213 protein-coding genes and 1 pseudogene (2 of these 214 cut by a window edge) are annotated in these 229,620 nt (G+C 70.8%); 85 read left to right on the forward strand and 129 right to left on the reverse strand.

Annotation, left to right across the window (positions count from 1 at the left end):
- The 3 genes from FK268_RS07145 to msrB all read left to right on the forward strand — a co-directional run.
- Positions 1–479: the 3' end of an alpha/beta fold hydrolase gene (locus FK268_RS07145; RefSeq protein WP_146432608.1), read on the forward strand. It extends 1,075 nt beyond the left edge of the window; only the last 479 of its 1,554 coding nucleotides appear in the window; its start codon lies beyond the left edge, outside the window; its stop codon occupies positions 477–479.
- 72 nt (positions 480–551) lie between these two features.
- The gene (locus FK268_RS07150; RefSeq protein WP_231706966.1) at positions 552–1,811 is read left to right on the forward strand and encodes a glycosyltransferase family 87 protein; all 1,260 of its coding nucleotides are present in this window, start codon (positions 552–554) and stop codon (positions 1,809–1,811) included.
- Positions 1,812–1,820: 9 nt separating this feature from the next.
- Entirely contained in the window at positions 1,821–2,246 is a 426-nt protein-coding gene (gene msrB / locus FK268_RS07155; protein WP_146432610.1) for a peptide-methionine (R)-S-oxide reductase MsrB, read from the forward strand.
- A gap of 18 nt (positions 2,247–2,264) precedes the next feature.
- Here the strand turns inward: msrB and hemQ are convergent, their stop codons facing one another.
- The 3 genes from hemQ to hemE are packed head-to-tail and all read right to left on the reverse strand — an operon-like array spanning position 2,265 to position 5,335.
- Positions 2,265–2,966 (reverse strand): hydrogen peroxide-dependent heme synthase, encoded by a 702-nt coding sequence (hemQ, locus tag FK268_RS07160; RefSeq protein WP_146432612.1) that lies wholly within the window; start codon positions 2,964–2,966, stop codon positions 2,265–2,267.
- 33 nt (positions 2,967–2,999) lie between these two features.
- Entirely contained in the window at positions 3,000–4,265 is a 1,266-nt protein-coding gene (gene hemG / locus FK268_RS07165; protein ID WP_146432614.1) for a protoporphyrinogen oxidase, read from the reverse strand.
- Positions 4,262–5,335, reverse strand: coding sequence for a uroporphyrinogen decarboxylase (gene hemE / locus FK268_RS07170; protein ID WP_146432616.1), 1,074 nt, complete (start codon positions 5,333–5,335; stop codon positions 4,262–4,264). The genes hemG and hemE overlap by 4 nt, the downstream gene beginning before the upstream one ends.
- 95 nt (positions 5,336–5,430) lie before the next feature.
- Between hemE and FK268_RS07175 the strand changes: the two genes are divergently transcribed.
- Positions 5,431–6,048 (forward strand): DUF3000 domain-containing protein, encoded by a 618-nt coding sequence (locus FK268_RS07175; protein WP_146432618.1) that lies wholly within the window; start codon positions 5,431–5,433, stop codon positions 6,046–6,048.
- A gap of 8 nt (positions 6,049–6,056) precedes the next feature.
- A complete protein-coding gene (locus FK268_RS07180; protein WP_146432620.1) occupies positions 6,057–7,277 on the forward strand; it encodes an HRDC domain-containing protein in 1,221 nt (406 codons plus the stop codon).
- 48 nt (positions 7,278–7,325) lie between these two features.
- Here FK268_RS07180 and dxs read toward each other — a convergent pair whose 3' ends face one another.
- From dxs to FK268_RS07195, 3 genes are read right to left on the reverse strand one after another with little or no spacing between them, the layout of a single operon-like run.
- Positions 7,326–9,263 carry a 1-deoxy-D-xylulose-5-phosphate synthase gene (dxs, locus tag FK268_RS07185; RefSeq protein ID WP_146432622.1) on the reverse strand — a complete coding sequence of 646 codons (1,938 nt, stop codon included), beginning with the start codon at positions 9,261–9,263 and terminating at the stop codon, positions 7,326–7,328.
- Positions 9,264–9,303: 40 nt separating this feature from the next.
- A complete protein-coding gene (locus FK268_RS07190) occupies positions 9,304–10,518 on the reverse strand; it encodes a class I SAM-dependent RNA methyltransferase (protein ID WP_146432624.1) in 1,215 nt (404 codons plus the stop codon).
- Positions 10,505–11,215 (reverse strand): DUF3159 domain-containing protein, encoded by a 711-nt coding sequence (locus tag FK268_RS07195; RefSeq protein WP_231706967.1) that lies wholly within the window; start codon positions 11,213–11,215, stop codon positions 10,505–10,507. The genes FK268_RS07190 and FK268_RS07195 overlap by 14 nt, the downstream gene beginning before the upstream one ends.
- Positions 11,216–11,253: 38 nt before the next feature.
- Here FK268_RS07195 and FK268_RS07200 point away from each other — a divergent pair, with 38 nt between their 5' ends.
- Entirely contained in the window at positions 11,254–11,952 is a 699-nt protein-coding gene (locus tag FK268_RS07200) for an alpha/beta hydrolase (protein ID WP_146432625.1), read from the forward strand.
- Here FK268_RS07200 and FK268_RS07205 read toward each other — a convergent pair.
- Both FK268_RS07205 and dut read right to left on the reverse strand, forming a co-directional pair.
- Positions 11,936–12,757 (reverse strand): DUF3710 domain-containing protein, encoded by an 822-nt coding sequence (locus FK268_RS07205; protein WP_146432627.1) that lies wholly within the window; start codon positions 12,755–12,757, stop codon positions 11,936–11,938. The genes FK268_RS07200 and FK268_RS07205 overlap by 17 nt on opposite strands.
- Positions 12,758–12,799: 42 nt before the next feature.
- A complete protein-coding gene (gene dut / locus FK268_RS07210) occupies positions 12,800–13,261 on the reverse strand; it encodes a dUTP diphosphatase (protein WP_146432629.1) in 462 nt (153 codons plus the stop codon).
- A gap of 23 nt (positions 13,262–13,284) precedes the next feature.
- Here dut and FK268_RS07215 point away from each other — a divergent pair, with 23 nt between their 5' ends.
- Complete coding sequence (locus FK268_RS07215) at positions 13,285–13,776, forward strand: DUF3093 domain-containing protein (RefSeq protein WP_231706968.1); 492 nt, start codon at positions 13,285–13,287, stop codon at positions 13,774–13,776.
- 28 nt (positions 13,777–13,804) lie between these two features.
- Here the strand turns inward: FK268_RS07215 and FK268_RS07220 are convergent, their stop codons facing one another.
- Positions 13,805–14,104: a DUF4193 domain-containing protein gene (locus FK268_RS07220; RefSeq protein ID WP_146432631.1), complete on the reverse strand. Its 300-nt coding sequence runs from the start codon at positions 14,102–14,104 to the stop codon at positions 13,805–13,807.
- 244 nt (positions 14,105–14,348) lie between these two features.
- Between FK268_RS07220 and cei the strand changes: the two genes are divergently transcribed.
- Entirely contained in the window at positions 14,349–15,080 is a 732-nt protein-coding gene (gene cei, locus FK268_RS07225; protein ID WP_158636066.1) for an envelope integrity protein Cei, read from the forward strand.
- 1 nt (position 15,081) lies between these two features.
- Here cei and FK268_RS07230 read toward each other — a convergent pair whose 3' ends face one another.
- A complete protein-coding gene (locus FK268_RS07230; RefSeq protein WP_146432633.1) occupies positions 15,082–15,954 on the reverse strand; it encodes an inositol monophosphatase family protein in 873 nt (290 codons plus the stop codon).
- 92 nt (positions 15,955–16,046) lie between these two features.
- Between FK268_RS07230 and ppgK the strand changes: the two genes are divergently transcribed.
- Positions 16,047–16,790 (forward strand): polyphosphate--glucose phosphotransferase, encoded by a 744-nt coding sequence (gene ppgK / locus FK268_RS07235; RefSeq protein WP_146432634.1) that lies wholly within the window; start codon positions 16,047–16,049, stop codon positions 16,788–16,790.
- Positions 16,791–17,009: 219 nt separating this feature from the next.
- Positions 17,010–18,458, forward strand: a complete 1,449-nt coding sequence (locus tag FK268_RS07240) for an RNA polymerase sigma factor (RefSeq protein WP_146432636.1) — start codon at positions 17,010–17,012, stop codon at positions 18,456–18,458.
- A 68-nt stretch (positions 18,459–18,526) separates the two neighbouring features.
- On the opposite strand, the gene FK268_RS07245 is transcribed toward FK268_RS07240, so the two are convergent.
- Positions 18,527–19,084 carry a hypothetical protein gene (locus tag FK268_RS07245; RefSeq protein WP_146432638.1) on the reverse strand — a complete coding sequence of 186 codons (558 nt, stop codon included), beginning with the start codon at positions 19,082–19,084 and terminating at the stop codon, positions 18,527–18,529.
- 108 nt (positions 19,085–19,192) lie between these two features.
- Here FK268_RS07245 and FK268_RS07250 point away from each other — a divergent pair, with 108 nt between their 5' ends.
- The 3 genes from FK268_RS07250 (at position 19,193) to FK268_RS07260 (ending at position 21,443) form a co-directional block, all read left to right on the forward strand.
- Positions 19,193–20,311 carry a sensor histidine kinase gene (locus tag FK268_RS07250; protein WP_146432640.1) on the forward strand — a complete coding sequence of 373 codons (1,119 nt, stop codon included), beginning with the start codon at positions 19,193–19,195 and terminating at the stop codon, positions 20,309–20,311.
- Complete coding sequence (locus tag FK268_RS07255) at positions 20,308–20,946, forward strand: response regulator (RefSeq protein ID WP_146432642.1); 639 nt, start codon at positions 20,308–20,310, stop codon at positions 20,944–20,946. The genes FK268_RS07250 and FK268_RS07255 overlap by 4 nt, the downstream gene beginning before the upstream one ends.
- 68 nt (positions 20,947–21,014) lie before the next feature.
- Positions 21,015–21,443, forward strand: coding sequence for a DUF6069 family protein (locus FK268_RS07260; RefSeq protein ID WP_146432644.1), 429 nt, complete (start codon positions 21,015–21,017; stop codon positions 21,441–21,443).
- A 66-nt stretch (positions 21,444–21,509) separates the two neighbouring features.
- Here FK268_RS07260 and FK268_RS07265 read toward each other — a convergent pair whose 3' ends face one another.
- The 4 genes from FK268_RS07265 to FK268_RS07280 are packed head-to-tail and all read right to left on the reverse strand — an operon-like array spanning position 21,510 to position 28,498.
- Positions 21,510–24,686, reverse strand: a complete 3,177-nt coding sequence (locus FK268_RS07265; protein WP_146432646.1) for an acetyl-CoA carboxylase family protein — start codon at positions 24,684–24,686, stop codon at positions 21,510–21,512.
- Positions 24,683–26,416: an AMP-binding protein gene (locus tag FK268_RS07270; RefSeq protein WP_146432647.1), complete on the reverse strand. Its 1,734-nt coding sequence runs from the start codon at positions 26,414–26,416 to the stop codon at positions 24,683–24,685. The genes FK268_RS07265 and FK268_RS07270 overlap by 4 nt, the downstream gene beginning before the upstream one ends.
- Positions 26,417–26,442: 26 nt before the next feature.
- The gene (locus FK268_RS07275) at positions 26,443–27,057 is read right to left on the reverse strand and encodes a TetR/AcrR family transcriptional regulator (RefSeq protein ID WP_231706969.1); all 615 of its coding nucleotides are present in this window, start codon (positions 27,055–27,057) and stop codon (positions 26,443–26,445) included.
- Between the two features lie 52 nt (positions 27,058–27,109).
- Positions 27,110–28,498 (reverse strand): MFS transporter, encoded by a 1,389-nt coding sequence (locus tag FK268_RS07280; RefSeq protein ID WP_146432651.1) that lies wholly within the window; start codon positions 28,496–28,498, stop codon positions 27,110–27,112.
- Positions 28,499–28,677: 179 nt separating this feature from the next.
- Between FK268_RS07280 and FK268_RS07285 the strand changes: the two genes are divergently transcribed.
- The gene (locus FK268_RS07285) at positions 28,678–29,607 is read left to right on the forward strand and encodes an alpha/beta fold hydrolase (RefSeq protein WP_146432653.1); all 930 of its coding nucleotides are present in this window, start codon (positions 28,678–28,680) and stop codon (positions 29,605–29,607) included.
- 9 nt (positions 29,608–29,616) lie between these two features.
- Here FK268_RS07285 and FK268_RS07290 read toward each other — a convergent pair whose 3' ends face one another.
- The 14 genes from FK268_RS07290 to FK268_RS07355 all read right to left on the reverse strand — a co-directional run bounded on the left by FK268_RS07290 (position 29,617) and on the right by FK268_RS07355 (position 42,869).
- Positions 29,617–29,808, reverse strand: a complete 192-nt coding sequence (locus tag FK268_RS07290) for a hypothetical protein (protein WP_146432655.1) — start codon at positions 29,806–29,808, stop codon at positions 29,617–29,619.
- A gap of 107 nt (positions 29,809–29,915) precedes the next feature.
- The gene (locus tag FK268_RS07295; protein WP_193560248.1) at positions 29,916–31,433 is read right to left on the reverse strand and encodes a long-chain-fatty-acid--CoA ligase; all 1,518 of its coding nucleotides are present in this window, start codon (positions 31,431–31,433) and stop codon (positions 29,916–29,918) included.
- A gap of 6 nt (positions 31,434–31,439) precedes the next feature.
- The gene (locus FK268_RS07300) at positions 31,440–32,420 is read right to left on the reverse strand and encodes a phosphotriesterase family protein (RefSeq protein ID WP_146432657.1); all 981 of its coding nucleotides are present in this window, start codon (positions 32,418–32,420) and stop codon (positions 31,440–31,442) included.
- 42 nt (positions 32,421–32,462) lie between these two features.
- Complete coding sequence (locus FK268_RS07305) at positions 32,463–33,548, reverse strand: acyl-CoA dehydrogenase family protein (protein WP_146432658.1); 1,086 nt, start codon at positions 33,546–33,548, stop codon at positions 32,463–32,465.
- Positions 33,545–34,726 carry an acyl-CoA dehydrogenase family protein gene (locus tag FK268_RS07310; RefSeq protein WP_146432660.1) on the reverse strand — a complete coding sequence of 394 codons (1,182 nt, stop codon included), beginning with the start codon at positions 34,724–34,726 and terminating at the stop codon, positions 33,545–33,547. The genes FK268_RS07305 and FK268_RS07310 overlap by 4 nt, the downstream gene beginning before the upstream one ends.
- A complete protein-coding gene (locus tag FK268_RS07315) occupies positions 34,723–35,952 on the reverse strand; it encodes an acyl-CoA dehydrogenase family protein (RefSeq protein WP_146432662.1) in 1,230 nt (409 codons plus the stop codon). The genes FK268_RS07310 and FK268_RS07315 overlap by 4 nt, the downstream gene beginning before the upstream one ends.
- A 1-nt stretch (position 35,953) precedes the next feature.
- Positions 35,954–36,970, reverse strand: coding sequence for a phosphotransferase family protein (locus FK268_RS07320; RefSeq protein ID WP_146432664.1), 1,017 nt, complete (start codon positions 36,968–36,970; stop codon positions 35,954–35,956).
- The gene (locus tag FK268_RS07325; protein WP_146432666.1) at positions 36,970–37,422 is read right to left on the reverse strand and encodes a MaoC family dehydratase; all 453 of its coding nucleotides are present in this window, start codon (positions 37,420–37,422) and stop codon (positions 36,970–36,972) included. Before FK268_RS07325 ends, FK268_RS07320 begins: the two co-directional genes overlap by 1 nt.
- A gap of 31 nt (positions 37,423–37,453) precedes the next feature.
- A complete protein-coding gene (locus FK268_RS07330; protein WP_146432667.1) occupies positions 37,454–38,206 on the reverse strand; it encodes an SDR family oxidoreductase in 753 nt (250 codons plus the stop codon).
- Positions 38,207–38,217: 11 nt separating this feature from the next.
- Entirely contained in the window at positions 38,218–38,901 is a 684-nt protein-coding gene (locus FK268_RS07335) for an HAD family hydrolase (RefSeq protein WP_231706970.1), read from the reverse strand.
- Positions 38,898–39,887, reverse strand: a complete 990-nt coding sequence (locus FK268_RS07340) for an NADPH:quinone oxidoreductase family protein (protein WP_146432669.1) — start codon at positions 39,885–39,887, stop codon at positions 38,898–38,900. Before FK268_RS07340 ends, FK268_RS07335 begins: the two co-directional genes overlap by 4 nt.
- The gene (locus FK268_RS07345; protein WP_146432671.1) at positions 39,884–40,690 is read right to left on the reverse strand and encodes an SDR family NAD(P)-dependent oxidoreductase; all 807 of its coding nucleotides are present in this window, start codon (positions 40,688–40,690) and stop codon (positions 39,884–39,886) included. The genes FK268_RS07340 and FK268_RS07345 overlap by 4 nt, the downstream gene beginning before the upstream one ends.
- 4 nt (positions 40,691–40,694) lie before the next feature.
- Positions 40,695–41,447: an SDR family oxidoreductase gene (locus FK268_RS07350; RefSeq protein ID WP_146432673.1), complete on the reverse strand. Its 753-nt coding sequence runs from the start codon at positions 41,445–41,447 to the stop codon at positions 40,695–40,697.
- 204 nt (positions 41,448–41,651) lie between these two features.
- Positions 41,652–42,869 carry an acetyl-CoA C-acetyltransferase gene (locus tag FK268_RS07355; protein ID WP_146432675.1) on the reverse strand — a complete coding sequence of 406 codons (1,218 nt, stop codon included), beginning with the start codon at positions 42,867–42,869 and terminating at the stop codon, positions 41,652–41,654.
- A gap of 156 nt (positions 42,870–43,025) precedes the next feature.
- Here FK268_RS07355 and FK268_RS07360 point away from each other — a divergent pair, with 156 nt between their 5' ends.
- The 3 genes from FK268_RS07360 to FK268_RS07370 are packed head-to-tail and all read left to right on the forward strand — an operon-like array spanning position 43,026 to position 45,661.
- Complete coding sequence (locus tag FK268_RS07360; RefSeq protein ID WP_146432677.1) at positions 43,026–43,658, forward strand: TetR/AcrR family transcriptional regulator; 633 nt, start codon at positions 43,026–43,028, stop codon at positions 43,656–43,658.
- Positions 43,659–43,675: 17 nt separating this feature from the next.
- A complete protein-coding gene (locus tag FK268_RS07365) occupies positions 43,676–44,833 on the forward strand; it encodes an acyl-CoA dehydrogenase family protein (protein ID WP_146432679.1) in 1,158 nt (385 codons plus the stop codon).
- A gap of 33 nt (positions 44,834–44,866) precedes the next feature.
- Complete coding sequence (locus FK268_RS07370; RefSeq protein ID WP_146432681.1) at positions 44,867–45,661, forward strand: rhomboid-like protein; 795 nt, start codon at positions 44,867–44,869, stop codon at positions 45,659–45,661.
- On the opposite strand, the gene FK268_RS07375 is transcribed toward FK268_RS07370, so the two are convergent.
- A complete protein-coding gene (locus tag FK268_RS07375; RefSeq protein WP_146432683.1) occupies positions 45,648–47,864 on the reverse strand; it encodes a M13 family metallopeptidase in 2,217 nt (738 codons plus the stop codon). The genes FK268_RS07370 and FK268_RS07375 overlap by 14 nt on opposite strands.
- Positions 47,851–48,642 carry a GntR family transcriptional regulator gene (locus tag FK268_RS07380; RefSeq protein ID WP_146432685.1) on the reverse strand — a complete coding sequence of 264 codons (792 nt, stop codon included), beginning with the start codon at positions 48,640–48,642 and terminating at the stop codon, positions 47,851–47,853. The genes FK268_RS07375 and FK268_RS07380 overlap by 14 nt, the downstream gene beginning before the upstream one ends.
- Before the next feature lie 216 nt (positions 48,643–48,858).
- Between FK268_RS07380 and FK268_RS07385 the strand changes: the two genes are divergently transcribed.
- The 8 genes from FK268_RS07385 to FK268_RS07420 are packed head-to-tail and all read left to right on the forward strand — an operon-like array spanning position 48,859 to position 57,532.
- A complete protein-coding gene (locus FK268_RS07385; RefSeq protein ID WP_158636067.1) occupies positions 48,859–49,641 on the forward strand; it encodes an inositol monophosphatase family protein in 783 nt (260 codons plus the stop codon).
- Positions 49,641–49,919, forward strand: coding sequence for a hypothetical protein (locus tag FK268_RS07390; protein ID WP_146432689.1), 279 nt, complete (start codon positions 49,641–49,643; stop codon positions 49,917–49,919). The genes FK268_RS07385 and FK268_RS07390 overlap by 1 nt, the downstream gene beginning before the upstream one ends.
- A 1-nt stretch (position 49,920) precedes the next feature.
- Positions 49,921–51,465, forward strand: a complete 1,545-nt coding sequence (locus FK268_RS07395) for a sodium:solute symporter family protein (protein WP_146432691.1) — start codon at positions 49,921–49,923, stop codon at positions 51,463–51,465.
- The gene (locus FK268_RS07400; RefSeq protein ID WP_146432693.1) at positions 51,458–52,732 is read left to right on the forward strand and encodes a M20 family metallo-hydrolase; all 1,275 of its coding nucleotides are present in this window, start codon (positions 51,458–51,460) and stop codon (positions 52,730–52,732) included. The genes FK268_RS07395 and FK268_RS07400 overlap by 8 nt, the downstream gene beginning before the upstream one ends.
- Entirely contained in the window at positions 52,729–54,132 is a 1,404-nt protein-coding gene (locus tag FK268_RS07405; RefSeq protein ID WP_146432695.1) for an amidase family protein, read from the forward strand. The genes FK268_RS07400 and FK268_RS07405 overlap by 4 nt, the downstream gene beginning before the upstream one ends.
- A gap of 23 nt (positions 54,133–54,155) precedes the next feature.
- The gene (locus FK268_RS07410; protein WP_158636068.1) at positions 54,156–55,103 is read left to right on the forward strand and encodes a phosphotransferase; all 948 of its coding nucleotides are present in this window, start codon (positions 54,156–54,158) and stop codon (positions 55,101–55,103) included.
- A 57-nt stretch (positions 55,104–55,160) separates the two neighbouring features.
- The gene (locus FK268_RS07415) at positions 55,161–56,159 is read left to right on the forward strand and encodes a choline kinase family protein (RefSeq protein WP_146432699.1); all 999 of its coding nucleotides are present in this window, start codon (positions 55,161–55,163) and stop codon (positions 56,157–56,159) included.
- A gap of 35 nt (positions 56,160–56,194) precedes the next feature.
- Positions 56,195–57,532 (forward strand): aspartate aminotransferase family protein, encoded by a 1,338-nt coding sequence (locus tag FK268_RS07420; protein WP_146432701.1) that lies wholly within the window; start codon positions 56,195–56,197, stop codon positions 57,530–57,532.
- Positions 57,533–57,542: 10 nt separating this feature from the next.
- Here the strand turns inward: FK268_RS07420 and FK268_RS07425 are convergent, their stop codons facing one another.
- Positions 57,543–58,424 (reverse strand): EamA family transporter, encoded by an 882-nt coding sequence (locus FK268_RS07425; protein ID WP_231706999.1) that lies wholly within the window; start codon positions 58,422–58,424, stop codon positions 57,543–57,545.
- Positions 58,425–58,570: 146 nt separating this feature from the next.
- On the opposite strand from FK268_RS07425, the gene FK268_RS07430 reads away from it, so the two are divergent.
- Positions 58,571–58,786 carry a DUF7455 domain-containing protein gene (locus FK268_RS07430; RefSeq protein WP_146432703.1) on the forward strand — a complete coding sequence of 72 codons (216 nt, stop codon included), beginning with the start codon at positions 58,571–58,573 and terminating at the stop codon, positions 58,784–58,786.
- A 70-nt stretch (positions 58,787–58,856) separates the two neighbouring features.
- On the opposite strand, the gene FK268_RS07435 is transcribed toward FK268_RS07430, so the two are convergent.
- On the reverse strand, positions 58,857–60,548 hold the full coding sequence (locus tag FK268_RS07435; RefSeq protein ID WP_146432705.1) for a DEAD/DEAH box helicase: 1,692 nt from the start codon (positions 60,546–60,548) through the stop codon (positions 58,857–58,859).
- A gap of 152 nt (positions 60,549–60,700) precedes the next feature.
- Here FK268_RS07435 and FK268_RS07440 point away from each other — a divergent pair, with 152 nt between their 5' ends.
- Positions 60,701–61,942: a YihY/virulence factor BrkB family protein gene (locus FK268_RS07440; protein ID WP_146432707.1), complete on the forward strand. Its 1,242-nt coding sequence runs from the start codon at positions 60,701–60,703 to the stop codon at positions 61,940–61,942.
- 4 nt (positions 61,943–61,946) lie between these two features.
- On the opposite strand, the gene FK268_RS07445 is transcribed toward FK268_RS07440, so the two are convergent.
- On the reverse strand, positions 61,947–62,183 hold the full coding sequence (locus FK268_RS07445) for a DUF3039 domain-containing protein (RefSeq protein ID WP_146432709.1): 237 nt from the start codon (positions 62,181–62,183) through the stop codon (positions 61,947–61,949).
- A gap of 38 nt (positions 62,184–62,221) precedes the next feature.
- On the opposite strand from FK268_RS07445, the gene FK268_RS07450 reads away from it, so the two are divergent.
- The 3 genes from FK268_RS07450 (at position 62,222) to FK268_RS07460 (ending at position 65,150) form a co-directional block, all read left to right on the forward strand.
- The gene (locus FK268_RS07450) at positions 62,222–62,557 is read left to right on the forward strand and encodes a DUF3099 domain-containing protein (protein WP_146432711.1); all 336 of its coding nucleotides are present in this window, start codon (positions 62,222–62,224) and stop codon (positions 62,555–62,557) included.
- Positions 62,558–64,036 carry a DUF7782 domain-containing protein gene (locus tag FK268_RS07455; protein WP_146432713.1) on the forward strand — a complete coding sequence of 493 codons (1,479 nt, stop codon included), beginning with the start codon at positions 62,558–62,560 and terminating at the stop codon, positions 64,034–64,036.
- A gap of 112 nt (positions 64,037–64,148) precedes the next feature.
- Positions 64,149–65,150: a sigma-70 family RNA polymerase sigma factor gene (locus FK268_RS07460; RefSeq protein WP_068525066.1), complete on the forward strand. Its 1,002-nt coding sequence runs from the start codon at positions 64,149–64,151 to the stop codon at positions 65,148–65,150.
- Positions 65,151–65,181: 31 nt separating this feature from the next.
- Here the strand turns inward: FK268_RS07460 and FK268_RS07465 are convergent, their stop codons facing one another.
- Positions 65,182–67,899, reverse strand: a complete 2,718-nt coding sequence (locus tag FK268_RS07465) for a bifunctional acetate--CoA ligase family protein/GNAT family N-acetyltransferase (RefSeq protein ID WP_146432715.1) — start codon at positions 67,897–67,899, stop codon at positions 65,182–65,184.
- 166 nt (positions 67,900–68,065) lie between these two features.
- The gene (locus FK268_RS07470; RefSeq protein WP_146432717.1) at positions 68,066–69,295 is read right to left on the reverse strand and encodes an acetoin utilization protein AcuC; all 1,230 of its coding nucleotides are present in this window, start codon (positions 69,293–69,295) and stop codon (positions 68,066–68,068) included.
- Between the two features lie 116 nt (positions 69,296–69,411).
- Between FK268_RS07470 and FK268_RS07475 the strand changes: the two genes are divergently transcribed.
- Together FK268_RS07475 and galE are read left to right on the forward strand one after the other, a co-directional pair.
- A complete protein-coding gene (locus FK268_RS07475) occupies positions 69,412–70,095 on the forward strand; it encodes an iron-dependent transcriptional repressor DtxR (RefSeq protein ID WP_146432720.1) in 684 nt (227 codons plus the stop codon).
- Between the two features lie 3 nt (positions 70,096–70,098).
- Positions 70,099–71,085, forward strand: coding sequence for a UDP-glucose 4-epimerase GalE (gene galE, locus FK268_RS07480; protein WP_146432722.1), 987 nt, complete (start codon positions 70,099–70,101; stop codon positions 71,083–71,085).
- 27 nt (positions 71,086–71,112) lie between these two features.
- Here galE and FK268_RS07485 read toward each other — a convergent pair whose 3' ends face one another.
- Positions 71,113–72,168: a DUF4192 domain-containing protein gene (locus tag FK268_RS07485; RefSeq protein ID WP_158636069.1), complete on the reverse strand. Its 1,056-nt coding sequence runs from the start codon at positions 72,166–72,168 to the stop codon at positions 71,113–71,115.
- Between the two features lie 227 nt (positions 72,169–72,395).
- Between FK268_RS07485 and FK268_RS07490 the strand changes: the two genes are divergently transcribed.
- Positions 72,396–74,285, forward strand: a complete 1,890-nt coding sequence (locus FK268_RS07490; RefSeq protein WP_231707000.1) for an APC family permease — start codon at positions 72,396–72,398, stop codon at positions 74,283–74,285.
- Here the strand turns inward: FK268_RS07490 and FK268_RS07495 are convergent.
- Positions 74,282–75,088 (reverse strand): alpha/beta fold hydrolase, encoded by an 807-nt coding sequence (locus tag FK268_RS07495; protein WP_158636070.1) that lies wholly within the window; start codon positions 75,086–75,088, stop codon positions 74,282–74,284. The two genes, FK268_RS07490 and FK268_RS07495, sit on opposite strands and share 4 nt — an antisense overlap.
- A gap of 58 nt (positions 75,089–75,146) precedes the next feature.
- Between FK268_RS07495 and FK268_RS07500 the strand changes: the two genes are divergently transcribed.
- From FK268_RS07500 to FK268_RS07520, 5 genes are all read left to right on the forward strand, one after another.
- Positions 75,147–75,572, forward strand: coding sequence for a MarR family winged helix-turn-helix transcriptional regulator (locus tag FK268_RS07500; RefSeq protein ID WP_146432729.1), 426 nt, complete (start codon positions 75,147–75,149; stop codon positions 75,570–75,572).
- A 107-nt stretch (positions 75,573–75,679) separates the two neighbouring features.
- Positions 75,680–76,615 carry a proteasome assembly chaperone family protein gene (locus FK268_RS07505; RefSeq protein WP_146432731.1) on the forward strand — a complete coding sequence of 312 codons (936 nt, stop codon included), beginning with the start codon at positions 75,680–75,682 and terminating at the stop codon, positions 76,613–76,615.
- Positions 76,612–77,562, forward strand: coding sequence for an alpha/beta fold hydrolase (locus tag FK268_RS07510; RefSeq protein WP_146432732.1), 951 nt, complete (start codon positions 76,612–76,614; stop codon positions 77,560–77,562). Before FK268_RS07505 ends, FK268_RS07510 begins: the two co-directional genes overlap by 4 nt.
- Positions 77,563–77,632: 70 nt before the next feature.
- Complete coding sequence (locus FK268_RS07515) at positions 77,633–78,601, forward strand: alpha/beta fold hydrolase (protein ID WP_146432734.1); 969 nt, start codon at positions 77,633–77,635, stop codon at positions 78,599–78,601.
- Between the two features lie 33 nt (positions 78,602–78,634).
- Entirely contained in the window at positions 78,635–81,130 is a 2,496-nt protein-coding gene (locus FK268_RS07520) for a DEAD/DEAH box helicase (protein ID WP_146432735.1), read from the forward strand.
- Between the two features lies 1 nt (position 81,131).
- Here the strand turns inward: FK268_RS07520 and FK268_RS07525 are convergent, their stop codons facing one another.
- The 3 genes from FK268_RS07525 to FK268_RS07535 form a co-directional block, all read right to left on the reverse strand.
- A complete protein-coding gene (locus tag FK268_RS07525; protein WP_146432737.1) occupies positions 81,132–81,596 on the reverse strand; it encodes an SRPBCC family protein in 465 nt (154 codons plus the stop codon).
- 108 nt (positions 81,597–81,704) lie between these two features.
- Positions 81,705–83,435, reverse strand: a complete 1,731-nt coding sequence (locus tag FK268_RS07530; protein WP_146432739.1) for a sphingomyelin phosphodiesterase — start codon at positions 83,433–83,435, stop codon at positions 81,705–81,707.
- Between the two features lie 109 nt (positions 83,436–83,544).
- The gene (locus FK268_RS07535; RefSeq protein WP_146432741.1) at positions 83,545–83,931 is read right to left on the reverse strand and encodes a DUF5997 family protein; all 387 of its coding nucleotides are present in this window, start codon (positions 83,929–83,931) and stop codon (positions 83,545–83,547) included.
- 30 nt (positions 83,932–83,961) lie between these two features.
- On the opposite strand from FK268_RS07535, the gene FK268_RS07540 reads away from it, so the two are divergent.
- Positions 83,962–84,690: a LysR family transcriptional regulator substrate-binding protein gene (locus tag FK268_RS07540; protein ID WP_146432743.1), complete on the forward strand. Its 729-nt coding sequence runs from the start codon at positions 83,962–83,964 to the stop codon at positions 84,688–84,690.
- A 1-nt stretch (position 84,691) separates the two neighbouring features.
- Here FK268_RS07540 and FK268_RS07545 read toward each other — a convergent pair whose 3' ends face one another.
- The 3 genes from FK268_RS07545 to FK268_RS07555 are packed head-to-tail and all read right to left on the reverse strand — an operon-like array spanning position 84,692 to position 86,768.
- Positions 84,692–85,261: a cysteine hydrolase family protein gene (locus FK268_RS07545; RefSeq protein ID WP_146432745.1), complete on the reverse strand. Its 570-nt coding sequence runs from the start codon at positions 85,259–85,261 to the stop codon at positions 84,692–84,694.
- Positions 85,262–85,277: 16 nt separating this feature from the next.
- A complete protein-coding gene (locus FK268_RS07550) occupies positions 85,278–85,826 on the reverse strand; it encodes a Uma2 family endonuclease (RefSeq protein ID WP_205124460.1) in 549 nt (182 codons plus the stop codon).
- Between the two features lie 21 nt (positions 85,827–85,847).
- Positions 85,848–86,768 (reverse strand): hydrogen peroxide-inducible genes activator, encoded by a 921-nt coding sequence (locus tag FK268_RS07555; protein ID WP_146432747.1) that lies wholly within the window; start codon positions 86,766–86,768, stop codon positions 85,848–85,850.
- A gap of 106 nt (positions 86,769–86,874) precedes the next feature.
- Between FK268_RS07555 and FK268_RS07560 the strand changes: the two genes are divergently transcribed.
- Positions 86,875–87,537 (forward strand): hypothetical protein, encoded by a 663-nt coding sequence (locus FK268_RS07560; RefSeq protein WP_146432749.1) that lies wholly within the window; start codon positions 86,875–86,877, stop codon positions 87,535–87,537.
- Between the two features lie 4 nt (positions 87,538–87,541).
- Here the strand turns inward: FK268_RS07560 and FK268_RS07565 are convergent, their stop codons facing one another.
- Entirely contained in the window at positions 87,542–88,000 is a 459-nt protein-coding gene (locus FK268_RS07565; RefSeq protein ID WP_146432751.1) for a carboxymuconolactone decarboxylase family protein, read from the reverse strand.
- Between the two features lie 79 nt (positions 88,001–88,079).
- Here FK268_RS07565 and FK268_RS07570 point away from each other — a divergent pair, with 79 nt between their 5' ends.
- On the forward strand, positions 88,080–88,904 hold the full coding sequence (locus FK268_RS07570; RefSeq protein WP_146432753.1) for a sigma-70 family RNA polymerase sigma factor: 825 nt from the start codon (positions 88,080–88,082) through the stop codon (positions 88,902–88,904).
- 61 nt (positions 88,905–88,965) lie between these two features.
- On the opposite strand, the gene FK268_RS07575 is transcribed toward FK268_RS07570, so the two are convergent.
- The 3 genes from FK268_RS07575 to FK268_RS07585 all read right to left on the reverse strand — a co-directional run bounded on the left by FK268_RS07575 (position 88,966) and on the right by FK268_RS07585 (position 92,344).
- Complete coding sequence (locus FK268_RS07575; RefSeq protein ID WP_193560249.1) at positions 88,966–90,630, reverse strand: monocarboxylic acid transporter; 1,665 nt, start codon at positions 90,628–90,630, stop codon at positions 88,966–88,968.
- Positions 90,627–90,971, reverse strand: coding sequence for a DUF485 domain-containing protein (locus tag FK268_RS07580; RefSeq protein ID WP_146432755.1), 345 nt, complete (start codon positions 90,969–90,971; stop codon positions 90,627–90,629). Before FK268_RS07580 ends, FK268_RS07575 begins: the two co-directional genes overlap by 4 nt.
- A 119-nt stretch (positions 90,972–91,090) precedes the next feature.
- Positions 91,091–92,344 (reverse strand): aminotransferase family protein, encoded by a 1,254-nt coding sequence (locus tag FK268_RS07585; protein ID WP_146432757.1) that lies wholly within the window; start codon positions 92,342–92,344, stop codon positions 91,091–91,093.
- Between the two features lie 18 nt (positions 92,345–92,362).
- Between FK268_RS07585 and hrpA the strand changes: the two genes are divergently transcribed.
- On the forward strand, positions 92,363–96,322 hold the full coding sequence (gene hrpA, locus FK268_RS07590) for an ATP-dependent RNA helicase HrpA (RefSeq protein ID WP_146432759.1): 3,960 nt from the start codon (positions 92,363–92,365) through the stop codon (positions 96,320–96,322).
- Between the two features lie 15 nt (positions 96,323–96,337).
- Here hrpA and nrdR read toward each other — a convergent pair whose 3' ends face one another.
- Both nrdR and FK268_RS07600 read right to left on the reverse strand, forming a co-directional pair.
- Entirely contained in the window at positions 96,338–96,811 is a 474-nt protein-coding gene (nrdR, locus tag FK268_RS07595) for a transcriptional regulator NrdR (protein ID WP_068525039.1), read from the reverse strand.
- Between the two features lie 214 nt (positions 96,812–97,025).
- Positions 97,026–97,661, reverse strand: coding sequence for a hypothetical protein (locus FK268_RS07600; RefSeq protein WP_146432761.1), 636 nt, complete (start codon positions 97,659–97,661; stop codon positions 97,026–97,028).
- A 255-nt stretch (positions 97,662–97,916) separates the two neighbouring features.
- On the opposite strand from FK268_RS07600, the gene lexA reads away from it, so the two are divergent.
- Complete coding sequence (lexA, locus tag FK268_RS07605) at positions 97,917–98,627, forward strand: transcriptional repressor LexA (RefSeq protein WP_068535301.1); 711 nt, start codon at positions 97,917–97,919, stop codon at positions 98,625–98,627.
- Here the strand turns inward: lexA and FK268_RS07610 are convergent.
- Positions 98,605–99,540 carry a DMT family transporter gene (locus tag FK268_RS07610; protein ID WP_158636071.1) on the reverse strand — a complete coding sequence of 312 codons (936 nt, stop codon included), beginning with the start codon at positions 99,538–99,540 and terminating at the stop codon, positions 98,605–98,607. The genes lexA and FK268_RS07610 overlap by 23 nt on opposite strands.
- 80 nt (positions 99,541–99,620) lie before the next feature.
- Between FK268_RS07610 and FK268_RS07615 the strand changes: the two genes are divergently transcribed.
- Entirely contained in the window at positions 99,621–100,460 is an 840-nt protein-coding gene (locus tag FK268_RS07615) for a LysR family transcriptional regulator (protein WP_146432765.1), read from the forward strand.
- Here the strand turns inward: FK268_RS07615 and FK268_RS07620 are convergent.
- Positions 100,457–101,605: an acyl-CoA dehydrogenase family protein gene (locus FK268_RS07620; RefSeq protein ID WP_146432766.1), complete on the reverse strand. Its 1,149-nt coding sequence runs from the start codon at positions 101,603–101,605 to the stop codon at positions 100,457–100,459. The genes FK268_RS07615 and FK268_RS07620 overlap by 4 nt on opposite strands.
- Positions 101,606–102,838 carry an acyl-CoA dehydrogenase family protein gene (locus FK268_RS07625; protein WP_146432768.1) on the reverse strand — a complete coding sequence of 411 codons (1,233 nt, stop codon included), beginning with the start codon at positions 102,836–102,838 and terminating at the stop codon, positions 101,606–101,608.
- A gap of 60 nt (positions 102,839–102,898) precedes the next feature.
- Here FK268_RS07625 and FK268_RS07630 point away from each other — a divergent pair, with 60 nt between their 5' ends.
- A complete protein-coding gene (locus tag FK268_RS07630) occupies positions 102,899–103,465 on the forward strand; it encodes a TetR/AcrR family transcriptional regulator (RefSeq protein ID WP_146432769.1) in 567 nt (188 codons plus the stop codon).
- Here the strand turns inward: FK268_RS07630 and FK268_RS07635 are convergent.
- From FK268_RS07635 to FK268_RS07655, 5 genes are all read right to left on the reverse strand, one after another.
- A complete protein-coding gene (locus FK268_RS07635; RefSeq protein WP_146432771.1) occupies positions 103,462–104,115 on the reverse strand; it encodes a DUF1345 domain-containing protein in 654 nt (217 codons plus the stop codon). The genes FK268_RS07630 and FK268_RS07635 overlap by 4 nt on opposite strands.
- Positions 104,116–104,132: 17 nt before the next feature.
- On the reverse strand, positions 104,133–105,551 hold the full coding sequence (gene hflX / locus FK268_RS07640; RefSeq protein WP_146432772.1) for a GTPase HflX: 1,419 nt from the start codon (positions 105,549–105,551) through the stop codon (positions 104,133–104,135).
- Between the two features lie 64 nt (positions 105,552–105,615).
- On the reverse strand, positions 105,616–106,473 hold the full coding sequence (gene dapF / locus FK268_RS07645; RefSeq protein ID WP_146433439.1) for a diaminopimelate epimerase: 858 nt from the start codon (positions 106,471–106,473) through the stop codon (positions 105,616–105,618).
- 31 nt (positions 106,474–106,504) lie between these two features.
- Positions 106,505–107,437 (reverse strand): tRNA (adenosine(37)-N6)-dimethylallyltransferase MiaA, encoded by a 933-nt coding sequence (miaA, locus tag FK268_RS07650; protein ID WP_146432776.1) that lies wholly within the window; start codon positions 107,435–107,437, stop codon positions 106,505–106,507.
- Positions 107,434–108,054, reverse strand: a complete 621-nt coding sequence (locus FK268_RS07655) for a class III extradiol ring-cleavage dioxygenase family protein (protein WP_146432778.1) — start codon at positions 108,052–108,054, stop codon at positions 107,434–107,436. Before FK268_RS07655 ends, miaA begins: the two co-directional genes overlap by 4 nt.
- A 126-nt stretch (positions 108,055–108,180) precedes the next feature.
- Between FK268_RS07655 and FK268_RS07660 the strand changes: the two genes are divergently transcribed.
- A complete protein-coding gene (locus FK268_RS07660) occupies positions 108,181–109,563 on the forward strand; it encodes a DUF349 domain-containing protein (protein WP_231706971.1) in 1,383 nt (460 codons plus the stop codon).
- Positions 109,564–109,583: 20 nt separating this feature from the next.
- Positions 109,584–110,417: an AAA family ATPase gene (locus tag FK268_RS07665; RefSeq protein WP_193560250.1), complete on the forward strand. Its 834-nt coding sequence runs from the start codon at positions 109,584–109,586 to the stop codon at positions 110,415–110,417.
- A 4-nt stretch (positions 110,418–110,421) separates the two neighbouring features.
- Here FK268_RS07665 and FK268_RS07670 read toward each other — a convergent pair whose 3' ends face one another.
- A complete protein-coding gene (locus FK268_RS07670; RefSeq protein WP_231706972.1) occupies positions 110,422–111,048 on the reverse strand; it encodes an Rv2732c family membrane protein in 627 nt (208 codons plus the stop codon).
- 58 nt (positions 111,049–111,106) lie between these two features.
- Complete coding sequence (miaB, locus tag FK268_RS07675; protein WP_146432781.1) at positions 111,107–112,618, reverse strand: tRNA (N6-isopentenyl adenosine(37)-C2)-methylthiotransferase MiaB; 1,512 nt, start codon at positions 112,616–112,618, stop codon at positions 111,107–111,109.
- Positions 112,619–112,763: 145 nt separating this feature from the next.
- Here miaB and FK268_RS07680 point away from each other — a divergent pair, with 145 nt between their 5' ends.
- From FK268_RS07680 to FK268_RS07700, 5 genes are read left to right on the forward strand one after another with little or no spacing between them, the layout of a single operon-like run.
- Positions 112,764–113,492: an amino acid ABC transporter ATP-binding protein gene (locus tag FK268_RS07680; RefSeq protein ID WP_146433445.1), complete on the forward strand. Its 729-nt coding sequence runs from the start codon at positions 112,764–112,766 to the stop codon at positions 113,490–113,492.
- The gene (locus tag FK268_RS07685; RefSeq protein ID WP_146432783.1) at positions 113,492–114,706 is read left to right on the forward strand and encodes a transporter substrate-binding domain-containing protein; all 1,215 of its coding nucleotides are present in this window, start codon (positions 113,492–113,494) and stop codon (positions 114,704–114,706) included. The genes FK268_RS07680 and FK268_RS07685 overlap by 1 nt, the downstream gene beginning before the upstream one ends.
- A complete protein-coding gene (locus tag FK268_RS07690) occupies positions 114,703–115,383 on the forward strand; it encodes an amino acid ABC transporter permease (RefSeq protein WP_146432785.1) in 681 nt (226 codons plus the stop codon). Before FK268_RS07685 ends, FK268_RS07690 begins: the two co-directional genes overlap by 4 nt.
- On the forward strand, positions 115,380–116,327 hold the full coding sequence (locus FK268_RS07695) for an amino acid ABC transporter permease (RefSeq protein ID WP_146432787.1): 948 nt from the start codon (positions 115,380–115,382) through the stop codon (positions 116,325–116,327). Before FK268_RS07690 ends, FK268_RS07695 begins: the two co-directional genes overlap by 4 nt.
- Before the next feature lie 56 nt (positions 116,328–116,383).
- Positions 116,384–117,295: a glutamate ABC transporter substrate-binding protein gene (locus tag FK268_RS07700; protein ID WP_146433447.1), complete on the forward strand. Its 912-nt coding sequence runs from the start codon at positions 116,384–116,386 to the stop codon at positions 117,293–117,295.
- A 3-nt stretch (positions 117,296–117,298) separates the two neighbouring features.
- Here FK268_RS07700 and FK268_RS07705 read toward each other — a convergent pair whose 3' ends face one another.
- The 5 genes from FK268_RS07705 to FK268_RS07725 form a co-directional block, all read right to left on the reverse strand.
- Entirely contained in the window at positions 117,299–117,673 is a 375-nt protein-coding gene (locus FK268_RS07705) for a VOC family protein (RefSeq protein WP_146432789.1), read from the reverse strand.
- 287 nt (positions 117,674–117,960) lie between these two features.
- The gene (locus FK268_RS07710) at positions 117,961–118,569 is read right to left on the reverse strand and encodes a regulatory protein RecX (protein ID WP_146432791.1); all 609 of its coding nucleotides are present in this window, start codon (positions 118,567–118,569) and stop codon (positions 117,961–117,963) included.
- A gap of 6 nt (positions 118,570–118,575) precedes the next feature.
- Positions 118,576–119,625, reverse strand: coding sequence for a recombinase RecA (gene recA / locus FK268_RS07715; RefSeq protein ID WP_146432793.1), 1,050 nt, complete (start codon positions 119,623–119,625; stop codon positions 118,576–118,578).
- Positions 119,626–119,969: 344 nt separating this feature from the next.
- Positions 119,970–120,782 carry a methyltransferase domain-containing protein gene (locus tag FK268_RS07720; RefSeq protein WP_146432795.1) on the reverse strand — a complete coding sequence of 271 codons (813 nt, stop codon included), beginning with the start codon at positions 120,780–120,782 and terminating at the stop codon, positions 119,970–119,972.
- A gap of 79 nt (positions 120,783–120,861) precedes the next feature.
- A complete protein-coding gene (locus FK268_RS07725; RefSeq protein WP_146432797.1) occupies positions 120,862–124,446 on the reverse strand; it encodes an indolepyruvate ferredoxin oxidoreductase family protein in 3,585 nt (1,194 codons plus the stop codon).
- 173 nt (positions 124,447–124,619) lie between these two features.
- Between FK268_RS07725 and FK268_RS07730 the strand changes: the two genes are divergently transcribed.
- The gene (locus FK268_RS07730) at positions 124,620–127,760 is read left to right on the forward strand and encodes an arabinosyltransferase domain-containing protein (RefSeq protein WP_231706974.1); all 3,141 of its coding nucleotides are present in this window, start codon (positions 124,620–124,622) and stop codon (positions 127,758–127,760) included.
- A gap of 63 nt (positions 127,761–127,823) precedes the next feature.
- Here FK268_RS07730 and FK268_RS07735 read toward each other — a convergent pair whose 3' ends face one another.
- The 8 genes from FK268_RS07735 to pgsA form a co-directional block, all read right to left on the reverse strand.
- Positions 127,824–128,015, reverse strand: a complete 192-nt coding sequence (locus tag FK268_RS07735) for a DUF3046 domain-containing protein (RefSeq protein ID WP_146432801.1) — start codon at positions 128,013–128,015, stop codon at positions 127,824–127,826.
- A 9-nt stretch (positions 128,016–128,024) separates the two neighbouring features.
- Complete coding sequence (locus FK268_RS07740) at positions 128,025–129,167, reverse strand: glycosyltransferase (protein WP_146432803.1); 1,143 nt, start codon at positions 129,165–129,167, stop codon at positions 128,025–128,027.
- Between the two features lie 63 nt (positions 129,168–129,230).
- Entirely contained in the window at positions 129,231–129,401 is a 171-nt protein-coding gene (locus tag FK268_RS24645) for a hypothetical protein (RefSeq protein WP_166443461.1), read from the reverse strand.
- 124 nt (positions 129,402–129,525) lie between these two features.
- Entirely contained in the window at positions 129,526–130,395 is an 870-nt protein-coding gene (gene pspM / locus FK268_RS07745; RefSeq protein WP_146432805.1) for a phage shock envelope stress response protein PspM, read from the reverse strand.
- 28 nt (positions 130,396–130,423) lie between these two features.
- Positions 130,424–131,233 carry a PspA/IM30 family protein gene (locus FK268_RS07750; RefSeq protein WP_146432807.1) on the reverse strand — a complete coding sequence of 270 codons (810 nt, stop codon included), beginning with the start codon at positions 131,231–131,233 and terminating at the stop codon, positions 130,424–130,426.
- 162 nt (positions 131,234–131,395) lie between these two features.
- The gene (locus FK268_RS07755; protein WP_146432809.1) at positions 131,396–131,671 is read right to left on the reverse strand and encodes a helix-turn-helix domain-containing protein; all 276 of its coding nucleotides are present in this window, start codon (positions 131,669–131,671) and stop codon (positions 131,396–131,398) included.
- 28 nt (positions 131,672–131,699) lie between these two features.
- The gene (locus FK268_RS07760; protein WP_146432811.1) at positions 131,700–132,203 is read right to left on the reverse strand and encodes a CinA family protein; all 504 of its coding nucleotides are present in this window, start codon (positions 132,201–132,203) and stop codon (positions 131,700–131,702) included.
- Entirely contained in the window at positions 132,190–132,768 is a 579-nt protein-coding gene (gene pgsA / locus FK268_RS07765) for a CDP-diacylglycerol--glycerol-3-phosphate 3-phosphatidyltransferase (RefSeq protein WP_231706975.1), read from the reverse strand. The genes FK268_RS07760 and pgsA overlap by 14 nt, the downstream gene beginning before the upstream one ends.
- Before the next feature lie 191 nt (positions 132,769–132,959).
- Between pgsA and FK268_RS07770 the strand changes: the two genes are divergently transcribed.
- The gene (locus FK268_RS07770) at positions 132,960–133,685 is read left to right on the forward strand and encodes a putative protein N(5)-glutamine methyltransferase (RefSeq protein ID WP_146432813.1); all 726 of its coding nucleotides are present in this window, start codon (positions 132,960–132,962) and stop codon (positions 133,683–133,685) included.
- Here FK268_RS07770 and FK268_RS07775 read toward each other — a convergent pair whose 3' ends face one another.
- From FK268_RS07775 to FK268_RS07785, 3 genes are all read right to left on the reverse strand, one after another.
- Complete coding sequence (locus FK268_RS07775; protein ID WP_146432815.1) at positions 133,686–134,708, reverse strand: TerC family protein; 1,023 nt, start codon at positions 134,706–134,708, stop codon at positions 133,686–133,688.
- A 141-nt stretch (positions 134,709–134,849) separates the two neighbouring features.
- Positions 134,850–137,498, reverse strand: coding sequence for an FtsK/SpoIIIE family DNA translocase (locus FK268_RS07780; RefSeq protein ID WP_146432817.1), 2,649 nt, complete (start codon positions 137,496–137,498; stop codon positions 134,850–134,852).
- Between the two features lie 74 nt (positions 137,499–137,572).
- Positions 137,573–138,190, reverse strand: a complete 618-nt coding sequence (locus tag FK268_RS07785; RefSeq protein WP_146432819.1) for a TIGR03085 family metal-binding protein — start codon at positions 138,188–138,190, stop codon at positions 137,573–137,575.
- Between the two features lie 96 nt (positions 138,191–138,286).
- Here FK268_RS07785 and FK268_RS07790 point away from each other — a divergent pair, with 96 nt between their 5' ends.
- From FK268_RS07790 to FK268_RS07800, 3 genes are read left to right on the forward strand one after another with little or no spacing between them, the layout of a single operon-like run.
- Positions 138,287–138,889 (forward strand): hypothetical protein, encoded by a 603-nt coding sequence (locus FK268_RS07790; RefSeq protein WP_146432821.1) that lies wholly within the window; start codon positions 138,287–138,289, stop codon positions 138,887–138,889.
- Positions 138,889–139,470 carry a hypothetical protein gene (locus tag FK268_RS07795; protein WP_146432823.1) on the forward strand — a complete coding sequence of 194 codons (582 nt, stop codon included), beginning with the start codon at positions 138,889–138,891 and terminating at the stop codon, positions 139,468–139,470. Before FK268_RS07790 ends, FK268_RS07795 begins: the two co-directional genes overlap by 1 nt.
- Positions 139,467–140,045 (forward strand): hypothetical protein, encoded by a 579-nt coding sequence (locus tag FK268_RS07800; protein WP_146432825.1) that lies wholly within the window; start codon positions 139,467–139,469, stop codon positions 140,043–140,045. Before FK268_RS07795 ends, FK268_RS07800 begins: the two co-directional genes overlap by 4 nt.
- A 644-nt stretch (positions 140,046–140,689) precedes the next feature.
- On the opposite strand, the gene FK268_RS07805 is transcribed toward FK268_RS07800, so the two are convergent.
- The 9 genes from FK268_RS07805 to dapB all read right to left on the reverse strand — a co-directional run bounded on the left by FK268_RS07805 (position 140,690) and on the right by dapB (position 148,431).
- Positions 140,690–142,654, reverse strand: a complete 1,965-nt coding sequence (locus tag FK268_RS07805) for a ribonuclease J (protein ID WP_146432827.1) — start codon at positions 142,652–142,654, stop codon at positions 140,690–140,692.
- Between the two features lie 3 nt (positions 142,655–142,657).
- Complete coding sequence (gene dapA, locus FK268_RS07810) at positions 142,658–143,563, reverse strand: 4-hydroxy-tetrahydrodipicolinate synthase (RefSeq protein ID WP_146432828.1); 906 nt, start codon at positions 143,561–143,563, stop codon at positions 142,658–142,660.
- A 43-nt stretch (positions 143,564–143,606) separates the two neighbouring features.
- A complete protein-coding gene (locus FK268_RS07815; protein WP_146432830.1) occupies positions 143,607–144,077 on the reverse strand; it encodes a dihydrofolate reductase in 471 nt (156 codons plus the stop codon).
- Positions 144,077–144,883: a thymidylate synthase gene (locus FK268_RS07820; RefSeq protein ID WP_146433451.1), complete on the reverse strand. Its 807-nt coding sequence runs from the start codon at positions 144,881–144,883 to the stop codon at positions 144,077–144,079. Before FK268_RS07820 ends, FK268_RS07815 begins: the two co-directional genes overlap by 1 nt.
- Positions 144,880–145,425 (reverse strand): DinB family protein, encoded by a 546-nt coding sequence (locus FK268_RS07825; protein WP_146432832.1) that lies wholly within the window; start codon positions 145,423–145,425, stop codon positions 144,880–144,882. The genes FK268_RS07820 and FK268_RS07825 overlap by 4 nt, the downstream gene beginning before the upstream one ends.
- Before the next feature lie 24 nt (positions 145,426–145,449).
- Positions 145,450–146,646: an HNH endonuclease gene (locus FK268_RS07830; RefSeq protein ID WP_306461488.1), complete on the reverse strand. Its 1,197-nt coding sequence runs from the start codon at positions 146,644–146,646 to the stop codon at positions 145,450–145,452.
- Positions 146,647–146,759: 113 nt separating this feature from the next.
- Positions 146,760–147,212: a flavodoxin family protein gene (locus FK268_RS07835; protein WP_193560251.1), complete on the reverse strand. Its 453-nt coding sequence runs from the start codon at positions 147,210–147,212 to the stop codon at positions 146,760–146,762.
- On the reverse strand, positions 147,212–147,691 hold the full coding sequence (locus FK268_RS07840) for a hypothetical protein (RefSeq protein WP_146432836.1): 480 nt from the start codon (positions 147,689–147,691) through the stop codon (positions 147,212–147,214). Before FK268_RS07840 ends, FK268_RS07835 begins: the two co-directional genes overlap by 1 nt.
- Positions 147,688–148,431 carry a 4-hydroxy-tetrahydrodipicolinate reductase gene (gene dapB / locus FK268_RS07845; protein ID WP_146432838.1) on the reverse strand — a complete coding sequence of 248 codons (744 nt, stop codon included), beginning with the start codon at positions 148,429–148,431 and terminating at the stop codon, positions 147,688–147,690. The genes FK268_RS07840 and dapB overlap by 4 nt, the downstream gene beginning before the upstream one ends.
- 23 nt (positions 148,432–148,454) lie before the next feature.
- On the opposite strand from dapB, the gene FK268_RS07850 reads away from it, so the two are divergent.
- Together FK268_RS07850 and FK268_RS07855 are read left to right on the forward strand one after the other, a co-directional pair.
- The gene (locus FK268_RS07850) at positions 148,455–148,835 is read left to right on the forward strand and encodes an MmcQ/YjbR family DNA-binding protein (protein ID WP_146432840.1); all 381 of its coding nucleotides are present in this window, start codon (positions 148,455–148,457) and stop codon (positions 148,833–148,835) included.
- 10 nt (positions 148,836–148,845) lie between these two features.
- A complete protein-coding gene (locus FK268_RS07855) occupies positions 148,846–149,817 on the forward strand; it encodes a magnesium transporter CorA family protein (RefSeq protein WP_146432842.1) in 972 nt (323 codons plus the stop codon).
- On the opposite strand, the gene FK268_RS07860 is transcribed toward FK268_RS07855, so the two are convergent.
- The 7 genes from FK268_RS07860 to FK268_RS07890 form a co-directional block, all read right to left on the reverse strand.
- Complete coding sequence (locus FK268_RS07860) at positions 149,795–151,933, reverse strand: MMPL family transporter (protein WP_146432844.1); 2,139 nt, start codon at positions 151,931–151,933, stop codon at positions 149,795–149,797. The two genes, FK268_RS07855 and FK268_RS07860, sit on opposite strands and share 23 nt — an antisense overlap.
- Entirely contained in the window at positions 151,930–152,766 is an 837-nt protein-coding gene (locus FK268_RS07865) for a GNAT family N-acetyltransferase (protein WP_146432846.1), read from the reverse strand. The genes FK268_RS07860 and FK268_RS07865 overlap by 4 nt, the downstream gene beginning before the upstream one ends.
- Complete coding sequence (locus FK268_RS07870; RefSeq protein WP_146432847.1) at positions 152,763–154,043, reverse strand: lysine N(6)-hydroxylase/L-ornithine N(5)-oxygenase family protein; 1,281 nt, start codon at positions 154,041–154,043, stop codon at positions 152,763–152,765. Before FK268_RS07870 ends, FK268_RS07865 begins: the two co-directional genes overlap by 4 nt.
- Positions 154,044–154,228: 185 nt before the next feature.
- Entirely contained in the window at positions 154,229–156,937 is a 2,709-nt protein-coding gene (locus tag FK268_RS07875; RefSeq protein WP_146432849.1) for an MGH1-like glycoside hydrolase domain-containing protein, read from the reverse strand.
- Between the two features lie 100 nt (positions 156,938–157,037).
- Complete coding sequence (locus tag FK268_RS07880; protein WP_146432851.1) at positions 157,038–157,763, reverse strand: pirin family protein; 726 nt, start codon at positions 157,761–157,763, stop codon at positions 157,038–157,040.
- Between the two features lie 26 nt (positions 157,764–157,789).
- A complete protein-coding gene (locus FK268_RS07885) occupies positions 157,790–158,878 on the reverse strand; it encodes a 2,3-butanediol dehydrogenase (protein ID WP_146432853.1) in 1,089 nt (362 codons plus the stop codon).
- Positions 158,879–158,964: 86 nt separating this feature from the next.
- Entirely contained in the window at positions 158,965–159,474 is a 510-nt protein-coding gene (locus FK268_RS07890) for an Lrp/AsnC family transcriptional regulator (protein ID WP_146432855.1), read from the reverse strand.
- Positions 159,475–159,572: 98 nt separating this feature from the next.
- On the opposite strand from FK268_RS07890, the gene ald reads away from it, so the two are divergent.
- Positions 159,573–160,688 carry an alanine dehydrogenase gene (ald, locus tag FK268_RS07895; RefSeq protein ID WP_146432857.1) on the forward strand — a complete coding sequence of 372 codons (1,116 nt, stop codon included), beginning with the start codon at positions 159,573–159,575 and terminating at the stop codon, positions 160,686–160,688.
- 3 nt (positions 160,689–160,691) lie between these two features.
- On the opposite strand, the gene FK268_RS07900 is transcribed toward ald, so the two are convergent.
- Positions 160,692–162,572, reverse strand: a complete 1,881-nt coding sequence (locus FK268_RS07900) for a putative nucleotidyltransferase substrate binding domain-containing protein (RefSeq protein WP_146432858.1) — start codon at positions 162,570–162,572, stop codon at positions 160,692–160,694.
- Between the two features lie 142 nt (positions 162,573–162,714).
- On the opposite strand from FK268_RS07900, the gene FK268_RS07905 reads away from it, so the two are divergent.
- Complete coding sequence (locus FK268_RS07905; protein ID WP_146432860.1) at positions 162,715–164,220, forward strand: amino acid permease; 1,506 nt, start codon at positions 162,715–162,717, stop codon at positions 164,218–164,220.
- A gap of 118 nt (positions 164,221–164,338) precedes the next feature.
- Complete coding sequence (locus FK268_RS07910; RefSeq protein ID WP_146432862.1) at positions 164,339–165,343, forward strand: glycerophosphodiester phosphodiesterase; 1,005 nt, start codon at positions 164,339–164,341, stop codon at positions 165,341–165,343.
- Positions 165,344–165,401: 58 nt separating this feature from the next.
- Here the strand turns inward: FK268_RS07910 and FK268_RS07915 are convergent, their stop codons facing one another.
- Together FK268_RS07915 and FK268_RS07920 are read right to left on the reverse strand one after the other, a co-directional pair.
- A complete protein-coding gene (locus tag FK268_RS07915; RefSeq protein ID WP_146432864.1) occupies positions 165,402–165,863 on the reverse strand; it encodes a hypothetical protein in 462 nt (153 codons plus the stop codon).
- Between the two features lie 75 nt (positions 165,864–165,938).
- The gene (locus tag FK268_RS07920) at positions 165,939–166,784 is read right to left on the reverse strand and encodes an alpha/beta fold hydrolase (RefSeq protein ID WP_146433455.1); all 846 of its coding nucleotides are present in this window, start codon (positions 166,782–166,784) and stop codon (positions 165,939–165,941) included.
- Between the two features lie 59 nt (positions 166,785–166,843).
- On the opposite strand from FK268_RS07920, the gene FK268_RS07925 reads away from it, so the two are divergent.
- Positions 166,844–167,440, forward strand: a complete 597-nt coding sequence (locus tag FK268_RS07925; protein WP_231707002.1) for a TetR/AcrR family transcriptional regulator — start codon at positions 166,844–166,846, stop codon at positions 167,438–167,440.
- A gap of 122 nt (positions 167,441–167,562) precedes the next feature.
- Here FK268_RS07925 and FK268_RS07930 read toward each other — a convergent pair whose 3' ends face one another.
- Positions 167,563–168,894, reverse strand: coding sequence for a M16 family metallopeptidase (locus FK268_RS07930; RefSeq protein WP_146432866.1), 1,332 nt, complete (start codon positions 168,892–168,894; stop codon positions 167,563–167,565).
- A 4-nt stretch (positions 168,895–168,898) separates the two neighbouring features.
- The gene (locus FK268_RS07935; protein WP_146432868.1) at positions 168,899–171,139 is read right to left on the reverse strand and encodes a polyribonucleotide nucleotidyltransferase; all 2,241 of its coding nucleotides are present in this window, start codon (positions 171,137–171,139) and stop codon (positions 168,899–168,901) included.
- Positions 171,140–171,469: 330 nt separating this feature from the next.
- Here FK268_RS07935 and lysX point away from each other — a divergent pair, with 330 nt between their 5' ends.
- The gene (lysX, locus tag FK268_RS07940) at positions 171,470–174,817 is read left to right on the forward strand and encodes a bifunctional lysylphosphatidylglycerol synthetase/lysine--tRNA ligase LysX (protein ID WP_146432870.1); all 3,348 of its coding nucleotides are present in this window, start codon (positions 171,470–171,472) and stop codon (positions 174,815–174,817) included.
- Positions 174,818–174,847: 30 nt separating this feature from the next.
- On the opposite strand, the gene FK268_RS07945 is transcribed toward lysX, so the two are convergent.
- Positions 174,848–175,327, reverse strand: coding sequence for a hypothetical protein (locus tag FK268_RS07945; RefSeq protein ID WP_146432871.1), 480 nt, complete (start codon positions 175,325–175,327; stop codon positions 174,848–174,850).
- A gap of 153 nt (positions 175,328–175,480) precedes the next feature.
- Here FK268_RS07945 and FK268_RS07950 point away from each other — a divergent pair, with 153 nt between their 5' ends.
- A complete protein-coding gene (locus FK268_RS07950) occupies positions 175,481–176,230 on the forward strand; it encodes an SDR family NAD(P)-dependent oxidoreductase (RefSeq protein WP_146432873.1) in 750 nt (249 codons plus the stop codon).
- Positions 176,231–176,306: 76 nt separating this feature from the next.
- Here FK268_RS07950 and rpsO read toward each other — a convergent pair whose 3' ends face one another.
- A complete protein-coding gene (gene rpsO, locus FK268_RS07955) occupies positions 176,307–176,576 on the reverse strand; it encodes a 30S ribosomal protein S15 (protein ID WP_068535417.1) in 270 nt (89 codons plus the stop codon).
- Positions 176,577–176,665: 89 nt separating this feature from the next.
- On the reverse strand, positions 176,666–177,628 hold the full coding sequence (locus tag FK268_RS07960) for a bifunctional riboflavin kinase/FAD synthetase (RefSeq protein ID WP_146432875.1): 963 nt from the start codon (positions 177,626–177,628) through the stop codon (positions 176,666–176,668).
- A gap of 34 nt (positions 177,629–177,662) precedes the next feature.
- On the opposite strand from FK268_RS07960, the gene FK268_RS07965 reads away from it, so the two are divergent.
- Positions 177,663–178,361, forward strand: a complete 699-nt coding sequence (locus FK268_RS07965; protein WP_231706976.1) for a metal-dependent transcriptional regulator — start codon at positions 177,663–177,665, stop codon at positions 178,359–178,361.
- On the opposite strand, the gene FK268_RS07970 is transcribed toward FK268_RS07965, so the two are convergent.
- Entirely contained in the window at positions 178,351–178,947 is a 597-nt protein-coding gene (locus FK268_RS07970; protein WP_231706977.1) for a TetR/AcrR family transcriptional regulator, read from the reverse strand. The two genes, FK268_RS07965 and FK268_RS07970, sit on opposite strands and share 11 nt — an antisense overlap.
- 79 nt (positions 178,948–179,026) lie before the next feature.
- On the opposite strand from FK268_RS07970, the gene FK268_RS07975 reads away from it, so the two are divergent.
- Complete coding sequence (locus FK268_RS07975) at positions 179,027–179,782, forward strand: SDR family NAD(P)-dependent oxidoreductase (protein WP_146432876.1); 756 nt, start codon at positions 179,027–179,029, stop codon at positions 179,780–179,782.
- Positions 179,782–180,990, forward strand: coding sequence for a Cmx/CmrA family chloramphenicol efflux MFS transporter (locus FK268_RS07980; RefSeq protein ID WP_146432878.1), 1,209 nt, complete (start codon positions 179,782–179,784; stop codon positions 180,988–180,990). The genes FK268_RS07975 and FK268_RS07980 overlap by 1 nt, the downstream gene beginning before the upstream one ends.
- On the opposite strand, the gene FK268_RS07985 is transcribed toward FK268_RS07980, so the two are convergent.
- On the reverse strand, positions 180,977–181,648 hold the full coding sequence (locus tag FK268_RS07985; protein ID WP_146432880.1) for a DNA alkylation repair protein: 672 nt from the start codon (positions 181,646–181,648) through the stop codon (positions 180,977–180,979). The two genes, FK268_RS07980 and FK268_RS07985, sit on opposite strands and share 14 nt — an antisense overlap.
- Positions 181,645–182,718, reverse strand: coding sequence for a citrate synthase (locus tag FK268_RS07990; RefSeq protein ID WP_146432882.1), 1,074 nt, complete (start codon positions 182,716–182,718; stop codon positions 181,645–181,647). The genes FK268_RS07985 and FK268_RS07990 overlap by 4 nt, the downstream gene beginning before the upstream one ends.
- A 55-nt stretch (positions 182,719–182,773) precedes the next feature.
- On the opposite strand from FK268_RS07990, the gene FK268_RS07995 reads away from it, so the two are divergent.
- Both FK268_RS07995 and FK268_RS08000 read left to right on the forward strand, forming a co-directional pair.
- Positions 182,774–183,892 carry a citrate/2-methylcitrate synthase gene (locus FK268_RS07995; protein WP_146432884.1) on the forward strand — a complete coding sequence of 373 codons (1,119 nt, stop codon included), beginning with the start codon at positions 182,774–182,776 and terminating at the stop codon, positions 183,890–183,892.
- Between the two features lie 4 nt (positions 183,893–183,896).
- A complete protein-coding gene (locus FK268_RS08000) occupies positions 183,897–185,021 on the forward strand; it encodes a GNAT family N-acetyltransferase (RefSeq protein ID WP_146432885.1) in 1,125 nt (374 codons plus the stop codon).
- A gap of 7 nt (positions 185,022–185,028) precedes the next feature.
- Here the strand turns inward: FK268_RS08000 and truB are convergent, their stop codons facing one another.
- The 4 genes from truB to FK268_RS08020 are packed head-to-tail and all read right to left on the reverse strand — an operon-like array spanning position 185,029 to position 189,027.
- Complete coding sequence (gene truB, locus FK268_RS08005; protein ID WP_146432887.1) at positions 185,029–185,934, reverse strand: tRNA pseudouridine(55) synthase TruB; 906 nt, start codon at positions 185,932–185,934, stop codon at positions 185,029–185,031.
- A 1-nt stretch (position 185,935) separates the two neighbouring features.
- On the reverse strand, positions 185,936–186,616 hold the full coding sequence (locus tag FK268_RS08010) for a 4'-phosphopantetheinyl transferase family protein (RefSeq protein WP_146433463.1): 681 nt from the start codon (positions 186,614–186,616) through the stop codon (positions 185,936–185,938).
- Complete coding sequence (locus tag FK268_RS08015) at positions 186,616–187,629, reverse strand: metallophosphoesterase family protein (RefSeq protein WP_146432889.1); 1,014 nt, start codon at positions 187,627–187,629, stop codon at positions 186,616–186,618. Before FK268_RS08015 ends, FK268_RS08010 begins: the two co-directional genes overlap by 1 nt.
- Positions 187,630–187,638: 9 nt before the next feature.
- Complete coding sequence (locus FK268_RS08020; protein WP_146432891.1) at positions 187,639–189,027, reverse strand: MATE family efflux transporter; 1,389 nt, start codon at positions 189,025–189,027, stop codon at positions 187,639–187,641.
- Positions 189,028–189,160: 133 nt separating this feature from the next.
- On the opposite strand from FK268_RS08020, the gene FK268_RS08025 reads away from it, so the two are divergent.
- The 7 genes from FK268_RS08025 to FK268_RS08055 all read left to right on the forward strand — a co-directional run bounded on the left by FK268_RS08025 (position 189,161) and on the right by FK268_RS08055 (position 197,414).
- Positions 189,161–190,702, forward strand: coding sequence for an ABC transporter substrate-binding protein (locus FK268_RS08025; protein ID WP_146432893.1), 1,542 nt, complete (start codon positions 189,161–189,163; stop codon positions 190,700–190,702).
- Positions 190,687–191,619, forward strand: coding sequence for an ABC transporter permease (locus FK268_RS08030; RefSeq protein WP_146432894.1), 933 nt, complete (start codon positions 190,687–190,689; stop codon positions 191,617–191,619). Before FK268_RS08025 ends, FK268_RS08030 begins: the two co-directional genes overlap by 16 nt.
- The gene (locus tag FK268_RS08035) at positions 191,616–192,422 is read left to right on the forward strand and encodes an ABC transporter permease subunit (protein WP_146432896.1); all 807 of its coding nucleotides are present in this window, start codon (positions 191,616–191,618) and stop codon (positions 192,420–192,422) included. Before FK268_RS08030 ends, FK268_RS08035 begins: the two co-directional genes overlap by 4 nt.
- Complete coding sequence (locus FK268_RS08040; protein WP_146432898.1) at positions 192,419–193,801, forward strand: ABC transporter ATP-binding protein; 1,383 nt, start codon at positions 192,419–192,421, stop codon at positions 193,799–193,801. The genes FK268_RS08035 and FK268_RS08040 overlap by 4 nt, the downstream gene beginning before the upstream one ends.
- Positions 193,802–193,849: 48 nt before the next feature.
- Positions 193,850–194,791 carry an ABC transporter substrate-binding protein gene (locus FK268_RS08045; RefSeq protein ID WP_193560252.1) on the forward strand — a complete coding sequence of 314 codons (942 nt, stop codon included), beginning with the start codon at positions 193,850–193,852 and terminating at the stop codon, positions 194,789–194,791.
- 40 nt (positions 194,792–194,831) lie between these two features.
- Positions 194,832–195,623: an ion transporter gene (locus FK268_RS08050; protein WP_146432900.1), complete on the forward strand. Its 792-nt coding sequence runs from the start codon at positions 194,832–194,834 to the stop codon at positions 195,621–195,623.
- A gap of 93 nt (positions 195,624–195,716) precedes the next feature.
- The gene (locus FK268_RS08055; protein ID WP_146432901.1) at positions 195,717–197,414 is read left to right on the forward strand and encodes a purine-cytosine permease family protein; all 1,698 of its coding nucleotides are present in this window, start codon (positions 195,717–195,719) and stop codon (positions 197,412–197,414) included.
- Here the strand turns inward: FK268_RS08055 and FK268_RS08060 are convergent, their stop codons facing one another.
- Positions 197,415–197,843 carry an HNH endonuclease gene (locus FK268_RS08060; protein WP_231706978.1) on the reverse strand — a complete coding sequence of 143 codons (429 nt, stop codon included), beginning with the start codon at positions 197,841–197,843 and terminating at the stop codon, positions 197,415–197,417.
- A gap of 80 nt (positions 197,844–197,923) precedes the next feature.
- On the opposite strand from FK268_RS08060, the gene FK268_RS08065 reads away from it, so the two are divergent.
- The gene (locus FK268_RS08065) at positions 197,924–198,205 is read left to right on the forward strand and encodes an FmdB family zinc ribbon protein (protein WP_146432905.1); all 282 of its coding nucleotides are present in this window, start codon (positions 197,924–197,926) and stop codon (positions 198,203–198,205) included.
- A 28-nt stretch (positions 198,206–198,233) separates the two neighbouring features.
- Positions 198,234–199,489, forward strand: a pseudogene (gene fmdA / locus FK268_RS08070) (formamidase).
- Between the two features lie 76 nt (positions 199,490–199,565).
- On the opposite strand, the gene FK268_RS08075 reads toward fmdA, so the two are convergent.
- From FK268_RS08075 to rimP, 9 genes are all read right to left on the reverse strand, one after another.
- A complete protein-coding gene (locus FK268_RS08075) occupies positions 199,566–199,964 on the reverse strand; it encodes a hypothetical protein (RefSeq protein ID WP_146432907.1) in 399 nt (132 codons plus the stop codon).
- 72 nt (positions 199,965–200,036) lie between these two features.
- Positions 200,037–201,392 (reverse strand): MATE family efflux transporter, encoded by a 1,356-nt coding sequence (locus tag FK268_RS08080; protein ID WP_146432909.1) that lies wholly within the window; start codon positions 201,390–201,392, stop codon positions 200,037–200,039.
- A 10-nt stretch (positions 201,393–201,402) separates the two neighbouring features.
- Complete coding sequence (locus tag FK268_RS08085; RefSeq protein ID WP_231706979.1) at positions 201,403–202,344, reverse strand: DHH family phosphoesterase; 942 nt, start codon at positions 202,342–202,344, stop codon at positions 201,403–201,405.
- Positions 202,341–202,811 (reverse strand): 30S ribosome-binding factor RbfA, encoded by a 471-nt coding sequence (gene rbfA / locus FK268_RS08090; RefSeq protein ID WP_146432913.1) that lies wholly within the window; start codon positions 202,809–202,811, stop codon positions 202,341–202,343. Before rbfA ends, FK268_RS08085 begins: the two co-directional genes overlap by 4 nt.
- A 113-nt stretch (positions 202,812–202,924) precedes the next feature.
- Positions 202,925–203,215 (reverse strand): DUF503 domain-containing protein, encoded by a 291-nt coding sequence (locus FK268_RS08095; protein WP_146432915.1) that lies wholly within the window; start codon positions 203,213–203,215, stop codon positions 202,925–202,927.
- A gap of 77 nt (positions 203,216–203,292) precedes the next feature.
- Positions 203,293–206,103 carry a translation initiation factor IF-2 gene (gene infB, locus FK268_RS08100; RefSeq protein ID WP_146432917.1) on the reverse strand — a complete coding sequence of 937 codons (2,811 nt, stop codon included), beginning with the start codon at positions 206,101–206,103 and terminating at the stop codon, positions 203,293–203,295.
- 199 nt (positions 206,104–206,302) lie between these two features.
- Positions 206,303–206,548 (reverse strand): YlxR family protein, encoded by a 246-nt coding sequence (locus tag FK268_RS08105; RefSeq protein ID WP_146432919.1) that lies wholly within the window; start codon positions 206,546–206,548, stop codon positions 206,303–206,305.
- Positions 206,545–207,546 (reverse strand): transcription termination factor NusA, encoded by a 1,002-nt coding sequence (nusA, locus tag FK268_RS08110; protein ID WP_146432921.1) that lies wholly within the window; start codon positions 207,544–207,546, stop codon positions 206,545–206,547. Before nusA ends, FK268_RS08105 begins: the two co-directional genes overlap by 4 nt.
- A gap of 7 nt (positions 207,547–207,553) precedes the next feature.
- On the reverse strand, positions 207,554–208,144 hold the full coding sequence (gene rimP / locus FK268_RS08115; protein ID WP_146432923.1) for a ribosome maturation factor RimP: 591 nt from the start codon (positions 208,142–208,144) through the stop codon (positions 207,554–207,556).
- An 87-nt stretch (positions 208,145–208,231) separates the two neighbouring features.
- Here rimP and FK268_RS08120 point away from each other — a divergent pair, with 87 nt between their 5' ends.
- The 3 genes from FK268_RS08120 to FK268_RS08130 are packed head-to-tail and all read left to right on the forward strand — an operon-like array spanning position 208,232 to position 210,043.
- Entirely contained in the window at positions 208,232–208,759 is a 528-nt protein-coding gene (locus tag FK268_RS08120) for a hypothetical protein (protein ID WP_146432925.1), read from the forward strand.
- A complete protein-coding gene (locus FK268_RS08125) occupies positions 208,756–209,190 on the forward strand; it encodes a DUF4439 domain-containing protein (protein WP_146432927.1) in 435 nt (144 codons plus the stop codon). Before FK268_RS08120 ends, FK268_RS08125 begins: the two co-directional genes overlap by 4 nt.
- Positions 209,191–209,221: 31 nt before the next feature.
- Positions 209,222–210,043, forward strand: coding sequence for a DUF4190 domain-containing protein (locus FK268_RS08130; RefSeq protein WP_146432929.1), 822 nt, complete (start codon positions 209,222–209,224; stop codon positions 210,041–210,043).
- A 54-nt stretch (positions 210,044–210,097) separates the two neighbouring features.
- On the opposite strand, the gene FK268_RS08135 is transcribed toward FK268_RS08130, so the two are convergent.
- Positions 210,098–211,855, reverse strand: coding sequence for a proline--tRNA ligase (locus FK268_RS08135; protein WP_146432931.1), 1,758 nt, complete (start codon positions 211,853–211,855; stop codon positions 210,098–210,100).
- A 25-nt stretch (positions 211,856–211,880) separates the two neighbouring features.
- Between FK268_RS08135 and yaaA the strand changes: the two genes are divergently transcribed.
- Entirely contained in the window at positions 211,881–212,627 is a 747-nt protein-coding gene (gene yaaA / locus FK268_RS08140) for a peroxide stress protein YaaA (protein WP_146432933.1), read from the forward strand.
- A 19-nt stretch (positions 212,628–212,646) separates the two neighbouring features.
- On the opposite strand, the gene FK268_RS08145 is transcribed toward yaaA, so the two are convergent.
- The 9 genes from FK268_RS08145 to mqo all read right to left on the reverse strand — a co-directional run bounded on the left by FK268_RS08145 (position 212,647) and on the right by mqo (position 225,468).
- On the reverse strand, positions 212,647–215,001 hold the full coding sequence (locus tag FK268_RS08145; RefSeq protein WP_231706980.1) for an MFS transporter: 2,355 nt from the start codon (positions 214,999–215,001) through the stop codon (positions 212,647–212,649).
- A 211-nt stretch (positions 215,002–215,212) separates the two neighbouring features.
- The gene (locus tag FK268_RS08150) at positions 215,213–217,525 is read right to left on the reverse strand and encodes an MFS transporter (protein WP_231706981.1); all 2,313 of its coding nucleotides are present in this window, start codon (positions 217,523–217,525) and stop codon (positions 215,213–215,215) included.
- A 219-nt stretch (positions 217,526–217,744) separates the two neighbouring features.
- On the reverse strand, positions 217,745–218,962 hold the full coding sequence (cobA, locus tag FK268_RS08155) for a uroporphyrinogen-III C-methyltransferase (protein ID WP_146432935.1): 1,218 nt from the start codon (positions 218,960–218,962) through the stop codon (positions 217,745–217,747).
- 30 nt (positions 218,963–218,992) lie between these two features.
- Complete coding sequence (locus FK268_RS08160; RefSeq protein ID WP_146432937.1) at positions 218,993–219,580, reverse strand: DUF4822 domain-containing protein; 588 nt, start codon at positions 219,578–219,580, stop codon at positions 218,993–218,995.
- Positions 219,581–219,643: 63 nt separating this feature from the next.
- Positions 219,644–220,993, reverse strand: a complete 1,350-nt coding sequence (locus FK268_RS08165; RefSeq protein ID WP_146432939.1) for a cobyrinic acid a,c-diamide synthase CobB — start codon at positions 220,991–220,993, stop codon at positions 219,644–219,646.
- Positions 220,987–221,604, reverse strand: a complete 618-nt coding sequence (gene cobO / locus FK268_RS08170) for a cob(I)yrinic acid a,c-diamide adenosyltransferase (protein WP_146432941.1) — start codon at positions 221,602–221,604, stop codon at positions 220,987–220,989. The genes FK268_RS08165 and cobO overlap by 7 nt, the downstream gene beginning before the upstream one ends.
- A 91-nt stretch (positions 221,605–221,695) precedes the next feature.
- Positions 221,696–223,537 carry a VWA domain-containing protein gene (locus tag FK268_RS08175; protein WP_146432942.1) on the reverse strand — a complete coding sequence of 614 codons (1,842 nt, stop codon included), beginning with the start codon at positions 223,535–223,537 and terminating at the stop codon, positions 221,696–221,698.
- Positions 223,530–223,967: a GNAT family N-acetyltransferase gene (locus FK268_RS08180; protein ID WP_146432944.1), complete on the reverse strand. Its 438-nt coding sequence runs from the start codon at positions 223,965–223,967 to the stop codon at positions 223,530–223,532. The genes FK268_RS08175 and FK268_RS08180 overlap by 8 nt, the downstream gene beginning before the upstream one ends.
- 4 nt (positions 223,968–223,971) lie before the next feature.
- The gene (gene mqo, locus FK268_RS08185) at positions 223,972–225,468 is read right to left on the reverse strand and encodes a malate dehydrogenase (quinone) (RefSeq protein ID WP_146432946.1); all 1,497 of its coding nucleotides are present in this window, start codon (positions 225,466–225,468) and stop codon (positions 223,972–223,974) included.
- Between the two features lie 221 nt (positions 225,469–225,689).
- Between mqo and FK268_RS08190 the strand changes: the two genes are divergently transcribed.
- Together FK268_RS08190 and FK268_RS08195 are read left to right on the forward strand one after the other, a co-directional pair.
- Positions 225,690–226,688 (forward strand): alpha/beta hydrolase, encoded by a 999-nt coding sequence (locus FK268_RS08190; protein WP_146432948.1) that lies wholly within the window; start codon positions 225,690–225,692, stop codon positions 226,686–226,688.
- A gap of 1 nt (position 226,689) precedes the next feature.
- A complete protein-coding gene (locus FK268_RS08195) occupies positions 226,690–228,096 on the forward strand; it encodes a mycothione reductase (RefSeq protein WP_146432950.1) in 1,407 nt (468 codons plus the stop codon).
- Positions 228,097–228,266: 170 nt separating this feature from the next.
- On the opposite strand, the gene FK268_RS08200 is transcribed toward FK268_RS08195, so the two are convergent.
- A complete protein-coding gene (locus tag FK268_RS08200) occupies positions 228,267–229,100 on the reverse strand; it encodes an alpha/beta fold hydrolase (RefSeq protein ID WP_146432952.1) in 834 nt (277 codons plus the stop codon).
- An 11-nt stretch (positions 229,101–229,111) separates the two neighbouring features.
- Positions 229,112–229,620, reverse strand: the 3' end of a protein-coding gene (locus tag FK268_RS08205; RefSeq protein WP_146432954.1) for a cobyric acid synthase. 1,015 nt of this gene lie beyond the right edge of the window; only the last 509 of its 1,524 coding nucleotides appear in the window; its start codon lies off the right edge, out of view; its stop codon occupies positions 229,112–229,114.

The following is a 229,620-nucleotide window of genomic DNA, read 5'->3' on the forward strand; positions in this document are numbered from 1 at the left end:
CACTGCAGAGCGCCCGCTCGGGTGACGCCGCACCGCTGCGCGCCGTGCTGCGTGCCGCGGACGAGGCCCTGGGCACCGACGGCCAGTTCGTCGCCCGGTGCTCGGACGCCGTCGCCAAGGCGTCTCCCGACCAGATCGCCGCCTCCGCCCGGAAGTGGGACCCGGAGTTCCGGCTCGGTGCGGCCACCGCACTCGAGCTCGGCGGCTGCTCCGCCTGGCCGACGATGCCGGCCCCACCGAAGCTGACCGACCTGTCCGTGAAGTCGGTGGTCGCGACCGCGGCGGCGGATCCGCTCTCCGCGCGCACCGCACTCGACACTCTGACCGGCCAGCTCACCGTCGTCGGCGCGCAGCCCGCGGCCATCACGTGGGCCGGCCTGGGCGACGGCGCCGTCGTCCGGTCGTCGTGCGTGCAGAAGTCGCTGATCGGTTACCTCGACCGGCTCGACGCACCGTCGACCCGCGCCTGCCCCGCCTGATCGCACCACCCCGCTCAGGCGGACCCGGGCGGGCCTCCCGTCGGCCGCGGCACCGTCGGATACGGTTTAGCGGTGTCGTCAGTAGCCCCCGCGCGGATGAAGTCCGATCCCGGCCTCGTGGTCAAGGCCATCCTGTGGCCGCTCGCCCTGCTCACGCTGTTGCAGCGGCTCATCGTCCTGGTTCCGAACGGGAACAAGACCGACGATTTCACCACGGTCTACGCGGCCGCCGTCCGTTTCCTGCGGCACGAACCCGTCTACACGGAGAACTACGACACCGTCGACCCGCACTACCTGTACCCGCCGTCGGGCACGCTGGTCATGGCGCCCTTCGGGTACTTCGATCCGGAGACGGCGCGGTACATCTTCGTCGGGCTGAGCACCATCGCGCTGCTCCTCGCGCTCTACGTACTGCTCCGGATGTTCGGCTACGGCCTGAACTCCGTCGTCGCGCCGGTCGTGCTGTTCTTCGCGGTCACGACCGAGGCCGTGACCAGCACCCTCGTCTACACGAACTTCAACTGCTTCGTGCTGCTGGCCGAGGTGGCGGCGATGGCGCTGCTGCTCAAGCGGAAGGACCTGTGGGCCGGCGTTCCGCTGGGCCTGTCCTTCGCCGTCAAGCCGCTGTTGTTCGTGATGCTCCTGCTGATCGTGGCGAACCGGCAGTGGAAGGCCCTGATCGGCGCGATCGGCATCCCCGTGGTGTTGATGGGCGTGGGCATGCTGTTCTCCGCGGACCGCACCGAGTTCTTCCACAAGACACTGCCGTACCTCGGGCAGGCGCGCGACTACTACAACAGTTCGATCGCCGGTAATGCGCAGTACTTCGGCCTGCCGACCTGGCTGGACTACTTCCTCCGCGCCGCGGTGGTCGTCATGGCCGCCGTCACGCTATGGCTGCTCTGGAGGTTCTACCGCTCGAGCAACGAGCTGCTGTGGCTCGCAACCTCCACCGGCACCCTGCTCACCACGTCGTGGCTCGTGATGTCGCTGGGCCAGGGCTACTACTCGATGCTGCTGTTCCCGATGCTCATGACGGTGGTCTTCCGCAGCTCGGTGATGGGCAACTGGCCGTCGTGGGTCGCGGTGTACGGCTTCCTCAGCTACGACTTCTGGCTGTCGGGCAAATGGCCCGCCTTCGGGCGGTCGCTGGCCTACCTCAAGTGCACCCTCGGCTGGTCGCTCCTGATCATCGTGCCGTTCTGCGTGCTGCTCTTCCGGTACCTCGACGCGAGGGCGGAGAACCGTCTCGACGAGGGCATCGACCGGCCGCTCGCGCCCGACGAGGAGCCCGGGAAGCACGAGCTGGCACCATCCGCCGCACGCGGTTAAGTTGGAGGAATGAGCGAGGCCAGTACTCCCAAGCCCAAACTGCAGCTGAGCGATTCGGAGTGGCGGCAGCGCCTCACGGCGCCCGAGTTCCGCGTCCTGCGGCAGGCGGGCACCGAGGCGCCCTTCACCGGTGAGTACACCGACACCAAGACCTCCGGCGTCTACCGCTGCCGCGCCTGCGGCGAGGAGCTCTTCCGCTCGGACACGAAGTTCGATTCGCACTGCGGCTGGCCGTCGTTCTTCTCACCGCTCGCCGGCGACAAGATCATCGAGCGCGTCGACACCTCCCTCGGCATGCGCCGCGTGGAGGTGCTGTGCGCCAACTGCGGCAGCCACCTGGGCCACGTCTTCGAGGGCGAGGGCTACGACACCCCCACCGACCTGCGCTACTGCATCAACTCGATCTCCATGCGGCTGGAGCCGGACGAGGCGTGAGCCTCGCCCGGCCCGCCGTCACGGCAGAGCGGTGACGAGTTCGCTCACGCCCGTTCGCGGTCCGGAGAAGAAGGGCGTCTCCTCGCGGGTGTGGCGCCGCGCGTCGGTGGCGCGCAGGTCGCGCATCAGGTCGACGATGCGGTGCATCTCCGGGGCCTCGAAGGCCAGCAGCCACTCGTAGTCGCCGAGCGCGAACGCCGGCACGGTGTTCGCACGGACGTCCGGGTAGCCGCGCGCGGCCCGCCCGTGATCGGCCAGCATCGTGCGCCGCTCGTCATCGGGCAGCAGGTACCACTCGAGGCTGCGCACGAAGGGGTACACGCAGATGTACGCGCCCGGATCCTCTCCCGCGAGGAAGGCGGGGATGTGGCTCTTGTTGAACTCCGCCGGACGGTGCAGCGCGGTGCTGGACCACACCGGATCGCTCGCGCGGCCGAGCGCGGTGCTGCGCCGGAAGTCATTGTAGGCGGCCTGCAGGTCCTCGAGCTTCTCCGCGTGCCACCAGATCATGAAATCGGCGTCGGCACGCATGCCCGCGACGTTGTAGACACCGCGGACCACCAGATCGCCCTCCTGGATCTTCGCCAGGAAGGCCTCGGCCTCGGCGGCCGCCGCGGACCGCTGCTCGTCGTCGCCCAGCTCCCCCGGCGAGATCGAGAACACCGAGAACATGAGGTAGCGAACGGTCGAATTGAGCTCCGCGTAATCCAGTTTGGCCATGCCACCGATGGTAGTCCCGCGCACGGGACCGCCTCAGGACAGGTCGGCCAGCACCCGCTGCGCCGCGGCCTCCGCGCGGGCGATGCACGCGGGCACGCCGACGCCGTCGAAGTACGCGCCCGCGAGCGCCAGGCCCTTCGGCGTCGCCTCCTCGATCGCCGCGAGCGTCTGGCGATGGCCGGGGAGGTAGACGGGAATGCCCTCGTACCAGCGCTGGACGTGCGCGGCGGTCGGTTCGACGGTGAGCCCGAGCACGTTCGCGAGATCGTCCCGCGCCGCGGCGATCAGCCCCGCATCCACATCGTCGACGATCCGGCTCACGCCGAGACGGCCGAAGGACAGGCGGACGGTGCCATCGGGCAGGTGGTCCCACTTGCGGCCGGAGAGCGTGAGCGCCTTCGCGCTGACCTGCTCGCGGCTCGCCATGAGAACGCCGGAGAGTTCGGGCAGCTCGACGTCCTCGGGCAGCCGCAGCGTCACCAGCGCGGAGCTGGCGGCGGGAATCGCGCCCACGGCGGTGCCCAACTCGGGCAGGCTCATCCCCACGAGGCGCCCCACCTGCGGCGCCGGCACGGCGAGCACGACCGCGTCGAACATGGAGCCGCGCAGGCTCCAACCCGGCCGCACCTCGGGGACGGGCGCACCGAGCATGATGCGGTCGCCCAGTCGCTCCGTCAGGGCGTCGAGCAACTGCTGATAGCCGCCGCGGAAGGCACCGAAGACCGGGGTGTCGACCGGCTCGCCCAGGACGTCGCGCACGGCCTCGCCGAGCGACGACGCGCCCTCGTCGAGCCGGGTCGCCAACGCGGGCAGTGCCGCCCGCACGGAGACGTCGTCGGCGTGGGCCGCGTACACCCCGGCCACCATCGGGTCGACGCTGCGTTCGACGACCTCGTCACCCAGGCGCGAGCGGACGAGCGCACCGATCGAGGCGTCCGCCCCCGGGTTCCAGCGCAGCGGGATCCGCACCTCGTCGGCGTCCCCCGGTACCCCCATCAGGGTGCGGCCGAAACCGCCCCGGAGCGCACCGTCGGCGAACAGGGCCGGGCGCCGTCCGGACGGCTCGACCACGTCGTCGGCGAGGCCCAACTCCGCGGCGAGATCCAGGACCTCGGGACGGCGCCGGACGAAGGCCTCCGCTCCCACGTCGAGGCGGGTGCCGCCGATGGTCTCCGAACGCAGCTTGCCGCCGACGCGATTACCCGATTCGAAGACGGTGACGCGCGCGCCCGCCTGCTGCAGGCGCAGCGCCGCGACCAGACCTGAGATGCCCGCCCCGACGACGGCGACGTTGCTCACAGCTCGTGCACCAGGTCGACGACGCGCGTGAGCACATCGGGATCGGTCGACGGGAGAACGCCGTGGCCCAGGTTGAAGACGTGTCCGATCGCCCCGGCCGCGAGTGCGGCGTCGGCGTCGGCGACGACCCTGCGCACCTGCTCCTCGACGGTGTCGCGGTCCGCCATCAGGGTCGCCGGATCGAGGTTGCCCTGCAGGGCCTTCCCCGCCCCGACGCGGCGCGCGGCCACGTCGAGCGGGACGCGCCAGTCGACGCCCACCACGTCGGCACCGGCCTCCCCCATGGCTCCGAGCAGCTCGCCCGTGCCGACACCGAAGTGGAAGGCGGGCAGCGCCGGTGCGCTCTGCCGCAGGGCCGCGAAGACCTTGGCCGAGTGCGGCTGCACGTACTCGCGGTAGTCGGCGAGCGAGAGCGCGCCGGCCCAGGAGTCGAAGAGCTGGAAGGCCTGCACACCCGCGTCCGCCTGGACCCGCAGGAAGGTGATCGCGACGTCGGCCAGTGCGTCGAGTAGCGCGTGCCAGGTCTGCGGCTCGGAGTACATCAGCGCCTTGGTGCGCTCGTGATTGCGGCTGGGGCCGCCCTCCACGAGGTACGAGGCGAGCGTGAACGGGGCACCCGAGAAGCCGATGAGCGCGACGCCGGCGGGCAGTTCGCCGCGGAGCAGACGGACCGCCTCCGCGATGGGCTCGACCTGGGCGGCGTCGAGGTGCGGCATCGCGGCCACCGCGGCCGCGTCGCGGATCGGCTGCTCGACGACGGGGCCGATGCCGCTCACGATGTCGAGGTCGACGCCCGCCGCCTTGAGCGGGACCACGATGTCGGAGAACAGGATCGCCGCGTCGGTGCGGTGCCGGCGCACGGGTTGCAGCGTGATCTCGCACACCAGGTCGGGGCGGAAGCACGACTGCAGCATGCCGACGCCCTCGCGCGCCTTGCGGTACTCGGGCAGCGAGCGCCCCGCCTGCCGCATGAACCACACCGGGCGGTGGGCGGGCGTGCGCCCCGCCGCCGCGTCGAGCAGCGGATACGCCGTCGCTCCGGCCGTCGTCGATCGATCCTCGTTACTCATCGTCAACGATCATGTCATGACCTCCGCGTCCGTAGGCCGAGGCCTGCGGCGCGCCTCCGCCGGGAGCACCCTCGGAGCGGCTACGGTCACGGTTTGTGAGCCAACCAGGAACGGGTGACGAGACGACGGGCGGTGCCGGAACGCGCGGCGCCGAGCCGGAGTCCTTCCGCGTCGCCGTCGAGTCCCTGCACACGGCGACGGTCCGCCCCGAGATCGAGATCGGCAGCATCCGGCCGCCGCAGCGACTGGCACCGTACAGCTACGCGCTCGGCGCCGAGGTCCGTGCTCCCGAGACGGACGCGGTACCGGAGAACTCGGACGGCGAGACCTTCGGCCGCCTGATCCTGCTCCACGACCCCCACGGGCACGAGGCCTGGAACGGCCTGATGCGACTCGTCGCGTACGTGCAGTCCGAGGTCGACGAGTCCCTGGCCTCCGACCCCCTGCTCCCCGAGGTCGCGTGGAGCTGGCTGACCGACGCTCTCGCCGAACGCGGCCAGGAGGTGACCGCCTTGGGCGGCACCGTCACGGCCACCGCGTCGGTGCGGTACGGCGACATCGCCGGTCCCCCGCGCGCGCACCAACTGGAGCTGCGCGCCTCGTGGACTCCCCTCGGCGAGGACCTCTCCGGGCACGTCGAGGCCTTCTGCGCGGTCCTGGAGACCGCTGCGGGCCTGCCGCCGGCGGGTATCACCCGGCTCGGCTCGGTCTAGGCGCCGCAGTGGGCAAGGCTTCGTCGGAACCCGTCCCGGGCATTCCGCTCACCGAGCCGGCCGACGGCGTCCCCGAGCCCCTGACCACGGTCGAGGAGTTCGCGGAGTGCGCCGCCGCGCTGCACCGGGGTACCGGCCCCGTCGCCGTGGACACCGAGCGCGCGTCCGGGTTCACGTACTCGTCCCGCGCCTACCTGATCCAGATCAAGCGCACCGGCTCCGGCCTGTTCCTCCTCGATCCGATCCACGAGCCCGAGGGCCTGGCACCGGTGATCACCGCGATGCGGGACGTCGAATGGGTGCTGCACGCCGCGGATCAGGACCTTCCGTGCCTGCGGGACGACGGCTTCGAATGCGACGCGCTGTTCGACACCGAGCTGGCCGGACGCCTGCTGGGGGCTCCGCGCGTCAACCTCGCGGCCATGACCTCGGAGTACACCGGGTACGCGCTCGCGAAGGGCCACGGCGCCGCCGATTGGAGCACGCGCCCGCTGCCGCACGACTGGCTGAACTACGCTGCGCTCGACGTCGAGGTGCTGGTGGACCTACGCGACGAGGCCTACGAGCGGCTCGAGGACGCCGGAAAGCTTCCGTGGGCGCTGGAGGAGTTCGAGTACGAGCGGACCCGGCCGGCCCCGGCCCCCAAGCCCGACCCGTGGCGCCGCCTCTCCGGCCTCAGCACACTGCGCAATCGCCGTCAGCTGGCCCGCGCGCGCGAACTGTGGCTGGCCCGCGACGAGATGGCCGAGCAGCGCAACGTCGCTCCCGGGCGCACCCTGCCCGACGCCGCGATCGTCAACGCCGCCGCGAAGAACCCGGTCACCGAGGCGGAACTGACCGCGCTGCCGGTGTTCGGCGGGCCGCGGATGAAGCGCTCGGCGAAGCGCTGGCTCGGGGCGATCCATCGCGCGAACGATCTCCCCGACGCCTCCCTGCCGCCCCTGCACGGCCCCCGCAACGGAATGCCTGCCAACAACCGCTGGGCCAAGTCGAACCCGGAGGCGGCGGAGCGGCTGGCCGCGGTCCGCGCAGCGCTCACGGTGATCTCGGACGAGGTGTCGGTCCCGGTGGAGAACCTCTTGCCGACGGACGCCGTCCGCAGCCTGTGCTGGGAGGGCACGGCGACCGGGGTCACCCAGGTCGAGGACGCTCTCGCGGCCGCCGGCGCCCGGAACTGGCAGCGCCGCCTCACGGTGACGGCCGTCGCCGAGGCGCTCTCCGACGCCTAACCGCGAATCCGGCCCACGGGCCCGTATCGGCCCGTCAGCGCGGGGATGTCAGCGCACCTGCTCGGGAGCCGCGGGCTCCTTCGCGACGGCGACGCTCACGTGCGCGCACGCCGTGACCCATCCGGTGATGCGGAAGGCGATCTCCGACGGGGTCAAACCCAGATCGGTGAGGATCTCGCCGCGCGAGGCGTGGTCGAGGAAGGCCTGCTCGATACCGAGGACGCGGGTCGGGACGTCGACCTCCGCGCGCTGCAGGGCGGCCGTGACGGCTGCGCCGATACCGCCCGCGACGCCGTTGTCCTCCAGAGTCACGACGAGCTGGTGCACACGCGCCAGCTCGACGATCGAGCCCGGCACGGGAAGCACCCAGCGGGGGTCGACGACCGTCGCCGAGATCCCCTGGTCCCGGAGGCGGGAGGCGACGTCGACCGCGGTGTGCGCGAACGGCCCGACGGCGACGATCAGCACGTCGCCGCCCGTGGAACCGCTGTCGACGAGGACGTCGGCACCGTCGGGCAGACGGCGGACGGCCGCGAGATCGGCCGGCACCGAGCCCTTGGGATAGCGGACGAGCGTGGGGGCGTCGGCGACGTCGAGCGCCTCGGCGAACTCCTCGCGCAGCCGCGCGGCATCGCGCGGGACCGCGACGCGCAGGCCCGGGACGATCGAGGCGAGCGACAGGTCCCACATGCCGTGATGGCTGGCACCGTCCGGCCCCGTGACGCCGGAGCGGTCGAGGACCACGGTGACGCCCTGCTTGAGCAGCGCGACGTCCATGAGCAGCTGGTCGAAGGCGCGGTTGAGGAACGTGGCGTACAGCGCGACCACCGGGTGCATGCCGCCCAGCGCGAGGCCGGCCGCGGAGGTGAGGGCGTGCTGTTCGGCGATGCCCACGTCGTACATGCGCTCGGGGAACTTGCGGCCGAAGTCGGCAACGCCGGTGGGCTCGGCCATGGCGCCGGTGATCGCCACGACATCGGTGCGGCTCTCGCCATGGGCGACCAGCTCCTCCGCGAAGACCGAGGTCCAGTCCTGGCTTCCGCCCCCGGATCCGCTGATGGGCAGGCCGGTGGCGGGGTCGATCACGCCGATGCCGTGCATCTGGTCGGCCTCGTGGTTCTCGGCGTGCTCGTAGCCGTTGCCCTTGCGGGTGAGGGCGTGCACGACGACGGGGCCGCCGAAGTCCTTCGCCCGCCAGAGGGCCGCCTCAAGGGCCGCCTCGTCGTGCCCGTCGATGGGGCCGACGTACTTGAGGCCGAGGTCCGCGAACAGCGCCTGCGGGCTCACCATGTCCTTGATCCCGGCCTTCATGCCGTGCAGCACGGAGTACGCGGGCTCCCCCAGCACGGGCACGTTGCGCAGCCGCCGCCGCGCCTCGCCGAGGAGGCGCTCGTACTCGGGCTGGGTGCGCAGGCCGGACAGGTGCGTCGCGAGCCCGCCGATGGTGGGCGCGTAGGAGCGGCCGTTGTCGTTGACGACGATCACCACGGGCCGGTCCGACGCCGCGATGTTGTTGAGCGCCTCCCAGCACATGCCGCCGGTGAGGGCGCCGTCACCCACGACGGCGACGACGGTGCGCTTCTCCCCCTTGAGCGCGAAGGCCTTGGCGAGGCCGTCCGCGTAGCTCAGCGCTGCGGAGGCGTGCGAGGACTCGACCCAGTCGTGCTCCGACTCGGCGCGGCACGGGTACCCCGACAGGCCGCCGGCCTGGCGCAGTGTGTCGAAGCCGTCGCGGCGGCCCGTGAGGATCTTGTGCACGTAGGCCTGATGCCCCGTGTCGAAGAGCACGGGGTCGGTCGGCGAGTCGAAGACGCGGTGGATGGCCATCGTGAGCTCCACCACGCCGAGGTTGGGGCCGAGGTGCCCGCCGGTCGCCGAGACCTTCTCCACGAGGAAGTCGCGGATCTCCCCCGCGAGCTCCGTGAGCTGGTCCTGGTCCAGCCGACGCAGGTCGCGCGGGGTCTCGATGGTGCGCAGCAGGTTCATATCCCTCGTGTCTACTCCCGTGAGAGGTGCCTTGGCCACTTTACCGGCCACGCCGGTCCTCGCGCCCGGGCACCAGTACGGCGAAAGCCTCCAGGTGATGGGTTCCGGGGAAGGCGTCGCAGGCGGTCAGCTCGGCCAGGCGGTAGCCGTTGTCGCACGCGGCCCCCAGGTCGCGCGCGAAGGCCGCGGGATCACAGCCGACGTGCACGATCGCCCGCGGCTCCGCCTCGGTGATCGCGGCCATGACCGCGGCACCGGCGCCCGTCCTGGGTGGATCCAGGACCACGACGCCGGGTGACGGGAGCCCCGTGATCCGGGACGCGGTGTCGCCGCGGTGGAAGGTGACGGGCGCATCGCCGAAGGTCTGCTTCCCGGCGGCGATCGCGCCGCCCGAGGTCTCCACCACATCGACCTCGAAGCCCTCGTCGACGAGCGCCCCCGCCAGGACGCCCGCGCCGCCGTACAGGTCCCAGGCGCGGCCGGGCCCACCGCCGAACCGGCCCGTGGAGGAACCGACCCACTGGGCGTACCGGGACGCCGCATCGCGATGGGCCTGCCAGAAGCCGCCGACCGGGATCTTCCACGACCGCGGGCCCACCCGGTACTCGGCGAGCGCGCCGCCGGCGAGGACCTGTGCGGGCCGTCCGCGCCGCGCCGGGACGGCCGCGTGGGCCGCGCCCGTGTCGTCGAGGACCAGCGCCACCTCGGCGCCGGGTGCGGCGCGCAGGCCGGCGGCGAGCTCGGTCAGTTCGACGGGGAGCTGGGTGCACGGCGCGACCACCACTGCGTCGCTGCGGTGCGCGTGCTGCCCGAGTGCGCCGTCACCGTCGGCGACGAGGCGTGCGCGGTGCCGCCACCCGGTGACCGGGGCGTCCGAGAGCGGCGCGACGATCGTGTCCCATCCGGGCCCGACGACGTCGGGGGCGAAGCCGCCGACGCGCTGCAGTTGATCGCGCAGCACGGAGCCCTTGAGAACGCGCTGGTAGGCGGGTCCGGCGAAGGTCAGGTCGCAGCAGCCGGCGCCGGCCGCGGCGGCGGGGCACGCCTCGGGGACGCGATGCGGCGAGGCGTCGAGCACCTCGACGGTGCTCGCGCGGGCGTAGGACTTCTTGACCTCGGTGATGCGCGCCCGCACCCGCTCGTCCGGCAGAGCGCCGCGCACGAAGATCGCGCGCCCCTCGTGTCGCGCGATGACGAAGCCGCCGTGGCCGGGGGCGCCGCAGGTCAGTTCCAGGACGTCGTCAACCGCGAGCATGCGTGAGCCTCCGTGCCACCAGGAAGGTGACGAGCAGACCCGCGGCGAACATGGGCCACCCCATGAGGATGCGGGCGAGGCCGAGGCCGCCGACGTTGTCGGTGACGTAGAGGTAGAACTGGACTCCGAAGCGCACGGCAAACATCGCCGTCCACAGCACGGTCAGCCAGGTGAAGGCGCGGAACTGTCGACGGTCGGCCCGCCAGTCCTGCCCGGCCGCGGTCGTCGCATCGCCGGGCTGATCCTCGCGCTCGTTGAAGAAGTGCCACAGCACACCGACCAGCGGCCGGCGGATCAGGATCGACACGGCGAAGGCGACGGCGAACACCGCCTGCATGACGATGCCGTAGAGGAAGTACCCCTTGCCGTTGCCACCGACGAGCAGCGCGATGACCACGCACACCGCGACGCCGAAGAAGCCGGAGATCGCGGGCTGGATGGAGGTCCGGGTCACGAGCCGGATCACCGCCACGAGCACCGCTACGACGAGCGCTGCGATCACGCCGCCGGTGAGGCCCCACTTCGCGTTCGCGGGGACGAAGGCGACCACGGGCAGGGCGGAGTAGACCATGCCCTGCCAGCCGCCCATCTGCTCGAGCACCTGGTCCTTGATCGACGGTTCGGCGGCATCCTCGACCGGCTCGATCGGTGGCTCGTCCGCCCGCGGTGTCCTGTGCTGCTCTGCGCCGTCCGTCACCCGTCCACCCTACGTGGCGGTGCTGGCATGCTCGTCCCATGCAGTTCCCCGAAGGCACCACCGCCGTCCTGCTGCCCGGCTCGGGTTCGGACGCCGACTTCGTGCTCCGCGCGTTCGCGCCGCTCACCGCGCTCTGCGAGCGCACCGTCGCCGTCGATGCGACGCCGCCGTCGGTGGTCTCGGGCTACCGCGCGGCGTTGGACGCCGCCGCGTCCGACGGTCCGCTGCTGGCCTGCGGCGTGTCCCTGGGCTCGGCGGTCGCCGCGAGCTGGGCGCTCGAGCACCCCGACGCGGACGTGACGCTGGTGCTCGCCCTTCCGCCGTGGTGCGGTGCGGCGGGGCCGGACGTGCCCGCGGCGATGTCGGCGCGGGTCACCGCGGACACCGTCGACGAGGTGGGCGCGGCGGAAGCGGTCGCCCGGATGCGGGCGGGCAGCCCGCCGTGGCTGGCCCGTGAGCTGAGCCGGTCGTGGGCCGCCCACGGCGACTTCCTCGCCCCCGCGCTGCGCGAAGCCGCCGGATACGCAGCCCCGACCGAGGATGCGCTGCGTGGACTGCGCGCGCGGACCGTCGTCGTAGGCGCCGAAGGCGACCTGATCCACCCCGTCGCCACCGCGCGGGCCTGGGGCGCGGCGATCCCGGCGGCGGCCACCGTGGTCGTGGACCTGGCGGATCTCGGCCCCGACCCGGCCACGCTGGGCCGCGCCGGGATCGCTGGTCTTACCGCTGGTTGTTGAGCCGCGTGAGGGCCGAGCCCTGCGTGAGCCGGTCCTGATTGCTCTGTCGCAGGGCGGCCGGACCGTCGGCGGCGGCGCGCTGGGCGACCTGCGCGGCGATCGCCGCGGCGGCCTGCTCCTGCTGGGCCTGCTGGGCGGCCATCGCCTCCTGCAGCTGCTGGACGAGTTCGGCCGGCAGCTCGATCTCCAGGTGATCGCGAGCGGGCCGGGGATCGGTCCCGCGCCGGATGACGGTCTCCGCCAGCATCGCCCGCGCGAGCTGCGCGGCCTGATCGGCCGTCTCGAGCGGAGAGGCGACCACGATGCGGACCATCCACCGCGGACCGTCGACGCCGATGAACCGCAGGACGCCGTCGGGCTGGTTCCCGACCACCTCGCGGCCCCAGTGGCCGTCCTCGATGGACACCTGGGCGCCGTTCTCGCGGAGCGATTCCGCGAGCTCGGTGACCACCTCGCGCCACTGGCCGCCCGACTTGGGCGCCGCGAAGACACCCGGCGTGATCCGGCCGACCGGGGTGTCGAGGTGCACACCCACGGGAACTCCCTCGGGGCTCATCTCCACCTGCAGCTGCGACTCCGCCGGCATCGCCAGGATGATCGAGCCGAGGTCGAGGCGACCGTCGTCGAGCCCGTCGGTGCTCTGCAGCGAGCCGAGGTCGTACGGACCCGCACCGGTGCCGAGTTCCTGCACCTCGTCGTCCTCCGTCGGGGCGGGCGCCGTGTGGTGCTCGGGCTGCCCGATCGTCGCGTACGGATCGACGCTCGAGGTGCTGCGCTGCTTGGACTTGCGGCGGCCGAGGGCCATGGGACGGTGCTCCTTGGGTCTGCGAGGGGTTCTTCGGGGAGGTTACTGGGAGGACTCGAGGCTGGCGTGCCCGCCCGACGAGCCGTAGCCGCCGGCGCCGCGGACCGTCTCGTCGAGGAACGAGACCTCCTTGAAGTCGGGCAGTTCGACGCGCTGGACGAGGAGCTGGGCGATCCGGTCGCCGCGCTTGATGTCGACGGCGTTCGTCCGGTCGGTGTTGAGCAGGCAGACCTTGATCTCGCCGCGGTATCCGGCGTCGATGGTGCCGGGCGTGTTGACCACGGTGAGACCGTGTTTCGCGGCGAGGCCGGAGCGCGGGTGGATCAGCCCGACGGTGCCGTGCGGCAGCGCGAGTGCGACGCCGGTGGCGACGAGCGTGCGCTCACCGGGCTCGATCCGCACGTCGATCGTCGAGTACAGGTCCACGCCCGCGTCGCCGGGATGTGCGCGCTTGGGGAGTGGGAGGCCCTCGTCGAGCCGCAGTAGGGGTATCTGGCTCACCATGGGATGCAGACTACGCTGAAGCCGTGTCGGACGATCGAACAGTGAAGACCTCCCAGCCGGGTCACGGCTACTTCGAGCGGCTCACGGTGCCGTGGTACTGGTGGCTCGCGGGCGCGGTCGTGGCGGCCCTGCTCTGCTACGAGGTGACGCTCGCCGCACGCTGGGGCGACTGGATGATCGGGGCCTGGGTTCTGATCGTCGCGGTCATCGCCGTGCTGTTGTGGTCGATGGGCCGCGGTAGCGTCGGCGTGCGCGACGGCGAGTTGTGGGCGGGTAACGCCCATCTCCCGCTCGAATTGGTCTCGCGTGCCGCGGCGGTGCCGGCGGAGGCGAAGAGTGCGGCGCTCGGCCGGCAGCTCGATCCCGCGGCCTTCCTGTATCACAAGGGCTGGATCAAGACGATGATCGTGGTGGTGCTCGACGACCCCGATGACCCGACGCCGTACTGGATGGTCTCGACGCGGCATCCGGAGAAGATGCTCGCGCTGATCCCCGCCGCGACCACGCTCGGCTAGGAGCGGGCCGCCGCGGAGAAGGTGCGCCTCAGGCGCAGTCGATGCAGATCAGCTCGGAGCCGTCCGGATCGGCCAGGCGGCTGCGGTGGTACACCAGGAAACAGCTGGTGCACGTGAACTCGTCGGCCTGCTTGGGCACCACGCGAACGCTCAGCTCCTCACCCGAGAGGTCGGCGCCGGGGAGTTCGAAGGACTCGGCGGTCTCGCCCTCGTCCACGTCCACCGTGCCGGACTGCCCCTCGTTGCGCCGGGCCTTGAGTTCCTCCAGCGAATCCTCGGAGATCTCGTCCGCCTCGGAGCGCCGTGGAGCGTCGTAATCAGTTGCCATGCCGTGTCATCCCCATCCTTGCTCGTGCCCCGGGTCTCGGGGTTTCCGAGACCACCGGGCGCGTTGTCCCGCGCGAGCGGCCCAGAGTGTAACTCACTCGGAGAGCGAAGTCACGGCCTTTCCGTGACGGCCGCCGATTCCGTCGCTCGCTGCACCTCTAACGCGTCGTACGTCCCGATGATTCCCGGGCGACTCCCGCTCCGCCTCCCGTGCCGGACCGGACCGCTCCCGTACAGTCGGGGCCGTGGTTTCCCAGCTCACCGGCACGGGCCGGCGATTCGACCGGAACGGCGAGCCCTTCCGGCGCCGCAACACGCTGCCGATCCTCATCGTGGTCGCCGTCCTCGCAGTGATCGCGATCGGCACGTGGGCGCGAGCGATGTCCTCCCAGGAGGAGACCGCGGCTCCGGTCTCCTGCCCGCCGCCCGGGCCCGCAGCGTCGTCGTCGACCGCCGCACCCGCGTCCGGTGCCGCTGCGCGCGCGGGCGCCACGACGCCGGCCCCCGCGCCCAGCCGCTTCGAGGTGGTCTCCCCCGACGACCTGGTCTCAGTCCGCCCCGCGCCGCTCGCGGCCTCGACGGTGCGCGTGCTCAACGCCTCCGGTCAGGCCGGACGCGCCGAGACCACCCTGAACAAGCTGGCCGACTACGGCTTCAGCGCCCCCACCACCGGCGCGTACGGCAACGATCCGGTGTACTCGACGATGGCGTGCCAGGCGCAGCTGCGCTTCGGCGATTCGGGCAAGGCCGCGGCCGCGGCGGCGTGGGTCATCGCCCCGTGCGCCGAGCTCATCAACGACGGCCGGCGGGACAACTCCGTCGACCTGGTCCTGGGAACGTTCTTCACGGATCTCGAACCGAGCACCGACGCCCAGGAGATCCTGCGCATCCTGCGTGCCGCGCCGGCGGGTGCGGCGGACGGCGGCGCGAACCCCGCGCTCGTCTCCGCGGTGCACGGCCAGTCCTGCAACCGCTGACTCAGAGAGGCTCCAGGCCGCCCGCGCTCCGCAGGAGCTCGATCAGGCTGTCGGCGATGCCCGGCGCGGCCGCGAAGGTCAACGCGCCGTCCGCACTGGCGGAATCGGGACCGGGCACGATCACGACGGCACCCGCCTCCTGCGCGATCAGCGCGCCCGCGGCCCAATCCCACGGGCTCAGGCCGTGCTCGTAATGCGCGTCGGCGCGCCCGGCGGCCACCATGCACAGATCCAGGGCCGCCGAGCCGATCCGCCGCACGTCCCGGACCGCGGGCAGGAGCTCGGCGAGCACTCGCCCCTGCTTCTCGCGTCGCTCCCGGGCGTAACCGAATCCCGTCGCCACCAGCGCCAGGCCCGGATCGGTGATCGGGTTGGCACGCAGTTCGCGGACGGTCCCGTCCGGTGCGATCTCGCGCGCACCACCGCCCCGCTCCGCCGCGTAGACGGTGCCGTGCACCACGTCCGCGACCGCCCCGGCCACGGACACCCCGTCGATCTGGGCGCCGAGCGAAACCGCGTACGCCGGCACGCCGTACAGGAAGTTCACGGTGCCGTCGATCGGGTCGACGATCCACCGGACCGCACCGGCCTCCCCCTGGTCGCCCCCGTACTCCTCACCGAGCACGGTGTCCTCGGGACGCAGTTCCGCGAGCCGCTCCCGGACGAAACGCTCGGTCTCGGTGTCGACGACGGTGACGGGATCGGTCGGCGTGGACTTGGTCTCCACACCGTCCGGTCGGGCACCGCCGGCACCGTCGAATGCGTTGGCGCCGAAGACCTCCACCCGACGGGCCGCGACGCGACGCGCGGCTTCCGTGACGACGGCGACGGCGACCTCGGACAACTCCGACCGGTTGTGTTGCACGCCCTCCACAGAACCACAATCCGCGGTAGTTTGTCAGCGCCGGGGCACCCCCCGGCATCGGGACGCGACGTCCGGCACCGACGGAGGAATGCGAGCACGCAATGGCGGAGAAACTGGGGTTCGGCGTCGACATCGGCGGCAGCGGCATCAAGGGCGGAGTCGTCGACATGGAGACCGGCGAGCTGGTGGGCGAGCGGTTCAAGGTGCCCACGCCGCAGCCGTCGACGCCCGGGGCCTGCGCCGGGGCCGTGCGCGAGGTGATGGAGCACTTCGGGTGGGAGGGGCCGGTCGGGGTCACCGTGCCCGCCGTCGTCACGAACGGCACGGTCCGCAGCGCCGCGAACATCGACGCCGGCTGGATCGGCACCGACGCGAGCGAACTCTTCACGTCCACCCTCGACCGCCCCGTCACGGTGCTCAACGACGCCGACGCCGCGGGCCTCGCCGAGGACCGCTACGGCGCGGGACGCGACTTCGACGGGGTGATCCTCCTGCTGACGCTCGGCACCGGTATCGGCTCGGCGCTGATCTACCGCGGGACCCTCGTGCCCAATACGGAGTTCGGTCACATCGAGGTCGAGGGCAAGGAGGCGGAGCATCGCGCCGCGAGCTCCGTCAAGGACCGTCGCGGCTGGAGCTACGAGAAGTGGGCCGGACAGGTCAGCCGCGTCTTCCGCGAGTACGAGAAGTTGCTGTGGCCGGACCTGATCATCGTGGGCGGCGGCGTGAGCCGGAAGGCCGACAAGTGGGTTCCGCTCCTCGAGGTGAAGACCCCTGTGATCCCGGCGAAGCTCCTGAACACCGCGGGCATCGTCGGCGCGGCGATGGCATCGCAACAGGGCTGATTCCGCACGATCCGGACGCTGTGACCGCAGGTGAATACGGTCCGAGCGAGAAGAATCGTTACAATGGGGGTCCGGCGTCGAAACGCCGGACCAGACGCCGGACCACGTCGCCCCGGACGCCGCAGCCACCACCGAAGCCCCGCACAGCACGGGACGGTGCTGTTGTCGCGCCACGGAAGACCGGTACGGCGCACGCAGGCACAGTAGGAAAGGGCGTAAGTGGCAGCGACGCAGACCAGCTCCAGCGCACCGTCGGCAGACGGCGTGGACGGTTCGGCCACCTCGGCGGAGACCCCCGCCAAGAAGACCACCGCCAAGAAGGCCCCCGCGAAGAAGGCTCCGGCCAAGAAGGCGGCGGCGAAGAAGGCACCGGCCAAGAAGGCGCCCGCGAAGAAGGCGGCGGCCAAGAAGGCCGCGGGCCCCGCCAAGCGGACGGCGAAGAAGGCCGCCGGGAAGAAGGACGCCTCGGCGGCCGGCGCAGAGGGCGGTGCCGAGGACGAAGTCGACCCCGAGCTCGACGGCGATCCCGATCCCACCGAGCTGTCCGACGAGGACATCGCGCTCGACGCGGACGACGCCGACGAAGCGGCCGACGCCCCGCAGGCCAAGAGCGCCGTCACCAAGCCCGCCCCCGCGGACGCGGAGGACGAGGAGCCGTCCGAGGCGGACAAGGCCTCCGGCGACTTCGTCTGGGACGAGGAGGAGTCCGAGGCACTACGGCAGGCCCGTAAGGACGCCGAGCTCACCGCGTCGGCCGACTCGGTGCGCGCCTACCTCAAGCAGATCGGCAAGGTCGCGCTGCTCAACGCCGAGGAGGAGGTCGAGCTCGCGAAGCGGATCGAGGCCGGCCTGTTCGCCGAGCAGCAGATCAACCGCTGGCTCGAGCGCGGCGAGAAGCCCGCCATCGGCATCCGGCGCGATATGAACTGGATCGCCCGCGACGGCAACCGCGCCAAGAACCACCTGCTCGAGGCCAACCTGCGCCTCGTGGTCTCGCTGGCCAAGCGCTACACCGGCCGCGGTATGGCCTTCCTGGACCTGATCCAGGAGGGCAACCTGGGCCTGATCCGCGCCGTCGAGAAGTTCGACTACACCAAGGGCTACAAGTTCTCCACGTACGCCACCTGGTGGATCCGGCAGGCCATCACCCGCGCCATGGCGGACCAGGCCCGCACCATCCGTATCCCGGTGCACATGGTCGAGGTCATCAACAAGCTCGGCCGCATCCAGCGCGAGCTGCTCCAGGACCTGGGCCGCGAGCCCACGCCGGAGGAGCTGGCCAAGGAGATGGACATCACGCCGGAGAAGGTGCTGGAGATCCAGCAGTACGCGCGTGAGCCGATCTCGCTGGACCAGACCATCGGCGACGAGGGCGACAGCCAGCTCGGTGACTTCATCGAGGACTCGGAGGCCGTCGTCGCGGTCGACGCGGTCTCCTTCACCCTGCTGCAGGATCAGCTCCAGTCGGTGCTCGACACGCTCTCCGAGCGCGAAGCGGGCGTCGTCCGCCTGCGGTTCGGCCTCACCGACGGCCAGCCGCGGACTTTAGACGAGATCGGTCAGGTCTACGGCGTCACGCGTGAGCGCATCCGCCAGATCGAGTCGAAGACCATGAGCAAGCTGCGGCACCCGTCGCGTTCGCAGGTCCTGCGCGACTACCTGGATTAGACCGGTGCACCGAACGGCCCGACGGTTCTCCGTCGGGCCGTTCGGCGTTCGGCGGCAGCGGCTCGTCGTCATGCGGAGGTACGCCCACCCCGTCCCGCCACCCACAGCGGCCCGGTGAGCAGCCAGATCACCGTGACCACGGCGAGGGTGCCGAAGACGCCCATGAGCGCGTCGCGCTGCGTCTCGTCGGCCACGGTGTAGCCCAGCCCCAAGGACACCGCGGCGGCGATCGCCACCGCGCCGAGCCAGCGCGCGAAGTCGGCCCACTCCTTGCGGGTCCGTTCGGGTCCGAGCGCCGGGACCTTGTGCGGCGCGGGAGCCCCGGCGAACCGGTGCGCGAAGCGCTCGTCGGCCCACGTGATCATGCGGTGGCCGAACATCACGGTGCACCCCAGGTAGATCCCGGCGAGACGATGGGCGAAGCCGACCTCACCGCCGCGGTACAGGTCCACGGCGACCGCCACGATGAGGACGACGTCGAGCAGCGGGACCAGAGCCAGCGAGACCATACCCGCGCGCCGCCAACGCAGGATGTAGCGCATCGCCAGGCCTCCGACGACGAGGACCCAGAATCCGATCTCGCACGCGGCGATCGTCCACAGCACAGGACTGTTCAGCTCTCCCATGCCCCGTACTCTGCCCGGGACGGGCGGCATCGTCATCCCGCGTTCGGCGACACTCCCGTCCCCCGTTCGACGGACCCGCCGTCGGCGGCGATGTGCTGCAATGGGCGCATGAAGTCGCAGGGTCACTCGTGGACGTCGGAGTACGCCGCGGTCCCTGCGATCGGGATAACGCTGGTGGGGGCGATGCTGTGGGCGGCGGGCGGTTGGTCCGTCCGCGCCGACACGGAGCACTTCTATCCGTGGCAGGTCAAGTTCGGGCTGCTCTGCGGGGCGCTGGCGATCCAGCTGCTCGCGCGGACCAGGCCGGCACTCGCGTTCGGCCTGATGCTCGCGCTCGTGGTGTGGGATCTGCCCTTCGGCCCGTCGGTGGTGCTGTGGATCGCGCTCTCGGACACCATCTACCTGGCGATCGCGACCGGCGGCGAGCGCCTGCGCACCATCGTCATGTGGACGGTGCTGATCATGACCGTCCTGGTGTGCGGCGGGCTGACCGCCGTCGGCGGCGTCAAGGGCGGTATCTACGCGGTGCTGGTCATGGTGGCGGTCCTGTGGTCGCCGATCGGCTACGGCCGGTCCGTGCTCGCCTACCGCGAGCTGGCGCAGGTGGAGCGGGACGAGAGCGAGGCCCGCCGCGCCACCGCCCTGGCCGACGAGCGGCGGCGCCTGGCCCGCGAGCTGCACGACACCGTCGCCGGGCACCTCTCCGCGGTCGCGATCCTCGCCGACGCCGCACAGCGCGCACCGAGCAATCCCGCGGTCCTGCAGTCGATCCGGTCCGGCAGCCTCGCCGCGCTGGAGGAGATGCGAGCCACGATCAACCTGCTCACCTCCCCCGACGACGCCGCCGTCCGCACCACGCTGGCGTCCCTCGAGCCGCTCATCGAGACCGCCGGTGCCGCCGGCATCGACGTGCGGCTCCACCTGCCCGACGGTCCGCTGCCCACCGCCGGCGAGGCGGTGCTCACGCGGATCCTGGGTGAGGTGATCACGAACGCCACCAAGCATGCGCCGGGCGCCCCGCTCGACGTGGTCGTCGACACCGGCCGGGAGGAACTGACCTTGACCGCGACCAATCCCCTCCCCACACGGGACCTGACGATCGGCTCGGGCGACGGCCTGCGCAACATCTCCTTCCGTGCGGAATCCGTCGGCGGCACGGCGACGGCGGGACCCGAGGACGGTTCCTGGGTGGTCCGTGCGACCGTGCCGCTGGCGGTCGCACGATGACGGTCACCGTCGTCCTGGCGGACGATCACGCCGCGATCCGGGCCGGGCTGCGCATGCTGCTGGAATCCAGCGGTGAGGTGCAGGTGATCGGTGAGGCCGCCGACGGTGCCGCCGCCCTGCGGCAGGCCCGGGCCCTGCGGCCGGATGTGGTGGTGATGGACGTGCGGATGCCGCGCGTGGACGGCCTGGCGGCGACGGCCTCCGTCGTGGCGGAGACGGACAGCGCCGTGCTCGTGCTCACCACCTTCGACCTCGACGAGTACGTGCTGGGGGCGCTGAGTGCTGGCGCGAGCGGCTTCCTCCTCAAGTCGGCCGGCGGCGACGACCTGATCCGGGCCGTGCGGGCGGTCGCGGAGGGCGATGCGGTGTTGGACCCGAAGGTGACCCGTGCCGTGATCGGCGCGCTGCCCCGCGCCGCCGCGGAGCCGGAGGCGGTGGACCTGTCCGCGCTCACCGACCGCGAGCGCGATGTGCTCGCCGGCCTCGGCGACGGACTGTCGAACCAGCAGATCGCTCGGCGCCTCGACATCGGCGAGGCCACGGTGAAGACCCACGTCTCCCGGGTGCTGATGAAGCTCGGGGTCCAGTCCCGCGTCCAGGCCGCCGTCATCGCGGCGCAGACCGGATTGAGCTAGGGATTGACCTGAACAATACTTCGGGTTGTGTGATGGATCCGTTCCAGAAAACGACCCGAGGAGACATCATGACCACCATCGACACAGCAGCCCCGTCGACCTTCCGCCTCACCCGCACGACCGCCGCCCTGGGCTCGGTCGTGCTCGCACTGCTCGGCAACCTCGTCCTGTGGCTCGTCGGCCTGGCCGCCGGCGGCGACTTCACCATGACCGATCCCGACGGTGTCCGCGCCTCCGTCGCCCCGGGCGGCGTCGTCCTGATGACGGTGGCGCCGCTCGCCGTCGGTATGACGGCCGCTGTGCTGCTCTCGACGCTGTGGGCCCCGGTCCTGCGCATCGCCGCAACGATCGGTGCCGTGGCCTCGCTCGGCACGATCGCGGGCACACTCGCCGCGGATTTCGACGTGCCGTCCACGGTGACGCTCTCGCTGATGCACGTGGTCATCGCGGGCGTCCTCGTGACCGTGCTCGAGGCCCTGTACCGCCGGGTCCGCTGACGGCGCGCCGGCCGCCGCGGGCCGCCGCGCCGCCCACGGCGGCAGAGGATCCGTACCCTCACCCCCTCACCGGGCGAGGGTACGGATCCAGTCTCGGGTGGCGGCGGGATCGATCACGTCGTCCAGCTCGAAGGTGGTGGCGGCGTGCAGCGCCCGCCCCCGCTGATACGCCAGGGCGAGCAACTGATCGAAGAGCTCGGCGCGCGCGGCCTCGTCGGGCGCGGCGGCGAGCTCCTTGCTGAAGCCGAGCCGCACCGCGCCCTCAAGCCCCATGCCGCCGATCTCGCCGGTGGGCCAGGCCACGGTGAACTGCGGCGCGTGGAAGCTGCCGCCCGTCATCGCCATCGCGCCGAGGCCGTAGCCCTTGCGCAGGACGAAGACGCCCAGCGGCACCGTGAGCCTGGCACCCAGCACGAACAACCGGGAGAAGCGGCGCACCGTGGCCTGCTCCTCCGCCTCGGGACCGACCATGAAGCCCGGGGTGTCGCACAGCGAGATCACGGGGAGTCCGTGTGCCTGCGCCAGTTCCAGGAAGTCGGCCAGCTTGTCGGCCGCCTCCGCGTCGATCGCTCCACCCAGGTGCCGGGTGCTGTTGGCGATCAGCGCGTAGGGTTCGCCCTCCACGCGGACGAGCGCCGTGATGACGCCGATCCCGTAGTCGCGGCGCAGCTCCAGCGTCGATCCCTCATCGACGATCGCGGCGATGGCGGCGCGCACGTCGTAGGCGCGCAACCGGTTCTCGGGGACGACGTGCCGGGCGATGCGCGGATCGGGGGCGGTCCATTCGTCGACGGGGCCGGAGAAGTAACCGAGGTACCGCCGGGCCAGGCCCACCGCGTCGGCCTCGTCGTCGGCGACGACGTGCACGACGCCGTTGCGTCGCTGCACGTCGACGGGACCGATGGCCTCGGGCGGGAATTCGCCGAGTCCGCCGCCGGAGATCATCGCTGGGCCGCCCATGCCGAGGTTCGCGTCGGGCGTCGCGATGACGACGTCGCAGATCCCGGCCAGTGCGGCGTTACCCGCGAAGCAGCGGCCGGAGACCACGGCGATGAGCGGAACCCTGCCGCGCAGCGCGCCGAGGGAGCGGAAGGTCGGCACGTCGAGGCCCGCGACGATGTCGAGGTCCGTGTCGCCGGGGCGACCGCCGCCGCCCTCCGCGAAGAGAACGATCGGCACGCCGCGGCGTTCCGCGACGTCGATGAGGCGGTCGGTCTTGGCGTGGTTGCGCCACCCCTGCGTGCCCGCGAGCACGGTGTAGTCGTAGGAGATCACCATCGCCTCGGCGCCGCCGATGGTCGCCAGGCCGCCGATCAGGCCGTCCGCCGCGCCGGTCGCGATGAGGTCCTCCTCCGAACGGCGGGCGCGCTGCGCGGGCAGGAGCAGAGCGCCGTACTCGGTGAAGCTCCCCTCATCGACGAGGTCGTCGATGTTCTCGCGAGCGGTGCGGCGGCCGATCCTGCGCCGCTTCGCGACCGCGTCGGGGCGTCCCTCGTCGCGCGTCACGCGGTGTCGTTCCCGCACCTCGTCGAGGTCCGCGCGCGAGCGGTCGAGATCGAGGGAGTCCACCGCCCCGCCGCCCGTGTCCGCGCCGCCGGCGGGGAGATAGGCCAGCAGCGGTGTCCCCGCCGTCACGGTCTGCCCGGGGCGCACGAGCACCTCGCCGACGGTGACCGGCACCGCGAGCGACTGTTCATGTTCCATCTTCATGGCCTCCAGGACCACGAGGGCGGTCCCCGGCTCGGCGGTCGTGCCCGGCTCGGCCACTGCCACGACGGTGCCGGTCAGCGTCGCGGTGAGCACGTCCCCGTCGATGTCCGTGACGGATGCGGCCACGACGTCGGCGGCCTCAGGGACGAGCTCGCCGATCCTGCGCGCGAGGTATCCGGTGTCGACGGGGCCGGAACGGAACTCGGGGTCGGCCAGGACGGCGCGCAGCAACGCGATGTTCGTGCCGGGTCCGTCGATCACGAACTCCCCCAGTGCCGCGTCCGCCTTGGCGAAGGCGCGGGCGGGGGTGGAAGCTCGCACGATCACCTTCGCGAGCAGCGAGTCGTAGCGGGCGGAGGTGGTCAGGCCCGGGCGGCCGTAGTCGTCGACCCGGACCCCGGGTCCGGTCGGCGGGGTGTACCCGGCCAGCACGCCGCCGGTGGGCAGGACGGTGCCGTCCCGTTGCGGGGCCTCGAGGTTCACGCGCGCCTGCACGGCCGTACCGAGCGCGGCGGCGGGCGCCCCGTCGACGACGCCTGCGCGGCACCGGGTTCCGGCGGGGAGGCCGAGCTCGGCGAGCGTCGCCCCCTCGGCGAGGGCGAGTTGCGCCGCGACCAGGTCCACGCCCGTCACCTCCTCGGTCACGGTGTGCTCGACCTGGATCCGGGGATTCACCTCGAGGAAGACGGCCGTGTCGTCGCGGACCAGGAACTCGACGGTCGCGAGCCCGCGGTATCCGGCCGCCGCGCACAGGCGGGCGGCGTGCGCGTGCAGGGCGGCTCGCAGATCCGCGGGCAGCGACGGCGCCGGCGCGACCTCGATGAGCTTCTGATTGCGCCGCTGCACGCTGCAGTCCCGGTCGCCGAGTGCCAGGGCGCCGACCCCGTCGCCGATGATCTGGATCTCGATGTGTCGGGCGCCGTTCTGCAGTTCCTCGGCGAAGACGCGGCCGTCCCCGAACCCCAGTTCCGCCTCCGAGACGCAGGCGCGGTACGCGGCGTCGAGCTCCTCATCGAATCGTGGTCCGGGCAGCACGGCGCGCATGCCGCGCCCGCCGCCGCCGGCGACGGCCTTGATCATCACGCCGGACGGGCGCTCGGCGGCGAAGGCGCGCACCGCATCGAGGTCCACTCCCCCGTCGGTGGCGGCCGGCACGGGTACTCCCACGGCGACCGCCGCCGCCCGCGCCGAGGCCTTGTCACCGAAGGTGCGCAGGACTGCGGGCTCGGGGCCCACGAAGGTGAGACCCGCGGCGGCGCAGGACGCGGCGAAGTCGGCGTTCTCGGCCAGGAACCCGTAGCCGGGATGCACGGCGTCGGCGCCGGTGCTCGCCGCCGCCGCGAGGACGGCCGCACCGTCGAGGTAGGCGGCGGGGCCCGAACCGGGTAGGGCGACGGCGTCGTCGGCCGCCGCGACGTGCGGCGTCTCGGCGTCGTCTCCGGCGTACACCGCCACCGTCGGGATCCCGAGTTCCCGTGCGGTGCGGATGATCCGCAGTGCGATCTCGCCGCGGTTGGCGATGAGCAGCTTCACTTCGACTCCCCCTCGGCCGCGATCTGCGCGGCCCTCTCGAACAGGTCTCCCTTGCGTACCTTGCCCGTCGCCGTCATCGGGAGCGCGTCGACGAGCACGAAGTCGGGCACCTTGTACCCCGCCATGTTCTCGCGCGCCCACGCGGTCAGTTCGTCCGCGTCGACGGAGCCGGCGGAGACCACGAAGGCCAGCGGTACCTGCCCCCTGCGCCGGTCCGGCCGCGGCACCACCGAGACCGATCCGATCGCCGGATGCGCCTTGAGCAGCGCCTCCACTTCGGAGGGGAAGACGGACATGCCGTTCACCTTGATCATCTCCTTGGTGCGCGCCAGGTAGTGCACGGCGCCCCAGTCGTCGAGCCGGCCCACGTCACCGGTGTGCAGCCAACCGTCGCGGATCGCCTCGGCGGTGGCATCCGGCCGGCGGTGGTAGGCCGTGAGGATCGACTCGCTGCGGACCACGATCTCGCCGCTCTCCCCGACCGGCACGGGCCGGCCCTCTCCGTCGACGATCAGGATGTCGGTGCCGGGCACGGGAAGCCCGCAGAAGACGGGATCCGCCGTGAGGTCGCGGTCGTCGTCCTGGAAGCCCAACGTGAAGGTGTCGGCGGTGTGCGTCTCGGTCATGCCGTAGGAGGCCTCGCGCAGGACGCCGCCGGTCAGGCCGCGCCAGCGGGCCCGCAGTTCCGGGGTCAGCTTGAGCACGAAGGACACCGCGAGCGGGTTCACGACGGTGCCGAAAGCGGCACCGTCGAACCCGGGAAGGTCCATGAGCTCGACGTAGTTGTCCACGGTGGCGACGGTGTCCGTCACGCCGTACCGGGCGATGAGCACCGCGGCGACGGCCGGATCCCAGCGCGTCATGAGGACGATCGTCTGGCCGTTCAGCAGCGGCTTGAGGATGCCGAAATCCTCACCGGCGATCCAGAAGACGGGCAGGAAGTTCAGGCCGACCGACGCGGCGCGTCCCACCTCGGTGCCGCCCGCGAGGGTCGCGGTGGCGGCGGTGTAGGCCATGTGCCGCTGGGTGTGCTCGCATCCCTTGGGCAGGCCGGTGGTGCCGCCGGTGTAGTTCAGCGCCGCGAGCGCGTCGGGGTCCGATGCGCGAGCAGGCGCGGGCGGCGCGGCGAGCACACGATGCCAATCGCTGCGCGGATCCGGCGCGGTGTCGAAGGGTGCCGGGGCGCCGGCGATCGGCTCCACGCCGTCCAGCAGATCGCCTAGCGCGGTGGCGATCACGGTGTGGACGGGGGTGTGCGCGCGTACCGACTCCACCAGCTCCAGCAGATCCGTCTGCGCGAGCAGCACACCGACGCCCGCATCCTCGAGTTCGTGCTGCAGCTCGCGTCCCTTGAGGAGCGGGTTGACCGGCACGTGGACGGCCCCGAGCTTCAGGATGCCCAGCATCGCGATGGAGAACTGCGGACAGTTCCCGAGGTACACGCCGACCGCGTCGCCCGGGCGCACTCCCTGATCGGCGAGCAGGCCCGCGAAGCGGTCGGAGAGCTCGTCGTACTCGGCGTAAGTCACCTCGCGTCCGTAGAAGGCGATCGCGATCGCCTCGGGCCGCTGTCGAGCCCAGTGCCGCAGGTGCTCTACCATCGCGGGTGTCTCCGCCGGGTATTCGACGGTGCGCGGGACCTGCGGCGGCCAGTTCCGCAGGCACAGGGCGCGGATCTCCTCGGCGGCGGCGTCCAGTTCTGCGGCGATGTCGGTGGTCCGGTCGACCATGGGGCTCCTTCAGTGCATCGGCTCCGTCAGAAGCCGATCAGTCGTTCGGCGACGCGGATCTGATCCGCGACGAAGCGCTCACGCGCGGCGGGACTGTCGCGCGCCACGCGCTTCGCGCCGTGGTGGATGGTGTCGTTGAGGATCGTGACCAGGGCCGCGGGTTCGAGGCACAGGTCCACGGTGGCCGGGTCGAGCGAGGCCAGGTAGGCGGTGTAACGCCGGTGGGTGCGCCGCATCAGACGGTCCCAGATCTCGGCCACGTCGTCCCGGACGGGCGCCATGGCGTCGAAGAGGGCGACGAGGCCGCCGTTGGCGAAAACGGCGTCCGCGTAGGCGCGCATCGTCGCCGCGATCACTTCGCGCGGTGGAGTTCCGTCGATCCCGTCCAGGGACTGCGCCGATTCCAGTTCCGTACCGACCCGGTCGGCGAGGGCGAGGAGGATCTCGTCCTTCGACCGGAAGTAGGCGTAGAACGTGGGGCGCGAGGTCTGCGCGCGGGCCGCGATGAGCTCGACCGTGGTGGCCGCGTAGCCGAGGTCGTCGAAGCACTCAGCGGCCGCCCGGAGCAACTCCTCGCGGCGAGCGCCGCCGGTGTCCTTGCGGTTCGCGCGTGCCCGCTCCTGCGATTGGCTGATCGTCACGCTCACGAGTCTGCTCGGCTCCGCTGCGACCTTCAAGGACACCGGCTCCCGGTCAGGCCGCGTCGGGCACGCCGGGCACCGCCGTCGGATCGTTGCGGACCTCGGCGGGATTCGACTCGGGCAGGAACCACGCGCTGAGCAGTGTCACCAGGCCCATCGCCGCGAGGTACAGCGAGACGCCCCAGGTGGATCCGGTCTCGGCGATCACCCAGGTCATGAGCAGTGGCGCCACGCCCGACACCGCGACCGCGGCGAGCTGGTAGGCCAGCGACGCTCCCGAGTAGCGCACGCGCGGCGCGAACAGCTCCGCCATGAACGCGGCCAGGGGGCCGTAGGTCAGCGCCTGCCCGGCGCTGGAGACGAACATCGCGACCATGAGCATCGGTCCCGAGGCGAGGTCCGCCAGCCAGAAGAACGGGAACGCCCACACCATGAGCACACCCGCGCCGATGAGGATCAGCGGACGGCGTCCGACGCGGTCGGACAGCCCGCCCGCCCACATGATGACGAGCGGCATCACGATGGAGGTGACCAGGATCGAGGTGAGCACGGTGTTGCGGTCCATGCCCAGACCACCGTCGGAGACCTTCTTCGTGCCGTAGCTGAGGAATCCCGCGATGGAGACGTAGAACGCCGAGTTGGTGCCGGCGAGCAGGCCCGCGCCGAGCAGGATCTTGCCCCAGTGGTTGCGCACGGCCTCCGACAAGGGCGCCTGCGCGACCTGCGCACCGTCGCGCTTCGCCTCGACCTCCGCCTTGAGCTGCTGGAACTCCGGCGAATCCTCGACCTTGAGGTGGATGTAGAGCACGACGGGTACCAGCGCGGCGCTGGCCCAGAACGGGATCCGCCAGCCCCAGCTGAGGAAGGCGTCGTTGGACATCGAGTAGCTCACGACGATCATCATCAGGTTGCCCAGCAGCAGTCCGAGGGGAACGCCCATCTGACCGAAGGTGCCCGCGAAACCGCGCCGTTTGGGACCCGCCGATTCGGTGAGCAGCAGGACGATGCCACCCCACTGCCCGCCGCAGGCGAGGCCCTGGATGAACCGGAGCGTGATCAGGAGCAGCGGCGCCACGGTGGCCATGCCCGCGACGTGTGCGGACGGCAGGCAGCCGATGAGGAAGGTGGCGACACCCATCGCGATGAGGCAGAGCAGCACCATGGGCTTGCGCCCCAGCCGATCGCCGAAGTGCCCGGCGAGGATGCCGCCGAGCGGACGGGCGATGAAGCCGATGGAGAACGTGCTGAACGCGGCCAGTGTGGCGACGAGCGGCGAGGCGTTCGGGAAGAAGACCTTCGGGAAGACGAGTGCGGCGGCGGTGCCGTAGACGAAGAAGTCGTACCACTCGATCGAGCTTCCGATGAGTCCTGCGCCGAGCAGCTTGCGGTGCGCGCGCCGGCGCTCCTGATCCTCGGTGGAGCTCTGTGCGGTGACGGACATAGGCGATGACTCCAGACAGTGAATGTGACCCCCGACACAGAGAATGCTTGACGTTGACGTTGATGTCAACCGTTTCCGGGATTTTGCTAAGCGAACGCTTACGCTGGTGGCTCCAGGTTTCCTGGACGGGAACACCCGATCACCGCCATGGACACCAGCGCTCGACGTACAAAGGGCGCATGGCACTCACCGAACCCGACTTCCCGTCCGCCAACGGCCGCGACACCATCCACGCCTGGATCTACACGCCCGTGCGCGAGCCCCGCGCGATCGTCCAGTTGATCCACGGACTCGGCGAACACTCCAGGCGCTACCTGCGCCTGATCACCGCACTGCTCGACGCGGGCTACGTGGTCGCCGCCGAGGACCACGCCGGCCACGGCGCGACGGCGATGGCCTCGGGCGTCTGGGCCGACGCGGGCGACGACGCCGGGCGCGTCATGGTGGCGGACTCCCGGTCACTCGGCGCGACCGTGCGCGAGCGCCACCCCGGACTCCCCTACGTCGTCTTCGGCCACTCGATGGGCTCGATGATCGCCCGCGGTGCGGCCATCGAATCCGCCACGGAGATCGACGGTCTCGTCCTGTGCGGGATCGCCGCGCAGATCCCGGGCGCGGGAATCGTCGATCGAGCCGCACTGGCCGCCGAGCCGGACCAGGCCGGCCCCGCCCCGCTCGGCTACGTGGCCGCGCTGTTCGACGGTTTCGTCTCCCGATTCGGCGAGGGTGCGGGACCGACGGACTGGGTCGCCAAAGACGCCGACGTGGTCCGCGACCACGCGGTGGACCCGTTCAACAACTTCGGCGCACCGATGTCGGTGCGCTTCCTCCGGGGCTTCATCGACCTGTACGACGCCGCCAACGGCGACGCCTTCTACGCCGCTCTCCCGTCCAGTACGCCGGTCCTTGTCCTCGCCGGCGACCAGGACCCGGTCACCAACTACGGCGAGGGTGCCTATCACGTGGCGAACCGCCTCGTCGCCACCGGCCATACGGACGTCCGCACCCGCGTCTACCCCGGTCTGCGGCACGAGGTGCACAACGAACCCGAGAGCCGCGACGACGTGACCGCCGAGCTCATCGGGTTCGTCGAGCGCGTCCTCGGCTGACCCCGGCGATCACCCGGCGAGCGCGGCGAGACCGTTCGAGACGCCCACCACCAGGTACACCCGTCGGTCCGCGAGCTCGGAGCTCTCCCGGAAGTACGACACCGTGCGGTGCACCGGACCGGCCGATCCCGGGCGCGTGATCCTGTCACGCACGAGGAAGTGGTCGTCGGCCTCGGCATGACCGAGTGCAGCGGGCCTCATCCGATCAGCGGGAACGACCGCCTGGAACCGATAGGTCTGGCCGTCGGGCGCCGAGGACGACTTCAACCAACGGATGTCGTCGCGTTCGACGTACCCACAGCCTCGGGTCAGTGGGCGCGCAGCTCCCGCTTGAGGATCTTGCCGGTGCCGCCCTTGGGGAGCTCGGCGAGGAGGTGGATCTCCCGCGGGTACTTGTAGGCGGCCAAGCGCTCGCGGCTGAAGGCGGTGAGCGCCTCGGCGTCGGCGGCCGCGCCCGGGCGCAGGACGACGAAGGCGACGACCTCCTCCCCCAACCGCTCATCGGGGCGCCCCACGACAGCGGCCTCGACGACGTCCGGGTGCGCGTAGAGCACCTCCTCGACCTCGCGGGGGTAGACGTTGTAGCCGCCGCGGATCACCAGGTCCTTGAGCCGGTCGACGATGAAGAAGTAGCCGTCCTCGTCGCGGTACCCCAGGTCGCCCGTGTGCAACCACCCGTTGCGCAGCGCCTCCGCGGTGGCCTCGGGCCGCTTGTAGTAGCCCTTCATCACGTTGTGCCCGCGGACCACGATCTCGCCGATGTTGTCCTCGCCGGGCGGGAGCTCGACACCGTCGGCATCGACGGCCCGCATCTGCACGCCCCAGATGGGCTTGCCGATCGAGAGCACCTTGCGCTGCTCGGCGCTGATGTTGAAGGTCGCGGTCGAGGCGGTCTCCGAGAGCCCGTACCCCTCGAGGATCGCCAGCCCCGGGAACTTCTCCTCGAACGCACGGATCACGCCGCCCGGGATCGACGCGCCGCCGGAGACGGCGGCGCGCAGGCTGGAGACGTCGCGACCGGCGAGGTCGACGCCGAGGAGCGCCACGTACATCGTGGGCACGCCGGAGAGCACGGTCACGCGGCGGCGCGCGATGACGTCGACGACGGCCTCCGCCTCGAACCGCGGAACCAGTGCCACCGAACCGCCGTACCGCACTGCGGCATTCAGCACGCTGGAGAGCCCGAAGACGTGGAACAGCGGCAGCGCGCCGAGCGCCACGTCGTCCTCGCGCATCCCGAACAGCTGCGGCGCGACGGTGCAGTTCATGTACAGCTCGAAGTGCGTGAGCTCTGCGCCCTTCGGACGGCCCGTGGTGCCGGAGGTGTACAGCAGGACGGCGGTGTCGTCGGAGCCCGTCGGGTGGATCTCGCCCGAATCCGGCTCCGCCAGGAGCTCGGGGAAGGGCGCCGCGCCCGGCGGTGTCGGTGCCCCGAGCGAGACGATCACCACGTCGTCGACGCCCGCCTCACTCGCACCTGCGAGCGCTGCCTCGGCGGAGAAGTCGGAGGCCACGAGCAGCTTCGCGTCACTGTCACCCAGGTGGTAGGCGATCTCCGGAGCCGTGAACAGCGGATTGAGGGGCACCATGGTCAGGCCGGCCTTGAGGATGCCGAAATACAGGAGCACGAACTCCGGCAGGTTCGGCAGCTGGATCGCCACCTTGTCGCCGGGGCCGAGGCCGCGGGCGAGCAGCGACGCCGCGAGACGCCCGGACTGCTCGTCGACCTCCCGGTAGCTGATCTCGCGCTCGCCGAAGAACAGGGCATGCGCATCCGGCGCGGTCGTCGCCGACTCGCGCAGCATCGTCGCAAGATTGAAGGACACGGCGCCTCACTCCCCCGCCAGAACGCGCCGCGGCACGTCCACCAGCATGGTATCGATCTGTTCCTGGGTCACGCCGCGGTCGAGGACGTACGGGAAGACGTCGTCGAAGACGTGCGTGTAGTGCCACTGGAGCATGCCCGCCTTGACGTTCGGGTCGATCCAGTCGATGTAGCAGGACGCGTCCTGCGACAGCACGATCCTGTCGGTGTAGCCACGGCGCACCATCTCGATCAGGGTGTCGTTCCGGGCCTCGAAGGTGGTCTCGAGGTTGATGCCGAACCGGTCGAAACCGAGCGTGAAGCCGGCATCGGCGAGGGCCGAGAGGTGCTCGACATCGGTCGAATCCCCGCTGTGGCCCAGCACGATCCGTGCCGGATCGACGCCCTCCTCCTCGCACATCACCCGCTTGACCAACAATCCCGTCTCGGAGCCGGGGTGGGTGTGCACGGTGATCGGTACGCCGGTGGCGTTGTGCGCCTTGGCGACCGCCCGCATCACCCGCTCGACGCCCTCGGTCAGCCCGTGGTGGTCGATCGCGCACTTGAGCATGCCCGCCTTCACTCCGGTGTCGCCGATGCCCTCGGTGATGTCGCGGACGAACATGTCCACCATGGGATCCGGGAAGTCGATGCCGGTCATCGCCGTCAGCGCCGGGCCCCGGTACATGAAGTACCGGGGCACGTCGCGGTAGGTGTAGACGCCGGTCGCCGCCACGATCCGCACGGGCGTGTGTTCCGCGATCCGCTGGATGCGCGGGATGTACCGGCCGAGGCCCACCACCGTCGGGTCGACGATGGTGCGCACACCGGCGTCGTACGCCTTCTGCAGCTGGGCGACGGCATCGTCCACCCGGGCGTCCTCGTCGCCGAAGTCCTCCGGATAGTTCTGCTGGATGTCCGGGGTGAGCACGAAGACGTGCTCGTGCATGAGCGTGACGCCGAGATCAGCTGCGTCGACGTCTCCGGTGACGGTGTGGACGACTCCCATGATGCCTTCTTCCTGTCTCAATGCGCCGGGGCGCCGTGTGTCTCAGGCGGGCAGGTCGACGAGGCCCGCGAGCGCGGCACGATGCCGCCCCGGGCCGCCGAGACCGATCTGATCCGCCTTGGCGCGCTTGAGGTACAGGTGCACCGGCGCCTCCCAGGTCATGCCGATGCCACCGTGCAGCTGCACCGCTTCTTCCGCCGCACGCACGGCCAGATCGGAGCAGTACGCCGCCGCCACCGCGACCGCGATCACGCTGTCCGGATCCTCCGAGCCCAGCTCCACAAGGGTGACGGTGGCCGAGCGCGCGGCCGCACCGGCGGATTCAGCATCGGCGTAGAGCTCGGCCAGGCGGTGCTTGACGGCCTGGAAGCCGCCCACCACGCGCCCGAACTGCTTGCGCTGCTTCAAGTATTCGACGGTGGTCGTGACGCACCAGCGCGCGACGCCGGCCTGCTCCGCCGCGAGCAGCGCGGCCCCGGTGAGCAGGCCCGCCCGGATCGCGGCGCCGCCGTCGGTGGTGAGCACTGTCCCCGGCGCGCCGTCGAAGGTCACATCGGCCACCTGCCGGGTCATGTCGAGGGACGGCACGGGCTCGATCCGCACCGCGGAGGCCTCGACGGAGTAGAGCGCGCCGTCGTCGCCCGGGACGAGGAGCACGCCGGCGCCGACGGCGCCCGCCACGGATCGGACCGTACCGGTGAGCGCACCGGCGGCGACCGAGACGCCCGCGACCGGGCCGTGCGGATCGGCGGAGAACGGTACGGCGAGCGCGGCGACGTTCTCCCCCGCCGCGAGCGCGGTGACCAGATCGGTGGCGCCCGCCGCGAGCGCGGTCGTCGCGGCGATACCGGCCGAGGTGATGAAGCTCGTCACCGCGCACGCGGCCCCGAGCTCCTCCGCCACCACACCGGCGACCGCGACACCCGCTCCAGCGCCGCCGAGCTCCTCCGGGACCAGCAGACCGGTGACGCCCATCTCGGCGAGCTCGCCGTCGATGCCGGGCGCCGCAGTGCCGTCGTACGCCGCGATCAGGTCCGACGAAGCGACCCTGCGGTCCAGAAGGTCACGGACGGCCGCGCGGAGATCGTCCTCGATGTCGCTGCTGAGCAGTTGCGGGGTGAAGCTCACTTGGGCACGTCCTTCCACGGCAGGTCCTTGTCGACCCGGTGCTCCGGTGGCAGGCCCAGCACGCGCTCCGCCACGATGTTCTTGAGGATCTCCGAGGTGCCGCCCTCGATGGAGTTGCCCTTGGCGCGCAGGTAGCGATAACCGGCGTCGCGGCCGTAGAAGTCCACGCGGTCCGGGCGGACCATCGTCCAGTCGCTGTACCGCAGGCCGTCCTCGCCCAGGAACTCGAGTTCGAGACCCGAGAGCTTCTGGTTGAGCCGCGCGAAGGACAGCTTCATCGCCGCGCCCTCCGGGCCGGGCTGGCCCGAGGCGAGCTTCTGGCCCAGGCGCAGCGCGGTCACCCGGGCGACCTCACTGTCCACCCAGAGACGGAGCAGGTCGTCGTGCAGGTCCGGGGTGCGCAACTCGGGTCGCTCGCGCCAGGTCGTGGCGACGACGCCGATCATGCCGTCCTCGCGCTGGGAGGCGCGGCCGCCGATAGCGACGCGCTCGTTGTTGAGCGTCGCGTTCGCGACCTGCCAGCCCTGACCGACCGCGCCGAGGCGGTGCGCGTCCGGGATCCGCACGCCCTCCAGGAAGACCTCGTTGAACTCGGCCTCGCCGGTGATCTGCCGCAGCGGGCGCACGTCGATGCCCGGATCGGACATGTCGCACAGGAAGTACGTGAGCCCCTTGTGCTTCGGCTGGTCGGGATCGGTGCGGGCGACCAGGATCGCCCACTGCGCGTTGTGCGCGCCCGATGTCCACACCTTCTGGCCCGTGACCACCCAGTCGTCACCGTCACGGACCGCGCGGGTCGCCAGGCCCGCGAGATCCGATCCGGCGCCGGGCTCGCTGAAGAGCTGGCACCAGATCTCCTCGCCGGTCCACAGCGGGCGCAGGAAGCGGTCGATCTGCTCCTCAGTCCCGAACGACAGGATCGTCGGCGCCGCCATTCCGAGCCCGATGCCGTTGACGTGGCTGCGGTTGTCAGGAGCGCCGGCGGCGGCGAACCGCGCGTCAACGGCCTGCTGCAAGGACCGCGACAGCCCGAGTCCGCCGCGGCCCTCCGGGTAGGCCACCCACGCCAGGCCGGCGTCGTACCGGGCGCGCAGGAACTCCTGAGGGTCGGATGTGGCGGGCGGGTGCGCCGCCAGGAATTCGTCGACGCGCTGCGCGAGTTCGTCCGCGGTCGTCACTGCGCCTTCTTCGCGGCGACGCGCTTGAGTTCCGCCCGCGCGAGCGAGTTCTTGTGCACCTCGTCCGGGCCGTCGGCGAACCGCAGCGTGCGGATGCCGGCGTAGGCCTCCGCGAGCGAGAAGTCCTGCGAGAGACCGCCGGCGCCGTGCGACTGGATGGCCTTGTCGAGGATCCACTGCACCGTCTGCGGCGTGGCGATCTTGATCGCCTGGATCTCGGTGTGCGCGCCGCGGTTACCCACGGTGTCCATCAACCAGGCCGTCTTGAGGACCAGGAGCCGCAGCTGCTCGATCCGCACGCGGGACTCCGCGATCCAGTCGCGGATGACGCCCTGCTCGGACAGCGGCTTGCCGAACGCCGTGCGCCCGGAGACCCGCTCGCACATCATCTCCACCGCGCGCTCGGCGACACCGATCGAACGCATGCAGTGGTGGATGCGGCCGGGCCCGAGGCGGGCCTGCGCGATGGCGAAACCGTCGCCCTCCTCGCCGATGAGGTTGGTGGCGGGCACGCGGACGTCGGTGAACCGGAGCTCCGCGTGGCCGCCGTGGTTGTTGTCCTCGTAGCCGAAGACGTGCATGCCGCGCAGCACCTCGAGGCCCGGGGTGTCCCGCGGGACCAGGATCTGCGACTGCTGGCGGTGGCGCTCCGCGTCGGGCGCCGTCTTGCCCATCACGATGAAGATCGCGCAGTTGGGGTTCATCGCGCCGGTGATCCACCACTTGCGGCCGTTGATGACGTAGTCGTCGCCGTCGCGAACGATCGACAGGCCGATGTTGGTGGCGTCCGAGCTGGCCACATCGGGCTCGGTCATCGCGAAGGCCGAGCGGATCTCACCGTTCAGCAGCGGCGTGAGCCAGCGCTCCTTCTGCTCGGGGGTGCCGAACTCGTTGAGCACCTCCATGTTGCCCGTGTCCGGGGCGGCGCAGTTGAACACGGCGGGCGCGAGATGCAGGCTGCGGCCGGTGATCTCGGCGAGCGGCGCGTACTGGAGGTTCGTCAGGCCGGCGCCGTTCGGGCCGGGCAGGAAGAAGTTCCAGAAGCCGCGGCTGCGGGCCTCGGCACGCAGCTCCTGCAGCACCGGGACACTGTCCCAGGCCCAGCGGTCGTCCAGCTCGCCCAGCTGGCGGTGGAAGGTCTCCTCCGCCGGGTAGACGTGGCTGTCCATGAAGTCGTTGACCTGTCCGATCAACTCGGTGGTCCTGGCGTCGTACGCGAATTCCATGTCAGTTCTCCTTCAGAGCGTCGAGTCCGGCGCTGAGCAGCGGATTCACTGCCTCACCGGCCTCGGCGAAGCCCTCGCCCACGGTCTGGCCGTTGACGTAGCGGTAGTGGATGCCCTCGACGATGCCCGCCAACTTGAAGCAGGAGAGGGCGATGTAGAAGCCGAGGTCGCCGAGGTCGCGGGTGGACCCGGCGGCGTAGCGGTCGATGATCTGCTGCTCGCTGAGGAAGCCGGGGGCCTCCGTGACATCGCTGACGGTGCCCGCCGAGATCCTCGCGAGGCGGCCGTAGACCAGCATCAGCGACAGGTCGGTGAGCGAGTCGCCGATGGTGGCGAGCTCCCAATCGACGACGGCCGCGGGCTCGTCCTGCGGCGAGACCAGCACATTGTCCAGACGGTAGTCGCCGTGCACGATGCCGGGAGCCGAGTCCGCGGGCACCCGCGCCTCGAGTGCGGCGAACAGCTCGTCGACCATCGGCAGGTCACGGGTGTGGGCGGCGGCGAACTGCTTGCGCCAGCGCTGCACCTGGCGCCCGAGGAAGCCCTCGGGGCGGCCGTAATCGGCCAGGCCCACGCTCGCGGGGTCGACGTGGTGCAGCTCGATCAGGGTGTCCACGAGCCGCTCGGAGATGGCGCGGGTGCGGTCGACGCCCAGCGTCTCGAGCTCGGACGCGCGGCGGTAGGGCACCCCGTCGATCTCGCTCATCAGGTAGAACGGCGCGCCCAGGACTTCGGGATCGTCGCAGAAGGCGTACATCACGGGTACCGGCACCGCGGTGCCACCGAGCGCGGACATCATCCGGTATTCGCGGCCCATGTCGTGCGCGGTGGCGAGGAGCTTGCCCACCGGTGGACGGCGCAGGATCCAGGAGGAGGCACCGTCGGTCACGCGGTAGGTGAGGTTCGACTTGCCGCCCGCGATGAGCACGGCGGTCAGGTCTGCACCCGCACCCTGCACGTGCTCCGGGAGCCACCGGCCGAGGACGTCGAGGTCCAGGCCGGGGTGCTGCTCAGCCATCAGAAGACCACCACGGAGACGGTCTCGGCCACACAGGCCGGCTTGTCACCGCCCTCGCGCTCGATCGTGACCCGAGCGACGACCTGCTGACCGCCGCCACCGGGGGTGACGGAGACCAGCTCGACACCCGCGCGCACCCGCGACCCGACCGGGACGGGCGACGGGAAGCGCACCTTGTTGGCCCCGTAGTTGACGCCCATCTTCGTGCCCTCGACGGTGTAGATCTGCCACACCAGCATCGGGATGAGCGACAGGGTCAGGTAGCCGTGGGCGATGGTCGAACCGAAGGGCCCGGCCTTCGCCTTCTCCTGGTCCACATGGATCCACTGGTGGTCGCCGGTGGCCTCGGCGAACTGGTCGATGCGCGTCTGGTCGATCTCGATCCAGTCGCTGTAGCCGAGGTGCTCGCCGACGGCGGCCTGCAATTCCTCGAGTCCGTTGAGTACCCGCATGATGTGCTCTCCCTCCTGGTCCTGTCCGGCCCTAGTCCTTGGGCCCGCCGGCCACGTAGACCACCTGGCCGGAGACGAATCCGGCGCCCTCACTGGCGAAGAAGCTGGCGGTGTGTGCGATGTCGGCGGGGAGGCCGACGCGCTGCACCGGGATCTCCTTGGCGGCCGCGGTCTTGAAGTCCTCGAAGGACATGCCGATCCGCTCGGCGGTCGCAGCGGTCATGTCGGTCGCGATGAAACCGGGGGCGATGGCGTTGGCGGTCACACCGAAGCGGCCGAGCTCGAGTGCGAGTGTCTTGGTGAGGCCCTGCATGCCCGCCTTCGCGGCCGAGTAGTTGGCCTGGCCGCGGTTGCCCAGCGCCGAGGTCGACGACAGGTTGACGATGCGGCCCCACTTCTCCTGGGTCTGGTATTTCTGCACCTCGCGCGACATGAGGAAGGCGCCGCGCAGGTGCACGCCCATCACCGAATCCCAGTCGGAGACGGTCATCTTGAAGAGCAGGTTGTCGCGGATGATGCCGGCGTTGTTGATCAGGATGGTCGGCGGGCCGAGCTCCTCGGCGACGCGCGAGACGGCGGCACCGACCTTCTCCTCGTCGGAGACGTCGACGCCGACGCCGATCGACCGGCCCCCGGCCGCGGTGATCTCGTCCGCGACCACCTGGCAGGCGGCCTCGTCGAGGTCGAGGACGGCGACGGCGTGGCCGTCGGAGGCGAGGCGGCGGGCCACCTCGGCGCCGATACCGCGGGCCGCTCCGGTCACGATGGCGATGCGCTGGGTCATGGGTAACTCCTTCAGGGGTGGACGGATGTGTCGGCGAGCGCGGGAATCAGCTCCCGCAGGGCAGCACGGGTGGTATCGGGGTCGGTGTGGTGGACGGCGCGGATGCCGAGGACTGCGGCCCCCTCGACGTTCGGTGTCGCGTCGTCGATGAAGGCGGCGCGATCGGGCGGGACGCCGAGCGCGTCGAGCGCGAGCGTGAAGATCGCGGGATCGGGCTTGCGCAGCCCCACCTCCTCCGAGATGATCACCGGCGCGAACAGCGCCGCGAGACGCTCACGGGGATAGAGGTTCCCGCCGCCCCAGCTGTTGGAGACGATGGCGACGGGCACGCCGGTGGCGCGCAGGTCCTCGGCGAGCTCCCACATCGCCGGATCCTCCTCGACACGGGCGAACATGCGGCGCAGTACGCCGTCCGGGTCGACCGGCGCGCCGGTGGTGGTGCGCAGCGCAGCGGCGAACTCCGCATCGAACTCCGCTTCGGGCAGCTCGCCCGTCTCCAAGCGATGGATCGGGCTGCCCGCCTGCGCATCTCGACCCAGCCACGCCTTCAGGGTCGTGGTGAAGCTCGACGGTTCGATGCCCTCGTCGGCGATCCAGGCCTCGATGCTGCGACGCATGGGCAGCGTCAGGACGCCGCCGTAGTCGAACAGGACGGCATCGACCTCGCGGCCTCCGCCCGACGCGGCGGGCGTCACCGGGCCGCCTGGTAGACCACGCGGCCCACGGTGGTGCCGTCGGCGAGACGCTGCAGGCCGTCGGGCACCGCGTCGAACGCGAGCCGCTCACTGACCAGAGGATTCACCAGGCCCTTGTCGGCGAGCGCGGTCAGCTCGCGGTGGCACTGCTGCACGGACTCAGGGTCGTACGTGTTGTAGAGACCCCAGTGCAGGCCCACGATCGAGTAGTTCTTGATCAGGGCGTGGTTGAGGGCGGCCTCCTGGATGGTGCCGCCGGCGAACCCGACGATGAGGATGCGACCTTCGAAGGCGATGCACTTGGTGGAGCGCTTGTAGGTCTCCCCGCCGACGGGGTCGTAGATGACGTCGGCACCGCGGCCGCCGGTCTCGGCCTTGACCACCTCGACGAAGTCCTGGGTGTGGCGGTCGATCACGACGTCGGCGCCCAGTGCACGGGCCACCTCGGCCTTCGCCTCCCCGCCCACCACGCCGATCACGCGCGCGCCGGCGGCCTTGCCGAGCTGAACGGCCGCGCTGCCGACGCCGCCGGCGGCGGCGTGCACCAGGAGCGTCTCGCCGGCCTGCAGGTGCGCGCGGCGGTGCAGGCCGAACCAGCCGGTCTGGTAGCCGATGAACAGCGACGACGCCTGCGCGTCGTCGAGCGACGCCGGTGCCGTGAAGGCCTGCGCGGCGTTCAGCACGGCGTACTCCGCGAAACCGCCCGCGGGGAGGGCGGCGCCACCGAGCACGCGCTCGCCCACGGCGAAGCCCTCGACGCCCTCGCCGAGCGCAGTGATCTCGCCGCACAGCTCGACGCCCGGGGTGAACGGGAGATCCGGCTTGACCTGGTACAGGCCGCGACACATCAGCACATCGGGGAAGTTCGCGGCCGTGGCGAGGGTGCGGACGACGATCTGGCCGGACCCGGGTTCGGGCACGGCGAGGTCCGCCTCGCGCAGTACCGCGAGCGGCTCGCCCAGTTCCTGTACCTGCCAGGCCCTCATCGTGTGGTCTCCTTCGTCTCGAGCCGCTGCTGCAGCTTGTTCATGCCGTGCAACCACTTGTCCGTGGCGCTCGCGCGGGCGGAGTAGTAGCCCGCGACCTCGGGGTGCGGGAGGATCAGGAAGTCGTCGCCGCCGAGCGCGTCGACGGCCAGGGTCGCGACGTCGCCGGGGTCGAGCGCACTGTCGCGGCTGAGCAGTTCCTCCAGCTCTCCGGACCGCTCGAGCATTCCGGTGCGGACGCCCTGCGGGCAGATCGCCTGCACCACGACGCCCCGGTGGCGGTAGGTCACCGACAGCCATTCGGCGAAGGCCACGGCGGCGTGCTTGGTGACGGAGTAGGCGGGCGCACCGATCATCGTGAGCAGGCCCGCCGCCGAGGCGGTGACCACGAAGCGGCCCTCGCCGGCGGCGACCCATTCCGGGACCAGCAGGCGTGCGGCGCGCACGTGCGCCATGACGTTGACGTCCAGCGACAGCGCCCACTCGGACTCCGGGGTGTCGAGGCCGCGGCCGCGGTCCACGCCCGCGTTGGCGTACCAGGCGTCGATCGCGCCGAGCTCACGACGGGCGGTCTCGACGAGGGCTGCGACGCCCTCCTCGGAGGCCGCATCGCCGGCCGCGGCGAACGCCGTGCCGCCGGCGGCCCGGATCTCGGCCACGGTGCGCGCGGCACCGTCGGCGTCGATGTCGGAGACCACGACGCGCGCGCCGCGAGCGGCGAGCTCACGCGCCAGCGCCGCACCGATTCCGTTCCCGGCGCCGGTGACGACGACGCCCCTGCCCTTCGGGTCGAAGGCCACCATCGGTCTAGACCCCGCCGGTGAGCAGGACGCCGCCGTCGACGGTGAGCGTCTGGCCGGTGAGCCATCCCGCGTCGTCGGAGAGCAGGAACGCGACGACCGACCCGATGTCCTCCGGAACGCCCAGGCGCTTAAGGGGATAGGCCGAGGCGACCTCCTCCTCCCGGCCCTCGTACAGCGCGGTGGCGAAGCGGGTCTTGACGACGGCGGGCGCCACGGCGTTGACCCGGATGTTCGGTCCCAGCTCGACGGCGAGCTCCTCGGTGAGGTGGATGACCGCGGCCTTGGAGACGCCGTAGAAGGCGATGCCGGGCGCGGGGCGCAGGCCGGCGACCGAGCCGACGTTGACGACGGCGCCGCCGTGCTCCTTCTGCCACGCCGCGTACACCTTCTGCGTCCAGGACAGCGTGGAGAGCACGTTGACCTCGAAGATCTTGCGGGCGGCCTTGGGGTCCAACTCCATCAGCGGGCCGTACACCGGGTTGATGCCGGTGTTGTTGACGAAGTAGTCGGCGCTGCCGAAGGTGTTGATCGCAGTGGCGATCACCTCGTCCTGGTGCGCCTCGTCGTCGCCGGATCCGGCGACGGCGACGGCGACCTCCGGGCCACCCAGCTCGGCGACGGCGGCATCGAGGGCCTCCTGCTTGCGGGCCGTGATGACGACCTTCGCACCGTCGGCCACCAGCCGCTGCGCGATGGCCAGGCCGATGCCGCGGCTCGCTCCGGTGACGATCGCGGTCTTCCCGGCGAATCGGGTCATGCTCCACACCTTCCGTTCAAACTGACTAAGCGCTCGCTTAGTTTGTAGCCTACGACACACCGCACCGTGTGACGACCCGTTGGGCCCACGAATCCCTGTGACGATTCTCACAGTACGGTCGGTCGCGGCTTCACGCCCCGGAAACGACGGAGCGACCCGCACGTCCGTGGACGCACGAGCCGCTCCGCTCCGATCGAGTAGGCGTCAGCTCAGCCGCTCGATGATCATCGCCATGCCCTGGCCTCCACCGACGCACATGGTCTCGAGGCCGAACTGCTTGTCGTGCCACTGCAGCGAGTTGATGAGCGTGCTGGTGATGCGCGCGCCCGTCATGCCGAAGGGGTGGCCCACGGCGATCGCGCCGCCGTTGACGTTGACCTTGTCGGCATCGATGCCGAGGTCGCGGACGGACGGGATCACCTGCGCCGCGAAGGCCTCGTTGACCTCCATGAGATCGATGTCGCCGATCGACAGGCCGGCGCGCTGCAGCGCCTGCTTCGAGGCCTCGACCGGGCCCAGGCCCATGATCTCGGGCGAGAGGCCGGTGACGCCGGTGGAGACGATGCGGGCGAGCGGGGTGAGGCCGAGCGCCTTGGCCTTGGTGTCGGACATGATCACGACAGCGGCGGCGCCGTCGTTCAGCGGGCAGCAGTTGCCGGCCGTGACGGTGCCGTCGGGGCGGAAGACCGGCTTGAGGCCGGCGATGCCCTCGTAGGTGACGCCGGCACGCGGACCGTCGTCCTTGGAGACGACGGTGCCGTCGGCCAGCGTGACGGGGGTGATGTCCTTCTCCCAGAAGCCCGAGGCGATGGCGGCTTCGGCGCGGTTCTGGCTGCGCACGCCCCACTCGTCCTGATCCTGCCGGCTGACGTTCTTGAACTGCGCGACGTTCTCCGCGGTCTGGCCCATCGCGATGTAGACGTCCGGCAGCAGGCCGTTCTCGCGCGGGTCGACCCACGTCTGACCGCCGGCGGCGAAGGTGGCGGTCCGCGCCTCGGCGTCGGCGAACAGGGCGTTCTTGGTGTCCGGCAGGCCGTCGGCGTTGCCCTTGATGTAGCGGCTCACGGTCTCGACACCGCCGGAGATGAAGACGTCACCCTCCCCCGCCTTGATCGCGTGGAAGGCCATCCGCGTGGTCTGCAGGCTCGAGCTGCAGTACCGGTTGACGGTGACGCCGGGCAGGTGGTCGAGGCCGGCCTCGACGGCGATGACGCGCGCGATGTTGAAGCCCGACTCACCCGCGGGCTGGCCGCAGCCGAACATCATGTCGTCGATGTCACGCGGATCCAGGCCCGGCACCTTGGCCAGGGCGGCCTGCACCATCTGGACCGAGAGATCGTCCGGGCGGACGTCCTTGAGCGAGCCCTTCGCAGCACGCCCGATGGGCGACCGGGCGGTGGAGACGATGACGGCTTCGGGCATGAGGTGACCTCCGACTTGAACCATTACTAACTAAGCGCTCGCTTAGCGGTGTACCATCTACTTTGCACCACTGAGAGCCGGTCGTCAATCGACCGTTCCCTGTGGTCCCGTTCACACTAGAGTCACCGCACACGGCGACTGCCCGGAGGGGAACCGATGACCGAGCCCGAAGCACCGTCCCGCGCGGAGGCCACCCGCGCGCGACTGCTCGCCGCCGCTGCGGAGGCCTTCGCCGAGCGCGGCTTCCACGGCACCACGACCCGGGACATCGCCTCCGCCGCGGGCATGAGTCCGGCGGCCGTGTACGTGCACTACAAGTCCAAAGAACAACTGCTGCACCAGCTCTCGAAGGTCGGACATCAGCGGATCATCGACGCGATCGACGCCGTCGACGATCACTCGGCGTCCCCCGCCGAACGCCTCGCCGCAGCCATGGGCGCCTTCGCCCGGCATCACGCGAGCTCGCACACGAGCGTGCGCGTGGTGAACTACGAGCTCGACGCCCTCACCGAGGAGCACCGCGCCGAGATCGGGACACTGCGCCGCGAGATCACGCGCCGCCTCCGCGCGATCGTGGACGCGGGCGTCGCCGACGGCTCCTTCGACACCCCGGATCCGCGGATGGCCACCATCGCGGTCCTCTCCAGCGGCATCGACATCGGCCGCTGGTACCACGACGGCGGCGAGATCACCCCCGACCGGATCGGCGACTTCTACGCCGACCTCGCCCTGCGCACCGTCGGCGCGAACGCCGCGGCGCCCGCGAACGCATCGCACCCCCAGCAGTAGAACCTAAGGAGAAGACCATGCTGCGCACCATCTACACCGAGGACCACGAAGCCTTCCGCGACACCCTCCGTTCCTTCATCGAGGCGGAGGTCGTTCCGCACTTCGAGGAGTGGTACGCGAACGGGATCGTGCCCAAGGAGTTCTACCGCAAGCTCGGCGAACTGGGCGTCTTCGGCATCGAGGTGCCCGAGGAGTTCGGCGGCGCCGGCGAGGAGACCTTCAAGTACGAGGCGATCATCGCCGAGGAGTGCGCCCGCGCCGGCGTCTCCTTCGGCGGCAGCGGCGTGCACGTGAACCTGTGCCTGCCCTACCTCATGAAGTACTGCACCGAGGAGCAGAAGCAGCGCTGGCTGCCCGGCTTCGTGGACGGCACCAACATGTTCGCCATCGCCATGACCGAGCCCGGCACGGGCTCCGACCTGGCCGGGATGAAGACCACCGCCAAGCTCTCGGACGACGGCACGCATTACGTGCTCAACGGCTCGAAGACCTTCATCACGGGCGGCGTGAACGCCGACCGCGTCATCGTGTGCGCGCGCACCTCCCCCGCCACCGCGGAGGACCGCCGCTTCGGCATCTCCCTCTTCGTCGTGGACACGACGCTCCCCGGCTACGAGGTGGGCCGCAAGCTCGACAAGCTGGGCCTGAAGATCTCGGACACTGCGGAGCTGTCCTTCACCGACGTCAAGGTCCCCGCCGAGGACCTGCTCGGCGAGGAGAACAAGGGCTTCGGCTACCTCGGCCAGAACCTCCCCCAGGAGCGCCTGTCGATCGCCAACGGCGCGTACGCGCAGGCCAAGGCCGCGATCGCCTTCGCGCAGGAGTACACCGAGCAGCGCAACATCTTCGGCAAGCCCGTCGCCTCGTTCCAGAACACCAAGTTCGAGCTCGCAGCGTGCAAGGCCAAGCTCGACGCGATGGAGTCCAGCGTGGACCGCGGCATCGAGCTGCACGACGCGGGCAAGCTCACCGCCGCCGACGCCGCCTCGCTCAAGCTGTTCTGCACCGAGGCCGCGTCCGACATCATCGACCGCTGCCTCCAACTGCACGGCGGCTACGGCTACATGAACGAGTACCCGATCGCCCGGCTCTACGCCGACAACCGCGTCAACCGCATCTACGGCGGCACGTCCGAGGTGATGAAGACCATCATCGCCAAGGACATGGGCCTGTAGCAGCCCCGCCCGCAGCGGTGCTGTACTGAGCACATGGACCTGCTGATCGGACTGATCGCGGTCGTGCTCCTCTGGGCCGCCGTCGGCCACGTCCGGCGCGCCGGGCCGGGCTCCGAGTGGATGCTCGGCTCGGCCCGGTACGCACGGGCATGGGTGCGCGCGAGCCCCGTCGCCGCCCTGATGTGGCTGGTCGTGATGGCCAACACCGTGATGCTGCTCGGGCTGCCACGCAGCCTCGGCGAGCAGGTCCTGGAGGCCCACAGCACCAACCTCGACCAGTTCGGCTCCCACCCGCTGCAGTCGTTGATCACGTCCGCACTGTGGATCGACCCGGTCGACATTCCGTTCGTCACGCTGATGACCCTGCTGGTGCTCGGGCCCGCCGAGCGCTGGCTGGGCCACGTGGGCATGCCCGCCGTCTACTTCACGGGCAGCGCAACCGCGTCGCTGATCTCGGTGCTGTCGGCGAACCGCCTGCTGGCGCACGGGATCATCACCGACGATCTCGACGTGCAGGGCATGATCGATGTGGGTGTGAGCTACGGCAGCCTCTGCCTCGCCGGGCTGATGGTCTACCTGATCACACCGTGGCGCCGGCGGATCGGCGCGATGATCGCCCTGCCGATCCTGGTGCAGCTGACCATGCCCTTCTTCGGGCTCTACTCCACCCTCGGGCATCTGCGCGCGGTGCTCCTGGGCTACCTGCTCTACCCCGTCACCCTCATCCCATCGATCCGCCGCCGCGCCGCGACGTGGACCTGGAGGTTCCACCCCGCCGAGCCTGCCGAGCCTGCCGAGCCCGGCGGGGAGGCCGTCACCAGACCTTGACGCGATCCTTCGGGTCGAGCCACTCGCCGTCGCCCGGATGCACGCCGAAGGTGTCGGCGAACGCGCCGACGTTCTTGACCACCTGATTGGCCCGGAACTCGTTGGGCGCGTGCGGATCAGTGGCCAGCGACTGGATCGCCGCGGCCTCCCGCGCCTTGTTCCGCCAGATCCGGCCCCAGCTCAGGAACAGCGGCGTCAGGTCCGGACCCGTCGACGCACCCGCCGACGGCGACGCGCTCGCTCCGGCGCTCGCCGACGGTGCCGCGCTCGCCGGGCCCGCGCCCTCCGTGCCCGCGTCCCGGTTCGCCACGGCGATCCGGTACGCCGCGATGGCGATCGACAGCCCGCCGAGGTCGGCGAGGTTCTCCCCCACCGTGAGGCCGCCGTTCACCTTGTTCGTGGGCGGCAGGCCCGCCGGGACCAGGGCGTCGTACTGCGCGATGAGCGCCTTGGTCCGCTTGTCGAACTCGGCCCGATCGGCCGGCTCCCACCAGTCTTTGAGATTGCCGTCACCGTCGTACTTCGCGCCCTGATCGTCGAAGGCGTGGCCGATCTCGTGGCCGATCACCGCGCCGATCCCGCCGTAATTGACGGCGGCCTGAGCATCGGGCGAGAAGAACGGCGGCTGCAGGATCGCGGCCGGGAAGACGATCTCGTTCATGCCCGGGTTGTAGTAGGCGTTGACGGTCTGCGGCGTCATCAGCCACTCGCCCTTGTCCACCGGCTTGGCGAGCTTCGCCAGCTGGTAGGCGTTCTCGAACTCGCCCGAGGCGCGGACGTTGGCGACGATCGACTTGCCGTCGGTCTTGAGATCCGAGTAGTCGCGCCACTTCTCGGGGTAGCCGATCTTGGTGCGGATCTTCTCCAGTTTGGCCGACGCGGCCCGTCGGGTAGCCGGCGTCATCCAGTCGAGATCCTCGAAACTGGCGCGGTAGGCGCTGCGGAGGTTGTTCACCAACTGCTCGGCCTGCTGCTTGGCGTCGGCCGGGAAGTGCTTCTTGACGTACAGCTTCCCCAGCGCCTCGCCGAGCGCGCCCTCGACCGCGGCGACGCCCCGCTTCCAGCGGTCGCGCTGCTGCTCGACCCCGCTGAGCGTCTTGGAGTAGAACTCGAAGTTGGCGGTGACGAAGGGCTCGGAGAGGTAGGCGGCGTACGCCCGGACGACCTGGATGCGCGCGTGGTCCTTCAACGTGTTCAGGTCGGTGTCCGCCCAGAGCTTGGCCACGGAGGTCAGGAAGCTCGGCTGCGAGACCACGACGTTCTTCGCGTCGTCGGCCTTGATGCCCACGGCCTTCTGCCAGCGGTCCCAGTCGTAGCCGGGCGCGAGCTTCGACAGCTCCGACCACGGGTACGGGTTGTAGGTCGCGGTGGCGTCCCGCGAGCGGACCCGGTCCCAGTGGCCCTTCGCCACGGACGTCTCGAACGCCAGCACGCGGGCAGCGACCCCCGGCGCGTCGGAGAGCCCGGCGAGCGAGGCCACCTTCTCCAGGTACGCGCGGTACTTGTCGCGGACATCGGCGTACTTCGGGTCACGGTAGTAGGCCTCGTCGGGCAGGCCGATGCCGGACTGCACCAGGCTGAGGACGTACTTCGACGAGTCCTTCTGGTCGGTGTCGACGTAGAAGCCCACGAGCCCGCCGACGCCCTGCTTCTCGTGCGCACCGATCACGTCGAGCAGCGCCGCCTTGTCGGCCGCCTTGTCGATCGCGTCGAGGTCGGGCTTGATCGGCTCGGCGCCCTCCCGGTCGATGCGCGCGGTGTCCATGAAGGAGTCGTAGACGTCGCGGATCTTGGCCTCGTCACTGCGGGTGCGCGGATCCTTGATGCCCTCGATGATCGCCTTGAGCTGCTCCAGCGCTCGGTCCGACAGGTCTGTGAAGGTGTTGAACGAGGCCTTGTCGGCCGGGATCTTGTAGCCGTCGGCCCAGCCGCCGTTGACGTGCCGGAACAGGTCGTCCTGCACGCGCACTCCCGGCGCCGCGCCGCCCAGGTCGGGGCCCGTCAGCGGTCGGGCCGGCTTGGCGGAGGTCGACGGTCCGCCGTTCGGCGCGGAGACACCGCACGCCGCGAGGACCGCCGTGCCCGCGAGCACACCGAATCCGGCCAGGAACCGGCGGCGATCGAATCCGCCGGTCGGGACGCCGAACGGGTCCCGATCGGGGCGGGGCGGATGAGTGGACGAGTGCGCATCACCGGTCTGCATACCCGAATCTAACCCGTGAGGATGGCTCAGCGTCGGATGACGTCGTCCGGACACGTAGACGGGTGCGGTCCGCTCGGAAGAGATCGATCGAGTACTCGGTGGGTCTGTCCCTCGCGTCGTACCCGACTCGCTCCAGCCGCAAGAGCGGTGCCTCCAGGGGCACACCGAGCAACCGCGCGGTCCGTTCATTCGCCCCGACCGTATCGATGATCTCGTCCGTGGCCACGATCGGAACACCGAACCGGTCCTGCAGGGTCGCGTAGAGCGAACTCGAGAAGTCGCAACCGATCATCTTCCTCCCCAACGTCACGTACGCGTGGTCCAGCGAGAGCGTGTCGGCATCGGCGAATCGCACGCGCAGCAGCGACAGCACTTCGGTTTCGGCATCCACTTCGAGTGCCCGCGCGACCATTCCGTTCGCGGGAACGAGACGAGCCTCGACCACCCTCGTCCCCTCAACGAATCCCTGCAGGGTCAACATCTCCGGCACCCCGCGCACCGTATTGAGATCGCGTGCGAGCCGTCGTCCGGACGGCAGCTCGAATCCGGTGATCTCCACTCCTGAACTGCGCACGAGGTAAGCCCCGCCCGTGCGACCGACCACGCGCCTGATCCGGCCTTCGCGAGCGAGCAGATCGATCGCTCGGCGCACCGTCGCTCGCGAGACTCCCAGCCTCTCGGCGATCTCGCGCTCCGGCGGCAGCTTCGTACCGCCGCGCCCCTCGAGTTCGTCCGCGAGTCGGCGCAGCGTCACGACCGTCTCGTCCGCCAGCGTCACGTCCGCCTCCTTCCGATGTGAACCAATTCGGGCATCGTCCCTCAGAAGAGCGCCCGACGCTTGCCGATATCTCGGACGAAATCTACCTCTGACCTGGCTTCATGTGTCTGTAACGCGAAATCGGTGAGACCAGAAATGGGCCGCGCGCATGATCTGGATCACTGCTCGGCGGCCCGCCCGAGCAGCACAGGGAACCTCCACCGAAGGACCGCACCCATGCAGACGATTCCCGACGATGTCGGATCCACCGTCGCCCGCCCCGTGCTCGACATCCTCCGCAGCGCCGGTGAGATCTCGCGCTCGTGGTTCGACCGTGGGCGCCTGGACGTCGAGACCAAAGCCGACGGATCGCCCGTGACCCGGGCGGACCGCGAGACGGAGGGATCCCTCCGCGATGCCCTCACCGCGCTGTACCCCGATGACGGCATCGTCGGGGAGGAGTTCGGCACCGTCGAGGGCACGTCCGGCGACCGGTGGATCATCGACCCGATCGATGGCACGAAGTCGTTCGTACACGGCGTTCCCCTGTACGCGAACCTGCTCGCCCACGAGGTGCAGGGCCGCATCGTCTTCGGGGCCATCAATCTCCCCAGCCTCGGCGTCCTCGTCCACGCCGAGATCGGGCGCGGCTGCTTCCGCAACGGACGGCGCGTGTCCGTCTCCGACCGGACCGACCTGGCCGGCGCGCACGTGATGGCCACGTGGCTCGAGGATTGGCCCTCCGAGGTCATCACGCGTCTGCACGACCGCGGCGCGGTCCTGCGCACCTGGGGCGACGCGTTCGGGTACGCCCTCGTCGCGTCGGGCGATGTGGACGCCCTCGTCGACTACACCGCACAGACCTACGACCTCGCACCGATGCCCGTCATCATCACGGAGGCGGGCGGCCGCTTCACCGATCTCCGCGGCGATGACCGATTCGACTCGGGCCACGGCATCGCCACGAACGGACACATCCACGGCGATGTACTCCGCCTCGTCAACGAAGGAATCTCTTGATGAAGAACGTCATCCGAGCACTCGATCGACGTGTGCTCACCACCCTGTTCACGCTGGGCTACGCAACCGCACTCGTGCTGGCGCTGTTTCCGCCGCTCTACTTGTGGTCCAGCGGGAAGGCGGTACTGATCCTCGGAATCCCGCTCTCGCTGATGTACTGGATCGCCGGCGCGGCGCTCGTCGGACTCGGACTCTGGGTCCAGTACTGGGTCGAGGACGTCCGGGGCGAGCTCGACGAATCCCTCGTGCCCGCCTCCGCACCGACGGAGGCGAACTGACATGGCCCTCATGTTGACCATGCTCGGCGCCTTCTACGCCTGCATCATCGCGATCCTCTACGTCACTCAGCACACCTCGAAGCCGACCTTCGACGAATACGCAGTGGGCGGCCGCAGCTACGGCGCCTGGTACGTGGCGATGTGTTACGTCAACTCCTGGTGGCCCGGCGCGGTCTTCATCGTCTTCTTCGGACTGGCCGCCGGCCCCGGCGTGTTCGGGTTCTACGGGCTCGCGTATTCCACACTCGGGGTGGCGGCCATGTACTTCATGGCAACCCGCGCGTGGCGCTGGGGCGCGCGGTACGACCTGCGCAGCCAACCACAGCTGATGGGCGTCCGGTTCCGCTCCCGCGGCGTGAAGGTGATGGCGAGCGCCATCGGCATCGTCTCGGTGTTCCCCTGGGTGGTCCTCGGCATGCAGGCCCTGGGCGAGATCTTCCGTGTCGCGAGCGGCGGCGCGTGGTCGGTCACCACGTGCCTCGTCGTCGGCCTGGTCACGATCGTGGTGCGCCAGTACTGGACCGTCAAGATGGGAATGCGCGGCCTGATCATGACCGACATGTTCCAGGGCATCGTGGCCTACGGGCTCTCGGCCGTGGTGTGCCTGATCCTGCTCAGCGGGATCGCCGGTGGCCCCATCAGTTTCGGCACGCTCGCGCACGTCGCGGACTCGGCGCTGCGGGTACCGGGCGACGGCGACGGGTACGGCTCCTGGTACCTGTTCAGCCTCATCTTCACGGGCGTCATCGGCTCGCTCTGCTGGCCGATGAGCTTCCAGCGCATCTACACCGCGTCCGGGGTGCGGGCGGTCAAAGCCGGAACCATCCGCACGATCCTGATCTCGGGCGTGTTCTACACGCTGCTCATGCTGGTCGGTCTCGCCGCCACCACGCTGCCCGCGGTCCACGACGCCCCCCAGATCGGTTGGTTCACGCTGCTCGGCGACTGGGGCGGAACGTGGCTGTTGGGGCTCGCAGTGACCATGGTCTTCGCCGCGTCGATGGGCCACATCGACGGCAGCGTCCAGGTCTGCGGGCTCCAGATCGCCAACGACCTCGTCGACCGCCCCGGGCGACCGCTATCCGATCGTCAGCTCACCGCTGTCGCCAAGGGCAGCATGGTGCTCTACATGGGGTTCGCGGCGGTCGTCGCGTTCTTCACCTTCGACATGCCTCGGCTGCAACTGCTCGCGCAGCTGTCGTACCAATCGATCGTGCAACTCGCCGTGCCGCTCTTCCTCGGCATCTTCTGGCGCGGGGGGAACAAGTACGGCGCGATGGCCGGTATGGCGACCGGCTTCCTCACGGCACTCGCGTTGACCGTGGTGTACCCCGACGACATCCCGGCGCTGGGATCGCTCACCGGTGGCGTGGTCGGGCTCGCCGTGAACCTCCTTGTGTATCTGGCGGTCTCCGCCGCTACAGGGCAATCCGCGGAGGAACGCCGGTACGTCGCCGAGATGTTCGCCGTCGCGGCCGCGCCGGTGCGCCGCCCGCGGTCCCGCCCGGAGTCCGGTACGGCGATGCCGGAGGCCGCCGATGTCTGAGTCGCTCGACACCGAGGCGCAGCGGTTCCTCTCCGACTTCGCCACCTGGTCCGGATTCGGCGCCACGCCCGACGGCGGGTTGCACCGTTTGGCCGGGTCGCGCACACATGCGCAGGCTCGGCAATGGCTCGCCGAGCGTCTCACCGAGTGGGGCGCCCACACCTCCTTCGACCGGATCGGTAACCTCTTCGGCCGATTCGAGTGGGTGCCCGGCGCGCCGTACGTGCTGGTCGGTTCCCACTCGGACAGCCAGCCGAACGGCGGCCGGTTCGACGGTGCCCTCGGCGTCCTCGCCGCCGCCCACGCGGCCACCCGGATCGACCGCGCGGTTCGTACGGGAACGACGGCACCCCGCTTCAACCTCGCGGTGGTGGACTGGTTCAACGAGGAGGGCGCCCGGTTCACCCCGAGCGTGATGGGCTCCGGCTGCTTCACCGGAGGGCTCGACACCGACCGCTTGCTCGCGACGGCCGACCTCGACGGCGTGACCGTCGCCGCGGCGCTCACCGCGACCGGGATGCGCGGCGACGACGCAGGCCCGCCCGCGGTCGCGTACGCGGAACTGCACATCGAGCAGGGCCGCGAACTCGACGACTCCGGCGACCGCATCGGCGCGGTAACGGCGAACTGGGCGGTACGCAAGTGCACAGTGGTGGTGCACGGCGAGCAGAGCCACACCGGCGCGACTTCGATGGCGGACCGGCGTGACGCTCTCGTCGGCGCCGCGCACGTCGTCCTCGCGGTCCGCGACGTCGCGAACTCCTTCCCGGCCGACGAAGTGCTCTCGGCGGTCGGCCGCATCCACGTCGAGCCGGGCTCGCCGGTAGTGGTCCCGAGCCGCGTCACGCTGAACGTCGACCTCCGGGCCCACAGTGCCGCGCGGCTCGACGAGGCGTACACGCAGCTGGTCGCCGCGTTCAACGCCATCACCGCCACCGGCGAAAACACGGTGGAGATCGCCGACTGCGCGCTGCGGGAGACCGAGCCGTTCTGGCCTGCGGGCGTGCGGATCGCGCACAAGGCCGCCGCGGACGCCGGCTTCCCGGTGCGAGACCTGATGACCCGTGCGGGCCACGACGCCGTCGCCCTGAACCGGGTCGTGCCGACGATCCTGGCCTTCGTCCCGAGCGTGAACGGAGTTTCCCATTCCGCGCACGAGTTCACGCGCGACTGTGATCTTCTCGCCGGTGTCGACGTCCTCACCTCGATCGCCGAACAGCTCGTCACGTCCCTCCCCCACCCCTCGGAGCCTAGGAGCGCAATATGACCGACTTCCTCGACTCGTCCGCCGCCGAGATCCGCTCCCGGCTGCGAACCGGCGACCTGACCCCCGTCGACCTCCTGGACGCCACGCTCCACAGGATCGACGAACGCAATCCCGCGATCAACGCCATCGCCCACCGCGACGACCGGTCGGCGCGCGCCGCTGCGGAGGCCAGCGCGGCGCGCTGGGCCGCCGGCGCACCGCTGAGCGACCTCGACGGGCTGCCCGTCACGATCAAGGACAGCATCAACGCCGTCGGGACCCCCTGGCGACATGGCAGCGCCGCGCACACGGACGTCCCGGACTCCCGCGTCGACAGTCCACCCGCCGCACGCCTCAAAGAGGCCGGCGCCGTCATCGTCGCGAAGACCACGATGCCCGATTTCGGCATGATGGCCGCGGGCGTCAGCTCGCTGTACGGGATCGTGCGCAACCCCTGGGACACCAGCCGCAACACCGGCGGCTCCTCCGCCGGAGCGGGCGCCTGCCTGGCCGCGGGGATCGGGTTCGGCGCCGTCGGCACCGACATCGCCGGCTCGGTCCGACTGCCGGCGGGCCAGTGCGGCGTGGTCGCCCTGAAACCCACGCAGGGCAGGATCCCGCACCTCCCGGCGTCGACGACCCGCTCGCCCGGACCTATGGCGCGCACCGTCGACGAAGCGATCGACCTGTACCGGGTGATCGCCGGCTTCGACGCGCGCGACGCGCTCGCGCTCGGCCCGGACTCCCCCGACGGACTCGATGCGGATCTTCCCCCGGCCGGACTGCGGATCGGCGTGCTCAGCGAGCTCGACCCGCGATTTCCGCTGGACCAGCGCGTCCGCGAGGTCCTGCAGACCGCCGCGGATGTCCTGGCGTCGGGTGGAGCGGACGTGCGTGCGCTGACCGCGCCCTTCGGCGTCGAACCGAGCGACGCCCTCGACCGCGTGTTCCAGGTCCGGGCCCGCACCGAATGGGAGGGCATCGCACCCGCGAAGCGAGACCTGGTCCACCCCGCGGTCGCCGATTGGGCCGCGGCCGCAGCCGGCTACTCCGCCACCGATCACGCGCGCGATCTGGGCATCGTCGATGGCGCCCAGGCGGCCCTGCAGGCGGCGACCGCGGAGTTCGACTTCGTTCTCGCGCCGGTGATTCCGACCCCTGGTTTCGCCGCTGAGACCGTCGGCATCGATGCCACCCATCCGCTCGCCCACTGCACGTTCACCGCGTGGTTCAACCAGACCGGCCAACCTGCGTCGAGCGTTCCCTTCGGCCTGATCGACGGGTGTCCCGTCGGACTCCAGGTCGCCGGACCGCGCTTGTCCGACCAACGCGTACTACGGCTGACCCGCTGGCTCGAAGTTCATCGCCCCGTGCCCCTGGGCCGGCCGCCGCTCTTCGCCACCGCAGGTGGCACCCGATGACCACGCCGACGAAGGAGCCGACTGTGACGACATCCGAGCCGACCACCGACGGCCTCGCGCAATGGTGGCCGGACACCAGCTGCGCACTGCCGCAGCCCGTGATGGCGAGTCCGAGCTGGTGGGGAGCCGACTCCCGGCGCTGGTCTGTGCCCCTGCCCTTCCCCGGCGCCGACGGTTCCGGTGCCTGCGGCGAATGCCACGTCAAGGTCCTCGAGCCCCACACCACCGCGTACATCGACGTCGCGGCGTCGTTCGCCGTCACCGTCGCAGCCGGGGAGGCGGGCATCGGCCCGCGCGTCCACCACGCCGACCCGGCCACGCGCACCCTGATCACCGAGGATCACACCGGCGGGGCACACACCGCGAACCTGGACCTGTTCGACGCCGCCGACCGGCTCGATGAGCTCGTCGAGCTCCGGCGCGCGGTCCACGACCTGCCGCCGGTCGGGCGCCCCGCCACCGTCTTCGACGACATCCGCACCGCGGCGGCCGCCGCCGACCGCGCGGGCGCCACTCTGCCCGCGGATCTACCGTGGATCCTGCGGCTACTCAGCCGGGCGGAATCCGCCATTGTGGCAGCGGGATTCGACCAGGTACCGATCCACGGGGACGCCAACGTCTCCAACGTGCTGGTCGTCGATGACGGCGGGCTGCTCCTCGTCGACTACGACTGCGCCGCAGACGCCGACCCGCTGCAGGACATCGGCTCGATGCTGGCCGAGCTGGCCCCGCTGGAGAGCGACGCCGAGGGGCTGTTCGAACGGGCCTGGGGCTCACTCGACCGCAGCGCGTTCGCCAGAGCACGCGCGTACGGCATCGCCGATCAGGTGCGTTGGGGTCTCATCGGCTCTTACTGCGACGCAGTGCGGCCCGCGACCGAGGAGTACTCGAAGTTCGCCGACTGGCAGTTCCTCCGGGCCCGCACCCAGCTTCGCGATCCCGGCTTCGACGACCGACTCCGATCCATCTAGCCGACCGGCGACACCGGACAGACGCGCTACTGGACAGAAAGGAACAGCGGTTCCACCATGAAGAACGACATTCCCACCCCCTCGAGGACCGCCCCGTCGCGCCCTCCGGAACCCGACGACCGCGCAGTGGGCACCGCGCGCACCGACGCCGAGCGCGCCGTCGAATCCGTCCTGTCGGGCATCGACGCGTGGCGCGGGCGTGACCTCTACTACGCCCCCGTGACCGGCGGTCTGCAGAACAGCAACTGGCGGATCACCGTCTCGGGCACCGACCGCCGGTTCTTCCTCAAACTGCCGGGCACGGGCAGTGAGGCGTTCATCGACCGGGGAGTGACGGACGAGGCCGGCAAGCGCGCCGGCGCCCTCGGGATCGGACCCGAGATCGTGTTCTTCGACTCCGCCACGGGCGTCGAGGTGGTCGAATTCCTCGAGGGCTATTCCACCTGTACGAACGGCGATCTCAAGCGCGCCGACATCCCGCTGCAGATCGTCGGGCTCTACCGCACGCTGCACGCGTCGGGACCGCTCGGTCACCGCAAAACGGTCCTCGACATGATCGACGAGCACCTCACCCAGGCGGCCGAGCTCGACGTCCGCCTGCCCGCCTTCACGGACTCCCTCATCTCGGAGTATCGAGCCGCGCGCGCCGCACTGCTGGCGGGCGGACTCGACATCGTCCCTTGCCATAACGACCCGATGCCCGGGAACTTCCTCTACCACCCGACCCGGCCGATGAAGCTCGTCGACTACGAGTTCGCCTCGGACAACGAGCGGGCCTACGAGCTGGCAGTGCTGGTCACCGAGATGTTCTACGACGACGTCCGGGTCCACGAGATGGTCGAGGAGTTCTACGGTCGGGCGGACTTCGCAACGGTCGCGCGTGTCGAGGTGTTCAGTGCCCTTGCCGACCTGAAGTGGGGCCTCTGGGGGTGCGTCAATCAGCGCCTAACCGACGCGTGGGACTTCGACTACCACAAGTACGGCGCGTGGAAGCTCATGCGTTCGCGTCTGAAGATGAACGATCCGCGCTGGGGTCTCTGGCTGTCCACCCTGTAACGCCCGCCCCACGAGCACGAATGAAAGGCCACACCATGGCGGACACCACCTCCGCTCCCACCACCTCGCCGCTGGATGTCAACCGGTTCACGGCCGCAGACGCGGCCGGGCTGCCCGACGACGTCCGCCACCTCGTCGCACGGCGCGACGCCGTCCTCGGCGACCGCACGCCGCTCCTGTACCGGCGTCCGATACACCCCGTCTCCGCAAAAGGTCTGTGGCTCACCGACGCCGACGGCACCCGCTTCCTCGACATGTACAACAACGTCGCGAGCGTCGGCCATTGCCACCCCGCCGTCGTCGAGGCCGTCGCGACGCAAGCAGCCACCCTCAACACGCACACCCGCTACCTCCACGAGGGTGCCATCGACTACGGTCAGCGCCTCCTGCGCACGATGCCCGGATTCGGGCAGATCTCATTCACGTGCACGGGCTCCGAGGCCAACGACCTCGCGGTGCGGCTCGCCCGTCACGCGACAGGGAGCCGGGGCGTCATCGTCACGCGCGGCGCCTACCACGGCGGCACGGCGGTGAGCGCGTCGTGCTCGCCATCGGTGGACCCCGACGTACCCGACTGGGTCCGCGTCGTCGATGCCCCGGACCCCTATCGGACCGGCGACTCCACGGCCGCGGGGTTCACGGCCGCGGTCTCCGAGGCCGCGGCGGACCTCCAGCGAACCGGAACGGGAGTGGCCGCGTTGCTCCTCGATACCGTCTTCTCCTCGGACGGGGTCCAACCCGATCCTGTCGGCGTGCTCACGGAGGCGGTGGCGGCCGTCCGCGCAGCCGGGGGGCTGTTCATCGCAGACGAGGTACAGCCGGGATTCGGCCGAATGGGTCATGGAATGTGGGGGTACGAGCACCACGGGGTGACGCCGGACATCGTGACAATGGGTAAACCCATGGCCGCGGGTCTCCCCGTGGCGGCAACCGTGCTGGCGACCGACCTCAGCGAGACACTCACGAATGCAGTGCCGTACTTCAACACGTTCGGCGGCAACCCGGTGTCGATGGCTGCGGCGGCGGCGGTACTCGACGTGATCGAACGGGAGGGACTCATCGACGCCGCCGCGACCCGGGGTGAGCAGCTGCGCGGGCTCGTCCGCGAGATCCAGCAGGACAGCCGGATCATCGGGGATGTACGCGGCCGCGGCCTGTTCGTCGGGATCGAGATCGTCACCGACCGCGGGACCAAGGTCCCGGACCGCACCCGAGCGGTCGAGCTCGTCGACGGCCTGCGTGAGCGCGGCGTGCTGATCTCCACGGCGGGGCACCACGGCAACGTCCTCAAGGTCCGCCCGCCGCTGCCGATCACGTCCGACGAGATCGAGTTCTTCGCAACTCGGTTCGCCGACACGCTCGGCGGGGCCTGATTCTCACCGGTCAGCCACCGGGAACGCCGCGCTCGTCGGGCGCGGGCGTCCGGCGCGAGGTGAGTGCGATCGCGAAGACGACCAGCGCGATGCCGACCCCCTCCAGCCAACCGGGACGCTGCCCCAGCATCACCGCTCCGACACCGGTGGCGGTCACGGGGAGCAGGGCCAGCAGTAGCGCGAAGCGCTCCCGGCCCACCCTGGTGAGCACGACCTGGTCGAGGGCGTAGGGGATCACCGAACTCAAGAGCCCGAGGCCGAGGCCGAGCACCCACACCTCCCAGCTGAGGAAGGCCTCGGGGCGGGTCGCCAGATCGGGACCAAGACCGGGGATCGCCAGCACCAGGGCGCCGGCGGCGAGGCCCACACCCAGGCCCTCGATGCCGCCACCCGCGTCGGCGACCCGCTTACCGAGCACGATGTAGCCGGCCCACAGGGCCGCCGCCAACAGGGCGCACGCGATGCCGATGACACCGGTCGATCCGCCGCCACCGTCGACGTTGACACCCGCGACGCACACCACTCCGGCGAGTGCGGCCGCGGCGGCGATCAGGTCGACCGCTCGTCGTGACCCGGCGACCGCCACCGCGATCGGCCCCAGGAACTCGATCGCGACGGCTGTGCCCAGGTCGATGTGGTCGATGGCCTCGTAGAAGGCCATGTTCATGGCGACGGTGACCGTGCCGAAGAGCGCCGCGGCGCGCAGCCGCGCCCTCGACCAGTCGCGCCGTCGGGGCCGCAGGAGCAGCAGCAGGATCAGTCCCGCACCCGCCCCGCGCAGCCACGCGACCGCGACGGGCGAGAGCTCCTCGAACAGGCCGACGCCCAGCGACGCACCCACGTACTGGCTGATCGCGCCGACCACGAACATCGCGGGGATCATGAGCGGCATCACGTTGCCCAGCCTAAGTGCCGGGCTCGGCCGGTTTTGTTCACCCTGGGAGAACATGCCGCCCACCTCCCGGATGCGATGGAACAAATGGGTACCCTCGAACGTATATAGAGATGTACGAACGGTTCGTGAGGAACGGAGGAGTCATGACGAACACAGTCACTTCAGAGGCCCCCGCGGGCGATGCCTTCGCTCCCCTGACGGCGTCCGACCGCTGCGATCGTTGCTCGGCGGCCGCCCAGGTTCGTGCGGTTCTCCCCTCGGGGTTCGAGCTGCTGTTCTGCGGCCACCACTTCACCGAGCACCAGGCGAAGCTGGCATCGCAGGGCGCCACGGTCGTGGGCGAGCCCGCCACCGTCTAGTAGTCCGGCCGAAGGCGCCGCGCACCCGCCCTACTTCCGGGTGCGCGGCGCCTTCGTCGTCTGCGGGGCGTCACTTCCAGGTGCGCAGTGCGGCGATCCGCTCGCGCAGCTGATCCGCGCTCGCCATCGCGGTGACGGGCCCACCCAGCTTGCTGCGCAGCTCGTTGTGCACGACACCGTGCGGTTTGCCGGTGCGGTGATGATGCATCGCCACGAGCGAATTGAGCTCACGGCGGAGGGCGGAGAGCTGGGCGCCCGCGGTGGCCCGCTCCTCAACGGCCGGGGGCGGCGCGGGTCGGGCGGGCTCGGCGGAGCGGGTGTCCACCTGCTCCTTCTGCCGCTGCTTGAGCAGTGCGCGCATCTGCTCCGCGTCGAGCAGGCCGGGAAGGCCCAGGTAGTCCGCCTCCTCCTCGCTGCCCGCGAAGGTCGCGGTGCCGTACGAGGATCCGTCGTAGATGAGCTGGTCCAGCTCGGCGTCGGCGTGCAGCGAGACGAAGGCCTTCTCCTCCTCGCCCGGCTCGTCCTTCTGCTTGTTCGCGTCGATGAGCAGCGCGTCGTCGAGCCCGTCGGACTCGCGGTGCGGCTTACCCAGGACGTGATCGCGCTGTTCCTCCAGCTTCGCTGCAAGGTCCAGCAGGACCGGCACCGACGGGAGGAAGACGCTCGCCGTCTCCCCCGGCACCCGCAGACGCACGAAGCGACCGATGGCCTGCGCGAAGAACAGCGGCGTCGAGGCGCTCGTCGCGTAGACGCCCACGGCCAGGCGCGGCACGTCGACGCCCTCGGACACCATGCGGACGGCCACCATCCACTTGTCGGTGCCCTCGGAGAAGGCCGAGATCCGCTTGGAGGCCGTCGGATCGTCGGAGAGGACCACGGTGACCTTCTCGCCGCTGATCTCCTCGAGCAGCTCGGCGTAGTCACGGGCGGTGGACTGGTCGGTGGCGATCACCAGGCCACCCGCGTCGGGCATGGCACGACGCAGCTGGTCCAGGCGGGTGTCGGCGGCCTGCAGGACGGCCGGGATCCAATCGCCGTGCGGATCGAGCGCGGTGCGCCACGCCCGGGCGGTCTGCTCCTTGCTCAGCGGCTCGCCGAGCCGGGCCGTGAACTCCTCGCCCGCGCTCGTGCGCCAACTCGCCTGGCCGGAGTAGGCCAGGAAGACGACGGGGCGGACGACACCGTCGGCGAGGGCGTCCGAGTAGCCGTAGACGTGATCGGCCTTCGACCGCTGCCCTCCGCCGGCTTCGGGCTCGTAGGTGACGAACGGGATCGGGTTGTCGTCGCTGCGGAACGGGGTACCCGTCAGCGCGAGCCTCCGCGTGGCCGGCTCGAAGGCCTCGCGCACGCCCTCGCCCCAGCTCTTCGCGTCGCCGGCGTGATGGATCTCATCCAGGATCACGAGCGTCTTGTACGCCGTGGTGCGCGCGTGATGCTTGTACGGATGCATGCCCACCTGGGCGTACGTGATGACCACACCGTCGAAATCCGACGACGTGCTTCCGCCCGAGTTGGTGAAGTTCGGGTCCAGGTTGATGCCGTTGCGAGCGGCCGCCTCCGCCCACTGGTACTTGAGGTGCTCGGTAGGCGCGACCACGGTCACGCGCTCGACGGTGCGATCGGCCAGTAGCTCGGAGGCCACGCGGAGCGCGAAGGTGGTCTTACCGGCGCCGGGCGTCGCCACGGCGAGGAAGTCCTGCGGCTTCGCGGTCAGGTACTTCGTGAGCGCACGGCGCTGCCAGACACGAAGTGAAACCGCCATCGAGAAACGCACCCCTAAACGCGAGAGTTAGGCCCGCCGGGCGCGGGCAGGCGCCGCGGGCGGGTCGATCGTGAACCCTGGAGCAGTCTACTCGCAACACGCGGCGGTCCCGGTTCCGGCGTGATCGCCGCCGGTGCGCAAGACTGAAGACGATGGACGACGCACACGGAACGCCGGGAGGCCGGCAACCGGGCTCGGCGAAGGACCCCGAGCCGCGCGATCCGGGCCCGCACACGCAGGACCTGGATCGGCCCCTCCGTGCCTCCTTCCCCACGCGCGCGTGGGGGGTCGTCAAGGGGATGCCCCAGGTCCTGTGGCGCACGATCGTCAAGTCCTGGGACGACTCCATCGTCGGCCAGAGCGCACAGGCGGCGTTCTGGACCACCCTGTCGCTCGCGCCGCTCCTCCTGGCGCTGATGGGCCTCATCGGCTACGTGGCGAACTGGTTCGGGCCCGACACCATCGGAGTGATCCACGACCGGCTCATCTCCTTCGGCCTGCGGATCTTCACCCCCAACGTGGTGGATGAGATCATCCGCCCCATGGTCGACGGGGTGCTGCAGCAGGGCCGCGGCGATGTCGTCTCGGTGGGCTTCATCATCGCGCTGTGGGCCGGCTCGTCGGCGCTCTCGTCGTACGTCGATTCGATCAGCATGGCCCACGACCAGCACACCGTGCGCAACCCGGTGCACCAGCGGTTCTTCGCGCTGCTGCTCTACGTCGAGTTCCTGGTGATCGCGGTCTTCACCCTGCCGCTGGTCGCGCTGGGGCCGAGCTTCATCATCAAGTACATCCCCGCGTCGTGGCACCCCGCGGTGGCCCAGCTGATCGACTTCGGCTACCTGCCCTTCGTCGTGCTCATGCTGGTCGGCGGGCTCGCGCTGCTCTACCGGCAGGCGCTGCCGCGCCCGCTGCCCTGGTACCGGCACGTCCCGGGGGCGGCGCTGGCCGCGCTCATCTTCCTGGTCGCCTCGACGGGACTGCGGGTGTACCTGTCGTTCATCGCCTCGGGCCGGGGGATCTCGTACGGCGCGCTCGCGACCCCGATCGCCTTCCTGCTGTTCACGTTCTTCCTCGGCTTCGCCGTGATGGTGGGCGCCGAGTTCAACGCCGCGCTGCAGGACCGCTGGCCCGCGCGCGAGGTGCGCACTGATCAGCTGCGCGACTGGGTGGTGGAGCAGATCAAGGAGGCCGGCATCCCGGACCCCGGCCGAGCGGCCGCCGAAGGACTGCGCCGTGCGACGGACCCGATCCGCCGGCGCCAACGCGCCGAGGCGGACGAGCCGTCGAACAGCGTGGACCGCCCCGAGGAGGCGACGGTGCGGCGCACCGTGGAGACCGATGCGCCCCGGCCGGCGGCGACGCTGCCGCCCCGCGAGGTGGAGCCGCGCTGAGCGGCTACTTCTTCATGCGGTCGTAGATCTTCTTGCACTCGGGGCACACGGGCGAGCCGGGCTTCGCCGACTTGGTGACCGGGAAGGTCTCTCCGCACAGCGCGACGACGTAGTTGCCCATCACTGCGGACTCGGCGATCTTGTTCTTCCGCACGTAGTGGAAGAACTTGGGACTGTCATCGTCGTTTCCGGTGTCGGCGTCGACATCGACGTCCGGCTTCTCCAGGGTCTTCGTGCTCATGACTTTCATTCTGCCAGCCGCAGTGGGACGATCGAAGTGTGGGAAACCAAGGTGAGAACACCTACGTCATCACCGACGCGGAGGACTCGTACGACGAGCAGCACCGGCGCCGCGTGCGGCGGTACCTGATGATCATGGCGATCCGCATTCCCGCCCTCGTGATCTCGGCGTGGATCTACTCCGCCACCGGCAACTGGATGATCGCGCTGGCGGTGCTCGCCGGTTCCATCCCCATCCCGTGGATCGCGGTGATCCGCGCCAACGACAGGCCGCGCAAGCGCAAGGGCGCGCCGGACCGGTTCACCCAGCGCAAGCTGGACCGGCTCGCGCTGCAGGGCCACCCCATCACCACCGTCTCGGGACGCGGCGAATAGGTGCACCTCTCCCCCGGCCTGGCACCGCTGTGCCGTCGGCTCGGTCCCGTGCTGGCCGCTGCCGGCTTCTCCGAATCCGCCGTCGCCGACCGCCTGGGCGATGCCTACGGCTGTCTGTCCCGCGGTGAGCCCGGCCCCGTCGAATCCGCGGCCGCCGGCGATGCGCCGCTCGATGTGCTGATCCGCCTGTTCCTCGCCGCCGCACCGGTCCCGCGTCCGCTGGCCGACGGTGCGCTCGCGCCCGTCACCGTCGACGAGGCGCTGGAGGCCGGCCTGCTCGAAAGCGACCCGGAGGCCCCGGAGCGGGTGCGGGCCGCCCTGAGCCTGCGGCCGCTGGACCTGCCCGACGGTCCGCAGTGGTTCCTCTCCGACCTCGACGGCCTGATGCGGCCGCACCCGCAGCACCGCGAGCACGTCCTCGGCGTGGGTCACGCCTCGCAGTCGCTGCTGCGGGCCACGCCCCGCGAGCCAGTGGGCTCCGTGCTCGACCTCGGCACCGGCTGCGGCGTCCACGCCTGTGCCGCCACGCGGTTCGCGGACACGGTGACCGCTACCGATGTCAGCGAGCGCGCGGCCGGCTTCGCCGCAGCGTCCGCCGCGCTGAACGGCGCGGACATCGAAGTCCTCACGGGCGACTGGTTCGCGCCGGTCGCCGGCCGCCGGTTCGACCTGGTCCTGGCGAACCCGCCCTTCGTCGTGGGCGAGGGCCGCGTCGACCACACCTACCGCGATTCCGGCCTCGACTTGGACGGTGCCTCCGAGTTGGTGGTGCGCGGGGCACCGGAGCACCTGGCGCCGGGAGGCACCGCGGCCCTGCTGGCGTCCTGGGTGCACCGCGAGGACGAGTCCTGGCAGGCCCGGGTCGCGTCCTGGCTGCCGAGCGAAGGCGTCGGAGCCTGGGTCCTGCAGCGCGACGTCGCCGATCCCGCGTTGTACGTGGGCACCTGGCTGCGCGACGAGGGGCTCGATCCCCGCGTCGGCGAGGGCCGCGCGAAGTCCGATCGCTGGCTGGCCCACCTCGCGGACGCCGGTGTCACGGGCATCGGGTTCGGGTTCGTGCTGCTGCGGGCGATCGACGGCCCGTCCGAGGTGGTCTGCGAGGAGCTGAGCCACCCCTTCGAGGACCCGCTGGGCGACGAGGTGCCAGCGCACTTCGCGCGGATGGCCTGGCTCCGCGACGCCGATCTGGACGCCGCCCGCCCACTGCTCGGCGACGACGTCGCGCTCGAGCGGGTGTCGGTCACCGGGGACGAGGGCTGGGACGAGGTCGCCGTGCGCGTGACCCGCATGTCGGGGCCGCGGTGGAGTCACGACATCGACGACGCCGGCGCCCGGCTGCTCGCCGGCTGCCGCGGGGAACTGCCGACGGAGGACCTCGTCGTCCTTCTCGAGGCCGCCACGGGCGTCGACGGACTGGCCGAGTCCGCGCGCCGGTTGCTCGCCGATCTCCACCGGCACGGATTCGTAACCTTCCTCTAAGCAACTTCTCAGCACACCTCTGTGTTTTCGCAGGTCAGAGGATTCGGCCTCGGGAACTCTGTGCGCCCGCCGTCCGTTGAACCTGATGTACCGGCGAACAGGAGGCAGCCACATGGCACACCGCGTCAACACCGCTAGCACCGCAGCCCGCCCCGCTGATCGGGTGCGGCCCCCGCTGACCGAGGCCGATCTCGATGCTCAGAGTCCCGCCGCGGATCTGGTGCGGGTGTACCTGAACGGCATCGGCCGCACCGCTCTGCTGACCGCGGAGGACGAGGTCGATCTGGCCAAGCGCATCGAGGCGGGGCTCTACGCCCAGCACCTCCTGGCCACCAAGAAGCGGATGGCCGCGTCGAAGAAGCGCGACCTGGCGTTCATCGTGCGCGACGGGCAGGCCGCGCGCCAGCACCTGCTCGAGGCCAACCTGCGCCTCGTGGTCTCGCTCGCCAAGCGCTACACCGGCCGCGGCATGCCACTGCTGGACCTGATCCAGGAGGGCAACCTGGGCCTGATCCGCGCGATGGAGAAGTTCGACTACGCCAAGGGCTTCAAGTTCTCGACGTACGCCACGTGGTGGATCCGTCAGGCGATCACCCGCGGCATGGCGGACCAGTCCCGCACCATCCGCCTGCCCGTCCACCTTGTGGAGCAGGTGAACAAGCTGGCCCGCATCCGACGCGAGCTGCATCAGCAGCTGGGCCGCGAGGCCACGGACGCGGAGCTCGCGGAGGAGTCGGGCATCCCCGCCGAGAAGATCGCCGATCTCATGGATCACTCGCGTGACCCGGTGAGCCTCGACATGCCCGTCGGGTCCGACGAGGAGGCCCCGCTGGGCGACTTCATCGAGGACGCGGAGGCCGCCTCGGCCGAGTCCGCCGTCATCTCGCGGCTCATGCACAGCGACGTGCGGTCGGTCCTGGCGACGCTCGACGAGCGCGAGCAGCAGGTCATCCGCCTGCGCTACGGCCTCGACGACGGCCAGCCCCGCACCCTGGACCAGATCGGCAAGCTTTTCGGGCTCTCCCGCGAGCGCGTGCGCCAGATCGAGCGCGAGGTCATGAGCAAGCTCCGCAACGGCGAGCGGGCGGATCGCCTGCGCGCGTACGCGAGCTAGAGGACCAGCACGGTAGGAACCGCGTCGGCTGCTACAGCCGGCGCGGTTCCGCTTGTTGGGTGAGCATGTCGCTGGCGTGGCCGATCCGGATCACCACCGACAGCACAGCAGCACCGTCCGTGGTGGCGAGGATCGGCTGGCAGTCGATGGACGCGATCTCGGGCACCTCGTAGGCGAGGGCCGCGACGCGGGTCACGACGTCGGTCAGTGCCGCCCTGTCGACTCCGGACTCGCCCGCGAAACCGTCGAGCAGCGGGGCGGAGCGGGTCGCGGTGACCAGATCGGCCGCGGCCGCGTTGGTCAGCGGCAGCAGCCGGTAGACGCGGTCGCCGAGCAGCTCGGGGACGGCGCCGCTGAGCCCGAAGGACAGCAGCGGGCCGATCCGCGGATCGTTCTCGTAGCCGACCGCGCAGCCGATGCCCTTGTGCGCCATGCGCTGCACGTGCAGCGTCGCCTCCCCTGTGGCCTGAGAGAGCTCGGCGAAGGCGTCGGCCACCGCCTGCGGGCCCGCCAGATCCAGCCGGACGGCCGCGAGATCGGCGCGCAGGCGCCACCGCTCCCCCATGGCTTTGACGGCCACGGGGTACCCGAGACGTTCGGCGGCGACCACCGCCTCCTCCGGACTGGAGACCACGTCGAAGGCCACGACCCCGACGCCGTAGAGCTTCAGCAGTTCCGCGCTCTGCGCGAAACTCAGGGTGACGGGTCCCTCTTCGCCGTCGCCGTCCGTCGCGGACAGCCACTCCCGCACTCTGGTCCGGGCCGTCTCCACGTCGGTGCCCTCGGGCCGCGCGGTGTCGGAGATCGGCCGGGCCCGCCACTGGGCGTAGCGCCAGCCGTGCGCGAGGACGCGGGCCGCACGCTCGGGCTCCGGGTACGACGGGACCGAGCCCCGCACCCGGACACCGTGTTCGTCGGTGGCGGCGAGGATCTCGGCAACACCGTCGAACGCGAGGAAGGTCGAGACGATCGGTTTGGCCTGCCTCCGGGAGGCCTCGAGCAGCACCGCGGCGTGCGCTTCGGGCGGCGCCTCGACGGGCGGGACGAAGACGGCGATGATCGCGTCCACCGCATCGTCGGCGAGGGCGGCGTCGATCGCGGCGCCGAACTCCTCGGGGGTCGCCGCCGCACCGAGGTCGACGGGCTGCGCGACGTCGAGGCCCTCCCGGATGCCGGTGTGGGTGGCGAGGATGCCGAGCGCCGTCGAGTTGCCGATGACGGCGACCCGCGGCCCGGCGGGCAGCGGCTGGTAGCTGAAGAAGGTGGCGCAGTCGAACAGTTCGGGGATGGAGTCCACCTGGACCACACCGGAGTTCTCGAACAGCGCCTCCGAGCCGCGTTGGCGGCGATCGGCGTCGACGCCGCCGCGATGCACTGCCACGATCGGCTTCTGCCGGGACAGTCGCTGTGCGATGCGGCCGAACTTGCGCGGGTTACCGAAGCTCTCGAGGTACAGCAGCACCACCTCGGTGGCGTCGTCGGTGTCCCAGTACTGCAGGACGTCGTTGCCGGAGACGTCGGCACGGTTACCGGCGGAGACGAAGGTGGTCAGTCCCACACCGCGTTTGGCCGCGGTGTCCAGGATGGCGATGCCGAGGGCGCCGGACTGGCAGAAGAAACCGACGTTCCCGCGGCCGGGAACGACGGGCGCCAGCGTCGCGTTGATCCGCACCTCGCGGTCGGTGTTGATCACGCCGAGCGCGTTCGGGCCGATCAGCCGCATGCCGTGGGACCGCACGGCTTTGAGCAGGCGCCGCTCGGACTCCTTGCCGCGTCCGCCGGCGTCGGAGAAGCCGGAGGAGACGACGAGCAGCGTGCGCACCTCCTTGGCGAGGCAGTCGTCGAGCACCTGGCCCATGTTGTCCGCGGGCACCGCGACCACGGCGAGGTCGACCTGGTCGGGGATGTCGCGCACCGACTCGTAGGCGCGGATCCCCGCGACGGACCGGCGATCCGGATGCACGGGGTACACGGGACCCGCGAAATCGCCGGCGATGATATTGCGCAGCACCGCGTGTCCGACCTTGCCGGGGGTGGCCGACGCACCGATCACCGCGATCGACGTGGGACGCAGTGCGTTGCTCACGCTGCGCGCCTCCGAGGCGAGCTCGCGGGCGTTGCGCACGGCGACGAGCGCCTCCGTGGGGTCGATGCCGAACTCGACGTGCACGACGCTGCCGTCGAAGCTGCGGCGCAGCTCGTACCCGGCGGCCTTGAAGACGTTGACCATGTACCGGTTCTCCGCGAGGACCTCCGCCTCGAACCGGTGGAAGCCGTTCTCCGCCGCTGCGCCGGCGAGGTGCTCGAGGAGGATCGGCCCGAGGCCGCGCCCCTGGTGCTCGTCGGCGACGACGAAGGCGACCTCCGCCGAGGTCGGCTTCCCGGAGTCGGCGAGGCCCTCATAAAGGCCCACCGCGATGATCTTGCCGCCGAGGATCGCGAGGAGGCAGACGCGCTGCTCGTGGTCGACGGTCGTCATCCGGGCCACGTCGCGCGGCGGCATCACCGGGTACGGTCCGAAGTACCGCAGGTAGCGGGTGCGCTCGGAGAGTCCGCCGTGGAACTCCACCATCGCATCGGCGTCGTCGGGGACGACGGGGCGCAGGTGGACGACGCCGCCGTCGGAGGCGAGGACGTCCGCGACCCAGTGGACGGGGAACTCGTAGGGCCCCGACGGCGCCTGCGTGCTCGGCGCCGGGAACGGGTCGGTGGCGGGCCCGGACGGATGGAGTGGGGTCTCGTCAGTCACGGGGGTCCTCCGGGTCGAGTCCTGGAGTGCGAAGCGCGGCAGGGAACACGTCAATCACGAGGATCCTCCGGGTCGAGTCCTGGAGTGCGAAGTGCGGCAGGGAACACGTCAGTCACGAGGATCCTCCGGGTCGAGTCCTGGAGTGCGAAGTGCGGCAGGGAACACGTCAGTCACGAGGATCCTCCGGGTCGAGTCCGTGGAGAGGAAATACAGCGGAGCGGGCACGCGCGATGAAGCGGTCGGCCGCGGCGTCCATCGGCGCGGACGTGGGGTCGTAGGACGAGGGTTCCCACGGCGTGAAGGTGGTCTCGCCGCCCTCGCCCATGGTCTCGGGCAGGGTGTCGACGGCGCCGACCTGCTCCGTCGGCAGGCTCGCGGCGAGGTCCTTCCACTCGGCGGGGATCGGGGTCGCGGGGTCGAGATCGGCACCGACCACGGCGGCGATGAGGTGGGTCCAGGCTCGGGGTACCACGTCCACGAGTTGATAGCCTCCGCCGCCGACGGCGAGCCAGCGGCCGTCGCACACCTCGTCCGCGAGGTCGCGCATCGCGAGGATCGCCGCGCGCTGGCCGTCGACGGTGAGTGCGAGGTCGGTGAGCGGGTCGCTCGCGTGCGAGTCGCAGCCGCACTGACTCACGATGAGCTGCGGGCGGAACTCCCGGACCACGGACGGGACCACAGCGTGGAAGGCACGGAGCCACAGGCCGTCGGGGCAGAACGCGGGCACCGGGATGTTGACGGCTGTGCCGCGGGCCTCGGGCCCGCCGAGCTCCGTCGGGTATCCGGTGTTGGGCCACAGGTGTTGCGGGTCCTCGTGCAGCGAGATCGTCAGCACCCGTGGGTCGTTCCAGAACTGGGCCTGCACGCCGTCGCCGTGGTGGGCGTCGACGTCGATGTAGGCGATCCGGTCGTATCCGTTGTCGAGGAGCCAGGAGATCGCGATGGCGGCGTCGTTGTAGACGCAGAATCCGGAAGCGTGGGAACGCATCGCGTGGTGCATCCCGCCCGCGATGTTCACGGCCCGGGTCGTGGTGCCCGAGGCGATCGCCTTGGCGCCGGCGAGGGTGGATCCGACGAGGCTCGCCGCTGCCTCGTGCATGCGCAGGAAGATCGGATTGTCGTCGTTGCCGAGTCCGTACCCGGTCAGGTCGATCCGGGAGCGGCCCGAGCCGGCGACGCGCACCGCCGCGAGGTAGTCGTCGGTGTGGGCGCGGCCGAGTTCCAGCGGGTCGAGCACCCCCGGCGTCACCGTCTCGACACCGTCGAGCACGCCCAGCATCCGGGAGAGCTCCATCGTCAACCGCAGGCGCACCGGATCCATCGGATGCGAGTGGGAGAAGCGGTAGTCGAGTACGGAGGGGTCCCAGACCACCTGGGAGTCGGGGAACCGTGCCATGGATCACGACCCTAGTCGTTACGCCACTGCACCGCTTCCAAGTTAGGTAACCTTAAGTACGGGGGACTGTCGCCCGTCTCGGTTAAGCTCGACAGTGACGAGAAGGAGCTGGATACGTGAACGATCTGGTGGACACCACCGAGATGTACCTGCGGACGATCTACGAGCTCGAAGAGGAGGGCGTCGTGCCCCTCCGGGCGCGGATCGCCGAGCGTCTCGAACAGAGTGGTCCCACGGTCTCGCAGACGGTGCAGCGCATGGAGCGCGACGGCCTCGTGCGCGTCGCCGGTGACCGCCACCTCGAACTCAGCGACAAGGGTCGCCAGCTCGCGATCGCCGTGATGCGCAAGCACCGCCTCGCGGAGCGCCTTCTGGTGGACGTCATCGGCCTGCAGTGGGAGAACGTGCATGCGGAGGCCTGCCGCTGGGAGCACGTGATGAGCGAGGACGTCGAGCGCCGGCTGCTGGAGGTGCTGGGCAACCCCACCACCTCCCCGTACGGCAACCCGATCCCGGGGCTCGGTGAGCTCGGGGTGACGATCGGCAACGAGCCCGCCCGCCCGGCCCGCCTCACCGATCTGCCGCAGGGCGGCCCCACCGCCGTCGTCATCAAGCGGCTCGCCGAGCACGTGCAGGCCGATACGGACCTGATCGGCCGGTTCCGCGAGGCCGGCGTGGTGCCGGACGCGCGCGTCTCGGTCACCGTCCAGCGCGGCGGCGTCGTCATCTCCGTCGCGGGGCACGAGGACTTCGAGCTGCCCGATGAGATGGCCCACGCGGTGTTCGTCGAGGCGGTGTAGCCGATGCGCTTGTTGGTGACCGGGGGCGCCGGATACGTCGGCAGCGTGTGCACCCAGGTACTGCTCGAGCGCGGTCACGAGGTGACAGTGCTCGACGATCTGAGCACCGGAAATCGTGACGCGGTGCCCGCGGGCGCCGTCTTCGTGGAGGGTGACGTGGCCCAGGCCGCACGCCCGCTCCTGAGCGACGACGAGTTCGACGGAGTGCTGCACTTCGCCGCGAAATCATTGGTGGGCGAGTCCGTATCGCATCCGCACAAGTACTGGCAGGGCAACGTCGTCACCACGCTGACCCTGCTCGACGCGATGCTCGCCGCGGGTGTGCCGCGCCTGGTCTTCTCCTCGACCGCGGCCACCTACGGTGAGCCGGAGTCGGTTCCGGTCACCGAGGACGCGCGCACCGCGCCGACGAACACCTACGGCGCCACCAAGCTCGCGATCGACGCCGCCATCACCTCCTACGCCACCGCGTACGGTCTCGCAGCGGTCTCGCTGCGGTACTTCAACGTGGCGGGCAGCTACGGCGGCTTCGGCGAGAACCGCGAGGTCGAGACGCATCTGATCCCGCTGGTGCTGCAGACCGCGCTGGGCCAGCGCGCCGACATCGCCGTCTTCGGCTCCGACTTCCCCACCGACGACGGCACGGCCGTCCGCGACTACGTGCACGTCAAGGACCTGGCAGATGCGCACCTGCTGGCGCTCGACCATGCGCGCGCGGGTGCCCATGACATCTTCAACCTGGGGTCCGGCAAGGGCTTCTCGGTGCGCCAGGTGATCGACACCTGCCGTGAGGTGACGGGACGCGAGATCCCCGAGGTCGCCGCGGACCGTCGCGCGGGTGACCCGGCGACGCTGGTCGCGTCGTCGCAGCGCGCCATCGACGAGCTGGGGTGGCGTCCGCAATCGACCGATCTGCGCGGCATCGTCGCCGATGCCTGGGAGTACACGCAGGCCCTGGGAGACCGGGCGCACGCCGCTCGCCGGTCCTGATCCCACTCCGCGGTCCGGCCGATTCGGTCATCCCGCGAGCGGGTAGTCGACATCGCGCGGGGGCAGGGCCACGCCGAGGCGCCGTGCGATGGTGGTTCCGATCTCCGCGGTGATGCACAGCTCCCGCGGATGCATGCCCGACGCGAGCGCTTCGGCGAGGAGCCGGGCGCCGCGGTAGCGCCGGTCGGCCGTGAGTGCGGCGTCGAGGGCTATCCCCGTCAGGGGGCCGTCGCCGCGCAGGTAGCCGGAGGCGGCCACGAGCGTCGCAGCGGCGGCCCGCGGCGTGCCCCGCAGCCGTCGCGCGAGCTCGGCGAACAGCAGGCGCGCTTCGTCGGCCATCACGGTCAGTCCCAGGGCCATGGCGGCGTCCCGTACCTGGAGATCGAGGAGCGCTCCCCCGAGCAGTGCGACATCGGCATCGGAGAGGGCGCTCGATCGCTGCGCGGTCACCGCGCCGACCACCGCGGCCAGCAGCTCGCACGGGTCACCGTCGGCCTCGTACGCGGCGGCATCGCGGCACCGGTCGGGCATCACCCCGCCCCCTTCCTCCGCGAGCTGATCGGTGAGTTCCGCACGGGATCGATGGATGACCCGCCCCTCGACGACCGCGGCGAGCATCACGGGCGAGGTCTCCGGGTCCGGAAGCGATCCGCTCTCGCCGTGACCGCACACCCAGCGCCGCCCCTCGGCGATCCGATCCACGAGGAGGACGTCGACCACCTCGAGATCGGGCTCGACGACCTCCTGGGAGCGCCCGGCGTCCTCGACGACACGCATCACCGCCGGCGTGGCGCGGGCCAACGGACGGTCGTCGACGATCAGGCAGAAGACGTGCTCGGTCCCCTGGTTCCGCAGCATCCGCACCGCCTCGCCCAGGTGCGTCCGGCAGTCCTTCCGGAGTCCGCCCGCCCGGGTGAGTCCGAGATCGGTGCGGGCCGTGGCCCCGATCCGGCCCGTCACGTCGTCGTGGGCGAGCAGGATCACCGACCGCGCCGGGTAGAAGCCCAGGAGGGCCGGCACGGCGGCGATCAGATCGCCGACGGAGTGGATCTTCATTGCTGGGTCCGCGTGATGGTTCGTCATGTCCGCCATGCTGGTGCAGCTCCCGGACGGGAGATCGCCCCTCTGGATCGACCGTCCCCAGTTTGGTTACGAAACCTTCTCCGCGCTGCGCGTGTGCATGGGGAACGGGAGTTACCGGACACCGGCGGACGGGCGGCCGACGGACGGGCGCGGTGGGCGCTACTGTGAACCGCGTGATCGGCTTACCGCGGTTCTCGGACCGTACGCGCGACTGGTTCCTCAGCGGCATGTCTGAGCGTGCCGGCACCCACGTCGGACCCCACGCGAGCGATGCCGAGCATCCGCAGCCGTGGTGGAAGGTCATGTGCCTGACCGGCGTCGACTACTTCTCGACGCTCGGCTACCAGCCCGCGATCGCCTTCATCGCCGCGGGCGTCATCTCGCCCATCGCGACCCTCGTGCTGATCGCCCTCACGCTGTTCGGCGCGCTCCCCGTGTACAAGCGGGTCTCCCGCGAGAGCTTCAACGGGTCCGGCTCGCTGGCGATGTTCGAGCGACTGCTCCCCTGGTGGGGCGGCAAGCTGTTCGTCCTCGTACTCCTCGGCTTCGCGGCCACCGACTTCATCATCACGATCACGCTGTCGTCGTCGGACGCAGCGGAGCACATCGTCGAGAATCCGCTCGTCCCCTCGTTCTTCCACGGCGCGAACATCCCGATCACCCTGGGCCTGGTACTCCTGCTGGGCGTGATCTTCCTCAAGGGCTTCCGGGAGGCCATCGGCACCGCGGTGGTCCTGGTGACCGTGTACCTCGCGCTCAACGTGGTGGTCATCGGGGTCGCGCTGTGGCACGTCGCCGAGCGGCCGCAGAAGGTCCTGGACTGGCAGGACCTGCTCTGGGCCCAGCACTCGAATCCGCTGATGGTGATCGCGGTCGCGCTCATCGTCTTCCCGAAGCTCGCGCTCGGACTGTCGGGTTTCGAGACGGGCGTCGCGGTCATGCCGCAGATCAAGGGCGATCCGAACGATCCTCCCGAGTACCCGGCCAAGCGCATCCGCGACACGGGCCGGCTCCTGACCACGGCCGCTGTGATCATGAGCGTCCTGCTCGCCACGTCGAGCTTCGCGACCACGGTGCTGATCCCCGCCAAGGAGTTCGAGCCCAACGGCGGCGCGAACGGCCGCGCTCTCGCGTGGCTCGCGCACGAGTACCTCGGCAACGGCTTCGGCACCGTCTACGACGTCTCGACGGTCGCGATCCTGTGGTTCGCGGGTGCCTCCGCGATGGCGGGCCTGCTCAATCTCGTGCCCCGCTACCTGCCCCGTTACGGCATGGCGCCGCGGTGGGCCTCGGCCGTCCGCCCGTTGGTCGTGGTGCTCACCGTGATCGCCCTCGCGATCGTGCTCATCTTCGAGGCCGACGTGAACGCCCAGGGCGGTGCGTACGCGACCGGCGTGCTGGTGCTCATGACCTCCGCCGCGATCGCGGTGACCATCTCCGCCCGCCGCAAGCGCCAGACCGCCGCCACCTGGGGCTTCGGCCTGATCTCCGCGGTCTTCGTCTACACCACGATCGACAACGTCATCGAGCGGCCCGACGGTGTGCGGATCGCGGCGCTGTTCATCCTCGCCATCGCGGTGGTCTCGATCGGCTCGCGCGTGCGACGCAGCTTCGAACTGCGCGCCTCGTCCATCACGTTCGACGAGAAGGCACTCGAGTTCATCCGCGACGACGCCGCGGCGCAGCACGCCATCCGCATCGTCTCCCACGAGCCCGATGTCGACACGAAGAAGGAGTACCGCGACAAGGTGCGCGCCGAGCGCAAGTTCGGTCACATCCCCGGTCGCTCACGGGTGATCCTGCTCGAGGTCTGGCCGCGCGACTCGTCGGACTTCGAGGAGGACCTGGAGGTCCGCGGCATCGAGAAGTTCGGCTATCGCCTGCTCAAGGTGCGCTCGGGCAGCATCGCGAACACCATAGCCGCCGTGCTGCTCTACATCCGGGACGAGACGGGCGTGGTCCCCGAGGTGTACTTCCAGTGGTCCGAGATGAACCCCGTTCTCAACATGGGCAAGTACCTGGTCGAGGGCTCGGGCGAAGTCGCGGCCGTCTGTCACGAGGTGCTGCGGCAGGCGGAGCACGACGCCAAACGTCGCCCGACGGTGCACGTCTCCTAGTCGGGCCGGTACGCGAACGGCAGTTCGTGGTGCGCCACGGGCAGCGTCTCGACCCGCATCCACGGGTACCGCTGCCCGACGGTGCGCGCCAGCGCCGCGCCGTCGTGATAGCGCGTCCGCAGCGCGAACACCACGGTGACTCCCCCGCGGACCGCTTCCAGCGCGTCCAGCGCCGTGGCGGACGGGCGGCGCGGTGGCGCGTACGTCCGCCGAGGGCCGTCGGCGACCGCTGCGGCGAGACGCCCCAACTCGGGTGTCGGCGGCCAGTGGCCGCGGGTCTCCCAGATCGCGTGGGCGCGCTGCCGCGAGCTCGACGGTGCCAGCAGGAGCGGTACCGCCCGGATGAGTGTGCTCGGTCGCATGGGAGCGAAGACGTCGGTCGGGTCGAGCAGGGTCATCGTCTCCACTCGCGCGGGGCGCACGAGGCCGTACGCGACTGCGATCTGGGCGCCGTAGGAGTGGCCGAGCACCGCGGCGGTCGGTGCACCGAGCCCGTCGAGGACCTCGTCGATCCAGGCCGGCCAATCGGCGCGGGTGCGGAACATGCGGCGTTCGGTGCCTCCCGCGTCGCCCGGTAGGTCGGGGGCGATCACCCGGAATCGCTGCGCCAGGTCCGCGGCCTGCGCGAACCACACGGCGGCGGTACCACCGCCGCCGGGCAGGCACAGCAGCGGCGGCGCGTCGTCCGGGCCGCTGGTGAGCACCGCGGTGCGGGCGAGGTCTCCGTCGACGACGAGGCGCCGCACGGGCACGCCCCAGTCCCGCAGCACGGCGTCGTAGGCATCGGCGAACTCGGATTCCATCGGATTCCTCTCGATCATCGAGATACTTGATGATCAAGGTACCTGGTATCGTCGCCCGGTGAGCGACAACGAACACCTCGTGCACGCACTGCGGGCGGCGGCCCTGCGCTGGGACCAGGAGATCGCCGCCTTCGGCACGCGGTACGGCCTCGGCGGAACGGACATCCGGGCGCTGATCGTCCTGCTCGATCTCGAGCGCGCCGGCGTGCCCGCGACGCCGGGGGCCCTCGCCGACGAACTGCAGCTCAGCTCGGCGGCCTGCACGGCCCTCGTCGACCGCCTCGCCGCGGCGGGCCTCGTCGAACGCGGCCCCGACCCCGACGATCGGCGGCGCGTCCGCCTGCTGGTGACCCCCCACGCATGGAAGATCGGCGAGGGCTTCTTCGACTCCTTCCTCGGCCCGATCCGCTCCGCGGCCGCCGCACTCACGCCCGACGAGGCCGCAGCGGTGGAACGATTCCTGGCATCCGCGGTTACGCCGTGAGCGGAAACACGGCGCGCAGGGGAATCAGGACAACTGACGCGGAGTTGTCCACGTGTGAAAAACTGGTGGTTCCTCCTCGCGGAGGAGCACGGTCACGGAGGTAGCGCATGGACGAGCAGTCCCACATGTACGAGCTGGAGTTCCCCGGTCCGTCGGTCTCGGACACCGACGGCAACGGCCCCGTACTGGTGCACGCGCTCGACGGCTACGCCGACGCCGGTCACGCCCTGCGCCTGCTCCGCCGGCACCTCAAGGACAACCTCACCACCGAGCTGGTCGCGTCCTTCGACGTGGACGAGCTGATCGACTACCGCTCGCGCCGCCCCTCGATGACCTTCGAGGACGGCTTCACCGGCGTCGACGAGCCCGAGCTCAACCTCTACGCCGTGCGGGACTCCACCGGCAAGCCCTTCCTACTGCTGGCCGGCGCCGAGCCCGACCTGCGGTGGAACGGCTTCGTCAGCGCGGTCGCCGGCCTCGCCGAGCGGTTCGGCGTGCGTACCGTGGTGGGCCTGCACGCGATCCCGATGGCCGTGCCGCACACCCGTCCCGTGCCCGTCACGGCGCACGGCAACAACCCCGGCCTGCGCAGCGAGCTGCGCTCGTGGGACGGCGGCACGATGCGCCTGCCCGGCAGCGCCGCCGGCATGCTCGAGCTGCGCCTGGCCGACAAGGGCTACGACACGCTGGGCCTGTCCGTGCACGTCCCGCACTACCTCGCGCAGAACGACTACCCGGAGGCCGTGCTTGGGATCATGGGCGCGTTGCGCAGCAGCGTGGGGCTCAATCTGCCCGACGGTGACCTCCCCGTCGAGGCGGCGGAGCTCCGGGAGCAGATCGACGCGCAGGTCTCCTCCAGCGCGGAGATCGCCACCGTGGTCGAGACCCTCGAGCAGCAGTACGACGAGGCCGCCGCGCAGCCGCGCGAACTGCTCATCGCCGACGGCGAGGCCATCCCCACCGGCGACGACCTGGCCAGCGAGTTCGAGGCCTTCCTCGCCGAGCAGGCCGGCGACGAGGGCGAGAGCGGCCCGCACTCGTGACGCAGGTCCGGCAGCGCGTGGCGCTGATCCACGGCCATCGTCGCGCGTACCGCATCGGCGGCACCGGCCCGGCGCTGCTGCTCATCCACGGCATGGCCGACAACTCGTCGACCTTCGAGCCGATCCTGGAGCGCCTCGCCGAGCGGTACACCGTGATCGTCCCGGACCTGCTCGGGCACGGGCTGTCCGGGCGGCCCCGCGCGGACTACTCGTTGCCGGCGTTCACCAATGCCATGCGCGACCTGCTGCTCTACCTCGGCGTGGACCGCGCGACTCTCATCGGGCACTCGCTGGGCGGCGGCATCGCCGGCCAGTTCACCTACCAGTATCCGGATCTGGTCGAGCGCCTCGTCTTCGTCAACACCGGCGGTGTCACCCGGTCGGTCTCCCCCGTGCTCAAGGCCGTCTCGCTGCCGCTGTCGGAGATCGCGATCCGCTCGCTCGCGATCCCCGGCGTCCTGCCCGTGGCGAACGCGGCGCTCGGCCTGCTCGGCCGCGTGCCGCACAAGCTCTTCGTCGACAACGCCGAGTGCGCCCGGGTGCTCGCGGGTCTTCCGCACGCGGGCACGCCGCGTGCCTTCGCGCGCACGCTGCGGGCGGTGGTGGACCCGTCGGGCCAGATCGTGACGATGCTCGACCGCACCTATGTCGCCGACACCGTCCCCGTGCTGGTGGTCTGGGGCTCGGACGATCCGATCATCCCCGTCGACCACGCCCACCTGCTGCACGCGGCCCTGCCCGGCTCGCGCGTGGAGATCTTCGACGGTGCCGGCCACTTCCCCTTCCGCACCGACCCGGAGCGGTTCCTGGCGGTGCTGAACGACTTCCTCGACACCACCGAACCGGCGCATCTGACGCAGGCAGACCTGCAGAACGCGCTGCGTCGCGACGCCGATCTGGACGCCGAGCTCGACGACCTCGCGGTGGGAACCGAAACGCCCGCGTAACCGTCGGCGCCGCCGCCCGTAATGCGGCACGCCCACACTTCACACAGTCCATCGCTGTGAGGAGGTCGTGATGAGCTCAGAGGTTCTGCCGTTCCGCGCACGCCCGTACGCGCCCGAGCTGTGCTTCGCCACGATCCACGGGCACCGCCGTGCCTATCGGATCGGCGGCAGCGGCCCCGCCGTTCTGCTCCTGCACGGGATCGGCGACAACTCGCTGGTCTGGGATCCGGTCATGGCGCGACTGACGGACCGATTCACCGTGATCGCCCCGGACCTGCTGGGACACGGCCTGTCCGACCGCCCGCGCGCGGACTACTCGGTGGCGGCCTTCGCCAACGGCGTCCGCGATCTCCTCTGCTACCTGGGTATCGACCACGTCTCCCTGGTCGGCCACTCGCTGGGCGGCGGCGTCGCGGGCCAGTTCGCGTACCAGTACCCGGAGATGGTCGATCGGGTCGCCTTCGTCGCGCCGGGCGGCGTCGATCACCACGTCGCGCCACTGCTGCGCCTGCTGTCGCTGCCGCTGGCCGAACAGCTCGTCGCACTCACCGCACTCCCGGGAGCCAAGGAGTTCCTCGCGACGGCACTGCTCGCCGCGGCGGCGGTGCCCAATCCGGTCCGCTCCGACGCGGTGCAGCTGCGCCGCGCCCTCGACCGGATGCCGAACACCGCCTCTCCGCACGCCTTCACGCGCACCCTCCGTTCCGTCGTCGACCTGCGCGGCCAGGTGGTCACGATGCGCGACCGCTGCTACCTGACGGCCGAGGTGCCGACCCTGATCGCCTGGGGCGCGGACGATTCGATCATTCCGGCCGCGCACGCCGAGGTGCTGCGGGAGGCCCTCCCTGCGGCGCGCGTCGAGATCTTCGACGGTGTCGGCCACTTCCCCATGACGGAGGCGCCGGACCGCTTCCTCGCGCTGCTCACCGACTTCCTGACATCGACCGCTCCGGCCCGGCTCGCGCGGACGCATCTGCGCGACGGCCTGCGCACGGCGGCGGGGGTCACCGTCGACGCGCCCGCGCAGGAGCTGGGCTGAGCAGCCACGATGACGGGCCGTAGAATGAGATGAGTGAACCTCACCGACCTGCTCCCGGCCGATCCGACGGCCGACGCGGTCTTCGAGGCCTTCGTCGACTGGACCGACTCGCGCGGCATCGAGCTCTACCCCGCGCAGGAGGAGGCCCTCATCGCGGCGTGTTCCGGTGCGAACGTCATCGTGGCGACGCCGACGGGGTCCGGCAAGTCCCTGGTGGCGATGGGCGCCCAGTTCGCCGCCCTCGCGCAGGGTCGCCGGACCTACTACACGGCGCCGATCAAGGCTCTGGTCAGCGAGAAGTTCTTCGCGCTGTGCGAGGTCTTCGGCACGGAGAACGTCGGCATGGTCACCGGCGACGCCGCCGTGAACGCCGACGCGCCGATCGTGTGCGCCACCGCGGAGATCGTCGCGAACCTCGCGCTGCGCGAGGGCGCGGACTCCGACATCGCACAGGTCGTGATGGACGAGTTCCACTACTACTCCGAGCCCGATCGCGGCTGGGCGTGGCAGGTGCCGTTGATCGAGCTGCCGCACGCACAGTTCGTGCTCATGTCCGCCACACTGGGCGACACCTCCTTCTTCGAGGAGGACCTCACGCGCCGCACGGGCCGGGAGACGGTGCTGGTGGCGGGCGCGGAACGCCCGGTGCCGCTCCACTTCTCCTATTCGACTTCCGCGGTCCAGGACCAGATCGTCGAGCTCGTGACCACGCACCAGGCCCCGGTCTACGTCGTGCACTTCACCCAGCAGGCCGCGGCGGAGCGGGCGCAGGCGCTGATGTCACTGCCCTTGGCGTCCAAGGAGCGCAAGGCGGAGATCGCCGAGGCGCTCGGGGACTTCCAGTTCACCACCGGCTTCGGCAAGACGCTCTCGCGCCTCATCCGGTCCGGGATCGGCGTGCACCACGCGGGCATGCTCCCCCGCTACCGCAGGCTCGTGGAGAAGCTGGCGCAGGAGGGCCTCCTGCAGGTGATCTGCGGCACCGACACGCTCGGCGTCGGCATCAACGTACCCATCCGCACCGTCTACCTGACCGGGCTCACCAAATTCGACGGTAACCGCACCCGCCACCTGCGAGCACGCGAATTCCACCAGATCGCGGGCCGCGCAGGGCGCGCCGGATTCGACACGATGGGCACCGTCGTCGTGGCGGCGCCGGACCACGAGATCGAGAACGCGCGCCGCGAGGCGAAGGCGGGCGGCGATCCGGCCAAGCTCAAGCGCGTGCAGCGCCGCAAGCCGCCGGAGGGCTTCGTCTCCTGGGGCAAGGCAACCTTCGAGAAGCTCGTCGCGGCGGATCCGGAACCGCTGACCTCGCGGTTCTCCGTGACCAATTCGATGCTGCTCAACGTGATCGCGCGGCCGAGCAATTGCTTCGAGTCGATGCGGCACCTCCTGGAGGACAACCACGAGTCGCGGCGCAACCAACTGCGGCACATCCGGACCGCGATCACCCTGTTCCGCGGCCTGCAGTCGGGCGGGGTCGTGGAGAAGCTGGACACCCCGGACGAGTTCGGCCGGCACGTCCGGCTCACCGTCGACCTGCAGCCCGATTTCGCCTTGAACCAGCCCCTGGCCCCGTTCGCCCTGGCTGCGTTGGAGCTTCTCGACCCCGAGGAGCCCGACTACGCGCTCGACGTGATCTCGGTGATCGAATCCGTCCTCGACGATCCGCGGCCGGTACTGCGGGCGCAGCAGAACGCTGCGCGCGGCGCGGCCGTGGCGGAGATGAAGGCCGACGGGATCGACTACGACGAGCGGATGGCGCTGCTCGAGGACGTCACCTACCCGAAGCCCCTCGAGGACGTGCTAGTCCCCGCATTCGCGACCTACGCCGCGGGGCACGCATGGGTGACGCAGTTCGAGCTGTCCCCGAAGTCGGTGGTGCGCGAGATGATCGAGCGCGCCATGACCTTCAACGACCTGGTCTCGAAGTACCAGCTGGGGCGGTCCGAGGGCGCGGTGCTGCGGTACCTCTCGGACGCCTTCAAGACGCTGCGGCACACCGTCCCGGAGGCGGCGCGTACACCCGAGCTCGAGGATTACATCGCGTGGCTCGGCGCGCTGGTGCGCTACGTCGACAGCTCGCTCGTCGACGAGTGGGAGGAGATGACCTCGCCCGACCCGGTGAAGGCCCACGCCTCCGCGCCGGAGATCGGACGCTCCACGTCGCTCACCTCCGACGAGCGCGCCTTCGCGGTCATGGTGCGCAACACGATGTTCCGCCGCGTGCAACTCGTCGCCGAGGAGGAGTACGACCTGCTCGACGCGATGGACCCCGGCGTCGACTGGTACGCCGCGTTCGACGACTACTACGAGGAGTACGACGACATCCTCACGGGCGCGGACGCCCGTGGGCCGCAACTGTTCTCGCTCGACACGTCGATGCCGCGGGCCTGGAGGGTGAGGCAGACCATCGCCGACCCCGACGGCGATCACGGATGGGCGATCACCGCCGTCGTGGACCTGCCCGCGTCCGACGAGCGCGGGGACGTGGTGCTCGTGGACGTGGCGGTCGTCGCGGGCTGACTCAGCCGCGCACCGCCGCGTCGAGTCCGGCGAGCGACTCGTCGAGGTACGCGGGCGGGAACGGGGGCATCGCGCCGACGAAGTCGCGGAAGGACTGAGGGGTGTCGGTCCAGTCGTAGGTCAGCGTGACCTCCGTCCCCTCCCCCGACGGCGCCAGGTCGTACCGCCACCACCAACCGCCGGCCTGCCACTGCCCCTCACGGCTGGTTCCGGGCAGCCAGCCGATGGTGCGGCCGGGAACGAACTCGGTGACCTTGTTCTCCATCACGTAGTGGCCGCCCGCCTGCTGGAGATACATGTTCACCGAGAACATCTGCCCGACATGATCGAGCGGGGCGGCGTCGACGGCGTCGCGGACCCAGTCCGTGGGCTCGATGTCCTGGTGACTCGCAGGATCGGCGAGGACGGCGAAGACCCGCTCGGGGCTCGCTGCGATGACGCGGGTGGTGGACAGTCGCTCCGACATGATGACTCACTCTCTCCGGGATCTCCACGACGCACGTCGGCCGCGTACGCCATGTTCACAGCGTACACATTTGCCTGCGTGAGCGCACCGGTTCGAGGGAACCGCGGATCAACTCGCCGACACGGTCTTCACAGTCTCCGCCGCCGACGCGCTCCCGGACTCCTGCGCCGCGCCCCGCGACGTCGCTGACGTCGCCCCCGTCGCCTCCGCAGCCGCCGCCGGACTTCCCGCCGACGCCGCCTCCGTCGCCGTCGAGCCGGACGCCGAGGACTGCGGCGCACTCGCCGCGGACGTACCGGCCGGGGTGGACTCGGCGGAGGCCTGCGAGGAGGAGGCCCGTGCCGTGGTCGGCGCAGTAGGCGCCGCCGCGTCGGACGACGTCGCCGCGGGGCTCGGCGCCGGCTCCACCGTCGGGGAATCCGATCCGGACGCCGAGGAGCGCACCGGGGTGACACCGGACGGCGCGGTCGCGGCTTCCGGGGTCGCGCCGGACAGCGCCGCGGACGACGTGCGCACGGTCTCCGCACCGGACACGGACGAGCCGGGGAGCACCTGCGCCGCGGCGCGATCCGCGCCGGGCTCGGCACCGTCGGACGCGGCCACGTCGGTGCGCGCCGCCGTCACCGTCGCGACGGCGGGGCGGAAGACGTCGGCGACGACCTTCTGCACGGCGGCGATCGTGTCCTCGACGGCGATCAGCACGATCCTGGTGGCGGTCTCGAGGCTGTTCCGCACGAAGTACACGGCGCGCTCGATCGGCCCGGGGTTCAGGGCCCGGGGGTCGACGCCGGTGCGTACGACGGTGCCGTCCGCCCGGGTGATCTCGAAGTAGCCGATGACGGGCTCGTGGTCGGACACCGGGTTCGACCCCGCGACCGGGATCTGCACCCAGCGCACCGCCGCGCCCCCCGTGGTGCCGACGTAGTCGAGGGTGTCCCGGTACCCCTTGTAGCCCTGGTTCGCGACCAACCTGTTCGTCACGGAGTCGTAGGTGAAGGGCAGCGCGCCCGGGTCGAACAGGGTGATCCCGCTCCGTGCGACGAGCTGCTCGAATTCGGAAAGGCCCTGCCCGTCGGGACGCTTCTTGCCCGCGAAGTACTCCGTGTTGAAGTCGCCGCCGTAGATCACGGGAGCGCCCTCGGCGGCGAAGGTGTCGACGAATCGCCGCAGTTCAGCGGCCTGCTTCATCCGGATCTCATGGGTGCGCGAGGCGCGGTCGTTGATGGTGTCGTCGGCCTGCGTGTGCATGGCGACCACCCAGAACTGCTGGCCGTCCTTCTCGATGCGCGCCATCACCGCGCCCTTGTTGGCGAACATGTCCGGCGCGAGCGGCGCGTAGTTCGTGTAGACGTACTGCTCGGACTGCGCGATCGGGTACTTGCTCACCACCGCGACGCCACCGTTGACCGACCACAGCGCGTCACTGCAGGCTCCGTACACACCGGCGCAGCTCTCTCCCAGGCGCGGCGTCTGGTAGGTGTACCCCTGCTCCTTGAGACCGTCCAGGATCGCGCGGCCCGCGGTCCCGTTGACCTCGCTGAGCAGCAGGACGTCGGCTCCGCTGGCGGCCAGCTGGTCGATCGATGCGCGGACCCGGGCGTCGGAATCGGCCTGGGTCCCCGAGACCGTGTTGAGGATGTTCGGCAGCTGGTACATGTTCCAGGCCTGGACCTTGACCTCGACGGGAGCCGTCGGCGCGGGTGCCGCCGGCACCGTCGTCGGCTGCACGGCGGGCGGCGTCGGGGTCGCTCCCGCCGCGGGACCGGCGGTCATCGCCCCGATCCCCGCAATCGCCATCACCGCGACCGCCGTCGCCCCGAATCCGTTGTACTTCGCCATGCGCCCGACCTTCTCCCGTGTGCGATTCCACAGGGGATTAAACCGGACGAACCGCACACGTGCCGCCTCAACGGATGAACGGCGTGCGGACGAACAGTGACGGCACGACTCACTCCCGACGCGCACGCTCCTCGCGCAGCGACTTCACCCGACGCTCCTCCCGGAGGACCACCTGGTAGCCGGCGCGCTCGGTGACCAGCCACTCCGGGTTCTCCGCGATGAGCGCGTCGATCTGCTCGGTGGTCAGCGCCTCATCGATGCCGCCGCGGGCGAGCCCGGAGATCGAGACGCCGAGCTTGGCCGCCACGAGGTTCTTCGGATGCGGGCCGTTCTTGCGCAGGTCCTTGAGCCATTGGGGCGGATCCGCCTGCAGCGCCGCGAGATCCTCCCGCGTGATCGTCCCCTTCTGGAAGTCCTCGGGGGTCGCGGGCAGGTACACGTCCAGCTTCTTCGCCGCGGTCGCCGGTTTCATGGACTGGGTGTTCTGCCTGCTCATGAGTGTCAGCCTATCGGTAACCTCCCAGGGGTGACCTCCTCGCTCCCGCCGGGCCTGCGGCTCGGCTACGTCCCCGGTGCCACCCCCGCCAAGTGGGCCCGCATCTGGAGCGAGCGGCACCCGGACATCCGTCTCGACCTCGTGCCGGTCGCGGCGTCCGAGGCCGCGGAATCGGTGCGTGCGGGCACCGTCGACCTGGCGCTCCTACGCCTGCCTGCCGAGACCGTGGGACTCGCGACCATTACTCTGTACGAGGAGCAGGTGGTGGCGGTGGTGCCGAAGGAGCACCACGTGGTGGCCGCGGACGAGATCACCACGCCGGATCTCGCGGACGAGCCCACGATCACGCCCCTCGACGACACGCTGCACTGGACCACGGCGCCCGGCACGCCGATCGAGCACCGCCCGGAGACCACCGAAGCCGCGGTCGAACTCGTCGCGGCCGGGTTGGGCGCGCTCCTGGTGCCGCAGTCCCTCGCACGCCTGCACCACCGTCGGGACCTCACCTACCGCCCCGTCACGGACGCGCCAGCCTCCCCCGTCGTGCTCGCCGTCCCCGAGGGCGAGCAGACCGAGGAGGTCGCGGAGTTCATCGGGATCGTCCGCGGCCGCAAGGCGGGATCCTCGCGCGGGCGGTCCGAACCGGCACCCAAACGCACGGCGCGGGAGAAGACGCTCGCGAAGCAGGCCGCGCGGGCCGCGGCGGGAAAGAAAGCCACGCCGTCGAAGGGGAAGCCCGTCAAGCGGCCCCGCCGCTGACTCAGGCCTGCGCGGCGAGCCATTCGTCGACCGTGACCACCTCGGCCTGGCGCGGGAAGACCTTGCGCATGAGCACCCGGTGCACCTCGGGATCGTGATCGGCGCAGGCGTCGAACAGCACGGTGAGGCCGTAGTCGAGATCACCGGCGTAGCGCACCGTCGACAGGACGACGCCGCTGGTCGAGATCCCGGCGAGCACCAGGTGATCGGCCTGCAGGCCGCGCAGGACCACGTCCAGATCGCTACCGCTGAACGCGCTGAAGCGCCGCTTGATCACGACCGGCTCGCCCGGCAGGGGCGCCACCGCGGGGACGATCGCGGTGAGCGGCGAGACCTCGGTCATCGCGTCGCCGCCCTCGCGGATCATCGCGAAAGCGCGGTTCGTGGGCGGGATCTCGGGGTAGTCGGGCCGGAAGGCGACGCGCACGTGGACGACCGGGACACCCCGGTCGCGCGCGGCGGAGAGAGCGCGCGCGGCGGCGTCGAGCGCGGCGGCACCGGCACGCTCGGCACCGTCGACGATGCCCTTCTGGAAGTCCATGAGAACGAGGACGGTACGAGACGAGGCCATGCGTCCAGGCTAGCGCTCAGCGCAGGGCGTCGAGGTCCAGCCTGACGTCGAAGGGCTCCGACGTTTCGACGGCGCCTGTGTACGAGGATGATTCGTACGCGCCGTCGACGAGTGTGAGCATCTCAAGGCGCACGCAATCGCCGTCGAGATCAACGATCCAGTAGTGCGGGATGCCCGCTTCCGCGTACTCGTGGCGCTTCATGACCAGGTCGGTGCGGCGGGTGCCGGGCGAGAGGACCTCGACCACGAGGACGACCTTCTCCGCGTGGATGGGGTTGCGCGTGCCGGCGCGGAGCACCGCCACGTCCGGGGCACGAACCGTCGCCGGAGTGCGCGCCTCGATGATCACATCGACTTCTGGAACCACGTCGAACTCCGCGGGCGCTGCGGCATCGAGGGCAGCCGCAACGCGCAGAGCAGCACGTTGATGCCCGAACATCGGTTTCGGTGACACAATCAGGACCCCCTCCTGAAGCTCCGCGTGCGACGACGAGTCCTCCCCCAAGGCGTCCCACTCCTCCAGCGAAAGGAGGTGTGGGCGGGTCGCAGCGGTCATGTCGGCCATGCTACGCCGGATTCTGCGATGTCACAGAGGTGATTCGGCGGCGGAGCGCGCGATCTCGGCGAGGCGGGTGAAACCCTCGGTCTTCGCGCTGGAGGCCCGGTACGCGAGGCCGATCCGACGGCCCGGGGCGGGTGCCGCGAACCGGGCCGTCGCCAGGTCCGTGCCGCGCAGTTCGACGGCGACCGCCGGCTCGGGCAGCAGCGTCACGCCGAGCCCTCCCGAAACGCACTGCACGATCGTCGCGAGCGAGGCGGCGCGGGTGTCGCCCATCACGCCGACGCCGGCCTCCGCCTGGCGGCACAGATCGAGCGCCTGGTCGCGCAGGCAGTGCCCTTCGTCCAGCAGGAGCAGCGGCAGGCCCGCGAGATCATCGGCGGTGAGGTCGTCACGTCCGGCGAGCGGATGGCCCGGGGGCACGACGAGCACGAACTCCTCGTCGTACAGAGGGATCTCGGCGATGGACGCGCTGAGCACCGGCAGCGCGAGGAAGGCCGCGTCGATCCGGCCGGACCGGAGGGCGTCGAGCAGGCGCGCCGTCTGATCCTCCACGACCGTCACCGTGAGGTCGTCCACTTGCGCACGCAGCTGCGGCAGCAGCCGCGGCAGCCGGTAGGGGGCCACCGTCGGGATCATCCCCAGCCGCAGGGAGCCGCGGAGCTCCCCGGTGAGGCCGGCCGCGGAACTGACCAGTTCCGCGGCGGAGGCGACGATCCCCGACGCCTGCTCCAGCAGTGCCATCCCGGCTTCGGTGATGAGCACCTTGCGCGTGCTGCGCTCCACCAGCTGCACTCCCAGCCCCGCCTCGAGCGACGCGAGCGCCTGCGACAGCGACGGCTGGCTCACACCGAGCGAGGTCGCCGCGGTGCCGAAGTGGCGCGAGCGCGCCACCGCGACGAAAGCGCGCAGCTGCGCGAGGGTCGGCTGATAGGGCTGATCGGACATACCTATGAGTTTAGTGCTCCTCATCGAATCGGCCTTTGCACTACCGTCGCGTGCGCGCTTCCCCGGGAGGGCTACGATCAGCGACTGCAATCGGGAAGGTGCCTCTGTGAAGACCGTTCGTTTCGTCGCCCGGACGCTGGCGCTCACGCTGCTCCTCGCCGGTGCGGTGGCCGCGATCACGTCGATGATGCCGCGCACGGCGGACGCCGCCGCGTTCTCCGCCGCGCTAGAGCGCGGGGACGTCGTCGCGGTCGAGCTGCCGGCCTCCTCGGGAAACGCCTCCGGCGCGCAGACCTTCGACGGCCTGTGGGCGACGGGGCCGTACGACTGGCACCGCGGTCAGCTCGGCGCCGCAACGACGGAGGGCGACCTCCGCGCGCTGCTATCGGCGCACGGCGTCGACGTCAGGAGGGCCGACGACGACTCGCTGATCTCGTGGCCGTTCGCAGTCCCCACCTGGCTCGGGTTCGTGGTCACCGCGACCTGGCTGGCGACCTTCGTCGCGATGGTCGCCTCGCCGCCGGTGTACGGCAACCGGTGGGCCTGGTTCTGGCTCTTCACGATCGGACAGGTCGGCGCCCTCGCCTACCTCGTGCTGGAGCCCGTCCCCCTGCATCGGGCGCTCGCGCCCAGCACTCCGGAGCTCATCGAACCGGCGCGCGAGCGCTGGACCGGACCGCAGGGCTGCCTCGCGTCGCCGTTCGTCGCCATCGCGGCGGCCATGGCCGCATCGGTTCTCGGGTGGGCCCTGAACGCCGTCCTGTCCTGACCGGTCAGGGCCGCCAGGAGCCCGCCTCCTGGCGGGTCGCGTGGTTCACCCGGTTCCAGAGGTTGATCTGCCCGATGGCGAGGACGAGGGCGGCCAGCTGCGCCGCGTCGAACTCGTCCGCTGCGGCGTCCCACAGCTCGTCGGGCAGCGCGTCGGGGTTGCCGGCGAGTGCCGTCAGCTGCTCGGTCATCTCCAGCGCGATGCGCTCGGCGTCGGAGAAGTAGGGCGTGTGCCGCCACGCGCCGACGGCGAAGAGCTTGTCGTCGGAGGCGCCGTGCTTGCGGGCCATGCGCCAGTGCCCGTCGAGGCAGGTGCTGCAGCTGTTGAGCTGGCTCGCGCGCATGTTCACCAGCTCGAGCAGCTCGGGTGAGAGGCCCGAGGCGGCCACCGCCTCACCCAGTTTCGTCAGCGCGTCCATCGCACCGGGAAGGGTGAAGGCGGGGTTCATCATCCGTGCGGTCATCGTGGTCTCCTTCGTCTGTCACACTCGGGGCGATCACCCCGTCACCTCCATGACGGATCGACGACGGAGGATGTGACAGATGGATCTCGACGACTTCGAAGCGGCGCGCCCGCGGCTCATCGCGGTGGCCACCCGGATGCTCGGCTCGGCCGCCGACGCGGAGGACGCGGTGCAGGAGGCGTGGCTGCGCGCCGACCGGGCCGACGGGGACGGCACCGTCGACAACCCGACCGCGTGGCTGACCACCGTGGTCTCCCGCATCTGTCTCGACCGGCTGCGCTCCCTCCGGGACACCGACACGCTGGACGACGTGGATCCCGCCGACCCCGCTCCCGCTCCGGACGAGCAGGTGCAGCTCGCGGAGTCCGTCGGCGCCGCGATGGGTGCGGTGCTCGACGACCTCGCGCCGGCCGAGCGCGTGGCCTTCGTGCTGCACGACGTCTTCGCCGTCCCCTTCGACGACGTGGCGGCGGTCCTCGGGAAGAGCCCTGCGGCGACGCGTCAGCTGGCCAGTCGCGCCCGCCGACGGGTCGCCGGGGCACCCCGGCCGGACGCCGCGCGGGCGAGCGCGGTTCGCGCCTTCCTCGCGGCCTCGCGCGACGGCGACTTCACGGCCCTCGTCGAGCTCCTCGACCCGGACGCAGTGTTCCGCACCCGTACCGACGACGCGGCCCCGACGGTGCTCGCCGGCGCGCCCGCGATCGCGGAGGCCTTCCTGTTCAAGGCGAAGACCGCGCTGGTGGCGCTGGTGGACGGGGTGCTCGGCTACACCGTCCGCCTCCCCGGAGCATCCGGCTACCTGCTGCTCGGCGACGTGACCTTCACCGACGACGGCCGCATCGCGGCGCTGGACGTCACGCTGCGCGCCGACGAGGTGGCGGGCAGCGAGGTCGTCCCGCTCTGACCCGGGAACGACGGTGCCCGCCCCTCGAGAGCGAGGGACGGGCACCGTCGGACGCGAGGACCTAGTGGTCGATGGCCTTCTCGACACCGACACCGGTGAGTGAGCGGACCTCCATCTCGACCGCCTTGTCGGCGAGATCCTCATCGGGCTTGCCGAAGATCGTGCCCACGATCGCGAGCCCGAAGCCGATCGGGATCGACACCAGGCCGGGGTTCTCGAGCGGGAACCAGTGGAAGTCGAGCGACTTGAACATCGACGTCGACTTCCCCGAGACCGCGGGCGAGAAGACGATCAGCACGATCGCCGAGACGAGGCCGCCGTACATCGACAGCACCGCGCCCGTGGTGTTGAACTTCCGCCAGAACAGCGAGAACAGGATCGTCGGCAGGTTCGCCGACGCCGCGACCGCGAACGCCAGCGCCACCAGGAAGGCGATGTTCTGGCCCATCGCGCCGATGCCGAGGATGATCGACAGGATGCCGATCACGACCACGGTGATCCGCGAGACGCGCACCTGCGACTCCTCCGAGGCCTTTCCGTGTTTGATCACGCCGTTGTAGATGTCGTGCGCGAGGCTGGCCGACGCGGTGATCGCGAGGCCGGCGACGACGGCGAGGATGGTCGCGAACGCGACCGCCGAGATGACCGCCATGAGGAGCGTGCCGCCGAGCGAGAACGCCAGCAGCGGGGCCGCGGAGTTGACGCCGCCCGGCGCCTTGGCGATGACGTCGGCCCCGACGTAGGCGGCGGCACCGAAGCCCAGCACCAGGGTGAAGATGTAGAACGCGCCGATCAGGCCGATCGCCCAGGTGACCGAGCGTCGCGCCTCCTTCGCGGTGGGCACGGTGTAGAAGCGCATCAGCACGTGCGGCAGGCCCGCAGTGCCGAGTACCAACGCGAGCGCCAAGGAGATGAAGTCCAGCTTGGTGGTGCCGGTCTTGCCGTACTTGAGTCCGGGCTCGATGATCTTCTCGCCGACGGCCTCCTTGGCGCCGGTCTTGGCGTTGGTGACGGTGCCGTCCATCGCCTTCTGCAGCAGCTCGGAGAAGTTGCCCTTCACCGCTGCGAGCACCATGAGCGTCATGAGCAGCGCGCCGCCGACGAGCAGGACGGCCTTGACCATCTGCACGTAGGTGGTGCCCTTCATGCCGCCGACGAGGACGTAGACGATCATCAGGACGCCGACCACGGCCACGACGACCGCCTGGCCGGTGTGGCCCTTGATGTTGAGCAGCAGGGAGACGAGGCCGCCCGCGCCCGCCATCTGCGCGATCAGGTAGAACAGCGACACGGTGAGGGTCGCGAGCGCGGCCGCCATGCGGACCGGGCGCTGTTTGAGCCGGAAGCTGAGGACGTCGGCCATGGTGAACTTGCCGACGTTGCGCAGCCGCTCCGCGACGAGCAGTAGGGCCACGAGCCACGCGACGAGGAAGCCGATCGAGTACAGGAAGCCGTCGTAGCCCTGCACCGCGATCGCACCGCAGATGCCGAGGAAGCTGGCCGCGGAGAGGTAGTCGCCGGCGATGGCGAAGCCGTTCTGCGGGCCGGTGAACGTGGCGCCGCCCGTGTAGAAGTCGGTGGCCTTCTTGGTGGTGCGACTGGCCTTGATCACCAGGCCCATCGTGAGGCCGATGAAGAGGACGAAGATGAGGATGTTGAGCGCGGTCGAACCGACCTGTTCGCCCACCCCGATCGTGCGCGGATCGAATGCGAGGAGATCGGTCACTTGCCCGCCTCCCCCGCCTTCAGCTCGCCCTCGATGTGCTCACGCAGCTCGGTGGCCATCGGGTCGATGGTGGTGTTCGCGAACCGGACGTACGCCCAGGTGATCGCGAAGGTGGTGACGAACTGCCCGAGCCCCATCACCAGCGCGACGTTGATGTTGCCGAACAGCTTCTGGCTCATGAAGTCGTGCGCGTAGGTGGCCAACAGCACGTACAGCACGTACCAGGTCAGGAACGCGACGGAGATCGGGATGACGAAGCGCGCCAACCGACTCCGGAGTTCGTGGAATTCCTTGCTGTCGTAGGCGCGCCGATAGACCGCAGCCGTATCCTCATCGTTCACAGCCGAAAGTGTGGCATGCGCCACAACTTCTGCGGGATTGATTGGTCAACAAATCGCAATGCAACCCTCTGCAACCCGCCACCATCGGATCCCGCGCCGAGGTCACGGCGCCCCGTGGATCAGGCGTCGAGGGCGCGGCGCGTGGCGGCGGCGATCTCGGCGACCTGCTCGTCCGTCGTGATCAGCGCCGGCGAGTACTGGAGCGTGCCCAAGCCGGCCGCTCGGCCGGAGACGCCCTGCGCCCGCAGCTTCTTCACCATCGCCATGGCCTCGCCCGGCTCGTGGAGCTGCACGCCCGCGACGGCGCCGACGCCGCCCCGGACGTCCTTGACCTTCGGATGATCGGCGAGCGTGGACAACTCGCGCAGCAGCGTGTCCTGCAGGCGCAGTGCCTCCGCCACCAGGTTCTCCCGCTCCATGATGTCGAGGACCGCCATCGACGCCGCGGCAGCGGCCGCATGCCCGCCGTAGGTGTAGCCGTGCCGCCACCACACTCCGCCCGAATAGAAGGGCTCGGCGACGTGCGGCGCCACGAACAGGGCGCCCATCGGAACGTAGCCGCTGGTGAGCCCCTTGGCCGTGGTCATCAGGTCGGGCTGGAGGTCGAACCGGCTCGAGGCGAACCAGGCACCGCCGATGCGACCGAAGCCGGTGATGACCTCGTCGGCGATGAACAGGACGTCGTGCTCGCGGCAGATGTCACGCACCTCGCGCAGATACCCCTCCGGCGGAGGCAGGATGCCACCGGCGCCGATCACCGGCTCCGCGACGAAGGCGGCGATCGCCTCCGCGCCGACCCGCTCGATGAGCCCCAGCAGCTCCTTGGCGTCGTCCCAGGCCACCGTCGCGGTGTCGTCGAAGAGCACGCCGCCGTAGCCCTCCGCGTTGACCGGGATGCCGCCCAGGCTGGTCCCGCCCACGTGCATGCCGTGGTAGGCGTTCGAGCGGCCGACGATCAGCTTCTTCTCCGGCCGGCCCTTCTCCTGCCAGTACCGCCGGGCGAGCTTGATGGCGGAATCGACCGAGTCCGATCCGCCGGAGGTGAAGAAGATCTTGCTGTCCGGGACCGGGGCGATCGACTGCAGACGGTTCGCCAGCGCCACCGTGGTGTCCGTGGCCGCGTCACCGAAGCCGGTCACGTGCGCGACCTTGAGCAGCTGGTCGCGCACCGCGTCGGCGACCTCGGCACGGCCGTGGCCGACGTTGGCGAACCAGAGACCGGCCGTCGCGTCGAGGTAGCGATTGCCGTCGGCGTCGAAGACGTGTGCTCCCTCGCCGCGGGCGAAGACGAAGGCGCCGTCGCGCTGCACGGCCCCCATGTCCGCGAAGCCGTGCCAGAGTGCCGATGAGGTCGTGGGTCCCTGTCCGCTCATAGGCCTAAAATAGAGCAAATGACTGAGCACGAGACGCGCACCGTACGACGAGGCGCAGACGAGGCGCAGCCCCGCCCCTCCGCGAAGCGCGATCTGTACGCCGCGCTCGGCACCGATTCCGCGCCCGCCGTCACCCTGCGCGACGAGGCCCGCCTGCGGGCGAAGCTGAAGCGCGCGAAGGACGCCGACCTGCCGCGCGTCGCACGCGACATCGCCGCCGCGCGTGAGCGCTTCGCCGTCCGCAAGGCGGCGGTCCCGGCGATCGTCTACCCCGAGAACCTTCCGGTGAGCGCCCGCCGCGACGAGATCGCGAAAGCCATCGCCGAGAACCAGGTGATCATCCTCGCGGGCGAGACGGGCTCGGGGAAGACCACGCAGTTGCCGAAGATCTGCCTCGAACTCGGCCGCGGCGTGCGCGGGATGATCGGCCACACCCAGCCCCGCCGGCTGGCCGCGCGCAGCGTCGCGGAGCGGATCGCCGAGGAGACGAAGACGGAGCTGGGCGAGGCCGTCGGATACGCGGTCCGGTTCACCGACAAGGTCTCGCCCAAGACCTCGGTGAAGTTGATGACCGACGGCATCCTGCTCCGCGAGCTCACCCGCGACCGGCTGCTGCGCGACTACGACACGATCATCATCGACGAGGCCCACGAGCGCAGCCTCAACATCGACTTCCTGCTCGGCTACCTACGGCAGATCCTCCCCCGTCGCCCCGATCTCAAGGTGATCGTCACCTCCGCCACCATCGAGCCGGATCGGTTCGCCGCCCACTTCGCGCGGCCCGACGGTACGCCCGCCCCCGTCATCGAGGTCAGCGGACGCACCTACCCCGTCGAGATCCGGTACCGCCCACTGGGGGACCTGACCGACGACGGGGACGAGCCCGCCGACCAGGTGACCGGCATCGTGCACGCCGTGGACGAGCTCTCCCGCGAAGCGCCGGGCGACGTGCTCGTCTTCCTCTCCGGCGAGCGGGAGATCCGCGACGCCGCCGAGGCACTACAGGCCCGTGTCCGCCCCGGCACCGAGATCCTGCCGCTGTACGCACGTCTGTCCTCCGCGGAGCAGCACCGCGTCTTCGCCCCGCACACCGGGCGACGGATCGTGCTCTCCACCAACGTGGCCGAGACGTCGCTGACGGTGCCCGGCATCAAGTACGTGGTCGACACCGGCACCGCGCGCATCTCGCGGTACTCGCTGCGCACCAAGGTCCAGCGGCTGCCGATCGAGCCCGTCTCCCAGGCGTCGGCCCAGCAGCGGTCGGGCCGGTGCGGCCGCACCTCGGACGGCATAGCGATCCGCCTCTACTCCGAGGACGACTTCGACGCCCGGCCGCTGTACACCGATCCCGAGATCCTGCGCACCAACCTGGCCTCGGTCATCCTCTCGATGACGGCGCTGGAGCTCGGCGAGGTCTCCGCCTTCCCGTTCGTGCAGCCGCCCGACGAACGCGCCGTGCGGGACGGCACCGCCCTGCTCGAGGAACTGGGGGCGCTCGAGGTCGCCAAGGAGGGCCACAAACGGCTCACCGCCGTCGGCCGCCAACTCGCCGACCTTCCGGTGGACCCGCGGATGGCCCGGATGCTGGTCGCGGCGCGCGAGTTCGGTGTCCTTCCCGAGGTGCTCGTCATCGTCGCAGGCCTGTCCATCCAGGACGTGCGGGAGCGGCCCGCGGAGCACCGTCAGGCCGCGGACGCGCAGCACGCCCGCTTCGCCGCCCCCACCTCGGACTTCCTGTCGTACCTCAATCTCTGGCGCCACCTCGGCGACCGCCGGGCGGAGCTCAGTTCGAGCGCCTTCCGGCGCGAATGCCAACGGGAGTTCCTGCACTACGTGCGCATCCGGGAATGGCAGGACCTCCAGGGCCAGCTGCGCCAGATCTGCCGGGACCTGGGATGGAAGGTGGACTCGCTGGGCCGGGAACCCGCCCCGTCGCCCGACCTGATCCACCAGGCCATGCTCTCCGGACTCCTGTCGCAGATCGGCCTGCGCGAACCGGACGGCAGGGAGTTCCTGGGGGCGCGGGGCGCCAAGTTCCTCGTCTTCCCCGGCTCCGCGCTGTCGAAGAAGCCACCACGGTTCGTGATGGCGGGAGAACTGGTGGAGACCTCGCGGCTCTTCGCGCGCACCGTCGCGAAGATCGAACCCGAATGGGCGGAGAAGCTGGCCGGTCCCCTCGCGAAGCGTCACTACTCCGAGCCGCACTGGTCCACCAAGCGGGAGGCGGTGCTCGCGAAGGAGCGGGTGACCCTGTTCGGCGTGCCGCTCGTGGCCGACCGCACGGTGAACTTCGGTCGCATCGATCCCGTGGCCGCCCGCGAGATCTTCCTGCGGCACGCACTGGTCCAGGGCGAATGGCGCACGCGCCACGCCTTCTTCGCGCGCAACCGGGCCCTGCTCGACGACGCCGAGTACCTCGAGGACAAGGCGCGGCGCCGCGACATCGTGGTCGACGAGGACGGCCTCTTCGACTTCTACGACCGGCGGGTTCCGGAGGGCATCGTCTCCGCACGGCACTTCGACTCGTGGTGGAAGAAGGCCTCACGGACCGAACCCGCCCTGCTCGATTTCACCGAGGACGACCTCCTCTCGGACGGTGCCGCGGAGATCACCGCGGACGCCTACCCGACGTCGTGGCTGCAGGGCCGGATCGAGGTGCCGCTGAAGTACCGTTTCGAGCCCGGTGCCACCGACGACGGCGTGACCGCGCGGATCCCCGTGCGCGACTTGGCGACGGTGCGCGCCGACGGCTTCGAGTGGCTGGTTCCGGCGATGCGCGAGGAACTGGCGATCGCGCTGATCAAGTCGCTGCCGAAACAGCTGCGCCGCGAGGTCGTGCCCGCACCCGACTTCGCCGCCGCGGCGCTGGCCCGGCTCACGCCGCGCGCCGAGCCCCTCGTGGAGGGCCTCGCCCGCGAGCTGACGCAGCTGTCCGGCGCCGTGATCCGCGCCGCCGATTTCTCCCCCGGCTCCGTTCCGGATCACTTGCGCGTCACCTTCACCGTGGTCGGCGACGACGGCCGTGAACTCGGTTCCGGCAAAGACCTCGACGCACTCAAGCGCGCGCTCGGCGCCGCCGTGCAGGAGGACCTGTCGAACCGCGCGGGCGATTATGAGCGCGCACCGGCCAAGCAGTGGACCGCGGAGACGCTCGGCGACGTGCCGCGCACCGTCGACACGGAGATCCGCGGCAGCCGGGTGACCGGCTTCGGCACGCTCTATCCCGACGGCGACCGTGCCGGCGTGAAGGTCGTGGCGACGCAGGCGCAGCAGCGGGCGTTGATGGGCGCGGGCCTGGACGTGCTGCTCGCGAACGTGCTCCCGGCGGCACACAAGTCGGTGCTGCAGTCGGTGGGGCAGCGGGAACGGCTCGCCCTTTCGCAGAGCCCGTACGCGACGCCGATGGACCTCGTCGCCGATTGCCGGCGGCGGGCGATCACCGATCTGCGCACCCGGGCGGGCCTGGCCTGGACGCCCGACGACTTCGCCGTCCTCGCCGCGACGGTGCGGACCGGTCTGGGCAGCGAGGTGCAGCAGGACTTCGCCAATGCGGCCGCGGCGGTGGCGACCGCCACCGAGGTGCGCGGTGCCATCGCCGCGGCACCGTCCGCGCTCCGGGACGCCGCGGACGACATCGCGGAGCAGCTCGACGCGCTGCTGTTCCCGGGCTTCGTCGCCGCGACACCCGGGGTACACCTGCAGCACCTGCCCCGGTACGTGGCGGGGGCCGCCGCTCGGTGGGCGGCGCTCCCCGGTGCGATCGACCGGGACGACCGTGGCATGGCCACGCTCGACCGCGTCTACGGCGCTCTCACCGCGAAGTTGGACACACTGCCGGAGCACCGTCGGGATGCGGGGCTCGAGCAGGTGCACTGGCTGATCGAGGAACTCCGGGTGAGCCTGTTCGCCCAGTCGCTGGGAACCGTCGGCTCGGTGTCGGAGAAGAAGGTGCTCGCCGCGATCGCGGCGCTGGCCTGACGGCCTCCGCGCGGCCTACGCCGCGTCGGTGGGGTCCGCCGCGGCCGCACGCGTACGCAGATCGCGGATGGCCGCTTCGAAGTCCTCGATGGACGAGAAGCCCTGGTAGACGGAGGCGAAGCGCAAGTAGGCGACCTCGTCCAGGTCGCGCAGCGGACCGAGGATGGCGAGGCCGACCTCGTTCGCGGGCACCTCGGCCACGCCCATCGCGCGGATCGTCTCCTCCACCTGCTGCGCGAGCTTGTGCAGGTCGTCCTCCGCGACGTCCCGCCCCTGGCACGCCCGGCGCACGCCCTTGACGACCTTCTCGCGACTGAAGGGCTCGGTGACCCCGTTCCGCTTCACGACGGCCATCACCGCGCTCTCCACAGTGGTGAAGCGCCGCCCGCACTCGTTGCAGGAGCGCCGCCGGCGGATGCCCTGCCCGTCGTCGAAGACACGCGAATCGACCACACGGGTGTCCTCGTTCTTGCAGAACGGGCAATACATGGGTCCACCTCCCGCGCGGCTGCGCTCGGCCTTCCGGCGGGGCAACTGCAGCACGGTGGCCCCTGCCACCGCCGTACCCCGCGATCTCGTCTTCGAGACTACTCGGCGGGGGAACGGCACCACGTTGTCGAGGTGCGCCTCACGCCCGCGCTGCCGGGAATCCACTATCGCCATACGGATGGTCATCTGCTTCTCCTTCGCGAGGGTCGGGCTGTCAGTACCGCGGGGTGACGAGGGTCTGCCCGGCGTGCACCCGGCCGTCCTGCAGACCGTTGATCTCGCTGATCTCCGCAATCACCGCGGCAGGAGCACGATCGGGCGCGATCTCGCGGGCGACCTGCTCGAGGCTCTGGCCGGTCCGCACGGTGACGATCGAGGTGAGCGCGGGCTGCGCGGCCCCCGCCGGGGCGGACTCCGCCTGCGGCGCACCGCCGAAGAGCACCAGCAGCGTGACGAAGACGCCGGCCGCGAACAGCACGCAGGCCGCGATCGACGGCCCCGGAGCACGCCGCGCGCAACCGCCGGCGCGCGAGACCCCTCGGGGCGCACGCCGGGCAGCCGAACGCACGCCCGGGCGTTCGACGGTGCGCCGAGCGGATCCGCGAGCGCCGGTCACGCGGACCGCGGTGGCGTCCGTTCGAATCCCGCCCTCGGCGGACTCGTTCGACGACGTGATCGAAGCCGGGACGGACTCGGAGGTACGGCTGCGCGCGAGCCGCGGCGAGACCCCGCGGGCACGCGTGGCGCTCCGCCGATCCGCGGCGGCGGAACCGTGCCGCGCCAGCGCGGGGGCCGCGGCGGTGGCGCCCTGTACTGCGGTGATGACGTCTCGATCGATGATCGCGGTCATGGTCTCTCCTGTGGTCGGTAGCGGTTCCTTCTCGCTCACCCACAGGTCTATCGGAGGGGACTGACAAGTTTTCAATCCAGCCCCACCAGTCACACCGAAGTGCGTGCAAGTGTTCGAGAGAACTTCTGTTCGATTTCTACCACACCCTCCGAGCGAGCGGAAGACACGCGGCGAAAATTCTCGAACAGATGTTTGTCAGCCTGTTCGAGCTGGACTACAGTGGAGTCGGAACCGAACGGGCGTGAGGAGCGACACATGACAGAAGATCGACAGGTTCAACACCGGGACAAGCGCTTCCGCGACGCGCAGGGCAACGTCTCCGAGGATCACCTCACCCGTCGCCAGAAGCAGGTCCTGGAGGTGATCCGGCGGTCGGTCCGCGATCGCGGCTACCCGCCCAGCATCCGCGAGATCGGTGACGAGGTGGGCCTGACCTCCACCTCGTCGGTCGCGCACCAGTTGCGCACCCTGGAGCGCCTCGGCTTCCTGCACCGCGATCCGAACCGCCCCCGCGCCGTCAACGTCCAGGGCGCCGAGGAGCGCACCGCCCAGGTCATCCAGAAGGTGATGGAGGACGAGGAGCGGATGCCGGAGCCCGCCTTCGTCCCCGTGCTCGGCCGGATCGCCGCGGGTGGGCCGATCCTCGCGGAGGAGGCGGTCGAGGAGATCTTCCCGCTCCCCCGTGAGCTCGTCGGCGAGGGATCGCTCTTCCTGCTCAAGGTCGTGGGCGAGTCGATGACCGACGCCGCGATCTGCGACGGGGACTGGGTCGTCGTCCGTCAGCAGTCCGTCGCGGAGAACGGCGACATCGTCGCCGCGATGCTCGACGGCGAGGCCACGGTGAAGACCTTCCGCCGCACGGGCCGCGACGTCTGGCTCATGCCGCACAACCCCGCCTTCGATCCGATCCACGGCAATGACGCGGTGATCCTCGGCAAGGTCGTCACCGTGATGCGCCGCATCTGACGGTTCCCGTTTCCGGCAGCGCCGGCTCGTCGACCTCTCGGTCGGGGGCCGGCGTTCGCCGTCCTCCGAGGGAGGCGATCGCGCAGGCGGCGCCGCCGAGCGCCAGGCCCGCGATCACGCCCGGGTGCACCGGCTCGCCCAGCAGTACGAGGGCGAACAGCGCGGAGACCGACGGGATCACCGCGAACAACATCGCAGCGCCGCTCGCCCCCGCGATACCGATCACGCGCAGATACAGCGTGGTGGCCGTCATGGAACTCAGCAGCACCATCAGCACGAGCACCACCGCGCCCTGCACCGGATGCCGCACCGAGGCGCCGAAGAGCAGCGTCAGCAACCCCGCCGGCACGGCCGCGACGAGCATGCCCACCGCGTTCCCCGCGATCGGATCCACATCCCGGCAGAACCGCTGCTGGTAGACACCGCCGAGCGCGATACCGGCCAGCCCGAGCAGCGTGAAGCCGATGCCGGCCCCGGCGTGGGCGAGCACGGGCACCGTCGACCAGCACGCCGCCACGACCGCAGCCAGACCGAGCACTGCGGCAAGGACTCTGCGCTTCGTCAGGCGCTCCCCCAGGGCGAGACGCGCCACCACGGCCGTCACCGCGGGATTGACGCCGATGATCAGCGCCGCGACCCCGGCCGGTACGCCCGCCCGCAGGCCCAGGTAGCACCCGAGGAACTGCGTGGCCTGGGTCAGGAGCCCCACCACGACGGCGTGCCCCAGCGCGGCGCCCGCCGGACTGCGGCGGCCGGTCATACGCACGACCCCGAACATCAGGACGCCGGAGATCGCGAACCGCAGGAACAGCAGCAGGAACGGGCTCATGGCGGCTACGCCGAGCGCGCCGAGTGGGTAGCCGAAGGCGTACAGGACGACGACGCAGGCGGCGAGCATCGGAGGGATTCTCATGCCGTTCATCGTCGAACGCGCAGGTGCTGCTCGTCCAACAATGATTGACGATCACGATTGATCGGATCTACCGTTCATTCATGACCGATCCGATCCTGGACATCGTCCCGCTCCGCAGCGTGGTCGCGATCGCGCGGTGCGGCGGCGTTCACCGTGCCGCGGAGGCACTGCACGTGACCCAGTCGACCGTGAGCGCCCACCTGCGCCGGCTCGAGAAGTCGACGGGCGGGACGATCGTCGAGAAGGCCGGACGCGGCGTCCGCTTCACCGACCACGGCAATCGCCTGCTCGGACACGCGCAGACGATCCTCGACGCGCACGACACCGCGGTGCACGCGCTCGCCTCCCCCACGACCCGCACCCTGTCGGTCTCCGCCACCGAGCACGGCGCCGATCGCCTCATTCCCGAGCTGAGCCGCGGCTTCGGCTCGCTCCCGGGAGGATGGACCGCGCAGTTCCGGTTCGACCGCAGTGCGCAGGTCTCCGGCGCCGTCGAGCACGGTCTGGCCGATGTGGCGGTCTTCCTCGCCCCCGGCGATCACCCCGACGCGGTCGGCCCGATCGCCCTGCACTGGTACGCGGCACGGGAGTGGGAACGTCCCATCGACACGGTGCCCGTGCTCCTCTTCGACGATCCCTGCGTCCTCCGCGCACCCGCCGCGGACGCGCTCGCGCGCAACGGGATCGACCACGTCGTGGCCGCCGAGGCGGCGAACCTCGCGGGCCTGTACTCGGCGGCGCGCAGCGGCCTCGGGGTGACCCTGCTCCCCGCGATCGACGCCACGGACGGCCTCGTCGTCATCGACACCCTTCCCGCCGTGCCGTCGATCGCCCTCGCGGTCTCCGTCGGACCGCGCGTGCCGGCGGCGGTGCGCACCGCCGTCCGCCGCGCGGCCGCCGCCCTGACGGCGGCGGCCTAGTCCGCCGTCGCCTCGGCGTAGCGGCGGAGGTGATCCGTCGCGGAACCGAATTCGGTCTCGATCGCGGTGAGTCGCTTGAAGCAGTGGCCGATCGCGAGCTCCTCCGTCATGCCCATGCCGCCGTGCAACTGGACCGCGTTCTGGCCGACGAACCGCGCGGCCCGTGCGATCGTGATCTTCGCCGCCGACACCGCCCGGCGGCGGGTCCGCGGATCGGCGTCGAGGTTGAGCACCGCGAGGTAGGTCGCCGCGACTGCCTGCTCGAGTTCGAGCGACATGTCCACCATGCGGTGCTGCAGTGCCTGGAAGGAACCGATGGGCACGCCGAACTGCCGCCGCTGCTTGGCGTACTCGACCGTCTCCGCGACCACGCGGCGCATGATCCCGACCGCCTCGCTGCAGACCGCGGCGGTCCCGTCGTCGAGGGCGCGCTCGACGACCTCCCACGCGCCGCCCTCCACGCCGAGCAGAGCGGAGGCGGGAACGCGCACGCCGGCCAGCTCCAGATCGCCCGTGTGATGGTCGTCGATCGTCCGGAAGTAGTGCGCGGTGATCCCCGTGGGCGGTGTCGCCGCATCGAAGTCGAGCAGGAAGAGAGAGAGCCCCTCGCGATCGAGCCGCTCGCCGGCCGTACGTGCCGCGACGATCAGATGCGTCGCCAGCGGCAGATCGCCGACCACGATCTTGACCCCGGTCAGGACGTAGTCGTCACCGTCGCGCACGGCGGTCGTCCCGACGTCCCAGGGCTCGCGCCCGGACTCGGGCTCGGTGAGCGCGAAGGCGATCCTCGCCCCGCCCTCCGCGATGGACGCGCACAGCGCGTCGGCCGCGGCGCCACCCGAGCCGCGCACCAGGGCCGCGCCCACGACGGCGGTCCCGGTGTACGGCTCGACCACGAGTGTGCCGCCGAGCGCCTCGGTGATCACCATCATCTCCTCGGGGCCTCCCCCCAGTCCGCCGAGGGATTCCGGCACGAGGGCCGCGAGGATGCCCAGTTCGGCGGCGAAGGCCTGCCAGACCGCGGGCTGCCAGCGCTCCGCCGAGCGCGCGGCGCTCCGCGACTCGACCAACGGGTACCGGCCCGCGAGGTAGGACTGCACGGCGTCGCGCAGCATCGTCTGTTCGTCGGTGAGTGTGAAGTCCATCTACAGCCCCAATGCCGCTTTCGCCAGGATGTTCCGTTGGATCTCGTTGGAGCCCGCGTAGATCGAGCCGGCACGATCGTTGAAGTAGCGCAGCGGCGCGACGGCCTGCCACAGGTCGCCGCTGTGCGCGCCGCCCGCGGGCGGCAGGTACTCGACCACCGGGCCGCCGGGCCGGGTGACGTGCGGCTGATAGATCCGTCCGCGCGGCCCGGCGCTCTTGTGGATGAACTCGGTGATCGCCTGGCTCAGCTCGGTGCCGAGGATCTTGAGCATCGAGGCCGCGGTGCCCGGGTTCCCGCCCGCCGAGAGCACGGCGAGTGAGCGGTGTTCGAGGATCTCCAGCACGTCGACGCGGGCACGCAGCTCCGCGAGGCCCAACCGGAAGTCGTCGTCCTCCGCCAGCGGGCGGCCACCGCGGCCGGGGACGTTCTCCGCCTGCGCCGCGAGCCGGTCGAGCGAGACCTGCAGCCACGGCGCCGATGCGCCGCCGCCGCGCTCGAACTCGAGCAGGTACTTCGCGACGGTCCAGCCCTCGTCGATCTTCCCCAGCACGTTGGCCTTCGGCACGCGCACCTTGTCGAAGAAGACCACGTTCTGCACCTCCTCGCCGGAGGCCATGACGAGCGGCTGGATCTCGATGCCGGGCACCGTCATGTCCACGAGCACGAAGGTGATGCCCTGCTGCTTGCGTTCCTGCTTCGAGGTGCGCACCAGGGCGAACATCCAGTTCGCCTCGCGGGCGTGGGTGGTCCAGATCTTCGAGCCGGTGAGCACCAGGTCGTCACCGTCGGACTCCGCGCGCATCGACAGCGATGCCAGGTCCGATCCGGATTCCGGTTCGGAGTAGCCCTGGCAGAAGAAGACCGAGGCGTCGAGGATGCCGGGGAGGAAGAACCTCTTCTGCTCCTCGGTCCCGAACTTGACGATGGCGTGCGCCACCATCCGGATCCCCATCGGGGACAGGAAGGGTGCGCCCGCCAGCACCGACTCGCGGGCGAAGATGTAGTGCTGCGCGACCGACCAGTCGCACCCGCCCCACTCGACCGGCCACGCGGGCGCCGCCCAACCCCGCTCGTGCAGGATCGCCTGCCACCGCAGACTCGCCTCGTGATCGGAGTACACGCTGGTCGCGAGATCGCCCGCAGCGCGCAGATCGTCGGTCAGGTGCGTGTCCAGGAACTCGCGCACCTCGTCACGGAAGGCCTCTTCCTCCGCTGTGAACGTCACATCCATCCGGGTCTTCCCCTCGTTGACACTCCCGCATTAGCGAGACAAAATTGGATTATGTCTCACATGCCGCGCAGTGACAAGCAGTCCGAGGTGATCCGCCTCGCCGCGCGGTGGTTCCGTGAGGGCCGCCGGGTCGATCTGGGGCGACTCGCCACAGCCTCCGGGATCGGCAGGGCGACGCTCTACCGCTGGTTCGACGGCCGCGAGCAGGTGGTCGGCGAGGCGATCTGGCTGGGCATCGCGCAGGCGATCGCCCGGGTCGAGGCGGCCGAGCCCGTCCGCGACCGCGAGGCCTTCCTGCGCTCGTTCACCCGTCTGGCGCACGAGGTCCGCGACTATCCCCCACTCGCCGGATTCGCCGCGGACGAGCCCGAATTCGCCCTGCGGGTACTGCAGTCCGGCGGCAGCGTCGTCCAGGCGCGACTCATCGACTGGGTGGAGGCCTGGCTCACCGACATCGCGGTCCCCCGCGTCGACGGCGCGCGCGGCATCGCGCGCACCGACCTCGCCTACGCGATCGTGCGGCTCGCGGAATCGTTCCTGTGGTCCGACATGATCATCGGCACCGCGCCACAACCGGACAAGGCCGCGGCGCTCGTCGAACTGCTCCTCGACGGGGCCGCCGGCTAACCCGAGACGATCCCCACCACGAGATTGATCGCCGTCGCGAGGATGACGGTGCCGAAGACGTACGAGAGCAGGCAGTGGCGCAGCACCAGGCTGCGGATCGCCGGCGACGAGACCGAGGTGTCGGAGACCTGGTAGGTCATGCCGAGGTTGTAGCTGAAGTAGAAGAAGTCCCGGTAAGCGGGCTGCGCGTCGGAGTTCCAGTCGATCCCGCCCGGCTCGTCCCCGGCATCGCCGTAGTACTGCGCCGCGTACTGCGTGGCGTAGGTCAGGTGCAGCGCCGCCCACACCGCGAACGCCGCGCACAGCGCGGCGGCTGCCCCCGCGTCACGGTGCTCGGACTTCCCTGCCAGAAGCAGGGCCACGATCGCCACCAGGCCGCTCAGCGCGATCGCCGCGACCGCCACTTCTGCGATCCGCGGGCGGAAGTTCTCCCGCTGCACCGTCGCCCGGGTGGACGCGGCGTCGAGCGGCCACAGCGTGAACCACCCCGTCACGACGAAGACCGCCGCGGCGACGGCGATACCGACGAGCAGGCCGAGCGTGCCGTCGACGAGTGCGCCCACGAGCCCGCCCGCCACGGCACCGATGAGGACCGCGAGAACGCTCCGGGTCGTCACGGACAGCAGGGGCTTCGACGCCGGTCGACTCATACGCCGATTGTGCGCGACTACGCCGCGAAATGCGATAGCAAGCCGGCGAGCGCGCTCGGCACGCGCGCGGTGATCCGGGTGCCCTCGGCCTCGTGCTCCGTGGTGAGGATCGTGCCCTCGGCGTGCACGCGTGCCACGAGATCGCCGCGGTCGTACGGCAGGAGCGCCGTCACCTCGACGTCGCCGGCCGTGATCAGCTGCGTCATGCGCTCGAGCAGTTCGTCGACGCCCTCGCGCGAGTGCGCCGAGACGAAGACCGCCTCGGGCAGCGCGACCCGCAGCTGCGCCAGCACGAGCGGATCGGCGGCGTCGATCTTGTTGATCACCAGCAGCTCCCGCGGCAGCGACGCCTCCCGCTCCCCCGCGACGTCGCGCAACACCTGACGCACCGCGTCGATCTGCCGCTGCGGCATCACGTCGCTGCCGTCGACGACGTGCAGGAGCAGGTCCGCGTCGACGACCTCCTCGAGCGTCGACCGGAAGGCCTCGACCAGCTGCGTGGGAAGGTGGCGCACGAAACCGACGGTGTCGGTGAAGACCACGTCGCGACCGTCGGTGAGAGTGCTCTGCCGGGTGGTGGGATCGAGCGTCGCGAACAGCGCGTTCTGCACCAGCACACCCGCGTCGGTGAGTGCGTTGAGCAGGCTCGACTTACCGGCGTTCGTGTATCCGGCGATCGCCACGGCGGGCACGCCTGAGCGGCGGCGGGCGCCGCGCTTGGTGTCGCGGGCCTGCTTCATGCCCTTGATCTCGCGGCGCAGCTTCGCCATCCGCTCGCGGATGCGCCGGCGGTCGGTCTCGATCTTCGTCTCACCGGGACCGCGCAGTCCCACGCCGCCGTTGCTGCCGGCGCGGCCGCCCGCCTGCCGGGACAGCGCCTCACCCCAGCCGCGCAGCCGGGGCAGCATGTACTCCATCTGCGCGAGGCTGACCTGCGCCTTGCCCTCGCGGGAGGTGGCGTGCTGGGCGAAGATGTCGAGGATCAGGGCGGTGCGGTCGATCACCTTGACCTTCACCACCTTCTCCAGCGCGTTGAGCTGCGCGGGGGTGAGCTCGCCGTCGCAGATCACGGTGTCGGCGCCCGTCGCGAGGACGATCTCGCGCAGCTCGTGCGCCTTGCCGGATCCGATGTAGGTGGCGGGGTCCGGCCGGTCGCGGCGCTGGATGACGCCCTCGAGGACCGCGGAGCCCGCGGTCTCGGCGAGTGCCTTGAGTTCGGCCAGCGAGGCGTCCGCCTGCGCCGCGGATCCGGTGGTCCACACGCCGACCAGCACGACCTGCTCGAGGCGCAGCTGCCGGTACTCGACCTCGGTGACGTCGTCGAGCTCGGTCGAGAGGCCGACGACGCGGCGGAGCGAGGAGCGCTCCTGGAGCTGGAGTTCACCGATCGTCGGCTGGTGCGGATCCGTCGGTTCCCAGGTATCTGTCTGTGTCATATGTGACCCATTCTCGCACGTCGCGGGGGTACGGGTCACGCGAGTTTTCGCAGGGCGAAACCGCTCAGAGTGCGGAGAGCCGCGCCGTCCCGGAGGCGACGATGCGGCTGGGGCCGCGGAGCTCGGCACCGTCGGCCTCGACGGTCACGGTGACGACCCCACCGGGCACGTGCACGTCGACGGCGCCCGTCTCCCGCCCGACGGACCGCAGCGCGGCGACCGCGGCGGCGACGGTACCCGTCCCGCAGGACCGGGTCTCGCCGGAGCCGCGCTCGTGGACGCGCATGTGGACGGCACCGTCGACCAGCGGGGTCAGGACCTCGACGTTGGTGCCGTGCGGGAACAGGCCGTGGTCGAAGGTGGGCGCGCTCGCCACGTCGAGCGCCGCGAGGGCCTCCTCGGTGAGCCCGGGGACCACGCAGGCGATGTGGGGGTTGCCCACATCGACGGCGATGCCGGCGAGATCGCGACCGTCGACGCCCGCCGACGACGTGCCGAAGACGCGCGGCACACCCATGGAGACCGCGACATCGGCGGCCTCGGGATCGGCGTGGTGCACACGGACGGGCTTGGCCCCGGCCCGCGAGCCGACGACGAACGTCTCGCCGGCGACCAGCCCGGAGGCGGCGAGGAAGTGGGCGAAGACGCGGACGCCGTTGCCGCACATCTCGGCGATCGAGCCGTCGGAGTTGCGGTAGTCCATGAACCAGTCCTCGCGACGGACACCGTCGGGCAGCGCATCGAGAACGCCCGCGTCGAGCAGGTCCCCCGCGCGGGCGGCCCGCAGCACACCGTCGGCTCCGATGCCGGCGCGCCGGTCGCACAGGGCCGCGACCAGCCCGGGCGTGAGGTCGATGTCGACGGCCGGATCCGGCAGGATCACGAAGTCGTTCTCCGTGCCGTGGCCCTTGAGGAAGTCCACGGCGGCGATGTCACCCGTCATGGCCGCCAGTCTACGGATGCCATGGCGGCGCAGCGTGGGCGGCGAGGGCGCGGTCGAGCAGGTCGGGGGCGGCACCGTCGAGCCAGACGACGCGCGGGTCGCGCCGGAACCAGGACCGCTGTCGCCGGACGTACCGGCGGGTGCCGATGAAGGTCAGCTCGCGGGCGTGCTCGAGGTCGTACTCGTCGTCGAACGCTGCGAGCACCTGCGCGTAGCCGATCGCGCGCGATGCGGTGACGCCCTCGCGCAGGCCCTGCTCCTCGAGGTCGCGGACCTCGTCGACCAGCCCGTTCTCGAACATCAGGCGGGTACGCAGTGCGATCCGCGCGTCGAGTTCTTCAGTGTCACGGTCGAGCGCGACGATCGCGGTGTCCCAGCGAGCGGGGCCGATCTCGGGCACCGACGCCGCGAAGGGCTCCCCCGTGATCGTCACGACCTCGAGCGCGCGCACGATGCGCCGGCCGTCGGTGGTGAGGATCTTCGCGCCGGCGGCGGGGTCGAGCGCGGTGAGCTCGCGGTGCAGGGCGAGGGGGCCGATCTCGGCCAGTCTCTCCTCGAACCGGGCGCGCACGTCGGGGTCCGTCGCGGGGAAGCTCCACTCGTCGAGCAGGGCCTGGAAGTACATCATCGAGCCGCCGACGATGACCGGGGTGCGCCCGGCGGCGAGCAGCGCCTCGGCGTCGGCGCGGGCCCGTTCCTGGTATGCGGCGACGGTCGCGGTCTCGGTCACGTCCAGCACGTCGAGCTGGTGGTGTTCGATGCCGCGCCGCTGATCGGCGGGGAGTTTCGCGGTGCCGATGTCCATGCCGCGGTACATCTGCATCGCGTCGATGTTGATGATCTCGCCGCCGAGTCGTTCGGCCAGGTCGAGCGCCAGGTCGGACTTGCCCGTGGCGGTGGGACCCACGACCGCGACGGGACGCACGGCCCGCGACACCGTCATCGCTCCTCTCCGGTGGCCACGAGGTAGCCGACGCCGAAGGGCGCGTCGCGGTAGTGCTCCTGCGCCCGACCGCCCACCGCGCGGGAGAGCGCCCGCCAGCCCTCGTCGAGCCCGTCCGCCGGGCCACCGGCGCACACGGCGGCGACCTGCGCGTCGAAGACCGCGTGGTCCTCGGGCCGGTGGCCGCCGGGCGCGCGGGCCGTCAGCGTGTTCGGACCGTCGAGAACGAAAAGCAGTCCCTCGGCGTCCTCGTCGGTGTCGACCAGGCGCACCGACGGCGCGGCCACGCCCCGCACCCAGGCGGCGATCAGCAGCGGCACCGGCCAGGCGGGGCTCGGCGGCAGGTCGTTCGACGGTCCGCCGGGCCCCGTCGTCACGATCACGTCCGCCCCGAAGCCCGCGAAGGTCCCGGCGGCATCGTCGGGCCTGTTCAGCGGCTCGGCGGCGACGACACGCCAGGTACGGGCGCGCTCGCCGAGCCATCGTCCGGCGGTCAGCGCGGCCTCCCGCAGCCGGTCGGCATCGGGGTCGCCCGGGTCGCCCACCAGCTCGGGAACGAGCAGTGGAGCTCCGGGGACGACGGCGACGGCCCGGTGGTCGCGCTGGAACTGGTGCACACGAAGAACGCTAATCGATCGCGCCGGGACGGCCGCGTAGTGCTTCAATGGATCAGGTCCCGCGCGCTGTGCGGGTCCATGACGACCGGCAGCCGTGACGCGCGGCGCAGACGAAGGGGAACCGTAGTGGCCGAGAACGACCCGATCGCCGAGACCGCGATCGAGAACGCCGCCCCGAAGCCCACCCCGGGCGCACGGCCCGGCCCCAAGCCGCACCCCGGCCCCCGGCCCGGTGGCCCGCGCCCGCACGTCCCCGCCGCCGCGCAGAGCGCGCCGCGCGTGCGGCCGGCGTCCGATCCGAGCAAGCACGGCCGGGTCGACGAGGACGGCACCGTCTACGTGGTGACCTCCGGCGGAGAGCGCGCCGTCGGGTCGTGGCAGGCCGGCGAGTCCGCCGAGGGCCTCGCCCACTACGGCCGCAAGTACGACGAGCTGGCGACCGAGGTCGAGGTGCTCGAGGAGCGCCTCGCGAGCGGCACCGGCGACCCGAAGAAGATCCGCCACGCGGCCCAGCAGATCGCCGATTCGCTCCCCACCGCCGCGGTCGTCGGTGATCTCGACGCACTCGCCTCCCGCGTCGGGGCGCTCCTGACGGGCGCGGACACCGCGATCGTCACCGCGCAGGCCGACCGGGAACGCAGCCGCTCGGAGGGCATCGCCCGCAAGGAGGCGCTCGCCGCCGAGGCCGAGCAGATCGCCGCCGAGGCGACGCAGTGGAAGACCGCCGGTGACCGGATGCGTGCGCTGCTGGACGAGTGGAAGACGATCAAGGGCGTCGACCGCAAGACCGACGATGCGCTGTGGAAGCGCTACTCCAAGGCCCGCGACGCCTTCAACAAGCGCCGCGGCGCGCACTTCGCGGAGCTCGACCGCGAGCGCGCCGGCGCGAAGGCGCGCAAGGAGGAGCTGATCGCCGAGGCGGAGAAGCTCAAAAACGACACCACGTGGGGCGAGACCTCCGCGAAGTTCCGCGACCTGCTGGCGAAGTGGAAGGCCGCCGGTCGCGCGCCGCGCGACACCGACGACGCGCTGTGGGCCCGGTTCAAGGGCATCCAGGACGAGTTCTTCGCCGCCCGTAACGCCGCCGCCGGCGAGCGCGACGCCGAGTTCGCCGCGAACGGGCAGGCGAAGCAGGCGCTCCTCGATGAGTACACCCCCCGTATCGAGTCCGCGACCAACCTCGGCGCCCAGAAGGCGGCACTGCGGGAGCTGCAGGACAAGTGGGAGGCGATCGGCAAGGTGCCCCGCGAGCAGATGGGCTCGCTGGAGGCCGGGATCCGGGCGCTGGAGAAGAAGATCAAGGCCGCGGACGACACCCAGTGGCGCCGTACCGATCCCGAGGCCGCCGCCCGCGCCGCGCAGTTCCGCGACCGCGTGGCCCAGTTCGAGGAGCAGGCCGAGAAGGCGGAGAAGGCCGGTAAGGCCAAGGACGCCGTGCGTCTGCGCGAGCAGGCCCAGCAGTGGCGCGAGTGGGCAGAGGCGGCCGAGGGCGCCATCGAGGACCGGTAGCCGGTCGCCACGGCGGGACGGTGTTCGTCGAACGGATCTCGGTCGGCGCGGCCGGTGCCGGGCTCCCACGGTGGGTGCGGGAAGTGCCCGCGCTCACGCCCCTCATCGGTGGCGCGGTCCTACCGCTGACGGCACCGGTGACCTTCCTCGTCGGGGAGAACGGCTCCGGCAAGTCGACCCTCGTCGAGGCGGTCGCGGAGCAGTTCGGCCTCGACGCGCGGGGCGGGCGGGCCGCCGTTCTGGGCGGCAACCTCGACACCGAGAAGACACCGCTGGGTGAAGCACTGATCCTCGGCCTGACCCACCGCGGGCTGGCGATGCGCCGCGGCCCACGCACCAGCCGGCACGGCTTCTTCCTGCGCGCGGAGACCGTGCTCGAGATGAACGAGCGGTTCGGCGGGAACTACGGCTACTGGGACGACGTCGACGTCCAGAGCCACGGCGAGGGCTTCTTCAGCATCTTCGAGGCGATGCTCACCGAGCCGGGCTTCTACGTCTTCGACGAGCCCGAGTCGGCGCTGTCCTTCCACTCGTGCCTGCGACTCGTCGCGCTGTTCGGCCAGCTGCGCGACAGCGGCTCGCAGATCATCTGCGCGAGGCACTCCCCGGTCCTGACGGCCCTGCCCGGCGCGCAGATCGTCGAGATGACGCCGTCCGGACCCACCCCCACCGCGTGGCGCGACCTCGAGCTGGTCCGTCACTGGCAGCGCTTCCTGGACCACCCCGAGACCTACCTCGGCGAACTCGTCACCCGCACCGTCGGACCGGAAACGGAACCCGGGCGCACCGTCGCACCCGAGGACGAGCGCGACCTGATCCAGCGCCTGAGGGCCCGCATCTACGGCGAGGACTGAGCCGCTAGGCCTGATCGGTGGGTCGCTGCGGGCGCGGCGGCTGGTTGCCGATCCGGTTGGACCGCGCGAAGTCGTCCCACTGCGACGCGGCGTCGCGGCGGTCCTGCTCCGCGGCCAGCTGGTAGGGCGTCCGGGCCCAGATCGTCTTGTTCCACACGACGGCCAGCACGATCATCGCGACCCAGCCCAGGTAGAGCCCGACTCCGGCGCCCGTGGGCGGCTCGCCGTGCAGGCCGGTGGTCTGCCGCGACCAGACGGACAGCAGGCCGAAGACGATCGAGACGCCGCATCCCGCGCCCGCGATCACGGACAGCACCCAGCGGCGGGTGAGCAGGGCCGCGCCGGAGGCGAAGATGCCGAACAGCACCTCGAGCCAGACGAAGATCTTCGAGACGATGACCAACGAGCTGCCCTGGATGTGCGGATCGCCGGTGATGATCTCGATGCCCGTGACCGAGCCGGTGTGCGGCAGGGCGAGCGAGCCGATCACCGCGACGACCGCGATGGCCGCGACCAGGATGCGCGGGCCGACCTGGAACTCACCGGCGAGCTTGCGCTCGACCGACTCGACCTGCGTGCGCAGGCTCTCCAGCTCTTCGGCGCTCCGGGGATTCTCGTTGTCGGCGTTCATGGCGTCCATTGTCCACCCCGCGGGCGGGGTTGTCTCCTACAGGTCGTCGTAGAGACGGTCAGCAGGTGGAGCACCCCGTCGACGCGGGCGCCGCGGCCTGCTCCGGGCGGCCCACGGGCGGCAGCCCCAGGCCGACCCCGACGGGCGCCGTCACCGGCGTGATCGAGGCCTCGACGTTGTCGCCCGCGCGGGTGCGGCGGTGGCTGAGTACACCGGCGTCGGCGACCAGGTGGTGCGGAGCGGCGCCGGTGATCTCCACCTCGACGACGTCGCCGGGCCGGATGCCCTCGCGCCCGGTGAAGTGCACCAGCCGGCCGTCGCGGGCGCGTCCGGACATGCGGTTGGTCTCCGCGTCCTTGCGGCCCTCGCCGAGCGCGACCAGCAGCTCGACGGTGCGACCCACCTGCTTCTGATTCTCCTCGAGCGTGATCCGCTCCTGGAGCTCGATGAGCCGCATGTACCGCTCCTGCACCACGTGCTTCGGCAGCTGGTCCGGCAGGTCGGCGGCGGGGGTGCCGGGGCGGATCGAGTACTGGAAGGTGAACGCGGAGCTGAAGCGGGCCTTCTCGACCACGTCGAGGGTGGCCTGGAAGTCCTCCTCGGTCTCCCCCGGGAAGCCGACGATGATGTCCGTGGTGATGGCGGCGTGCGGGATCCTCTCGCGGACCCGCTCGAGGATGCCGAGGAACTTGGTGCTGCGGTAGCTGCGCCGCATCTCCTTGAGGATGCGATCCGACCCCGACTGCAGCGGCATGTGCAGCTGCGGGCAGATGTTCGGGGTCTCGGCCATCGCGTCGATGACGTCGTCGGTGAACTCCGCCGGGTGCGGGCTGGTGAACCGCACCCGCTCGAGGCCCTCGATCCGTCCGCAGGCGCGCAGCAGGTCGGCGAACGCGCCCTTGTCGCGCCCGAGCTCGGGGTCGGCGAAGTTGACGCCGTAGGCGTTGACGTTCTGGCCCAGCAACGTGACCTCGGAGACACCCTGGTCGACGAGGGCCTGCACCTCGGCGAGGATGTCGCCCGGGCGCCGGTCGACCTCCTTGCCGCGCAGGCTCGGCACGATGCAGAAGGTGCAGGTGTTGTTGCAGCCGACGGAGATCGAGACCCACCCGGCATAGGCGCTCTCGCGGCGCGCGGGCAGCGTCGACGGGAAGGCATCCAGGGCCTCCTTGATCTCGACCTCGGCCTTCTCGTTGTGCCGGGCACGCTCGAGCAGTGTCGGGAGCGAGCCGATGTTGTGCGTGCCGAAGACCACGTCGACCCACGGGGCCTTCTTCACGACGGTGCCGCGGTCCTTCTGCGCGAGGCAGCCGCCGACGGCGATCTGCATCCCGGGCCGCTCCCGTTTGATCGGGGCGAGGTGACTGAGGTTGCCGTACAGCTTGTTGTCGGCGTTCTCCCGCACGGCACAGGTGTTGAAGACCACGAGATCGGCCTGCTCGCCACCGTCGGCGCGCACGTACCCGGCGTCCTCGAGCAGGCCCGAGAGGCGCTCGGAATCGTGCACGTTCATCTGGCACCCGTAGGTGCGGACCTCGTACGTTCGGTGGGCGGGGGCTGCGTCGATCACGTCACCAGGATAATCGGCGATGGCAAATCACCCCGGTCCACAGATTTCCGGCACCAATCCGCCCGACTTAACGTGATCGAAACGTCCGAACTCCTAGGCTCGGGCAATGACCACTCCCGCGAACGAGCCCACAGGCTCCGCTCCGATGATCGAGATCGAATCAGTGGAGAAGCACTTCGGCGACCTCCACGTGCTCAAGAACATCAACCTGACCGTCCCCAAGGGCCAGGTGGTGGTGATGCTCGGCCCGTCCGGTTCGGGCAAATCGACCCTGTGCCGCACCATCAACCGCCTCGAACCGATCGACTCCGGTTCGATCAAGATCGACGGTGCGCTCCTGCCGGAGGAGGGCCGCGGACTCGCGAACCTGCGCGCCGAGGTCGGCATGGTCTTCCAGTCGTTCAACCTCTTCGCCCACAAGACGATCCTCGACAACGTCACGCTCGGCCCACTGAAGGTCCGCAAGCAGAGCAAGGCCGACGCCGAGAAGCGCGCCCTCGAGCTGCTCGACCGGGTCGGCATCGTCGCCCAGAAGGACAAATACCCGGCGCAGCTCTCCGGAGGCCAGCAGCAGCGCGTCGCCATCGCCCGCGCGCTCGCGATGGGCCCGAAGGTCATGCTCTTCGACGAGCCCACCTCCGCGCTCGACCCCGAGATGGTCAACGAGGTGCTCGACGTCATGGTCGGCCTCGCCAAGGAGGGCATGACGATGGTCTGCGTGACCCACGAGATGGGCTTCGCGCGCAAGGCCGCCGATCGCATCCTGTTCCTGGCCGACGGCGAGATCGTCGAGGACACCGATCCCGAGTCCTTCTTCACCGCACCGAAGTCGGACCGCGCCAAGGACTTCCTCGGCAAGATCCTGGGGCACTGATGACATCACCGCAGAGCACCCGAACCCGACGGTGGCGAGGCGCCTTCGCGGCCCTCGCCGCCACCCTCGTGACCGTCCCCCTCCTGTCGGCGTGCGGCACGGACACCCCGCGCAGCCTGCTGGCCTCGATCAAGAACGGCGACGTGGTGCTGGGCACCAAGTACGACCAGCCCGGCCTCGCCAACCGCAACCCCGACAAGTCGCACTCCGGCTCCGACGTGGACGTCTCGGAGTTCGTGATCAAGCAGATCGCGAAGAACAACGGCTGGTCCGAGCCGAAGATCACGTGGAAGGAGACCCCGTCTCCCCTGCGTGAGCGGATGATCGAGAACGGCGAGGTCGACATGATCGCCGCGACCTACTCGATCAGCGCCGCCCGCACCAAGAAGGTCACCTTCGCCGGTCCGTACCTGACCACGTACCAGGCGCTGCTCGTGAGCAAGAAGACCGCGAACCCGATCAAGAGCCTCGAGGACCTCAATTCGGGGCGGAAGCTGTGCTCGGTGTCCGGCTCGACCTCGGCGATCAACGTCAAGGCCGCCCTGCCGAACGTCCAGCTCCAGCAGTACGACGGCTACGCCTCGTGCGTGGAGGGCGTGCGCCGCGGTGTGCTGGATGCGCTCACCACCGACGCGACGATCCTCGCCGGCTTCCAGGCCAAGTACCCGGGCGAGTTCGACATCGTCCCGATGACCTACCCGAAGGACGTGACCCTGACCAGCAGCACGGGCACCAAGACCGAGAAGAAGAAGGGCGACCAGTTCTCCACCGAGCGCTACGGCATCGGCCTGCGCAAGGGTGACGCGGAGGCGCTGAGCGCGGTGAACAGGGCGCTGCGACAGATGATGCTCGGAGAGCAGGGCGCCGCCACGTACGACGCGGAGGCCGTGCCCTCGGTTCCGACGTGCGTGGTCCCCGCATCGGCGGTCGCCACCTTCACGGGACTGGCCTACGCCAACCCCGACAACGAACTGTTCAAGGCGCTGCGCGCGAACCTGGGTGAGTACGCGAACACGATGATCGACCAGGGCCGCCCCGTCGAGGGCGGTAAGCCGAAGTCGGTCCTCGTGGCGGTGCCCGGCGATCAGACGTGGTTGCTTCCGAAGGAGGTTCCGCTCAACGGTCCCGACGGGAAGCCCCTGGTGACCGACGGCAAGCCCGTGACGGCACCGCAGGCCGATCAGCGGACCTGGTGCGCGAAGGCAGGTGCATGACCATGTGGGAAGACCTCGGGCCACAGTTGTGGCCGGCGTTCTGGGTGACCATCAAGCTCACCTTCTTCTCGGCGATCGGTGCCACGATCTGGGGCACCGTCCTCGCGGGCATGCGGGTCTCGCCCGTGCCCGCCATGCGGACCTTCGGCACCTGGTACGTCAACATCGTCCGGAACACGCCGCTCACGCTGATCATCCTGTTCCTGTCCCTGGGCCTGTACCAGAACATGGGCCTCGCGCTGGCGCCGAACAACGCCGACTTCACCGCGAACAACAACTTCTGGCTGGCCGTCATCGGCTTCATCGTCTACACCGCCACCTTCGTGTGCGAGACGCTGCGGTCGGGGTTCAACACCGTCCCGCTCGGCCAGGCCGAGGCGGCCCGCTCGCTGGGCCTGTCGTTCATGCAGGTCTTCCAGCTCATCGTGCTGCCGCAGGCCGGCCGCGCGGTGATCGCCCCGATGGGCAGCGTGCTCATCGCGCTGACCAAGAACACCACGATCGCGTCGATCATCGGAGTCGGTGAGGCGGCGCTGCTGATGAAGGAGCAGCTCGAGTTGCACAGTGATCAGCTGATCCTCATCTTCGTGATCTTCGCGGCCTGCTTCATGGTGATCACACTCCTCGAGGGAGCCGTCTTCGGCTACTTCGCCAAGCGACTGGCGGTGAAGCGATGAGCGCGAAGTCCACGTCCACCGTCCTCTACGACGCGCCGGGCCCCAAGGCCCGGGTGCGCAACAACATCATCGCGGTGGTCTTCATCGTGGTGCTGGTGGCCCTGTTCGCCTGGGTCATCACGGCGTTCGCCGCGAACGGCCAGTTCGACAAGGAGAAGCTCGAGCCCTTCGTCGATACCAACTACTGGGGGACGTACATCCTCCCGGGCCTGTGGGGCACCTTCAAGGCCGCGTTGGCGTCGATCGTCCTCGCGATGATCATGGGCGCCTTCCTCGGTATCGGCCGGCTCTCCGACCACCGGTCGGTGCGCTGGGCGACGGGCGCCATCGTGGAGTTCTTCCGCGCGATCCCGGTGCTGATCCTGATCTACTTCCTGTACATCGTCTTCGGCGTGTACAAGGTGTTCACCTCGGACTACATCGCCTTCTTCGCGGTGGTCTTCGGCCTCACCCTCTACAACGGCTCGGTGATCGCCGAGATCCTGCGGTCGGGTATCAACTCGTTGCCGCAGGGCCAGTTCGAGGCGGCGAAGGCGCTGGGCCTGCGCAAGACCCAGACCATGCGGCTGATCCTGCTGCCGCAGGCCGTGGCCGCGATGCTGCCGGCCCTGATCTCGCAGATGGTGATCGCGCTCAAGGACAGCGCGCTCGGCTACCAGATCGGCTACGTCGAGGTCGTCAAGTCCGGCATCCAGGCGGGCAACGAGTGGGGCAACGTGATCCCCTCGCTGATCGTCGTCGCGATCATCATGATCCTCATCAACTTCGGTCTCTCGGCACTCGCGTCGAACATCGAGAAGAACCTGCGTGAGGGTCGCAAGAAGAAGCTGATCGTCGACACCCCGCACGCGCTGCCGGAACCCGGGCTCATGTCCAAGGAGGTCATGGAGACCACGCATCCGGATCCGAAGCACAAGGATCTGCGGCAGGACTACGGCGACTGACCGCCGTGCCCTCCCGACCCCGCGCGAGCGCGGCCCTGGCACTGATCACGGTGCTCATGGCCGCGCTCTGCGCGTGTTCGGGGCCGGGGCCGCGCAGTCTGCTGCGGTCCATCGACGACGGTGCGGTCCTCATCGGCGTCAAGGCGGATCAGCCGGGCCTCGGGCTCCGCGGGACCGACGGTGCCTACTCCGGCTTCGACATCGACGTGGCTCGCTACGTGCTCAGGGCGATCGCGGCCGCGCGGGGCAAGGGCGAGCCCCGGATCACGTGGCGTGAGAGCCCGACGTCGCAGCGTGAGGACCTGATCGGCAAGGGCGAGGTGGACGCGATCGTCGCGACGTACTCGATCGACGGAGACCGTGCGGACGTCGTCTCGTTCGCGGGGCCGTACCTCACGACGCGCCAGGGACTGCTGGTACGCGGCGATGAGGCCGCCGTCCGCACGGTCTCCGACCTCGGGAAGGACCGCGCCCTGTGTGCGGTGACCGGCTCGACGTCGGCACGCGCCGTCACCGCCCTCCTGCCCGGTGTCCGCGTCACGGAACGTGACACCTACTCAGCGTGCGTCGACGCCCTCACCCGCCGCATCGTGGACGCCGTCACCACCGACGAGGTGATCCTCGCCGGCTTCGCCGCACAGCGCCCGTCGGCGTTCCGCCTCGTCGACATGACACTGCCGAAGGACACCTGCGTCGGTGGGCGGCTGCGGGCCGCGGGTGGGCCGTTCTCCGTCGAGCGGTACGGCATCGGGCTGGCCCGCGGCGATGACGCCGCCCGCGATGCGATCAACGCCGCTCTGCGCGGGATGCTCGAATCGGGCGAGTGGGAAAGGGCCCTGCGACGGTCCGTCGGCGATCAGGAGGCCGCGCGAACCGTCGACCGCGACGGCGGTCCGGACCGGTTGGTGGCGGGCCTCGGCGACCTCGGCTTCCTCACCGCGACGAGCGCGCCGTGCGCGGCGCGCTGACCGTCACAGGTACGGGCTCGTGAGCAGCTCGATGCCGTGCCCTGCGGGGTCGCGGAGGTAGACACCGCGCCCGCCGTGGCCGTGGTTGATCCGGCCGGGCTCCTTCCAGAACGGGTCTGCGGCGTGGTCCATTCCACGCTCGGTGACGAGCGCGTAGGCGCGGTCGAAGTGGTCGTCGTCGAGCAGGAAGGCGTAGTGCTGCGGCTGGATGTCGATCGGCGGCGCCGCGATCTGCAGCAGGACGCCGTCCTCGATCTCGAGGTTGGTGAACGGTCCCCAGGACTCGACGGGGCGCGCCTCGAGGTAGTCGCGGTAGAACGCTGCGGACTCGGCGCTGTCCGCGGCGAAGATGATGGTGTGGTTGAAACGTGCCGGCATGATGTCTCCTTCGGGTTCGGAATCGGGATGGTGTGTCGCCTGATTCCGAGCGGCGGAGAGCGCGCGGTCAACCGTTCGCCGGATCACCCGTCCGTGCGTGGCGCGAGGCCGTTCCGGCAGTCATGACAGTGGACGATACCCGGTGCCGCTCCCCCGGGCCAGACCGTGGGCCTATCGGGTGATGCGCACAGCGAAGCCCCCGGAGTGATCTCCGAGGGCTTCACTTCGCGTGGGATCGCTCCCATGGTTGTTGTGCGCGACCGCGACGTCGTACTCGAGTCGCGCGGCTACTCCTGCTGCGCGTCGGCCTTCTCGCGGATCGCGTCGAGCACGACGGACAGCGCCAGCGACGGGTGATAGCCACGGCGCCCGAGCATGCCGACCAGCCGCTGCGTGAGCTTGTCCCGGTCCGTCCGGTCTTCCGGGACCTGGACGCGGGCGAGCTTGCGCGCCACCAGTTCCGCGGCGCGCTCCCGCTCGTCCTCGCGGCTGACGGTGTCGAGTGCTGCGGATGCCTCCTCGTCACCGACGCCCTTGGTGCGGAGCTCCTGCGCCAGGGCCCGCCGGCCGCGGCCGGAGAACTGGTGGCGGGACTGCACCCAGCGCTGCGCGAACGCGGCATCGTCGATCAGCCCGGCGTCGACGAACTTGTCGAGCATCCGCTCGGTGAGCTCCTCGTCGAAACCGCGCCGCGCGAGTTTGTTGCGCAGCTCGGCCCGCGAATGATCGCGCATCCCGAGAGCGCGGTAGATCAGGTCCCGGGCCAGCGCCTCCCGCTTGGCCGGATCCTGATCGACCTGCTGCCGATCATCACCGCCCGCCTCACTGCCGTCGCGCGGGCGGCGCCCACGGCGCCGGCCGCGCGAGACGACCTCATCGTCGGCGTAGTCCGACATCGCGACTTAGAAGTCGACGGGTGCGGGAGCGATCTCGTCGGCCTCGGCAGTGACGTCGGCCCCCACGCCGAGCTTCTCCTTGATGCGCTTCTCGATCTCGTCGCGCACGTCCGGGTTCTCGACCAGGAACTTACGGGCGTTCTCCTTGCCCTGGCCCAGCTGGTCACCGTCGTACGTGTACCAGGAGCCGGACTTGCGGATGAAGCCCTCGTTGACGCCCATGTCGATGATGGAGCCCTCGCGGCTGATGCCCTGGCCGTAGATGATGTCGAACTCGGCCTGCTTGAACGGCGGGGAGACCTTGTTCTTGACGACCTTGACGCGGGTGCGGTTACCCACGGCATCGGTGCCGTCCTTGAGCGTCTCGATCCGGCGCACGTCCAGACGCACCGAGGCGTAGAATTTCAGCGCCTTACCGCCCGTGGTGGTCTCGGGCGAGCCGAACATGACGCCGATCTTCTCGCGCAGCTGGTTGATGAAGATGGCCGTGGTGCCCGAGTTGTTCAGGGCACCGGTCATCTTACGGAGCGCCTGGCTCATGAGGCGGGCCTGCAGGCCGACGTGGCTATCGCCCATCTCGCCCTCGATCTCGGCCTTGGGTACCAGGGCCGCCACCGAGTCGATCACGATGATGTCCAGCGCGCCGGAACGGATCAGCATGTCCGCGATCTCCAGCGCCTGCTCACCGGTATCGGGCTGGGAGACGAGCAGGGCATCGGTATCGACCCCCAGCTTCGCGGCGTAGTCGGGATCGAGCGCGTGCTCGGCGTCGATGAAGGCGGCGATGCCGCCGTTGGCCTGCGCCTCGGCCACCGCGTGCAGCGCGACCGTGGTCTTACCCGAGGACTCCGGGCCGTAGACCTCGATGACGCGACCGCGCGGAAGACCGCCGATGCCCAGCGCCACGTCCAGCGCGATGGAGCCGGTCGGGATCACGGCGATGGGCTGGCGCACCTCGTCTCCGAGGCGCATGACGGAGCCCTTGCCGTAGTTCTTGTCGATCTGTGCGAGGGCCAGCTCGAGGGCCTTATCGCGATCCGGTGCCGCAGGTGCCATGGGACTCTCCGTCCTTCGGGCCGAGGCTGGTACCAGCCGCGGCGCTGGGTTCTACTGTTGCTACGGACGTTAGAGGGACCGTCTGACAAGTTTTCGCATCCGCATCGGGCGCGCTCTCGCCGGCTCACTTTCACGTCGAACACCGTCGACTATAGGCGAACCTGCGTTCGAAGCAAGCATCGAACGCGCGACACGCCGGGACCCGCCCTCGTGACCATCCAAGCGCCGTCACATCACGCACTCGACCTGCAGTTCTCCGCCCTGACGTCGCTTTCGCCGCTCCGGTTGACCATCGACATGAGGTGAGGGTTGAGGGCGGAGAGGACCCGAAGCGGGCGGAACGGCTAGCGCCGGGCGACGACGGCGTAGAACCGCACTGCGATGCGCAGCGCTCCTCTCGCGAGGGCTGCGTCGAGGAGTCTCTGGACATCAGTGAGTTCAGACGCCGACAACACCTCCGAAGCGGCGGCGTTCAACCCTGCGCTGACACCCCGCACGAGTTCCGGAGCGAAGTCGTCGAGCACCGCCTCCCGCTGATCGACGATGGTGAGGCCCTCACCGGTGAGATGGTCGGCGAGATGGCGGCCCACCTCCTGGTGATCCGTGAACGGGAGCCGAACACGAGCCCTGACCTCGAGCAATGTACTGGTCGCCTGCTCATCGTCGGCGACGAGCACCTCCAGGCTCGACCAGTCCGAATCGGTCACCGCGACGATCCCGCCGTCCCGCACGACCCGCGCACATTCCCGGACGGCGTCAACAGGCGAATGGCGGACGTGCTGAAGAACTCGCTCACAGACCACCGCGTCGACCACGGCGTTCCCGAGGGGAAGCGCCGCTGCTTCGCCCACCAGGACGGACGCTTCGGTGACTCCAGCCAGGCGCTGTCGCGCGACGTCCACCATGAGCGGGTTCACGTCGAGTCCGATAGCGCGACCACCGGGTGACACAAGCCCGGCAAGCTCACCCAGCTCATCGCCGGTTCCGCACCCGACATCGAGCACTGTCGCCCCGGGGCCGACCATCAGACGCTCCCGAACCCACAGCCGCGTCGAACGAATCGCATCCATGCGCGCCTGTCGGTCCAATGATGCGACGAATCCACCGATATCAGCGCCGGACATCCTTGCGGCCCAGCTACTCCCCTTGCCGCCCACAACCGAATCCCAGCCGGAACGACGGTGACCGCCCCTCCGAGCGGAGGGACGGTCACCGTCGAACACGAGGGGCGGAGGGCTACCAGCCCAACGCCTGCAGCTGCGCCTGTACGGCGGCGCGGTACTTCGCCACGTTGTCGGTCTTGATCGACTCGTAGCCGCGGACCATGTCGGGCAGCTCGGCGAGCGCTACGACCTGGCTCCGCTGCGCCTCGCTGACGCGACCACCCTCGGCGGCGGCGATCATGAGGCCCACCAGCGCCCGGTACTCGGCGATGAGCGTGCGCTCCATGCGGCGCATCTCGGTCATGCCGAAGAAGTCGAGCTTGGTGCCGCGCAGGCGCTTCATCTTCGCCAGCGTCTTCATCCCCGGGTTCACCCACTCGCCCAGCGCGAGCTTGTTCTTGAGGCCCATCTCGCGCAGCGTCGGCGGGTGCAGGCGGATCGCCTTCTTGGCGTCGGCGCCGAACTCGTCGGCGACCTGCGCCGCGAAGCCGTCGTCCTGCGAGAGCCGGGCCACCTCGTACTCGTCCTTGTAGGCCATCAGCTTGTGCAGGTTGTGCGCGACGGCCGCCGTGAGATCCTCCGCCCCCCAGTCCTTCTCGGCACGGAAGACGCGGGCGACGTCGTCGACGTAACGCTGCGCGTAGGCCTTGTCCTGGTACGCGACGAGCTCATCGACCCGGATCCCGACCTGGCGCAGCAGCTCCTCCGAGCCACCGTCGAGCACCGAGACGAGCCCCTGCGCGAAGACGCTGACCGGGGCCGGAGCCGGGATCGGGTGCAACGCGTCGATCGCGGCCTTGACGCCGGCCGGGTCCGAGACCGACTGGCGGCCGCGGCGGAAGGCCTGCAGGTTCTTCTCGACGGCCACGCCGTTGAGCTCGATGGCCCGCTCGAGCGACTCCGAGCTGATCGGCAGCGCGCCGGTCTGGAACGCAGCGCCCACCATGAACAGGTTGGCGTACTGCTCGTCACCGAACAGCTGCAGCGTCAGGTCGCCGGGATCGAGGTAGACGGTGCGCAGCGACGCCCGGTCGATGGCCTCGTGGATGCTCCGCGAATCCGGGTACCCCACCGACGTGTCGATCACCATCTGGCCGGTGGGCACCTGTGTGGTCGAGACGATCGAGGTGGTGCGCTCGGGCGAGGCCACCTTGAGGTTCGCCGGGTCGACGCCGACGAGGCTGTCGCAGGACAGGTACACGTCGCAGTCGCCGGAGGCGACCTTCGCGGCCTGATCGACGTACGTCGCGGAGACCTTGATGTCCGAGACGACGGCGCCGCCCTTCTGCGCCATACCGGTCATGTCGACGGTGCGGGCCGAGTGTCCGTCGAGCACCGTGGCCGTGGCCATGATCTGCGAGACCGTGACCACGCCCGTGCCGCCGATACCGGTGACGCGGATGGCCATGCCGTCCGCCTCGCGGCGGGCCTTCTTCGGCTGTGGGATGGAGTCGGCGGTGATGTCGGGCACCGACTTGCGCACCTTGCCGACCTCGCCCGGGGTCACCGTCACGAACGACGGGCAATCGCCCTTGAGGCAGGAGAAGTCGAGGTTGCAGGAGCTCTGGTCGATGCGGGTCTTGCGGCCGAACTCCGTCTCGACCGGGTGCACCGAGAGGCAGTTGCTCTTCTGGCCGCAGTCGCCGCAGCCCTCGCAGAGCCGCTCGTTGATCACGACGCGCTGGTTCGGCGTGGGGTACTTGCCGCGCTTGCGCTTGCGCCGCTTCTCCGCCGCGCAGTGCTGATCGTGCACGAGCACGGTGACGCCGGCGACCTCGGCCAGCTCGCGCTGCACGTCGAGGGTGTCGGCGCGATCGCGGACCTCGACGCCCTTGGGCAGGCCGAGCGCCTTGGTGCGCTTGGGATCATCGGAGGTGACGACGACCTTGGTGACGCGCTCGGCGAGCAGCAGCGTGCAGATCTGCGGCAGCGTCATCTCGCCGACCGGGTCCTGGCCGCCGGTCATGGCGACGGTGCCGTTGAACAGCAGCTTGTAGGTGATCCGCTCCCCCGAGGCCACCGACTGGCGCAGGGCCAGCGAGCCCGAGTGCATGAACGTGCCGTCGCCGATGTTCTGGACGAAGTGCTTCTCGGTCACGAAGGGGGCCATACCGACCCACTGCGCGCCCTCGCCGCCCATCTGGCTGACGCCGGTCACCTCGCCCACCTGCTGCGGGTCCATCAGGAGCACCATCGCGTGGCAGCCGATGCCGGCGCCGACGAGCGTGTCGTCGGCGACCTTGGTGGACGTGTTGTGCGGGCAACCCGAGCAGAAGTACGGGCTGCGCGCGGCCAGCGGCAGCTCGATGCGGGTGCGCACCTGGGCCTTGCGGTCCAGCCAGTCCTTCGCGGCGGGCACCTTGTGCACGCGGGCCAGGCGCGAGGCGAGGCCGCGGGAGACGGAGTCCACGTCGAGCTCACCGAAGCGCGAGAACAGGGTGGAGCCGTCCTCGTTGGCCTTGCCGACGATGTTCGGGGCGCCCGGGTGGCGGAAGAGGATGTCGCGCATCATCGTCTCGAGGAAGTCTCGCTTCTCCTCGACCACGATGACCTCGTCGAGCCCGTCGATGAACTCGTGCAGGATCTGCCGCTCGAAGGGATAGACCATGCCCATCTTGAGGATGCGGATGCCGAGGCGGTTGAGGTCGCCGTCCTCGATGCCGATGAGCCGCAGGGACTCGCGCACGTCGAGGTAGGTCTTACCGGCGCAGACGATGCCGATCCGGTCGTCGCCGGAGCGCACCGTGATCCGGTTGAGCCGGTTGATCCGGGCGTACTCGGTGGCGCGGGGCATGCGGACGGTGAGCTGGTTCTGCTCGAGTTCCATCAGCTTCGCGCCCAGCAGCTGGCCCGACGGGACGTGCGGGCTGGTGCCCAGGTCCCCGTAGACCGGCAGGATGCGATCGGGATGCACGTCGGCGGTCGACGAGCCGTCCGCGACGTGGGCGGAGATCTTCAGCGAGGTCCACAGGCCCGAGACGCGCGACATGATCGCGGCGTGCACGCCGAGGTCGAGGATGTCCTGCGAATCGGCCGGGTAGAGGATCGGCATGTAGAGATCGGCGAGCGACATCTCGGAGGCGCACGGCACCGTCGAGCTCTTGGCGCCCGGATCGTCGCCGACGAGGGCGACGGCGCCGCCCGTCGGGTGCGTGCCGATCATGTTGGCGTGCCGCAGCGCGTCGGTGGCGCGGTCGAGGCCGGGGGCCTTGCCGTACCAGTAGCCCGTGACACCGTCGAGGCCGCGGTCGAGGTGCCCGACCTGGGCCGCGATCTGGGAGCCCATGACCGACGTGGCGGCGAGCTCCTCGTTGAGACCCGGGCGGTGCACGATGTCGAAGTCCTTGAGGTACTTCGTGCGCTTGGCGATCTCCAGGTCGTAGCCCGCGAGCGGCGAGCCCTCGTAGCCGGAGATGAACGAGCCCGTCGTGAGATTCTGGCGGCGGTCGAGGCGGGCCCGGTCGCGCACCATGCGCACCAGGGCCTGAATGCCCGTCAGGTAGATCGTGCCCTCTTCGCGCGTGTACCGATCGTCCAGGGAGAAGGACTCGACCGAGGCCGACTGCCCGCCCCGGGGATCCGCGTCGTGCTGGCCGGCCTGCGCGGCGGCGGCACTGCCGGGCGCCTTCTCGATCGGCGAATTGGCGTCAAGGGTCACTGAAACCACCGTGCTTTCTCTCAATGCGCCGCATTCCAGGGGTGGCGGAACGCAGCGCGGGCTGTGTCGGTGGTCACAGCATAACCGCAGAGACGACGTATTTCACAGCCGTCCCGGGCGACTCGCCGCGTGCCGACCGGACCCGCCGGTCCGGGCCGATACCCTGACTGATCGTGAACCTCCATCTCGCCCGGATCGCCGCCGTCGTGGCCGGCCTGATCGGCCTGGTGCTCGCGATCGCGACGCCCCTACTGCCGATCAAGCAGACCGCCGTCACGATCGATTGGCCGCAGTCCGGTTCACTCGCTCCGGTCACCGCACCGCTGACGATGTACAAGCCGCTGCAGGTGGACGCCACGATCCCGTGCGCGGTCGCGGCGGCGGCACCGTCGGACAGGCAGACGGTGCTGGCGGCCACGACACCCCCGCCCGCCGGGGACCGGGCGCGCACGACCGGGCTGTACGTCACCGTCGACGGGGAGGCCCTGACGGTCCGCTCCCGCGGCGCGCTGGTGCACACCGTGCCCCGCGCCGACCTGGGCCGGTGCGGCGACCTGCGGATCACGGTCGACGCCGATCACGCCTTCGCCGCGGCGACCGGCATCTCCGGTCAGGGCGATGTCCGGGGCGACCTCCGGCCGCAGGTCGTGGGCGTCTTCTCGGACCTGCCCGCGAACCTGCAGGGCCCGACGCCGAAGCTCACGATCGACGTCGATTCGCGCTACACCTCGTCGCCGTCGGTGCTCAAGGGCATCGCGATCCTCGTCGGCGTGGCCTGCGTGCTCGTCTCGCTGTTCGCGCTGGCGCTGCTCGACCGCGCCGACGGCCGGCGCCGCGGCGGGCTGCTCCCCCGCCGCTGGCTGCACGTGCGCCTCGCCGACGTCGCGGTCGTCGGCAGCCTGCTGGCCTGGCACATCGTCGGGGCGCCCACATCGGACGACGGCTACATCCTGGGCATGATCAAGGCCGCGCCGCACTCGGGCTACATGCCCGAGGTCTTCCGCTACTACGACGCGCCCTACGCGCCCTTCGGCATGCCCTTCTACGTCGTCTCGTGGATGGCGGACCTGAGTGTCTCGAGCCCCTGGCTCCGCCTGCCGGCGCTGCTCTCGGGCATCCTCGCCTGGTTCCTGCTCTCCCGCGAGGTGCTGCCCCGGCTCGGGCTGAGCAAGCGTCGCGCGCCGACGGACTACTCGCGCGCGCTGTGGGCCATGGCGGCCGTCTTCACCCTGTTCTGGCTCACCTACAACCCCGGCCTGCGCCCCGAGCCGATCGTCGCGGTCGGCACCGTCGTGACGTGGTGCCTGGTCGAGCGCAGCATCGCGACCCGGCGCCTCGCCCCCGCGGGCGTCGGTCTGGTCGTCGCCGGGCTCACCCTCTCCGCAGCCCCCACGGGCAGCTTCGCGTTCGTCGTCTTCCTCGTCGCGGCGGCGCCGCTGTGGAAGGCCGTCGTCGCGCACGTGAAGGCCAACGGCTACGCCGCGACGCTGCTCACGCTCGCGGCTGCCGGAGCGTCGGTGCTCTTCCTGGTCTTCGCCGATCACGGCCTCGTCGAGATGCTGCAGTCCACCAAGCTCCTCGGCGACGTCGGGCCGAGCGAGCCCTGGCACCGCGAGATCATCCGGTACGAGGCCCTGTTCCAGCAGAACCCCAACGGTTCCGTGGCCCGACGGTTCGCGATGCTCGCCCTCTTCCTCGGATCCGTCATCGTCGGGACGCTGCTGCTGTGGCGGCGGCGGATCCCCGGCATCGCCACCGGACCCGCGCGCCGCGTGGTCGCCGCGATCGGCGTCTCGCTGCTGGTCATGGCGTTCAACCCCACCAAGTGGACCCACCACTTCGGCGCCTTCGCGACGCTGGGCGCGATGGTCGCGGCGATCGCGGTCGTCGCCGTCGGTCCGCGCACGATCCGTCGCCCGCAGTTCCGCCTGCTCGCGCTCGCCGCGGTCGCAGGCTGTGCGACGCTGGCGTTCGAGACCACCAACGGCTGGTTCTACCCGGGCAACTTCGGCATCCCGTGGGGCGGCGCGGCGCCGACCGTCGCGGGTGTCTCGATCGCGACCGTCTTCGGCGCGCTCACGGTGCTGCTGCTCGGCGCGGCACTCGTGGTGCACGTGACCGGCTGGTCCCCGCGAATGCCGGAGATCGCCGGCCGACTGCCCGGATTCGCGACCCCGATCACCCTGGTCGCGACGCTGATCATCGCCATGATCGGTGCCACCAACGTGGCGTCGATCATGATCCAGCGGCCCGCGTACTCGTACGGCCAGCAGAACCTGCGCTCGCTCGTCGGCCAGCCCTGCGGCATGGCCGACGAGGTCCTCGTCGAGCGCGATGCGACCGCCGGCGTCCTCGCGCCGATCGGCGCGGCGCCCGACCCGCTGGTCGGCGAACTGAACGCCAACTTCACACCGAACGGCATCGCCGGCAGCCTCAGCTCGAGTTCGCGCGGCGCGGCCGACCTGGTGCGCACCGGCGACGCCGACAACACCCCGTCGAACACGGGCGGCACCGGCGGCGGCACGCTGGACCGGCCCGGTGTCAACGGCTCGACCGCGGCCCTGCCCTTCGGCCTCGACCCCGCCCGCGTGCCGATGGTGGGCAGCCGTCAGACCGGCCCCCAGCACTCCGCGCGCGCGATCTCCAGCTGGTACGCGCTGCCCGCCGGCGGGATCGACAGACTGCTGACGATCAGCGTCGCCGGCCGTTTCGGCCCCGGGGACCTGCAGCTGGAGTTCGGCTCGGGCACCGGGACCATCACTCCGAACGGCGCGGTCACGCCGATCGACATCGGCCCGGCCCCCGCCTGGCGCAACCTGCGCGTCCCGGCGGAGACCGTGCCCGCGGGCGCGACCGCCGTGCGCGTGCGCGCGACGATCACGGCACCGTCGGAGAACACCTGGGTGGCCTACACGCCGCCGCGCGCGCCGAAGCTCGAGACGCTGCAGGAGCTCCTGGGCGACGATCCGACGCTGGTCGACTGGGGCGCCGGCATCGGCTTCCCCTGCCAGCGGCAGTGGCGCGAGAACGGCGGCGTCGCGGAGCAGCCCATGTGGCGGATCCTGCCCGAGCGGGATCTCGCGGCCGCGGCCACCACCACGTGGCAGGGCGGCGATGCCGGCGGTCCGCTGGGCTGGGCACTGCTACTCGCCAAGGCGCAGACGGTGCCGACCTACCTGAACCACGACTGGGGCCGGGAGTGGGGCGCGCTGGAGCGGTACGTGCCCTACGTCGACGCGCCCGCGGCACAGCTGGGCCGGACGGAGGTCACGCGCTCCGGCCTGTGGTCGCCGGGCCCGACGCCGCAGGAGTAGTCACCAGCGGGACCTCGGAACATCGGGGTCCGGGCACAGGGCACGCGCCCGGCGCCAGCCCGGCTACCAGCGGGACCGGGGGACGTCGAACTCGGAACACAACGCCCGCCACACGTCGCGCGGGTCGACACCGGATTCGATGGCCTGATCACCGGTGACGCCGTAGTCGGGGAGCCGGTGATCGCGCATCAGGGTATCGCCACGCAGGGTGCCGAACTCGGCGTAGAGCAGTTCGCGGAAGTCGGTGAGGCGCACCGCTCCAGGCTACCGATAGGCCTCGCAGACGAGCACCGGGTCGGCGACGCGGTGCGCGCTCCGGGCGGCGGTCCGCGCGGCGCGCGCGAACGAGGGCTCGTCGAGGACGCGGCGCACGCCCGCGCGGATCGCGTCGGCGGTCGCGGGACGCACGAGGACGCCGCTCCCCTGTCGCGCGACGCGGTTCGCGAGCTCCCATTGATCCCCGCCGCCGGGCACGACGACGACCGGCTTACCGGCCGTGAGCGCCTTGGTGAGCATGCCGTGGCCGCCGCCGCAGATCACGGCGTCGGCGCGGGCGACGAGACCGTCCTGACGGCCGAAGCCGCTGGCGACCCAGGGCTCGTCGAAGGCGGGCGGGTTGAGTCCGCTCACCGCGAGTCGCACGCCCTGGTCCCGGAGCGCTTCGACGGCGACCTCGGCGAGGTTCTGCTCCCCCGTCGCCGCCGTCGACGGGGCCACCATCACCAGCGGGCCGGCACCGTCGGGCACGGGGCACGGATCGTCCGTCGGCTCCAGAGTCAGGGGCCCGACGAGGTGCGTGCGCGCCGGCCAATCCGGCCTGGGGACTTCGAGGGCGGGAATGGTGGCGACGAGCCGCCCCGCGGGGCCGATGTCGTGGGCCGGCAGTCCGATCCCGGCGCGCGCCTCCGCGCGCTGACGGTGGCCGTTGCGGATGTCGCGCGCGGTGAAGGCGCGGAGCACCGCGTCGCGCAGCAGCTCCCGGGGAGTCTGCGCGGGTGCGAGGCCGGAGCCGATCGGCGGGAGGCCCTTCGACGGCAAGTACAGCGGATGCGGGCTCAGTTCCAGCCAGGGGACGCGGAGGAGTTCCGCGGCCATGCCGCCGCCGGGGGTGAGGATGTCCGCCACCACGAGGTCGGCGCGGAAGTCCTCGATGTCGGGAAGAACACAGGTGGCGATGTACGCGGCGCGACCGTGGATCTTGGATCCGGCGTCGCCGTCGTCGTCGCCCGGCCGCGCGGCCAGGCCCGGGAGCTCCCGGGTGTCGACGCCGTACCGCGCACCGACGTCGCGCCACTGCCGTCCGGTGAAGACGACGGACTCGTGACCGGCACCGTTCAGGCGGAGAGCGAGCGCGAGGCCGGGCAGTGCATGCCCGGCCTCGGATCCCGCGACGATCGCTACGCGCACCCGCACTCCTTCTTCAGAGCCGTCGGTACGCCCCGCGGTGGGACGTACGCGGGAGGAGCCCCGCTAGAACGTGCTCGGGGTCTTCTTCCCCGAGCTCAGCCACTTGACCACCGTGACGATACCGATGATCACCAGCGCGATGATCGCGAGCGGGAACAGGGACTTGATGATCGCCGAGGCCACCATCAGTACGAGCCAGACGGCGACGATGGCGCCGAGGATCTTCCAGAACATTGGGTGCACCTTTCGGGAGCTTTCGGATGAGCCTTTCGTCTTCCATACTGCCCCTGCGAGAGCGTGGAAGTCACGCGCTGAACTGCGGTTTCAGGGGTATTTGGGGGTTAACCCCGAGGGCTGGTCACCACCTGTGGGGATCCGGCACGGGCGGCAGCGCGGCGATGCCGTAGGCCCAGGCGCGCAGCCGCTCGGCGGTCTCCTGCAGGCGGGGCGTGGCGTAGCTGAGCTCGTCGAACCGGGCGGGCGAGCCGAGTGACCGGCGCGCCGCCGCCACCGTCATGGCGGCCGACCGCACCATCTCGCGGTAGGCGTCTACACCCTCGTCCAGGCTCGCGAGGCCCTCGTCGAAGGTCTCGCGGAGGTACGCGGCGGAGCCACCGCCGCCTGCGACGACCCGTTCGAGGTCGACGAGTTGCTCGGCGTAGGCGACGATCGCGTCGGCCGAGGCTTCGGCGTCGTCGTCGAGCTCGCTCAGCGAGTCCGGCGGGAGCGCACCGGAGCGGGTGAGCACGGACATGAGCGCCAGGAACTCCTGCTCGGCGTCGGCGAGGGCGCGGACGGGTCCGTGGAGGGCCGACGAGCGGCCCGGGACGGCGCGACGGGCGTAGGTCCGGGGCGGCGGCGGGGTGCGACGCAGCCGGTGCAGCTTGCGCACGGCGTAGCCGGCCGGCACGGCGATGAGCGCGGTGACGGCGGTGGCGGTACCGCCCACGACGGGCGCGGCCGCCGCGAAACCGCCGACGGCGACGACCGCGGACGTGGAGGTGGTGGCCGCCCAGCTGTTCACGCTGTAGCGGGCCTGCTTGATGGAGCGCTGGTGCGCCGCCTTCGGATCCTTCCGGCGGGCGGCCTTGTCGCGCGCCTCGTCGGCGGCGCGGGCGGCGGTCTCCATGGCGGTGGATGCCGCGGTGATCGCCGAGGCGGCCATGCGACCGGCGGAGGCCGCCACCGCCGAGAAATCGGTGCGGTAGCGGCCTCGCTGGTCGGTCATGGTTCCTTCTCGTCGTCCTGCCGCAGTGCTACTGCTGACCCGGGTTGGGCGCCTGCTGCGGGGTCTGCGGAGCGGGAGCGGCCTGCGGCGCCGCCGGGGCACCCTGGATCTGGCCGCTGGCCTGCATCGACGCGCGGATCTGCTCGAGCCGCGAGTGGCCCGCCATCTGGACGGTGGCCTGCTGGACCTCCATCATGCGGCCCTGCACCGAGTTCTGCGCGAGCTCGGTGGAGCCGAGAGCGTTGGCGTAGCGGCGCTCGATCTTCTCGCGCACCTCGTCCAGGTTCGGGGTGTTGCCCGGAGCCGCGAGCTGGCCCATCTGGTTGAGCGACGCCGAGACCTGCTCCTGCATCTTCGCCTGCTCGAGCTGGCTGAGCAGCTTGGTGCGTTCGGCGAGCTTCTGCTGCAGCTGCATGGCGTTCTGCTCGACGGCGCGCTTGGCCTGGCCGGCGGCCTGCAGCGACTGGTCGTGCAGTCCCTTGAGGTCCTCGACGCTCTGCTCCGCGGTCACCAGCTGCGCGGCGAAGGCTTCGGCAGCGTTGGTGTACTCGGTGGCCTTGGCCACGTCACCGGCGGCGGTGGCCTGGTCGGCGAGCTGCACGGCCTGACGGGTGTTGGCCGACAGCTTCTCGACCTCGGCGAGCTGACGATTCAGCTTCATCTCGAGCTGGCGCTGGTTGCCGATCACGGCGGCGGCCTGCTGCGAGAGGGCCTGGTGCTGCCGCTGCGCATCCTCGATCGCCTGCTGGATCTGGACCTTGGGATCGGCGTTCTCGTCGATCTTGGCGTTGAACAGCGCCATCAGGTAGTGCCACCCCTTGACGAACGGGTTAGCCATCGTCAGTTCTCCTCCACTCGGAACGTCCATCGCCGAATCCACGTCCGGCCGCCCGGCGACGCCGGACTCGTGCTTACCAATCTATCGGGAAAAGGCACCGTCGCGCCGCCCTGATCCGCGGGTTCGGGGAAAACCCCGAATCCGCGGAACCGTTGTCCGGGGTCAGGCCGCGGCGAGGGCCGGCGCGGGGATCACCATCGTGGGGATCGGGCGCATCGACACGCTGGCCTGCGCCACCACATCGGCCACGTCGATCGCCAACGCGCCGCAGATGGCGGCCAGCAGCTCGCTGGACGCCTCCTTCTGGCCGCGCTCGACCTCCGACAGGTAGCCGAGGCTGACCTGGGCCGCCGAGGACACGTCCCGCAGCGTGCGACTCTGGCGCACCCGGGTCTTGCGCAGGTTCTCGCCGATCGCCTCGCGAAGCAGTAGAGCCATGCTCACCTCCGTATTGGTATCTGTCCAGTCAACGCGGGGCGGGCCCAGATGGTTCCCGATTCGCCGAAACCCGCTCGATCAGTTCCCGCAGCGCGGCCTCGACCGCGCCCCGACGGACGGCGGCACGGTCACCGTCGAGCCGCAGCGTGGTGACCGTGGTGCCCGACGGCCCGGAAAGCCCCAGGTGGACGGTGCCCACAGGCACGCCGTCCTGCTCCGTGGGGCCGGCGACGCCGGTCAGGCCGACGCCCCAGTCGGCGCCGCAGCGCGTCCGCGCACCGTCGGCCAGCGCGCGGGCGGTGTCCGGGTGGACGGGTCCGTTGCGTTCCAACTCGTTCGACGGGACACCCGCCAGGCTCGCCTTGAGGTCGGTCGCGTAGACGATGAGGCCGCCGCGGAGCACGGCGCTCGCGCCCGGGACGTCGGCGATCGTCGCGGCGAACAGGCCCGCCGTGAGCGACTCGGCGGACGCGACAGTCTCACCGCGCTCGGCGAGCGCGGCTACGAGGCGCGCAGCCTCACTTGCGGCCACGCCACCAGCTGAGCAGGTAGTCGACACCGGTCGCGACCGTGACGATGACGGCGGCGCCCATCAGGATCTGACTGGGCAGGTCCATCCACGACGGCAGCGGCATCAGGTACAGGCCGATCGCGAGGGTCTGCAGCAGGGTCTTGAGCTTGCCACCGCGGCTCGCGGGGATCACGCCGTCGCGGATCACCGCGAAGCGGAACGCCGTGATGCCGAACTCCCGGGCCAGGATCACCAGCGTGACCCACCACGGCAACTCCCCCAGCACCGACAGCCCCACGAAGGCGGCACCGGTGAGCGCCTTGTCGGCGATGGGGTCCATGAGTTTGCCGAAGTTGGTGATCAAGCCGTAGCGGCGCGCGATCTGCCCGTCCACCCGGTCGGTGATCATGGCGGCCGCGAAGATCGCGAAGGCGATCCAGCGCCAGGTCGTGGAATGACCACCGTCGACGAACAGCGCCGCGAGGAAGACGGGGACGAGTACGATCCGGAGCACCGTCAACCCGTTCGCGACGTTGACGTTCGAGACAGGTGTGCTCGCGGGCTGCACGCCGTCCGTTGCACTCACGTCGATCAGCCTATCGGTAGGCGTAATCCGCGGCTCTGCGCGCTACGGTTTCTCTCGCGGCGGCCCCTCCCGGCGGTACCGCCGGTCTCCGGTATTCAACCGATCACACCCTCACTGGCACACCATGAACCAGCCCTCACCGGGGTGTTGTGAGTGTGGTGAATCACGCCCAACCATGATTGACTCCTCCGGTGAACGTGATCGGTGAGCTGCGGGCGGCGGGCTGCGCCTTCGCCGAACGCGAGGCCGAACTGCTGGAGAGCGCCGCGTCCGGCCCCGACTTGGAAGCCCTCGTCCGCCGACGATGCGCCGGCGAACCGCTCGAGCACCTCCTGGGCTGGGTGGAGTTCCGGGGCCGTCGGCTGACCGTCGGTCCGGGGGTCTTCGTGCCCCGCCGCCGGACCGAGCTGTTGTCCGAGTTGGCCGACGGTACCGGCGTGCTGGTCGAGTTGTGCTGCGGCGCGGGGCCGGTGGCCGCGACCTCGGCCGCCGCCAAGACCTACGCCGTGGACATCGACCGCACCGCCGCCGAGTACGCCGCGCGCAACGCGCCCGATGCGACGGTGCTGGTCGGGGACCTGTTCGCCCCGCTGCCCGGCGCCCTGCGCGGCACCGTCGACGTGATCGCGGCGAACGCCCCCTACGTCCCCACCGCGGCCATCGCGACGATGCCGCCGGAGGCCCGCGACAACGAGCCGCACCGGGCCCTGGACGGCGGGCCCGACGGCCTGACCCTGCACCGGCGCATCGCCATGGACGCGCCGCGCTGGCTGCGGTCCGGCGGCCGGGTGCTCATCGAGACCGGGCGTCAACAGGCCACCTACACGGTGGCCGCGCTGCGCGCCGTGGGCCTGCTGACACACATCGAGATCGACGACGACCGCCAGGCCACGGTGGCCGTCGGCGTCATGCCCTGATCACTCACCGGAGCCTGCGTCCTTGTCGACGAGGGCCTGCTCGCCGTCGCGCTTCGACTTCACCAGCGACGCCACTGTCGTGATCACCAGGACGCCCAGGATCACGGACAGCGAGAGGCCGGTGGAGATCTCCGGTACCGCGACGTGCTGACCGCCGTTGATGAAGGGCAGGGTGTTCTCGTGCAGCGCGTGCAGCACCAGCTTGACGCCGATGAAGCCGAGCACGATCGACAGTCCGTAGGAGAGGTACACCAGACGGTCGAGCAGTCCGCCGATCAGGAAGTACAGCTGGCGCAGCCCCATGAGCGCGAAGGCGTTCGCCATGAACACCAGGTAGGGCTCCTGGGTGAGACCGTAGATCGCCGGGATCGAGTCGAGGGCGAAGAGCACGTCAGTGAAGCCGATCACCACCAGAGCCAGCAGCAGCGGCGTCGCGACCTTCTTGCCGTCGATGCGCGTGACGAGGCGGTCACCGTCGTAGTGCTCCGTGGTGGGGACGATCTTCTTGAAGAGCCGGGCGACGCGGCCCTCGCGCTCCTTCTCGTCCTCGACGGGCCCCGCGTCGGACGCCGCCTCGCGGACCAGCTTGACGGCCGTGTACAGCAGGAACGCGCCGAAGATGTAGAACACCCACGAGTAGGTGGAGATCGCGGCGGCACCGACGGCGATGAACCCGGCACGCATCACCAGCGCCAGGACGATGCCGATGAGCAGCACCTTCTGCTGGTAGATCCGGGGCACCGCGAACTTCGCCATGATGATGACGAAGACGAACAGGTTGTCCACCGAGAGCGCCTTCTCGGTCACGAATCCGGCGAAGAACTCCCCGCCGTACTTCGGCCCGGACACCGCCCACACGCCGAGTCCGAACAGGACCGCGATGCCGATGTACACCGCCGACCAGAAGCCGGATTCCTTCAGTGAGGGCTCGTGCGGCGTGCGCACGTGGCTGAAGAAGTCGAAGACGAACAGCCCGAGAACGACCAGGATCGAGACGACCCAGACGACAGCGGAAACATGCATTGCATACACCTCCGGTAAGAATCCGGAGGTCTCTCCCGACCCGACCTGCGGGTCCGGCGCGCCCGGGTGGATATCGACCCACCGTGTTGACGTTCACGCCGCGAGCGGGATACTCCCCTCACATATGCACTCCGGACTGTATCAGAAGTCCAGTTCGTCCTCGACCGGCTCGGGCGCACCGCCTCCACGCAGCGTCAGCATCAGTCCGGGCAGCTCGTCGGGCGTGACCAGCACGTCGCGCGCCTTCGACCCCTCCGACGGGCCGACGATGTCGCGCGACTCCATGAGGTCCATGAGCCGGCCGGCCTTCGCGAAACCGACGCGCAGCTTGCGCTGGAGCATGGACGTCGAACCGAACTGCGAGGACACCACCAGCTCGACGGCCTGCAGGAAGACGTCCAGATCGTCGCCGATATCGGGGTCGACGTCCTTCTTCTCGACCTTGGTCTCGGTCACGCCGTTGGCGTAGTCGGGCTCGGCCTGGTTGCGCACGAAGTCGACGACGGAGGTGATCTCCTCGTCGGTGATGAACGCACCCTGCATACGGGTCGACTTACCGCCCATCGGCAGGAACAGGGCGTCGCCCATACCGATCAGCTTCTCGGCGCCGGGCTGATCGAGGATGACCCGCGAGTCCGTCAGCGAGCTGGTCGCGAAGGCCAGGCGCGACGGGACGTTGGTCTTGATCAGGCCGGTCACCACGTCGACCGACGGCCGCTGCGTGGCGAGCACCAGGTGGATGCCGGCGGCGCGCGCCTTCTGCGTGATCCGGACGATCGCCTCCTCGACGTCGCGCGGGGCGGTCATCATGAGGTCGGCGAGCTCGTCGACGATGGCCACGATGTACGGGTACGGGCGGTAGACGCGCTCCGACCCGAGCGGCGTCGTGATCTCGCCCGAGCGGACCTTGCGGTTGAAGTCGTCGATGTGCCGCACGCGCGAGGCCTGCATGTCCTTGTACCGCTGCTCCATCTCCTCGACCAGCCAGGCCAGCGCGGCGGCGGCCTTCTTGGGATCGGTGATGATGGGCGTGATGAGGTGCGGGATGCCCTCGTAGGGCGTCAGCTCGACCATCTTCGGGTCGATGAGGATCATCCGCACCTCCTCCGGGGTGGCCCGGGCGAGCAGCGAGACCAGCATCGAGTTGACGAAGCTGGACTTGCCCGAGCCCGTCGAACCGGCGACCAGCAGGTGGGGCATCTTGGCGAGGTTGGCGTTGACCATCTCACCCTCGATGTCCTTGCCCAGGCCGATGACCAGCGGATGCGTGTCCCTGCGCGTGTTGTCCGAAGCCAGCACGTCGGCCAGGCGGACCATCTCGCGGTCGGTGTTGGGCACCTCGATGCCCACGGCGGACTTGCCCGGGATCGGCGCCAGCAGGCGCACGTTGTCGGTCGCCACCGCGTACGAGATGTTGCGGTGCAGCTGCGTGACCTTCTCGACCTTGACGCCGGGACCGAGCTCGAGCTCGTAGCGGGTCACCGTGGGGCCGCGGGTGTAGCCCGTGACGGCGGCGTCGATCTTGAACTGCTCCATGACGCCGGTGATCGCGTCGATCATGGCGTCGTTGGCGCTGGTCCCGGCCTTGGCGGGCTCGCCCTCGATGAGCAGGTCGGCCGGCGGCAGGACGTAGTCCTCGCTGTCGATCGTCCGCGCGACGGTGAACTCCTCCGACTTCGGCGCCGGCGGGGGCGTGTGGTCCTTGACCACCGCCGGGGCCCGGCGTGCGCGCGCGGGCGGAGTCGCCGGGGCCACCTCCACCGTCGGCTCCTCGGAGGGCTCGGGCTCCGGGACGATCGGCGCCGTCACCTGGTCCGACGGTGCCTCCTCGACCGGCTCCGCCGTCTTCCGGCGGCGGGCGGGACGCTTCGGCGGCTCGGGATCGGCCGGGTAGTTGTCGTACGGGTCGCCGTAGGGCGAGAGCGCACGGGTCGCGGTGTCGGCGCGACCGGAGTCGAAGGCCGCGAAGGGCGAGTCGAGATCCTCGTCGTCGACGGGCTCCTCGTCGCCGTACTGCTCGCGCATGTCGACACCGAAGTAGAACTTGAGCCGATCGACGATCTCGCGCACCGTCATACCGCTGACCAGCAACAGACCGAACGCCGCGACCAGGACGAGCAGCGGCACGGAGATCCATGCGGTGAAACCGTCGGTGAGCGGGCCACCCACCACGTAGCCGAGGTATCCCCCCGCCGCCGCGCGGTCGTCGAAGCTCGACGGTCCGCCGGACGCGATGTGCAGCAGGCCGAGGAAGGGCAGCACGATGAGCGCGCCGCCCACGCGATGCCGCACGTGCGCCGCCGGGTTGTCCGGGCGACGCATCATGATCACGCCCAGCGCGATCGCCAGCGGCGGAACGAGCACCGCGAACCAGCCGACCACGGCCCGGACTCCGGTGGAGAAGAAGGAGCCGACGGGCCCGCCGGCGTCGAAGTAGACAGCGGCACCGAGAATGATGGCGACGGCGAAGAGCGCGAGTGCCAGCCCGTCCCGCGAGTGCGTGGGCCGCGGCGGGGTCACCTCGCCGGTCGTGGTCTCCGCCTCGGGGCGGCTACCGGTGCGCACAGCCCCGCCGACGCCCTTGGCCAGCAGTTTCCACCCCGCACCGAGCCCGCGGGCCACTCCCCCACCGCCGCTCGAGGCGGCCTTCGGAGCCGCGGCAGCCTGCTTACCGCGGCTGCGCGGGGCGGCCTGACGGCTGCGCGTGGGGCTCGCGGCGCGGCTGTTGCGCGTACCGCCGGAGCGGGAGTTCGCGGTGCCGCGCGCGCGGGTACTGGTCTTCGATGCCATGGGGGCAGTCTATCGACATCAACCCCATTCGTATCAAGTGCCACACCTGTAACAGCTGAACCGGCGGCGGGTCGCTAGAGCGAGCGGACCACGGAGCCGAGCAGATCGATATCGGCGTCGGCGCCCTCGAAGGTCACGAGCGCCTCATCGCGGCCGAACGCCCACATCGTGACCTCGCCGATCGCGCCGATGACCGCCACCTCGGGGCCACGCCCGACCGCCACGACGGCGCCCTCCTCCGTCGTGAGGCTGATTCGCAGCGGCGCGCCGCGCATGGTCATCCGTCCGATCCGTCCGACGACCGACCGCAATCCCCGCGCGACCCCGTCGTCCAGCGTGCGCGGGGTCCACCCCGTCGCGGCACGCCGGATGTCCTCGGTGTGCACGAAGTACTCGCCCAGGTTGGCCTGCTCGTCGACGAGGCGCAGCGGCGAGAATCGGGGCGGACCGCCGGCCACCATCGCCAGTAGGTCGTCGAAAGGACGGGCCGCGATCTCGGCCTGCACCCGCTCCGTGTATCCGGCCAGCGGGGCGAGGAGTATGCCGGCCATCGCGTCGGGACGCCCTTCGCGAAGCACCAGGTGGGCGAGCAGTTCCCGCACGGTCCACTCGCCGCACAGCGTCGGGGCATCGGGACCGGCGGCGCGGGCCGCCTCGACGAGGGCGGCGCGTTCACTCCGGGCAGGCTTCACAGAGGTCACCCTAGTCCGGTGGGGACGTGCGCCGCAGCGGCGCCCGGGCCCGCGATGCGTACTGAAATCAAGTCAAAGTGTCCTATACTTCACATCATGATTGCGAACTCAACGTCGACGTCCCGCCGCACGCGCTTCGCCTCGGCCACAGCGCTCCTCGCCGCCGTCGCAGCGGGCGCAACGCTGGCCGCCCCCGCGGCGTCCGCCGCTCCCGTGGACAAGTCGCTCGTCCTCACTCAGGCCGAGTTCCCGGCGGGTTCGGTGGAGTACCGCACCGGCGCGCCGCGCCCCTCGAAGCTGGGCGCGGACAAGCCGACACCGGCCTGCACCACCGCGATCGAACGGGTGAACCGCGCCTCCGCGAACGCGCAGGGCTTCAGCGCCATGGCCCGCAACGGGTACTCCCTCATGCTGACCTCCGTGATCGCCCCGGTGCAGACGTCGATCTGGCGCGATGCGACCCGCGCCTGCGACGGCCCGGCGGCCGAGCTGCCGGTGCCCGGCGACCTCGCCCGTTACAACCCCGTCGTCCTGACCTACCGCAGCGGCGAGCGGGTCGAGGCCATCGAGGGCGTCGCCGACGTCGCCGGGCGCACCGTCGACGTCTACGTCGGCGGGCTCAGCGAGACCCCCGCCAACACCGACCGGTTCTGGCAGGTCTTCCGCGCCCAGATCACGAAGGCCGAGGCGGCTCGCTGATGCGCGTCCGCCATCTCCTCGCCGGTTCGACGGTGGCGGTCCTCGCCGCCGTCGGCCTCCCAGGCTTGGCCCAGGCCGCGCCGATCGTCCCCGCGCAGGCCGTGCTCGCCGCGCACGAGTTCCCCGCGGGTTCCACCGAGTACAAGGCACGGGCCGAGGTCGGCGAGCCGGCCGGACAGTTGGTCTCCGATTCCGTCTGCGGCCGCGCGGAACACGCCGTCGATCAGAGGCTCGAGGGGGCCCGCAGCACCGACGCATCCGCGCGTCGCGGGGCGCTCACCCTCGAGTCGAGTGTCATCGATCGCCCGATGTCGGCGACAATGCGAAACGCCTTCACCACCTGCGCGGCGAGCACGCCCGCTTCCAGTCGCTTGCTGCCCTCGGCCCTACCGGCCGACCTCAGTCGCTACCAGGGCTTCGTGGTGCGAATCGGCGCCGGGCAGGCCCTGTTGGGCGTCGTCGACGTCCGCGGCGCGTCGGTGGGCGTCTCGGTCGAGGGCGGCAGTTCGTCGCCGGCCGACGAGGGCGCCTTTTTCCAGGTGCTCCGCGCCCAGGTCGCGAAAGTGGAGCGACAGCCGTGATCGCGCGACGTCTCTCCGTCGCAGGCGCAATCGCCGTTGCGACTCTGGCCATCGTTCCCGCTGTCGCCCAGGCGGCTCCGGTCAACACCGCCCGGGCGATTCTGGCGGCCCACGAGTTCCCGCCCGGTTCGAGCGGCTACAAGGTCGAGACCGAGACGCTGGACCCGTTCGACGAGCCGGAGGGTTCGAGTACGCCGTGCTCACGATTCATCCGCACGATGTTCGAGCGCCTCGGCGGCGCACAGGTGACCAGCGCCCAGGCCAGTCGCGGAGCCACTGACGTCGAGGTCGCCGTCGTGAACCGGCCTATGGCGGCGCTGATGGCCGAGGGCTTCCCCACGTGCGAAGCCCAGGTAGACCCGAGGGCCCGTTCGACGGTTCTCGCCGCCCCCGCCGATCTCACACGTCTGCGTCCGTTCGTCTTCAAGGATGCCGACGAGATGCAGGCATGGGTCGACCTACGGGGCATCTCCGTCAACGTCACGGCGACCACCAACAACCGCGGTCCCGCCGATGCCGATGCCTTCTGGCAGGTCCTTCGCACGCAGATCGCAAAGGTGGAACGCCAGCCGTGAACGGACGTCGATTCGCCGCTGCCTGCGCCCTTGCCCTGACCACGGCCGTCACGATTCCGGCTCTCGCGAGCGCAGCACCGGTACAACCCGTTCGCGCACTCCTGACCGCCGCGGAGTTCCCCTCTGGCACGACGAACTACACGGCAGACCGGAGCACTCCGTCGGCCGGCATCGGCGGACCGGAGAGTGCGGAGTGCACCCACCGGCGAGATGCGCTCGAAGCCGAGTTCAAGGTAGCCGGATCGGCGACCGCCACCGCGCTGCGCGGTCGAAGCACTATCCGCGTAGCGGTCATCGACCGTCCGGTCGCGAGCCGTGCCACCGAATTCGCGACGCGGTGCCCTGCTCCGGGTACTCCAGCTCCGATAGCGCTGGGTGTTCCGAGCGACCTTCAGCACGCACGTCCGTCGATTCTCTCGTCCGGTGCGGACTTCCTCTCGAGCTGGTCCGACGTTCGGGGCACGACGGTGCTGGTCCTCACGATCGGCGAGGACGGTGTCCCCGCGGATCGCGATGCCTTCTGGCAGACCCTGCGCGCCCAGGTCGCCAAGGTCGAGCGCCAGCCGTAGCCGACGCCGCATCGTCCGAAGCGTTCTGCGACGTTCCCCGAGCGAGACGTCGCAGAACGCCTGGCGAGCTGGTCGCTAGTCCCCTACCACCATCACGGTGGGGACGATCATCGGGCGACGGCGGTAGGCCTTGTCGACCCAGCGGCCCACGGCCCGTCGAACACCCTGCGCGATGCGGTGGGCCTCCTTGACGCCCTCCGCGGCGAGGTCGGCGAGCACGTCCTCGACGAGCTGCTCCGCCTCCTTGAGCGCGGTCGGATCGTCGGAGAAGCCGCGACCGGACACCTCGGGCTTGCTGACGGCGTTGCCCTCCTTGTCGATGGCGACGCTGATGGAGATGAAGCCGCCCTCCCCCAGGACCAGGCGGTCCGACAGGGTCGACTCCCCCACGTCGCCGACGGAGTTGCCGTCCACGTAGACGTGACCGACGGGTACCTGCCCGACGATATTCGCGACACCGTCGACCAGATCCACGACGACGCCGTCCTCGGCGAGCATGATCCGGTCCTTCGGCACGCCGGTGGCCTCGGCCAGCGCGGCGTTGGCACGCAGGTGCCGCCATTCGCCGTGCACGGGCATCGCATTGCGCGGCCGCACGGCGTTGTACAGGTACAACAGCTCGCCGGCGCTGGCGTGGCCCGAGACGTGGACCTTCGCGCTCTGTTGCGTGATCACCTTGGCGCCGAGCTTCGACAGCCCGTTGACCACGGCGAAGACCGAGTTCTCGTTGCCCGGGATGAGCGAGCTGGCGAGCACGACGAGGTCGTTCGGCGAGATGGTGATGTTGCGGTGCTCGCCGCGGGCCATGCGGGAGAGCGCGGCCAGGGGCTCGCCCTGCGAGCCGGTCGAGATGAGCACGATCCGGTCGTCGGGCAGCGACGCGGCGGTGTCGAGATCCACCTCGACGCCCTCGGGCAGGTGCATGTAGCCGAGCTCCTGCGCGAGCGCCATGTTCCGCACCATCGAGCGGCCGACGAAGGTGATCCGCCGGTTGTGCGCCATCGCGACCTCGGCGATCTGCTGGATGCGGTGCACGTGCGAGGCGAAGGACGCGACGATCACGCGGCCCTTCGCGCGGCCGATCACGTTGTCCAGCACCGGCCCGATCTCGCGCTCGGGGGTCACGAAGCCCGGGACCTCGGCGTTGGTCGAGTCCACGAGGAACAGGTCCACGCCGGCGTCGCCGAGCCGCGAGAAGCCCGCCAGGTCGGTGAGGCGGCCGTCGAGCGGCAGCTGGTCGAGCTTGATGTCGCCGGTGTGCAGAGCCACCTGGCCACCCGCGTGGATCGCCACGGCGATCGCGTCGGGGATCGAGTGGTTGACGGCGAAGTACTCGCACTCGAACGGGCCGTGGTCGGTCGACTCGCCCTCGCGGACCTCGACGAGCTTCGGACGCAGACGGTGCTCGTCGCACTTGGCCTTGATCAGCGCGAGGGTGAACTTCGCGCCGACGATCGGGATGTCGGGCCGCAGACGCAGCAGGAAGGGAACGGCACCGATGTGGTCCTCGTGGCCGTGCGTGAGCACGATCGCCTCGACGTCCTTGATCCGGTCCTCGATGTACCGGAAGTCCGGGAGGATCAGGTCCACGCCGGGCTGCTGATCCTCGGGGAAGAGCACGCCGCAGTCCACGATGAGGAGCTTGCCGTCGTACTCGAAGACGGTCATGTTGCGACCGATCTCCTTGATACCGCCGAGGGCGACCACCCGCATGCCGCCCTTGCGCAGCTTGGGCGGGGCGCCCAACCGCTCGACGGGGGCCGACGGTGCCTTCTGCCGGTCGTTCCCGCGGCGGCCGCCGCCACCGCGCCGCGAGCCGCCGTTCTTGGCGGCCGCCTTCCGGGGCTGGGCCGACTTCTGCGGCTGCTCCTCCTGCGCGGCTGGAGCCTGCGCGGCGGGCGCTTGCGCCGCCGGCGCCTTCTCCTCGACGACGACGCGCGCCGCCGACGTGGAGATCACCGGCTTGGGCTCGGCAGGCGGTCCGGCCTGCCGGGTGGCCTTTCGGCTCCGTCGGGCTCCGCCTGCTGCACCGTCGGTCATTGTTTAGAGCACCCCCGCTTGGGTCAGTAGCGCTGCGAGCCGGTCGCGCTGTTCACCGGTGGGCGGCACCTGCGGGAGGCGCGGAACACCCATATCAAGGCCCTGCAGGGCCAGTGCCGCCTTCGAGAAGGTCACGCCGCCGAGGCCGGACATGGCCTCGTAGACGGGCCCGAGGGAGGCGTTGATGTCTGTGGCGCGGGCGTGATCGCCCGCGAAGTAGGCGTCGCGCATCGCGCGCAACTGCGGCGCGACGACGTGCCCGATGACGGAGACGAAACCGAGCGCGCCCACGGAGAGCCAGGGCAGGTTCAGCGGATCGTCGCCGGAGAGGAACTGCAGATCGGTCTCGGCGATCAGCCGGGCGCCGGCCCCGAGGTCGCCCTTCGCGTCCTTCACGCCGACGATGTTCTTGTGCTCGGACAGCTTCCGGAGCGTGTCGGTCTCGATCGCGACCACCGAGCGCGGCGGGATGTCGTAGAGGAGCACGGGCAGGTCGGTGGCGTCGGCCACCGTCGTGAAGTGCGCGAGCAGGCCGGCCTGCGGCGGGCGCGAGTAGTACGGGGTCACCACGAGCAGGCCGTGCGCGCCGGCCTCGGCGGCGTCGCGCGCGAAGACGGCGGACTCGTCGGTGTCGTAGGTGCCCACGCCCGCGGTGATCTTCACGCGGTCGCCGACGGCCTCCAGGATGGCCTTGAGGAACTGGATCTTCTCCCACGGCTGCGTGGTGGGCGACTCGCCGGTGGTCCCGGCGACGATCAGTCCGTCGCAGCCCTGGTCGGCGAGGTGCGACGCGAGCTTCTGCCCGGCTTCGAGGTCCAGCGTGCCGTCCGCCTTGAACGGGGTCACCATCGCCACGGAGATCGCGCCGAAGGGGGTCGTGGGCGTTGTGGTCGCCGGGGTCGCACTCATAAGCGCTAAGGCTACCCACCCGACAGCGGAAAGCTGCTATTGGCTAGCGGTTGCGCCGGTACGTGAGGTGCCGGTAGCGCAGGCCCGACGAGGACTCGCGCCAGGCCGCGTCCTCGTCGGCGGTGAAGCCCTCGGGGATCGACGGTGCGCGGGTGTCGCCGTCGATGTCGGCGTCCACCTCCGTCACCGCGAGCAGATCCGCGTGCGGCAGTGTGGCCGCGTAGATCTCGCCGCCGCCGATCACCCAGACGTCACCCCCGGGAAGCGCGGGGTCGTGCTGCACCACCGCACCGTCGGCGCGCCATGACCGATCCCGAGTGACCACGATGTTCGTGCGCCCCGGGAGCGGGCGGAACCGCGGCGGCAGCGAGTCCCAGGTGCGGCGACCCATCAGCACGGTCGCGTCGGCGGTGGTCTCACGGAAGAACTTCATGTCCTCGGGGATGTGCCAGGGGATCCCGCCGTCCGCGCCGATCACTCCCCCGCGGGCCTGCGCCCAGATCAGGCCGATCACTACACCGCCACCGGGGCTTTGATGGCGGGGTGGTGCTGGTAGTCGTGCACCGTGATGTCGCCGTACTCGTAGTCGAAGATGCTCGACCGCTCGGCGAGCGCGAGGCGGGGATACGGGTACGGATCGCGGCTGAGCTGCTCGGTGACCTGCTCCACGTGGTTGTCGTAGATGTGGCAGTCGCCGCCTGTCCAGACGAAGTCACCCGGCTCGAGCCCCACCTGCGCGGCCACCATGTGGGTGAGCAGCGCGTAGCTGGCGATGTTGAAGGGCACACCGAGGAACAGGTCCGCGCTGCGCTGGTACAGCTGGCAGCTGAGCTTGCCGTCGGCGGCGTAGAACTGGAAGAAGGCGTGGCACGGCGGCAACGCCATGTTCTCGATCTCGGCGACGTTCCACGCGGAGACGATGTTGCGCCGGCTCGACGGGTTCGTGCGCAGCATCTCGATCGCCTTGCTGATCTGGTCGATGTGCTCCCCGTTCGGGGTGGGCCAGCTGCGCCACTGCACGCCGTAGACGGGGCCGAGCTCGCCGTCCGGAGCCGCCCATTCGTCCCAGATCGTGACGCCGTTGTCCTGGAGCCACTGCACGTTCGAGTCCCCGCGCAGGAACCACAGCAGCTCGTACGCGATGGACTTCATGTGCACCCGCTTGGTGGTGATCAGCGGGAAGCCCTGGGACAGGTCGTACCGGAGCTGGCGCCCGAAGACGCTGCGCGTCCCGGTGCCCGTGCGGTCCGGGCGGTGCGTGCCGTTCTCCAGCACGTCGCGGAGCAGGTCTTCGTAGGGCGTCGCGATCACAGCCCTCAGTCTAGAGGCGCACCCTGACAAGCTGCGGCCGCGGCGCGGGCGAGGCGCTGCTGGCCGATCTCGGCGAGGTTCTTCATCAGCTCGGCGTTGACCCAGGCGACCTGATGCCCGACGGTCAGGCCCGCGTCCTCCGGCCACGGGTACGACGAGGCCTCGTCGAGGCGTTCCTCGGTGAGCCCGTCGAGGACTGTGAGCCACTCGTCGCGCAGCGCTGTGAGCCAGGCGACGGCCCCGTCGGGCCCGGGCCAGCGCACCGACTCGCGCTCCCGGACCGTTCGACCGAGGAGGTGATCCATCGCGGTGCTCCACCACCAGCCGATGTGCCAGCTCAGCCATGCCATCGTCGGGACCGGGATCGGGTCGGGCTCGGTCTCGGCCCAGTCGGCGATCCAGTCGCCGTCATCGCCGCGGCGCATCGTCCAGCACAGCGCCGCCGGCTCCCAGCGGAGGTCGTCGGGCGTCAGTTCGGCGAGGTGCACCTCGCCGAGTGCCCAGGTCAGGTCGAACTGCCAGCGCAGGAGATCAAGCCGCGTTTCAGCCACCCCGCAACCCTATTGCTTCGCCTCCTACGCCGCCTGGGGCGGCGCTGTGGATCGGTGCACATGCCCCGTGGGCGTTCGGGTTTCGACGGTGTGCCGCCCGCTCGGGTCGGCGATGACGGTGCTGTGCCAGCCGGCGGCTTCTTTGGCGTAGTTGCATGCTGCGCAGAGGCCTTGGCCGTTGTCGAACTCAGTGGGACCTCCCGCGGCGTGGGAGACGACGTGGTCGGTGTGGGCGATCTGTGCGTCGCAGTACGGGGTGCGGCAGTACCGGTCCCGGGCGCGGATCATCTCCGCGAGTCCGTCGGGGAAGCAGCGCTGCCGCGAATCCATCGCCACCACAGCACCCGACTCCGGCGCCACGAACAATCGCTTGACCCAGGCGATGCCGGCGGCGGTGGCTTTGCCGACGAGGTTGCGGGCGATCTCCGCCGGCATGGTGCCGCCGCCGTCGAGGTGCGCGGTGCCGGGCGTGTCCCCGAGAAGCACGGTGGCAGGGAGGGTGAGATTGACGAGTACCGGCTGCCCGGCGGTGGCTTCACGGCCGGTGATCCGGGCGAACGCGGTGTCGGCCATGATCTGGCCTCGTGTGCGCAGGTCCTCGCCGATGCCGAGAAGCGTGGCGGCGTGCTTGCGCAGCGCCGCATACACGCCGACGCCCTGCGCCACCGGCAGCAGCAGCGACACCCGGACCATGCCCTCCGGGAGGGGCCGGATGGTGACGGTGCGATCCTTCTCCGCGGCCGCGTTGCGGTCGACCGTCGCCTGTGCGTCGAGCTCGTACGCGATCTTCTTCACCAGATCCGAGATCCGACCCAGCCCACACCCGGCCAGGATCGCGGGATCGGCGCACAGCAGCTCGTCCGCCCGCTCCCGATCGCAGATGTCCAGATGCGACAACCCCGCCACGATCACGGGCACCGCCTCCGGCGAGAGATCACCGTCACGCAACCGAGCGCGGGTGTGCGGCATGTGCTTCTCCAGCTCCACCGCCCGCGCCAGGAACCTCGCGGCCGTGTGCGGCGACATGTGCAACGCCACCCCGACCTCCGCAGCCACACCCTGTTGCCACCGATCCTGCGGCAATCCCACCGCTACCCGCTCGCACACCCGCTCCCGCAGCAACTCCGCCGCCAAGCGGTACTGCTCGAACACCGCCCGGCAGCGCTGCCGCTCCATCGAACGCAACCGCTCCGCCACCGGCGCACCAGGAGGCGGATTCACCTCTACCACAACATCTTCTTCCATACGCGAACGCTACGCCGCCCCACCGACAAGTTTTCGAGGATGCAAACGCGATCGAACATCGTCGACGACGAAGTATCGCGGCTAAGCACTCACCCCATGAGCTGCGCGGCGACGGTCGCGCCGAGGTTCCAGCACTCCTCGACCTGCTCGCGCGACGGCTTGCCGGACACCACGACGTGCGGCGTCGCCTTCACCCAGCCCAGCCCCGCGGTGATCGAATCCACCGCGCGCACGGCCCCCTCTCCGCCCTCGTTCGCGTGCAGGTACAGGCCGAACGGCCGGTCACGCGTCGAATCGAGGCACGGGTAGTAGATCGTGTCGAAGGCGTGCTTGAGCGCGCCCGAGATGTAGCCGAGGTTCGCGGGCGTGCCGAGCACGTATCCGTCGGCCGCCAGCACGTCCGCCGGGGACAGCGTGAGCGCGGCGCGGCGCACCACCTCGACCCCTTCGATCTCCGGGTCGGTTGCCCCCGCGATCACCGCCTCGAACATCTCCTGACAGTGCGGAGACGGCGTGTGGTGGATCACGAGGAGCACGGACATCAGCGGGCCTTCTTCTCCATCGAGACGGCCTTCGTCATCCAGTCGCGCGCTCGGGATCGGTCGCCTGCGTAGTCGTAGGCCCGAGCCAGACGGTAGGCGTTCACCCACGACTCGGGCTCGGCCTCGTACTCGGCCTTGACCTGGGCGAAGAGCTCGTCCGCCGCATCGCGCCGCACTCGCCCGGACGGCATCTTCGGCAGATCCGAGACGTCGAGGTCGCGTCCCAGCGCCTTGGCCTGCGCGGCGAGCTTCTGATGCGCGTAGCCGTTGCTGAGCACGGACCACAGGATCCAGAGGCCCACGAGTCCGACGAGCACCATGCCGAAGGCGAGGCCCAGGTTGGCCCCGCCGCCGCGACGGGCGATCATCCACGCCCACACGCCGATCAGCCCGATGTACATGAGCATCGCGACCGCGAGGAACCCGATCACCAGCAGCTGGCCCAGGTTGCCGCCCGACCGGCGCGCGACGGGACTCACAGGTCCATGAACGGCTCGATGCCCACCGTGAGGCCGGGCCGCGACGAGATGCCGCGCACGCCGAGCAGCACACCGGGGACGAACGAGCTGCGGTCCAGGGAGTCGTGACGGATCGTCAGGGTCTCGCCCTGGGTGCCGAGCAGCACCTCCTGGTGCGCGACGAGGCCGGCCACGCGCACCGAGTGCACGCGCACACCGTCGACGCGGGCGCCCCGAGCGCGGTCGAACTCCGCGGAGGTGGCGTCGGGCATCGCGCCCCGGCCCGCCTCTTCGCGCGCCTCCGCGATGAGCTCGGCGGTGCGGGTCGCGGTGCCCGACGGGGCGTCGGCCTTGTGCGGGTGGTGCAGTTCGATGATCTCGACCGAGTCGAAGTACTTCGCGGCCTGCGCGGCGAAGCGCATGGTCAGCACCGCGCCGATGGCGAAGTTCGGCGCGATCAGCACCCCTACCTCGGGCTTCTCGGCGAGCCACTCGCGCACGGTGTCGAGGCGATCGTCGGTGAATCCCGTGGTGCCGATGACGGCATGAATCCCGTTATCGATGAGGAACTTCAGGTTGTCCATCACCACGTCGGGGTGGGTGAAGTCGATCACCACCTGCGTGTTCGAGTCGAGCAGGCCGGTGAGCATGTCACCCGCGTCGACAGCCGCACTCAGCGACAGATCATCGGCCGCCTCCACGGCATCGACCATCGCGCGGCCAACCTTGCCGCCGGATCCCAGGACACCCACGTTCAGCATGCGCCCGACGATACCCTTGCACCGTGACCGCCCGACCAGACGTTCCCGACGAGTGGATCGACCGCCTCACCGGCATCCTCGAGGCGTTCCCGGAATGCGTCGCGGACCGGGCCTGGGTGGGCACGCGCTGGCGGGTCCGCGGTTCCACGGTGGCCCACGTCTTCGGTGGCGAGGACCAACTCTTCCGACTGATATTCCGCGCCGAGCCCGGCGAGGTCCCGGCCTTCGAGAACCTCGGCGACCCGTACTTCCGGGTGAACTGGGGAGAGAGCACCGTCGGGATCATCGTCGACGAGCACACCGACTGGGAGGAGGTGGCCGAGCTCCTGACCGACTCCTACTGTGTGCAGGCCCCGGCGGCCCTCGTCGAACTCGTCGAGCGGCCGCAGCCCGACGGGTCCTAGGGTTGCGATCATGGACGTGACCATCCGGACCTTCGTCGGCGACGCCGACGTCTGCTTCGACGTGGTCCACCACGCCACGACCGAGGCGGCCACCCGGGCTCTGGCGTCACCGCCCAGCCTGATCTGGGTGGACGTGCTCGACCCGACCGAGGAGGAGTTCGCCCCGTTCGTGACGTCGATGGGGCTGGACAAGCTGGCCGTGGAGGACGCCCTCACGATCCACGAACGCCCGAAGTCCCTGCGCTACGGCGAGATCATGTTCGTCACGGCGTACACGGTGGCCGAGGACGGCGCCACGAGCCGGCTCTCGTTGTTCTTGTTCGAGCACGGCGTGCTGACGGTGCGCCTGGGCCACGGCTTCCCCGTCGACGACGTCGCGGCGAACATCTCCGACAACGCGGACCTGCTGCGGCACGGCCCGAAGTCGCTGGAGCTGATGTTGCTGGACGCGGTCGTCGACGGCTACACCGCGCGAGTGACGGCGGTGGACGAGCGGCTCGACGACGTGGAGTCGATCCTCTTCGACGGTCGTTCCAGCGACCGGGTCTCCCAGATCACCTTCGACCTGCACAAGCAGGTGGGCGAGCTGCGCCGCATCGTGCTCCCGATGCGCGATGTGGTCGGTTCGGTCCTACGCCGGGTGTCTGCTGCACCCGACCTGCACGAGTTGCTCCCCTACGCCGAGGACGTCTACGACCACACGATGCGTGCCGCCGACTGGACGGAGGGGCTGCGCGACGCGGTCGAGTCGGTGCGTTCGACCAACCTGGCGCTGGTCGACAACCAGCTCAACACCGTGATGAAGAAGCTCACCAGCTGGGCCGCGATCATCGCGGTGCCCACGGCGATCACCGGCTACTTCGGCCAGAACGTGCCCTACCCGGGCTTCGGGAAGGAGTGGGGGTTCTGGCTGAGCCTGCTGATGATGCTCGCCCTCGCCGGCGGACTCTACGCCGCGTTCAAGCGTCGCGGCTGGCTCTGATCCGCCCCGGCCACCAGTTCGCGGTGCCCGCGATCCGCATGAAGGCGGGCAGCAGGATCAGGCGGACCAGCGTCGCGTCGAGGAGGACGGCGATCGCGAGCCCCACACCGAGCATCCGCATGAAGGAGACCTCGGAGAAGCCGATCGCGGCGAACACCACGGCCATGAGCAGCGCGGCGGCCGTGACCACGCGTGCCGTGCTCGCGATGCCCCGCGCTACGGCCTCGTCGTTGGCCGCCCGGTCGCGACCCGGACGGCTCCGCCACTCCTCGCGGATCCGGGAGAGCAGGAAGACCTCGTAGTCCATCGACAGGCCGAAGGCGATGCAGAACATCAGCACCGGCATGTCGGCGATGAGGTGTCCGGTGACGGTGGTTCCGAGCCCGCCGAGGTGCCCCTCCTGGAAGATCCACACCATCGCGCCGAAGGTCGCTGAGAGCGAGAGCACGTTGAGCACCAACGCCTTCAGCGGCAGCAGGACGCTCCCGGTGAGGAGGAAGAGCAGCAGGAAGGTGGTCGCCGCGATCGTGAGGAGCACACGCGGCACCGCGCCGAGGATCGAGTCGACGGCGTCCCGGTCCGCCTGCGCCGCACCGGAGAAGAGCGTCGGAGCGGGCGCCGGCACCGCCCGCAGCGCGTCGAGCTGCGACCGTCCCGCCTCGGAGCGGGGGTCGTACTCCCCCGCGACCGTCACCAGTCGCGCGAAACCGGCCCTCGCCGACGGATCTCCGTCGGCGACGCGTCCGCCGCGCAGCCACGTCCCGTCGGGCCCGATCACCGGGCCGGTGCCCTCCACGCGGGAGAGCTCCCGGGCGTAGTCCTCGGTGCCCGACGGTGCCCCCTCGGGCAGCAGGATCAGGACGTCGGACGCGGGATTCGGGTGGAAGGCCGTCCGCAGTTCGTCCCCGACCCGGTGCGACGATGCCGCGCTCGGCAGCGCACGGTCGTCGGGGTAGCCGAGCTTGGCCGCGAGGAACGGCGCGCCCAGCGCCACGAGGAGCGCCACCACGGCGATGCCGAGCGGGATCGCCCTCCCCTGCACGGCGGTCACCATGCGGTACCAGCGGGACTCGTCGGCCGTCCGCGGGCCGCGCCCGACGCGGAGCCGGTCGATGCGGTCACCGAGGAGAGCGAGGATCGCGGGAGTCACGACGAGGGTGGCGAGCGCCGTGAAGGCCACCACGACGAGTCCGGCGTAGGCGAAGGAACGCAGGAAGTACATCGGGAAGAGCACCATCGCCGCCAGGCTCAGGCCGACGGTGACGGCGGAGAACAGCACCGTGCGGCCGGCCGTCGACATCGCGACGACGAGAGCCTCGTCGCGCCCCCGCTCCGGGACCTCCTCGCGGTACCGGCTGACCACGAGCAGCGTGTAGTCGATCGCCAGAGCGAGGCTCATCGCGGTGATCAGGTTGAGCGCGAAGACCGAGACGTCGGTGGCCTCGGCCACGAGCCGTAACAGGCCCGACGTGGCGATGATCGCCGCGATCCCGACCACGACCGGTACCGCGGCGGCGACGAGTCCACCGAACGCCCACACCAGCACGAGGAAGGTGAGCGGCAGCGCGATCAGTTCCGCCCGCACCAGGTCCTTGCCCGACTGCTCGTTGATCTGCAGGTAGGTCATCGACTCGCCGCCGGCCTCGAGCCGCACACCGTCGGGCGGGCGCGGAAGGCCGTCGACGATCTCGCGGGCGTGCTCCGGTGCCTCGCCGGTGCCGCCGGACAGGCTCGCGACCACCAGGCCGGTCCTGCCGTCGGTCGAGGTCAGCCGGGGCGCGGCGGTGGGGTCGGTCCAGGCGGACAGGGCGGACTGGACCGCCGGGGCGCGGCGCAGCGACTCGGTGATGATGCGTCCGTACTGCGCCGCGGCCCCGGCGGCGTCGGCGGTGTCGGTGCGCAGAGTGAGGACGAGGGATGAGCCTCCGCGGCCGAAGTCCTGTTCGAGGACCGTCTGGGCGCGGGCGGATTCGGCTCGCGGGTCGGTGCTCCCGCCGCTCTTGAGCGCGCCGCCGACGCCGACGCCGAGCACCCCGAGCGCGATCAGAACGAGCAGCGCCGCCGCCAGTACCGTGCGCGGCCGCGCCGCGACGGCCCGGGTCAGCGCGGCGATCACAGCGCCGCGAGGAACGAGCGGACCTCGTCGAGCGTGCCGACCCGGCGCATCCGCTCCGCGTCGAACAGCACGAGGAAGTCGGCCATCTCGAAATCGGGGTCGTACGAGGGCATTCCGCAGATGACGCCGCCGTACCGGGTGGCGATGCGGATGGTGGGCGGCACGAGGTCCTCGTCGGCCCCCGCGGGCCGCGGAAGGTCCTCGATGGGGACGCCGTCGACGGCGACCGGCCGGATCGGTTCGACCGTCACCTCGCCGCTCGCGAGGGCGTCGTTGTCGGTGAGGAAGCCGAGCGCGGCGCGCACGAGGGCGGCGCGGGGGTGCACGCCGTCCTCCATACGGACCGACATGCAGCCCATCGCGTACCGGAAGCCGGAGCGTTCGTAGAAGAGCAGCAGCGCGATCCGCAGGAGGATCGAGACCACGCCGCCCCGGTAATCCGCGGCGATCGTCGCGCGGCCCCATTCCGCGACCTCGTCGGCCATCGCGTCGAACGCCGGGCTGAGCCGGAACATGCTGGTGGTGAACACCTCCCGCTCGCCACGCGGCGCCGGCAGGATGATCCGGTAGCAGCCGACGATCTCGTCGGTCGGATCGTGGCGCACCAGCAGGTGCTCGCTGTACTCGTCGAACCGGTCGACGTCGATCGGCCGGCCGAGCCGCTCACTCGTCGCGGCCCCCGGCAGTGGGGCACCGAGCTCCGTCGAGAAGGCGTCGTACCGCAGGGCCTGCGCCCGCTCGATGTCACGCGGATCCTCCGCCACGAAGACGGTGAAGGGTGTGCGTTCCGTCGCTGCGAAGAGAACGGATCCCGCCGGTGTCCGCGTGGTCATGGCGAATCCTCCTGGTGCAGTGCGCGGGCGATCTCGCCCGCGCGGACGGCGACGTTCGACAGCAACGTGGTGCCGAGTCCGTGCCCGGGGAGATCGGCGCCCTGGACGTAGAGCCCCGGGATCTCCTGACCGTCGATGACGGCGCGGTGCGACCGCGCGACGCGCACCTCGGCGCCGTCGGGCGTCACCCCCTGCAGGCCCGTCAGACCGCCCGGCTCGAAACCGGTGGCGCACACGACCGCGTCGAAGGTCGCGGTCCAGCGCTCGCCCGTCGTGGTGCGGCGCACGTCGACCTCGATCCGGCCGTCCGCCGTGGTCCTCGCGTCGACGACCTCGCTGGTGCGGTGCACGCCCAGTCGTCGCGGGCCGGTGACGCTCTCGCGGTACCACCGGTCGTAGAGATCGCGGGTCAGCGCGTGCTCGACCGCGGCGTAATTGGTGTTGCCGTGCCGCTGGAGCAGACGGTCTCGCACCTCCGGCGAGGCCGCGTCGAACTCGTCGACCACGTCCGGATCGAAGACCTGGTTGACGAAGGGGCTCTCATCCACGTCGGCGAGCCCGAAACCGTGGAAGACCAGGTCCACCCGAGCACCGGTGTCGTGCAGGTGCAGGGCCACCTCGGCCGCGGACTGGCCGCCGCCGACCACGAGGAACCGCGCGGCCCCGATGCCGTCGGCCGACGTACGTCCCCACGCCTCGAGCCGCGGCAGCAGGTCGATGTTGTGGAAGACGCGGCTATCGTCCAGGCCCCTGGCCCAATCGGGCAGCACCGGCCTCAAGCCCCGCGCGACCACCACGGAGCGGGCGCGAGTGACCCGCTCGACGCCGTCGGCTCCGCGATGGGTGACGGCGAAGCGGGCGCCGTCGGCGTCCCGGACGAGATCGGTCACCTCCTCGCCGTAGCGCACGGCCTCGGCGAAGGGCTCCGCCGCCCAGGCGAGGTAGTCGGCGAACTCCGCACGCTCGGGTGTCAGGACGGACCGGTTGATGAACTCCACCAGGCGATCCCGGGCGCCGAGATAGGCCACGAAGGAGAAGGGGCTCGCCTGGTTCCGGAGGGTGACGAGATCTTTGAGGAAGCTGATCTGCATCGACGCGCCCGGAAGCAGCATCCCCGGATGCCAGGCGAAGGACTCCCGTCGTTCGAGGAACCGCACCGTCCGCCGCCGCTCCGGCAGCTCCGCCAGGGCGATCGCGAGCGCCAGGTTCGCAGGTCCGAATCCGACTCCCAGTACGTCGACGACGCTTCCGTCGTCCGCCGCTTCCCTCTGCCGCATCACGCCCTTTCCCACCGGTTAGGGGCGGTGCCGATCATCCGCCTGGACGGATCGTACTCCCGGAAATATCCCGTACACCGTTTTCAAAATCCAAGGTCAACCAGGGTTTCCTCGTTCTCGCGCGATGACGATCCGACGGACCGGACCGTCCTTCCTGCTCCTCGCCCCGACGTCGGCGACGTACTTCATCCTTCGCGCGGCGGCGTGACGCCGGGCGGCTCCATCGGCAGCCGCGGATTGTGCAGGTGCGCGACCAGACCGGTCCAGCCGGTCTGGTGCGTGGCTCCGAGCCCCTCGCCGGTGTCGCCGTCGAAGTACTCGTAGAAGGTGGGGTGCTGCGCCCAGAGCGGGTTGTCACTGCCTTCGATCCGCCCGGCGTCGGCGGGGCGGCGGGTACCGCCACCGTCGGCGCGCGCAACGGGACGGAACAGACCGACCAAGCCCTCGTCAATGACGTCGGCGGCCTCCTCCAACGTGCACAGGTTGTCGGAGCCGGTGGGGATCGCGATGGTGAACGAGTCGCCGAAGTGCCGGCCGTAGGTGCGCAGCTTGTCAGCGAGCAGGACGTTGACCGGGAACCACACGGGCCCGCGCCAATTGGAGTTGCCGCCGAACATGCCCGTGGTGGACTCGCCCGGCTCGTACTGGATGGAGACGGTGTTCCCGTCCACGTCCTCGGTCACCTGCTGCTCCGCCTTCGACAGCGACCGGATGCCGTAGGGCGCCAGGAACTCCGCCGGATCGAACATGCGCTCCAGCACGCGGCGCAGGCGCTCCGGGCTCACCAGCGACAGGAGCATCCGGCCGTCCTGGCCGGCACCGTCGCCGCTGGAGAGCACCGGGTCCATGAGCTCGGGCCGGCGCGAGCGCAGCCAGTTGAGCCGGGCCGTCACGTCGGGGCACTCCTGCGCCACCCACGCGGGGACGTCGGTGGCACCGAGCACCGGCAACAGGCCCACCATGGACCGCACGCGCATCGGCAGAGCGCTGCCGTCGGGCTGGACGAGGACGTCGTAGAAGAAGCCGTCCTCGTCGTCCCACAGCGACAGGCTGTGGGAACCGAAGTTGTAGGTGGCCTTGGAGATCTGCAGGAAGTGCTCGAGGAACTTGGTCGCGCAGTCCTGCCAGACCGGGTCGTGCCGGCTCAGCTCGATGGCGATCTTGAACATCTGCTGGCAGTAGAAGGCCATCCAGCTCGTGGCGTCGGACTGCTCGAGGCGGTACCCCGGCGGCAGCGGCGCGGACCGGTTGAAGAATCCGATGTTGTCCATCCCGAGGAAACCGCCCTCGAAGACACCGGCGTCGTCGGAGCCCTTGCGATTGACCCACCAGGAGAAGTTCAGCAGCAGCTTGGTGAAGACGCGCACGAGGAAGTCCTGGTCGCGCCAGCCGTCGATGCGGTAGACGTGCCACGCCGCCCACGCGTGCACCGGCGGGTTGACATCGCCGAACTCCCATTCGTACGCGGGCAGCTGGCCGTTCGGGTGCATGGCCCACTCCCGGCACATCAGGACCAGCTGCTCCTTCGCGAACTCCGGGTCGACGTGCGCGAGCGGGATGCAGTGGAAGGCCAGATCCCAGGCCGCGAACCAGGGGTACTCCCACTCGTCGGGCATGGAGATCACGTCGGCCAGCGAGAAGTGCTTCCACGTGGTGTTGCGCCGGCCAGGATCGGACCGCTCCGACGGCGCGGGGTCCACGGCGGGATCGCCCTCGAGCCAGGACTCCACGTCGTACCGGTAGAGCTGCTTGTTCCACAGCATCCCGGCGTAGGCACGGCGGGCCACGGCGCGGTCCTCGCCCTGCACGTCCTCGTGGATCACGGTGCCGTAGAACTCGTCCGCCTCCTCGCGACGGTCCGCGAAGACGGCGTCGAAGCCCGGACCGAAGGTGTCGAGTGACGGTGCCGTCCGCGCGAGCCGCAGCCGCACGGTGACGCTCTCGCCCGCGGGCACCGAGGCGAACCGGTACCAGAGCGCGACCTTCGTGCCGCGGCCCTCCGGGTTCACCGCGGCCTCGTCGCCGTGCACCACGCGCTTGGTGATCGCGTCCTTGGGGTAGGGCGAGGCGTTCGCGGCGGCGCCGAAGAGCTCCACCGCATCGGTCTCGTTGTCGCAGAAGAGCACCTGCGGGGATCCCTCCGCGGCGAGGTGGTACTCGCCGAGCCACTGGTGCGTCACGCGGACCGCCTCCAGCCCGCCGGCCTGCGGCGCCTCGACGCGGGTGATCTCGCCGCGCCGCGCATCGTGGCCCCAGGTCCAGGTGTTGCGCAGCCAGAGCTGCGGGAGCAGGTCCAGCGGGGCCGCCGACGGTCCGTGGTTCACGGCCTCGATCTCCACGCAGACGTCGTCGGGCGCCGCCTTGGCGTAGCGCACGTGCACGTCGAAGAACCTGTTGTCGGCGAGCACACCGGTGTCGGCGAGCTCGTACTCGCGCTGGGTCCGGTCCCGCGCCGCGTTGGCGTCACGCAGTTGCTGGTAGGGGTACTCCGCCTGCGGGTACCGGTACATCCAGTGCATCCAGCTGTGGGTGGGCGTCCCGTCGACGGGCCACCAGTACTCCTTGACGTCCTCGCCGTGGTTGCCCTGCGCGTTGGTCAGTCCGAAGAGCCGCTCCTTGAGGATCGGGTCGTGGTGGTTCCACAGGCCGACGGCCAGATTGAGGAATCCGTACCGATCGCAGATGCCGCCGAGCCCGTCCTCACCCCAGCGGTACGCCCGGCGGTGCGCCTGCTCGAAGCCGAAGCTCTCCCACGCGTCTCCATTGCTGCTGTAGTCCTCGCGGACGGTGCCCCACTGCCGCCCGGCGAGGTACGGGCCCCACAGTCGCCACGGTCCGTCCGGGCCGGGGCTCTCCGCGAGGCGGCGGTGTTCGGCTGTCGTCTCGGTGTGCACCCGAGAATCCTCCTACACGCCGCGCGTCGCCGCTGCGTCCGGCGCGATCCCGCGCCGCGCGCCCGTTCCCGCAGCGCGACAGTGGTACAGCGGCCGGCGGCTACAGCGCCGAGACCGCCTGCGCGTGCATCTCCCAGAACAGGATCTCCGTGCCGTCCCGCTCGGCGTGCACCGTCGAGGCACCCGCCCGGACCGTCCGGAGCACGTCCCCCTCGGCGAGCGACTCACCGGCGACGGTGACGGCGCCGGAGACGACGAAGAGGTGGCCGTACGGGGCATCGGGCACCACGACGGACTCCCCCGCTGCCAGGCGGGCGGCGTACATCGCCGCAGCGTCGTTGCCGATCGTGACCGCGGGTTCGTGGCCCGCCATCCCCGACGCCACCAGGACGAGGCCGCGCCCGTCGAGCGGGACGTCGGCGGTGCGGTACTCGGCCTCACCACCCGGCTCGTTCGGCGGCACCCACATCTGGATCACCCGCGCGACCGCCCGCGTGGAACGCGGGTTCTGCTCGCGGTGGTTGACCCCGGTCCCGGCGCTCATCGCCTGCACCTGGCCGGCCCGGACCACGCCCTCCGCCCCGGACGAGTCGTCGTGATGCACTTCCCCGGCGACCATCCAGGTCACGATCTCCACGTCGCGGTGGAAGTGCCGGTCGACGCCCGACCCCGGGTCGACGAGATCGTCGTTGTGCACCAGCAGTTGCCCGAAGGCGTTCTCGCCCAGGTCGAAGTTGCCGGTGAACGGGAACGACTGCCGGGTCACCAGGCCGTCGCCGCGCCAGAACCCGCGGTCGCCCGCGCGGATGATCCTGCTTCGAGTCACCCGCTCAGCGTAGGCCGGTGCCGGGCTCACGCCCGCGCGGGCAGTCCCGCCCCGGACGGCGAGACCAGGATCTTCACGGCGGTCTCGTTGTGGTGCAGCAGGGTGTCGTAGCCGACGCTCACGAGTTCGTCGAGGCCGATCCGTCCGGTGATGAACGGCGCCAGGTCGACGGTGCCGCTCTCGACCAGGGCGATCGTCTCGGCGTGATTGTTGACGTAGGCGATGGTGCCGCGCATGTCGATCTCCTTGAGCACCAGCTTCTGCATGTCGATCGTGCCGGGGTGCCCCCAGATCGAGACGACGACCAGCACGGCCTGCGGGCGCAGGGCATCGAAGAGCGTGTCGAGGGCGGGCTGCACCGAGGTGCACTCGAAGCCGACGTCGGCGCCTCGGCCACCCGTCAGCTCGCGCACTGCAGCGACGACGTCGACCTGCGTGGGATCGAAGACGTGGTCCGCGACGCCGGTCTCCGCCGCCCGTTCCCGGCGCAGCGAGCTCGGCTCGCTGATCGCGACCGTCAGGCCGCGTGCCGTGCACACCGCGGCGGTGAGCAGGCCGATCGGGCCGGCTCCGGTGATCAGGGCGAACGCGCCCGCGCCCGCGCCGGAGCGCTGCAGCGCGTGATACCCGACGGCCAGCGGCTCGATGAGGGCGGCCTGGTCCAGCGGGACGTCCTTCGAGATCCGGTGCACCCAGCGGCGCTGCACGACGATCCGCTCGGAGAGGCCGCCGCCGCGGCCACCCAGGCCGATGAAATTCATGTTCGGCGAGAGGTGGTAGTCCGAGCTCTCCGGCCCGGTGTCCACGTCGTCGGCGATGATGTACGGCTCCACCACGACGTGATCCCCCACCTGCAGGTCGTCCACGCCCGCCCCGACCGCGGCGACCACGCCGGACATCTCGTGACCGATGGTCAGCGGCGCGGCCTCGCCGCTCACGGGGTTCGGATGCCCGTGCGGCGGGACGAAGATCGGTCCGTCGACGTACTCGTGCAGGTCGGTGCCGCAGATACCGCACCACGCGACGTCGATGGCGACGGTGCCGTCCGTCGTCACGGGGGCGGGGACGTCCTCGATCCGGACGTCGTTGCGGTCGTAGTAGCGCGCTGCTCGCATGGTGGGCACCTCCGGCTGGTCGTGTGTGATCCGCACCACAGTCGCTCGCACCGGCTCGACCGTCGAACGTTGCAGCGGGTTGCAACCTACAGCGGCGCCGAACCGCGGACGTGTTCGAAGACGAGCGAGGTGTTGGTGCCGGCGACCTCCTCGCGCGCGCTGAGGTATTCGACGAGGTGCCGCAGATCGTCGGTGTCGACGGCCGCGACGTGCAGCAGGTAGTCGTCGCCCCCGGCGAGGAAGTAGGCGTCGATCACCGGCGGCAGGTCGATCACCGACTCCACGAACTGACGGATCCGGTGGCGCGCCGTGGAGCGCAGGGTCACGGAGATCATGGCGCGCAGCGGGCGGCCGACCGCCGCCGGATCGACGTCGGCGAAGAAGCCGCGGATCACACCCGCGTCGGCGAGGCGACGCATCCGGGTGTGCACGGTCGACGGCGCGAGCCCCACCTCCTCGGCCAGCGCGGCGTTCGAGACACGGCCGTCGCGCTGCAGAACCAGCAGGATGCGGCGGTCCGCGTCGTCGAGCAGAGGTCGACGATCGTTCGACGACTGTGGGCGATATGCCGTTCTGATGGAATGAACATCACTCATGGTCCGCTCCTCCAGAATCTTCTTCTGATGACTTGATCGGTTCTCGATGTTTCTTCAGAGTATGTGACACACACCACCCCACCTGACAGGAGCACACGATGCGCGTCGGAATCCCCACCGAGATCAAGAACAACGAATACCGCGTGGCGATCACGCCCGGCGGCGTCGCGGAGCTCGTCCGCCGCGGCCACGAGGTCCTGATCGAGGACGGGGCGGGCCTCGGCTCCGCGATCGGCAACGACGACTTCGTGGCGGCGGGCGCCCGCATCGCACCGACCGCGGACGACGTCTGGGGCGAGACGGACCTGCTGCTCAAGGTCAAGGAGCCCATCGAGGCCGAGTACGGCCGGATGCGCGCCGAGCAGACGATCTTCACCTACCTGCACCTCGCGGCCTCGCGCCCCTGCACCGACGCGCTGCTCGCGTCGAAGACCACGTCGATCGCGTACGAGACGGTGCAGCTCGAGGACGGCTCGCTCCCCCTCCTCGCGCCGATGTCCGAGGTCGCGGGCCGGCTCGCGCCCCAGGTCGGCAGCTACCACCTCATGCGCAGCAAGGGCGGCCGCGGTGTGCTCATGGGCGGCGTGCCCGGCACGGCGCCCGCGAAGGTGACCGTGATCGGTGGCGGCGTCTCCGGCATCAACGCGGCGCAGATCGCCGCCGGCATGGGTGCCGACGTCACCGTCTTCGACCTCGACGTGCGCAAGATGCGCGCCGTCAACGCCCAGTTCGGCGGTCGCGTCCACACCAGCTACTCCACCTCGCTCGCGCTCGAGGAGGCCGTGGTCGAGTCCGATCTCGTGATCGGCGCCGTCCTGATCCCCGGCGCCGCCGCGCCGAAGCTGGTGTCGACGGAGCTCGTGCACCGCATGCGCCCGGGCGCCGTGCTCGTGGACATCGCGATCGACCAGGGCGGCTGCTTCGCCGATTCGCGGCCCACCACGCACGACGACCCGACCTTCACCGTGGGCGAAACGGTCTTCTACTGCGTCGCGAACATGCCCGGCGCGGTGCCCCGCACGTCGACCTTCGCCCTCACCGGCGCCACGCTGCCCTACGTGCTGCGGATCGCGGACAAGGGCTGGAAGGCCGCCTGCGCCGACGACAGCGCGCTCGCGGCGGGCCTGTCGACGCACGACGGAGTCCTGCTCAACGCCAGCGTCGGTGCCGCCCTCGACATCGCCTCGAAGGCACCCGAAGACGTCCTCGTCTGAGGCTCACCACTCGCCCGCGTCGAGGTACTGCGCGAGGTTGGCCATCCGCCGCTGCACCGCGGCCACCTCGCGTACGCACTGCTCGAGGAGGCCGCGATCCAGGGACGGCATCCGGCGGATGGACAGCACGTCGCCGGGAGTACGGCCCGCCGCCATCTGCTCGACCTGGTGCTCCATCCGGATCCTCTCGAGGATGGAGAAGGCCTCCCGGAGCACCTCGGCCGCATCGTCGGGCAGCACCGGCGAGTCCGCCCCCGCCGCGAGCCGGTTGCGGGTCTGCAGTTTGGTGGACCCCCGGCTGAGCGCCGCCCAGCGGGCGATGTTGACCACCGGCACCAGGGCGTGCGCCTTGATATCGAAAGTGCCGCCGCGCAACGAGATCACGTCGCGCACGGAGCGCAGGCGCGCCTTGGCCGTCAGCGCTTCGCGCAGCATCAGGATGAAGGATCGGGGGTGTTCCGAGAGATGCTGGTAGACGCCGGCCACCGGCTGGAGGGTGAGATCGCCCCAGACCGGGCGGCCGTCCACGAGCAACGACGCCATCATCATGGCGTTGTTGGACAGCGGCGCGTCGATCCACTCGCTCGCGGCGTAGAGCCACTCGGACTCGGTCCGGCAGAACCGCGGCGTGGCCGCCGTCGCGCCGTTGGTGTCCGACGGGATGCCGCACTCCTCCAGCCGCGCGTGGACCGCGGCGGCGAGGGCGAGCGCCGCGGACCGGCGGGTCTCGATCTCCTCCTCGGAGGCACCCGCGACGTCCTTGAGGATGATCGCGCTGTCGACGTCGGAGCTGGGCACCACTTCGCGGCGCGAGACGCTGCCGAGCGAGAGCCACGTGAAGTCGCCCTCGTGCAGCTCGGGATGCACCGGCAGTTCCAGTTCGATGCAGCGGCGCACCATCGCCTCGATCGCCACCGCCGCGACGCCCGAGATGTGCCGGACGGGCGCCTGCTGCCCCCACAGCACCGGGAAGATCTCCCGGATCGTGGCGCCGATCTCCGGCAGTTCCGCCGCACCCGCGCGTTCGATCCGGCGCTGCAGCGCGAAGGTGGACGTGGTCGGCACCGTGAGGAAGTCGACGTCCTGGACGACTCCCCGCACGGCCGCGTGCTCGTCGAGCACCGCCATGTAGTGCAGCTTGCGGTCGAGCATCTCGATCAGGACGTCCGAGGACAGCGCGGACTCCGGGACCGCCGCGAGCGGAGCCGTCATCACCGCGGTCACGGGATCAGTCACCGGCCGTCCCACCGAGATCACGCGGGCCCGCAGGTCGTGGTCGGTGACGATGCCCAGGGGCTCGCGCGCGGCGTTCTCGACCACGATGTAGCCGGATTTGGCCTCCGTCATCGCCGTGGCCGCCTCCTGCACGGTGACCGTCGGCGGGCACACCACGGGCGCGCGGCGCACGATCTCCCCGGCGGTCCGCTCGCGGATCTCCTCGGCGGACACGGCGGTGGTCGGCTTGGCCAGCTCGGTCGCGAGGAAGGCGACGCCCGCGGGCGTGGAGAACATGTCGCCCACGGCCCACGCGGGCAGGCGCAGCAGCGTCACGTCGGAGAGCGCGACCGCCCGCGGGCCGCCCTTCGCCCCCACCAGGATCACCACGTACCCGAAGACGCCGCCGGGACCCACCACCTCGTCGACGTCGCCGGCGTCGGTGGACGCCGCGGTCGGGAAGTTCCACACGCCGACCCGGCCCGAGAGCACCACGAAGGCGTGATCGGGCGAAGCGGACAAACCGTCGAGGATCGTCGCCCCCTCGGGGAACTCGCTGATCGACGACTCGGCCGCGAGACGTGCGCGAACATCGTCGGGCAGGCCGTCGAAGGGCGTATGTCCGGACAGGAAGGCGAACAGCTCCCCGAGGTCCGAGAAGTCGGTCATGGCCCTATGTTTACACGTCCGCGCCGATCGACATCCCGAAGTCATCTTCCGGTAACGCATCCGCGGAAGCGTTGCGAGGTCTACATTCCCATCCAGCGCACAACCCCATGCGCACCGATACGTCGAGGAGAAAGACTCATCCATGACGCAATCCGTCGATAAGTTCGCGGCCGAGCAGGAGGGCTACAAGCAGACCCTCGGTCGGCGACACGTGCAGATGATCGCCATCGGCGGCGCCATCGGCACGGGCCTGTTCCTGGGCTCCGCCAGCCGCCTCCACAGCACCGGCCCCGCCCTGCTGTTCAGCTACGCCTTCGTCGGCGTGATCGCCTTCTTCCTCATGCGCGCCCTCGGCGAGCTGGTGCTCTACCGCCAGAGCTCGGGCGCCTTCGTCTCCTACGCCCGCGAGTTCTTCGGCGAGGCCGCCGCCTTCGCGGCGGGCTGGCTGTACTGGGTCTTCTGGGCGCTCACCGGTGTCGCCGAGTTGTCCGCGGTGGCGGTGTACGTCAAGAAGTGGTGGGACCTGCCGCAGGGCATCTCCGTGATCATCGCCCTCGCGGTGGTCCTGGTGATCAACCTGCTCTCGGCGCGCGCCTTCGGCGAGTTCGAGTTCTGGGCCTCGGTGCTCAAGGTCGGTGCCATCGTCATCTTCCTCGTGGTCGGTCTCGTCATCGTGGTCGGCCAGATCACGGTCGGCAGCGGCGACAAGGCGCACAAGGCGGGCATCTCCAACCTGTGGAGCAACCCCGGCGGATTCTGGCCGCACAGCGACACCTTCGGCTGGATCGCGCCCATCGTCGTGATGTCCGGCGTCGTCTTCGCCTACGCCGCGATCGAGATGGTCGGCATCGCCGCCGGCGAGATGCAGAACCCGCAGCGCGAGGTGCCCAAGGCCGTCAACTCGGTGATCCTGCGTATCGCCGTCTTCTACTGCGGCTCGATCTTCCTGCTCGTGTGCATCCTGCCCACCAGTGAGTACGGCAACACGGGTGCCGACGGCAGCCTGGAGTCGCCCTTCGTGACCGTCTTCGAGCGCATGGGCGTGGGCTGGATGGCGAGCCTCATCAACGGCGTTCTCATCGTGGCCGCCATGAGCTCGCTCAACGCCGGCCTCTACACCACCGGCCGCATGCTGCGCAGCCTCGCCGCCAGCCGCGAGGCGCCGAAGATCTTCATGCAGATGAGCAAGTCGGGTGTCCCGGCGGCCGGCATCCTGGTCACGTCGCTGTTCTACGTGCTCGGCGCCGTGCTCAACGTGCTCGTCCCCGGCAAGGCCTTCGACATCGCGCTCGAGGCCTCCGCCATCGCCGTCGTCGGCGTCTGGTCCCTGATCTTCCTGTGCCACATCCGCTACCGGCGGCTGTCCGACGCGGGGATCGTGACCAAGAGCCCGTTCCGCGCGCCGCTCGCGCCGTACATGAGCTACGTCGGTCTCGGCTTCCTGTTCCTCGTCCTCGTGGGCATGGCCTACTCGGGCTCGAAGGCCGACGGCGGCTTCTTCGACAAGACCAACCTCGTGGTCGTGGTGCTGGGCATTCCCGCCTTCGTGGCCATCATCGTGATCGGCTGGTTCGCGGTGAAGTCGCGCGTCATCGAGCACACCGGCGGCGACATCGCGCCGACCTGGAAGCTCAACGACAAGAACTAGTCGCCTCGTCTTCCACCAGGACGCCCGCCGGAGCACTCGCCCCGGCGGGCGTCCCGCGTGCACCACACGGTCGCAGCGCATTCACCGCCGGTTCACCGCAGACGATTACCTTCCGTTCATGACCCCTCGCTCCCGCATACTCCCCCGCCTCGCCGGACTCGTGGCGACGGCCGCCGTCGTCCTGGGTGGCGCCGCACTGGCAGCCCCGGTCCAGGCGGCACCGTCGAACGGCTTCGACCTGCAGTCGCATCGCGGCGGGCGCGGTGAGCACACCGAGGAGTCGCTGTACGGCTTCGCTCGCTCGATCGAACTCGGCGTCACCACCCTCGAGCTGGACATCGTCCTGACCAAGGACCAGGTCCCGCTCATCTGGCACGATCCGACGGTCCAGGCCGACAAATGCACCGACACCGCTCCGGCGACGCCAGGCGACAAGCAGTTCCCTTACGTGGGCAAGACGATCCACGATCTGACCTACGCCCAGGTGCAGACCCTGGTCTGCGCGAAGAAGCTGGGCAAGTTCCCCGCGGCGAAGGTCGTCGAGGGGAACCGGATCGCCACGCTGCCCCAGCTGTTCGACCTCGCCGCGCAGTACAAGGGAAACGGCGTGCGGTTCAACATCGAGACCAAGATCGAGGCGGAGGAGCGCTCGAAGTCGGCCGAGCCCGCCGCCTTCGTCGAGAAGATCCTCGGCGCCGCGCGCCGCGCCGGCGTGCTCGATCGGATCGAGATCCAGAGCTTCGACTGGCGCTCCCTGCCGCTGGTGCGCGCTCAGGCCCCGTCGGTGCCACTGGTGGCGCTCTACGACGCGACGACGTGGAAGCCGAAGTCGGCCTGGCTGGGCCCGGTCACGTTCGAGCAGTTCGACGGTGACGTGGTGCGCGCCGCGAAGTCCGCCGGATTCGACGTGCTCTCGCCCGACTACGCGCTCTCCGACGCGAAGACGGTGACCGCCGCGCACGCCGCGGGCCTCACGGTGATCCCGTGGACCGTCAACGAGCCCGCGGACATGCGCGCGCAACTGGCGCTCGGCGTGGACGGCATCATCACCGACTACCCGACGCGCCTGCGCGGCGTCCTCGCCGACTCCGGGAAACCGCTCCCCCGCGCCTACACGAAGTGAACACGCACGGGGCGGCCCACCGGATCCGGTGGGCCGCCCCGTGCGTTGTCCGGATCCGTCAGGCGACGTAGGTCGCCACAGCGGTCCCGACGATGCCGCTGATCGCGACGCTCACGCTGCCCTTACCGGGCGAGACGACGAACGTCCCGTCGTACTCCGAGCGGGCGGTCCCGGTCTTGCCCGTGGTGGCGTTCTCCCAGACCAGTACGCGGTCGGACAGGTCGATGCCCTTGATCGACTCGCACCGGTCCGCGGGCAGCGGCGACGGCGGGACGCCGATCACGCCGAGCTCGTGCCGGGCGATCACGCAGTTGGTGCGGATGACGAGATTGCCGGCGTCGTCGTAGTCGCCGACCCAGGTGGCGGTCGCGTTCGGCGCGGTGGTGCGGATCGACGTGCCACCCGTGACCGTGCCGCGGAAGACGACGGTTCCGGAGGCGTTGGCCACAGCCGGGGCGAGGGCGAGCACCGTTCCCGCGGTGAGAGCGGTCGCGATCGCGCGACGGACGAGCGTGGTCATGGGCATCCCCTGTGATCTCGAAGCGGTTTTGACTTCGCAAAGTGTACACAGGGCGTGACCACGGCCGTGACCTCGTCAGTCGTGGCGAGCCGGAGACGAATCTGCGAGAAAGCCGGCAAGTTCGGCGGCGACGACGTCCGGGCGGTCCAGCATCGACAGCACGTAGCAGTCATCCAGCTCCACCAGACGGCCCAACGGCAGGATCTCGGCCAACCGGCGACCGTGGTCGCGCGGCATCACCGAGCCGTCGGTCGACCACAGGATCAGGGCGGGGCCGGCAAAGGCCCGCAGCGCCTCGGTACGACGAGTGAGATCTGCGCGGTCGTAGGGCGCACGAGCATGTTTGAGCAGGTCCCGGCGAATCAGCGGGTTCGTGATCGCGGGTTCCGTCCAGGCCCGCATCGTCACGTCGGGAATGTGTCGCGCCATGCGGCCGAACAGCAGCGGTAGGCGTCGGACCGCCCCGATCCGCATAGCGCGCAGCCCCAGACTCAGGCCGGGAAGACGGACGGCGACGGTCGCGACCTTGCCGGGGAGTCCGGGCGGGAAGTTGTCGAACGCGGTGCTCGGCAGAATCACCAGGCGCCCGATCCGCTCATCCCGTCCGAGCGCTGTGAGCAGTAGTCCCCCGCCCCAATCACTGTGCACCAGCGTGACCCCGCGTAGGTCGAGCGCGTCGAGGAAGTCGGCGATGAGGTGCGCGATCCCGTCGTTCGAGAGATCCGCGTCCGCGTCGAGCGGAACGGGATGCGCTCCTAGCGGCAGATCGGGGAGCACGTACCGGTGTCCACGGGGCAGCAGCGGAAGCACCTCCTTCCACACTGTGTGATCCATCAGCAGGCCGTGCAGTAGCACCACCGGTGGGCCGTCGCCGAGCTCCTCGTAGTGGATCCGGCCGGCGGGGACGCGGACCTCCGGCATTCCCATCACCTCCATTAGAGCACTCACTCTAGAGCGGACACTCTAGAATGTAGGACGTGATGATCGATCGGTCAATGCCCACCCCCGAGCGCCTCGTCGTGGCGATGGGAGAACTGCTGCGGCGCCAGGGCTACGGGGCCACCACGGTCAAACAGCTCACCGAGGCCGCCGGCGCCCCGATGGGCTCCTTGTACCACCACTTCCCCGGCGGAAAGCCGGAGGTGGCGTCGGCAGCTCTGCGTTCCTCCGGGGCCGCCTACATGGCACTGCTACCGGCCCTGCTCGACGGTGCGCCGGACCTGGAGGACGCGATCCCGGGGGCGTTCGCGCTCGCCGCCGAACACATCGCCGAGGCGGGATGGATCACGATGTGCCCCGTGGGCACCGTCGCGGGCGAGGTCGCGGATTCCGAGCCCGAGGTCGCCGCGGCGGCCGCGGAGGTCTTCGCGGATTGGATCTCCGGCGGTACCGCGTATTTCACGGCTCGCGGTATCAACAACCGTGCGGCTCGAGAGCTGACGCTGGCGGTATTGAGCTCGCTCGAGGGTGCGTTCATCCTCGCCCGCGCATTGCGCAGCCCGGATCCGCTACTAGCGGCAGGATCGGCGCTGCGCGAGCATGTTCGACGGGCGCTGGCCGCCTCCGGAACCGACTAGGCGGCGGGCGAATCGGGTGCGGATGCCTACCCGCACCCGATTCGCCCGAGGGCACCCGGTGTGCCGGGGGCGGTGACGCATGTCGGGCGTGGATGGATCCCCGCACCCGTTTCGCCCGGGGTTCAGCCCAACCAGTTGCGGACGGGTGCGGGGACTCCCCGCTTGCCGCGATGCGGCCCCAGGACCGCGCCGCCGAAGGGCTGCGAGAGCAGATCCCGCGCAACGCGGTTCACGTCCGCCGCCGAAACCCGGTCGATGGCCGACAACGTCCGGGTGATGGTGCGCTGGTTCTGGTAGTTGATCTCGCTGCGGCCGATGCGGTGCATGCGGGACTGCGCGTCCTCGAGCCCGAGGACCAGTCCCCCGCGCAGCGAGCCCTTCGCCCGCGCCAGCTCCTCGGTCGTGAGGCCGTCGTCGCGGACGTCCTCGAGGACCGTGCGCGCCACCGTCGCGACCTCGCCCAGGCGCTCCGGCGAGCACCCCGCGTACACCGAGAACAGGCCGGTGTCGGCGTAGGTGTCCACGGCCGAGTACACCGTGTACGCCAGGCCTCGCTGCTCCCGGATCTCCTGGAACAGGCGCGAGCTCAGGCCTCCGCCGATCGCGGTGTTCAGCACGGACAGCGCCCACCTGTCGGGGTGGAACCGCCCGTACGCCCGGGTGCCCGCGACGAGGTGCGACTGCTCGCCGTCCCGGTTCACCACGTGCAGCGCGGGCGCACCCGGCCGGCGCCGGATGCCCGTGCGGACAGGGGCGGATGCGGCGTCACCGTCGAGGCGGCCCGCGAAGGCCTTGCGCGCCAGCGTGACCACCTGCGCGTGCGTGACGTTGCCGGCCACGGCCAGCACCATCCGCTCGGGGGTGTACCGCCGGCGGTGGAAACCGCGCAGTCGCGCGGCGGTCATCGCCGACACCGAGTCCTCGGTGCCGAGCACCGGGCGGGCCAGCGGATGATCGCCCAGCAGCGCCGCGGTCGCCGCCTCGTTGACGAGGTCCTCCGGGTCGTCGTCGCGCATCGCGAGCTCCTCGAGCACGACCTCGCGCTCGACCTCGACGTCCGCCGGACGGCACAGGCCGCCCAGCACGACGTCGGTCACCACGTCGACGGCGAGCTCGAGGTCGGTGTCGAGCACGTGCGCGTAGTAACAGGTGTGCTCCTTCGACGTGAAGGCGTTGATCTCGCCGCCCACGGCGTCCACCTCGGCGGCCAGGGAGGCCGCGTCGCGGTGCGGCGTGGCCTTGAACAGCAGATGCTCGAGGAAGTGGGCGGAGCCGGCGGAGGCGGGGTGCTCATCGCGCGAGCCGACCGCGACCCACAGGCCGACGGCGGCGGACCGGGAACCCGGCACCGTCTCCGTGACCACCCGCAGGCCGCCGGGGAGCACGCTACGACGAACGGGGGCACCCGATCCGGATGCCCCCGTCCGCGCAGCCTTCGTTGTCAGGCTGCTCAGCTGATTACTCCTCGCCCGCAGGCGCCGCCTCAGCGGCGGCTTCCTCGACGACCGGGATCAGGCTGATCTTGCCGCGCTCGTCGATGTCGGCGATCTCGACCTGCAGCTTGCTGCCGACCCCGACCACGTCCTCGACCTTGTTCACGCGCTTGCCGTTGCCCAGCTTGCTGATGTGGACCAGGCCGTCGCGGCCGGGCACCAGCGAGACGAAGGCACCGAACGCCGTGGTCTTGACCACGGTGCCCAGGAAGCGCTCGCCCACCTTCGGGAGCTGCGGGTTCGCGATGGCGTTGATCCGGTCGATCGCCGCCTGCGCCGACGGGCCGTCGGCGGCACCGACGAACACCGTGCCGTCATCCTCGATCGAGATGTTGGCGCCGGTCTCCTCGGTGATGGAGTTGATCGTCTTGCCCTTGGGGCCGATGACCTCGCCGATCTTGTCCACGGGCACCTTGATGGTGGTGATCCGGGGCGCGTACGGGCTCATCTCGTCCGGAGCGTCGATCGCCTCGGCCATGACCTCGAGGATCGTGGTGCGGGCGTCCTTCGCCTGGCCCAGCGCGCCGGCCAGCACCTGCGAGGGGATGCCGTCGAGCTTGGTGTCCAGCTGCAGGGCGGTGACGAAGTCGGACGTGCCGGCGACCTTGAAGTCCATGTCGCCGAAGGCGTCCTCGGCACCGAGGATGTCGGTCAGGGCCACGTAGCGGGCCTGACCGTCGACCTCGTCGGACACCAGGCCCATGGCGATGCCCGCGACGGGCGCCTTGAGCGGCACACCGGCGTTGAGCAGCGACATCGTCGAGGCGCAGACCGAACCCATCGACGTGGAGCCGTTGGAGCTCAGCGCCTCGGAGACCTGGCGGATGGCGTAGGGGAACTCCTCCACCGACGGCAGCACCGGCACGAGGGCGCGCTCGGCGAGCGCGCCGTGGCCGATCTCGCGACGCTTCGGCGAGCCGACGCGGCCGGTCTCACCGGTCGAGTACGGCGGGAAGTTGTAGTGGTGCATGTAGCGCTTGCTGGTCTCGGGGCCCAGCGAGTCGATCTGCTGCGCCATCTTCACCATGTCCAGCGTGGTGACGCCCAGGATCTGGGTCTCGCCGCGCTCGAACAGCGCGCTGCCGTGGGCGCGCGGGATCACGGCGATCTCGGCGCTGAGCGAGCGGATATCGGTGATGCCACGGCCGTCGATGCGGAAGTGGTCGGTGAGGATGCGCTTGCGCACCAGCTTCTTGGTCAGCGAGCGGAAGGCCGCGCCGATCTCGCCCTCGCGGCCCTCGAACTGCGGGCCGACGGCCTCGAGCACCTGCGCCTTGACCACGTCGGTGGCGGCGTCGCGCTCCTGCTTGCCGGCGATCGACAGCGCCTCGTTGAGGCCCGCGGCACCCGCGGCCTCGACGGCGGCGAAGACGTCGTCCTGGTAGGCCGGGAACAGCGGGAACTCGCCGGTCGGCTTCGCAGCACCGGCGGCCAGCTGCTTCTGCGCCTCGCAGAGCACGGCGATGAAGGGCTTGGCGGCCTCGAGGCCCTCGGCCACGACGGCCTCGGTGGGCGCCGTGGCGCCGCCCTCGATGAGCTCGATGACGTTCTCGGTGGCCTCGGCCTCGACCATCATGATCGCGACGTCGGCATCCTTGCCGGAGCCCGAGACGATGCGGCCGGCGACGACCATGTCGAAGACGGCGCCCTCGAGCTGCTCGACGGTCGGGAAGGCGACCCACTGGCCGCCGATGAGCGCGACGCGCACACCGCCGACGGGGCCCGAGAAGGGCAGGCCCGCGATCTGGGTCGACGCCGAGGCGGCGTTGATCGCGACGACGTCGTACAGATCCTTCGGATCGAGCGACATGACGGTCACGACGACCTGGATCTCGTTGCGCAGGCCGTCGACGAAGGACGGGCGCAGCGGCCGGTCGATCAGGCGGCAAGTGAGGATCGCGTCGGTCGACGGGCGACCTTCGCGACGGAAGAACGAACCGGGGATCCGGCCCGCGGCGTACATGCGCTCCTCGACGTCCACCGTCAGCGGGAAGAAGTCGAAGTGCTCCTTCGGGTGCTTGCTGTGCGACGTGGCCGAGAGCAGCATCGTCTCGTCGTCGAGGTACGCGGCGACGGAGCCGGCGGCCTGCTGCGCGAACCGGCCGGTCTCGAACCGGATGGTGCGCGTGCCGAAGGAGCCGTTGTCGATGACGGCGACCGCTTCGGTGATGTCGTCGTCGAACTCGACCTGGGTGTTGTCTGTCATGTTGTGGGGAAGAAACCTTTCTTCTTCGCGCGGACCGTCCCCACCTGGCTGCGCGCATGCTGCGCGCGGCGGAAGTCGTTCGACGTGGTGGCGGGGCGCCCTGGCGCGGTCATCGATCGAAGCCGCCGGACCCGCTCGTCGGTGAGGACGAGGTTTCCGGCAACCACTACCGAGGACCACCCCGCGGGGAGTGACACCGAGACGGCGCACCGCAGATGTCGGACCGGATCTACCGGCACCGACGTCGGACGGACCTGCGTCAAGGCTATCATCGGGAGTCTTTTCCACGTGACCCGCACACGCCGTGTGCGCACCCGAGGAGGAATCGTCGTGTCGCAGGCCAGCCGGGAGCGCACCCAGGAGGCCACCGCGGTGTGGATCGCGCGGATGACGCTGGTCGCAGCAGTGGTCTCGCTGCTGAGCGCGATCATTCGCGGTGACCGCGCGCTGCCCTTCGTCGCCGACCTGCTCGGCATCGTCGGCATCCCGTCGCATCCCAGCCTCCTGCTGGTCGCCGCATTGACCGTGCTGAGCGGCGCGCTGCGGCGGCGGCTGCGGGCCGCGCACACCGTCGCCGTCATCATGATGTCGCTGCAGGTGCTGGTGAACATCGCGACGCTGGTGATCATCGCGACCGATCAGCTGGACCCCGACGACGGCCGTCATCTCCCGGCGTACCTGCAGGCCTACGTCTCCGTGCGGTTCTCGCTGCCGGGCGCCGCGCTCACCGCGCTCATCAGTGCCGTCTGCCTCGCCCTCGTGATCGCCGCGCGGCCGCAGTTCCCCGCCAAGCTCGCCCGCGGTTCACGCCGGGCCGCGATCGGCGTCCTCGTCGGCGGGTTCATCGGCGTGTACCTGATCGTGGTGGCGCTCGCGTTCACGTTCCCGGGCAGGGGCCCGAACCGGCTGGACGGCACCGTCGAGGTGCTGCTGTGGTCGCTGCGCACGACCTTCGGCGTCGCGGTGCCGCGGCAGATCGACGTGGCGCTCAACGGGCACAACGGCCCCGTCTGGATCTACTCCCTGGCCGGCGTCCTCTCGGCCACGGTGCTGATCCTCGCGCTCATGGCCTTCTGGCGGGCCGGACGCGGCGACGAGCTGATGACCGAACCCGAGGAGCTCGAAGTCCGGCGCCTCCTGCTCGAGTACGGCGAGGAGGATTCGCTCGGCTACTTCGCCACCCGCCGCGACAAGGCCGTGATCGCCGCCCCGGACCGGCGCGCCGTGGTCACCTGCCGCGCCGTGGGGCCCGTCTCGATGGCGAGCGCCGACCCGATCGGTCAGCGCGACTCCTGGCCCGCCGCCGTCGGCGCCTGGATCGAGGACTGCCGCACCCACAGCCTCTACCCCGCCGTCCTGGCCGCCAGCGCCGCGGGCGCAGAGGTCTACGAGGCCGCGGGCCTGCGCACGCTCACGATCGGCGACGAGGCGATCATCCACGTCGACGACTTCACGCTCAAGGGCCGCGACATGCGCGCGGTACGCCAGGCCGTGACCCGCGTGAGCGCCGCCGGGTACACGCTCAAGGTGCGCCGGCACGCGGACCTGTCCGCGGCCGAACTCGCCGAGGTCGCCGAGCTGGCGGAGGCGTGGCGCGGCGAGGAGACCGAGCGCGGCTTCTCCATGGCGCTCAACCGCATCGGCGATCCGGTGGACGGTCGCTGCGTCCTGGTCTCCGCCCACGACGCCGGGGGCACCGTGCGCGGCCTGCTCAGTTTCGTCCCGTGGGGCACGCGCGGGCTCTCGCTCGACCTGATGCGCCGCGACCGCAACGCCGAGAACGGCCTCAACGAGTACATGGTGGCCACACTCATCGAGCAGTGCGGAGAGCTCGGGATCCGGCGGATCTCCTTGAACTTCGCGGTCTTCCGCTCCGTCTTCTCCGAGGCCGACCGGGTGGGCGCCGGTCCGATCACCCGCATGGTGGACTCGGTGCTCAGCCTCGCGTCGAAGTTCTACCAACTGGAGACGCTGTACCGCTCCAACGACAAGTACCGCCCCGAGTGGGTTCCCCGCATCCTCTGCTACGACCCCTCACTCACTGCGGTCCGCGCCGGCATCGCTGTCGGCACCGCCGAGGGCTTCCTCCCGCAGATCGGGCCGAAGTTCCTGGCGGGACCGTCGATCCCGGACGAGTTCCCGCGCGACGCGGAGTTCGTCGACCGGCTGCTCGCCGAGGAGGAGCGCCTGCTGCGCCGGGAGGCTCCGCCGGTGCGGCTGTCCGAACAGCAACGGGTGCGGCGCCGCAAGCTCCAGGCACTCGAGGACGCCGGGATGCCGGGCTATCCCCCGTCGGTCCCGCGCACCACATCCCTCGCGGCCGTCCGGGCCGACGGTGCGCCGGGGGAGATCGTCTCCGTCACCGGTCGCGTCCGGGCGGTGCGCGACTACGGCGGCGTCACCTTCGTCGACCTGCACGAGGACGGCTCGCACCTGCAGGTGATCGCGGAGCGCTCCCGGACGCCCGACGACGCACGGGCCCTGTGGCGCACCGCGATCGACATGGGAGACCTCGTCTCCGTGACCGGCGAGGTGACCCGGTCCCGCACCGGGGAGTTGTCCGTACTGCTCACGTCGTGGGCGATGGCCGGCAAGTGCCTCTCCCCCGTCCCGAAGACGCGGGCACGACTCGGCGACGAGACCCGGGCGCGCAATCGCCCCTTGGAGCTCATCACCGACGACGGTGCCGTCGACCTGCTGTACCGCCGCTCGCGCGCCGTTGCGGCGATGCGCGGGGTGTTCGTCGGCCGCGGCTACACGGAGGTCGAGACGCCGATGCTGCAGTCGGTGCACGGCGGCGCTGCGGCCCGCCCGTTCACCACGCACATCAACGCCTATGACATGGGGCTGTACCTGCGGATCGCGCCGGAGCTCTACCTCAAGCGGCTGGCGGTCGGCGGTATGGGCCGGATCTTCGAACTGAACCGCAACTTCCGCAACGAGGGCGCCGACGCCACGCACAACCCCGAGTTCACCGCGCTCGAGGCCTACGAGGCCTACGGCGACTACACCACGATGCGGACGCTCACGCGCGAGGTGATCCTGGCCGCGGCGGTCGCGGTGAACGGCCGGCCCGTCGCCGTGCGTCCCGACGGTGCCGGCGGCACCCGGGAGGTGGACCTCACGGCCGAGTGGCCGGTGATCACCGTGCATGCGGCGGTGTCCGCAGCGGCCGGAACCGAGCTGACCTCGGCGTCCACCGTCGACGAGGTCGCCGCCGTGTGCGCCCGCCACCACGTGGCGGTGCCGCGCGGGGCGAGTGCGGGCAAGCTGGTGATGGAGCTCTACGAGGCGCTGGTCGAGAAGCAGACGGAGTTCCCGACCTTCTACTGCGACTTCCCCATCGAGGTCTCGCCGCTGGCGCGCAAACACCGGGACGACCCGCGCCTGACGGAGCAGTGGGACCTGGTCGGCTTCGGCGCAGAGCTCGGCACCGCGTACACCGAGCTCACGGATCCGATCGATCAGCGCGAGCGACTCACCAAGCAGTCCATGGCCGCCGCCGCGGGCGATGCGGAGGCGATGGAGCTGGACGAGTCCTTCCTGGACGCGCTGTCCTACGCGATGCCGCCCACCGGTGGTCTCGGCATCGGCGTCGACCGCGTCGTCATGCTCCTCGCGGGCGTGAACATCCGTGCCACGCTGGCCTTCCCGTTCGTCAAGCCCCAGGACCGCTGAGCGCCTCGCGACGCGAGCACCACGCGGCGATCAGCGCAGCACGGCGCCGCTGCCGGGCGTGGCCGGGAGGCCGGGGCTCGCGCTCTCGGGGCTCCCCGTGATCACCTGGGTGAACACGATCCGGCCGGGACCGGTGACCACCGAGGCGTCGGTGCCGAATCCCGGGTTGTATCCGACGGGGCAGGGCTTGATGGTGACGCTGCCGAACCGGCCGGTCGCAGGGTTGCGCCAATCGATGCGGACCAGCGCCTTGTTGAAGGTGGTCGCGCACTGCGACGGCCCGTTCGGCGCGGAGAAGCGCACACTCCCAGGGTCGGCGGTGCTCTGCGCGACGACGCGCGATTCGATCTTCACGGGTACCACCAGGCCGCTGATGCCGGTCCCCACGGCGGGCACCTGCTGCACGGCGAGGGGCGCGGCCTGCGCGGCCCCGGCGCCGAGGCCGAGACTCGCCGCGAGAGCTCCCGCGGCGGTGAGGGTTGCGGTGATGGCGGGCGTGCGACGGTGCATGATCACTCGATTCGTAGTCGGTGTTCCGCGGCCGAGGACTGGACCGGCGAACGACGGCGATGCCGATGCGTTCAGTCTGGATATCGCCCGCCGTGCCGCAGCGTTACTCCGGCCCGTCCTGCGGCGGCCCCGAGATCGTGAGACATTCGAACGATGACGCGGCGTGCGGTGGTGACAGGTGGCGGTACCGGCATCGGGCGGGCGATCGCGCACCGCCTGGCGGCGGACGGGGACGCCGTCCTCATCGTGGGGCGACGGGCGGCGGTGCTCGAGGAGACCGCGGCCGCGATCAACGCGGAGGTCGGCGCGGAGCGGGTGTCCGTCGAGGTCGCCGATCTGACCGAGCCTTCCGACGTCGGCGCGCTCGCCGATCGGTTGGGTTCGGCGGGCACCGTCGACATCCTGGTCAACAACGTGGGAGGCAACCCGGCCCGCGACGGTGCGCCGGGGGACCTCGCGGGCGTGGCCGACTCGTACGCGACGATCTTCCGCCTCAACACGATCACCGCGGTACTGGCCACGGAGGCACTGCGTCCGCACCTCGCCCGCCCGGGTGGCCGGGTGATCTCGATCAGCTCGATCGCCGGTCTTCGCGGCCCCGGCGCGTACGGCGCGGCGAAGGCCGCACTGCACGCCTGGTCGGCGGGAATCGCCATGGAGTTGGCGCCGGAGGGGATCACGGTGAACGTCGTCGCGCCGGGGTTCGTCCCCGCCACCGAGTTCTGGACCGACCGCCTGACGGACGAGCTGCACGACACTCGCGTGGCGCAGATCCCGGCCGGCCGGCCGGGCACACCGGATGAGGTCGCCGCCGCCGTCTCCTACCTCGCCGCGCCCGACGCGGGCTGGACCACCGGCCAGATACTCCAGGTCAACGGCGGCACACTACTCGGCCGGGGCTGAGAGCACCGTCGACCCGCGAACGCGGAACGGCCCGCCCCCGGGAAGAACCGGGAACGGGCCGTTCGGCGAAAAGCTCTTAGCGGCGCAGGCCGAGGCGCTCGATGAGCGAGCGGTAGCGGTTGATGTCCACCGAGGCGACGTACTTCAGCAGACGGCGACGACGGCCGACCAGCAGCAGCAGGCCGCGACGGCTGTGGTGATCGTGCTTGTGCTGCTTGAGGTGCTCGGTGAGGTCGGTGATGCGCTTGGTCAGCATCGCGACCTGGGCCTCAGGGGAACCGGTGTCAGTCTCGTGCAGGCCGTACTCGGCCAGGATCGACTTCTTCTGCTCAGTGGTGAGCGACATGGATTGCTCCTTGTTTCAGTATCGCGTCGACATGGATCCGTGCCGCCACCGCGAACTGCAGCAGGCACGAGCGACTACGTTACCAGGAATCAGGGGATTCCCAGAATCGCGCGGGTCTTGTCCACGTCGCCGCCCATGGCGTCGAGCAGCGCCTCCACCGACTCGAAGCGCTCCATCCCCCGCACGCGATCGACGAAGTCGACGGCGACGTGCTGGCCGTACAGATCGGCCGAGGTGTCGAGCACGAAGGCCTCGACGGTGCGGGTCCGCCCCGAGAAGGTCGGGTTGCTGCCGACGGAGACCGCGGCGGGATACCGCTCACCGGGCGTCACCTGCCCGACGACGGGACCAGGTCCGAGCACGGTGAACCATGCCGCGTAGACGCCGTCGGCCGGGATCGCGGCGAACATCGGCGGCGCCACGTTCGCCGTCGGGAAGCCGAGCTCGCGACCGCGACCGTCGCCGCGCACCACCACACCCTCGACGCGGTGCGGACGGCCGAGCGCCTCGGCGGCGGCCTTCACGTCGCCCGCGTCGACACAGGAGCGGATGTACGTCGACGAGTAGGTCACGGAGTGCTCGGTGAGGAGCGGAACCGCGTCCACCGAGAAGCCGAACTTCTGGCCCAGCCTCGCGAGCATCTCGACGTTGCCGAGCGCGCGGTAGCCGAAGGTGAAGTTGTCGCCCACCACGACGGCGGCGGCGTGGAGCCGCTCGACCAACACGGAGTGCACGAAGTCCTCCGCCGGCTGCGCCATGACGGTGGCGGTGAAGGGCATGACGCAGAAGACGTCGATGCCCAGCTCCTCAGCGAGCTCCGCCCGCCGCGTCAGCGTCGTGAGCTGGGGCGGATGCGATCCGGGCCGCACCACCTCGGCGGGATGCGGATCGAACGTCATCAGTACGGCCGGGAGCCCACGTTCGTGGGCCTCCGCGGTCGCTCGTGCGATCAATTGGGCGTGTCCACGGTGTACACCGTCGAACACGCCGATCGTCACCACACAGCGTCCCCAGTCCGCGGGAACGTCATCGAGCCCTCGCCAGCGAAGCACGCACTCACCCTATCGGACGGCCTATGGTGGGTGCGTGCCCAAGCCTCCCCTGCCCGATTCGCCGCGCCCCGTCGGCGAGCTGTCCGCGGTCACGCAGGACTACCTCAAGCAGATCTGGACCGCGCAGGAGTGGTCGGATGTGAAGGTCACTACGAAGTCGCTCGCCGACGCACTCGGCGTCTCCGCCTCCACCGCGTCGGAGGCGATCCGCAAGCTCGCCGACCAGGGGCTGGTCGACCACGAGAAGTACGGCGCGGTCACGCTCACCGACGACGGCCGCACCGCTGCGACCGCGATGGTGCGACGGCACCGGCTCCTGGAGACCTTCCTCGTCTCGGAGCTCGGATACGGCTGGGACGAGGTGCACGACGAGGCCGAGGTCCTCGAGCACGCCGTCTCCGAGCGCTTCCTGGCCCGCCTCGACGAGCGCCTCGGCTACCCCGACCGCGATCCGCACGGCGATCCGATCCCCCAGCCCGACGGCACCGTCCCCACCCCCGACGCCTGCCTCCTGTCGGAGCTCACCGCCGGCCAGACCGGCACCGTCGCCCGGATCTCCGACTCCGACCCCGAGATGCTGCGCTACTTCCAGGAGGTCGGCATCGCGCCCGACGCGCGGATCGTGGTGGTGGAACTGCGCAAGTTCCTCGGGACCATCGCCGTCACCGTCGACGACGGTGCACCCTTGGATCTGGGAGACGTGGCAGCACAGGCCATCTGGGTCAGGAGCTGACGGGCCAGGCGTTCAGCGCCACACGGCCGACCTGCCGCAGCTCCTGAACCGGCACCCCCTCGCGGGCGGCCTGGGCGAGGCCGTTCACGACCGACATGGTGAACCTCGCCAGAGCGAGCGCGTCGACATCCGCGGGAAGCAGACCGGCGTCGACGTCCTGCGCGATGCGCTCGGCAAGGCCCTGTACGTTCGCGGAGCGCATCGCGATCATGCTCTCCGCGACTACGGCGTCCGTGGTCCCGGCGTCGCCGCTGACCACGAGGCAGCCGCGCGGCAGGCCGTCGCGGGTGTACAGCTCCGGCCCCTCGGTGAGCAGCCGCGTCGCGACGGCGCGGGCCGTGGGCTCACGCAGCGCCCGCGCGATGAAACCTCCGTACCTGCGGTCGTAGTCGGCCACCGCCTCGGTGAACAGCTGCCGCTTGTCACCGAACGCGCGATAGAGGCTGGGCGCCTCGATGCCCAGCCGTTCCGTGAGATCGCGGATCGAGGTGGCCTCGAAGCCCTTCTCCCAGAACAGCAGCGCGGCAGCGTCCAACGCCGCCTCGCGGTCGAAGGAGCGCGGCCTTCCCCGGGTGTTCATCGCCATGACCTCATTCTATAGCGACCACTACGAAAAGCTGGTACGTTTCATTCCGTATCAGTCGCTACGGAATTAAGGAGCAGCAGTGCCGAACGATCTGGCAGGCAAGTACGCCCTGGTCACGGGCGGGAGCCGCGGTATCGGACGAGCGATCGCCGAGAATCTGGGCGGTCGGGGCGCGACGGTGGCGATCCACTACGGGTCCGACGACGAGACCGCGGAATCGGCGGTCCGGCTGGTCGAAGAACGCGGGGGTGCGGCGTTCGCGATCCGTGCCGACCTGTCATCGCCGCAGGCGCCCGCCCAGCTGTGGGAGCAGTACGACCGGCACGCGCCGCACGCCGACATCGTGATCAACAACGCCGGGATCCTCGGCGGCAGAACGCCGTTCTCGGAGGTGGATCCGACGACCTTCGACCTGGTCCAGGCGGTCAACGCCCGCGCACCGTTCTTCCTGCTGCAGCACGGCCTGTCCCGCCTCGCAGACGGCGGCCGAGTGGTCAACATCTCGACGCGGTTCACCCACGGCTCGTACAACGCCGCGCTACTCCCCTATTCGATGTCCAAGGCCGCGATCGACGCGCTGACCTTCGCCCTGGCCAAGGATCTCGCGCCACGCCGCATCACCGTCAACGCGGTCGGCCCGGGCGCGACCGCCACCGACATGAACGCGGCCCGGCTCGCGACCGAAGAGGGCCGCGCCGCGATGACCACGGACTCCCCACTCGGGCGGATCGGGCAGCCCGCCGATGTCGCGGCCGTGGTCGGCTTCCTGGTCTCGGCGGAGGCCGGCTGGGTCACGGGGCAATGGCTCGACGCGAGCGGCGGGTCGCTGCTGTGATGCCACGTGCCGTCCACGTCCTCGGGTTCGGGATCTTCGCGCAGGGCACCTCCGAGCTGATGCTCGCGGGCCTGCTCCCCGAGCTCGCAGCCGACCTGCACGTCTCCATCTCCCAAGCCGGACTCCTCATCTCGGGGTTCGCACTGGGCATGGTGGTGGGCGCCCCGCTACTCGCCTTCGCGCTGACGATGCTTCCGGTCTCCCGCAAGCACGCGCTCCTGGCGTTCACACTGATCTTCGCCCTGACCCACGTGGCCGGTGCTCTCACGTCGTCGTACGCCGTGCTGCTGGTGACGCGGTTCGTCGGCGCGGTCGTGTACGCGGGGTTCTGGTCCGTGGCCATCACCACCGCCGTCGCCCTCGTCCCGGAGAACGCCCGTGGCCGGGCCATGAGCATCGTGGCCGGCGGTCTCACGCTCGCCATGGCGGTCGGGCTCCCCCTGGGCACCGTGATCGGCCAGCACCTCGGCTGGCGCGGAGCGTTCTGGGCGGTGGCGATCGCCTCGCTGGTGGCGCTCGCCGCGCTCGCCGTCGCGGTGCCGGACGACGCGTCCGACGGTGCCGCGGTGCGCGATCCGCGCCGCGAACTGCGGGGCCTCGCCGTGCCCCGGCTGTGGTTGTCGTACGGGATCACCGCCGTCACCCTGTCCGCGCTGTTGATCACGTTCGGCTACCTCGGCGCCCTTCTCGGCGATTCGACGGGCGTTGCGCCGCGGTGGATCCCGGTCTTCCTCGCGGTGTACGGCGTCGGGACGTGCGTCGGGATCATGGTGGGCGGCAGGTTCGCGGACCGTCGTCCGACGACGACCCTCGTTGCCGGCCTCGCGGGGCTCACGACGACTTCCGCACTGCTGGCGATCCTCATCGGCCTGCCCGCCGCCGTCGCAGTGCTGGTCTTCCTCCTCGGTGCGAGCGGATTCGGGGTGAACCCGGTGCTCAACTCGCGCAACTTCGCGATCGCCCCGCAGGCGCCGCTGCTGGTCCCGGCGCTCACCGCCTCGGCGTTCAACGTGGGCATCGCCTTCGGCCCGTGGCTGGGCGGCGTCGCACTCGACGCCGGCCTCGGCTACCCGTGGCTGCCGGCGATCGGCGCCGTGCTCGCCGCGGGCGGGCTGCTGCTGGTGGGCGCGGACACCCGGATGGCCCGGCGCTCGCCACGGGCGGATCCCGAGCCGAGGGTCGAGCAGGAGTGCGTCACAGGTGCTTGAGCGCCTCGCGGCGCGAGAGCCCGCTGAGTTCGGCCTCGTGCGCCGCGACGTACGCGCGTACCCACTCCGGATCGGTCCTCCCGTACTCGCGGAGTGCCCAGCCGATCGCCTTGCGCAGGAAGAACTCCGATTCGGGAAGGGCCGGTTCGATCACCTCCGTCAGCAGCGCGGTGTCGAGCCGGTCCTTCCGGCCGAGCTGCGAGATGATCGCCAGGCGGCGCAGCCACATGTGGTCACCGAGGCTCCAGGCGCGGGCCACCGCCGCCGTCTCCTCGGGGTGCGCGTCGTGGAGGTCCGCGATGTGGTGAGCGGTTTCGTCGACGTGATCCCACCAGGCGCCGGTCACGGCGATGTGCTCGTGCAGCGGAAGGAGTTCGAGCCGGCCCTTGGTGAGCCGGCCGCGCAGCAGGTGCTGCGCGGCGTACCGCTCCTCGCGGTACACGGCTTCGTCCCAGAGCTCGCGCACGGTGGCGACCAGGTCGGCACGGTCCGCGGGCGGGTGCGTGCGCCGCGCGGACGTCACGATCGAGCGCGCAGCCGGTGCCGGCACACCCAGGAAGGGCATCTCGGACTTCATGTACGCCTGCATCTTCGGCGCCCGCTCCGGGTCGGCCGCGGAGCGCAACCCCGCGCGGATCCCCTCGACCAGATCCTTCACCGGACCCCTCCGCTGTTGGCGCCGCGCCAGCGCAGCGGTGCCTCGTCGTACTCCTCGGCGATGTGCGCCGCCATCCCGACGGTGCGCCCGTACTGGAAGAGCACCTCGGTTGCGCGCGCCGGGAGTCCCAGCGTGTGCGCGACGGCCGCGCCTGCCAGATCGATATTGACCGACCGACCGACCCGCGCGGCGAGTTCCTCGACAGCGTGCAGTGCGGGAGCATCCGGCTGATCGGCGCGCATCAACCCGAGCACGACGGTGGCCCGCGGATCCTCGCCCGTGTAGACGATGTGGCCGAAGCCGGCGAGGTGACCGCCCCACGAGGCGTGGGCGATCGCCTGGTCCACATCGTCGCCCGCGAGCACCCGGCCGAGCAGTTCATAGGCCGCCGCGGGGGCACCGCCGTGCAGCGGTCCGGCGAGTGCCGCGTACCCGGCGAGAAGCGCGTCGTACAGCCCCGCCCGGGCGGACGCCGCCACCCGCGCGGCCGTGGTCGACGCCGCGAGCCCGTTGTCGATGAGACAGGTCGCCTGGGCGTCGACCCACGGGTGCTCCAGGCGCACCTCGGGCACGAGCCCGGCAAGCACCGGCAGCAGACCGAGCGTGCGCTCGGCGACCGCGGACCGATCCGCGCGCAGCGGATCCTGCGCCGCGAGGAGCGCCACAGCCAGCGGGATCCGGCGCTCCAGTGCGACCTTCCGCGCGGCAGCGAGGTCGACCGCGGGAGGTGGTGCGGCACCGTCGGTCTCGAGGGCGAATCGGGCGGCCGCGGCGAAGTCCATCTCCGCGCAGACCCGGGCGATCGGCCGGCCGCGCAGCTGCAACGAGTCGCCCCGCAGCGAGGAGACGCGCGTGGTCACGGCCCGGAAACGCAGCAGCCTGTCCGCCTCGCGCCGGCCGTCGTGCTTGGCCGCCGCGAGCGAGTCGACCTGCGTGCGGTCGAAGAGCGATTCCGCCTGCCCCGGCATGCGCTGCGAGTGCAGCACGCCGCGGCTGACGTAGGAGTACAGCGTCCCGCGCTTGACGCCGAGGCGCTCCGCCGCCTCGGACGTCGTGATCCACCTGTCCACGCCCTTGATTCAATCAACATTGCGAGTGTTGATCAACATCGCTCACACTCGTGCCATGACCACACCGCTCATCGCCCCGGCGGGGCTCAAGAACGTCATCGTGACCGACACCGAGATCGGCGACGTCCGGGGAGAGGAGGGCTTCTTCCACTACCGCGGCCACGACGCCACCGCGCTGGCGCGCGACGTCCGCTTCGAGGACGCCTGGCACCTCGTGCTCTTCGGTTCGCTTCCCGAGGCCGACGCGGCCGACGCCTTCCAGGCGCGTGTGGGCGCGCTCCGCCCCGTCGACGGGAGCACCGTCGACCTGCTGCGGACGACCGTGCGACCCGAGACCGAGCCCATGCACGCGCTACGGGTGGCGCTCGCCGCGCTCGGTCTGGGTGATCGACCGCTCATGGACCTGCCGGAGGAGGAGCGGACCGAGGCGGCCCTGCGCTCCGCCGCGGTGACGCCGACGATCCTGGCGGCGGCGCACCGTCTGGCCCGGGGCGAGGAGCCCGCGGACGCCGATCCGAGCGCGGGTCACGCCGCCGACTACCTCCGGATGGCGACCGGGAACACCGATCCCGCCGACGCCGCGGCGCTGCAGACCTACCTCGTTGCGACCATCGACCACGGATTCAACGCCTCGACCTTCGCGGGCCGGGTGATCGCGTCCACCGGATCGGACATGACGTCATGCCTGCTCGGTGCGCTGGGCGCCTTCCTCGGCCCACTGCACGGCGGCGCGCCGAGCCGGGCGCTGGCCGCACTCGACGAGATCGGCGACCCGTCGAACACCCGAGAGTGGGTCCGCGACAAGATCGCCCGCGACGAGCGGATCATGGGCTTCGGGCACGCGGTGTACCGCACGCACGATCCCCGGTCGGAGCTGCTCAAGCACGTCGCCCGGCGGTACGACTCGCCCCTGGTACGCCAGGCCCTGCAGGTGGAGGCGGAGATCGAGTCCGCCATCAACGAGCTCAAGCCGGGCCGGCGGCTCTATGCGAACGTCGAGTACTACGCCGGCGTGGTGATGAGCGAGGTGGGCCTGCCACCGTCGATGTTCACGCCCACCTTCGGCGTCGCCCGCGTCGTCGGGTGGACGGCGAACGTGCTCGAGCAGGTGCGCCAGGGCAAGATCATCCGCCCCTCGGCGCGCTACGTCGGCACGAGGTTTGCAGTAGCGTAGGGGCGTGAACCAGTCGAACGACGGCCGTTACCGCATCGGCGAGCATGTCGTCGAAATCCGCGCCCCCCGCCTCTCCGACGCCGACTCGTGGCGGCGTACCAATCTCGAGTACGAGGGCAGGCTGCGTCCGGCGTTCGGCAGTCCGGAAAGGGATTGGGACGCCGACCACTCCTGCGCGGCATGGGCCGCGACGTGGTGGACGGCGACGCACGATCCGGACGTCCGGATCGCCCGAGTTCTCACTCTCGAGGACGGGGCCCGGGACCGCGTGGTCGGCTACCAGGCGTGGGCGGGGCGCGACCCGCGCACAGGTCATGCGGAAGCATCGACATGGGTGGCCGGACTGCCCCGGTCCTATGAGGTCACGGCGTTCTTCACGGCGTCCTGCGTAGCGGATGCGTTTCGCACGAATCCCGACCTTCCGTACGTCGTCGCGCCGATGGCCGTACACAACCGACCGCCGATCGCGCTCGCCGAATCGGTCGGCTTCACGTACCTGCAGACGCTGCGCCGACTGCGCGAGTACGACGGCACGCCGACCGATCACTCGGTCCACATCCTCGCCAACACCGAGAAGTCGCGCGATGGCTTGGAGACTGTTCTCGCCTCGATCGGCGCGGAACCGGTGCCGTCCCGCGCCGCGACCCGGCCGACGCTCGGGGCAACGCTGGGCCTCGCGCGTCACGGGGTGCGCAGGCTTCGCACCCGGGCACGAGCTGCGCGCCTGCCGGCGGAGTCGGACGACATCCTCGGTCTCGCCGGGGCGAGGAGCGGCGATGGGATCCGATTCCAACCCACGAGTCGCGGCGGATACACGGTGGCCGTCGGTGGCCGGGCCGTCGGGGAGACCGGCATGCACGTCGACAGCGGAACGTCGACGACGGAGATCATCGATCGCCTGCGCGGCGACACCAGTGCCGACGAGGCGACCGCAGTCCTCGTCGCGGCCTGCCGGGCCGCCGCCGAACGACAGGACACCCGTCGCCTGACGATCGCGCTCGCGGACCGGCATGCCGCAGCCCACGACGCCCTCATCGCGCTCGGCTTCGCCTCGGAGGGCCCGACATTGCCGACGATCGGCGACGAGGGCTCGCCACGGGAATCGTGGACGCGCCTGAGGGAGGAGTGACGGACAGTCAGGCCGACGGTCGCACCACGAAGACCGAGCTCGCACGCTTGCCGCTCTCCTGCAACAGCGCGAAGGCCCGGCCGTCCGGTGTGACCGCGGCGTAGACGCCCGGCATGCCGACGGGGTCGAGCCACCGGCCGAGCGCCAGATCGACGGACTGCTCGTCGGTGATCTCCCGGGTCGCGAAGCCCGCGGCGATCGCCTCATCGATGTCGTAGGACAGGCGCGGTGTCTCGAAGAGATCGCCCAGGGTGATCGCGTGATCGAGGCCGTACGGCCCGACGTGGGTGCGGCGCAGCGCGGTGAGGTGCCCGCCCACACCGAGCGCGGCACCCAGGTCACGGGCCAGAGCGCGAACGTACGTGCCGGACGAGCACTCCACCGTCACGTCCACGTCGAGGAACTCGCCCTCGCGGCGGAAGGCGTGCGCAGCGAACTCGTCCACAGTCACGGGGCGCGCCTTGAGCTGCACGTCGGCGCCCTCACGGACGAGCTGGTGCGCGCGCTTACCGTCGACCTTGATCGCGCTCACCGACGACGGGACCTGCTCGATCTCGCCGGTCAACGGCGCCATCGCGGCCCGGACGTCGTCCTCGGTGAGCCCCGCGGCGGACGCACCCCCGGCGGTCTCGCCCTCGGCGTCGTCGGTGGTGGTGGACGCGCCGAGCCGGACGGTGGCCGAGTACGCCTTGGTGGTCAGCGCCAGGTGCCCGAGCAGCTTGGTGGCGCGTTCGATGCCGATGACCAGGACGCCGGTGGCCATCGGGTCGAGGGTGCCGGCGTGGCCGACCTTGCGGGTACTCATCGCCCGACGGCAGCGCGCGACGACATCGTGACTGGTCAGGCCCGCGGGCTTGTCGACGATGATCAGACCCGCGCCGTCGGGTTCGAGGAAGCCTCTGCCGGAGGTCATCTCACACCTCCGCGATCGAGGTCACGATGAGGCCGTCGGTGATCCGCCACCGGCCGTCGAAGGCTGCGACGGGAGGGCCGCCGTCGGTCGCCTTGCCGTCGATGAGGATCCGGGAGTGGAAGGTCCCCTCCGCCGCGGGGCCGGACGGCCGATCGGTGCGCGAGGTGAGGTCGAAGGTGATCTCGGCGTCCTCGAATCCCAGCCAGCGCCCGGTGATCGGATTCCATGCCTTGTACGTGGCCTCCTTGGCGCAGAACAGGAGCCGGTCCCAGTGCAGGCCGTCGTCGGGGCGCGCCGCGAGCACCTCGCGCTCGGACTCGACGGAGACCGTGGGGAGCACCTTGTCCGGGAGGGCGAGGTGCGGCTCGGCATCGATCCCGACGGTGCGCACACCCATCCGGTAGCCGACCACCGCACCGCGGTAGCCGTCGCAGTGGGTGAGCGCGCCGACGACGTTGCGGGGCCAGTCCACCCCGCCACCCTCGCCCTTGACGAGCACGGCGTCACCGATGCCCAACTCCCCCAGCGCCTCCCGGGCGAGATGCCGCACCGTCGCGTACTCGGCCTGGCGCTTCGGCACCGCCTTGGCGATCTGTGCGGCTTCGCGCGGATGCAGCGGCGCCTCGACATCGCCGTGCGCCTCCCGCGCGACGACCCCGCGCGGGAGCATGGACTGCAGGATCACTTCTCCCCCTCCTTCGCCCGCGCCGCTCGACGCTCGGCGATCCGTTCCCGAGCGGCGACGCGGCGATCGCTCAGCCGCTCCTGGGCCGCCGCGCGTTCCGCGGCGAACTTCTCCGGATCGTCCCGGTACTCCGGATCCACCTCGAAGTGCACGCCGTAGTGCCCCAGCGACTCCTCGGTGTAGTCCGGGGCCGGGAGGATCTGCCGCAGTAGCGGCTCCGGCAGGCCCCGCTGCTGCCACTCGCGCGGGTAGCCGACCGAGACCTCCTCGAACCGCACGCCGTCGTACCAGGTGGTGCGCGGGATGTGCAGGTGGCCGTAGACGGCGGCCTCCGCGTTGTAGGTGCGGTGCCAGTCCGCCGTCTCCCGCGTGCCGCACCACAGCGCGAAGTCCGGGTAGAACAGCACCTCCGTGGGCTCGCGGCGCAGCGGCCAGTGGTTCACCAGCACCGTGCGCGTGCCCGCCGGAAGCGCGGCGAGGCGCCGCCGGGTGTAGTCGAGGCGGGCCCGGCACCAGGCATCACGCGTGGCGTAGGGCTCCGGCGAGAGCAGGAACTCGTCGGTGGCGACGACGCTCTTCTCCTTCGCGCGGGCCAGCGCCTGCAACGTCGTGAGGCCCTCGTCGCGGAAGGTGTAGTCGTAGAGCAGGAACATCGGCACGACGGTGACGGGACCGGCGTCGGGATCCTCGAAGACCGGGAACGGATCCTCCGGGGTGAGGACGCCGTGGTGCCGGCAGATCTCCACGAGGTGGTCGTAGCGCGCCTCGCCGAAGACCTGCATCGGATCCTTCGAGGTGGTGTACAGCTCGTGATTGCCCGGGACCCAGATCACCTTCTCGAACCGCGGTGCGAGCGCGGTGAGCACCTCGTCGAGCTGGTCGGTGCGCTCGCAGACGTCGCCCGCGAGGATCAGCCAATCGTCGGGCGATGTGGGCCACACCCGGTCGACGATGCCCTCGTTCCCCCGGTGCCCCACGTGCAGGTCACTGATCGCCAGGAGTTTCGCCACCCCTCCACGCTACCGGTTCGGCTCCGGCGGCCCTGCGCGCTCCGCCTCCAGCCCTCGTAGCCGCGCGCGGAACCGGGTGAGCATCAGCGTCGCGGTGGTGGCGAGGCCGCAGGTGAGTCCCCACCAGACGCCCGCGGCGCCGAGATCGGCCCAGAAGGCCAGCGCCAGAGCGGCGGGCAGGCCCACCACCCAGTAACCGATGACGGACAGCCGGAATCCCGAGACCGTGTCGCCCAGGCCCCGCAGTAGCCCGACACCGATGTTCTGCGCGGAATCGGCGAACTGCATGACGACACCGATGAGCAGCAGCGACGAGGCGAGCGTGAGCGTGGCCCCGTCACCGTCGCCGTTCAGGAAGGGCGCCAGGACGACTCCCGGGGCGACGAGGTAGCAGGCACCCGAGGCCAGGACCGCGAGCAAGGCGTATCCGAGCGCGAGCCGCGCGACCGCGAGCGCCCGGTGCACGTGCCCCGTGACGACCTGCCTGCTGACCAGGATCGACGACGCCTGCGACAGCCCGATGGCGAGCTGGAAGACGATGAAGGTCACCTGGTAGACCACGTTGTGGGCGGCGAGGGCGGTCTCCGAGATGGCCCCCATGACCAGGGCGAGGACCGAGAACATGCCGGCCTCGCCGGCGTAGGTCGCGGATACCGGCACGCCGAGTCGCGCCAGCGATCGGACGTCGTCCGCGGGAGCCTTCCAGAAGTCGAGCGACAGGTGGGGCGCCAACCGCGGGTCGCGGCGCACCAGTGTCCAGAAGGCGAGGAAGAGCGCGAGGTGCACGAACGAGGTCGCCAGGCCGATGCCCGCGAGTCCGATCGCGGGGAACGGGCCCCAGCCGTGGATGAATGCGAGGTTCAGAGCGGCGTTGAGCGCCACCGCAGCGAGGGTGATACCCAGCATGCCGCGGGGCCGTTGCATACCGACGGTGTACTGGCGGATGACCTGGAACCACAGGCACGGCACGAGCCCCGGCGCAAGGGCGATCAGCATCGGCCGGGCGGCGTCGACGACGGGTCCCGATTGCCCCAGATGCGGCAGGAGCGCCCCGATGCCGACGATGGCGAGCGCCCCCACCACCGCGGCGGCCGTCGCGAGGAGGAAGCCCGCGCGGACGTGCCCGCGCAGGCGGTCGGGGTCGGCACCGTCGGCGTCCGCGGCGGCGACCTGGTTGCCGAGCGGGACGACGAGCCCGACGCCCATGGTGCGGACCTGGTTGAAGATCACCACGGCCAGGCCGCCGCCCGCGAGCGCCTGGACGCCGAGCACGCCCATCATCGCGGTGTCGGTGGTCGACAGCGCGATCTGGGCGAGCTGGGTACCGGCGATCGGGGCCGCCAGCCCGACCAACTGGCGGCGCAGGTAGCGCGGCGCGGAAGCGGGAGCCGTGTTCATCACGGGGAACTGTACTGGCCGGGCGCGTGGATTCCCGAGCGGAATAGGTGAGCCGATCCTGTGTCAGGTTAGGCTAGGCGCACTCACGACCCGACCGGGTCCACGACCTGGTCTTTCGATGGAAGGCAGGCGCATGCCCACGGTGGATCGGCGCGGATTCTTGATCGGCTCGGCGGGTGTCGCCGCGCTCGCGGCCCTGGCGGCGTGCGGCCGCAACGGCGGCTCGGACGGCGCCGGCGACGGTGGCGGCGGCACGCCCCGGCGCGGCGGGACGCTGCGTGTCGGCGCACTCGGCAAGCCGGGGGCGACGCAGCAGGACCCGCACCAGAACCTGTCCAACGACAGCGACTTCCTCATCATGTCGCTGGTCTACGACGCGCTCACGGTCCCGACCAAGGACAAGAACGTCGCACCCCGGCTCGCGAAGAGCTGGGAGCAGTCCGCGGACGGTCGCACCTGGACCTTCACCGTCGCCGACGGGGCGAGGTTCCACGACGGCTCCCCGGTCACCGCGGAGGACGTCGTGTGGTCGTTGCAACGGATCGCGGGCGACAAGACCATCGCCTTCAAGGTCCCGGTGCCCGCCGACCAGGTCAAGGTCGTGGACGGCAGCCGGTTCTCCCTGACCTCGCCACAGCCGAACAGCCAGATCCCCCTGCTGGTCCGCCTGGTGACCTTCGTGATGAAGAAGGGCACGGCACCGTCGGACTGGCAGGGCTCCGGCCCGTTCCGGATGGAGACCTACTCGGCCGGGCGGGCGCGCTTGGTGCGCAACGACTCCTGGCACGGCGGCGCACCGTACCTCGACGCGATCGAGGTGATCCCCTTCGCCTCCGCCGAGGCCATGAGCAACGCGATCCAGAGCGGCGGAATCGATCTCGCGTCCGCCGTGGGCGCCGTCGCCGGCCGCACCGCGGAGACCAACGGTGAGCTGGCGGTGATCCGCCGCGCCAACGACTCGGTGATGCCGATCATCATGCGCACCGCGTCCGGACCGTTCGCGGACCCGAAGGTCCGGGAGGCGATGCGACTGATCGCCGACCGGCGCCAACTGGTCCAGTCCGTCCTGTCCGGCTACGGCGCCGTCGGCAACGACGTGCTCGGGACGGGCGATCCGTTCTACGACCGGTCGCTCCCCCAGCGCACCCGGAACATCGACCGCGCCAAGCAGTTGCTGGCGGAGGCGAAGTTCGACACCGGCCGCAGCTACGACTTCTTCACCATCGACGAGGCCACCGGGCAGGTCGACTCCGCGAAACTGTTCGCCAAGCAGGCCGCCGACGCGGGCGTCACGATCGAGGTCACGGTGCAGGACTCGACCACCTTCTACGACAACACCTGGGGCAAGGCCGACCTGTACAACATGACCTGGGGCACCAACGATTCCGTGGTCTTCTTCGCCGACAAGGTGCTCAAGAAGGACGCGAAGAACAACGAGACCGGCTGGAACGACGCCGCCTTCGAGCAGGCCTACACCGATCTGCTGGCCGCGCGGGACGAGGCGGCGCAGCGGACCGCGTCGACCGCGATGCAGCGGGCCGAGTACGACCGCAGCGGCTACCTCGTGTGGGGCGTGGTCGACGGTGTCGATGTCGCGACCACACGGGTCCGCGGGCTCCCGACCGCTCCGGGCTTCGGCCGGATGCAGCTGGAGAAGGTGTGGCTCTCGTCCTGATCCGCCGCCTCGCGGGGCGCCTGGTGCTACTCGTCGGAGTGCTGGCGGCGGTCTTCGCCGCCGTCGACCTCCTACCGGGGTCGGCGGCCAGGGGCGCCCTCGGCGCGAACGCGACCGAGGACGCCGTCGCGGCGAAGAACGCGGAGCTGGGGATGGACCACGCCTGGCCCGTCCGCTTCGCCCACTGGCTCGCGGGGCTGTTCACCGGCGATCTCGGTACGACGGTGCGAGGCCGGAGCGTGGGCGAACTCGTCGCGGCCGCCCTGCCGGAGACGCTGATCGTCGTGGGCGCGGCGCTCCTGATCACGGTGCCCTGCGCGACCGCGCTGGGAACCTGGTGGGCGATGCGGGCGAAGCCCGGCGCCCGACGGCTCGTCGACGGCCTGACGACGACCTCGATCGCGGTGCCCGAGTTCGTGATCGCGACCGTGCTCATCGTCGTCTTCGCACTGCTGCTCGACGCGCTGCCCGCGGTCACGATCGTGACGGCCGACGGCGGCATCGCGGCTCCCGATATGCGGGTGCTCCCCGTCCTCGCGCTCGCGATCCCGCAGGTCGGATGGAACAGCAGGGTGGTGCACGCCGCCGTCGCCGACCATCGCGGCGACCCGCACGTGACGCAGGCCCTCCTCGACGGGCTCACTCCGTGGCGGGTGACGACGCGGCACGTCCTGCCGATGGCGATCCCCACCATCGCCGCCGCCGCGGCGACCTCCACCGGAATGCTGGTCGGCGGCGCGGTCGTGGTGGAGACGGTGTTCAATCATCCGGGTGTGGGCAACCTGCTCACCGCCGCCGTGACGGACAAGGACTCGGTGACGGCGACCGCGATCGTCGCCCTCGTGGGCGTACTCATCGCCGTGGTCCTCACCGCATCCGACGCCGTGCGGATCATCGTGACGGGGCGTACGGCGTGACCGCGCGGCTCCGCTCCGTCCCGGCCCTGCTGGTCGCGCTGGTCGTCGCCGGGGGCTCCGGGTACGGCGCGCTCACGACCGGATTCGATGCCGGCGCGACGGCCTCCATCCCCTTCGCCGGGCCGAGCGCCGAGCATCTGCTGGGCACCGACAAGCTCGGCCGCGACGTCCTCGACCGGCTCCTCGTCGGCGGCACCGGACTGCTGTTGATCGCCCTGACCCTCGCGGCGGCCGTCACCGTGCTGGGCGCGGTACTCGGGGCGCTCGCCGCACTGCGCCCCGCCGTCGACACGGCTCTGCGTCTCGCGACGGACGGCGCCGTCCTGATTCCCGCGATCCTCGCGATGCTCGTGCTGGGCGCGGCACTGCCCCACGCCGGGGTCGCCGCGATCGGCGTGACCGGCGTCGTTCTGGGGACGCCGTACGCGGCGAAGGTACTGCAGCCCGCCGCGGCGGTCGTCGCCATGAGCGGTCATGTCGAGGCCGCGGAGGGCACCGGCGAGACCGTGCCGCGCCTGATACTCTGCGAGATCCTGCCGTCCATGCGCCGGACCGTGACCGCCGTCTTCGGGCTGCGGATGGTCGAGGCGACCTACCTCGTGGCCACTGCGGCCTTCCTGCACGTACCGACCGGACTCGACGACACGAACTGGGCGCAGTCGGTGCGCGACAACGGCGCCGGCCTGCTCCTGAACCCGTGGGCGGCCCTCGCGCCGGCACTCATGATCGCCGCAACGTCGATCGCGGTGACGCTCGCGACGCGGCGGCCCGGCACCGTCGACCCCGCGGGGGTGGCGGCGTGAGCGCACTCCTGTCCGTCCGCGAGTTCGGCGTGCGCCTCGGCGGCGACGTCCTGCTCGCGCCCGTCAGCCTGGAGCTCGACGCTGGCGCCGTGGTCGCCCTGACGGGCGCGTCGGGATCGGGGAAGTCGACGGTGCTGCGGGCCGTGCTCGGCGCCGTCCCGGCGGGATCCGAGGCCACGGGCGCCATCCGGGTGAGCGGCAGCGATCCGTTCGCTCTCGGGGGCGCGGACCTGCGGCGGTACCGGCGCGAGCTCGTCGCGTACGTCGATCAGGACCCGGCGACCGCGCTCAATCCGACGCACACCGCGGAACGGATCCTGCGCGAACTGTCCGTCGACACGCACACACCCGGCGGGCTCGCCGACCTCGTCGAGCTCGACCGCGCCCTGCTGCGCCGCCGGATCACGGAACTGTCCGGCGGACAGCAACGGCGCGTGGCCCTGGCGCGGGGGCTCGCGAAGGGCGCGCGGCTGCTGCTCGCCGACGAGCCGCTCGCCGGTCTCGACCCGAACGGCCGTACGCGGATGATGCTGCTCCTGCGACGGCTCGCGCGTGAGCAAGGTCTGGCCGTGCTGATGACCGGCCACCTCATCGAGGACTCCCCTATCCGCGATCTCCTCGACGGGATCGTGCGGTTGCCCACACCGCCCCCATCCGGGCCGTCGCGAGTACCGAGTCCCGTCGCGTCGCCGCCGTCCACGACAGCCGGGAGGACGGTGCTCGCGGCGCACCTCGAGTCCGTCGTGTCGCCGGGCGGTGCGATCCTGGCCGAGGACGTCGACCTCTGCTTCCGCTCGGGCCGGCTGATCGGCGTGACGGGTGACTCCGGATGCGGGAAGACCACCGTCGCGCGGGTCCTGGCGGGTCTGCATCGATCCCCGGGCACGCTCACCGTCGACGATGCGGCACTCACCACGGTCGGCAGGCGCAGGCGCTCGCAGCGTCACCTGGTCCAACTCGTCCCCCAGAACGTGCGGGGCACTCTGAATCCGCATCGCACCGTCGACGCGACGCTCCGGCGCCCGCTCGCGCTCCGCCGCACGCCGACCGACCGTTCCACGAGCGTGCGCCACTTACTGCGCCTGGTCGGCCTCGACGACTCGTTCCTCGATCGCACCCCCGACCGGCTGTCCGGCGGTCAGCGGCAGCGGGTCGCGATCGCCCGGGCACTCGCGGCGCAGCCCCGCGTCCTGGTGTGCGACGAGGCGACGTCCGCGCTCGACGCATCGACCGCGGACGGGATCGGCGCCCTGCTGCGCACCGTCGCGACCGAGCAGGACATCGCCGTCGTCCTGATCAGCCACGACCACGATTTCGTCGGCCGGTGGTGCGACGAGATCATCGACGCGACATCCGGGTGGCGGAGCGCAGCCACCTAGCACCCACCGTTTGCCAAGGCAAGCCTAACCAAATGCTATCGTTCCGTCATGACGATCGCACCGCTCCCGACCCGCCGGCGATTCCTCGCGGCAGCCCTCGCCGTCAGCACCGCGGCAGCGCTCGTCGCCTGTGGTTCCGGCGGCTCCGACACCGCGGCCTCCGACACCCGGGTCGTCCGGCACGCGATGGGCGAGACGAAGGTGCCGGTGAATCCGCAGCGGATCGTCGTCATCGACTCCCCGCACACCGATGCCCTCGTCTCGCTGGGCATCACGCCGGTCGGGGCGGCCGTCGCCGCCGCGAACGAGGGCTTTCCCGGCTACCTCCGCGACAAGCTCGACGGGACCGCGAACGTCGGGCTGATCTCCGGCCCGGACATCGAGGAGATCGCCACGCTGCGGCCCGACCTCATCATCGGCTCGAAGGTGCGCCACGAGAAGCTCTACCAGCAGCTCTCCGCCATCGCACCCACCGTGTACTCGGTGGACACGGGCACCAACTGGAAGGAGCAGGCGACCATCACCGCGCAGGCGGTGAACCGCTCCGAGCAGATGACCGAGCAGCTCGCCAAGCTGGACGAGCGGGCCGTCGAGGTCGGGCGGAAGGTGGGTGCCACCGGTGCGTCCGTCTCGATCGTGCGCTGGCGCGCGAACGGCTCCTTCCGGATCTACGGCCCCGAGACCTTCTCGGGCAGTGTGATCACCGCGATGGGCTTTCGCCTCCCGTCGAAGCCGTGGGGCGCCTACTCGATGATCGAGCCCTCGCTGGAGAACTTCGGCGAGATCGACGGCGACTACGTCTTCCACACGCTCGGCGCCGGTTCGGCGGCCACCCGGCAGAGCGTGACCGACCGTTGGGGCGCGCTCCCCGCGGTCGCCGCGAACCGCGCCTTCGCCGTCGACGACGACACCTGGATGGTGGGCATCGGTGTGCTCGGCGCCGGCCGCATCATCGATGACGTGGAGCGGCTGGTGAAGCCCGGAGCGTAATCCCGCCGCTCGCCCGCTCCGCTCAGTAGGGTCGAGCGTGATGACTGCGCCCATTGTGACCACGACCCCGCGCCGACGCCCGCCCGTCCATTGGACGGACTGGGCGCCCATCGCGCTCGCGGTCGTCTCGCTCGTGCTGATCACGTGGATGACCTTCGTGCGGTTGCCGCGACCGCTCTACATCACCGTGCTGTGGATCGACGGTGCCATCTGCGTGGTCTTCCTCCTCGACTTCCTGGCACGCTGGCGGGCCGAGCACTGGTCGCGGAAGTTCCTGCTGCTGCACTGGTACGAGCTGCTCGGCATGGTGCCCGCCTTCGTCGTGACGATGGCGCTGCCGCACGCCTTCAAGTTCCTGCGCATCGTGCTCGTGGTCGCGCGTCTGGCCAGCGCGATCGATCGCGCCTACGGCGACCGGGTGACCGCCGTCATCGTGGCCCGGGCGACCGACACCGTCGTCGATGCGGTCAAGCGCCCGATCACCATCGCCGTGCTCGACGAGGTGGCCGAGGTGCTCAAGACCGGTCACTACACCAAGAACATCGCCGCCGCGCTCGAGGAGAACAAGCCGGAGATGAGCGGCATGATCCTGGAGACCATCAAGAACGACCCGCAGACCAAGAGCGTCAAGTACATCCCCTTCCACGACGAGATCATCCAGCTCATCGTGGACACCACCTTCCGCATGGTGCTGCAGGTGCTCGCCGATCAGCGGACCGACGAGCTCGTCTCGGACATGCTGCGGGAGAACATCGACCAGATCCGCGATTCGGTCAAGCGCAAGGAGGCCGCTGCGGGCAACACCGCCGTGACACCGCCGCCCGCGCCGTAACCCGTCCGTTACGGCGGGGTCATCGCGACCGAACGCGCCGCCAGCACGATTCCTCCAACCCCGCCGCACGGCCGGGGCCGGAAGGGATCCGAAGTGACCGCACTGCAACCCGCGGAGGCCGACGGCGCACCGTCGAACGCACTCCGCGACGCCGCGTCCCGCGAGACGCTCGAGGACTACACCCTGCGGTTCGCGCCGCGGAGCTACCGCAAGTGGGGGCCCGCCGTCGTCGCGACCTCGGCGCTCGGTGGCATAGCGTACCTGGCCGACTTCGCGATCGGCGCGAACATCGGCATCGCGAACGGCACCGGCAACGCGCTGTGGGGCATCGGCTTCTTCGCGCTCGTCATCGTGCTGACCGGCTACCCGCTGGCCTACTACGCGGCGCGGTACAACATCGACCTCGACCTCATCACCCGCGGCAGCGGCTTCGGCTACTACGGCTCCGTGCTCACCAACGTGATCTTCGCGTCGTTCACGTTCATCTTCTTCGCGCTCGAGGGCTCGATCATGGCGCAGGGCCTCGAACTCGGCCTGGGCATCCCCCTCTGGCTCGGATACCTGCTGTCCTCGGTGCTGATCATCCCGCTGGTGATCTACGGCATGAACACGCTCGCGAAGCTGCAGGTGTGGACCACCCCGCTGTGGCTGGTCATGATGGTGCTGCCGTTCGGGTACCTGCTCTTCAAGCACCCGGAGGCCATCGGCGACTTCTTCGCCTTCGGCGGCATCGACACCGCCACCGGCGAACCCCTGCACAAGGGCGTCAGCTTCGCCGGGACCATGCTCGCCGCGGGCGTGTGCCTCTCGCTCATCGCGCAGATCGCCGAGCAGATCGACTACCTGCGCTTCATGCCGCCCAAGACGCCCGAGAACTCGCGGCGCTGGTGGACCGCCGTGATCACCGCCGGCCCCGGCTGGGTCTTCTTCGGCGCCATCAAGCAGATCGTCGGGCTCTTCCTGGCGGTCTACCTGATCGGGATCACCATCGACAACGCCGGCATCGCCAACCAGCCGGTGCACCAGTTCGTGGAGATCTACCAGGACTTCCTCCCGCACTGGCTCGCGCTCACGCTCGCCGTGATCCTGGTGGTCATCAGCCAGATCAAGATCAACGTGACCAACGCCTACTCGGGCTCGCTGGCGTGGACCAACAGCTTCACCCGCGTCACCAAGACCTACCCGGGCCGGCTCGTCTTCCTCGTGTTCAACGTGGTCATCGCGATCGTGCTCATGGAGGCGGACATGTTCAGCTTCCTCAACAACCTGCTGAACTTCTACGCCAACTGCGGCATCGCCTGGATCGTGGCCGTCGCCAGCGACATCGCGATCAACAAGTACCTGCTGAAGATCTCGCCGAAGGTGCCGGAGTTCCGGCGCGGCATGCTCTACAGCGTCAACCCCGTCGGATTCGTCTCGGTGATCGTGGCGGCCGGACTCTCCATCGCCGCGTTCTTCGGGCTCCTGGGCTCCGGCCTGCAGCCCTACTCGCCGCTGGTCGCCCTGGTCCTCGCGCTCGTGCTGCCGCCGGTCCTCGCCATCGCCACCCGCGGCAAGTACTACCTGCGCCGGTCCGACGACGGCATCGACCTGCCGATGTTCGACGAGAACGGCAATCCTTCGGGCGAGAAGCTGCTCTGCTGCGTGACCGGCGTCGAGTTCGAACGGCCCGACATGGTGGCCTCCGCCGTGCCCGGGCCCGACGGCGAGAAGCAGTACATCAGCTCGCTGGCACTCTCGACGGACAAGTCCGGCGCACACGTCCTGCCGGCCGATCCTCCGGTCCGGTAGTCAGGACGCGACGGCTCCATCCCCGTCCGACGGTGCCCCGGCCTCCCCGGTCGGCGCACCGTCGTCGGCGTCGCGCTCCCGCAGGTGCATCAGGATCTCGGCGTGCCCCTGCAGGAAGGCCTTCTCGTCGAGCTTCTTGCGCCGCATCCACCCCGTGACCTCGGAATTGCACTTGCTGGCGTTGCACGAGCGGCACGCCGGTACCACGTTCTGCTGGGTGTACCGCCCGCCGCGGGAGATCGGCAGCACGCAGTCCTTCTGGAAGGGCCCCTCTGCCCCGCAGTACGCGCACACGCCCCACAGTGCGAGGAGCTCGTCCCACTGCGCCGCCGTGAGGTCGTTGTCGGCGGCGGCCACCCGCTTCGCCCGACGGCGGGCGATCCGGGCCTTGCGGGTCCGCGCGCGTGGCGGAGTCGACTTCGGGGGCACGGGCTCACGGTACCCAGTCAAAGCGATACCGATTCGGTAGTTTCCCCTCGGGGACCGGACGAAAGGCCTACGGTCCATTCATGCCTACCTATGAATTCCGCTGCAGCAGTTGCGGACCCTTCGACGCCGTCTTCAGCATGCGCGACGTCCCCGCGACCACGGCGTGTCGCTGCGGCGCTCCGGCGCGTCGTGGCATCACCGCGCCCCGCCTCGGCGCCGGCGCGTCCGGCGCGATGAAGCTGCTCGACGCCACCAAGGCCACAGCGGAACGGCCCGCGGTGGTCGGCGCGCCCGCCGGCCGTCCGCGCGGCGGGGGCGGCGCACCGTCGAACCCCCTGCACGCACGCCTCCCCCGCCCCTGAAACACCCATCCGAAGAAAGGCCCGCTCCATGCCCGAAGTCGTCTTTCCGCTCGATTCCAGTAAGAAGTTCACCGACCAGGAGAAGATCGGCCACAACCGGTGGCACTACGCCATCCCGCCGGCGGTCACCGTCAAGCCGGGTGACACCTTCCGCGTGCACTGCCGGGAGTGGTTCGACGGTGCCATCCACAACGACGACTCGGCCGAGGACATCCTCAATGCGCCGCTGACCACGGTGCACACGCTGTCCGGACCCATCGCGGTCGAGGGCGCGAAGCCGGGCGACCTGCTGATCGTCGACATCGTGGACGTGGGCCCGATCCCGCAGGAGGACAGCGGCCCCCTCGCGGGCCAGGGCTGGGGCTACACCGGCATCTTCGCCAAGGAGAACGGCGGCGGCTTCCTCACCGACCAGTTCCCCGACGCCTACAAGGCGATCTGGGACTTCACCGGCCACACGGCGACGTCGCGGCACGTGCCGCACGTCAGCTTCACCGGCATCATCCATCCGGGCCTGATGGGCACGGCACCGTCGAAGGACCTGCTGGCGCGGTGGAACGCCCGCGAGGCCGCGCTCATCGCGACCGATCCCGACCGCGTGCCGCCGCTCGCGCTGCCGCCCGAGCGAACGACGCCATCCTCGGCACCCTCACCGGCGACGCCTTCACCGCGGCCGCCGCGGAGGCCGCCCGCACCGCGCCGCCGCGCGAGAACGGCGGCAACCAGGACATCAAGAACCTCACGCGCGGCACCCGCGTCTTCTACCCGGTCTTCGTCGACGGGGCGAACCTGTCGGTCGGCGACCTGCACTTCAGCCAGGGCGACGGCGAGATCACCTTCTGCGGCGCCATCGAGATGGGCGGCTTCATCGACCTGCACGTCGACATCATCTCCGGCGGCATGGAGACCTACGGCGTGAGTGAGAACGCGATCTTCCTGCCCGGCGGCGACGTCGGCCCGCGGTACGAGCAGTTCCTCGCCTTCTCGGGCACGTCGGTCACCCTGGACGACGAGCAGCGCTACCTGGACAGCCATCTGGCGTACCAGCGCGCCTGCCTGCACGCGATCGACTACCTCACGAAGTTCGGCTACAGCCCGGAGCAGGCCTACCTGCTGCTCGGCGCGGCGCCGATCGAGGGCCGCCTCTCGGGCGTGGTCGACATCCCGAACTCCTGTGCCACGGTGTACATCCCGACGTCGATCTTCGACTTCGACGTGACGCCGGGCAAGGACGGTCCGACCCGGATCGACCCCGGCCAGGGGGCACCGCGCGCGTCGCGGTGATACCCGACCCCGCATCCGACGACGGCCGAGCCGCGGAGGCCCGTGAAGGGCTCCGCGGCTCGGCCGCTGCGTCGGATCAGTGCGGGATCGGCAGGCCGGGCGGGATGGTGATGGTGCGCGGCGCGCCCGGAGGCAGATCGATGCCCGGAGGAATGACCACCGTCGTCGGGTAGGGCTGCTGCGTGGTGGTCGGGGCGACGGTGGTGGTCTCCGCCGTCGGGTACGCCGTGGCGGGCGGTGTGTACGGCGCGGTGTACGGCTGCTGCGGCGGCACCGCGCCCGTCGTGGGTGCGGTCGTGGTGGCGGCAGCCGAGGAGGCGCTCGCCGACGCGGACACCGAGCTGGACGGCGCGCTCTGCGTCGCGGACGGGTTCACGGTGAACGAGGGAACCGATTCGGGGGCCGACGGGGCGCAGGCGACGGCCGCGCCGCAGGCCGCGACGACGGCCGCACCGGCGAGAGTCCGGCGGAGCATGGTCGTGCTCGTAATCACAGTGAATGCCATATGCAACATCCGATCGTATTCGGCCGCGCAATGCAAGCCCGGTCACGCCGGCGCGGTGCCCACCCGCTCCCACCGGTCCCCCTGGAAGCGCAGCACCACCGCGGCGCACCGCAGCACCATGAACGCCGCGAGGCCGGACCAGATCCCCGCCAGGCCCCAGCCGAGTGCGTAGGAGAGCCAGATCAGCGGCAGGAAGCCGACGAGCGCCGCCGCCATCGTCGCCGTCCGCAGGTAGGCGGCGTCGGAGGCGCCCAACAGTACACCGTCGAGCGCGAAGACCACGCCCGCGATCGGGATCATCCCCACCAGGAACCACCACGGAACCGCCAGCGCGTCGAGCACCGCGGGATCGGAGGTGAAGACGCGTGGAAGCGTGCCGTGGAGCGCGGCGAGGCCGGTGGCGATGACCACGGCGAAGAGCGTCGACCACGCGGTCACGCGGCGTCCCAGGGAGCGTGCCGCAGTGGCGTTCCCACTGCCCAGCGCCGCGCCCACCAGCGTCTGGGCCGCGATCGCGAGCGAATCCAGCACGAGCGCCACGAAGTTCCACAGCTGCATCGCGATCTGGTGCGCGCCCACGTACTGGGCGCCCGTCCGCGCCGCGACGGCGCCGGCGGAGACGAAACAGACCTGGAAGGACAGGCTGCGAACGATCAGGTCGCGCCCGAGCACCAACTGGGCGCGGATCAGCGCGGGCCGGGGCCGCAGCTCCGCGACGGAGCCGCCGGGACCGCCGCCCGCGGCGCGGACGACCGCGCCGAGGAAGAGCATGCCGCTCACGATCTGGCCGGTCAGGTTCGCCCACGCGGATCCGAGCAGTCCCAGTGCGGGCGCGCCGCCCCAGCCGAAGACCAGGACCGGGCACGCCACCGTCGACAGGCCCAGCCCCACCAGGACGAAGACGAGCGGGGCACGGGGTCGTTGCACGCCGCGCAGCCACCCGTTCCCGGCCATCGTGACCAGGATCAGCGGGATGCCGAAGGACGCCACCCGGAGCCAGGACTCGGCGGCCGTCGCGATCTCCTCGCGACCGGCGACCGCCCTCGTCACCGGACCCGCGAAGCCCTGGACGAGCGCCAGCAGCACGCCGCCGACGACCAGCGCGATCCACGTCGCCTGCACGCCCTCGACGACGGCACCGTCGGGATCGCCGGCGCCGAACCTGCGGGCGGACCGCGAGGTGGTGCCGTAGGAGAGGAAGGTGAGCTGCGTGGAGACGGTGGCCAGGATCAGTCCACCCACCGCGAGGCCGGCCAGCGGCAGCGCTCCGAGGCGGCCGATGACGGCCGTGTCCCACAGCAGGTAGAGGGGCTCGGCGGCGAGCACCCCGAGCGCCGGCAGCGCCTGCCCGACGATGCGGCGGCCGAGCCCGGCGGGCACGGCGGCGGTCTCGGTCATGCGGGTCCCGTCAGACCCGCGCGAGGAAGGCGGACACCACGTCGTCACCGGTACCGGTGGCGGAGTAGCCCGCGGCGAGCCGGTGGCCACCGCCGCCGAATCCGCGCGCGAGTTCCGAGACGTCGAGATCCGTGCGGGCCCGCAGCGAGGCGGACCACTCACCGCTGTCGCTCTCCTTGAACAGCGCCGCGACCTCGCAGTCCTCCGCCGTGCGCAGCAGGTCGATGAGCGACTCCGCAGCGTCCCAGCCCAGCGGGCCGCGATCGACGGCACGGCACACCGCGTAGACGGCGCCACGGCCGCCGAAGGCCTCGGGCACCGCCTTCGCGGACCCGAGCACCGCCGCGACCATCGAGAACCAGGCGCGGGGATGGCTGTCGAGGAGGTCCCGGGCGAGTGCGCGTCCCTGCGCACCCGCGGCGAGGAGCCGCCCCGCCATGACGTGACCGGCGGGTGTCGACCAGCGGAACGATCCGGTATCGGTGACCAGGCCCGCGTACAGGCAGTCGGCCGTTCCCGGATCCAGCTCGGCACCGAGCGCGTCGATCACCGCGAGCACCAGCTCGGTGGTGCAGTTCGCCGCGGGGTCGACCAGGTCGACGGTGCCGAAACCGGGATTCGTCGCGTGATGGTCGATGACCACCCGGACGGGGTGGGCGTTGAAGGACTCCTCGAGTCCGGCGAGCCGCTCCGCGCTGGCGCAGTCGACCGCCACGGCGACGTCCGCGTCGGCGAGCGGCGCTCCGAAGTCGTCGACGCCGGGGAGCCCGCCGATGCCCGACGGCAGGGCCGGGCCCGGATGGCTCACGCTCACCTCGACGCCGCGGGCGCGCAGGACACGGGCCAGCCCCAGACCGGAGCCCAGAGTGTCCGCATCAGGACGCACGTGGCAGTACACCGCCACGCGGCGCGCACCGTCGAGTGCCGCCGCAACGGCAGCGGCATCGGTCACCGTGCGTCCCCGGCCGATTCGTCGCCCGGATCCTCGTCGTCGTCGTGCTTGTACGGGTCCGCCTCGCCCGCGGGCTTCGCGGTGGCCGCCACGGCGGCGACGCGCTCGTCCTGCTCGCGGGCCTTGGCGAGCAGCGCCTCCATGTTCGCGACCGCCGCGGGCACACCGTCGAGCTCGAAGCGCAGCGTGGGGGTGAACCGCACGCCCGTGCCCGCACCGACTTTGCTGCGGAGCTGCCCCCGGGCCTTCTCCAGGCCGGCGGCGGCCGCCTCGTAGTCCGGCTCGACGTCGAGCGTCGGCCCCATGACGGTGTAGAAGACGGTCGCGTCGTGCAGATCGTTCGTCACGCGGGTGTCGGTCACCGTCACGTAATCGAGCCGCGGGTCCTTGATGTCGTGCTCGATCGCGGTCGCGACGATGGTCCCGATCCGCTTGGCGAGCCGAGCGGCCCGTGCGGGGTCAGCCATGGCCAGTCCTCCCTGTACGTGGAACGAAGAATTCATCGGACGGTGTGTCACCGATGGAGTAGCGAGCATATCCCGGTGCGGTGGGATCGCGTCGGCACCTGCGTCGAGGACGCTCAATCCTCGGGACCGAAGAGCCGCCGCCGCACCGACAACAGCTCGATCTCGGGACGCGCGGCGACGGTGCGCTCGCACCGGTCGAGGATCTCGACCACGTGCGCGTGGTCCGGACCGACGACGCCGACTCCGAGGACGGCGCGCCGGTGCAGGTCCTGCTCACCGACCTCGGCCGCGCTGACGGAGAACCGTCGCAACTCGGCGAGGATCGGCTTGATCACGGACCGCTTGTGTTTGAGCGAATGCACATCGCCCAGCAGGAGATCGAACTCCAGTGCACCTAGGAACATCGTTCGGGCCAACCCGGCCCTGGGGATGAAGGAGTCCCCGGGGCCGGGTGCTGGTGCACCCGGCCCGGGACCCGTGACTAATCGCGCGGCTTCTCGACCAGCTCGTAGGTCTCGATGACGTCGCCGACCTTGATGTCCGAGTACGAGAGCGTCAGACCGCATTCGTAGCCCTCGCGGACCTCGGTCGCGTCGTCCTTCTCGCGCTTGAGCGAGGTGACCGTGAGGTTCTCGGCCACCACCGTCGAATCGCGCAGCAGGCGGGCCTTCGCGTTGCGGCGCATGATGCCCGACTGGACCATGCAACCCGCGATGTTGCCCACCTTGGACGACTTGAAGATCGCGCGGATCTCGGCCTGGCCGAGCTCCTTCTCCTCGTAGACCGGCTTGAGCATGCCCTTGAGCGCGGCCTCGACCTCGTCGATCGCCTGGTAGATCACCGAGTAGTACCGGATCTCCACACCCTCGCGGTTGGCGAGCTCCGTGGCCTTGCCCTCCGCGCGGACGTTGAAGGCGATGATGATCGCGTTCGACGCCGACGCCAGGTTGACATTGGTCTCGGTGACGCCACCGACACCGCGGTCGATGACGCGCAGCTGCACCTCGTCGTCGATCTCGATGCCGAGCAGGGCCTCCTCGAGGGCCTCGACGGTACCGGAGTTGTCGCCCTTGAGGATGAGGTTGAGCTGGCTCGTCTCCTTGAGCGCGGCATCCAGATCCTCGAGCGAGACGCGCTTGCGCGAGCGGGCCGCCAGGGCGTTGCGCTTGCGCGCCGCGCGCCGGTCGGCGATCTGCCGGGCGATGCGGTCCTCATCGACCACGAGCAGGTTGTCGCCTGCACCGGGGACCGACGTGAAGCCGATGACCTGGGCCGGACGCGACGGGGTCGCCTCCGTGATGTCGTCGCCGTTCTCGTCGACCATGCGTCGGACGCGGCCGTAGGCGTCGCCCGCCACGATCGAGTCGCCGACCCGCAGCGTGCCGCGCTGGATCAGCACGGTGGCCACGGGGCCGCGGCCGCGGTCGAGGTGCGCCTCGATGGCCACCCCCTGCGCGTCCATGTCGGGGTTCGCCCGCAGGTCGAGCGAGGCGTCGGCCGTCAGCAGCACCGCTTCGAGCAGCGCCTCGACGTTCGTGCCCTGCTTCGCGGAGATGTCGACGAACATCGTGTCGCCGCCGTACTCCTCGGGGATCAGGCCGTACTCGGTGAGCTGGCCGCGGATCTTCTCCGGCTGCGCGCCCTCCTTGTCGATCTTGTTCACCGCCACGACGATCGGCACGTCGGCCGCCTGCGCGTGGTTGATGGCCTCCACCGTCTGCGGCATGACGCCGTCGTCGGCCGCGACCACGAGGATCGCGAGGTCGGTGGCCTTCGCACCGCGGGCACGCATGGCGGTGAACGCCTCGTGACCCGGGGTGTCGATGAACGTGATCAGGCGCTCGTTGCCCTCGAGCTCCGTGAGCACCTGGTAGGCGCCGATGTGCTGCGTGATGCCGCCGGCCTCGCCCTCGCGGACGTTGGCCTTGCGGATCGTGTCGAGCAGTCGGGTCTTACCGTGATCGACGTGACCCATGACGGTGACCACCGGCGGACGGTACTCGAGGTCCTCCTCGCCGCCCTCGTCCTCGCCGTAGGTGAGGTCGAAGCTGTCGAGCAGCTCGCGGTCCTCGTCCTCGGGGCTGACGACCTGGACGACGTAGTTCATCTCCTCGCCCAGCAGCACGAGGGTCTCCTCGTTCACCGACTGAGTGGCGGTGACCATCTCGCCCAGGTTGAACAGCGCCTGGACCAGCGACGCCGGGTTCGCGTCGATCTTCTCGGCGAAATCGCTCAGCGACGCGCCGCGGGCGAGACGGATCGTCTCGCCGGCGCCGCGCGGCAACCGGACGCCACCGGCGATCGGCGCCTGCATGTTCTCGTACTCGGCGCGTTTCGCCCGCTTCGACTTACGGCCACGACGCGGGGCGCCACCGGGACGACCGAAGGCACCCGCGGTGCCGCCGGGACGGCCACGACCGCCGCCGCCACCGGGACGACCGCGGAAACCACCTGCGGGAGCACCAGTACCGGTACCGCCGCCGGGCCCACCGCGGTAGCCGCCACCGCCACCGGGACGCCCACCGGGCCCGCCGCGGCCACCGGGGCCGGGACGGCCCTGAGCGGCCGGACGCGCCGCCCGCGCGGGCATCGCACCCGGGTTCGGGCGCGGGGGCATGCTGCCGGGGGTCGGACGCGGGCCACCGGGACCGGCCGCGGGACGACCGCCCTGCGGACGGGGACCACCCTGGCCGGGAGCCGGACGGGCGCCGCCCTGCGGACGAGGACCGCCCTGGCCGGGAGCCGGACGGGCGCCGCCCTGCGGGCGCGGGCCACCGGGGCCCGGCTGCGGACGGGGCGCGCGCTCGACGGGAGCCTGCGAGGAGAACGGGTTGTTGCCCACCTTCGGCGTGCGCGGGCCGGGCTTGGGGCCGGCCGGACGCGGTGCCGGGCGTGCGGCGGGAGCCGCGGGGCGCGCCTCGGGCGCCGACGGTGCGGCGCTCGCGGCGGGAGCCGCCGGTGCGGCGGGCTCCGGAGCCGGCTCGGGCGCGGCCGGCGCCGCGGGGCGCGGGCCGGGTCGAGCCGAGGTCGGACGGGGTGCATCCGCGGCGGGCGCCGACGGTGCGGGGGTGCTCGCGGCCGCGGGGCCGGGCTTACGTGCCGGTGCGGGGCCCGGCTTGGCGGAGTCGGACTTCGATCCGTACGACTCGCGCAGGCGTCGCGCGACGGGTGCTTCCACCGTCGACGACGCGGACTTCACGAACTCGCCCTGCTCACTGAGCCGTGCGAGAACTTCCTTGCTGGTGACACCGAGTTCTTTAGCCAACTCGTGCACGCGGGCCTTGCCTGCCACTCTTCTCCTCAAATGTGAGGTCGAGGGCATCACTGGTCCCGCCGACCTCGGTTAGTTACTCCGATTGCCGTTCATCGCTGGTGCTTCACGGTGTGCTCATGTCTTCAGCTCGATTCCTTCATCTCCGAGTAGGTCGGCCTTGGGAAAGACCTACCGTCTTCAGACCGCTCATCATCATAGCGCGTCGTGGCAAGTCGTTTCACTCCAGGGAGTCGTCCAACGGCCCCGAAACCCGCAGCGCCCGGCGGAACGCGTTCCTCTTCCGGGCCTGCTCCCGGCAGCGGGGGTCGTCGTGCAACCACGCGCCCCGCCCCGGGAGGCGGTGCCGCACGTCCACGACGACGGTCCGCGCACCGTCGACCGGTGCGGAGGCGACCACCCGGATCAGCTCGCCCGCGGGGGCCCGGCGCCGGCACCCGATGCAGGTGCGGACCGGCTCACTCACTTCGGGTCAGCGCCCTCCGCGTCGGAGCGGATGTCGATCCGCCAGCCGGTGAGGCGCGCGGCGAGGCGGGCGTTCTGGCCCTCCTTGCCGATCGCGAGGCTCAGCTTGAAGTCCGGCACCACCACGCGGGCGGCCTTCTCCTTGGGGTCGACGATGGTGACCGAGACCACCGAGGACGGCGACAGGGCGTTGCCGACGAAGACGGCCGGGTCGTCGTCGTAGGAGATGATGTCGATCTTCTCGCCCTCGAGGTCGCTCATCACGTTGCGCACGCGCTGGCCCATCGGGCCGATGCAGGCGCCCTTGGCGTTGAGCCCCGCGACCGAGGTGCGCACCGCGATCTTCGACCTGTGACCGGCCTCGCGCGCCACGGACGTGATCTCGACGCTGCCGTCGGCGATCTCGGGCACCTCGAGCGCGAAGAGCTTCTTCACCAGGTTCGGGTGCGTGCGCGAGAGGGTGATCTGCGTGCCGCGCTGGCCTCGGCTGACGCCGACGACGTAGAACTTCATCCGGTCGCCGTGCTCGTAGCTCTCCCCCGGAACCTGCTCCGCCGGGGGCAGCAGGCCCTCGTGTCCCTCGCGCTCACTGCCGATGCGCACCACGACGAATCCGCGTGCGGCGGCACGGGCGTCGGCCTGCACGACACCGGAGACGACCTCGCCCTCGTACACGGCGAACTCGCCGAAGGTGCGGTCGTTCTCGGCGTCGCGGAGCCGCTGGGTGATCAGCTGCCGCGCCGAGTCGGCGGCGATGCGGCCGAAGCCCTCGGGGGTGTCGTCCCACTCGGTGATGATGTTGCCGTCGGCGTCGATCTCCTGCGCCATCACCTTCACCGCGCCGGTGCGGCGGTCGACGTCGATCCGCGCGTGCGGCTCGTGCCCGTCGGTGTGCTTGTACGCGGTGAGGAGCGCCACCTGGATCGCCTCGATGACCGTGTCGACCGAGATGTCCTTCTCCGCCTCGATCGCCCGCAGGGTCGCCATGTCGATGTTCACTTCGTCCTCATTCCTCGTTCGCCGCACCTGCGGCGTCGTCGCCCGTCAGGTCCGCCGGCTCGGCGCCCGACTCCACGCGCCCGGGCGTGATGCCCGAGAGCTCCATCTCCTTGGGATTCGGACGGCGGAACTCGACCCGGACGGCGGCCGCGGCCACCTCGTCCAGCGCGAGCTCGCGCGTCGTCGGGGCGGATCCCTTCGCCCCCGGCAGTACGACGGTGACCCGGGTCCCGTCGTCCGACAACGGCCCGATCCGGGCCAGCAGGTTCGTCCCGTCGGTCAGCTCGATCGCCGCCTGGCGGCCGCGGGCGCGGCGCCAGTGGCGGGGCTCGACGAGCGGGCGCTCGGCGCCGGGCGTGGTGACCTCGAGGGTGAACGCCTGCCCGCCGAAGACCTCGTCGGCGTCGTCGACCGCCGCGGAGAGGGTGCGCGCCACCTCCGCGAGTTCGTCGAGGGTGGGTCCGGCGTCGCTGTCCACGACCACCGCGATGGTGGATTTGCTGCCCGCGTTGTTGATCTTCAGCTGCTCGAGATCGAGTCCGGCCGCGTCCAGGTGGGGCGCGAGGACGGCCTTCACCGCCGATTCGTCGTAAGCCATACGCGCCTCCCTGTGAAATTGTCACCGGACGTGCCCGGTGTCGAACGCTCCGAACAGTGTACCCGGGCGCGCCGCTAGACTCGCCCCGTGATCGTCCCTCCACCGCGCCGCGACCAGGCTTTGCAGTCGCGTCCCGGCATCGACCGCCGCACCGTCCTGACGTCCGCCCTCCTCGCAGGGGGCGCACTCGTGGGCGCGGGCGCCCTCGCCGGGTGCACGACGCCCGAGGACCGCGCCGACGACCCGCAGGCCGTGCGCCTGCAGGCCGCCGCCGCCCAGGCACAGGCCGATGCCGACGCCGCGCGAGGGCTCGCAGTGCTCGACGGTGCCGCCGGGCCGCAGCTGCGGGTCATCGCGGATCAGCGCGGCCAGCACGCCTCGGCGTTGGCCGATGAGCTGTCGCGGTACGTCCAGCGGACCACGTCCGTGACTGCCGCACCGTCATCGACCCCCGCACCGCCGTCGCCGCTGACCCGGCAGTCGTTGCACGCCCAATTGGTCCGATCGGCGAAGGACGCCGGCGACGCCGCGGTCGCGGCGTCCGGGTATCAGGCGGCGCTGCTCGGCTCCGTCGCCGCAGCGACCCGTGTGCACGCCGAGGTGGTGCTCGCATGACCCCTGCGCAGGAGGCGGTCGCCGCCGCCGTGAAGTCCGAGCACGCCGCCGTGTACCTGTACGGCCTCGTCGAGGCCTACGCCGCGCCCACGCGGAAGACCGAGATCGCGACCTACGCCGCGGAGCACCGCTCGCAGCGCGACGCGCTCGTCCGAGTGCTCAGCGCCGCCGGCGTCGAGGTGCCCGTCGCGGCGCCGGCGTACGCGCCGCCGGAACCCGTGACCGACCCCGTCAGCGCGGCGAAGGTCGCCGCGGCCGCGGAGGACGATGTCGCGGCCGCACACCGGAACGTGCTCTCCCAGGCCGACGGTGACGGCATCCGCCACCTCGGCGTCACCGGTCTCGGCGGCGCCGCGGTCCGCGGCGCGCGGTGGCGCGTGGCGCTCGGGGTCTCCCCCGTGACCACGCCCTTCCCCGGTATCCGCACCTGACGTTCCCTTTCCCTGCCTTTACACTCGGGGGATGACGTCCAGTGATCCGCAGCAGCCCGGCGACGGGACCTACGACCCGACGGTCATCCGGCCGGCCGAGTCGGCCCCGTCCACGCCCGACCTGACGAAGCGCGACGGCGACGAGGCGCCCGCGGGCGAGCAGAACGTGGGCGGCGATCCCGACGCCGCGACCACCGTGCACAACACCGCGGCGCCGAACCCGTACTCGCCTCCCGCCGATCCGTACGCCGCACCGGCCGCGAACCCGTACGCCCAAGCGGCGGATCCGTACGCGCAGCAGAACCCGTACGCCCAGCCGGCGGACCCGTACGCGCAGCAGAACCCCTACGCGGCACCCGCCGACCCGAACGGGGCCAACCCCTACACCGCGCCGCCGCAGTATCCCGGCCAGCAGCAGTTCGGACAGCAGCAGTACCCCGGCCAGCAGCAGTACCCGGGACAGCAGGGCTTCGCGGGGCAGCAGCCCGGCTACCCCGCGTACCCCGGCCAGGCCGGTGGCTACTACCCCGGCTACCCGGCCCAGCAGGGTCCGACCGGCACCAACGGGCTGGCGATCGCCTCGCTCGCGTCGAGCATCATCGCCGTGCCGATGATGTGCATCCCGTACCTCGGACTGTTGTCCATCCCGGTCGCCATCGCAGGCATCATCATGGGCTTCATCGCGATGAAGCAGACCAAGCAGACCGGTCAGCAGGGCCACGGACTCGCACTCGCGGGGACGATCGTCGGCGCCGTCTTCCTGGTCCTGTTCGTCATCCTGCTGATCGTCGGCATCGGCGTCATCGCCTCGGGCGGACTCGACACGGGCGCGCTGCTCACGCTCCCGTTCTGACCCGGACACACGAGGGCCCGCACCGGATCGGTGCGGGCCCCTCGTCGTTCGCGACTACCGCGCCGCGGCGACGATCTCCGCGGCGGCGTCGGCGACGGCGATCTCCCGGGATTCGCCGGTCAGACGGTCCCGGAGCTCGACGACACCGTCGGCCCAACCCCGCCCGACCACGACCACGGTGGGGACGCCGATCAGCTCGGAGTCCTTGAACTTGATGCCCGGCGAAGCCTTGCGGTCGTCGAGGACCACCTGCAGGCCCGCAGCGTCGAGCGCCCCGGCCAGCTCCTCGGCGCCGGACCAGGCGCCCTCGTCCTTGTTCGCGATCACGACGTGGACGTCGAAGGGCGCGATGCCCTTGGGCCAGCGCAGGCCCTTGTCGTCGTGCTGCTGCTCGGCGATGACGGCGACCAGGCGCGAGACGCCGACGCCGTACGACCCCTGAGTCAGGCGCACGGGCTTGCCGTTCTCGCCGAGCACGTCGAGCTCGAAGGCGTCGGTGTACTTGCGGCCCAGCTGGAAGATGTGGCCGATCTCGATGCCACGTGCGGACTTCAGCACGCCCCTGCCGTCGGGCGAGGCGTCGCCGTCGCGGACCTCGGCGGCCTCGATTGTGCCGTCGGGCACGAAGTCGCGGCCCGCCGTGAGGTTCACCACGTGCTTGCCCGGTGCGTCGGCGCCGGTGATCCACGCGGTGCCCTCGACCACGCGCGGGTCCACGAGATAGCGGACCTCGTTCGCCAGCAGCGCCTTCGGGCCGATGTAGCCCTTCACCAGGAACGGGTACTTCGCGAAGTCCTCGGCCTCGAGCAGCGCGACCTCGGTGGGCTCCAGGGACGCCTCGAGGCGCTTGAAGTCCACCTCGCGGTCGCCGGGCACGCCGACGCCGAGCAGCTCCCAGTCGCCGCCCGGCGCGCGGGTCTTGACCATGACGTTCTTGAGGGTGTCCCCCGCGGTGACCTCGCGGCCGAGGACGGAGGCACCGTCGGCACCCTCGTTGGCCCACGCGACGAGCGTGTCGATGGTGGGCGCGTCGGGGGTGTCGTAGACCTGCGCGGCGGGCAGGCCGTCGAGCGGGATGGCCGGCGGCGCGGGCGTGATGACGGCCTCGACGTTCGCGGCGTAGTCCGATTCGGTCGAGTGCACGTAGGTGTCCTCGCCGACCTCGCTGACCGCGAGGAACTCCTCGGAGGCGCTGCCTCCCATGGCCCCGGACGTGGCGGAGACGATCACGTGCTCGACATCGAGGCGCGCGAAGATCCGCTGGTAGGCGGCGCGGTGCTTCGCGTAGGCATCGGACAGGCCCTCGTCGGTGGTGTCGAAGCTGTAGCTGTCCTTCATGACGAACTCGCGGCCGCGCAGGATGCCCGCGCGGGGACGCTCCTCGTCGCGGTACTTCGTCTGGATCTGATACAGGATGACCGGCAGATCCTTGTACGAGTTGTACTCCCCCTTGACCGTGAGGGCGAAGATCTCCTCGTGGGTGGGGCCGAGCATCATGTCGCTGCCCTTGCGGTCCTTGAGCCGGAACAGGCTGTCGCCGTACTCGGTCCACCGGTTCGTGGTCTCGTAGGGCTCGCGCGGCAGCAGCGCGGGCAGCAGGATCTCCTGGCCGCCGATCGCGTCCATCTCCTCGCGGACGACCTGCTCGACGTTGCGCAGCACCTTCAGGCCCAGCGGCAGCCAGGAGTAGACGCCGGGGGCGATGCGGCGCACGTAGCCGGCGCGGACGAGCAGCTTGTGGCTGGGAACCTCGGCGTCGGCCGGGTCGTCGCGGAGCGTGCGCAGGAAGAGCTGGGAGAGTCGGGTGATCACGACGCCACAGCTTAGTGTGTCCGGTGTGCTGATCCTGCTTCCCCCGTCCGAAACCAAAGCCGGTGGCGGCGCGGGTGCGCCCCTCGACCTCGCCGCGCTCACCTTCCCGTCGCTGACTCCGACCCGCGAGCGCCTCCTCGACGCGCTCGTCGCGCTCTCCCGGGACGACGCCGCCGCGCGCGCGGCGCTGGGCCTGTCCGAGGGGCAGACCGACGAGCTGGAGCGGAACCGGGCGCTGCGCACGGCCCCCACCCGGCCCGCGATCGAGCAGTACACGGGCGTGCTCTACGACGCGCTGGACGTCCGCGCGCTGACGAAGGCGCAGCGCGCGAAGGCCGACGCCCGGCTCGCTGTCGGCTCGGCGCTGTTCGGTGTGGTCGGTGCGGTGGACTCCATCCCCGCCTACCGCCTCTCGTCGGGCTCGAAGCTGCCCGGTCTGGGCACGCTGGCCGCGCAGTGGAAGCCGGATCTCGCCGACGCACTGGGCGCAGCGGACCGCGGGCTCGTGGTGGACCTGCGCTCCGGCGGCTACGCGGCGCTCGGGAAGGTGCCGGGCGCGGTCACGGCCACCGTCGTCACGGAGAAGTCCGACGGCTCGCGGTCCGTGGTCTCGCACTTCAACAAGCACCACAAGGGCCTGCTGGCGCGGGCGCTCGTGATCAGCCGCGCCGAACCGGGCGATGCGAGGGCCGTCGTGAAGGTGGCGGAGAAGGCCGGCCTGCGCGCGGAGCTCTCCTCGCCGACGGAGGTCACGATCGTCACGACCGGGTAGCCGCGCCCGGCGTCGAGGCCTACTCCTCGTCGCTCCGGTGGCGGCGTGCCCGGCTCACCCGCTCGGCCTGGGACGAGACCTCGGGGTGGTGCATGCCGTCCTCGTCCGGCAGCGCGTGCCGGCCGCCCGCGCGCGGTGCCTGCTGCTCGGGCTGCGGAGGGGCGACGGGCGGACGGGGGACCTGCCCGCTCGGGCGCTGGATCGGGGCACTGGCGCGCTGCACGGGCTGATCGGGGCGGGGAACCGCCCCGCCCGGGCGCTGGATCGGTGCGCTCGGGCGCTGGATCGGCGCGCTCGGGCGCTGGGGCCCGGTCGGACGTCGGATCGGGGCGCTCGGGCGGTGCAGGGGCGCGCTGGGACGCTGCTGCGCGGGGTGCGCCGCGGCTCCGGGGCGGTACTGCGGATCCGCCGCGGGCCGCTGCGGCGGCGCGGGGTGGTGCGGCGCGGGCTGCGGCGGGCGCGGCAGATCGGCGCTCTCGCGCTGGATCGGGCCCGACGGGCGCGCGACGCCGGCCAGGTCGTCGCCGGGCCGCCCGGTCCGGGGCAGCGGATCGCTGGGATGCGAATAGGCCTGCTGCGGGACGGTGGGTGCCGACGGACCCGGAGGCTGCTGGACCGGCCGCTGGACCGGCGGGGCGGCCTGCGCCGGCTGCGGGCGCTTGATCGCACGGAAGCGGTCGGTGAAGTACACCGGCTCCGGATCGCCGGGCTGCTCGTTGTACGCCCGGTCGTAGTCCTCACGGCGGATCGCGGCGAACGAGCCGGAGGTCACGTCGCCCTCGAGGGGCTCCCAGTCGTCGTCGACGTCGTCGTGGTCGAAGGCCTGCGCGGGGAAGGAGGTGGACGGGATCGATCCGCCGGACTTGCTCGACTCCTGCGCCGCCTGCCCTTCGGCGACCTCCTCGGGGGTGAAACGCATGAAGGGCACCACGACGAGGCCGGCCAGGATGAGGATCGCGGCGCACGCGATGAACGCGAGGCCGTAGCCCGATGCGAGCGCGCTGCGCTGCGCCGCGTCGAGCATGTCGTGGGTGATGTCGCCCTTCGTCGGGCCGCCCTCCGCCATGATCCGGGAGGTGACCAGCACCTGCACCGACGCGAGCCCGACGATGCCGCCGATGTTCTGGCACACCTCGACCAGCGCGGACATCGGGCCGGTCTCCGACGGACGCACCCCTGCCAGGGCGCAGATCGGGAGCGGGATCATCGCGAAGCCGACGCCCAGGCCGATGACGAAGACCGCCGGCCCGATGTAGGGGAAGTAGCTGACGGTGGCGGGGTCGCGGGTCATGAGCGTCGGCACGTAGATGCACGGCAGGAAGACGATGACGCCGCCGATGGCCACCAGCCAGCGCGCCTGGATCTTCAGGGCGAGCTTGGACGAGATCGGGGCGGCGATGCCCATGCCGACCGCGAACGGGATCAGCGCCAGGCCCGACTGCAGGGGCGAGTACCCCAGCACCTGCTGGAAGGTCAGCGCCACGTAGAAGCCGAGCGTGGGAATCAGGGCGCCGCACACCAGGATGGCGACCATCGCCGCCACACGGTTGCGGTTGTGGAACAGCGAGAAGGGCAGGATCGGGTTCTTCGCCGTGCGCTCCACCACGAGGAAGGCGACCAGGCAGACCACGCTGACGGTCGCCGCGACGTAGATGCTCACACCCTTCCAGTGCACCTCGGGCCCCATGGTGAGGGTGTAGACGCCCGCCACGCAGCCCGCCACCGCGAGGAACGCACCCTTGATGTCGAGGGCGTGGCGCCGCTCCGATGTCGACTCCTCGAGCGCGACGACCGCGCCGATCACGCACACGATGCCCACGGGGACGTTGATCCAGAAGACGAAGCGCCAGTCCCAGGTCGCGAGGAGGCCGCCGGCCACGAGACCCGACACCGAGCCGAGCCCGGCCATGGCGCCGAAGATCGCGAAGGCCTGGTTGCGGGCCTTGCCGGGGGCGAACGTCGTGGCGATGAGGGCCAGCGCCGTGGGGCACGCGATCGCGGCGAAGAGCCCCTGCCCCGCGCGGGCGATCAGGAGCCACGCCTCGTTGGTGGCGAAACCGGTGAGCAGCGACGCGAGGGTGAACCCGGCGACGCCGAGGATGAACATCCGCTTGCGGCCGAAGGTGTCGCCGAGCCGGCCGCCCAGCAACATGAAGCCGCCGAAGGTGACCGCGTACGCGCCGAACACCCAGATCTTCGCGGCGTCCGACAGGTGCATGGCGTCCTGGATCCGCGGCAGCGCGACGAAGACGACCGTGCCGTCGAGGACGGCGAGGAACATCATCCCGGACAGGACGACGATGGCGACACCGAGTGCGTTGCCCTTGACGCGGTAGGTCTGCGCCGGGGCCCCGGGGGCCATCGTTGAGGTCATGGAGACCGAGGCTACCGGCTGATAGAAGTCGCCAAGAAATCGTTCACGCCGGTTTCCTGGAGGCTTCCCGCGCAGCACCGCCGCGGTGCGTGCATTCCGCAATCATTGTGCAGGGGTGTTTTCCCAGACCACGGCCGGTATCCGGAGGACCGGGCTGGGCCCGGCCGTCCGGATGGTCACAATCGGGACGACACGCCGTGTCGTCCGCCCGTCAGTCCTCCAGGCGGTGCCGGCGGGCGCGGCTGACGCGATCGGCCTGCGGCGTCGACTCGGGGTGGTGCATCCCGTCGGGCTCGGGAGCGGAGTGCCGCCCGGCCCGCGGCGCCGGTGCCCCCTGGTACTGCGGAACGGCCTGATGCTGCGGCCGCGCGACCGGGGCGCCGGGGCGCTCGACGGGGCCGCTCGGCCGCTGCCCGGGCCCGCCGGGTCGCTGGACCGGTTGATCGGCCCGGTACTGCTGCGGCGCGGGACGCGGCGGGCGGTAGTCGGGCACCGACGTACGCGGGGCCGGCGGCACGGGCGGGCGCGGCAGATCGACGCTCGCGCGCTGGATCGGCCCCGACGGACGGGCGACGCCCGCGAGTCCCTCCCCCGGCCGGCTGCCCGGGCGGGGCAGCGGATCGCTGGGGTGCGAATAGGCCTGCTGCGGGGCCGACGGTGCCGGGCGGTGCAGCGGATCGCTCGGCCGCGAGTAGGCCTGCTGCGGCGTCGACGGTGCGGGGCGCTGCGGAGGCCGGGCGACGGGGACCTGCTGGGTCGGCGGCTGCGGCGCGGCGGGCGCCGCTCGGTTCTCGACCTCGGACCGCTTGATGGCGCGGAACCGGTCGGTGAAGTAGACGGGCTCCGGATCGCCCGGCTGCTCGTTGTACGCGCGGTCGAAGTCCTCGCGACGGATCGCGGCGAAGGAACCCGACGTGACGTCGCCCTCGAGCGGCTCCCAGTCGTCGTCGACGTCGTCATCGTCCTCGAAGGCCTGCGCCGGGAACGAGGTGGACGGGATGGCGCCACCGGACTCGCTCGACTCCTTGGCCGCCTGGCCCTCGGCGATCTCCTCCGGCGTGAAGCGCATGAAGGGAACCACGATGAGGCCGGCGAGGATCAGGATCGCGGCGCACGCGATGAAGGCGAGGCCGTAGCCGGAGGCCAGCGCACCGATCTGCTCGGGCAGCAGATCCTTGTGCCTCAGGTGGCCGGTGGTGGGGCCGCCCTCCGCCATGATCCGCGAGGTCACGACGACCTGCACCGAGGCGAGACCGATGATGCCGCCGAGGTTCTGCGCGACCTCGATGAGCGCGGTCAGCGGGCCGATCTCCGACGGACGCACGCCGGCGACGGCGCCGAGCGGCAGGGGCACGACGGCCATGCCCACGCCGATACCGATGAAGAACACCGGGATCGCGATCTGCGGCCAGTAGGAGATGGTGGCCGGGTCCTGACCCACGAGCGTCGGGACGTAGATGCACGGCAGGAAGACGATGAGCCCGCCGACGGCGACGAGCCACCGCGCCTGGAAGCGGCGGACCAGGGAGGCGCTGACGGCGACGGCGATGCCGAAGCCCACGGCGAAGGGCAGCAGCGCCAGGCCCGACTGGAAGGGCGTGTAGCCCAGGACCAGCTGGAAGGTGAGCGCGACGTAGAAGCCGAGCGTCGGAATCAGGGCACCGCACACCAGGATGGCCAGCATGGCCGCGACGCGGTTGCGGTTGTTGAACAGCGAGAAAGGCAGGATCGGGTTCTTCGCCGTGCGCTCGACGTACAGGAAGGCCACGAGGCTGATCACGCAGATCACGGCCGCGACGTAGACCGACGGGCTCTGCCAGTGCGCCTCCGGGCCCGCGGTGAGGGCGTAGACGCCCGTCACGCTGCCCGCGACGGCCAGGGCGGCGCCCTTGACGTCCAGCGCGTGCCGGCGCTCGGCCATCGCCTCGTCGAGCGTGAACCAGCCGCCGATCGCGCAGGCGATGCCGACGGGGACGTTGATCCAGAAGATGAGGCGCCAGTCGATGGTGGCGAGCAGGCCGCCGGCCACGAGGCCGGCGATGGAGCCCAGGCCCGCCATGGCCCCGAAGACGGCGAAGGCCTGGTTGCGCGCCTTTCCCGGCGCGAAGGTGGTGGCGATCAGCGCCAGGGCGGTGGGCCCGGCGATCGCGGCGAAGAAGCCCTGACCGACGCGGGCCGCGAGCAGCCAGGCCTCGTTCGTCGCGAATCCCGCGAGCGCCGACGCGACGGTGAAGCCGATGACACCCAGCAGGAACATCTTCTTGCGGCCGAAGGTGTCGCCGAGCCGACCGCCCAACAGCAGGAATCCACCGAAGGTCAAGGCGTACGCGCCGAACACCCAGACCTTGCTCGCGTCCGACAGCCCGAGGGCGTCCTGGATCTCCGGCATCGCGACGAAGACCACGGTGCCGTCGAGCACCGACAGGAAGATCATTCCGCAGAGAACGAGGATCGGGATGCCGACTGCACTGCCCTTGACGCGGTAGGTCTGCGCCGGGCTGCTGGGCGCCATCGTTGAAGTCATGATGGACCGAGGCTACCGACTACCCCACCGGATCCGGAAGTCGTGAACGGTAACAATTGTGACTGGAGTTACTGAAGTTGCGGTTCAGCAGGAAGGCCTTTCGGGTCGATTCGGGCGATTCGCGCAGCACAGAGCGGTGCGACCCGGATCGGGGCGGCACGCGGCCGGCGCGGGGTCACACTCGCGCGACACGCGGCGAAACCACACCCCGGATGGGCGTCAGGACCCCTGCGCCGCGAGGAAGCCGGCCGTCGGGCCCACCACGAGCACGGCGGGCGGGACGACGTTCGCGGCCACCGCATCGGCGGCGATGGAGGCGAGAGTGCCCCGCACGGTGCGTTGGCCGCCCGTCGTCGCGTTCTCGACGATCGCCGCGGGCGTCTGAGCCGGCCGGCCGCCCGCGATCAGCGCCTCGGCGATCACCGCCAGCCGCTCCACCGCCATCAGCACCACGATCGTGCCGCGGAGCCGGCCGAGCGCGTCCCAGTCCACGAGGCTGTCCGGATGTCCCGGTGCGACGTGCCCGGACACGACCACGAACTCGTGCGTCACGCCGCGGTGCGTCACCGGGATGCCCGCCGCAGCGGGCGCCGCGATCGACGACGTGATGCCGGGGACCACCGTCACCGGGATGCCCTCGGCGGCCAGCGCCTCGAGCTCCTCGAAACCGCGGCCGAAGACATAGGGGTCTCCGCCCTTGAGCCGCACCACGAACTTGCCCTCGCGGGCGCGGTCGATCAACACCTGGTTGATCGCCTGCTGCGCCATCGCCCGGCCGTAGGGCACCTTCGCCGCGTCGATCACCTCGACGTGGGGCGCGAGCTCGGCGAGCAGACGCGGCGGGGCCAGCCTGTCCGCGACCACCACGTCGGCGAGGCCCAGCAGCGCGCGACCGCGCACGGTGATGAGGTCCGGATCGCCCGGTCCCCCGCCGACGAGAGCCACACCCTCCGGCTTGCGCGTGGGCCGGGCGGCCTCGTCGCCCGTGAGGACCGCGCGGATCGCATCGCGGACCGCGGCGGACCGTCGGTGATCGCCCGACGCGAGGACGCCCACCTGGAGCCCGTCCGTGGCCACCGTCGCGGGCGTGACCGCCGTGCCCTCGCGCGCGAGGTCGGCACGGACGCAGAAGGTGCGCGCCGCCTCGGCCTCGGCGACGACCGCGGCGTTCACCGCAGGATCGTTCGTGGCGGCCAGTACGTACCAGGCCCCGAGGAGGTCGCCCGAGGCGTACGCGCGCCGGTGCCAAACGATGCCGGGCGTCGCCTCGACCGCGGGGGTGGCCTCCGGCGCGACGACGTGGACGTCGGCCCCCGCGGCCAGGAGCACCGGCAGGCGCCGCTGGGCGACCGTGCCCGCCCCCACGACGACGACACGGCGCCCTCGCAGATCCAGACCGACGAGGTACGGATCGTGCGGGGCGCCGTGGCTGTTCATTCCGCTCAGCTTAGTAAGCGGGCGGGGCGACTACGCGCGCGGCTCGGCGTGCTTGGTCGGGGTGTGGACGATGTCGAAGTAGACCGCCTTGTTGGAGGCCTCGGGGTACACGCGGTACGTGAACTCCTTCTCCGTCAGCGTGACGATCTCGACGGTGCGCTTGTACTGCACGCTGCCGTCGGCGTTCTTGGCGACGATGGTGCGCGTCTTGCCGTCGGCCGAGACGGTCCAGTCGCCCTTGCCCTTGGCGGTGTCGTCCAGGTTGTAGAGGGTGAACGTGCCGTCCTTCTTGAAGTAGGCCCAGCCGACGTAGTTCTTGACGTCCTTGTCGGTCAGCGCGACCTTGGCGCCCTTCGCGTCCTTGGCGGACGTGGTCTCCCACGCGGTCGAGGCGAGGATCGCGCTCGGGGTGCCGGCCTTGACCGGGGTCGCCTTCGCGGCGGAGGGCTTGACCGACGCGCTGATGGACGGCTTCACGGAGGCCGTGGCCGAGGCGCTGGGCTTGGCGGAGGAGGAGGGCGAGCCGGGAGCGGCGTAGGAGCCGGCGGCGCAGGCGGAGGTGGCGACCACGGCAGCGGCGGCGAAGGTGACGGAGACGAGCTTGATCGACGTGTGCATGAAGCTTTTGTACAGGAACCTCTCAGCCCGCGCGAGGCCCGCGCTCAGGGTGAGACGAACTCCTCACGCGACCGCTCTGACCAGGCGTTCTGCCACCTCGGGGTATCCGGCAGGATGCACGTGGAGATACGAGGAGTGCACAGTGGGCGAAAGGTGTCCATCGGTCGTGGCGACGCCGTCCCCGTCGCGCCAACCCCACGCCGGAGAGGGCCCCGTCGTGAGCGCGGTGCGGTGGAACTCGTGCCCCGTGACGCGCTCCCCCGCCGCGAACAGCGCGCCGGTCCCGAGCGCCACGGCGTCCCGGTATCCCAGCGTCAGTCGCGGGGTGAACGTCGCCGCCCCGGGCACGATCCCGCACATGGGCACCCCGTCGAGCGAATCGGCGAGGTACAGCTGGCCCGCGCACTCCGCGTGCACCGCGCCCCCTGCGTCGACGAGGGCGCGCAGCTGGGCGCGCAGCGGCCCGTTCGCCGATAGCTTCTCGGCGTACACCTCGGGGAAGCCGCCGGGGAGCACGACGGCGGCGGCGTTCTCGGGCAACTCCTCACTGAGCGGATCGAAGCGGCGCACCGCCGCGCCGGCGGCGCGGAGCAGTTCCTCGTGCTCGGCGTAGCCGAAGCTGAAGGCCGGCCCGCCCGCGAGCGCGACGACCGGCGCGCCCGCGCGGGCGACCTCGTCCGACGGTGACCACACCGCCCCGTCGGCGACCGGGCGCGCGAGCGCGCGGATCCGCTCCACATCGACGTGACGTTCGACCAGGTCTGTCATGGCCTCGACGGCGGCGACGGCATCCGTACCGCGCTCGGCCGCCGGGATCAGCCCGAGGTGCCGCGCCGGTACCTCCAATGCGGCCGCGCCGGGCACCGCACCGACCGCCTCCAGCCCCGCGTGCGCGCACGCGTCCCGCAGCACCCGTTCGTGGCGCGGGCTGGAGACGCGGTTGAGGATCACGCCCGCGAGCGCGATCCCGGGGCGGTGGGTCGCGAAGCCCGCGAGCAGGGCGGCCAGCGACTGGGAGTGGCCGCGGGCGTCGACGACGAGAAGCACGGGGGCGCCGAGGATCTGCGCGACATCGGCGGTGGAGCCGATGTCCTCGGTCGCGACGCCGGCCGGGCCGTCGACGATGCGTCCGTCGAACAGCCCCATCACGCCCTCGACGACGGCGATGTCCGCGCCCTGCGCGCCGTGCCGGTACAGCGGCGCGATGCGCTGCTCGCCGCACAGCACCGCGTCGAGGTTGCGGCCCGGCCGCCCGGTGGCGAGCGCGTGGTAACCGGGGTCGATGTAGTCGGGCCCGACCTTGAACGGTGCGACGGTGCCGGTCCGGGCGAGCGCCCCCATCAGGCCCGTCGCGATGGTCGTCTTACCGCTGCCCGACGACGGTGCCGCGATCACGACCGCGGGTGTCACCATTCGATGCCCCTCTGGCCCTTCCTTCCCGCATCCATCGGGTGCTTGATCTTGGTCATCTCGGTGACCAGGTCGGCGGCGTCCATGAGCGCCTGCGGCGCGTCGCGGCCGGTGATGACGACGTGCTGGTTGCCGGGGCGGTTCACCAGGGTCTCGACCACCTCGTCGACGTCGATCCAGCCCCACTTGAGCGGATAGGTGAACTCGTCGAGCACGTAGAACCGGTGCTGCTCGGCACTGAGCCGGCGCGCGATCTCCCGCCACCCGTCGCGGGCGGCCTCGGCGTGGTCCTGTTCGGCGTCGTCGGAGCGACGCAGCCACGACCAGCCCTGCCCCATCTTGTGCCACTCCACGGGTCCGCCGGCGCCGGTGCGCTCGTGCAGCTCGTTCAGTGCGAGCATCGTCGCCTCTTCGCCGACCTTCCACTTCGCGCTCTTGACGAACTGGAAGACGCCGATGTCGAAGCCCTGGTTCCACGCCCGCATGGCCATGCCGAAGGCGGCCGTCGACTTGCCCTTACCCGGCCCGGTGTGGACGGCGAGGACCGGCTGATTGCGGCGCTGGCGGGTGGTCAGGCCGTCCTGCGGCACCGTGTCGACCTTGCCCTGCGGCATCGGGACTCCTCACTGAGTTTCGGGTTTCGCGGGTCTCCGCCGCCGGATCCGGCCCCGGACCGCCGCAGAACCCGGCTTTCGGAAACATACGTCAGGCGACGCGCGCCAGATCCTGCGGGCGCAGGCCGCTCAACGGCAGCATCGGCGCGCCGAGCGCGGCCGCGACCTTCGCCGCCAGCCCCAGCCGCACCATCGAGGTCTCGCAGTCCACGACGATGCTCGCGCGGCCGTCCGCATGGAGCCCGGCCGCGGCGGCGAGGGCACGGGGCAGCGGATCGCGGCCCGCGGTCGCGCGACCGTCGGTGAGCACCACGACCAGCGGGCGCCGGGCATCGGGTCGCAGTTCCTCGCGGCGCAGCAGCTTCCGCGCCTCGATCAGCCCCTCCGCGAGCGGGGTCCGGCCGCCGGTCCGGGCCCGCGCGAGGCGGGCGACCGCCACGTCGACGGAGCGGGTGGGCGGAACGAGCAGCGTGGCCTCCCCGCCGCGGAAGCCGATGACGGCCACCTTGTCGCGCCGCTGGTAGGCGTCGCGCAGCAGCGAAACCGCGGCCTCACCGACCAGCGCGATCCGCTCCCGGGCGGCCATCGAACCGGAGAGGTCCACGACGAAGACCACGAGATTGCCCTCGGTCGCCTCGCGGATCGGGGCGCGCAGGTCCGACGGCGCGAGCCGCAGCGGACCGTCGACACGGCCGCGTTCCGCCTGCGCGGGCGCGGCTGCGCGAAGGGTGGCGGCCAGGTGCAGTCCGGCGCCTGTCCCCGCGGGGGCGGCGCGCACGACGCTGCCGCGGTCGGAGCGGGACTTGGACCTGCGGCCCGTCGCTCCCCCGGTACCGATCCCCGGGACGGTCAGCTTGCCGACGGTGCGGTGCCGCGCGGTGGGCAACGGCGCGCCCTGCGGCTCCGGCTCGGGAGCGCCGGAGTCGTCCCGCGTCGACGGGGGCGGGTCGGCGGCGTCTCCGCCGTCGGGACCATCGGGGTCGGGGTCCGGCTCGGGCTCGCCGTCCTGCCGCGCCTCGTCCAGGGCGCGCTCGAGTTCGGATTCGTCGAGGCCGGGCTCGTCGAAGGGATCGCGCCGCTTGCGGTGCGGCAGGGCCAGCGCCGCGGCGACGCGGACGTCGTCCTCGGTCACCTCGGCGGCGCCGCGCCAGGCGGCGTGCGCGCGAGCGGCACGCGCGATCACCAGGTCGGCGCGCATGCCGTCCACGTCGAAGGCGGCGCACACGGCGGCGATGCGGCGCAGTTCCGCATCCGGCAAGGCGACGGCGGGCAGCCGGTCGCGGGCGTCGGCGATGCGGCGGGCCTGCTCGGCGTCGGCGTCGGCGTACGCGGCGGCGAAGGCGGCGGGGTCGGCCTCGAAGGCGAGGCGGCGCCGCATCACCTCGACGCGGTCGTCGACGTCCCGGCTGGCCCGCACGTCCACCGCGAGCCCGAACCGGTCGAGCAGCTGCGGCCGCAGCTCCCCCTCCTCCGGATTCATGGTGCCCACCAGCACGAACCGCGCCGGGTAGGAACGCGAGATCCCGTCGCGCTCGACGGTGACGCGCCCCATCGCCGCGGCGTCCAGCAGCACGTCGACGAGGTGATCGGAGAGCAGGTTGACCTCGTCGACGTAGAGGATGCCGCCGTCCGCATCGGCCAGGAGGCCGGGCGTGAAGTCCACGGCGCCCTCGCCGAGCGCGCGATGCAGATCGAGCGAGCCGACGACCCGGTCCTCGGTGGCACCGATGGGCAGTTCGACGAGCCGCGCCGGCGCACCGTCGGGACGCGCCGGCAGCAGCGGCGCGAGGGCGCGGGCGGCCGTCGACTTCGCGGTGCCCTTCTCGCCGCGCACGAGCACCCCGCCGACGGCGGGCGCGATCGCGCAGAGCGTCAGCGCGAGTCGCAGCTCGTCGTGGCCGACGACGGCGCTGAACGGGTAGCGGTCAGACACCGGCGGTCCTCCTCATGGGGACGTGCGGGATGCCGTCCTCGATGAATTCGTCGCCCTCGCGGGCGAATCCGTATTTGGCGTACATCGCCTCGAGGTGCGACTGCGCCTCGAGCAGGCAGGCGCGGCCGTGGAGCTCGGCGAGCGCCGCGGTCATCAGCGCGCCGATCAGGCCCTGCCCGCGGTGCGACGGCGCGGCGCACACCCGGCCGATCCGGGCGAGGCCGTCGCCCTCGTCGGTGACACGCACCGTCGCGACGGCGCCGTCCCCGGCATCGCCGGCCAGCCAGAGGTGGACCGTCGACGGGTCGAGGTCACGCCCGTCGACGTCGAGCCACGGGCTCTGCTGCTCGGCGATGAAGACCTCGGCGCGCAGCTTCAGCAGCGCGTAGAGGGTGCTCGCATCGAGCTCGTCGCCGGAGGCGCGGCGCACGGCGTCAGGCCTGTGCGTCGGCCCCGACGCCGGGGGCCAGCTGCAGGGTGCGGTTCGTCCAGTCCCAGACCTGGTCGAACAGCTGCTTGTTGTCGTTGAGCGTGGTGCCGTACGACGGGATCATCTCCTGCAGCAACGGCTTCCACGCCTGCATGTGCTTGGGGAAGCACTTGCCCAGCACGTCGAGCATCGCGGGCACGGCCGTCGAGGCGCCGGGCGAGGCACCCAGCAGGCCGGCGATCGACTCGTCGTTCGCCGCGATCACCGCGGTGCCGAACTCGAGGTTGCCGCCGCCCGGGCCCTTGCGGATCACCTGCACGCGCTGACCGGCGGTGATCAGCTCCCAGTCGTGGCCGTCGGCGCGGGGCACGAACTCCGAGAGGGTCTTCACGCGATCGGCGGACGACTGCATGAGCTCGCCGATGAGGTACTTGGTCAGGCCCATCTCCTTGAGGCCCACGGCCATCATCGGGAGCAGGTTGTTCGGCTTCACCGACAGCGGCAGATCGGTGTACTGGCCCGCCTTGAGGAACTTCGGCGAGAAGCCGGCGTACGGACCGAACAGCAGGCCCTTGTTGCCCTCGATGACGCGGGTGTCGAGGTGCGGCACCGACATCGGCGGGGCGCCGACAGCGGCCTTGCCGTAGACCTTCGCGGCGTGGTGGTCGATCAGCTCCGGGTTCGAGCAGCGGAAGAACTGGCCCGAGACGGGGAAGCCGCCGAAGCCCTTGGCCTCCTTGATGCCCGACTTCTGCAGCAGCGGCAGGGCGCCGCCGCCCGCGCCGACGAAGACGAATCGCGCGTCGACGTAGGAGACCTCGTGCGTGCGCAGATTGCGCACCGTCAGGCGCCAGCCCTCCTTGGTGCGCTTGAGGTTCGTGACCTTGGTGCCGAAGTGGACGGCGCCGCCCTTGCCGACGAAGTTGATGAGCTTCTTGGTCAGCGAGCCGAAGTCGACGTCCGTGCCGCCCTCGTACCAGTTCACGGCCACGGGATCGCCGAAGTTACGGCCCGCGGCCATGATCGGCAGCCGCTCGCTGAAGGTGGCCGGGTCGGTGAAGAACTCCATCCCCTCGAACAACGTCTGATGCGCGAGAGCGTCGTAGCGCTTGCGCAGGTACTCGACGTTGTCGGCGCCGTGTACGAAGCTGGCATGCGGGATGGGGTTGATGAAGTCGGAGGGCTGATCGAGAACGCCCGCGTCCACGGCGTACGCCCAGAACTGGCGCGAGACCTGGAACTGCTCGTTGATCGTGATCGCCTTGGAGATGTCCACCGAGCCGTCGGCGGCCTGCGGCGTGTAGTTCAGCTCGCACAGCGCGGAGTGCCCGGTGCCCGCGTTGTTCCACGGGTCGGAGGACTCGGCGGCCGCTGCGTCGAGGGACTCGAAGACGTTGATCGACCAGCTGGGCTCCAGCTTGCGGAGCAGGGTGCCGAGCGTGGCGCTCATGATTCCCGCTCCCACGAGCGCGACGTCCGTGCTGATCACGTTACGGGCCATCTGGTAGTTCACTCCTCGACGTGGGGCGGGGCCCCGCGTCGGGCCCCCTTCTGCGCGAGAACCTTACTCCGGGGCCCTCCGGTGGCGCGCGGCACACCGTGCAGTACGACGCAGCACCGCGAACGACGCGACCGCCCACGCCCCGCTCGCTCCGCTCCCGGCGAGCGCCACAACCGTCCCGCTCGCTCCGCTCCCGGCGACGACGTCATTAGAGTGAAGCCGTGGCGATCACTGAGCTGACCTACTCCCCCGATGTCCTCGGCGACGACTACGTCGCGCACACCTTCGAGCTGGGCCCGGACCCGGACGGCGAGCCGGGCGGGGACGTGGTGGCCACACTGGTCAAGCACGTCCCGTCGACGGCGGCGAAGGATCCCCATCACGCGGTGCTGTGGGTGCACGGCTTCTCCGACTACTTCTTCCAGACCGATGTCGCGGAGTTCTTCGCGGAGCGCGGCTACGCCTTCTACGCCCTCGACCTGCGCAAGTGCGGGCGTTCGCTCCGAGACGGCCAGTCGGCGCACTACGCCACCGACTTCACCGTCTACGACACCGAGCTGGACCTCGCCGTAGAGGCGATCGAGCGGGAGCACCCCGGTCTGGGCATCGTGGTGGCCGCGCACTCCACGGGCGGCCTCATCACCCCGCTGTGGCTCGACCGTCGCCGCAAGGCGGGCCGGACGGCGCCGATCGCGGGCCTGGTCCTCGACAGCCCGTGGTTCGACCTGCAGGGCTCCGCGGTTCTCCGCGAGATCGCAACGCCCGTCGTCAAGCTCATCGGCAAGGCCGCGGGTACCCGCATCGTGCCCGTGGAGGCGGTCGGCGTCTACGGCCAGACCATCCACGTCGACGAGCACGGGGAGTTCGACTTCGACGTGCGGATCAAGCCCATCGAGGGCTTCCCCGTCCGGTTCGGCTGGCTACGGGCCGTGCGCGTCGCCCACAGCCTCCTGCACCGCGGACTCGACATCGGCGTCCCGTCGCTCGTGCTGCGTTCGACGAAGAGCTTCGCCCCCAAGGAGTGGAGCGAGGAGGCCGGCCGCGCCGACGTGGTGCTCGACACCCGGCAGATCGCGAAGTGGTCCGGCGCGCTCGGCGGGCGGCTGACGGTGATCCCCGTCGAGAACGCCAAGCACGACGTCTTCCTCTCCGAGAAGGACGCCCGCGAGACCGCGTACGCCGAACTCGGATCCTGGCTGGCCCGCGAGATCGAGGCCTGACGTGGCCGAGCGCGTCTTCGACCTGGTCATCATCGGCTCCGGAGCCGGCAACACCATCCCCGACGAGCGGTTCGACGACCGCTCGATCGCGATCGTCGACAAGGGGCAGTTCAACGGCGCCTTCGGCGGGACCTGCCTGAACGTGGGCTGCATCCCCACCAAGATGTTCGTCTACCCCGCCGACGTCGCCGACGAGGCCCGCGAGGGCGGTGCCGTCGGGGTCGACGCGGAGATCACCGGCACCCGCTGGGCCGACATCCGCGACCGCGTCTTCGGCCGCATCGACCGGTACGCCGCGGGCGGCCTGCGCTACCGCGAGGACAAGTGCCCGAACGTGACCGTCTTCCAGCAGGAGGCGTGGTTCCTGCCCGGCTCCGGGGACGGCCTGCACCGCCTCGAGCTGGCCGACGGCACCGTCGTGACCGGCCGCGACATCGTGATCTCCGCAGGCTCGCGGCCCGTGATCCCGCCGGTCTTCACCGCGGGCACCGCGCCCTTCCACACCAACGACACGATCATGCGGCTCGACGCGCTGCCGGGGCGCGTGATCATCGTCGGCGGCGGGTACATCGCCGCCGAATTCGCGCACGTCTTCGCCGGCCTCGGCTCCGAGGTCACCGTCGTCGCGCGGGGCGAGCGCCTCCTGCGCGCTCAGGACCAGACCGTCGCCGAGGTCTTCACCGCGCAGGCCTCGGAGAAGTGGGACGTGCGGCTGAGCACCGAGGTCACCGCGACCCGCGCGACGGGCGACGGCGTGGAGGTGGACCTCTCCGACGGTTCGACGGTGGCCGGCGACGTGCTGCTCGTCGCCACCGGGCGCACGCCCAACGGCGACACGCTGGCGCTCTCCGCCATCGGCATCGAGCTCGACGGTGCCGGCCGCGTCCCCGTCGACGAGCACCAGCGCACGCCCGTGCGCGGCGTCTGGGCGCTCGGCGACGTGAGCACGCGGTTCCCGCTGCGGCACGTGGCCAATCACGAGGCGCGCGTGGTCGCGGAGAACCTGCTGTCGGGGTGGGACACCCCCACGGCCACATCGGACCACCGGTTCGTCCCCGGCGCGGTCTTCTCCCGGCCGCAGGTCGCCTCCGTCGGGCTGACCGAAGCGGAGGCCCGCTCCCGGGGCATCGACGTGGCCGTCGCCGAGCAGCGCTACGCCGACATCGCTTACGGCTGGGCCATGGCCGACGCCGAGGGCGTGTGCAAGCTGATCGCCGATCGGTCCACGGGACTGCTCATCGGCGCACACATCGTGGGCCACCAGGCCTCCGCCCTGATCCAGTCGGCGATCACCGCGATGTCCTTCTCGATTCCGGCGCAGGAGTTCGCGCGCGGGCAGTACTGGATCCACCCGGCGCTGCCGGAGCTGGTCGAGAACGCGCTCCTCGGGCTGGCGAAGGACGCGTGATCGTAGCGGCGGCCCGGGGTAGAGTCACATGCATGAATCACCATGATTTGAACGTCCCCGGCTGCTCCAACCCGAACTGCACGTGCGAGAACTGCTCGTGCGGCGACAGCTGCACCTGCGGCTCCGACAAGTAGCGACACCCGCTCCGGGACGGCCGCGCGCGAGCGCGGTCAGTTCCGGAGCGTCCGCAGCGCGATCTCCGAGGCCAGGGCCGCGGGGGCGCGCAGCGGGAGCCAATGGTCACCGTCGGGCACCTCACTGAGCCGGTAGTCGGCGCGGAGGTAGTGCGCGGTGCCCTTGGCCTGCGCGGCGCCCGCGATGGCGTCACGGTTCCCCCACACGAGCGTGGTGGGCACCTCGATCACGGGGCAGTCGAGCCCCTCGCCGCCGGGCACCATGTTCGCCCGGTACCAATTGAGCGCCGCCGTCAGCGCGGGCTCGTTCGCGACGTCCTCGATGCCGCCACCCGGGGCGGTCGCGAGGAGCGTGCGGGCGTCGTTCGCGAGCAGCGCCTTCTCCGCGGCGCCCGACTGGAGGAACAGCTCGAGGTAGCGCGAGCGCTGCCGCTGATCCTGGTCCGTAGCCATCGCCTCACCGAAGGCGGACGGGTGTCCGAAGGAGACGGCGGTCAGGCTCATCGCGCGCAGCGGGTAGGCGGCCGCGAAGTGCCAGGCGACCGTCGCGCCGAGGCCGTGCCCGACGACGTGCGCGTACGGGACGTCGAGCGCGTCCAGGATCCGGGCGGCGTCCTCGGCGAGCAGCTTCATCGTGTACTGGTCCGCACCCACCGGCCGCGCCCCCGCGCTGTAGCCGCGTTGGCGAGGCGCGATGGTGCGCAGGCCCGCCTCGTGCAGACGCTCCCGCACCTGGTCGAAACACTCCTCCGTCTGCGGGAACCCGTGCAGCAGCAGCACCGGAACGCCGTGTTCGGATCCCCCCACCGAGACGTCGAAGGTCCACGAGCCCGCAGGCACCTGCACCGTCTGCGCTGAATCGATCCCCATGACCGGTAACGCTAGTCACTCGTGATCCGGATGGGCGGCAGGATCGCCGAAAACTTAACCTTCGAATGCAAAGGTCTCAGGATCGCATCGACGTCGCAGTGCTCCTCGATCGCGTCGGCGACCGCGTCGAGCTGGGCGAGCCGGGCGGCGTCGTAGCCGACCGCGGGACCGAGTTCGCGGCTCGGGAAGCTCTCCCGCAGGTAGGCGCGCCGGAAGTCGTCGGATCCGAAGAGCCCGTGCCAGTGCGTGCCGAGCACGTGCCCGCGCAGGGCGCCCTCCGGCCCGTCCGGCCCCTGCAGCGCAGGCGCTTCCGCGGTGCGGACGACCACGCCGTGGTGGATCTCGTAGCCGCTCGCGGCGACGCCGAGGCCCGCGCCGGCGACGTTCCGCACGCACTTGACGGGACCGAACTCGACGTCCAGATCGAGCACGCCGAGGCCGTCGACGCGGGTTCCGGCGGGCGCCTCCACGCCCGCGGGATCGGTGATCGAACGGCCGAGCATCTGGTAGCCACCGCAGA

The sequence above is a fragment of the Tsukamurella sputi genome (assembly GCF_007858445.1).
In the GTDB taxonomy this organism is placed as follows: Bacteria; Actinomycetota; Actinomycetes; order Mycobacteriales; family Mycobacteriaceae; genus Tsukamurella; species Tsukamurella sputi.

Excerpts from the sequence above, each read along its gene's own strand:
- msrB (WP_146432610.1), top strand. The coding sequence starts at position 1,821 with ATGAGCGAGGCCAGTACTCCCAAGCCCAAACTGCAGCTGAGCGATTCG.
- hemQ (WP_146432612.1), bottom strand. The coding sequence starts at position 2,966 with ATGGCCAAACTGGATTACGCGGAGCTCAATTCGACCGTTCGCTACCTC.
- hemE (WP_146432616.1), bottom strand. The coding sequence starts at position 5,335 with ATGAGTAACGAGGATCGATCGACGACGGCCGGAGCGACGGCGTATCCG.
- dxs (WP_146432622.1), bottom strand. The coding sequence starts at position 9,263 with ATGAACCTGCTGCGCACCATCGAGACCCCGCGCGACCTGCGTCGGCTG.
- FK268_RS07190 (WP_146432624.1), bottom strand. The coding sequence starts at position 10,518 with ATGCTCGCGGTTGACGACGTCCTGGAACTGACCTGCGGCGCCCCCGGC.
- FK268_RS07200 (WP_146432625.1), top strand. The coding sequence starts at position 11,254 with ATGCAGTTCCCCGAAGGCACCACCGCCGTCCTGCTGCCCGGCTCGGGT.
- FK268_RS07205 (WP_146432627.1), bottom strand. The coding sequence starts at position 12,757 with ATGGCCCTCGGCCGCCGCAAGTCCAAGCAGCGCAGCACCTCGAGCGTC.
- dut (WP_146432629.1), bottom strand. The coding sequence starts at position 13,261 with ATGGTGAGCCAGATACCCCTACTGCGGCTCGACGAGGGCCTCCCACTC.
- FK268_RS07220 (WP_146432631.1), bottom strand. The coding sequence starts at position 14,104 with ATGGCAACTGATTACGACGCTCCACGGCGCTCCGAGGCGGACGAGATC.
- ppgK (WP_146432634.1), top strand. The coding sequence starts at position 16,047 with ATGGCGGAGAAACTGGGGTTCGGCGTCGACATCGGCGGCAGCGGCATC.
- FK268_RS07245 (WP_146432638.1), bottom strand. The coding sequence starts at position 19,084 with ATGGGAGAGCTGAACAGTCCTGTGCTGTGGACGATCGCCGCGTGCGAG.
- FK268_RS07250 (WP_146432640.1), top strand. The coding sequence starts at position 19,193 with ATGAAGTCGCAGGGTCACTCGTGGACGTCGGAGTACGCCGCGGTCCCT.
- FK268_RS07255 (WP_146432642.1), top strand. The coding sequence starts at position 20,308 with ATGACGGTCACCGTCGTCCTGGCGGACGATCACGCCGCGATCCGGGCC.
- FK268_RS07260 (WP_146432644.1), top strand. The coding sequence starts at position 21,015 with ATGACCACCATCGACACAGCAGCCCCGTCGACCTTCCGCCTCACCCGC.
- FK268_RS07270 (WP_146432647.1), bottom strand. The coding sequence starts at position 26,416 with ATGGTCGACCGGACCACCGACATCGCCGCAGAACTGGACGCCGCCGCC.
- FK268_RS07280 (WP_146432651.1), bottom strand. The coding sequence starts at position 28,498 with ATGTCCGTCACCGCACAGAGCTCCACCGAGGATCAGGAGCGCCGGCGC.
- FK268_RS07285 (WP_146432653.1), top strand. The coding sequence starts at position 28,678 with ATGGCACTCACCGAACCCGACTTCCCGTCCGCCAACGGCCGCGACACC.
- FK268_RS07290 (WP_146432655.1), bottom strand. The coding sequence starts at position 29,808 with ATGAGGCCCGCTGCACTCGGTCATGCCGAGGCCGACGACCACTTCCTC.
- FK268_RS07300 (WP_146432657.1), bottom strand. The coding sequence starts at position 32,420 with ATGGGAGTCGTCCACACCGTCACCGGAGACGTCGACGCAGCTGATCTC.
- FK268_RS07315 (WP_146432662.1), bottom strand. The coding sequence starts at position 35,952 with ATGGAATTCGCGTACGACGCCAGGACCACCGAGTTGATCGGACAGGTC.
- FK268_RS07320 (WP_146432664.1), bottom strand. The coding sequence starts at position 36,970 with ATGGCTGAGCAGCACCCCGGCCTGGACCTCGACGTCCTCGGCCGGTGG.
- FK268_RS07325 (WP_146432666.1), bottom strand. The coding sequence starts at position 37,422 with ATGCGGGTACTCAACGGACTCGAGGAATTGCAGGCCGCCGTCGGCGAG.
- FK268_RS07330 (WP_146432667.1), bottom strand. The coding sequence starts at position 38,206 with ATGACCCAGCGCATCGCCATCGTGACCGGAGCGGCCCGCGGTATCGGC.
- FK268_RS07340 (WP_146432669.1), bottom strand. The coding sequence starts at position 39,887 with ATGAGGGCCTGGCAGGTACAGGAACTGGGCGAGCCGCTCGCGGTACTG.
- FK268_RS07345 (WP_146432671.1), bottom strand. The coding sequence starts at position 40,690 with ATGGTGGCCTTCGACCCGAAGGGCAGGGGCGTCGTCGTCACCGGCGCC.
- FK268_RS07350 (WP_146432673.1), bottom strand. The coding sequence starts at position 41,447 with ATGACCCGATTCGCCGGGAAGACCGCGATCGTCACCGGAGCGAGCCGC.
- FK268_RS07355 (WP_146432675.1), bottom strand. The coding sequence starts at position 42,869 with ATGCCCGAAGCCGTCATCGTCTCCACCGCCCGGTCGCCCATCGGGCGT.
- FK268_RS07360 (WP_146432677.1), top strand. The coding sequence starts at position 43,026 with ATGACCGAGCCCGAAGCACCGTCCCGCGCGGAGGCCACCCGCGCGCGA.
- FK268_RS07365 (WP_146432679.1), top strand. The coding sequence starts at position 43,676 with ATGCTGCGCACCATCTACACCGAGGACCACGAAGCCTTCCGCGACACC.
- FK268_RS07370 (WP_146432681.1), top strand. The coding sequence starts at position 44,867 with ATGGACCTGCTGATCGGACTGATCGCGGTCGTGCTCCTCTGGGCCGCC.
- FK268_RS07375 (WP_146432683.1), bottom strand. The coding sequence starts at position 47,864 with ATGCAGACCGGTGATGCGCACTCGTCCACTCATCCGCCCCGCCCCGAT.
- FK268_RS07385 (WP_158636067.1), top strand. The coding sequence starts at position 48,859 with ATGCAGACGATTCCCGACGATGTCGGATCCACCGTCGCCCGCCCCGTG.
- FK268_RS07390 (WP_146432689.1), top strand. The coding sequence starts at position 49,641 with ATGAAGAACGTCATCCGAGCACTCGATCGACGTGTGCTCACCACCCTG.
- FK268_RS07395 (WP_146432691.1), top strand. The coding sequence starts at position 49,921 with ATGGCCCTCATGTTGACCATGCTCGGCGCCTTCTACGCCTGCATCATC.
- FK268_RS07400 (WP_146432693.1), top strand. The coding sequence starts at position 51,458 with ATGTCTGAGTCGCTCGACACCGAGGCGCAGCGGTTCCTCTCCGACTTC.
- FK268_RS07405 (WP_146432695.1), top strand. The coding sequence starts at position 52,729 with ATGACCGACTTCCTCGACTCGTCCGCCGCCGAGATCCGCTCCCGGCTG.
- FK268_RS07415 (WP_146432699.1), top strand. The coding sequence starts at position 55,161 with ATGAAGAACGACATTCCCACCCCCTCGAGGACCGCCCCGTCGCGCCCT.
- FK268_RS07420 (WP_146432701.1), top strand. The coding sequence starts at position 56,195 with ATGGCGGACACCACCTCCGCTCCCACCACCTCGCCGCTGGATGTCAAC.
- FK268_RS07425 (WP_231706999.1), bottom strand. The coding sequence starts at position 58,424 with ATGCCGCTCATGATCCCCGCGATGTTCGTGGTCGGCGCGATCAGCCAG.
- FK268_RS07430 (WP_146432703.1), top strand. The coding sequence starts at position 58,571 with ATGACGAACACAGTCACTTCAGAGGCCCCCGCGGGCGATGCCTTCGCT.
- FK268_RS07435 (WP_146432705.1), bottom strand. The coding sequence starts at position 60,548 with ATGGCGGTTTCACTTCGTGTCTGGCAGCGCCGTGCGCTCACGAAGTAC.
- FK268_RS07440 (WP_146432707.1), top strand. The coding sequence starts at position 60,701 with ATGGACGACGCACACGGAACGCCGGGAGGCCGGCAACCGGGCTCGGCG.
- FK268_RS07445 (WP_146432709.1), bottom strand. The coding sequence starts at position 62,183 with ATGAGCACGAAGACCCTGGAGAAGCCGGACGTCGATGTCGACGCCGAC.
- FK268_RS07460 (WP_068525066.1), top strand. The coding sequence starts at position 64,149 with ATGGCACACCGCGTCAACACCGCTAGCACCGCAGCCCGCCCCGCTGAT.
- FK268_RS07470 (WP_146432717.1), bottom strand. The coding sequence starts at position 69,295 with ATGGCACGGTTCCCCGACTCCCAGGTGGTCTGGGACCCCTCCGTACTC.
- galE (WP_146432722.1), top strand. The coding sequence starts at position 70,099 with ATGCGCTTGTTGGTGACCGGGGGCGCCGGATACGTCGGCAGCGTGTGC.
- FK268_RS07485 (WP_158636069.1), bottom strand. The coding sequence starts at position 72,168 with ATGACGAACCATCACGCGGACCCAGCAATGAAGATCCACTCCGTCGGC.
- FK268_RS07490 (WP_231707000.1), top strand. The coding sequence starts at position 72,396 with ATGTCTGAGCGTGCCGGCACCCACGTCGGACCCCACGCGAGCGATGCC.
- FK268_RS07495 (WP_158636070.1), bottom strand. The coding sequence starts at position 75,088 with ATGGAATCCGAGTTCGCCGATGCCTACGACGCCGTGCTGCGGGACTGG.
- FK268_RS07505 (WP_146432731.1), top strand. The coding sequence starts at position 75,680 with ATGGACGAGCAGTCCCACATGTACGAGCTGGAGTTCCCCGGTCCGTCG.
- FK268_RS07515 (WP_146432734.1), top strand. The coding sequence starts at position 77,633 with ATGAGCTCAGAGGTTCTGCCGTTCCGCGCACGCCCGTACGCGCCCGAG.
- FK268_RS07525 (WP_146432737.1), bottom strand. The coding sequence starts at position 81,596 with ATGTCGGAGCGACTGTCCACCACCCGCGTCATCGCAGCGAGCCCCGAG.
- FK268_RS07530 (WP_146432739.1), bottom strand. The coding sequence starts at position 83,435 with ATGGCGAAGTACAACGGATTCGGGGCGACGGCGGTCGCGGTGATGGCG.
- FK268_RS07535 (WP_146432741.1), bottom strand. The coding sequence starts at position 83,931 with ATGAGCAGGCAGAACACCCAGTCCATGAAACCGGCGACCGCGGCGAAG.
- FK268_RS07545 (WP_146432745.1), bottom strand. The coding sequence starts at position 85,261 with ATGGCCTCGTCTCGTACCGTCCTCGTTCTCATGGACTTCCAGAAGGGC.
- FK268_RS07550 (WP_205124460.1), bottom strand. The coding sequence starts at position 85,826 with ATGGCCGACATGACCGCTGCGACCCGCCCACACCTCCTTTCGCTGGAG.
- FK268_RS07555 (WP_146432747.1), bottom strand. The coding sequence starts at position 86,768 with ATGTCCGATCAGCCCTATCAGCCGACCCTCGCGCAGCTGCGCGCTTTC.
- FK268_RS07565 (WP_146432751.1), bottom strand. The coding sequence starts at position 88,000 with ATGACCGCACGGATGATGAACCCCGCCTTCACCCTTCCCGGTGCGATG.
- FK268_RS07570 (WP_146432753.1), top strand. The coding sequence starts at position 88,080 with ATGGATCTCGACGACTTCGAAGCGGCGCGCCCGCGGCTCATCGCGGTG.
- FK268_RS07585 (WP_146432757.1), bottom strand. The coding sequence starts at position 92,344 with ATGAGCGGACAGGGACCCACGACCTCATCGGCACTCTGGCACGGCTTC.
- hrpA (WP_146432759.1), top strand. The coding sequence starts at position 92,363 with ATGACTGAGCACGAGACGCGCACCGTACGACGAGGCGCAGACGAGGCG.
- nrdR (WP_068525039.1), bottom strand. The coding sequence starts at position 96,811 with ATGTATTGCCCGTTCTGCAAGAACGAGGACACCCGTGTGGTCGATTCG.
- FK268_RS07600 (WP_146432761.1), bottom strand. The coding sequence starts at position 97,661 with ATGACCGCGATCATCGATCGAGACGTCATCACCGCAGTACAGGGCGCC.
- lexA (WP_068535301.1), top strand. The coding sequence starts at position 97,917 with ATGACAGAAGATCGACAGGTTCAACACCGGGACAAGCGCTTCCGCGAC.
- FK268_RS07610 (WP_158636071.1), bottom strand. The coding sequence starts at position 99,540 with ATGAGAATCCCTCCGATGCTCGCCGCCTGCGTCGTCGTCCTGTACGCC.
- FK268_RS07615 (WP_146432765.1), top strand. The coding sequence starts at position 99,621 with ATGACCGATCCGATCCTGGACATCGTCCCGCTCCGCAGCGTGGTCGCG.
- FK268_RS07620 (WP_146432766.1), bottom strand. The coding sequence starts at position 101,605 with ATGGACTTCACACTCACCGACGAACAGACGATGCTGCGCGACGCCGTG.
- FK268_RS07625 (WP_146432768.1), bottom strand. The coding sequence starts at position 102,838 with ATGGATGTGACGTTCACAGCGGAGGAAGAGGCCTTCCGTGACGAGGTG.
- FK268_RS07630 (WP_146432769.1), top strand. The coding sequence starts at position 102,899 with ATGCCGCGCAGTGACAAGCAGTCCGAGGTGATCCGCCTCGCCGCGCGG.
- FK268_RS07635 (WP_146432771.1), bottom strand. The coding sequence starts at position 104,115 with ATGAGTCGACCGGCGTCGAAGCCCCTGCTGTCCGTGACGACCCGGAGC.
- hflX (WP_146432772.1), bottom strand. The coding sequence starts at position 105,551 with ATGACACAGACAGATACCTGGGAACCGACGGATCCGCACCAGCCGACG.
- miaA (WP_146432776.1), bottom strand. The coding sequence starts at position 107,437 with ATGACGGTGTCGCGGGCCGTGCGTCCCGTCGCGGTCGTGGGTCCCACC.
- FK268_RS07670 (WP_231706972.1), bottom strand. The coding sequence starts at position 111,048 with ATGAACGCCGACAACGAGAATCCCCGGAGCGCCGAAGAGCTGGAGAGC.
- FK268_RS07680 (WP_146433445.1), top strand. The coding sequence starts at position 112,764 with ATGATCGAGATCGAATCAGTGGAGAAGCACTTCGGCGACCTCCACGTG.
- FK268_RS07685 (WP_146432783.1), top strand. The coding sequence starts at position 113,492 with ATGACATCACCGCAGAGCACCCGAACCCGACGGTGGCGAGGCGCCTTC.
- FK268_RS07690 (WP_146432785.1), top strand. The coding sequence starts at position 114,703 with ATGACCATGTGGGAAGACCTCGGGCCACAGTTGTGGCCGGCGTTCTGG.
- FK268_RS07695 (WP_146432787.1), top strand. The coding sequence starts at position 115,380 with ATGAGCGCGAAGTCCACGTCCACCGTCCTCTACGACGCGCCGGGCCCC.
- FK268_RS07700 (WP_146433447.1), top strand. The coding sequence starts at position 116,384 with ATGGCCGCGCTCTGCGCGTGTTCGGGGCCGGGGCCGCGCAGTCTGCTG.
- FK268_RS07705 (WP_146432789.1), bottom strand. The coding sequence starts at position 117,673 with ATGCCGGCACGTTTCAACCACACCATCATCTTCGCCGCGGACAGCGCC.
- FK268_RS07710 (WP_146432791.1), bottom strand. The coding sequence starts at position 118,569 with ATGTCGGACTACGCCGACGATGAGGTCGTCTCGCGCGGCCGGCGCCGT.
- recA (WP_146432793.1), bottom strand. The coding sequence starts at position 119,625 with ATGGCACCTGCGGCACCGGATCGCGATAAGGCCCTCGAGCTGGCCCTC.
- FK268_RS24645 (WP_166443461.1), bottom strand. The coding sequence starts at position 129,401 with ATGTTCTGGAAGATCCTCGGCGCCATCGTCGCCGTCTGGCTCGTACTG.
- pspM (WP_146432805.1), bottom strand. The coding sequence starts at position 130,395 with ATGACCGACCAGCGAGGCCGCTACCGCACCGATTTCTCGGCGGTGGCG.
- FK268_RS07750 (WP_146432807.1), bottom strand. The coding sequence starts at position 131,233 with ATGGCTAACCCGTTCGTCAAGGGGTGGCACTACCTGATGGCGCTGTTC.
- FK268_RS07755 (WP_146432809.1), bottom strand. The coding sequence starts at position 131,671 with ATGGCTCTACTGCTTCGCGAGGCGATCGGCGAGAACCTGCGCAAGACC.
- FK268_RS07775 (WP_146432815.1), bottom strand. The coding sequence starts at position 134,708 with ATGCATGTTTCCGCTGTCGTCTGGGTCGTCTCGATCCTGGTCGTTCTC.
- FK268_RS07780 (WP_146432817.1), bottom strand. The coding sequence starts at position 137,498 with ATGGCATCGAAGACCAGTACCCGCGCGCGCGGCACCGCGAACTCCCGC.
- FK268_RS07790 (WP_146432821.1), top strand. The coding sequence starts at position 138,287 with ATGATTGCGAACTCAACGTCGACGTCCCGCCGCACGCGCTTCGCCTCG.
- FK268_RS07795 (WP_146432823.1), top strand. The coding sequence starts at position 138,889 with ATGCGCGTCCGCCATCTCCTCGCCGGTTCGACGGTGGCGGTCCTCGCC.
- FK268_RS07805 (WP_146432827.1), bottom strand. The coding sequence starts at position 142,654 with ATGACCGACGGTGCAGCAGGCGGAGCCCGACGGAGCCGAAAGGCCACC.
- dapA (WP_146432828.1), bottom strand. The coding sequence starts at position 143,563 with ATGAGTGCGACCCCGGCGACCACAACGCCCACGACCCCCTTCGGCGCG.
- FK268_RS07835 (WP_193560251.1), bottom strand. The coding sequence starts at position 147,212 with ATGTCCGTGCTCCTCGTGATCCACCACACGCCGTCTCCGCACTGTCAG.
- dapB (WP_146432838.1), bottom strand. The coding sequence starts at position 148,431 with ATGCTGAACGTGGGTGTCCTGGGATCCGGCGGCAAGGTTGGCCGCGCG.
- FK268_RS07855 (WP_146432842.1), top strand. The coding sequence starts at position 148,846 with ATGGACGTGACCATCCGGACCTTCGTCGGCGACGCCGACGTCTGCTTC.
- FK268_RS07865 (WP_146432846.1), bottom strand. The coding sequence starts at position 152,766 with ATGACCACGCGGACACCGGCGGGATCCGTTCTCTTCGCAGCGACGGAA.
- FK268_RS07870 (WP_146432847.1), bottom strand. The coding sequence starts at position 154,043 with ATGCGGCAGAGGGAAGCGGCGGACGACGGAAGCGTCGTCGACGTACTG.
- FK268_RS07885 (WP_146432853.1), bottom strand. The coding sequence starts at position 158,878 with ATGCGAGCAGCGCGCTACTACGACCGCAACGACGTCCGGATCGAGGAC.
- FK268_RS07890 (WP_146432855.1), bottom strand. The coding sequence starts at position 159,474 with ATGAGTGATGTTCATTCCATCAGAACGGCATATCGCCCACAGTCGTCG.
- ald (WP_146432857.1), top strand. The coding sequence starts at position 159,573 with ATGCGCGTCGGAATCCCCACCGAGATCAAGAACAACGAATACCGCGTG.
- FK268_RS07900 (WP_146432858.1), bottom strand. The coding sequence starts at position 162,572 with ATGACCGACTTCTCGGACCTCGGGGAGCTGTTCGCCTTCCTGTCCGGA.
- FK268_RS07905 (WP_146432860.1), top strand. The coding sequence starts at position 162,715 with ATGACGCAATCCGTCGATAAGTTCGCGGCCGAGCAGGAGGGCTACAAG.
- FK268_RS07910 (WP_146432862.1), top strand. The coding sequence starts at position 164,339 with ATGACCCCTCGCTCCCGCATACTCCCCCGCCTCGCCGGACTCGTGGCG.
- FK268_RS07915 (WP_146432864.1), bottom strand. The coding sequence starts at position 165,863 with ATGACCACGCTCGTCCGTCGCGCGATCGCGACCGCTCTCACCGCGGGA.
- FK268_RS07920 (WP_146433455.1), bottom strand. The coding sequence starts at position 166,784 with ATGCCGGAGGTCCGCGTCCCCGCCGGCCGGATCCACTACGAGGAGCTC.
- FK268_RS07925 (WP_231707002.1), top strand. The coding sequence starts at position 166,844 with ATGATCGATCGGTCAATGCCCACCCCCGAGCGCCTCGTCGTGGCGATG.
- FK268_RS07935 (WP_146432868.1), bottom strand. The coding sequence starts at position 171,139 with ATGACAGACAACACCCAGGTCGAGTTCGACGACGACATCACCGAAGCG.
- FK268_RS07945 (WP_146432871.1), bottom strand. The coding sequence starts at position 175,327 with ATGCACCGTCGCACGCCCGCCATCACCGCAACCCTCACCGCCGCGGGA.
- FK268_RS07950 (WP_146432873.1), top strand. The coding sequence starts at position 175,481 with ATGACGCGGCGTGCGGTGGTGACAGGTGGCGGTACCGGCATCGGGCGG.
- rpsO (WP_068535417.1), bottom strand. The coding sequence starts at position 176,576 with ATGTCGCTCACCACTGAGCAGAAGAAGTCGATCCTGGCCGAGTACGGC.
- FK268_RS07970 (WP_231706977.1), bottom strand. The coding sequence starts at position 178,947 with ATGGCGATGAACACCCGGGGAAGGCCGCGCTCCTTCGACCGCGAGGCG.
- FK268_RS07980 (WP_146432878.1), top strand. The coding sequence starts at position 179,782 with ATGCCACGTGCCGTCCACGTCCTCGGGTTCGGGATCTTCGCGCAGGGC.
- FK268_RS07995 (WP_146432884.1), top strand. The coding sequence starts at position 182,774 with ATGACCACACCGCTCATCGCCCCGGCGGGGCTCAAGAACGTCATCGTG.
- truB (WP_146432887.1), bottom strand. The coding sequence starts at position 185,934 with ATGACCTCCGGCAGAGGCTTCCTCGAACCCGACGGCGCGGGTCTGATC.
- FK268_RS08020 (WP_146432891.1), bottom strand. The coding sequence starts at position 189,027 with ATGAACACGGCTCCCGCTTCCGCGCCGCGCTACCTGCGCCGCCAGTTG.
- FK268_RS08025 (WP_146432893.1), top strand. The coding sequence starts at position 189,161 with ATGCCCACGGTGGATCGGCGCGGATTCTTGATCGGCTCGGCGGGTGTC.
- FK268_RS08045 (WP_193560252.1), top strand. The coding sequence starts at position 193,850 with ATGACGATCGCACCGCTCCCGACCCGCCGGCGATTCCTCGCGGCAGCC.
- FK268_RS08050 (WP_146432900.1), top strand. The coding sequence starts at position 194,832 with ATGACTGCGCCCATTGTGACCACGACCCCGCGCCGACGCCCGCCCGTC.
- FK268_RS08065 (WP_146432905.1), top strand. The coding sequence starts at position 197,924 with ATGCCTACCTATGAATTCCGCTGCAGCAGTTGCGGACCCTTCGACGCC.
- FK268_RS08075 (WP_146432907.1), bottom strand. The coding sequence starts at position 199,964 with ATGCTCCGCCGGACTCTCGCCGGTGCGGCCGTCGTCGCGGCCTGCGGC.
- FK268_RS08080 (WP_146432909.1), bottom strand. The coding sequence starts at position 201,392 with ATGACCGAGACCGCCGCCGTGCCCGCCGGGCTCGGCCGCCGCATCGTC.
- rbfA (WP_146432913.1), bottom strand. The coding sequence starts at position 202,811 with ATGGCTGACCCCGCACGGGCCGCTCGGCTCGCCAAGCGGATCGGGACC.
- FK268_RS08095 (WP_146432915.1), bottom strand. The coding sequence starts at position 203,215 with ATGTTCCTAGGTGCACTGGAGTTCGATCTCCTGCTGGGCGATGTGCAT.
- rimP (WP_146432923.1), bottom strand. The coding sequence starts at position 208,144 with ATGGCTTACGACGAATCGGCGGTGAAGGCCGTCCTCGCGCCCCACCTG.
- FK268_RS08125 (WP_146432927.1), top strand. The coding sequence starts at position 208,756 with ATGACCCCTGCGCAGGAGGCGGTCGCCGCCGCCGTGAAGTCCGAGCAC.
- FK268_RS08130 (WP_146432929.1), top strand. The coding sequence starts at position 209,222 with ATGACGTCCAGTGATCCGCAGCAGCCCGGCGACGGGACCTACGACCCG.
- FK268_RS08145 (WP_231706980.1), bottom strand. The coding sequence starts at position 215,001 with ATGACCTCAACGATGGCCCCCGGGGCCCCGGCGCAGACCTACCGCGTC.
- FK268_RS08150 (WP_231706981.1), bottom strand. The coding sequence starts at position 217,525 with ATGACTTCAACGATGGCGCCCAGCAGCCCGGCGCAGACCTACCGCGTC.
- cobA (WP_146432935.1), bottom strand. The coding sequence starts at position 218,962 with ATGAACAGCCACGGCGCCCCGCACGATCCGTACCTCGTCGGTCTGGAT.
- FK268_RS08160 (WP_146432937.1), bottom strand. The coding sequence starts at position 219,580 with ATGCACACGTCGATCAAGCTCGTCTCCGTCACCTTCGCCGCCGCTGCC.
- FK268_RS08165 (WP_146432939.1), bottom strand. The coding sequence starts at position 220,993 with ATGGTGACACCCGCGGTCGTGATCGCGGCACCGTCGTCGGGCAGCGGT.
- cobO (WP_146432941.1), bottom strand. The coding sequence starts at position 221,604 with ATGCCGCAGGGCAAGGTCGACACGGTGCCGCAGGACGGCCTGACCACC.
- mqo (WP_146432946.1), bottom strand. The coding sequence starts at position 225,468 with ATGGCCCGTAACGTGATCAGCACGGACGTCGCGCTCGTGGGAGCGGGA.
- FK268_RS08200 (WP_146432952.1), bottom strand. The coding sequence starts at position 229,100 with ATGGGGATCGATTCAGCGCAGACGGTGCAGGTGCCTGCGGGCTCGTGG.